The organism is Vagococcus humatus (assembly GCF_003950325.1).
GTDB lineage: Bacteria > Bacillota > Bacilli > Lactobacillales > Vagococcaceae > Vagococcus_C > Vagococcus_C humatus.
This window is the reverse complement of record NZ_PXZH01000001.1, coordinates 403700-634385: the sequence shown is the minus strand read 5'-3', so window position 1 is coordinate 634385 and position 230686 is coordinate 403700. Positions and strand designations below refer to the sequence as shown.

The window sequence follows — 230686 nt, the reverse complement described above, 5'->3', positions numbered from 1 at the left end:
GCATTACTTTGTTTGAAGTGGGTAAAATAGTAGCTATAAACGATTCGTTTGACTTTTAGTCAAATGAATCGTTTTTTTAGTTGGTTTATTTACTTAAGAAAGTTTTATTTATAAGGATTTAGATAACAATTTATCGATATAGACCATTTCAAAAAAATGTTGACAAATAAAACAATAACTATTAATATACTGTATGTTAACTAATTAATAAACAGGTATACCATTTGTAAACCAATTTAAAATAAAAGGTAGGTTCAAGTTATGTGTGGAATTGTTGGAATCATTGGTCAAGGTGGGGCAACAGAGACATTAGTTCAAGGGTTAAAAAAATTAGAATACCGAGGCTATGATTCAGCTGGTATTTTTATTCATAATACTGAAACAGATTATCTAATTAAATCTGTTGGTAGAATTGCTCATTTAGAAGAAAAATTAGCACCAGAAATAGATGGAACCATGGGGATAGGACATACTCGTTGGGCAACTCACGGTAAACCAACTGAGGAAAATGCTCACCCTCATCAATCGAGTGATGGCCGGTTTGTTTTAGTTCATAATGGTGTGATTGAAAACTATCAAGAATTAAAACAGTTATTATCAAAAGGAGTGCTAGGAGAAGATTGTACAGATACGCAAATAGTAGTAGAGTTGATTAGTCAATTAGTAGCTCAACATCAATTAGATGCTAAAGAGGGGTTAAGACAAGTTTTAACGCTAATAAAAGGTTCTTATGCCTTCGCTTTAGTAGATAAAAAAAATCCCGAGGCTATTTATTTAGCTAAAAATAAAAGTCCGTTACTTATTGGTGTAGGAGAAGATTTCCACGGATGTTGTAGTGATGCGATGGCTATGATTGAAAAAACTAACCAATTTGTTGAAATTAAAGACGGAGAAATTGTGGTATTAACTAAGTCTAGTTATCAGATTGAAAGTTTAGCAGGAGAAAAAGTGGAACGTGCCCCTTATACAGCTGAATTAGACAGTCAAGACTTAGAAAAAGGCACCTATGAGCATTACATGTTAAAAGAAATGGAAGAACAACCGGCTGTTATTCGCCGCATTTTATCTAAATATCTAGATGAGCATGGCAATTTAACTATTTCAAAGGAAGTGCTAGACCAGTTAAAAGCAAGTGACCGTATTTATATTGTAGCTTGCGGCACTAGCTATCATGCTGGTTTAGTAGGGAAAAAATTATTTGAAACCTTGACTCATATCCCAACAGAAGTCCATATTGCCAGTGAATTTGGCTATCATATGCCACTTTTAACCAAGTCTCCTTTCTTTATCTTTTTAAGTCAGAGTGGTGAAACAGCTGATAGTCGTCAAGTGCTTGTCCAAGTTGCGGACCGGTATCCGACTTTGACTATGACTAATACACCTGGTTCTACTTTATCAAGAGAAGCCAGTCATACCTTACTTCTTCATGCAGGACCTGAAATTGCAGTTGCTTCAACGAAAGCTTATACTGCTCAATTAGCTGTTTTAGCAATTTTAGCTAATGTCTTAGGTCAATCGCTACAAAATGAGTTAGCTCTTTCTTTTGACTTAGCTCACGAATTAAGTCTAGTAGCATCAGGATTAGAAGAAGTTATGGCTGAAAAAGGTCAGTTTGAAGAATTAGCTAAAGAAGTCATCTCAGATCAGGCCCATGCTTTCTATATTGGAAGAGGGTTAGATTATTATGTAGCACTAGAAGCTGCGCTAAAATTAAAAGAAATTTCTTATGTTCATTGTGAAGGGTACGCAGCGGGAGAATTAAAACATGGTCCGATTGCCTTAATTGAAAATGAAACCCCAGTGATTGCTTTATTAACAGAAGCAAGCACCTTAGATCATACAAGAGGTAATATGAAAGAAGTAGAAAGTCGGGGAGCCCGAGTGATTTCTCTTGTGTCTGAACAATATGCAACAGAACAAGATACCATTGTTTTACCAAAGGTTCATTCACTGTTAACTCCTCTTATCACAGTGTTACCTACTCAATACTTAGCTTACTACACTTCTTTAAACCGTGGCTTAGATGTAGATAAACCACGTAATTTAGCAAAAAGTGTGACAGTGGAATAATAAACAAAAAATATCCGCCTCTTTTTAAAGAGAGTGCGGATATTTTTTGAGCCATTCTTCTTGTAAAATAGCGTAATAGTATTCATCCCACCAACCATTTTGGGCAGGAATACACTGTTTAAACTCGCCTTCTCTTCGCATTTGCAGTTTTTCCATCAGGTGATAAGATGCGGTATTTTCAGGTTGACAAGTGGCGATTACTCGGTGAATATTTTTTTGCTTAAAGCCGGTATCTAGTAAGGCAAAGCTTGCTTCATATCCATATCCTTTTTGCCATACATCTTGCTGAAACACCCAGCCAATTTCATAACTATGCTTACCGAAAAAAGCTTCAAAATAAAGGTGTCCAATAGGCTGGTCAGTTTCTTTTAAACAAACAGGAAAATAGCGACCGTGTTGGCTTTCTTTTTCGGTAAAGTCTTTAACCTTTGTTAAGGAAGAAAATTTTTCTGGAAGGTAGTGCATAACAATAGGGTCCATTAAATAATTAGCTGCTGCTTTGACATCTTTTGATTGATAGGGACGTATAATAAGCCGCTTGGTTTCAAGATACATAAAGGTCACACTCCTTTTAATGATACAGATATCATACTATATCTAGTGAGATGAACCAAGTTTCGTTACATTAATAGGGTAATATTTATAAAAGTTGAGGCTTATGTTATAATTAAATAAAAGCTATCAGAGAAAGAGTAGGTGGAGGCAATGGAAGAATTAGTCTTTTTTAACCGAGGAAATGCCTTGGCAACTAATGTGGATACGAAAGAATTATATCGAACCGCTCAAGTAGATCATGTTAAATATCATCCTCCTGGACAGTTAGTTATTGTACTAGATGAGGAAAATGGGGAACATGTTTTATTTGATTTATCAGATCAAAAAACCAATGATCATGAAAAAGATGTTAAAGGATATCATGTGAAAGAAGTTATTCGTTAAAAGTTAAAAAACAGACTGAGGAGCAGGTAGTGATTTCCTCAGTCTGTTTTTTTATTATAAGAGAGAAAAAATGATTGACAAATAAGCTGACTGTGTATACTATATATACACAGAATGATTATATATGCTAAGAGGTGAATTATGGATATTGTTGTGGATATACAAGCAAAAGAACCTATTTATGAACAAATTTACTTACAAATTAAACAGCAAATTTTATTAGGAGAATTAAACTCTTTAGAGGCTTTACCATCTATCCGAAAGTTAGCTAATGACTTAGATGTTAGTGTTATCACTACACGTAAAGCTTACGATGAATTGATCAATGAAAATCTTGTTGTAAGTGTGAAAGGAAAAGGCATGTATGTAGGACAAATTGACCGATTGTTTATCCAGCAAAATTATCAAAAAGAGCTAAAAAAACAAATACGGGCTTTAAAAGAAGAAGCTAGTATATATGGAGTAGATGGGGCAATGTTTCGAGAAATTTTTAGCCAAGTGTTAGAGGAAAGGACCGATATATAATGGACATGTGTTTAAGCATAACTAATTTAAAAATAGACTATCCAGGCTTTGCCCTAGATATTCCAGAACTAACTATTCCTAAAGGGATGGTAGTAGGTTTGGTAGGAGAAAATGGAGCAGGAAAAACGACTTTATTTAAAGCACTGTTAAATTTGTTACCTGAAGCAACTGGTCAAGTCACCCTATTAGGTCAAGACATGAAAAAAAATGATGTTCAAGTGAAAGAAGAATTAGGGGTTATTTTAGATGAGATGTATTTTAATAATCATTTTACAGTCAGACAAGTGGGGAATGTTTTAAAAGCATATTTAAACAGTGGGATGACCGGTTATTTGTTTGGAGGTTACAGGCTGAAAAAATAGAGTTGTCTAAAACTTTAGGGGAATTATCAACAGGAATGAAGGCTAAACTTAAAATTATTGCAGCGTTAAGTCATAAACCTAAATTGTTAATTTTAGATGAGCCTACTTCAGGACTAGATCCTGTTTCTCGTGATGATATTTTAGATATGTTTCAAAATTATTTAGAAGAAGAAGGGGAAGGAATTTTATTTTCTTCTCATATAACAACAGATATTGAAAAGATAGCAGATTATATCTTGTTTATAGATCAAGGGAAAATTTGTTTTGAATTAAGTAAAGATGAATTACAAAGTCATTATGGTTTAGCTAATCTGACTAAACGTCAACGGGAAGAATTAGGAGAGTTTCCTTATTTGTATGAAAGAAGACGTCCACACTCCTATGAATATTTAATTGATAATCGGCAAAAGTTTCAGCAAGAATATCCAGAACTTGTGGTTAAACTAGCATCTATTGAAGATGTTTTACTTATGATTAAGAAAGGAGAGCCGAAATAATGAAAGGGTTATTGATTAAAGACTTATATTTAATAAGTACTTATAAAAAACAATTAATCATTTTGATTGGCTTATTTATAGCTGTTTCCTTTGTAACCAATAATGAAGCATATTTTGCTACGTTATCGTTTTTATTAGTGTTTCAAGTGGTAGCAACCCTTAGCTTAGATGAACGTTCTTATTTTGATACCTTTGTTTTTACGTTACCAATTAGTGTAAAGCAGTATGTAGGAAGTAAATATATCTTAACGCTTATTTTAGGAGGAATTGGGTTACTCATTAATTTAGTTGGTTATACAAGTATGGCATATTTTTTAAATCATAGCACTTTTCTCGTTTCAAGTGTTCAAGCAGGACTGATGTTTTTAATTTGTCTTTTTTTAGGATTTCTTTTTTTACCAGTTACCTTTAAGTGGGGAGCAGAGAAAGGACGATTAATTCTCATTAGTGCTTTTATAGCAGTGATGATTGGAGGGAGCTTTTTAGTTGAATGGCTAAGCAAAATTTTTCCAGAGTGGATGAGAGTGATGACGGTAGCTCCGACAAGTTATTTGGTAGGAGGATTAAGCTTAATAACAGTAATAACAGGAGTGGTGAGTTATAGAATAAGTGTTAGAATAGTGAGTAAAAAATAAGCTATTAGGCAACAAACCAGCTATAAGAAAGCTTTGATTAAAGCTTTTTTTATAGCTGGTTTGTTATTTTTTATGAAAAAGGATTTTTTTGGTAAGGAACTAAACGAGTAGTTAACTGATCATGATGTAAAGTAATTTCTCGGTAACCTCTGTTGAAAACGCCGTAAACATTATAACCACTAATGAGTCCATAATTAAGGCCGACTTGATTTAAAGAAGCGGTAAAATTATTATCATGGTCATGCCCACAAAACACTTGATAATTATGAGGACTTAGCACTAGAGAAGAGAAGAGACCGGTGTTTATTTTAGGACAACAAATCGCTTCTAACTGGCCACCGGATGTAATTTTTTCTTTCACGTATTGATATTCAACTAAAGGAATATGCATGAAAATTAAGTTTAATAGTGAATGTTTTGTGGCAAGTTCTTTTTGTTTAAACCAGTTGATTTGTTCTGGGAAAAGATAAGCATAGCCTCCAACCTCTTTAGGTGCTTCATTGCCTGAGTCAATTAGAAAAAGCTGGTGTAAAATTTTATCTCCTACCTTGTCATAAATTGACAAAGTATAATTTTCTCTATCTTGGCATAGGCTGCTGTTTTCTTTTGTAACGGAATGAGTTAAGGTGGTTTCTAGTTGACGTAAATCTGAGCGAGTTATTTTATATTCTGAATCATGATTACCATATGTAATGGCCACAGGAATGTCAACCTTATTTAGTCGTTTAATTAACTGTTTAAAAGCAAGTAGTGGATTAAGTCCGCCGTAAGCCCAAACTAAGTCACCTGTAATGACAATTAAATCAACATCCAAATGGGCTAAACACGTTTCAAAATCAGCTAAGGTTTTTAAGTCAGCTTCACCGTTAGGATAACCAATATGGATATCGGTAAATTGAGCTATTTTAAAGGTGTTATTTGAACGATAAGTTAAAGGGGAATGGGTCATGTAAAGCTCCTTTCATAAAGTTTATTTGTTTTTATTATAGCAAAAATAGTTTTAAAAAAGTAGGTTATTTTTATGAATATTTATTTTTATAGAGAAGGATTTTTTCCTTATAAGTCTCCTGTTGGAAGCCTTTTCTTTTGAGTGGTATAATCAAGCGGAAAAGCGAAAAAATTTCCCCATTTTATTCAAGGGATATTGTATACTAGACTTTGTAAGTAAATAGGGAAGTCAGTTCTTTTTTAGCGAGAAATCAGACAAGAAAACTAAAATAATCAATTTTATTTAATGAAAGGATTGAAAAGTTAATCATGACAAAACCAATGTATATTATGGCTATTGATCAGGGAACAACCAGTACTCGTGCTATTTTATTTAATAAACAAGGAGAGGTTATTCATCAAGTCCAAAAAGAAATCACTCAATTTTTTCCAGAACCTGGTTGGGTGGAACATGATGCTAACGAAATTTGGATGACAACGCAAGCAGTGATTGCCTCTGTTTTAATAGAAGCTCACGTGGATCCTAATCAAGTGGCAGCTATAGGTATTACTAACCAACGAGAAACTACGGTTATTTGGGATAAAAAAACAGGACTGCCGATTTATCATGCGCTTGTGTGGCAATCAAGACAAACTAGTTATATTGCAGATCAATTACTAGCAGAAGGATATGGTCCTTTAATTAGTCAAAAAACTGGCTTGCGAGTGGATGCCTATTTTTCAGGTACTAAAATAAAGTGGTTATTGGATCATGTTCCTCATGCGAGAGAGAAAGCTGAAGCAGGAGAGTTATTGTTTGGAACGATTGATACTTGGTTAATTTGGAAGTTAACTGGGGGAGAGGTTCATGTCACAGACTATACAAATGCTTCTCGGACCATGATTTATAATATTCACGATTTAACTTGGGATGAAGAAATATTAACCCTTTTAGACATCCCTACTTCTTTACTTCCTGAAGTAAAATCCTCTTCAGAAGTTTACGGAAAAACAGCAGCTTATCACATGTTTGGTCAAGAGGTGCCGATTGCTGGAGTGGCAGGTGACCAACAAGCTGCCTTGTTTGGCCAAAACTGTTTTGCTCCAGGGGATATTAAAAATACGTATGGTACCGGTTGTTTTATTTTAATGAACACAGGTGAAACGCCGATTCATTCAGAAAATGGGTTAATCACAACTATTGCAGCTAGTGTTGGAGATCAAGTCACCTACGCTTTAGAAGGAAGTGTGTTTGTAGCGGGTTCAGCGATTCAATGGTTAAGAGATGGGCTTGAAATGATTCAAACAGCTGCTGAAACAGAAGAACATGCTTTAGCAGTTAGTTCTTCGGAAGGGGTTTATGTGGTTCCTGCTTTTGTAGGTCTTGGGGCACCTCATTGGGATACAGATGCAAGAGGCGCAATTTTTGGACTGACAAGAGGGACGTCAAAAGATATCTTTATTCGGGCAACATTAGAGGCGATTGCTTATCAAAGTAAAGATGTGATGGAAACGATGAAAACAGATGCTGGTTTGCCTATTAATAGTATGCGTGTAGACGGAGGAGCTGCTAAAAATAATTACTTAATGCAGTTTCAAAGTGATTTACTTAACTTACCGATTAAGCGGCCTAAAGTGAATGAAACAACTGCACTAGGAGCTGCGTATTTAGCAGGACTGGCGACTGGTTATTGGCAAGATTTAGAAGATATCCAAAAAAATTGGCAGCTAGATACGGAATATTATCCAGATATGACCGAACCTGTGAGAAATCAACTATATAGTGGCTGGCAACAAGCTGTTTTAGCAACTAGACACTTTAAACATGGAAGAGAAGGTAGTTCTGGTAAATAGTAACTGGCTTAAAGACCAATTATTTTTTTAACAAGGGAGAGCTTAAAAAAATAAGAGTTAACTCTTTTTAAATCCCTTTATTGGAGGAGTATAAGGAATAGACATAGTGGCGTAGACCATTTGGTTAGCCTGATTTTTTGTTTGTAATCTGGACTAGCCTGATTTATAATTGGACTATACCAAATTTTGGGAGGCAATTGATGATGAAAATAATTCAAGTAAACAATCAAGAAGAAGGCGGTAAACAGGCCTTTAATTTAATCAAACAAGGAATGGAAACAGGAGCTAAAGTGTTAGGCTTAGCGACTGGTAGTACACCGATTACGTTATATAAAGAAATGGTTCAAAGTGATTTAGATTTTTCAGAAATGGTAGCTGTTAACCTAGATGAGTACGTAGGACTAGCAGGTGACAATGAGCAAAGTTACCGTTACTTTATGAACCACCAACTATTTAACCATAAACCGTTTAAAGCGTCATATGTTCCAGACGGTACAGAGGAAGATGCTGAAAAAGAGTGTGCTCGCTACGACCAAATTATAGAAGAAAACCCAATTGATATTCAAATTTTAGGGATTGGAACGAATGGTCACATTGGCTTTAATGAGCCAGGAACGCCTTTTGATTCCCTTACTAGAAAAGTCGGCTTAACTCCTTCTACTATAGAAGCGAATAAACGCTTCTTTGCTTCAGTGGAAGATGTGCCAACAGAAGCTTATTCAATGGGGATTGGCTCAATCTTAAAAGCTAAAGAAATTATTTTAATTGCTTACGGCGAAAACAAAGCAGAAGCGATTTACAACATGATTGAAAAAGAGATGTCAGAAGATTGCCCTGCTAGTGCCTTACAACAACATGATAACGTGACAGTTATTGTTGACCAAGCGGCTAGTGCAAAACTTAGTGTATAAGCTTAAACAATGAAGATGAAAGATGTAGAGAAAATTCTCTACATCTTTTTTGCTATTATCTCTACCGAGTCGGCTAGTTCTGCAGTATAATGGAAAACTGTATATAAAAAGAATAGGAGAATGGACATGTATATAAAAGAATGGGTCAATGAATTTATTGATGTGGCTATCTCTTTTGATAGTTGGATGGAGATGGATAGAATTTATCTTCAAAACCGAATTGAAACGATATTAGCAGTAGATTTGAATGAAGCTGTGCCAAATCATTTAGCTAAACAACCAGATAAACTTACTCAACTACTTCAACTGCTACCTGCTAATTTAACAAATGAAGATAAAGGACGTATTGAAAGTGAATTAGGAGATTTATTAACCCCTCCTCCCTCAGTTGTCAATGCTTTGTTTGCTAAAACCTATGAGGTAGATCCTAAACAAGCAACTGATTATTTATATGATTTATCTAAAAATAATCACAGTGTTAGCAGTCACTCTTTTTCTGAAAGAGAGTTATTTTGTTATCCTTTTATAAAGGAGAATTGTCTTGCTTGTTATCAACAAGAAGGAAAACTAACTAACAATTTCTCTTTAGCTAAGCGGTTTATTCGGATGAATTTAGCTAATGAAAGTTGGATGCTTCAGTATCTTTCTTTTCCTCAGTTATTAAAAGAAGGGTTAGTAAGTTATGAAGAACATCAATTGTTACCAGTTAACCAACAAACGGTTCAACGTTTATTTCAATTAGCAACGATTTTACCTCAATTTACTTGGGTTTACCGGTCTCAATTAGAAGAAGAACTACAGCATAGTTGTTATCATTTTGCTAGATATACCTATCCTGTACTAACAGATACTTCTTCTAAAAAGAGCCAAAGTTTGCTGTTTTCTGATGTACAGGTGGAAAAGCTCTCTTCTGATTTAGGGATTTCTTTATCTAGTGCCAATCAGAAAAGTTTAGAACAAGCTGCCTACTTTATTTTAGAACAATGGAAACAACAGCAGCCAACTGAATCGATTCAATTGGTTTTACGTAAACAAAAAGAAGTCTATCAACTAGTAGTGACGTTTCAATCAGCTAGCCGACTAGCTAACAATCAGACTTTAGGCATGAGTGATAGCTCTATGGCACAGGAAGAAAAAACGTTGACTGAAACATGGGTGGAGAAAGTTATGGCTTTCCTATAAACTCGTAAAACCTCTGTCAGATGTGCTAAAATAAAACGACAAGTGATTGAAAGAAGGAAATAAAATGAAAATTTTATCAATTGATACCTCTCAACAAGCTCTAGGGATTGCTTTAGTTGAAGATGGAAGACCAGTAGCCAGTTATGTGTCTTTGGTCAATAAAAATCATAGTATTAGATTGATGCCAGGAATAGAATGTTTGATGAAAGAACATGGTTGGTCTGCTAAAGATTTAACGCGTGTTGTGGTAGCAGAAGGTCCTGGCTCTTATACAGGGATTCGGATTGGTGTGACAACAGCTAAAACATTAGCTTGGACTTTAGGAATAGAATTAGTAGGTGTTTCTAGTTTAGCGGCGATTGCGGTAAACAGTCAGTTTTCAGGCTTAATTGTTCCTTTATGTGATGCTAGACGAAACAATGTTTATACTGGAGCATACCAGTGGCAAAACGGAGAGTTAGTTAGTTTACTACCAGATAAACATATTAGTTTATCAGCTTGGTTAGAAGAGTTAGCTGAACAAGACTTACCTGTCCAGTTTATTGGGGTAGATGTTCCTGTATTTGAGGATACGATCCATGAAACATTTAAACATAAACAAACAGAGGCTCATGTGTTGACAAATCAGTTAAATCCATTAGGCTTAGCTTATTTAGGTAGTTTAAAAACACCAGAAGCTGATGTTGAAAACTTTACGCCTAAATATTTAAAACGGGTAGAGGCTGAAGAAAATTGGTTGAAAAACCATCCAGATGTTACGAAACAAGAATATGTGAAACGTATTTAATATGAGTGAAATAATAGAGCGTCAAGTTTTAGACATTTGGCAATTGTTAGAAGAAAGTTATCCTAACGGGGCTCCTTGGAACCAAGAGCAGTTAAGGGAAAGTTTGGAGCAAAGCTATATCCATGTCTTAGAAACTAGACAAGATAATCAGTTAGTAGCAGTTTTAATTTATCATCAGTTATTTGATGAGTCTGAATTAATTCACATAGGCGTAAAACCTGCTTATCAAAATCAGCATCTAGCACAAAAATTAATGGATCAGTGGCTAGCTAGATGTGTTGAAGAAGGGGTAACCCAGTGCTTTTTAGAAGTGAGAGTTTCAAACTTAAAGGCACAACATGTCTATCAGCAACAAGGGTTTCAACCTATTGCCACTCGAAAAAATTATTATCAAGATCCAGTGGAAGACGCCTGGATTTATCAAAAGAAGTTAGAATGTTAAGGATGTGACAACATGTCTGTATGGACAAAAGAACGCCGATTAATTTTGGCAGTAGAAAGTAGTTGTGATGAAACAAGTGTAGCAGTAGTGGAAGATGGCAATCAAATTCTTTCTAATATAGTGGCTTCGCAAATACCTAGTCATCAGCGGTTTGGGGGAGTAGTACCAGAAGTAGCTAGTCGACATCATGTAGAACAAATTACCTTGTGTATGAAAGAAGCCCTGACGCAAGCAGAGGTAACACCAGCTGATTTAAGTGGTGTAGCTGTTACGTATGGACCAGGTTTAGTTGGGGCTTTATTAGTTGGCATTAGTGCAGCTAAAGCTTTTTCTTTTGCTCATGACTTGCCTTTAATTCCTATTAATCATATGGCAGGACATATTTATGCCGCTCAATTTGTAGAAGATTTTCAGTTTCCTTTAATGGCGTTACTAGTTAGCGGAGGACATACTGAGTTAGTCTACATGAAAGAGCATGGGAGCTATGAAGTAATTGGTGAAACAAGAGATGATGCCGCTGGAGAGGCTTATGATAAAGTTGGCCGCGTTTTAGGTCTTCCTTACCCAAGTGGTAAAAAAATTGATGAAATGGCTCATGAAGGAGAAGATACTTATCATTTTCCAAGAGCTATGCTAAAAGAAGATAATTACGATTTTAGCTTTAGTGGGCTAAAAAGTTCAGTTATCAATACTGTGCATAATGCAGAGCAACGAGGAGAAGAAATTCGTCCCTTTGATTTAGCCACTAGTTTCCAAGCCAGTGTAGTAGAAGTCTTAGTGACTAAAACTTTACGTGCTTGTAAAGACTACCAAGTGAAACAATTAGTCATTGCAGGTGGTGTAGCAGCGAATAAAGGGTTAAGACAAGGGCTAGAGTTAGGCTTAAAAGAACAGCAGCCAGAAGTTAGCTTGATCCAACCACCATTAAAACTTTGCGGAGATAATGCGGCAATGATTGGGGCTTGTGCATTTTACGAAAGTCAAAAAGAACAGTTAGCTGATATGTATTTAAATGCTGAACCAAGCCTAATCTTCGAATAAAAGAACAAACGATGAAAATTGCAACTTTTTTCTTGAAATCTGAAAAAAAATACGGTATACTATGTAAAGTCTTGTGTATAAACAAGATAAATCCACATTTTTACGGATTTGTAGAGAGGTGCTAGCTTAGGTTAGTCCTTTACAAAAGTGAAGTAAAAAGAGGAAAATCAAAAACCAAATTGGAGGAAACAAACATGGCAGTAATTTCAATGAAGCAATTACTAGAAGCTGGGGTACATTTCGGACACCAAACACGTCGTTGGAACCCTAAAATGAAAAAGTATATCTTTACAGAAAGAAACGGTATCTACATTATTGACTTACAAAAAACAGTTAAATTAGTAGATGTTGCATACGACTATATGCGTCAAGTTGCTGAAGACGGCGGCGTTGCATTATTCGTAGGAACTAAAAAACAAGCACAAGATGCTATCAAAGAAGAAGCTGAAAGAGCTGGTCAATACTATGTAAACCATCGTTGGTTAGGTGGAACTTTAACTAACTGGGATACTATCCAAAAACGTATTGCACGTCTTAAAGAAATTGACAAAATGGAAGAAGACGGCATTTTCGAAGTACTTCCTAAAAAAGAAGTAGCTGGTTTAAACAAAGAACGTGAACGTCTACAAAAATTCTTAGGCGGTATCGCTGATATGCCAAGAATTCCAGATGTAATGTTCATCGTTGACCCTCGTAAAGAACGTATTGCCGTTCAAGAAGCTCATAAATTAAATATTCCAATCGTAGCAATGGTGGATACTAACTGTGATCCAGACGAAATCGACGTAGTTATCCCATCAAATGATGATGCTATTCGTGCCGTAAAACTTATTGCTGGTAAAATGGCTGATGCTTTCATCGAAGGCCGTCAAGGTGAAGATGAAGTTAGCGAAGATACATTCAAAAAAGAAGAAGCTGAAGGTGCTGCTTCTATCGAAGAAATCGTTGAAGCTGTTGAAGGCGACAACAAATAATAAGCTTAATTTAGCCTATTAAACAATAAAAAGTGAAGCTGTCTCAAAGGCTATCCGTTCAGTTGGCGAAAAAAGTAGCCCTAGACCGTCTCCTTTGAGACAGCTTTTTTAGAAATTTAAATCAACTATTATAGGAAAACATACAGGGGGCAAAATAAAATGGCAAAAATTTCAGCTGCTATGGTAAAAGAATTACGTGACGCTACAGGCGTTGGTATGATGGATGCAAAAAGAGCACTAGTTGAAGTAGAAGGAGATATGGACAAAGCAGTCGATCTTTTACGTGAAAAAGGAATGGCAAAAGCTGCTAAGAAAGGCGACCGTATCGCTGCTGAAGGTTTAGCAAGCATTCATGTAGATGGCAACACTGCTGCAATCGTTGAAATCAATGCAGAAACAGACTTTGTTTCTAAAAACGACATGTTCCAAGATTTAGTTAAAGAAGTAGCTAAATTAATGGTAGAAAACAAACCAGCTAACATGGAAGAAGCATTAGCACTTCCAACTGAAGATGGTTCTATTGAAAAATCTATTATTGAAGCAACTAACAAAATCGGTGAAAAAATTAGTTTCCGTCGTTTTGAAGTAGTTGAAAAAGAAGATTCACAAGCATTTGGTGCTTACTTACATATGGGTGGCCGTATTGCTGCTTTAACTGTTTTAGATGGAACAAATGACGAAGAAGTAGCAAAAGACGTTGCTATGCACGTTGCAGCTATTAACCCTCGTTACATCACTAAAGACCAAGTGCCTCAAGCAGAATTAGATCACGAACAATCAGTTTTAACTGAACAAGCTTTAAACGAAGGCAAACCTGCAAAAATCGTTGAAAAAATGGTTCAAGGTCGTATGCATAAATTCTTAGCTGAAATTTGTTTAGTTGACCAACCATTCGTTAAAGATCCTGACGTAACTGTTGAAAAATTTGCTAAAAATCATGGCGCAACAGTTAAATCATTTGTCCGTTTTGAAGTGGGCGAAGGTTTAGAAAAACGTGAAGAAAACTTTGCTGACGAAGTTATGAGTCAAATGAAATAATTATCTGTCTTTTTAAGACAGTTGGGAACGCTACTAATTATTAGTGCGGTCCCTTTTTTTGAGCTTTTTTAGGAAGCTCAACGTTTTCTTAATGAATGGAATATGATAGAATAAAGGTTAACGGAGGTAATAGAAGGATGGATAAGCCAAAATATCAAAGAATTATATTAAAAGTAAGTGGAGAAGCTTTAGCAGGTGATGCTGGGTTTGGGATTAAACCACCAGTTATCGAAGAAATTGGTCAAGAAATCAAAGAAGTTTATGATTTAGGCGTAGAAATTGCTATTGTTGTAGGCGGCGGTAATATTTGGCGTGGAACAATTGGCGCTGAAATGGGAATGGAACGTGCCCAAGCTGATTATATGGGAATGCTTGCAACAGTTATGAATGCTTTAGCTTTACAAGATACTTTAGAAAACCTAGGAGTACCAACACGTGTTCAAACTTCTATTGAAATGCGCCAAATTGCGGAGCCTTATATTAGACGACGGGCAGTGCGACATTTAGAAAAAAGACGCGTTGTTATCTTTGCAGGTGGTACTGGCAATCCTTATTTTTCTACAGATACAACAGCTGCATTACGTGCGGCTGAAATCGATGCCGACGTTATTTTAATGGCTAAAAACAATGTGGATGGCGTTTATTCTGCCGATCCTAAAATCGTATCAGATGCACAAAAATTTGATGAATTAACACACTTAGATATTATTGCAAAAGGTCTACAAGTAATGGATTCTACTGCTAGTTCATTAAGTATGGATAACGATATCCCATTAGTTGTCTTTAATTTAAATGAACGTGGTAATATTAAACGAGTTTGCCTTGGTGAAAATATCGGAACAACTGTAAGGGGGAAATAGTCAAACATGGTTAACCAGATTATTGAAACAGCTCAAGACAAAATGAAAAAAGCAGAAGAAAGTTTACAACGTGATTTAGGACAAATTAGAGCAGGCCGTGCTAACGCTAGCTTGTTAGATAGAATTCAAGTGGAATATTACGGAGTACCAACACCACTTAATCAAATTTCACAAATCTCTATTCCTGAAGCACGAGTTTTAATGATTACACCTTTTGATAAAACAAGCTTAGGGGATATCGAAAAATCTATTTTAGCGAGTGATTTAGGCATTAGCCCAACTAATGATGGCTCTGTTATTCGTTTAATCATTCCACAATTAACAGAAGATCGTCGGAAAGAATTAGCTAAACAAGTAGGAAAACATGCTGAAGGGGCAAAAGTTGCTGTCCGCAATATTCGCCGAGATGCAATGGATGAATTAAAAGCAGCTGAAAAGAAAAAAGATATTTCTGAAGATGAATTACGTACATTAGAACAAGATGTTCAAAAAATTACTGATGCTAGCACAAAAGAAATTGATAAAATTGCTGCAACTAAAGAAGAAGAATTACTAGACGTTTAGTGATTTGTAAGAAAAAGCCTGTAAAAAGGCTTTTTTTTTCTTAAAATTTTCTATTTAATCACAATAATTCCTTATTTTTATAGGTTTTTCCGCTAATTTTTGCTACAATAAAAAGGATAGAATAAGTCAACAAAGGAGACTTGAGATGTTTCGCTTATTTCCACAAAAAGAAAAATATATTAATAAGGAAGATCACTGGGTCTTTAATACTGCTGGACCTGTCCCCAAACATATTGCAATTATTATGGACGGCAATGGTCGTTGGGCTGAAAACAGACGGTTGCCAAGAATGGCAGGACACAAAGAGGGGATGAATAATGTTAAGAAAATTACCAAACAAGCCAGTCGTTTGGGAGTAAAAGTCTTAACCTTATATGCTTTTTCAACGGAGAACTGGAAAAGGCCTCAAGAAGAAGTAGATTACTTGATGCAACTACCGGTTGAATTTTTTGATACCTTTATTCCAGAACTGATTGAAGAGAATGTGCAAGTGCAAGTTATTGGGTATACAGAAGAATTACCTGCTCATACCAGACAGGCGGTTGATGAGGCGATTGAACAAACCAAACAAAATACTGGGATGATTTTAAACTTTGCTCTTAACTATGGGAGTCGGGCTGAAATTTTAACTGCAGTGAATCAAGTCATTCAAGACGTCAAACAAAACAAGTTAGAGACTGAAACCTTAACAGCTGAAACTTTTTCTAATTATCTAATGACTTGTCACTTACCAGAAAATTGTCAAGATCCTGATTTGTTAATTAGAACTAGTGGTGAAGAAAGAATTAGTAACTTTATGCTTTGGCAATTGGCTTATAGTGAATTATATTTTTCTAAGGCTTTATGGCCAGATTTTGATCAGCATCACTTTTCACAAGCCCTAGGTGCTTTTCAACATCGGAATCGTCGGTTTGGTGGCTTAAATAAGTCAAAAAATAAAGGAGAGACAACTAAATGAAACAACGTGTCACAACTGCTGTGATAGCTTTAGCTTTATTTATCCCTGTGATTATCTTGGGAGGTATAGCATTAGAATTGACCATTGCTATTTTAGCTTTAATTGGTGTTTATGAGTTATTTAGAATGAAAGGCATGACACTAAATTCGTTTGAAGGAGTGCTAGCTTGTTTAGGAACACTTTTTTTAGTATTGCCTTTAGATCGGTATTTTTTCTTTTTATCAGATAAAGCGGATAATATGAGCTTATTTTTTTTAACGGTGATGATTTTGATGACCGGTTCAGTTTTTTCTCATAACACTTATTCGATAGAAGATATGGGATTTCCTGTGTTGACTAGTTTATATGTGGGAACTGGTTTCCATAGTTTTTTACTAGCAAGAGGAGAAACCCAAGGAGATATTAAGTATTTAATGTTTGGCTTATTAGTTGTTTGGGCAACAGATATTGGAGCCTATATGTTTGGCCGAAAATTTGGTAAAAATAAATTGTCCCCACAAATTTCCCCTAATAAAACGATTGAAGGGTCTATTGGAGGAATTGTGTCAGCGGTAGTGGTAGCTATTTTATTCCTATTACTTTACCCAGGGCAAGATTACTTTGGTCATAGTAATGTGGTGATGGTTATTTTCACCGTCTTCTTTTCCATTGCAGGTCAAATGGGTGACCTAGTTGAATCTGCTTATAAACGTTTTTATAATACAAAAGACTCAGGGACTTTATTACCTGGGCATGGTGGTATTTTAGACCGCTTTGATAGTTTATTATTTGTCTTTCCTTTAATGCACTTATTTGGACTTTTTTAGTCAAAAATAGGGAAAGAAGTTAACACCTGTTCATACTCATTCAGTGTGTTAAGAATAGACCTTTAGTTAATTAATGAGTGAAGAATGAAAAGAGGTGTGAGTATGAAAACAATTATTACGTTTATATTTGTCTTTGGCTTAATTGTTGTGGTGCATGAATTTGGCCATTTTCTATTTGCGAAGTTATCTGGCATTTTAGTTAGAGAGTTCTCCATTGGCATGGGTCCTAAGCTGTTTTCCCACCGAAGTCAATCTGGAACGACTTATACAGTTCGAATGCTCCCAGTCGGTGGTTACGTGCGAATGGCAGGAGCTGGGGAGGAAGAGTTAGAGTTAACTCCCGGTCAACCTGTGTCTATTGAGTTAAATCAAGAGGAAGTAGTGACTCGGATTAATACTAGTTCAAAAGTTCAATTGCCGAATAGTTTACCGATGGAAGTGACTTCTTTTGATTTAGAAGATGAATTATTTATTAAAGGGTATCTAAATGGCGATGAAAAAGAAGAAAAGCTCTACCAAGTGGATCATGATGCAGCGATTATTGAAACCGATGGAATAGAAGTCCAGATTGCACCAAGAGACGTGCAGTTTCAATCGGCTAAATTAATCAACCGTATGTTAACTAATGTGGCTGGCCCACTGTTTAACTTTATTTTGACCTTTATTTTGTTTGGAGTGGTGTTGTTTGCCCAAGGTGGAGAAATCCAACCAGACCCGTCTAGTCATATTGGCGGAGTTGCTGAAAATAGTCCTGCAGCGAAAGCAGGGATTAAACCAGGAGATGTGATAACCTCTGTCAATCATCAGCCTGTTGAGCAATTTACTGATATTAAACCAATTATAGATAAACAAGTTGGGAAAGAAACTCCTATTGAGGTTAAACGAGACGGAAAAGTTGTGGAGCTTACCTTAGTACCTAAAACAGAAACCTTGGAAGACGGTACTAAAGCTGTTAGAATAGGCATTCAAGGTGGAACACGCTTTGTTTCGTTAAACTTTTTAGAAAAGATTAAACGAGCAGCTAATAAAACTTGGGAAAGTGCCACTATGATTTTTGTTGCATTAAAAGGACTTGTCACAGGGTTTAGCTTAAATAAATTAGGTGGACCGGTGATGATTTTCCAAGTGTCCTCCCAAGTATCTAATGAAAGCTTTATGACCATTTTAAACTTTATTGCCGTATTAAGTGTTAACTTAGGTATTGTTAACTTATTACCTATTCCTGCCCTTGACGGAGGAAAGTTATTACTTAATTTAGTAGAAGGCATTCGTAGAAAACCACTTAGTCCAGAAGTAGAAGGAAAAGTCACTTTAGTTGGTGTAGCTTTTCTCTTCTTATTGATGATTTTAGTGACTTGGAATGATATTATGCGTTTTTTCTTTAGATAAGTCAGAGAGAAATGTAGTAGAATATGTGTTGGATTTGAATTAAAGGAGATTATGATAATGAAACAGTCAAAAATGTTAATCCCAACGTTACGGGAAACGCCAAATGAAGCAGAAGTAGTCAGTCATCAGCTATTACTACGAGGAGGATTTATTCGTCAAGTATCAGCAGGTATGTATAGCTACTTACCTTTAGCTAATCGAGTTTTAGAGAAAATTAAAACGATTATGCGAGAAGAATTCGATGAAATCGATGCTGTGGAATGCTTAATGCCAGCGTTACTTCCAGCTGAATTGTGGCAAGAATCTGGTCGATATGAAACTTATGGCCCACTTTTAATGAAATTACAAGATCGTCATAGTCGGGATTATATCTTAGGCCCAACCCATGAAGAAACCTTTACAGATTTGATTCGAAATGAAGTTAAATCCTATAAAAAATTACCTTTATCTCTTTATCAAATTCAAACTAAATATCGAGATGAAAAACGTCCTCGTTCAGGATTGTTACGTGGCCGTGAGTTTATCATGAAAGATGGTTACTCTTTCCATGCAAATGAAGCGAGTTTAGATGAAACTTACCATTTATATGAAGAAGCCTACAACCGAATTTTTGAACGATGTGGCTTAAACTTCCGTTCTATTATTGGTGACGGAGGGGCAATGGGTGGTAGTGACTCTAAAGAGTTTATGGCTTTGTCAGCTATTGGAGAAGATACTATTTGTTACTCAACAGATAGTGACTATGCAGCTAACTTAGAGATGGCGACTAGTTTGTATGAACCAAATCCTTCACATGAAACAGTGAAAGAATTAGAAAAAGTAGCCACACCAAATGTTTGCTCGATTGAAGAAGTTGCTAACTTTTTATCTGTTTCATCTGAAACAATTATTAAATCAGTATTATTTATTGCAGATGAAGAACCTGTCTTAGTTTTAGTCAGAGGAGATCATGAAGTCAATGATGTTAAACTGAAAAACTATTTAGGAGCAGACTTCTTAGAACCTGCTACACCTGAACAAGCAGAAGCACTATTCAAGGCTTCGTTTGGTTCAGTAGGGCCAGTTAACGTTCCTGAACAAGTTAAAGTTTATGCTGACCGTTATGTAGCAGATATGGAAAATGCTGTAGTTGGTGCTAATGAAACAGGTTTCCATTTCTTAAATGCTAATCCAGGCCGTGATTTTGAACCAATTGCCTATGAAGACTTACGTTTTGTAAAAGAAGGAGATCCATCCCCTGACGGAGAAGGCACGATTAAATTTACTAAAGGAATTGAAATCGGTCATATCTTTAAACTTGGAACACGTTACAGTGAGTCAATGAATGCCACGGTATTAGATGAAAATGGCCGAGCTATTCCAGTTATTATGGGATGTTACGGTATTGGAGTTAGTCGCTTAATCTCAGCTATTGTAGAACAAAATGCTGATGAATTTGGTATGAACTGGCCAGAAGAAATTGCACCATTTAACGTGCATGTTATTCCTGTTAATGTGAAAAATGATGAACAACGTTTATTAGCAGAAGAATTATCTCAAACGTTAACTGCATCTGGCTATGAAGTGTTAGTAGATGACAGAAAAGAGAGAGCTGGCGTGAAGTTTGCAGATTCTGACTTAATTGGTATTCCCGTCCGAGTAACTGTTGGTAAGAAAGCATCAGAAGGAATTGTAGAAGTAAAACTTCGTCAATCTGGTGAAACCATTGAAGTGAAAAAAGAAGAGTTAATTAATACTATCCGTATTTTACTTCATCCAGAAGTAACTGCTTAGTTAATTGAAAGAAATATATGTAGAAGAACAAGATATGTGCCTGCTTGGGTTGACATATCTTGTTCTTTTGAAGTTTGTACAATGAACAAGGGAGGCTAGGTCATTGTCATTAAATTCAAGAGAATTGTTTGAAAAATTATTGCAGCAAATGGAATTTGAAATAACAGAACCCTATAAAGAATGGTTAGAAGTAGGGGAAATAAAAAAAGTAACCGTTCATCGAAAAAGTCGAGTGTGGGATTTTTATTTATCCTTTCCAAAGATTGTACCGGCTACCTTTTATCAATTATTTAAACAAAAATTAGCAGTGGCATTTCAGTCAATCGGAAAAGCCCAGTTATTTATTGAAACAACTGATAACAATTATACAGAAGCCTTGATTCAAGATTATTGGCCGATTTGTTTAGAGAATATTAACTGTAACCGTCATTTATTAAATGGAACGCTGTCTAATCAATTACCTTTTATCGATCAAAAACAAGTAAAAGTGTATCTTGATCATGAGGGGATTTTAGATTACTTTAATCAACAACTATTTCCAGAAGTGGAACAGCTGTACCGAAGTTTCGGGTTTAAACCTTTTAAACTTCAAGCGGTGGTCAATGAAAATCATGCAGAAGTTACTCGGCAAGAATTTGCTGAGCGGCAAAGAGCTCAACAAGAAAAAATGATGGCTGAAGCAGCTCTAGCACTACAAAAAAGTGAAGAGAAAAAACAGCAACAGAAAAAAGAAGTAGTGGAAGTAACTGGTCCTGTTCAACTTGGCCGGCAAATTCCTAAAGAAGAGCCAATTACCCCAATGGAGGCTATTTTAGAAGAAGAACGCCGGGTAACCATTGAAGGATATGTTTTTGATAAAGAAATTAGAGACTTACGTTCAGGTCGTCAAATTTTGATTGTTAAGCTAACTGACTATACCTCTTCTTTTGCAGTGAAGAAGTTTTCTAGAGGAGAAGAAGACGAAGCCATGTTTGAGGCAATTAAAGTCGGTAGTTGGTTAAAAGCTAGAGGAAGTATTCAAGAAGATACATTTATGCGTGACTTGGTTATGAATGGTCAAGATTTAATGGAAGTTCCTCATGCGAGTCGTAAAGATACAGAGCCAGACGGAGAAAAACGGGTCGAACTTCATTTACATACCAACATGAGTACGATGGATGCTACGAATAAAGCTAGCGATTTAGTGGCTCAAGCAGCTAAATGGGGCATGCCTGGGATTGCCATTACTGACCATGCTGGGGCACAATCTTTTCCAGAAGCTTACCAAGCAGGTCAAGACCATGGCATTAAAATTTTGTACGGGGTGGAAGCGAACATAGTAGATGACGGGGTACCGATTGCTTATCATCCAGCTCATTTAAATTTAAGTGATGCTACCTATGTGGTGTTTGACGTGGAAACCACTGGGCTTTCTGCCGTTTATGATACGATTATTGAATTGGCAGCAGTTAAAATGCATAAGGGAAATGTGATTGATACCTTTGAAGAATTTATTGATCCCGGTCACCCTTTATCTGAAACAACGATTAATTTAACTGGAATAACTGATGAAATGGTACAAGGCTCTAAATCAGAAGAAGAGGTTATTCGTCTTTTCCAAGATTTTTGTCAAGATACGATTTTAGTAGCTCATAATGCTAGTTTTGATATGGGATTTTTGAATACCACTTATGAAAAGTACGGTATTCCTGAATCTACTAATCCAGTAATTGATACGTTAGAATTATCTCGGTTACTTCATCCCACTTGGAAAAGTCATAGACTAAATACGTTAGCTAAAAAATACAATGTTAATTTAGAGCAGCATCACCGAGCTATTTATGACTCAGAAACCACTGGGCATTTGTGTTGGATTTTCTTAAAAGAAGCCTATGATGATCACGGCATAGAATACCATGATGAGTTTAATGACTTTATCGGTGAAGGAGATGCTTATAAACGAGCACGGCCTTTTCATGCAACGATTATTGCTAAAACCCAAGCGGGACTTAAAAATTTATTTAAGTTAATTTCTAAATCTAATGTGAATTATTATTACCGAGTGCCGCGTATTCCTCGCTCTGAATTAAATAAATTAAGAGAAGGTTTAATTGTAGGGTCGGCTTGTAGTAACGGTGAAATATTTGAAGCTATGATGCAAAAAGGCCGAGATGAAGCAAAAAAACGAGCGAAATTTTATGATTATATAGAAGTGATGCCAAAGCCGGTCTATGCGCCTTTAATCGAACAAGAGCTAGTTAAAACTGAGCGAGCTTTAGAAGAGATTATTGCTAATATTGTTAAAATTGGTCAAGAACTAGATAAACCAGTTGTAGCAACAGGAGATGTGCATTATCTAAATGAAGAAGATGCCATTTACCGAAAAATTTTAATTAATTCGATGGGAGGAGCTAACCCGTTAAATCGGTATAGCTTGCCTAAAGTTCATTTTAGAACTACTAATGAAATGCTAGATGAATTTGCTTTCTTAGGAGAGCAGGTAGCTAAAGAAATAGTCGTAACTAATACTCAGTTAGTGATGGATTGGTGTGAAGACATTGTCCCAGTTAAAAATGAACTGTATACACCCAAAATTCCCGGTTCTGAAGAAGAAATCACCAATTTAAGTTACACAGAAGCTAAACGCTTATACGGAGAGCCTTTACCAGATATTGTGGAAAAACGGCTAAAAAAAGAGTTGGATAGTATTATTGGGAATGGGTTCTCAGTTATTTATTTAATTTCACAAAAGCTAGTTCATAAAAGTTTAGAAGACGGCTATCTAGTTGGTTCTAGGGGGTCAGTTGGCTCTAGTTTTGTTGCCACTATGACAGGGATTACAGAAGTTAACCCACTTGCTCCTCATTACCGGTGTCCAGCATGTCAATTTTCAGAATTCTTTACAGATGGTTCTGTAGGTTCTGGTTTTGATTTACCTGAAAAAGATTGTCCCAAATGTGGTGCTCGCTTATTTAAAGATGGTCACGATATTCCTTTTGAAACATTTTTAGGTTTCCATGGAGATAAAGTACCAGATATTGATTTAAACTTTAGCGGAGAATATCAACCAGAGGCCCATAACTATACCAAAGTTCTCTTTGGGGAAGAATATGTTTACCGAGCAGGAACGATTGGAACTGTGGCGGATAAAACAGCTTATGGTTTTGTTAAAGGGTATGAACGGGACAATGATTATCAGTTTAGGAATGCTGAGATTGACCGGCTAGCTAAAGGCGCTACTGGTGTTAAACGAACAACCGGTCAGCATCCTGGAGGGATTATTGTTATTCCAGACTATATGGACGTGTATGATTTTACGCCAATTCAGTATCCAGCAGATGATCAAGAGGCAGAATGGAAAACAACCCATTTTGATTTCCACTCAATTCATGATAATGTTTTAAAATTAGATATTCTAGGTCATGATGATCCTACTATGATTCGGATGTTGCAAGATTTATCAGGGATTGATCCTAAAACCATTCCAACTGATGATCCAGAAGTCATGCGTATTTTTGATGGACCAGAGGTATTAGGGGTGACAGCTGAGCAGATATATTCTAAAACCGGTTCGCTAGGGATTCCTGAATTTGGGACTAAATTTGTTCGCGGAATGTTGGAGCAAACCCATCCAACTACTTTTGCTGAATTACTACAAATATCTGGCTTGTCTCACGGAACCGATGTTTGGTTAGGCAATGCAGATGAATTAATCAAACAAGGAAAAGCTACCTTGTCTGAAGTAATTGGTTGTCGAGATGACATTATGGTGTACTTGATTCATAATGGTTTAGAAGATGGGTTAGCCTTTAAAATAATGGAACACGTGCGTAAAGGTCGGGGAATACCAGATGATTGGCAAGCGACTATGCGAGAAGAAGGGGTGCCTGAATGGTACATTGATTCTTGCTTAAAAATTAAGTACATGTTCCCTAAAGCCCATGCGGCTGCCTATGTGTTAATGGCTTTACGAGTAGCTTATTTTAAAGTCTACTATCCTATTTTGTATTACGCTGCTTACTTTTCGATTCGGGCCAATGATTTTGATTTAGTTGCTATGAGTAAAGGAAAAGATGCAGTTAAAGCGAGAATGAAAGAAATTACCGATAAAGGAATGGACGCGTCAACTAAAGAGAAAAATTTACTTACGGTTTTAGAGTTAGCGAATGAGATGTTAGAGCGAGGCTTTAAATTTGGCATGGTGGATTTATATAAATCCGACGTAAAAAACTTTGTGATTGACGGAGACACGTTAATTGCACCGTTTACGGCAGTTCCAAGTTTAGGGATTAACGTGGCTAAACAAATGATCGTAGCAAGAGAAGAACAAGAATTTTTATCTAAAGAAGATTTGTCTACTAGAGGGAAAGTTTCTAAAACCATTATGGAGTACTTAAACGATAATGGTGTGTTACAAGGCTTGCCTGATGAAAATCAGTTATCTTTATTTGATATGTTTTAAGAGATGATTAAAAAAATAAGACTTTCTAATCCTTATGTAGGAACTAGAAAGTCTTATTTTTATATGTGGGAAGAGTTAAGTTGTTGAATATAAGGGTCAGGTGTATAGTTTTCAACTGGTACCACAGTAGGCTGGTGATTAATCATATCCGCTAAAGTTTTAGCAATAATAGGGCCAGTTGTTAAACCAGAAGAACCTAATCCACTAGCTACATAACAAGTATCATGTGAAGATAATGGACCAAAAAATGGCAGATAATCTGAAGTAAATGCCCTAGTTCCTACTTGGATAGTCTGAATAGGCCAAGTAGGTAAGTCAGGTAACCACTGAGTTAGATTAGTTAACATCGGTTCTAACTTCTTTAAAGAAGGAGTTAAATCAAAGCCTTGATCATTTTCATGTGTTGCCCCAATCAGAAATCGGCCATTAGAAAAGGGAATAATATCTCCTTCCCCGTAAGGCATAATGACTGGCCAAGAGGCTGTATTAGCTTGATACTTATCTAATTGATAAACAGCTAACTGTCCTTTTTGAGGATGAACATCAACTTGGTAACCTAAAGGAGTCAACAGCTGAGGTAACCAGGCTCCAACTGTTAATACTAATTGTTGGCTAGTTAAAACAGGTCCTGTTTCTAGCTGTACTTGCCATTTAGAGTTAGGGAGAGGGGTGATTTTTTCGGCACAGTCCTCTAGGTATTGTCCTCCTAATTGACAGAAGGCTTGTTGAATAGAAGCTACTAACTTACTTCCGTCAACTCGGGCACCACCTGACACAAATAAAGCTTCAGAAGAATGCTGGATTAATGGAAATATTTCTTGAATATCTGTTACAGAAAGTTGTGCAATTTCTCCAATTTCTTTCGCTGTTTGTTTTCGTGTATGAGCTAAGTCAGTGAGTTTATCTAGTAATGTGTGTTTTTTCTTATATAAAAGAGTTCCCACTTGTTGGTAAGCACTAGCATGAACTGTTCCAGTATCTTTTAGTAAGGTAGGATAAAAAGCTGCCCCTAATCTAGCTAACTGATACCAATTTTGATTTCTTCTTTGAGATAACCAAGGGGAAATAATTCCTGCTGCAGCTTTTGAAGCTTGCCCTGTTTGTTTATCAATAAGTGTTACTTTATGGCCAGTTTTTTGTAAATAAAAAGCAGTAGTACTGCCAACAATACCACCACCTACTACTATTATAGTCATGTTCATTACTCCTGACATTCCGAATTTGGGCAAGGTTCAACGTGAACATCTGTATCAAAGACTTGATAAGAATCTTGTAATAATTGTTCGATTTCTTCGGTAATGCTGTGACTTTCCTTTACGGATAAATAGGCATCCATGTAAACCACAATATCAATAAAAGTCATTGCTCCGTAACTTCTTCCTCGAATGGATTTAACTCCTTTGACACCTGGTATTTTTAACACATCTTGTTTATAAGCTAGTAAATCCTCATCAGGAAAACCATCGGATAAAGAAAAGGCACTTTCTTGGAAGATTTCAAAACCAGTTTTAATAATGATAATCCCAATAACGATAGCTGCCAAGTTATCTAACCAATATAAGTGGAAGAATGAAGCAAAGACGGCTATCGATGTCCCAATACTGGTTAAAGCATCAGATAAATTGTCCTTGGCTGCAGCTTTTAAGGCACCACTTTTAACTGAATGAGCTAATTTGTTGTTGTAAGTATAAACACCGTACATGATAATGGCTGAAACAATTCCGACTAAGCCAGCAATCGCATCAGGATTATCTTCTCGGCCATGTAACATAGTTTGGATAGAGGTAGCAAAAACTTGTAGACCAACTAGTACCATAATAAATGAGGTAATCATACTAGCTACATTTTCTACTTTCCAGTGACCATATCGGTGTTCAGCGTCTGCTGGTCTTCTAGCTAACCGTAAGCCGATTAAAACAGCAATAGAAGCTAAAATGTCTGTAAAGTTATTTAATCCGTCTGCTTGAAGAGCTTCAGAGTTTGCCCATTTCCCTACACTTAATTTAAGCGTGGCAATTAAAATATAAGCAAAAATACTAATTAGTGCTCCTTTTTCAGCAATCCGGAGTTCTCGATATCTTTCTTCTAACATCAAAGACATCCTCCTTTTTGAAAAACTATGTATTCCATTATAGCAAAATGAAAATGAAAACTCTATGATTAAGGGAAACCGAAATAATAAGAGTTGTTTAACTAAGAAAAGGGATACATTTTTGTGAAAATTAATAGAGGATATTTTGTTTCTAGGACTTTAGTCTTAAAAGTATTTACATCTTTCGTAAGAGGAATCCGAGTTATTTATTTGTTAGACTTAATAGAGAGTGTCATAAGACTTGTGGGAAAGGAGAAAATAGCGTGAAGAAAAAAGTTTATTCAGTTGTTTTTTGGTTAGTGTTACTAGGCTATCTTGCTATATTATTAAACACAGTATTTTTCTTTCGAATTGGTAGCCAGGTGAGAAGTGTTAATTTAGTTCCTTTTCAGTCAATTAAGAGTTATTTATTTGTTGATAATGGTTTTGGGACCATTCGTTTAATAGATATGAATATTTGGGGAAATATTTTGATGTTTGTGCCTTTAGGTGTTTATCTTTCGACATTATTTCCTAAAAAAGCTTGGCAAAAACTATTTGGTTTAACAGTGTTAACGAGTTTAGTAATTGAAATAATTCAATATTTCGCTTCTTTAGGTAGTAGTGATATAGATGACATCATCCTAAATAGTTTAGGTGGCTTAATTGGTATAGGCTGTTATCATTTGTTAAATAAATTAACCCATCATGAAGAAAAAACAGCCAAGTGGGTCACGATCATTAGTGGTGTGGTTGGTATTCCAATTATTCTTTTAGAAATTCTTCTTTTAATAGCTAATTAATAAAAAGAGTGGTTAGTTTATAAAAAACTAACTACTTTTTTTATTGAGGAAGAAATAGATAGCTTTTTTTCTCGGAATATGATATAACCTATTTAGATAAAATTCTAAATAGGTTAGGAGGGAGTTAGTTGGGTGTCTCAGAAACTTTTAAGGCTTTAGCTGCTCCGGAGCGAAGAAAAATTTTAGACTTGTTAAAACATGGCAAGTTATCTGCTGGAGAAATTAGTAAGCAATTTGAGATGAGCGCTGCAACCATTTCATATCATCTAACGGTATTAAAAAAAGCTGATTTAGTAACGGAAAGTAAGTATAAAAATTATGTGTATTACGAGCTAAACACATCTGTGGTAGAAGAGGTCATGATGTGGTTTACTGAGCTGAAAGAAGGAAAATAACATGTCTCAATATAAAAAAAGTATTGCTATAACTAGTTTAGTTATTTTATTTCCAATATTAGTTGGGTTATTTTTATGGAAACGTCTGCCAGAGACTATTCCTACTCATTTTAATCAATACAATGAAGTTGACGGAGTAAGTAGTAAAATGTTTGCTGTGTTTGGTATGCCAGTTATTTTATTAGGTTTTCATCTGTTTTCTGTTTTTATGACATTAAAAGATCCAAAGAAAAGCCAAATAAGTCCTAAAATGTTTCGAGTAGTCTTATGGATCATACCGGTTATTTCTGTCATGATGACAAGTATTAGTTACGGAATGGCTTTAGGTTATCCTATTAATGTAGGCTTTATTGTGAAATTATTCTTAGGTATTTTATTTGTGATAATTGGTAATTATCTGCCTAAAGTGAAGCAAAATTATACAGTAGGTATTCGTCTTCCTTGGACTTTAAACAGTTCTGACAATTGGCAAAAAACTCACCGATTTGCTGGTAAAGTTTGGGTTATTACAGGATTATGCATGATTTTAAGTAGCTTCTTTTTTGTTATTTGGAGTTTTTTAATTTTAACTGGGGTAGCTATTATTTTGCCGACTCTTTATTCTTATTTGCTTTATAAAGCAGAGTTAGGTCATTAAATAAAAGGAAAAACACTCACACATGATTTCTAAGTCAAGTGTGAGTGTTTGTTTGTCCAAATAATTAATGATTAGGAAAGAAGACTAATTTGCTATAATTTTTTAGTACCCATAACACACTTATAGTGGCTATAACTAATTCTATTAAGAGGATCATAGAAAAAACTTGTCCTAACTGTGGCCAGAAATGAGTGAAATAAACACTACTCATTTTCATACCAGTCGCTGAGATAACTAATGGAAAAGTCAAACCTACTTGGGCAGGTGAGAAGGGTAAGCGGACAAGTTTAGGTAATTGAAAAAGAACGTATACATATAAAGCACTAGCTAATAATAGTTGGAACATGACAAAGGCCATATTTTTTGTTTCAAAAACACTTAAATAGCCTGCTAAATTTAGGGAAGCAGGGGCTGCCATAATTCCAATGGTATAAGCTAAGGGTTTAGGTAAGGGCATCTTTTTCAAACGTTTAATTATAATAGGCAATAAAATAAAGAAAGCGATAAAACCAAACCAAAAAATAAGTTTACCTAAAAGAAAGGCTTGGAAAAGTGGGGCAGTCATTGATACAGTAACAATCCCTACATAAACAATAAACCAAGAAGGTAAGACTAGCTCCAACTTTTTTTTACGGGCAAAGGTTGCAGTAAAATAAATAATTAAAGCAAGTTGAATGATTAATCCAAGACCCCAAATTCCTTTTGAAAGTAGGGGAGAATAAGCCATCAAGGGCTTGGCTGAAAGAATAAGTCCCATACTAAAGGTACCAAAAGTTGAAGCAATCGGAACTAAGGTCATTTGCTCTTGAAAAGCAGCAAAATTTCCTAAGATTTTCATCCCAATAGCTAGTAATATTAGTAGACCAACTACTAGAAAAATATGAGGTAAAATAGGTAAGTTACTATATAAATTAGCTAATCCAATACAACTTAACCCAAGAGCAGATGCAGGTAAGGGCAGAGCATTTAAATATTTTTTCATGCTAAGCCTCGCTAGCAGGTTTTTCTACTTGAAGGATTGGGGCAGTAGCTAAATCAATTTTACCTTTTTCGATTAATTCATTCACAACCCAAACAGCTACATTACCAGTAATGGCAATACAGTGTTGTTTTCTTCCTTCTGATTTAAAGTCATCTCCTGCCCATTGTCTTGTGATAACTCGGCAACAGCAAGAACGGTATTCTTCTTTGACATAGTCATGAAGGCCTTTAGCTATCTCAAACATCTCTGGATCCATTGGTTCACCTTTTTTACGACCGTAAACCATACCTAAACCAATTTGGCCACCAGAAACAGCTCCGCATAAGCATTGGGCTTTTCCCATACCAATCGGAAAACCAGAGGCTAAGCGGACAACATCATCCTCATAAGGTTTACCTAATACATCATTGATTGTTTCAACTACTGCTTCCGAACAATAATAAGTTCCAGAGCGAAAATATTCTTCAGCAACTTCTCTTACCATTTCTAAATAGGCTTGTTTTTCCATAAAATAGGGCTCCTTTAAAATAAAAATTTGTTGTGTTCATTATATCACTAACCTAATAGTAGCTAAGCAATTAAGATATGTTTTTTAGCTAATATTAATCTAATTTTTAACTAGTCGTGTTAGTAAAATAACATAAAAAAAGGAAAGATGATCATCATCTTTCCTTTTAGCTTAGTTAATAGATTAGCTCTTAGTTACGAGTATCTTTTTTCATTGTGCCAATAATTATTGAGCTAACTAGGGAACCTAGTAAAACAAATAAAAGGAACAATAAAGGTTTATTGATTAACAAAATAACAAAGATTCCTCCGTGAGGTGCCATAAGTTTAATGCCAAAACCACTAACCAATGCTCCGGTTAAAGCAGAACCAACAACAAATCCTGGAATCATTCGCAAAGGATCGGCAGCCGCAAAGGGAATCGCTCCTTCAGTAATAAAAGAAGCTCCCATAATAACATTGGTTAAACCAGCTTGTTGATCTTTTTCACTAAATTTTTGTTTAAAGAAACGAGTGGCAAAAAAGATAGCAAGGGGAGGAACCATTCCTCCAGCCATCACTGCAGCCATCATAGGACTTCCTCCAGTAGCAACTGTTGTAGCTAGTGTTCCTGTACCAAAAACATAAGCAGCTTTATTAATAGGACCCCCTAAGTCAATAGCCATCATCCCTGCTAATAAAGCACCAAGTAGAGCAGCGTTTGCGCCAGACAAACCGTTTAAAAAGTTATTTAATCCATTGTTAATAGCCTGCATAGGAATGTTAACTAATAACATCAAACCACCTGTAATAATCACACCAAAAACCGGATAGAATAAGATAGTTCTAATACCTTCTAAGGATTTAGGTAGTTTTCCTAGTAAGTGTTTCAACCCAATCATCACATATCCTGCAATAAATCCACCTAGTAAAGCTCCTAGAAAACCAGCCCCACCAGTAGCAGCTAAAGAACCAGCCACAAAACCAGCCACTAAACCAGGACGATCTGCAATACTTTGAGCAATAAAACCAGCTAAAACAGGTAACATAAAGCCAAAAGCAGCTCCGCCAATTTCTTTCATCCAAGCAGCAGCTTGATGATAGCTACCTAATTCGCTTAAATGGGCTTGAGGAACCCCCATAAATTGGTCAATCATAAAGGCTAAGGCGATAGCAATCCCACCACCAATAACAAAAGGCAGCATATGACTAACACCGTTCATTAAATGTTTATAGATTTGTGAACCAAGTGAACCAGTTGTATCAGAGCTAGCTTCTTTTTGGGTTTTATCTTGAGCTTTAGCTCGGTAAATAGGTGCTGAGCCGTCTAAAATAGTTTGAATTAATTGCTCAGGCTTTCTAATCCCGTCACTTACTGGACGATTAATTAAAGGTTTTCCGTCAAAGCGACTCATGGCTACTTGCTTATCTGCTGCCACAATAATCCCTGTCGCTTGGTTAATATCTTCTTCTGTTAAAGCGTGTTTAATCCCATCTGATCCATTAGTTTCTACCTTTATCCGAATGCCCATCTCTTTAGCTTTTTCTTTTAAAGCGTCTTCTGCCATATAAGTATGAGCAATTCCAGTTGGACAAGCAGTGACTGCTAAAATATAAGGGGTATCTTGGCTAGCTATTGGTTCTTGTTGGCTAGCTGCTTCTTTTTGATCCAGTTGTTTTTCTGCTTGATCAAACAAGGTAAAGACTTGTTCAGCTGTGGTTGCCTGTTTCAAGTCATTCACAAACTCTTGATGCATTAATAACCGACTTAAAGCAGCTAAAGCTTTTAAGTGAGTGTCGTTAGCTCCTTCTGGTGCTGCAATCATGAAAAATAAATAAGTAGGTTGTCCGTCTAAGGCTTCGTAATCGACTCCTTTTTGACTTTTGGCAAAGAGAACAGTCGGCTCTAGGACTGCACTATTTTTAGCATGAGGCATGGCAATTCCGTCACCTAAGCCAGTTGTAGTTTGAGCTTCTCTATCTAAAATACCTTGTTTAAAAACAGCGTCATCAGAAATACGGTGAGCTTTTTTTAAAGTGGCTACCATTTCATCAATGGCTTCTCTTTTCGTTGTAGCAGCTAAATCTAAAATCATCGTATCTGGGGTAAAGAGTTGAGTCATTTTCATAAAAAAACCTTCTTTCTAGATAATTAGTAACAGTGAATAGCAACAGTGTCATAAACGTCTTGAATGGCTTGGTAAGTAGCTAAATCATCAGAAAAAGCAGTAGCACTACCACAAGCTACACCATAACGAAAGGCTTCTTCTGGTTGGTTAGTTTGCTGTAAACCATGAATAAAACCAGCTACCATGGAATCGCCAGCACCAACAGAATTTTTAAGAATGCCTTTAGGGGCGCTAGCATAATAAATATGTGTAGCAGTAAACAGTAAGGCACCTTCACCACCAAGAGAAACTAAGGCTTGTTGCGCTCCCATTTCTACTAGTTTTTTCCCATATGGAAAGATATCTTCAAGGGATGAGAATGTTACTTGGAACATATCCGCTAATTCATGATGATTAGGTTTTACTAATAAGGGTTTTTCTTTTAACGCCTGCAGCAGCGAGTCACCAGTTGTATCAATGACAAATTCCCCTTGTTTTTCTTTGACTAACTGAATGAGTTCAGCATAAAAATGACTAGGTAGACTAGGTGGCATACTGCCAGAAAAAACAACAATATCTCCTTTAGTCACCTGATTAAGTTGTTCTTTAAATTGTTGTATTTCTTCAGAAGTTAATTTGGGCCCGTTTCCATTAATTTCTGTTTCTGTTTGACTTTTTAATTTAATATTAATCCGAGTGTCATCAGCAATCTGGGTAAAGGTTGTTTGAATACCTTCTTTTGTTAACCAATCTTGAATAAATTCTCCAGTAAATCCACCTAAAAAGCCTAAAGCAAGGGAAGGGGTACCTAAGCGATTTAAAATACGTGAAACATTAATTCCTTTTCCACCAGGTAATTTAATGGTTTGCTTGGTTTTATTTAGTTGTCCTTCTTTAAAATCATCGACGTGAACAATGTAGTCAATAGAAGGATTTAACGTAACGGTATAGATCATGACATAAACTCCTTTATAGTTGTTTTTTGTGTAAAGCTGTCCAAGACTTCTTTTGGACAATAATCCGTTAAAATAGTGGCCTTATCTAAAGTGGCAACTTGAGCAAACGAAGTACCACCAAACTTAGTATGATCTACTAGTACCCAAACATTTTCAGCCTGATTCATCGCAGTGCGTTTCATCGTGGCTTCTTCTATGTCTGGAGTAGTATAACCATAATCAGCATGTAGATTATTCATACCCATAAAAGCGTGATCTAGTCTGAATTGTTCCAGTTGTTTGACACTATGAGCCCCAATGATTGCTTGGGTGGATAACTTAATCATGCCCCCAATGATAATAGTTGCCAGCTGATAGTCAGCTAATAAAGTGGCATGTTTGACCGAATTAGTCACTACTAATAAGTCTTTATCTTTTAAATAAGGAATCATTTCATAAGTGGTAGAACCAGCATCTAAATAAATAATATCTTGGTCTTTGACTAAGCTGGCAGCAGCTTGAGCAATAAGTTGTTTTTCTTGAGTGTTTTTGACCGATTTTTCTAATAGGTTTTCTTCAGCGTCCACTTTGGCGATTAACTTGGCTCCGCCGTGAATACGAATCAATTTACCTGCTGCTTCTAAATCACTTAAATCCCGTCTAATAGTTGATTCAGATGTTTGTAAGCGAGTGACTAAATCATGAGATTTAACAATTTTTTCTGTAGCTAAATAATCAAGGATTCGTTGTTGTCTTTCTTCAGTAAGCACATACATCATTCCTTTCCCCTACATAATAGCATGCTAAAAACCAAAAAACAATCATAAACAGTCTAAAACGGTAAAAATCATTCACAGGACAAATTAATAGGTTATTAATAAGAAAAGAAAAAAATAAATAAAAAATTTTCAAAAAAAGATTGCAAAATAGAAAACAATCCCATATACTTTGATTATCAAATGATTTGATTATCAAAGTATTAACGATAATCATTTATGAGATAGGAGATTATCATGGAAGCGAGTTTAAAAGAAATTAATGATTATTTAGTCAGTGTGTTTAACGACATTATGACGATTGAAGAAACTGAACTTAAAAAAAGTCAGTTTAGTGATTTAAGCATAAAAGAGATGCATACGATAGAAGCTATTGGTCTACATAATCAAAAAACAGCCACTGAGGTAGCTAAAGAGCTTTCCATTACTGGAGGAACTTTAACCATTGCTATTAAAAACTTAGTTAAAAAAAGGCTATGTGGAAAGAGTTCGCAATGAACAAGATCGGCGAGTGGTTCATCTGAAGTTAACCAATCGTGGAAGATTATTCTACCGAGTTCATCAAAAGTTTCATCAAACTATGGTGAATGCTGCCCTTAAAGGTCTTGATACAGACGAAAGGCAAGCGGTAGTTAAAGGGTTAAAAAATTTACATGATTTTTTACATGAAAGTTATGAGAAGTAGAGAGGTTAGAGCATGACAACGTATCCAAGAATAACTCAAACTGCTAAATATCTCCCTGACAAATGTGTGACTAATCAAGATTTACCTAGTTGGTTAGAAACTTCTGATGAATGGATTTTATCTCGCACAGGTATTGGTCAACGATTTATTGCTGAAACAGAAAATACGCATGAATTATGCACGAAAGTCGCTCAAAAATTGTTAAAAAAAGCCAATCTATCTCCCTTAGATCTTGACTTTATTATTGTAGCAACCATGACAGGAGATTTTGGAATGCCGTCGACTGCTTGTTTAGTTCAAGGAGAAATTAAGGCAACCCAGGCTATGTGTTTTGACATTAATAGTGCTTGCTCTGGCTTTGTTTATGGCTTATCCCTTGGAGAAAAATTAATTCAAAGTGGTTCTTATCAAAAAGGACTAGTCATTGGAGGAGAAGTGATGTCTAAACTTCTTGACTGGCAGGACCGAAGAACTAGTGTGTTGTTTGGGGACGGAGCAGCAGGAGTGTTACTTGAAGCAGTAGCAGGAAAGTCGCAATTTTTAGCTGAAAAATTAGGAAGTGATGGTTCCAGGGGACAGGCGTTACAAGCACGCCCATTTCTGATTAACAACCCTTGGGTAAAACAGGAAGAAAGGTTAAGCCCATACTTAACTATGGATGGTCGGCAAGTGTTTCAGTTTACATTGAATACTGTAACAGAGAACATTTCCACTATTTTAAAGGATAACCATTTATTACCAACTGATTTAGATGCTTGTTTACTTCATCAAGCTAATTTACGCATAGTGGAAGGAATTAGTCATAAGACGGAGATTCCATTAGCTAAATTGCCAGTTAATATGGAAAGGTATGGGAATACATCCGCAGCATCCATTCCTATACTGCTAGATGACTGTGTGGAACAAGGTATTCTAAAGCTAGGTTCTGAGCAAAAGGTTTTGCTCACTGGATTCGGAGGTGGCTTGACTTGGGGAAGTATATTACTCTCTCTTTAGCCAAGCTTCATCATAAATAAAATAAAAAATGACTAAAATTTTGGAGGAACATCATGACAACATTTGAAAAAATTCAATCACTTATCGTAGATCAATTAGGAAAAGAGGAAGCAGAAGTTCAAGCAACTACTTCTTTCCGTGAAGATTTAGAAGCAGATAGCTTAGATATTTTCCAAATTATGAATGATATTGAAGATGAATTTGATGTGCAACTAGAAACAGACGAAGGTTTATCTACAGTACAAGACCTAGTTAATTACGTTGAAGCACAATTAAACAATAAATAATCATCTTACTTAAAGCCTACTCAAATCTATCACTGATTTGAGTAGGATAATTTTTAGTCTAAAATAAGCCCACTCATCTAAATAGTGGCTTTAATCTGATAAATTGGAAGGACAACCGCATGAAAAAATCGATGATTTGTGAGCTATTAGGAATTGAGTATCCGATTTTTCAAGGAGCTATGGCATGGGTAGCAGAAGCTACTTTAGCTAGTTCTGTATCAGAAGCAGGTGGCTTAGGTATTATCGCTTCTGGACATGCTCCAAAAGAATTTGTACATAAACAAATCCAAAAAGCCAAACAATTAACTAACAAACCTTTTGGAGTCAATATAATGTTAATGTCTCCTCATGTGGAAGACATTGTTGACTTGGTTTGTGAAGAGAAAATAAAAGTAATTACTACTGGAGCCGGTTCTCCAGCTAAATATATGCAAAAATTTAAAGAAGCAGGGATTATTGTGATTCCCGTTGTGGCTTCTGTTGCTTTAGCACGCCGTATGGAAAAAGACGGAGCTGATGCAGTAGTAGTTGAAGGCATGGAAGGAGGAGGTCATATTGGGAAAAGTACTACTATGACCTTAGTTCCTCAAGTAGTTGATGCAGTGACAATCCCAGTGATTGCAGCAGGGGGAATTGGAGATGGTAGAGGTGTTGCTGCTGCCATGTTATTAGGAGCAGAGGCTGTTCAATTAGGCACGCGCTTTTTAATTTCTAAAGAATGTACCGCTCATGAAAACTATAAACAAGCGGTTTTAAAAGCCAAAGATATCGACACAGATGTCACTGGACTTTTAACTGGCCACCCTGTTAGAGGTTTACGAAATAAATTAACTAGAACGTATCTAAAAGCAGAGCGAGAAGAAGGCGGTAAGGCTGAACCAAATTGGGACAGATTAGAAGATTTAGGGAATGGGGCATTAAAACGGGCTGTAGTAGACGGAGATACCCAAAACAGTTCTATGATGTCTGGTCAGATTGCAGGGATGTTTAAGCAAGAAAATCAAACCTGTTCTGATATTATTCAAGAATTAATGACTGGCTGGGAAGATCAATTAAACCAGTCGACGCTAAAATGGATGGAGAGATAATTGATGAAAATTGCTTGTTTCTTTAGCGGACAAGGTGCTCAGTATACAGGGATGGGAGAAGAATTGTATCATCACTTCCCTAAGTTTAAAGAAATTATTCACCAAGCTAATCACTGGCTGCCTGAAACTTATGAATCCTTAGTTTTTCAACCAACAGATAAGTTGAATGATACCGCCTATACCCAGCCTTTAATTTATACCATGAGTGTGGCTGCTTATGCCTTACTACAAGAAGCAGGGATAAAAGCAGATATAGTAGCTGGTCTAAGCTTAGGTGAATACGCAGCTTTAACTGCTAGTGGCACACTTCCTTTTGAACAAGGCCTGCCTTTAGTTATGGCTAGAGGAAAGATTATGTCACAAGGGATTCCCCAAGGTGTTGGGAAAATGGTAGCAGTTCTAAATACGCCTAAAGAAGTTATTCAAGAAGTTTGCGACTTAGCTTCTAGTGAAGGGGTAGTAGTTCCTGCTAATTTTAATACGGAAAAGCAAGTCGTTATTGGTGGTGACACTAGCGGAGTGACTCAGGCTGTTCAACTATTAAAAGATAGAGGATACAAAAAAGTCTTGCCACTAAAAGTGAGTGGTCCTTTTCATACACCTTTATTAGAACCGGCTTCTCACTTATTTGCGAAGTCTTTAGATCAGGTGACATTTCAGCCTTTACAACTGCCTATAGTCAGTAATGTGACAGGGGACATCACCACAGATGAAAAACAACTCCCTCATCTTTTAACCCAACAAATGTATCAAGCCGTTCAGTGGGAAAAAACGATGGAGACTTGCTTTAAAACTGGGGTAACTCATGTGATTGAAGTGGGACCAGGCAAAGTATTAAGTCAATTTGTCAGACAAACCAACCGAGAAATAAAAGTATTACAGGTGGAGAATCTTGCTTCTTTTGAAAAAACAATCGAAGAGCTTCAAGCTTCTCAATTAAAGGAGACACATTATGTGGGAAAATAAAACAGTGATAGTAACAGGGAGTACCAAAGGAATTGGCAGAGGGATTGCTGAGGCCTTTGCTAAAGCTGGGGCTAATCTTGTGTTAAATGGTAGACAAAATGAAGCGCCAGACTTGTTAGCAAGTTTTGCTGCTTATAAGGGACAAGTTATCTACGTTCCAGGAAATGTTCAACATTTAGAAGATGCTAAAAGAATTATCAAAGAAGGAATGAACGCATTTGGTCAAATTGATGTACTAGTAAATAATGCTGGTATTACCCAAGATACTTTGTTACTTAGAATGAAAGAAGAGCAATTTGAACAAGTGATTGATGTGAATTTAACTGGTAGTTTTCGCATGATTCAACAAGTGACACCAATTTTAATGAAACAACGTTTTGGCACGATTATTAATATAGCTAGTGTGATTGGGGAAGTTGGTAATGTGGGACAAGCTAACTATGCTGCTAGTAAAGCAGGCATGATTGGGTTAACCAAATCAGTTGCTAAAGAGTTAGCCTCACGCCAAATTACTTGTAATGCTATTGCACCAGGTTTTATTGAAACAGATATGACAGAAGCAATGAATGACAGAATGAAAGAAACCATACAAGACCAAATTCCTTTAAAACGATTAGGAAGTCCAGAAGATGTAGCGAAAGTGGCTTTATTTTTAGCAGAACATCGGTATATAACTGGGCAAGTAATCAATGTAGATGGCGGTATGGTGATGCAAGGTTAGGGAGGTCAATATGAAACGTGTAGTGATTACAGGTGTAGGAGCGATTACGCCTTTAGGAAATACAGCCCATGAATTTATGGCTAATGTGTTAAAAGGTCAAGTTGGTATTCAACCGATTGAAAAATTTGATGCCACAGATACAGGAGTAACAGTTGCAGCAGAAGTTAGAGATTTTGATCCGACATTATATATGGATAAAAAAGAAACGAAACGGATGGATTTATTTTCTGTTTATGGAGTAGCTGCAGCGAAGCAAGCATTTTTTGACAGTCAATTAAATCTTGAGCAACTGGATGTTCACCGCTTTGGCGTGATGGTTAGTTCAGGAATAGGTGGCATGACCACTATTCAAGATCAAGTTATTAGAATGCATGATAAAGGACCTAAACGAGTGGCACCATTTTTTGTTCCTATGGCGATTGGGAACATGGCTGCAGGCAATATTGCCATTCATGTGGGAGCTAAGGGAGTGTGTAGTTCAGTAGTGACAGCTTGTGCTTCAAGTACTAACGCTATTGGAGATGCTTTTAGACAAATTAAACATGGTTACCAAGATGTGATGTTAGCAGGAGGAGCAGAGGCAACTATTTGTGAGATTGGCATAGCAGGCTTTGCTGCTTTAACTGCTTTAACAAAAGAAACAGATCCTAAAATTGCTTCTCGTCCTTTTGATCAAAATCGTAGTGGTTTTGTTATGGGAGAAGGCGCAGGGGTGTTAGTTTTAGAAGAGTTAGAGCATGCGTTAAATCGCGGAGCTAACATTTACGGTGAAGTGGTAGGATACGGGTCAAACTGTGATAGTTATCATATTACCAGCCCAAATCCAAATGGACACGGAGCAGGTCGTTGTATGGAACTGGCTATGGCAGAGGCAGGTATTACGCCAGAAGAAGTGGATTATGTGAATGCTCATGGAACTAGTACTCCAACCAATGACGGAGCAGAGACCACAGCAATTAAATACGCTTTAAAAGAAGAAGCTTATCACACTAGTATTTCAAGCACCAAAAGTATGACGGGACATTTGTTAGGAGCTGCAGGCGTTGTAGAAGCATTGGCGTGCGTTGCCGCAATTCAACATGACTATATTCCACCAACAATGGGACTTGAAACACCTAGTGAAGATTGTGATTTAGATTATACACCAAAACAGGGAAAAAGTAAGCCAGTACGCTATGCGTTAAGTAATTCTCTTGGTTTTGGGGGACATAATGCAGTGATTTGTTTGAAAAAATGGGAAGGAGCTGAAAAGGAATGAACATAGAAGAAGTCAAAGAATTGCTTCAATTAGTTGATGAATCAGATGTTCAGTACTTTCAGTGGCAAGAAGATACTAGTTCTTTAATTTTAAGCAAACAGTCGCAAAATGAAACAAGGGAACAGGGTTCTTTACCAGAAAAAGAAAAAACAGCAGTTAATTTAAGTCAACCGAAAAAGGTTCAGACTAAACCTGCTGAAGAAGTGACTGCACCGATTACCAAAGAAGTGGTAGGAGAAGTGATTACCTCTCCTCTTGTAGGAGTCGTTTATTTAAGTAGCTCTCCGGAAGCTCCTCCTTATCAAAAAATAGGGAGTCACGTTTCTAAAGGAGACGTGCTATGTATTGTAGAAGCAATGAAAGTGATGAATGAAATACCTAGCACAGTGGCTGGGGATATTTTAGAAATATATGTAAAAAATGAAGAAGTAGTGGAATACGGACAACCTTTGTTCCGTATTGGCTAGGAGGAAAATCATGCAATTAAATGTACAAGAAATTATGGAAATTATTCCCAATCGTTATCCTATTATGATGGTAGACAAAGTAATTGAGTTAATCCCAGGAAAACGAGTGGTCGCAATAAAAAATGTTACTTATAATGAACATTTCTTCCCTGGACATTTTCCAGGGGAACCAGTGATGCCAGGAGTGTTAATTTTAGAAGCTTTAGCTCAAACTGGTTCTATTCCTTTACTGAAAACAGAAGAGTTTGAAGGGAAAACAGGTTACTTAGGCGGCATTGACAAAGTGAAGTTCCGTCAAAAAGTCGTACCTGGAGATGTATTAAGAATGGAAATGGACATTATTAAACAAAAGAAAAATATTGGGGTTGGAAAAGCTGTCGCCTATGTAGAAGATAAAAAAGTATGCGAGGCATTAATGACCTTTATTATTGGGGCATAGGAGCTGATTAGAGTGTTTCAAAAAGTATTGATTGCTAATCGGGGAGAAATTGCTGTTAGAATTATTCGTGCCTGTCAGGAATTAGGCATTGAAACAGTTGCGGTTTATTCACAAGCAGATAAAGAAGCGTTACATGTACTGTTAGCTGACGAAGCTTACTGTATTGGACCTGCTAAAACAACTGAATCCTATTTAAATATGCAACAATTATTAAGTGTGGCTATGGTATCAGGAGCCCAGGGTATTCATCCTGGGTTTGGTTTTTTATCTGAAAATGCTCAGTTTGCTGAAATGTGTGAAGAATGTGGGTTGATTTTTATAGGACCTACTAGTCAAACCATTCGAGATCTAGGAGATAAAGTTGCAGCTAGACAAATCATGATTCAGCATAATGTACCGGTAATTCCAGGTAGTGATCAGGGAATTTACACCTTAGAAGAAGCCCAAAAAATAGCGAGAGAAATTGATTTTCCTATTATGTTAAAGGCAGCTTCTGGTGGTGGCGGTAAAGGGATTAGACGTTTAAATAATTTAGCTGAATTGACAGAGCAATTTAACTCAGCCCAGAAAGAATCTTTGGCAGCTTTTGGTGATACCACCATGTATATCGAAAAAATTATTGACCCAGCGAAGCATATTGAAGTCCAAATATTAGGGGATCAATTAGGCCATGTGATTCATTTAGGTGAACGAGATTGTTCTTTACAGCGCAACAACCAAAAAGTCATGGAAGAAACGCCTTCCCCTACGTTGGATGAAAAAACTCGGTCAGCTATTTGTCAAACAGCGTTGACAGCAGCTCAGGCTGTGGCGTATCAAAATGCAGGCACAATTGAGTTTTTAATGGATGAGTCAGGGGAGTTTTATTTTATGGAGATGAATACCCGTATTCAAGTGGAGCATCCCATTACTGAAATGGTGACAGGAGTAGATATTGTCAAAGAACAGCTTCAAATAGCTTATGGGTATCCTTTAAGTTACCAACAAGAAGATATAAATATCACTGGTCATAGTATCGAGTGTCGGCTTAATGCAGAAAATCCTGCTCAACAATTTGCCCCTTGTCCAGGAAAAATCAACCAGTTAATGTTGCCAAGTGGTGGATTAGGCTTGCGAGTCGATAGCGGCATGTATGAAGGGTATCAAATTCCGCCTTTTTACGACTCTATGATTGCCAAAGTGATTGTGCATGGTAGAGATCGGTCGGAAGCTTTGAATAAAATGCAACGAGCATTGGCAGAGTTTTCCGTAGAGGGAATTGAAACCAACCAAGAGTTTCAATTTGATTTAGTGAGTCATCCAGATGTAGTGGCAGGAAATTATAATACTCGGTTTATTCAAGAAGTTTTTTTAAGTGAGTGGCTGAGTGAATCAAAGTAGGTGAATAAATCTATGGGTTTTTTTAAGAAACGTAAAAAGAGACAATATATAACTATTACGCCTAAAAAGGAGCGGTCTTTACCTCCTACCTATGTTCAGCCTAATGTTCCAGATGATATGTGGCAAAAATGTCCAAAATGCCAAAAGATTATTTATCAAAAAGATTTAGGGCAGGAAAAAATATGTCCAAGTTGTCACTATTGTTTTCGGTTAACAGCTATGGAAAGGTTGGCTTTACTGGTAGACTTAGATAAGTTTACACATTGGGATGAAGATTTGGCGATACAAAATCCACTAGATTTTCCTCAATACGAAGAAAAAGTGAGACAAACCCAAGAAAAAACTGGGCTCCATGAAGCCGTCGTAACAGGGCAAGGCTACTTAGGGGAGTACCCTGTGGTGATTGGTGTAATGGATAGTCGCTTTATCATGGGAAGTATGGGAAGAGTAGTTGGAGAAAAAATAACGCGAGCTTTTGAAAGAGCTACTGAAGCAGGTTTACCAGTTGTGTTATTTACCGCTTCAGGAGGAGCTAGAATGCAAGAAGGAATTTTTTCTTTAATGCAGATGGCTAAAATTTCTTTTGCTCTACAACGCCACCACGAAGCAGGCTTGTTGTATATATCTGTTTTAACAGATCCAACAACAGGAGGGGTAACAGCTAGTTTTGGTATGGACGGAGATATTATCTTAGCTGAACCTGAAGCGATGATTGGTTTTGCTGGCAGAAGGGTGATTGAACAAACGATCAAACAAAAGTTACCTGATGAGTTTCAGCGGGCAGAATTTTTACTGGAAAAAGGTTTTGTAGATAAAGTGGTTCCTCGGCGTGAATTACCTTTATTATTAGCTAAATTAATTGCCTTACACCAACCTTATCTTTCTAAAGAGAAAAAGGAGGAAACGAATGACTGAGACACTTTCTGCTCAAGAGATTGTTGCGCTAGCAAGACACCCTCAGCGAGTGACACCTCTTGAATATTTAGAAACATTGTTTGATGAGTTTATTGAATGTCACGGAGATAGATACTACGGAGATGATCAAGCAGTTGTAGGAGGGATTGGTTTTTTTCAGGGACAGCCTGTGACCGTTATTGCCATTCAAAAAGGGCGCAATTTAGAAGAAAATATCACGCGCAATTTTGGTTGTCCCCATCCAGAAGGTTACCGAAAAGCTTTACGCCTAATGAAACAAGCGGAAAAATTTCACCGACCAGTCATTCTTTTTGTCAATACCCCTGGTGCTTTTTGCGGAATTGAAGCAGAAGAACGAGGCGAGGGAGAAGCAATTGCTAGAAATTTAAGAGAAATGAGTCAGTTAAAAACCCCTATTATTTCTATTTTTACAGGGGAAGGTGGAAGTGGGGGAGCTTTGGCTTTAGGTGTTGCTGATAGAGTTTGGATGTTAGAGTATAGCATTTACTCCATTTTATCTCCAGAAGGATTTGCTTCTATTTTGTGGAAAGATAGCACAAGAGCAGGAGAAGCTGCTGAGGTAATGAAATTGACTGCTAAAGAATTAGCTAAGTTTCAGATTGTTGAAGAAGTCATTCCAGAAAGTAAAAATGGACGACGGTTAAGCCAATTAGCTATTAATCATCAGCTGACTAGGCTTTTAAAGAAACATTTAAAAGAGTTACAAGAGTTAGATACACAAGACTTACTAAAACAACGTTACGAACGCTTTAGAAAGTTTTAAGCATAAGTAAAACAACCTGTTAAGAAGTGTGAACATTTCTTAACAGGTTGTTTTTATTTTTATTAGGCTGGTAGTTTTTTAGTAATCAAACGAGTGAATAAAAGTAGCAAGATAGATTGACTGCTTAAAACTAACCAGTAAGTATTTGGATGTTTGTAAATGTAGATAGCAGTATTTATGATAGTGGTTATAACGTTATCTGGGAAATTTCCTGCACTACTAATGATTAGAATACCTAACACAATAAAGAAGCCTATAACTGTTAACAAGACTTTTATCGGAGAAAAGCGAATGGACAGACTTGCTAGAAACCAAGCACCTACCATCGTAGTAAAGCATTCTAACCAATGATATAAAGCATTTAATAATAGGTTAATGGACTGATCTGAATGAAAGCTAATGATCTTTGTGTGATCAGAGACTTGAGTAAATTGACTAAAAGCTAAGGGATACAAGTAATTAAATAGTAAGATAGCTAGTAAACTAACACATAAAATCGTTAGTAGATTAGCGACAAATTGGGTTTTTCTGGAAATCTGAAACTGAGCAAAAAGATAATGGTTTTGCATAATCAGGGAAAACATAAATGCCCATAAGATAAAAGTAATACTAGAAGATAAATTTGTTACCATTATAGGTGGCAAAGATAAGTCTTGATAAAAAATAAACTGTAAAACTAAGGGTAGAATAAAGGACAACGTAATGATTCCTATCAAAGTTCCTATTAGAACTTTAAAAAAATAACGGAGATTATAACGTAAAACCGGTTTAAGCTTCATGATAATCTAAGCCTCCTCTAGTAGTGGTTAATTCAATGAAGACACGTTGTAAGTCAATAGGACTTTTTTGAATAGTATCCGGTAAATCTGTTAATTCTTTTGTATCATAAATATAAACGGTGAACTGGTTGCCTATTCGTTCACTGCCAATCACGTGATAATTGGACATAAAGGCTTCGATGTCTTCTTGGTTGCCAGTTAAAGCATAAGAATGAGCTAAAAGATTTTCAACGCTATCGGCTAATTTAATCTGACCTTGGTCTAATAAAATGACTTGATCCATAATTTGAGCTAATTCATCAATTAAATGAGTGGAGATAATGAAGGTTCTTGGTCGTTTAGCGAAAGTAGTAAGCAATTCTTTATAAAAGATTTCTCGGTGATTAGCATCTAATCCTAAAGTCGGTTCATCTAAAAAGATAAAGGAAGCAGGAACACAAAGAGCTAAAATAATATTAAAAATAGTTTGATAGCCTGTAGATAATTTATCGATTCGCGTGTTTACATTTAAATCGAACACACGAATTAAATGTTCGCAAAGTTCTTGATCAAAGTCAGGATAGAATTGATTGGCTAGTCTAATATATTTTTTTACTTTGCCTTTCTCATCTTTTCTCATTAACGTAGTGTGGTTAGCTAAAAATAGTTGTTCTAAGCCGTCATCATCTTCTAAAACCGGTTTGCCATCTAATAAAACTTGTCCTCTATCAGGGGTTAATCTATTATTAATTAAGTTGAATAAGGTACTTTTCCCTGAACCGTTTCGGCCTAATAACCCGTAAATATGAGGGCCTTCTAACACAAAGGAAATATCTTTTAATACTTGTTTCTTTTTAAAGCTTTTGTCAAGGTGACTAATGATAAGTGGATTCATTTGGATACCTACTTTCAATAAGAGTTTGTAAGTCTTTTTTAGAAATATCTAGTTGCCAAGCTTCGTTCACAAAAGTTTGCAGAGTTACTTGGGTAAACTGTTTTTTTCGTTTTGCTAAAATAATGGCACTAGCTTCAGGGGTAACGAACATGCCTAAGCCTCTTTTTTTCTCTAAAATTCCTTCTTGAACCAATAAATTCATTCCTTTTAGCACAGTAGCTGGATTTAGACGATAAGCAGTAGAAATATCAGTAGTTGAGGGAACTTGTGTATTGGCAGGAAAACTTTTTTGTAAAATACCTGCTTCAATTTGAGTCGCAACTTGTTGATACAAAGGCATAGTGCTATCAAAATTAAATTCCAAAGAGATAACCTCCTTTAGATAATTGGTTAATCAGTCATGTAACTAACTGATTATGTGCTATTTATTATAAAAGAGATAAAAGGATCTGTCAATATTTTTAGTTGAATAAAAATGAAGAAAAAAAGGGTCAAATAAGAGAAAAAATGATACAGTAAGAATAACTTAAAACATGTTAGAGAAGTCTTTTAAATAGGAGAAGCAGAGAAGAAAGAGATGAAAGAAATTTGAGAAAATTAGTGGCACAGTGGCAAGAAAGTCGACAAGAACATGAAGGTTGGCTAGAGTGGTTGCTTTACCGAAAATTATCTACAACCAGTAAAGTCTTACTAGGAATAGGGTTGACTATTTTGTGGTTAAAATATGCTTTTAACTTAGTGGTAATGGTTCGCTTTTTTGAGGTAAGTTTGGCAATCGCTATGTTACTAGGAATAGGTTGGGGGATAAAAAAAGGGTATCAGCTGTTAAAGAAAGTGAGTAAAAAAAGAAGCTAGGGAAAAATTCCTAGCTTCTTTTCTATTAAGACAATACTTTACTTAAAAAGTTTTGAGTTCGAGGGTTTTTAGGCTGAGTAAAAATCTCTTCAGGAGTTCCTTGTTCTTGGATAACTCCTTGATCCATAAAGATAACTCGGTCAGCTACTTCTTTAGCAAAGCCCATTTCATGAGTGACGATAGCCATCGTCATACCAGATTCGGCTAAACTTTTCATAACGTCTAAAACTTCGCCAACCATCTCTGGATCCAGTGCAGAAGTAGGTTCGTCAAAAAGCATGACATCTGGATTCATGGCTAAAGCTCTAGCAATTGCTACCCGTTGCTTTTGTCCACCAGATAAACTATTAGGATAAGTTTGGGCTTTTTCTTTTAAGCCAACTCGGTCTAGTAACTCTAAGGCTGTTTTTTCTGCAGCCGCGGAGGTTTCTTTTTTTACTTGAATAGGACTAATAGTCAAGTTTTCTAATACAGTTTTATGAGGGAATAAGTTAAAGTTTTGAAATACCATTCCCATTTTTTGACGTAACAGATTAATATCTGTTTTAGGATCTAATAAATTTTTACCTTCAAATTCAATAACTCCTTCATTGGGTTCTTCTAATAAATTTAAACATCGTAAAAAGGTACTTTTACCACTACCAGAAGGGCCAATGATAACCACTACTTCCCCTTTTTCAATCGTTAAATCAATTCCTTTTAAGACTTCATTTTGACCAAATGATTTATGAATGTTTTGTATATTAATCACTTGTGCTCATTCTCCTTTCAGCTAAACCTAATAAACGTGACAATGTAAATGTTAAGGCAAAGTAAATCAAGGATACAACCACAATTGGTAAGAATGGTTTAAAACTTGCTCCTTGAACCACTCCTGCTTGGAACATTAATTCTGAAACACCAATAACAGATACAACAGATGATTCTTTAATAACTGTGACAAATTCATTCCCTAGGGCAGGTAAAATATTTTTAATGGCTTGAGGTAAGATAATGTGTTGCATAGCTTTTCCGTGATTCATTCCAAGTGAACGAGCTGCTTCGTATTGACCTTTATCTACAGCTTTAATACCAGCTCGAACAATTTCAGCCACATAAGCACCACTGTTTAATGACATAGCAATACAGCCAGCTGCTAGAGCATTAACATTTAGTCCAAGAGTAGCTGTTCCAAAGTAGACTAAGAAAATTTGAACTAATAAAGGAGTTCCTCTAACGTATTCGATATAAATAACTGCAATAGCTTTTAAGACTTTTAATTTAGATAATTTCATAAGAGCAAGTAGAACACCTAAAACAGCGCCAAATAATACACCGATAAAGGCTAGAAAAATAGTATAACCAATTCCTTTAGCATAAAAAGAACCATATTTTTTAAAGAAACTTTCATCTTCAAACATGTAGCCAGAAACTTGTTTGTTATATTTAGTCATTAAATCTTGATCGTTAACTTCTTTAACAATATTGTTAACTTTTGGTAATAAAGCAGTAGCTTCTTTTGGCATGGCAATACAAGAGCCACCAGGTTTGTCATCTTTAAATTTGACATCAGAAACCGCTAAAGCTTTATTTTGATAGACGTAAGCTTCAGCTACTGGCGCTTCCATCACTGCCCCAGCAATTTTTTGAGTTTGTAGTTGCATAATCATATCGGTTACTTTAGGCAAGGAAACAACTGTTGAGCCAGTTAATTCTTTTTTAGCTAAATCTTCTTGAATTGATTGTTTTTGTGCAGCTACTTTTTGACCGGAAAAATCTTCTGTTGTTAAATATTTATCTTGATCTTTTTTCAGTACCACTACTTTTTGATCGATAATTAAGTAAGGGTCAGAAAAGGCTGCTTCTTTTTCCCGTTCAGGAGTAGGTGTCATGGCTGAAATAATCATATCGATTTTTCCTGTTTTCATAGAACCTAATAAAGCATCAAAAGAAAGTTCGCGGATTTCTAATTCAACCCCTAATTCTTTTGCAATTTTTTCAGCAAGTAAAATATCAGAACCTACAACAGTATCCTTCCCTTTGACTTTAGCATGAAATTCATAAGGGGGATAGTCAGCAGTTAAACCAACTACTAATTTTTTCTTCGTTTCAATTTTTTGATAAACTGGGTCTTCTTCTTTAGCTAAAGAAGTCATTGGTAAAAATAAACCGATTGTCATTAAACTTAGACAAAAGATAAAGATCCCTTGAGATATTTTTTTTAACATACGAGATTCGCTCCTTTTTTATTTATAGTGAACACTATACATGTTTATTAATAAATATGCAATAAAAATTCTAAAATTTTTATATTTATACATAAAAATACATAAAGTTGCATAAAATAGCGATTACAAACAGAAAAAATGCATAAAAAAAACACCCAGATACCGCTGGGTGCTAAGGAGATTGTTATTTACTTTGGAGGAGTAAATAATGAAAAGTTTTTTTGTTTGTTAGGGTTGTTTTGTTGGTATGAATAAAATATAGCGTATAAATATGAATAAAATATGAATGAAAAAAATTTATTTTATGAAAAACGCTTCTTATTTAATAAGCTTAGAGCCACTTAATCAGAAAGTAGTCAGAAAAAATAGCAAGAAAAAGCTACTAGATAAATTCATCTAGTAGCTAAAGGAGATTTATTTACCTTGGAGGAGTAAATAATGAAAAGTTTTTTGTTAGGGTTATTATTTGGTATGTCTAAATATTAACGTATAATTATGAAGAAAATATGAAACTAAAAAGATAAGAAATTGAAAATAAGGAGATTGTTTGGTCTAAGCTATTGAAAAGTTCCTGGATATACCATAAAATAGGAACTATCTTATGATAGATGTAAAGTAAGGAGTACTAGTCTTAGTGCTCCTGTTTTTTACGTGAAAGGAGCAGGTATGCTAGCATCATATAAACCAACCTGGCTATTAGAAACTATTTACCAACTAACCCCAGAACAGTTGGCGAAACATCAAATTCATGGTATCCTAACAGATCTGGACAATACATTGATTGCTTGGAATAATCCAGATGGGACAAAAGAGTTACATCAATGGATGACTCAAATGAAAGAAGCAGGGATTCCTGTTATTGTGGTGTCTAACAATAGTAGAAAAAGAGTAGCTCATGCTGTTAAACCATTAGGCTTGCCTTTTGTTTCAAGAGCTATGAAGCCTTTTACCAAAGGCATTAACGAAGGAGTTGCCAAATTAAACTTGCCTAAAGAGCAAGTTGTCATGGTAGGGGATCAATTGATGACAGATATCAAAGCTGCTAACACAGCTGGCGTTCGTTCTATTTATGTGAAGCCCCTAGTTGCTTCTGACGCTTGGAATACTAAAATAAACCGAGCAAGAGAACGAAGAGTTATGAAACAATTAACAAATAAATATTCTGATATAGAATGGAGTCAAGAACTAAAATGACAGAGGAAATACGTTGTATTGGCTGTGGGTCCGTTATTCAAACGGAGCAAAAAGACAGTTTAGGTTATACCCCTATGTCCGCTTTAAAAAAAGGGGAAGAAACAGGAGAGGTTTATTGTCAACGGTGTTTTCGGTTACGTCACTATAATGAGATTCAAGATGTAGCCTTAACGGATGATGATTTTTTACGTTTACTAAATGAAATTGGTACAAAAGATGCCTTAATCGTGAATGTAGTGGATATTTTTGATTTTAATGGTAGTTTAATTCCAGGTCTTCACCGATTTGCAGGAAATAATCCGGTTTTATTAGTAGGTAATAAAGTCGATATTTTACCTAAATCTTTAAAACGAGGCAAATTAACCCAATGGATGAAAGAAAGAGCTTATGAAGCTGGTCTTCGTCCCACAGAAGTTGTGTTAACTAGTGCTAAGAAAAACAGTGAAATGATTCAATTACTTGAAACAATTGAAAAACATCGTCAAGGCCGAGATGTGTATGTGGTAGGGGTAACAAATGTTGGAAAATCTACCTTGATTAATGGTATTATTAAAGCAACTGCAGGACTGCAAGATATTATTACAACCTCTCAGTTCCCAGGTACTACTTTAGATAAAATTGAAATACCGTTAGACGATGGCCACTTTTTAATTGACACACCAGGAATTATTCATCGTCATCAAATGGCCCATTATTTAGGGAAAAAAGACTTACGTTTAATTTCGCCTACGAAAGAAATTAAACCAAAAGTTTATCAATTGAATGCAGGTCAAACGCTCTTTTTAGGAGGTTTGGCAAGATTTGATTATATTCGGGGAGAAAATCAAGGACTGATTGCCTATGTCTCCAATGAATTGAATATTCACCGAACTAAATTAATTAATGCAGATGACTTTTACGCTAAACATGTAGGCGGGTTATTACAACCACCTCGTGAAGATGAAGTGTCAGAGTTCCCAGAATTAGTTCGTTATGAATTTTCAGTGAAAGAAAAAACAGATATTGTCTTTGCTGGTTTAGGCTGGATTACGATTACAGAACCTGGTATTGTTGCCGGTTATGCTCCAAAAGGAGTAGAAGTTCTTAAACGGAAAGCATTGATTTAAAAGAAAGAAGGATTATGTTGAAATTAAGAGGAAAACAAACAAGATTTTTAAGAAGTCAGGCTCATCATTTAACCCCTATTTTCCAAGTAGGAAAAGGTGGCGTTAATGAGGCAATGGTAACACAAATTGGAGAAGCCTTAGAGAAAAGAGAATTAATCAAAATCTCTTTACTACAAAATACAGATGAAACAGTGGAAGAAGTGGCGCAAGTATTAGAAGAAGAAACTTACTGTACAGTTGTTCAAACGATTGGGCGAGTGTTGGTTTTATATAAACCTTCTTCTAAAGAAAAATATCAACGTTTATCTAAAGAAGTAAAAGAAATTTAACTAGTTAATGATAAAAACGAAATGTCTTAGGAGGTCTTGACATGAAAAGACAAACTAAAACAGTGACTTCGGCAAGGTTATTAACAGAAACCTTGCCCCTTTATCAAAGTCATCGTAAAAAAGTCGGAATTTTAGGTGGAACTTTTAATCCAGTTCATCATGCTCATTTACTTGTAGCAGATCAGGTGTATCATCAGTTGGCTTTAGATCATATTTATTTAATGCCTAGTTATTTACCTCCCCATGTGGATCATAAGGAGACGATTGCTAGTTCAGACCGTTTGGCTATGCTTAAATTAGCGGTTGAGGCTAATCCGTGTCTAGACATTGAAACTTGTGAGCTTGAAAGACAAGGGAAAAGTTATACATATGACACGATTAAATGGTTAAAGGAACAACATCCTGATACAGATTACTTTTTTATTATTGGCGGAGATATGGTGGAGTATCTACCTAAATGGCACAAAATTGATGAGTTAGTTGACATGGTTCAATTTGTTGGCATTAGACGACCAAATTATTCTCATCAAACAGATTATTCGGTTATCTGGCTAGATGTTCCTGAGTTAGATATTAGCTCTTCAATGATTCGTAAAAAGGTTCAAGAGGGCTGTTCAATTCGTTATCTTTTACCTGAAAATGTGATAGACTATATTTATAAGAAAGGTCTGTATTTAGATGGTAAATGATTATCGAAAGTTAACAACAAAAGAATATGAACAAGAACGAAAACGTCTGTTACCTCTCATTCAAAAAGAGATGAGTGATAAACGATTTAACCATGTTTTACGGGTGGAAGAGATGGCTATTCAGTTAGCCAAAGTTCATGATGTATCACCTGTTCAAGCGAGTTTAGCTGCTCTTATTCATGACTATGCTAAAGAGCGACCAGATGAGGAAATGATCCACTACATTAAGACTCACGGACTAGATCAGTCCTTGATTTCTTTTGGCAATCCAATTTGGCATGGCATTTTAGGGGCTTGTTTAGCAAAAGAAGAGTTGTCTGTGACCGATCCAATGGTACTGCAAGCTGTAAGACTTCATACAACTGGAGCAAAAGAGATGACTGATTTAGATCAAGTCATTTATGTAGCAGATTATGTAGAGTTAGGTCGTCAATTTGAAGGAGTAGAAGAAGCTAGAGAATTGGCTTTTAAAGATTTAAAACAAGCAGTGGCTTATGAAACCAAGCACACGTTATTGTATTTAATCCAAAAAGAAGTGAGTATTTATCCAAAAACATTAGAAACCTACAATCAGTGGGTTGTGAAAAAATAGGAGGGAATTACCATAGATAGTAGTGATTTATTAAAAATAGTTGTGAAGGCTGCAGATGATAAACGAGCAGAAGAAATTGTTGCTTTGGATGTTCAAAAAGTTTCCTTGCTAGCAGATTATTTTGTTATCTGTCATGGAAATAGTGAAAAACAAGTTGGCGCCATTGTAGATGAAATTGTAGAACAAGCAGCAATCAACGGGGTACAAGTTTCCCGTGTAGAAGGTAAAGAGTCAGGAAAATGGGTATTGATTGATTTAGGGGATATTGTGGTACATGTTTTCCATAACTCAGAGCGAACATTTTATAATTTGGAAAAACTTTGGTCAGATGCACCGATGGTCAATGTTTCTAGCATGGTAGATTAGACATGATTTATGAAACATTTGCTTTTGTGTATGATGAGGTCATGGATACAGCTTTGTATCAACAATGGTTAGCTTTTTCTAAACGTCATTTACCGGAAAACACCACCCGTCTTTTAGAGTTAGCTTGCGGAACCGGGGCTTTAGCCTGTGAATTCGCAAAAGAACAGTATGAAGTAACAGCCCTTGATTTGTCAGAAGAAATGTTGATGATGGCCAGTAAACGGGCAGCAGAAGAAAATGTTTCGATTCAGTTAGTTCAAGGAGATATGATGGACTTATCTGAAATTGGCACTTATGAAGCTATTACTTGTTTCTCTGATTCTTTATGCTACATGCCAAATAGACAAGCTGTTCAAGAAGTCTTTGATGCGGTTTACCGGACATTAGAACCTGGTGGCACCTTTATTTTTGATGTGCATTCCCTTTATCAAATTCAAGAGGTCTTCCCAGAATATAGCTATCATTATCAAACAGATGATTTTGCCTTTTTATGGGACAGTTATCCTGGAGAAAAAGAGCATAGTATTGAACATTTTCTGACTTTTTTTGTACAAGAAAATGAAGGAGAATTATTGTTTAGTCGCTATGATGAGTTACATAAAGAACGGACTTATTCTCTAGATAATTATACGATGATGCTAGAAAATGCCAATTTTACAGATATTCAAGTCTTTGCTGATTTTACCGATGAAAAACCTACTGAAACAAGTAAACGTTGGTTTTTCGTTTGCCGCAAATAAAGAGAGAAAAGAGTATTAGATTAGCTAATGCTCTTTTTTTGTACAAGCTAGATACTTGTGCAAATTTTCAGTATTTGTTTTATAATGGGTAAGGTGAATTTTCACTGAGTAATTAATTACACAAGAAAGAAGGAGGAATTATGCGAGAAAAACGCACAATGGACGGAAATACAGCCGCTGCTTATATTTCTTATGCTTTTAGCGAGTTGGCTGCTATTTATCCTATTACCCCTAGTTCTACTATGGCAGAATTAGTAGACGAATGGTCAGCTGCTGGTAAGAAAAATATGTTTGGCCAACCAGTTAAAGTAGTTGAAATGCAATCAGAAGCTGGGGCAGCAGGGGTGGTTCATGGTTCATTAAAAACAGGAGCCTTAACAAGTACGTATACAGCTTCTCAAGGGTTATTGTTAATGATTCCTAATATGTACAAAATAGCTGGGGAATTATTACCTGCTGTTTTTCATGTAGCTAGTCGAGCTGTGGCTACTAATGCTTTAAGTATTTTCGGCGATCACGGAGATGTGATGGCTACTAGACAAACAGGATTTGCTATGTTAGCTGAAAGCAACGTGCAAGAAGTCATGGACTTATCTGCGGTGGCACATTTAGCTGCTATTGAGGCAAGTGTTCCCTTTGTTAACTTTTTTGATGGGTTTAGAACGAGTCATGAAATTCAAAAAGTAGAGGTACTAGATTATGAGGAGCTAAAACCTTTAGTCAATCAAGAGAAATTAGCCGAATTTCGTCAAAAAAGTTTAAATCCTAATCATCCTCATGTAAGCGGAGGTAATCAAAATCCTGATATTCATTTTCAGCAAAGAGAAGTTGTCAACGCTTTTTATGATCAAGTACCAGAGATTGTTTCAAGCTATATGGGTAAAATCAATGAACTACGAGGCACCAATTATCAGTTAGTCAATTATTACGGTGCAACTGATGCAACCGAAGTAATTGTTTCAATGGGAAGTGTTGCCCCAGTAGTTGAGCAGACAGTCGATTATTTAAACCAACAAGGGAGAAAAGTAGGCCATATAAATATTCATTTGTATCGCCCTTTCCCAACAGAAGCCTTTTTACATGCCTTACCTGAAACTGTGAAGCATTTAGCTGTTTTAGATAGAACAAAAGAACCAGGAGCTACTGGGGAACCTTTATTATTAGATGTTCAAAGTGCTTTATACGGCTCTAAACTTCAACCAACTATTATTGGTGGACGTTACGGTTTAGGTTCTAAAGATGTTGTACCTAGTCAAATTTTAGCGGTCTATAATGAATTACAACAGCCAAAAGAAGCGATGAAACCACGGTTTACCATTGGTATTTTAGATGATGTTACTCATTTATCTTTACCTATCACCACTGATTTAGACTTAACACCAGCGGATACCTATCAAGCAAAATTTTGGGGATTTGGTTCAGATGGAACAGTTGGTGCCAATAAATCAGCCATTAAAATTATTGGCAACCATACTGATTTGTATGCTCAAGGATATTTTGCCTATGATTCTAAAAAATCTGGTGGCTTAACCCAATCTTTTTTACGATTTGGTAAAGAACCGATTCGTTCTAGTTACTTAATTTCTCAAGCTGACTTTGTTGCTTGTCACAATACCTCTTATGTCAATACCTATGACTTAGGAAAAGATTTAAAACCAGGGGGTATTTTCTTACTTAACACCACTTGGACAAAAGAACAGTTAGAGCAAAATTTACCAAGCAATTTAAAACAAGCTTTGGCTAAAAAGCAATGTGAATTTTATATTATTGACGCTCAAAAGATTGCAGCTCAAGTTGGCTTAAATCGGCGAATTAACACTATTATGGAAACAGCCTTTTTCTATTTGACTAAGATGATGCCAATGGAAACTGTTTATCCATTATTAAAAGCAGAAATCAGCCGAACTTATAGCCGAAAATCACAAAAGGTTGTAGATAAAAACATGGCGGCTGTTGACCAAACTTTAGAACATTTAGAAAAAGTAGAGGTTCCAAGTCATTGGCAAGAGGAAACTCTTCCTGGGATTAAACGGTCAGAAAATATGCCTCAATTTGTTTTTAATATTGTCAAACCGATGGAAAAACAAGAAGGGGATTCATTGACAGTAGGGGATTTAAAAGCAAATAATATGACAGACGGTCGAATGCCGCTGGGAACTGCTGCCTTTGAAAAAAGAGGTATCGCCTTAGAAGTCCCTGAATGGAATGCGGAACGTTGTACTATGTGTAACGAATGTGCCTTTGTCTGTCCTCACGCAGCAATCAGACCTTTTTTAGCAGATGAAGCAGAAATGGCTGAAGCACCAGAAGGCTTTATTGTCCGTGAAATGCGAGGGGCAGATGGTTTAATGTACCGTATTCAAGTGTCAGTTGAAGATTGTACAGGTTGTGGGTTATGTGTGGAAGCTTGTCCAGCTAAAGGAAAGGCTCTTGAGATGAAACCTTACGAGGAGATGCGAGAAGAAGCTGTTAACTGGGCATTCGCTATGACCCTTAAAACAAAAGAAAATCCAGTTAAAAAAGGCTCTGTTAAAGGCTCTCAATTTGAAAAACCTTTATTTGAGTTTTCAGGAGCTTGTTCAGGTTGCGGGGAAACCCCATATATCAAGTTATTAACCCAACTTTACGGGGACCGGTTAATGATGGCAAATGCAACTGGCTGTTCTTCTATTTACGGTGCAGCTGCTCCGACTACCCCATATACTACCAATGAGTTAGGACAAGGTCCTGCTTGGTCTAATTCTTTATTTGAAGATAATGCGGAATATGGTTACGGCATGTACTTAGCCAACAACCAACGACGTGAAAATTTAGCGAAATTAGTAGAAGAAGCAGTTCAGCTACCTATCTCCAGTGAGTTGAAAGATTTATTGACAGATTGGCAAGCTCATATGTGGGAAGGAGAAGGAACTCAGCAACGTAGTCAAAAACTACAAGCAGCTCTTTCTTTAGAAACACCTAATCATGCTTTATTAGCTAAAATATATGAGCAGCGTGATTTGTTTGCTAAACCTAGCCAGTGGATGGTTGGAGGCGATGGTTGGGCTTATGATATCGGCTTTGGCGGAATTGATCATGTGTTAGCTAGTGGAGAAGATGTGAACATTTTAGTAATGGATAACGAAGTTTACTCTAATACAGGGGGTCAAAAATCGAAAGCAACACCAACTTCAGCTGTAGCTAAATTTGCTGCAGAAGGTAAGAGAAGTCGGAAAAAAGATTTAGGGATGATGGCGATGAGTTATGGTCATGTGTATGTGGCACAAATCGCTTCAGGTGCTAATCAAATGCAGACGATTAAAGCCTTTGAAGAAGCAGAAAAATTCCCAGGACCTTCTTTAATTATCGCCTATACTCCTTGTATTGCTCATGGCATTAGTGGCGGACTAACTTTAGAACAAACTAAAAAAGCAGTAGAGTCAGGTTATTGGTCACTTTACCGATACAATCCATTACTAGAGGAAAAAGGAAAAAATCCTATGACTTTAGACTTTAAGAAACCTGACTTTGATCAGATGATTCCTTTCATGCGAAGTGAAAACCGTTTTGCTTCTCTAGAACGGATTGACCCAACTATCTCAGAAGAACTATTTTCAGTAACTGTAGCAGATGCTAAAAATCGTTTCTTCCGTTATGCTAGAATAGCAGGTCAAGAAGAAAAAATTCGGGAAAAATTAGCGAAAGCTGCTGAAAAGAAAAAAGATGCCTAATGAAGGGAAAAGTTAGTTTGTGAAATGAATTAAAAATTAGATTGCATCTAACTTTAATTGGTGTTAAACTTTAGTTACAATTGAATAAATAAATCAGGGGAGGCCGCAAACGGCCTGAGAGTAAACTATGCGTTTAGACCCTTTGAACCTGTCGGTTAGCACCGTCGTAGGGATGATTGAGTAGATATATATACTAAATGTCTAAATAAACGACAGAAGCTAATTAGCTTCTGTCGTTTTTTTGCAAGAAAGGATAAACAGAATGAATAAACGGTTAGTCTATCCACTGATAAGTTTGACCACCCTGTTAGTCAGTTGGGAAGGGTTAGGTCGCTTGTTTTCATTTCCTAATTACATATTGCCAGTGCCCTCTGCCATTGTTGAAGCCTTAGTATCAGATTGGCATACTTTATTTAAGCACAGCTTAGTCACTCTTAAAGAAGGGGTAATAGGGTTAGTGATTGCCAGTATATTGGCGAGTATTTTAGCCATATTAATGGATAGATTTAAAGGTCTTCAGTTAGCAATCTATCCTCATTTAGTTATTTCACAAACTATTCCAATGATGGTATTAGGTCCGTTACTAACAGTATGGTTTGGATTTGGTTTGACCCCTAAAATTTTATTGGTCATATTGATGAGTTTTTTTCCTATGGCCATTGCTTTTTTTAGTGGCTTACAGCAAGTCGATCCGAAATATATTCAGTTGATGAAGCATTACGGCGCATCTACTTGGCAAATTTATCAGTCAGTAAAAATACCTAAGGGCTTACCTGGTTTGTTATCTGGTATGCGAGTAGCTGCGACTTATTGTATAGGAGGTGCCATTGTTGGGGAATGGCTTAGCGCTTCACAAGGATTAGGTTATTATATGATCCGAGTTAAAAATGGTTATTTGATGGATAAAGTATTTGCGGCAATTTTAATCGTTATTTTACTAAGTTTAGGACTAAACTTAGGGGTATATGGATTAGAAAAATTACTTCAAAAGAAAAGGATGATGACAAGTGTTGAAAGCAAAAACTAAAAAAATAACAGGACTGTTATTTTTAATGGTGTTAAGTTTAGTGATGATAGGATGTACAAACCAAGCCAAATCCTCTAAACCTGCCGAAAAGAAAGACCAACCGTTAACTCAGGTTTCCCTTATTTTAGACTATTTACCGAATACTAATCATACCGGTATTTATGTAGCGGAAGAAAAAGGTTACTATCAAGAACAAGGCATCAAGTTAACTATCGTTGAACCAGGAGATGATACAACAAGTATTGGGTTACTAGGGGCAAATAAAGGGGAGTTTGGGTTAAGTTATCAAGAAGATTTGACTTATGCTGCTGCTTCCAAACAACGGATTCCTGTTACAGCAGTTGCCACTGTTTTAGAACATAATACTTCAGGTTTTGTATCTATGAAATCGTCACACATTACCCGCCCTAAAGATTTTGAAGGGAAAGTTTATGCTGGTTGGCAATCTCCTAGTGAAGAAGCGGTACTAAAAGCAGTTATGACAAATGATCAGGCAGATTATCAACAACTTAAATTAGTGGGAAGTTCAGGCAATGCTATGGCAGGGTTAGGTAAAGAGGTGGACATTAAGTGGTTTTTTGAAGGTTGGGATTATACCCAAGCTGTGATGGACGGCTACCAGTTAGATTTTTTACCTTTAAGAAAATTAGACAAACGTCTTGATTACTACACACCGATTATTTTAGCCACAGACAAAGTCATAAAAGAAGATCCTGACTTAGTCCGTCGTTTTTTAAAAGCAACTAAACAAGGCTATCAGTATGCTATCGATCATCCAGAAGAAGGGGCTAATATATTGCATAAAAAAGTACCTGAATACGATTTAGCTTTTCTAAAAAAATCTCAAGCATTTGTGTCTAAACATTATACAGATGATCCAAGTAAATGGGGAGAGATGAAACAAGAAGTTTGGGATAATTACACTGATTTTATGCTAGAAAATCAACTCATTACTAAGAAAATTCCAGCTAAAACCTTGTATACTAACGAATTTTTGTCAGAAGGTAAGTAGTATGAGCCTGTTTATCAATAATGTTAGTTGTTCATACCAAGATAAACCGGTATTAAGTCAGATTAATATGCAAATTGAACCAGGAGAATTTGTTTCGCTAATTGGTCCTAGTGGTTGCGGAAAATCTACGTTGTTAAATATTTTAGCAGGCACTGTGACAAATTATGAAGGAACTATCCAAGTAAATGGTCAAACAGTTACAGGCTATAATCCTTATTTTGCGTATATGCCACAAGAAGATCTATTGTTTAACTGGAAAACGGTAGAAGAAAACATTCAGCTTTACCAGCGGATTCATAAGTTACAAGTGTCTCAGGAAAAATTAGCTCATCATCTTCAAGTTTTTGGGCTATCTAAGGTGGCCAAACAGTTTCCTGATGAGTTGTCTGGAGGGATGAAACAACGGGTTGCTTTACTGAGAACGATGATGGTTGAGCGAGATATTTTGCTGCTAGATGAGCCATTTGGAGCATTAGATGTTATGACAAGACAAGGGTTAAAAGACTGGTTAGCAAGTGTTAGAACCCAATTAGGTAAGACTATTTTATTAGTTACCCATGACATTGACGAAGCTTTATATTTATCTGATAGAATTTTTATTATGGGGGGCTCTCCTACGACCATTACAGAGCAACTAGATTTATCTAACAGACAACCCTCAAGGCAGTGGTTAACCGAACAGGGAGATTTACGCTATACTATTTATCAAAAACTGCAACAAAGGAATTAAAAAGGTGGAATGGATAAAATGAGGACACAACTGATTGATGCTCATTGTCACACAGATAAACAACAGCGCTTAGTCACCTATCTTAAAAAGGAACAGATATTAAGCTGTTTTAATTGTCAAAATAAGGTAGAAGCAGATCAGCTTTTACCTTTAGCCAAACAGACGAAAACGATTTGGCTTAGCGCAGGTATTCATCCCTGGGAGGCTAACCGCTACCAACTAATCGATTTATTGCCTATTTTGGAACAAGTGTCTGTTGTAGGTGAAATTGGTATGGATTCTGTGTGGACAAGTGTCCCCTTATCTCAGCAGCAAAGGATGTTTGAGCAGCAGTTAGCCTATGCTAGTGACAAGGGAAAACCAGTTATTCTACATACGAAAGGCCAAGAAAAAAAGATTAGTCGGCTTATCAAAAAATATCCTAATCGTTATCTTGTTCATTGGTATTCTTCTCTAGAGGGATTAACTGATTTTATTGAGCAAGATTGTTATTTTACGATTGGCCCTTCTTTAAACGTAGATCCTGCAGTGCTTCAAGTAGCTGAACAAGTGCCAATCAACCGGTTATTGTTGGAGTCAGATGGTTTAGCGGCAATGGAGTGGGTATTAGAAACAAAGGTTGACGAACAAGTGTATGAGCATCATCAAATGAGCCAAATGGTAACTTTAGCTAAGATAAAAAAGCTATCCGTAAACCAACTAACCGAACAGTTAAGGGGTAATTTTTTAAGGTTTTTCCCTGGAAATTAATCTAGTTAATGCGACTTAGTTGTGTTTATATGCAACTTGGTTTTATGGTCTATTTCTTCTTTTCAAGTTGTTCTACTATTGAGTAGAAAACAAAAAAGGAGCGAAGAAAGACATGTTACAACAAGAAAAAATATGGCAAGAACTATCTTATGGTTTATATGGCTTTGCAGGGTTAGGGTTAGAATTAGTTATCTTAAAAATAGAAAGCTATCTTTGGCAAGTTGCTCCAGTAAATTGGTCTACTAGAAATCAAGCAATGCACTGGCTATTAGTCAGTCTTGTTTGGTGTTTAGTAGGCTTTTTACTGTTGAAAAAAGTTAGAAAACCTGTTTATTTAAAGATGAATTTTAGACAAATAGTTAGGTTAATAATATGTATGAGCCTCTCTTTTAGGCTAAGTTACACTGTTTGGGGTGGAGTTAAACCTTTAATAGAATGGCGAGCTTTAGGGACAGAATTATTTGTTTACCAACTTATCTATTACTTAGCAGAAAGTTTATTACTAGTAGTTATCTTAATATATGGTCAATCTTTAGGGGAAACCTGTGTAAAAAGAGTTAGTCAATTTCCTTTTGGAGGTGTTTTTTTAGCTTTAACTTGGGGGAGTATTCATATATGCTTAAAAGGAAGTCAGGCAGGTCTTTATTTAGCTATTCAGTGTTTTTTGTATGGATATTGTTATGTGTTAGTCCATAAAAACTTTAGATTAGCTTATTTAGTCGTATCCTTTCTATTTATTTTATAAAGGGGAGTTGTTACCAGATGAAGGTGAATGAGTATCGGGTTTTTACTCAAGAGGAAAGTAGAATAGATCTGTATTATATGGAAAAAAACGAAAAAATTAACGGGTTACTTCGTTATTTATCTAGATGGGACTATCAATTAATCGGCAGAAAAGAACACACCCAAGTTTACTTTCAATTACAGGACGTGTATTACTTTGAATCAGTAGATAAAAAAACATTTGTTTATTTGGAAAAAGAAGTATTACAAGTGGAAATGACCTTGGCTGATATTACGCTTCGTTATGAAGCAGATGGATTTGTAAGAGTAAGCAAAGGAGTGGTGTTAAATCTATACAAATTAGCTTACTTGAAAGCTAGTTTGAATATGAGAGTCATTGCTTATTTAGAAAACGGTGAAAAAGTTTGGATTACTCGGCATTATAAACCAGCATTTCAAGCTAGATTAGAAAAATTAACTAAAAAGGAGACTCAGTCCGATGCAACTAATTAATCGTAAAAATAGTCAGCTTATTTGGTGTGTCTGCTACACAGTGATTTCTTTAGCAGGAGCCTTATTAGAAATAGTCACGCAAAAAACAGTGACTCCTTCTCAAGTGAATTTACTATTAATAGCTAGTTTAAGTGGTTTAGCAGTGGGACTGTTAGCTTTATATGATTGGTTAAGTGAGCGTTTTGAACAGATATCTCCTTTAGGTTTATTTATAATACAATACTTGTTAGCGGTAGCAGTGATTTCATTAGGCATGTGGTTAGCAAGTTTTTGGGTAGAGCTTCATCCTAAAGGTTATTCCCAAGTATTAGTATCTTTTTCTGTTCCTTATGGGATAGGGGTAGTCATTTACGGCACTGCATTAAAAAAAGCAACCTTAAAAGCTAATCAACAGCTTAAAGAACTTCAGCATAAGAGATAATCACTAAAGAGGGTCTAGTATTTTATTACGGACTTTTTATCTCTCTAATGACCTAACTTATGGTAAAATAAGCATAAGGTGGTCGTTAGGGAGGAGATAAACATGAAAGAGAATCTGAAGCTAGATGTTGTGTGGACAATCAGAATATTTTTAAGTTATCTACTAGTGTCTGTAGGGATTGAAGGGTTAAAAAATCAGTTGACTAAAAATCGGTGGCTGCATCATGTATTACCTTCTGGGTTAGTTGTGGCTGCTGTTTTTTTTGTAGGATTTATGTTAATTCGCCCAGCTGTTCAAAGGTTTATTGAAGAAGATAAAGATTAAACATATAAGTAAAGATATTAGAATGAATAGTTCTGAATGTCTTTACTTATTTTTTATCTAAAATTTACTTGAAAGATAAGGAGCTTTGCTATAGTAAAGATGCTTAAAATAAAAAGCTTTACTAAAGGAGAAAAAATCGTGACAATGAAACAGGCAAAGCTTCTGTTAATTTAATTGGGTTGCCACTAGTGACAGGGTTAGTCTTAAACAGATACTTATCAATCAAATCAAATAATCGATTTAAGAACGGATCAAGAGTTGTTTGAACATCCAGATCCTAAGATTAAATCAGTGACCTATAGTGATGTTCCTGTTATGAAAAATTTAGGACAGGGTGCTTTTACTCAAGCTTTTATGGAAAATTTAATGGGTTTAGAAAAGCCAGAAGATTGTTTGATTGAAGCCAACAGAAATTTTGTGACTGAACCTGTTGCTAAAACAGGGTATAAACAATTATTTGATGAGCTGCTTGCTAATGCAAAGGGAGCAACTTTGTGGCATTGTACTACGGGTAAAGACCAAGCTGGCTTTGGTACAGCCTTAGTATTATCTGCATTAGAAGTTCCGAAAGAAACAGTGATGAAAGATTATTTATTGTCTAATACTTTTAGAAAAGAAGCCAACCAGCAAATAATTCAAGCTGTGGCAAAACAGACAGATAATAATCCTTAAGCAGTGAAAACCATTGAAGCGATGATGGAAGTTCGAGAGTCTTATTTAGAGGCAGCTTTTTCAGAGATGTTCCGGTGATATTTCCCCTTAATCATAAACAAAAAAAGGTAGCTAGCTAGCTACCTTTTTTTGATGAAAAGATTAATTATTAGGTGACACTATTTCTTCAAATTCTTCCATGCCTTTGCGTTGCTCAATTCTTCCGTTTGTGTAGACTCTAAATTGTTTCATTCCCTTAGTTAATTCATTTACGTTATCGTTAGTCTGAAAAACAATTCGGTAAAAACTGCCTAATTCGTTTGTTTCTTGTTCTTTATAGTTAATATTTAAACTAATTACTTCTACAGAGGTTGAATGGATATTTGGATCTTCGTATTGCCAGTTATCTTTGTGAGATAAAGCATAATCAGCAGCGTCATTAAAGCTGTCAATCTTGTGACTAGTCTTATCAGATTGTTTTGTTTCAGATGAGTTAGAGCTAGTCTGTCTTGTTTGTTCTACAATTTCAGCAAAACCATTTGTTAGATTGCTGTTTTCTGTTTCTTTAAAGGACAGAAAAGAGGTATTAGAAGAGGTGGTTAAGTCTAAAATCCAGACACTAGGTTGTTCTTTATAAATGACGAAAAAGTAGACATGACTAGTAGCAACTGAATTTTTTTGACTATCAGAATAAACCCCGACTAAGTTATAATCCGGTTGACTTACCCCGTCTTTTGACCAATTCAAGGTAATAGGAGCATCAGCAAACTTTACAGGCACTTTAGGTTCAGAAGTTAAAAGATCATTTGGTAAAGAAGTCCCTAGTAAATAGACTGGCTCTTTAGGTGTGTAACTTTGATAGCTTTGTTCCATTTGCTCTCCCCAGTCTTCCATAAAGTTGGCTAATTCTTCTTGAGCACTTTCTGACCAGTAGACTGGTTTCTTATTCTTTTTAGGTGTAGCTTGCTTATCTGCAGCTTGTTTATTTGTAGTCGAAGTTTTGACTTTTTTTGAACTTACTTCTGGTGAAAAAGTTTCCTTTGGTTTTTGACAACCAGTTAACACGCCTAGTAAAGCTAGGCTTAGACAGATAAGGGGAATAAAGTAGTATTTTTTCAAAGGTTTACCTCCTAAAATCATGTAAGTGATGAACTGCTATTATTATAAGGGATGATTGTCAGAGTTTCAATGGAAGCTGAAGACTTTAAAACTTAATGAAACTAGTAACCATTCATGATAGAATGAATGATAACGCATTCCAAGTAGAAGATGCGAAAGAAATAGGGGGAAAGACAGTTTTGAAAAAAATCGTAGGAAAATTAGCTAATAACTTAGGACTTATTTGGTACTTAGTATCATTGAATTTCTTTATTCAATCTTTTTCTCAAAAAAGTGTATTAGCTTTTACTATTGCTACAACTTTTTATATTTTAGGTAATATGGAGCAGCAAAGTAAGAAAAAACAGAAAAACTAGCCAATTAAAGTTAGTTAAAGCTAAAAAAAGTCACGACAAATTATTCTGTCGTGACTTTTTTAATTCGTTGTATTCCTTTTTGCAGTTAAGCTTGGTTAACGATTATTCCCTTGGCCGTTATTATCACCAGATTGATTGTTTCCTCCAGTATCTGGTTTTTGCCCATCTTCGCCGTCTGGATTTTTAGGCGGCTGATTCTCAGAGTCGGTTTGATTATCTCCTGTATCAACGTCTGGTTGACTTTCTGGAGTATTCGTGTCAGAGGACTCTTTGTTTTCTTCTTCTTTACTTTCTTCTTTAGTAGAAGAGTCAGAAGAAGAATTTTTAGATTCTTTTTCTGATGAAGGAGCAAGCCAACTAGAACTGCTACTAGAAGGATAATCATAGTAATAAGTTGATTTTTTATTTTTTCTAACAGCATCTCGGTGATATAATTGACGGCCGATTTTGACCACGCTTTTTGGCATTTCCCAATCTTCAACAGTGACACCAGGACGTTGAGATAAGTAACTCATTAATTGTTGGTAAATAACCATAGCGTATTGTTGTTGCCAAGTGCTAATGGAGTGGAAGTAATCATCATAACCTGTCCATACAGCTACAACATAGTTAGGAGTGTAACCGACAAAGGTAATGTCTGGTGCTCCGTCTGGATCTCCTTTGATTTTATGTTTTTTATCTTCAGCATAGTTAGAAGTTCCAGTTTTTCCTGCTTGTGGTAGCCAACCAATTTGAGCTTTTGAGCCAGTTCCGTAAGTAATCACATCTTTTAACATATCTGTAATCATATAAGCGGTAGAGGCTTTCATCACTTCTCGACCTGGATCAGAGAATACTTCTTCGGTACCGTCTGGATACACGATTTTATTAACATATTGAGGCTTGTAATATTTACCGCCATTAGCAAAGGGGGCATAGGCAGCCGCCATTTTTAAGGTGGTTAAGTTACCAGAAATACCGTTTGGATAGTACATACCTTCTGGATAGGCAATTCCTAGTTTTTTTAGGAATTTTTTAGATTTATTTAGCCCAACGTCTTCTAATGTTTTAATGGCAGGCACGTTTCTTGAGTCGATTAAGGCATCTCGAATGGTCATATTTCCTTTATAGGCATTGTCATAGTTGTTGACAGCAATCGAAGTATCTGGATAGTTATAAGGACCATCATAGACCATTTCACCAGTAGAATAATTGTTGTATTCAATAGCTGGGGCGTAGTCGGTAATCGGTTTAACAGTGGAACCAAAGTCTCTAGAAGCTGAAACAGCTCGGTTTGTCCCTAATTGAATGTTATCGGCAATTTTTCGGCCACCAATTTGGGCTAAAACTTGTCCGTTATGAGCATCTAACACAGTGACAGCCGCCTGGAAATCATCTCCAGGAAATAGTAGTCGGTTATCATTATTTAAAATGTCATAAAGTTCTTTTTGGGCATCGGGTTCAATATTAGTGTAAATTTCTAAGCCGTCTGAATAAATATCTTTGTCGGTTAATTTTTTCACTTCCGCAATGACTTGTTTAATGTAGTTATCATAGATTTTAGTTTCTTTAGAATTATCTTGTAAAGGTAAAAGATCTTTATCAATTGGTTCTTTTACTGCAGCGTCGTATTCTGCTTGAGAAATTCGGCGATCTTTTTTCATTTCAGATAAGACTAAATCTCGTCTACTTTTAGCTGCTTCTTTATACATGTAAGGGTTATATGAGTTAGGAGCTTGTGGCATACCCGCTAGTAAAGCGGTTTGGGCGATTGATAAGTCTTTTAGACTTTTCCCATAATAAGCTTTCGCCGCAGTTCCCATTCCGTAGTAACCATTAGCCATATAAACTTTATTGATGTAGTAATTTAAAATTAAATCTTTAGAGGCCCGTCTTTCCAGCTGCATAGCCAGCCATGCTTCTTGGGCTTTTCGTTTAATATTTTGATCTTTTGATTTGGTACTGTAGTAAGATAGTTTAATTAACTGTTGGGTTAAGGTACTACCTCCTTGTAAATTGTTTCCCTTTGCATTAGATAAAGCGGCTCCGGCAATTCGAATAGGGTCTACCCCTAAATGTTTATAGAAACGTTTATCCTCAATCGAAGTAATTGCTTCTTTTAAGTGATCAGGTACCTCACTAACTTTTACCGGTTGTCTCTTTTTTTGTCCTACTTCATAAAAAACATTTCCCTCTGGATCTCGCATTCTAGAGGACTGAGTGTCTTCTAGTTTAGAGGCCAAAAGAGGAGGGGCGTCTTTAGCATAGAAGAAGAACAACACTGTTCCAGCTAATAACCCAACAACGCCAAGGGCAACACAAGTTAAAATTAGTTTTTTCAACCAACCCTTTTTTTTCTTTTTCTGACGAGAAGCAGGTGTTTGTTTAGTAGCCATAAGCTGTTTCTCCTTTAGTTTGTCTATTGATCATTGATTACTCTCCTTTAAAATAATATGAATCAATTGCTGATAAATAATGAATACGAGGGGCATAGCCGACGGAAACTTCTAGTCCTATTTCTTCTAATTCTTTTAATGGAATAGATTTGCGAGTATCCGCTTGGCAGTCCCAATAATGACAAAGATGTTTGGCATCTAGAAAAAAACAACGATGAAGACTAGCAAACCACAATAGCACAAAAACAAGCCCCCTTTGTGCTAAACAATTTTTCATGTGAACAATTTGATGCTCATGAAAATTCTTTAGTGGAAACGAGGTTTTATTTTTAGTTTCTTTTGCTTCAAAATCCAAGTAGTGCCCTCTATAAACGCCGTTGTAGTCAGTGGTGGAAGCTTCCCTAAAATAAGCTTCTTTAATCACTGCAGCACTGCGTTTTGGGTAGTCAACTTGGACAATTTGAATCGGTGTCGGTTTTTTATGAACAACTGCTACTCCTTTTTTTAAATAGTAGTCGTTGCTTAAATTTAAGGCATGCTCAAAAGTCATCCCTCGGTTAGAAAAGCTAGCTAAACGTTGATTAGAAGTGGCTTGCTTTTTAGCCGATTTACCTCCATGATAAGTAGTAGAGGGTTTTCCGTTAGGATAGTTAAATTTCATATTTCACACTCCCATAAGACTGATTATAACAAAAATTAAAAAGGAATGGAAAGAGAATAAATGCAAATACCAAAACGTCTTTTTGTCTCTGGTTATCGTAACTTTGAACTAGGAATTTTTCAAGACAATGATAAAAAAATTAAGATAATTAAAGCTATCTTAAGAAATAAATTAATAGAATACTTAGAACAAGGGCTAGAGTGGGTCATTATTGGAGGAAATTTAGGGATTGAATTTTGGAGTTTCGAAACAGTTCTAGAGCTAAAAGAGGAGTATCCTTCACTAAAAGTCTCAGTTATTTTCCCTTTTGAAACATTTGGAGAACAATGGAAGGAAAACAATCAATTAAAATTACTAGCAATGAAAGAAATGGCCGATTATGTAGACGCTACGAGCCATCATCCTTATCAAAACCCAGGACAATTTAAAAGTCACACCCAATTTCTTTTAACCCATACTGACGGAGCTTTGTTAGTTTATGATGAAGCTTATCCTGGAAAGACCGGTTATTTTTTAACCAGTGTTAAAAAGTGGCAAGAGCAGGCGCCTTATTTTTTAGAACTGTTAACCATGGATGACTTAAATAATTATCTTGAAAATTTGTAAAACCTGTTTGCTTTTCCTAAGAGTTTCGGCTAAAATAAAGAATGATTATCAGAATATGTGTATGGGCAGATGAAAATAAGAGGTGTCTACATGTCAAACTTTAACTATACAGCAAAAGATATTTTACAAAAAGAATTTCCATCTAAACTACGTGGTTACGATCAAGTAGAAGTGGATAAATTTTTAGATGGTGTGATTAAAGATTATGAAACTTATAACCGTGAAATTTTAGCATTAAAAGAAGAAAATCGTCGTTTAATTAGCAAGGTGGATCAATTAGCTAAAAGTCAAGCTACCTTGTCTCGTGTTAAACAAGAACAACCAAAAAATACTGCTGTCACAAATTTTGATATTTTAAAACGTTTGTCTAATTTAGAAAAACATGTTTTTGGCAGTAAGATTAATGGAAATATGACTCAATCCAATTCATCTTCTGCAGATCGTTCTTTTTCAGTGAATGGAACAGATGATGAATTAGATAAGACAAAACTGTTTTAATCGTGTATAATAAGATAGTCAGTGTAGTTTTCGGGTAATTGCGGCCTAGCTCATCTAGGCTGAGGAAAGTCCATGCTCGCACAAGCTGCGATGCTTGTAGTGTTCGTGCTTAATGAAATCATAAGTTAAGGGACTCTTATTAGAGTTACGGCAGAAAAAAAAGCTAAGGTCTTTTGGCTAAGCTTGAGTATTCTTGAAAGTGCCACAGTGACGAAGTGGTTTTAGAAATAAAACCAGTGGAACGGGTAAACCCCTCGAGCGAGCAACCCAAACAATGGTAGGGGCACTTTTTTCTCGGAATTGAACGAAGAAAAGAGGCAGAAATTAATCTGTAGACAGATAATTACCGTTGATATTTTGTCCCTGGAAAATATCAATACAGAACATGGCTTATAGAAAACTACACAACAGGTTATTACCTTCCGTTTGTAAATGATGGAAGGCTTTTTTTACGACTTTTACAAAAAATTAAGAAAAAATTCCCTTTAAAGGATTGATGAAAATGAAACAATACAAATTAATAGCAACAGCAGCTAGTGGAATTGAAGCGCTAGTTGGCCGAGAATTAAGAGATTTAGGTATTGAGTGTGAAGTAGAAAATGGTCGGGCTATTTTTTATGGCGATATGGAAACTATTGCTAAGGCTAGTCTTTGGTTAAGAACCGCTGACCGCATTAAAATTGTGGTAGGCGAATTTAAAGCGACCACCTTTGAAGAATTGTTTGAAAAAACTAAGGCGATTCCTTGGGAAGACTTTTTACCAATGGACGCTGAATTTCCTGTATCAGGCAAATCAATTAAATCCACTTTATTTAGTGTGTCAGATTGTCAAGCCATTACTAAAAAAGCCATTGTTAACCGACTAAGTGATGTGTATCACCGGTATGGCCGTTTACCAGAAACAGGGGCTCTTTATCCTTTAGAAGTAGCCTTATTAAAAGATAAAGTGACGATCACTTTAGACACAACTGGTCCTAGTTTATTTAAACGAGGATACCGAATTGATAAAGGTGGGGCTCCTTTAAAAGAAAACATGGCTGCAGCTTTAGTGATGTTGACTAATTGGCGTAAAGACCGTCCTTTTTATGATCCAGTATGTGGTTCTGGTACTATTTGTATTGAAGCAGCTTTAATTGGTCATAATATTGCCCCTGGTTTTAACCGAGATTTTTTATGTGAATCTTGGACTAATGTGGATACTAGTGTGTTTGATAAAGTTCGAACAGAAGCAGATGAACAAGCAGATTATGATATTGAATTAGATATTATGGGAACAGATATTGATGGTCGCATGATTGAAATTGCTAAAAAGAATGCGGAAGAAATTGGTTTAGGGGACTCCATTACCTTTAAACAAATGCAGCTGAAAGATTTTACGACGACTAAAGAGTACGGGGTTATCGTAGCTAACCCACCTTACGGAGAACGTTTAGGGGAAGAACAAAGTGTTAGAGAACTGTATAAAGAAATGGGAGATGTTTACCGTCCATTAGATACATGGAGTAAATATATTTTAACCAGTGATTTAGAGTTTGAAAACTTTTACTGTCAACGTGCTACTAAAAAACGCAAATTATATAACGGGGCTATTCGGACAGATTTATTCCAATATTGGGGTAAACGTCCACCTCGTCAACCAAAAACTGAAGCTTAATTAGATTAGTTAGCACCAACGTTTAGAAACGTTGGTGCTTTTTTATCTGTATGAACAAGCAAAATCACCAAGTTTTTTCACTAATTATTCTAGACAGTAGGGGATTAAATGTTATACTTTAGTTGGAAAAGTTATTAACCTATCAAGGATATGTATAGATTAGTTCTAGGCAAGGCTTTAATTGAATGTCATGTAGATTGTGTGACAGATGCTACTTGTTTGAAAGATGTGTTATTTATCAATAAGATAGTCTTTTTCTTGTCTAAACGTCCTTGTTTATAAGTTGAAACAAGCTAGTTATAGAGAGAAAGAGGCTTTTTAGATGGAACAAGAAAAAAGAGGGATTTTATTAGCCAATATTGGAACACCTGAACAACCAGAACCTAAAGCGGTGAAAGCTTATTTAAAACGATTTTTAGGCGATAAACGAGTGATTGACCTTCCTAGATATCAATGGCTGCCTATTTTACATGGGATTATTTTACAGACAAGACCAAAAAAGTCGGCTGCTTTGTATCAAAAAATTTGGCGAAAAGAGGGATCCCCTCTGTTAATTTATACCCAAGAGCAGGCTAGATTACTAGCTAAAAAATTTCCCAATGAACAGGTTTTATTTGGCATGGCTTATAGTCAGCCAGAAATAAAAGAAGCATTATTAGCTTTTCACAAACAAAAGATAACAGATGTGACTATTTTACCGTTATATCCCCAGTATTCTACAACGACGACTGCTGCTATTTTTGATGAAGTTTTTCGGTTTTATTTATCTCAGGAAGATATCCCAACTCTTCATTTAATCAAAGATTTTGCAGAAGATGCTAGCTATTGTCAGTTAATAGCTAAATATATTACAGACAGTCTAAAGGTTTATCAACCAGATTTATTGCTGTTTTCTTATCACGGTATTCCAGTTAGTTATGTGACTAAAGGCGATCCTTACCAAGAGCAATGTGAAAAAACAACCGCTAAGATTATGTCTTACTGTGAAACGACAGTTAACCATCAACTAGTTTATCAGTCGAAGTTTGGTCAGGCAGAGTGGTTAACCCCTTCTTTAGAGACACGGTTAAAAGAGTTACCTAGTGAAGGTGTCAAAAAGGTTTTAATAGTCACACCAGGATTTGTTTCTGATTGTGTGGAAACGCTAGAAGAAATTGAGGAAGAAAATTACCATTATTTTAAAGAAGCAGGGGGAGAAGAGTTTCATTATATTCACCCAGTCAACGGAGACCCTGACTTTATTGAGTGTTTAGCGGCTATTATAGAAAATAAACGAGGCAAATAAGTTAAGTAAACAAATAGAAAGGGAGGAGTCAAATGGAAAACACCTCTTTATTATTAGAAACATGTGCTGTAGTCGGTCAAGTGATGCTAGAAAATGGAGCAGAGATGTACCGAGTGGAGGACACTATGAACCGGATTGCAGGAGAAACTGGGTCTGTAGGTGTTAGTTTTGTTACTCCTACCATTGTTATGATTGGTTTAGAAGAAACAGAACACGTCAAAATGAAAAGAGTAACAGATAGAACCACTAATTTATCCGTTGTTCAATTAGTTAATACTTATTCAAGAGAATACACAGAAGGAAAAATTAACTTAGGGCAACTTTTAAAAAAAGTTAAAGAAGTGAATCAACATAAGATGACGCTATCTACTTGGCTGAAAATTTTGATAGCCGCAGTAGTCAGTGGCAGTTTAATGATTGTTTTAGGTGGAGCTTGGTCAGATTTTTTTGTTACCTGTTTTATCGGAGGCGTTGGTTATAGTGTTTATTTACTTAGCCAGCGGTTTTTACGATTAAAATATTTTGATGAATTTATTGCCGCTTTTTGTATTGGGCTTTTGACTTTATTTTTTGCTAAAATCGGGATTGGCCATACCACCGATCATATGATTATTGGGAGCATCATGCCTTATGTCCCAGGTTTAGCTTTAACTAACTCTATTCGAGATCTGCAGCAAGGACATTTGCTGTCTGGTATTTCAAGAGGGGTGGAAGTTATTATTATTGCGGCGATGTTGGCTATTGGGATTGCAGTAGCCTTTCGGTTGGCACTGTAGAAGGGAGAAAAAAGATGATTTTATTAAAATTGTTAGAACAAAGTTTCTTAGGTTTCATCTCTTCTGCTGGTTTTTCTATCTTACTATTAGTTCCCATTAAACTGGCTCCTTACGCAGGGGTTAGCGGTATGGTAGGTTGGGTGGTTTATTTTGTCAGCACGAAGTTAGGGCTTGGGGTTTATTTTAGTAACTTATTAGCCGCTTTTTTTATTGAAGCAATTAGTATGTATTATGCTCGGCATAAAAAATGTCCAGCTACTTTATTTAATATTCCAGGGATTGTGCCTTTAGTTCCTGGAGCAGCGACCTATTATATGACTTATCATTTAGTGATGGGATCTTATTTAAAAGGTATGTATTTTATGATTCGGGCTGGAGGTATTGCAGTAGCCATTGCGGCAGGTCTTATTTTATATGATGCCTGCCACCGGTTTTATTTTAGGCTTCGTGCAAAAAAGCTATAGATTTAGCTAATTTTTCTTGATTAGAACAATTTTTCGCTTGTTGTAGTCCTTGTTTAGCTAGACTATCTGCCCCTTTATTTTGTTTTTCAGGAATCCATTGAAATAAAATTAAAGGGAAAAAATCAGTATGAGCTTGAATAAAGTTTAAATAAGGTTTAAACTTTGGCTTTTTTGTCTGATTTTGTTGGATTATTTGCATGGCTGTTTTACTATCAGAATGTAGGATAATGGTTTGATTTGTGTCATTATTTTTAATAAGATAATGAAGAGCGTAGCAAATAGCCACCCATTCCGCTTCGTGATTATCCATATCTGGTAGTGGCAGATTAATTTGCTGGTGGATATTTTCTCCTGTAATTAAAAGACCGAGGCCGCTTGGACCTGGATTACCAGCAGAAGCTCCGTCAGTATAAACATTTAACATAAGTAACACTTCCTAACATGTCTTTATTTTGTTTAGAATCTAAATGTGATAGTATGGAGAACATGGAATAGAACAGTAGAGTTGAGGTAAGGTATGAAGACAAAAACAGATAGATACCCTAAACAGTTAGCTAAAGTAAAGTACCCTTGTCAGCCAGAACTGGCGACTAGTGTGATTTATTGGTCTTTGACCTTTGGCATTTTCTTTTTAAGCTTGATTGCATTATTAGAAGAAACACATCTTAATCTAGTAACCATTTGTTTGTTTGGCGTTTTTCTTTTTTTTGTTTATCTAGGACGAAAGCGTCATGTTGTTTTAACTGAGACAACGGTAGAAATAAACACTAGTTTGAAGCAAAATAATCAGGTGATTCAGCTGGCTGATATTCAGCAAGTTTCCATTGGAAAGTATGGACTAACTTTGAAGTTTTCTACAAATGATTCTCTTGATTGTCTTAGTTTATTAATGAGACTTAAAACAAAGAAAGAGTTTTTACACCAGTTAATAGAAATAAAAGCTTTTACTGGTCAAATAACTCCTTCTGTTGATCAAGATATTTAAAAACAGGTTGGCAAATTGCCAACCTGTTTTTTTATTTACTAGTTGTGATTGTTTCCACGTTGGTTGCTTGAGGGCCTCTAGGACCTTCCATAATGTCAAATGTAACAGAATCATTGGTCTGAAGAGTTTTGAAGCCTTCTCCTATAATTCCTGTAAAATGAACAAAGACATCTTCATCTTGACCATAAGTGATAAAACCGTAGCCTTTTTTTGCATCAAACCATTTAACGACACCTTGAATCATTTGACATTCCTCCATTGTTTACTGACCTATCAGTTGTATTATATGAATTATCTGGCTAAAAAGCAATGAATCCACTTATATTTATTAAAAAAAAATAGGTCTAACTGACTAAAATTTTCTATAATGTTAACAAAATATAAAAATTTCGCAAAATTAAATCAAAATAATGTATTAATTAAGAGAGGTTAGTTATACTGAAATTTATAAGGAAGTAAGGGAATAAGGAGTGACAGAGATGCGTGCTATTTCTACCTTTGTTTATCAAATTGGTTATTTTATAGGAAAGATGTGTATCTGTCTTCCGATTAAGATAGTTAAACATGTGTATGGGGTATTGCCTAAACATAAAACAGTTAAATAAATGCCCCTAGTTATTTTGCCAAGTAGATGGAAGTTTTTTGAATTCTATTTGGCTTTTTTAGGTATTTCTTGTTATTATAGGTACGTGTTGAATTTTTACATTTTATTAAGAGATAAGAAAAGGTGATTGAAATGAAAATCGGACTAAAAAGAAAGACCAGTTTTTTAGGAAATGATAAATTACTAAAACTGATAAAAAATGGGCAAGAATATACAACTTTAGCTCATAATGAACACAAAGAACTAGAAGTAAAAGAAGAATCAATGACATTATCTGCTCAATTAGGTTTTTTGAAAAGTGAAGACCATACATTTTCAAAAGAAGATGATGGCAAAGAATACACAGTGAAGGTGAATCCTAATATTTTGAGAATGTATGTGACTTTCTTTACATTTATTTTTATTTTTCCTTTACTCTTTAAATCTTGGGTCTTAGGTGTAGTTATTTTATTAGCTTATATTGCGTTTGTAGGAGTCATGTCTCGTAAATTCTATACAATCGAGGAGTTAGCTAGTGGGGAAGAACGCTGAGGATTTTTTAGCCTGCTTTAACCGAATTGATAAATGGATGCAAAGTCAACTGCAAAATCCTAATAATATGGGATTTAGTGAAATGACTAGACGTTTGGCTAGGCAAAGTCATTTACAAGTTCATGTTTATGAAAATGATTTGCTTCAAATTGCTCAGTTAAGAAACGCTATTGTTCATGACCGGATTGCGACAGATTTTGTAATTGCCGAACCAAATGAATGGGTCATTAACCGATTAAAAGAAATTGAAACCCAGCTACTTGAACCTGAACGGGTCATTCCTGTGTTTAAAAAATATGTGACTGGATTCGAGAAAACGACTTCGTTAACAGATATTTTAAGAATCGTTAATTCTAAACGTTACTCTCAGTTTCCTATTTACGATAGAGGAAAATTTTTAGGGTTAATTACGGCACATGGCTTAGGTTTGTGGATGGCTAGTCAATGTCAAGCCAATCAATTAGTTATTGATTTAGCAAACAAAACAGCAGAGGACGTACTGAAAACCGATAGACGACGACATAACTATCAGTTTGTTTCTAGTGACACCTATATTTATCAAGTGGCACATATTTTTATGGAAAAACCAACTGTTGAGACAGTGTTTATTACTAAAGATGGTCACCCTGATGGCAATTTGATTGGGATCATTCGACCAAAAGATATTATGCTAGGGTATTATAAAGATTGGAGAGCTTTTATTCAATGATTATTTTCTTATTAATAGCAGTTGGATTGGTTGCCTTAGATCAGTGGGTTAAATATTGGATTGTCACTCATTTAGCTTTAGGAGAAACGTTGTTTTCTGACAATTCCTTTCTTGCTTTAACTCATATCCGCAATGAGGGAGCTGCTTGGAGTATTTTAGAAGGCAAAATGTGGTTTTTTACCATCGTAACGATTGTGGTGATCATCGGGATTTTGTATTATTTGTATCAAATGAAACACCAGTACAATTTTTTTACCATAGGCCTGACTTTAATGTTAGCCGGTGCAGTAGGTAATTTTATTGACCGATTACGTCAAGGTTACGTGGTGGATATGTTTGAATTACAATTTATTCGCTTTCCAATTTTTAACGTTGCAGATATTGCTTTAACGATTGGAGTAGTTTGTGTATTTATTTATTTAATTATGGAAGAAAGTCATTAGAAAGAAAAGGAAAATAGATGGAAGATAAACAATTAAAAGCAGTGATTACAGAAGAAACGGGACGAATTGACAAAGTGATTGTTCAGCTATGGCCAGAGTATTCACGCTCTAAAGTCCAACACTGGTTAAAAAAACAAGTGGTTGAAGTAAATGGTCAAGTGGTTAAATCGAATTATAAAGTGCAACCTCAAGATGAAATTGTCATTCAAATACCTGTGGCAACAGCTTTAGAGTTAGTGCCGGAGAATATTCCATTAGAGATTGTTTACGAAGATCAAGATCTACTAGTAGTAAATAAACCTCAAGGCATGGTGGTTCATCCTTCTGCTGGACACAGCCAAGGAACGTTAGTCAACGCCTTACTTTATCATGTTAAGGATTTATCTACGATTAATGATGTAGTAAGACCAGGGATTGTCCATAGAATTGATAAAGATACTTCTGGATTATTGATGGTGGCTAAACGTGATGAAGCCCATCTCTCTTTAGCTAAACAGTTAAAAGATAAAACCACTACCCGTAAATACATTGCTTTAGTTCACGGAGTTATTCCTCATGATAAAGGCAGTATTAATGCTCCAATTGCTCGTTCTAAAGTGAACCGTCAATCACAAGCAGTGGATGAATTTGGTAAACCAGCTGTCACTCACTTTACTGTGTTAGAAAGGTTTAAGTCATTTACTTTAGTGGAATGCCAGTTAGAAACAGGTCGTACTCACCAAATTCGGGTACATATGAAATATATTGGCTATCCTTTAGCAGGAGATCCAGTCTATGGTCCTAGAAAAACCTTACCTGGAACAGGTCAGTTTTTACATGCCCAAGTGTTAGGCTTTACTCATCCAACCACAGGAGAGTATATGGAATTTTCTGCTCCATTACCAGAAAATTTCCAAGAAACATTAGCTAGTTTGGAAAAATAACTTGCTTTTGTTTGCCTTATCAGTTAAGCTATAGATAACAAATAAATAGATGTCCTTTAAGATTGGTCCCGTGAGGCTAGTAAGGAATGATACTCGGTGAACCATAGATGAAGTCTAGGTTCTAAGGGTGTATATTGATGAAGTCAAACTCATTCCTCCTACCTGTCAAGACGGGTAGGAGTTTTTTTCTATCCAGAATTGACGGAGACATTAAAGGGAAAGGAGCAGAAAATGATGAAAGAAAAAGAAGTAGTAGACGCTTTAGCCATGAAACGTGCTTTAACACGCATTACTTATGAAATTATTGAGCGCAATAAAGGGGTAGAAGACATTGTTTTAGTTGGAATTAAAACACGAGGGATTTATATTGCAGAACGTATTGCGGATCGAATGAAACAATTAGAAGATGTGTCGTTACCTGTAGGCAGTTTAGATATTACTTTGTACCGAGATGATAAAGGGAAAGACATGGAAGCCACAGCTGATTTGACTGCTTCAAGTATGCCGGTTTCGATTGAAGGCAAACATGTTGTTTTAATAGATGACGTTCTTTATACCGGCCGCACTATTCGGGCAGCGCTAGATGCTTTAATGGACTTTGGTCGCCCGCAAAAAATTTCCTTAGCTGTTTTAGTGGATAGAGGACACAGAGAGTTACCTATTCGCGCTGACTATGTAGGGAAAAACTTGCCAACTTCAACTAAAGAAAAAGTCGTGGTGCAAATGGAAGAAATTGATGGACAGGATAGAATTTCCATTCAAAAATAGCTAAATAATACATAATGCTTTTTAATTTAGTACAGAGAGACTGAGAAAAGTAGCCCTCCCTAACTCAACAGGGAGAACTATAACTATTGAATAACCTTATTCAATAAAAAACGCTGGTTTCTCAAAAAGAAGAAATCAGCGTTTTTTTGTTAAGGTAAAGGAGAGACGTTAATGGAAAAAGAAACATTTAGAAACCCAGATGTTGTTTTAGATATTCAGGATAAACCAAAACCTTTAGAATGGTTTGGTTTAAGTTTACAGCACTTATTCACTATGTTCGGGGCGACAGTGTTGGTTCCGATTTTAGTTGGTATTAATCCAAGTATTGCCTTGATGAGTTCAGGCCTTGGTACTTTAGTTTATATTTTTACAACAGGAGCTAAGATTCCTGCCTACTTAGGTAGTAGCTTTGCTTTTATCCCAGCTATGCAAATGTTAATGAAAACTCACGGCTACCCAGCAGTTGCACAAGGTGCTATGACCACTGGTTTAGTTTATGTGATTGTTTCTCTCATTATTAAAAAAAGCGGTTCTGACTGGATTAACCGACTACTACCACCGATTGTTGTAGGACCGGTAGTTATGGTGATTGGTTTAGGACTAGCAGCTAACGCAGCTAACAATGCTATGTTTGATGGAAACGGAGATTACAGTCCTAAGTTTATAGCAGTTGCTTTATTAACCTTATGTTTAACCATTATCTTCAACATGTTTCTAACAGGTTTCCCAGGACTTATTCCCATTTTATTAGGAATTGTTTCAGGTTACTTAATTGCCTTAGCTTTTGGCATTGTGGATACAGAACCGATTAAACAAGCAGCTTGGCTAGCTAAGCCAGACTTTCAAGTGCCATTTATCAACTATTCACCTAAATTATATATCGGTGCGATTACCACAATGGCTCCAATAGCTTTTGTGACCATGACGGAACATATTGGCCACATTACAGTATTGAACAAATTAACTAAACGAAACTTTTTTGAAGATCCAGGTCTTTCTCGAACAATTTTAGGGGACGGGTTGGCTCAGTTAGTGGCTGGCTTTGTAGGAGGTCCTCCGGTAACCAGTTATGGTGAGAATATCGGTGTCCTAGCTATTACCCGAGTACATAGTGTGTTTGTATTAAGCGGAGCCGCGGTCCTAGCAATCGTGCTAAGTTTTGTAGGTAAAATCAGTGCGTTAATTCTAAGTATTCCAAGTCCAGTTATTGCAGGCATTAGTTTCTTACTATTTGGTGTGATTGCCTCTAGTGGTTTAAAAATATTAATTGATAATCAGATTGATTTTGATAAAAAACGGAACTTGATTATTGCTTCAGTGATTTTAGTTATCGGAATTGGCGGATTAGTGTTTAAAGTAGGGGTGTTTGAACTATCTGGTATGGCACTAGCCACTCTTTTTGGAATTATCTTAAATCTAGTGTTACCTGAGCAGGCTAGAAGTGAACAAGCTTAAAGACAAAAGGAAGTAGGGGGAAAAAAGAATGATGATCACAGAAGAACGGGTAAGTTTAAAACATTTACTTACTGTTGAATCTTTATCCAATCAAGAAGTACTGGGACTTATCCAAAGAGCGCAACAATTTAAACATGGCGACCGATTTAAACCTTGGCATAGACCAATGATGGTAGCTAATTTGTTTTTTGAAAATAGTACCCGCACTCATAAAAGTTTTGAAGTGGCTGAGCGGAAGTTAGGGATTGATGTGATTGAGTTTGATACTAAAACAAGCTCCATCAATAAAGGGGAATCTCTTTATGATACAGTGTTAACCATGTCAGCGATTGGCATTGATGCTTGTGTGATTAGACATTCAGATGAAGATTATTACCATCAATTAATTCAAAGTAACACTATCAGGTGTTCCATTATTAATGGAGGAGATGGTAGTGGCCAACATCCTAGTCAATGTTTACTAGATTTGTTAACCATTTATGAAGAGTTTGGCGATTTTGACCAGTTAAAAATCGCGATTATTGGAGATATCACTCACTCTCGGGTGGCAAAAAGTAATATGCAAATGTTAAAACGCTTAGGCGCGAAAGTTTATTTTTCAGGGCCAAAAGAGTGGTATGATCCTAAATTTGAAGCTTACGGTCATTACTTACCTTTAGATGAGTTAGTTGAAGAGGTGGATGTCATGATGATGTTACGGGTCCAACATGAACGTCATGACGGAGGGACATCTTTTTCAAAAGAAAGTTATCACCAACAGTACGGTTTAACCAATGAACGAGCGGCTCATTTAAAACCCCAAACCATTATCATGCACCCAGCACCAGTCAATAGAGATGTGGAGTTAGCCGATGCGTTAGTCGAGTGTCCTAAATCACGAATTGTGCAGCAAATGCATAACGGAGTTTATATGCGCATGGCGATTTTAGAAGCGATTTTAGAAGGGAAGGCGTAAGTATGACAGAACTTTATATAAAAGATATCCAGTTAATGGATCAAACAGGTCAGTTATACCTAGCTGAACTATGGGTAAAACAGGGGAAAGTTGCAGGAATTGGCACAGATTTATCTCCCCTAGTTTCTGATAAGGCCCAAATAATTGAAGGAAAAAATAACCTGCTTGCTCCAGGATTTGTTGATTTACATGTGCACTTTAGAGAACCAGGCTTTACTCACAAAGAAACTATTGCTTCTGGTAGTCGTTCTGCAGCTAAAGGTGGATTTACGACTGTTTGTGCAATGCCTAACCTAAATCCTGTACCAGATAATGTAGCAGACTATCAACACATTCAGCAGCTGATTGAAAAAGACAGTGTTATTCAGACAAAACAATATGGATCGATTACTAAGGCGTTAAAAAGTAGTGAACTAGTGGATATGAAAGGGTTGAAAGAAGCAGGAGTCTTTGCTTTTACTAATGACGGTGTAGGAGTACAAAGTGCTGGCACTATGTATCTAGCTATGAAAGAAGCCGCAAAGTTAGGGCTGCCAATTGTGGCTCATACTGAAGATGAATCCTTACTGTTTGGCGGTTGTATGCATGAGGGGAAACGTTCAAAAGAACTAGGCTTACCTGGCATTTTAAGTGCAGCTGAGTCTTCTCAGATTGCTAGAGACTTAGTATTAGCAGAGGCAACAGGTTGTCACTATCATGTGTGTCATGTGTCAACTAAAGAAAGTGTGGCTTTGATTAGACAAGCTAAAGAAGCAGGAGTTCATGTAACTTGTGAGGTGTGTCCTCATCACTTGATTTTAACTGACCAAGATATTCCAGAAGACAATGGCCAGTATAAAATGAACCCTCCGTTAAGAGCAGAAGAAGACCGACAAGCCTTAATCAACGGCTTAAAAGATGGCACGATTGATTGTATTGCCACCGATCACGCTCCTCATACAGCAGAAGAAAAAGAAAAAAGTATGAGGGAGGCAGCCTTTGGTATTGTGGGAAGCGAGACAGCTTTTCCTCTGTTATATACAGAGTTTGTTCAAACAGGGATTTTCACATTGAAAGAAGTGTTAGACTGGTTAACGATTAAACCAGCCCAAGTGTTCCAACTAGCAGCAGGGGAAATAAAAGTAGGTAGCTCAGCTGATGTTACCTTACTGGATTTAGATACCTGTTATCACATTGACTCAGCAGATTTTGTATCAGCTTCTAGCAACACCCCTTTCTTAAATAAGCAAGTTCAAGGGAAATCACGGTATACAGTGGCAAATGGCCAAATTGTTTGGCAAGAGGAGGAGAAGTAATGGGCAAGTTATTATTACTAGAAGATGGCACGATGTTTAAAGGAGAAGGATTTGGGGCAGATGTGTCCACTACGGGAGAAATTGTTTTTACAACAGGGATGACTGGCTATCAAGAGTCAATCACAGATCCTAGTTATTGCGGTCAAATGATTACTTTTACTTACCCGTTAATCGGTAATTACGGCATTAACCGCGATGATATGGAGTCCATTGAACCGACGTGTAAAGGAGTCATTGTTAAAGAAGTCTGCCGCCGTCCATCTAATTGGCGCTGTAAACAATCTTTACCTGATTTTTTATTAGCTAAAGGAATTCCAGGGATTTCAGGTATCGATACCCGCATGCTTACTCGTAAAATCAGAGAACATGGGTCGATGAAAGCAATGATCATTGATGATACCCAAGATGTTTCTCATGCCTTTGATCAATTAAAAGCGACTATTTTACCTAACACCCAAGTAGCCCAAGTATCCACTAATAAAGCTTATCCAAGTCCAGGAGTGGGACGTAACATTGTAGTGATAGACTTTGGGTTAAAACATAGTATTTTAAGAGAATTAAGTAAACGAGAATGTAACGTCACAGTTATGCCTTATAACACTACAGCAGAAGAAATTTTACAATTAGCACCAGACGGAGTCATGTTAAGTAATGGACCAGGTAACCCAGAAGATGTTAAGGGAGCGACCGCGTTAATTCAAGGTATTCAAGGAAAAGTACCATTGTTTGGCATTTGTTTAGGCCATCAGTTATTTTCCATTGCTAATGGTGGGAAAACGTATAAAATGACATTTGGTCACCGTGGTTCTAATCACCCAGTACGAGAAATTGCTACAGGACGAGTAAGTTTTACCTCGCAAAATCACGGTTTTGCAGTGGAAGAGGCCTCTTTAGAGAATACGCCACTACTGATTACTCACCGAGAAATTAACGATCAAACGATTGAAGGGGTTAGACATAAACAATTTCCAGCCTTTACTGTTCAGTTTCACCCAGATGCAGCCCCAGGACCTCATGATGCTGTCCATTTGTTTGATGAGTTTATGGAAATGATTGATGCATGGAAGGAGCAACACTAATGACAAAACGAACAGATATTCAAAAAATTATGGTAATTGGTTCTGGTCCTATTATCATTGGACAAGCCGCCGAGTTTGATTATGCAGGTACCCAAGCTTGTCTGGCTTTAAAAGAAGAAGGATATGAAGTCGTTTTAGTGAACTCTAATCCAGCTACGATTATGACGGATCAAGAAATCGCTGATAAAGTCTACATTGAACCTATTACCTTTGAATTTGTTTCTCGTATTTTAAGAAAAGAACGACCAGATGCTTTATTACCGACGTTAGGTGGGCAAACAGGTTTAAATATGGCTATGGAATTAGCTAAAGAAGGCTTATTAGAAGAATTAGAGATTGAATTATTAGGGACTAAACTAACGGCGATTGATCAAGCAGAAGATAGAGATTTATTTAAACAATTAATGGAAGAGCTAGATCAGCCAATTCCAGAAAGTGATATTGTTCATACTGTAGAAGACGCAGTGGCTTTTGCTGAAACGATTGGCTACCCAGTTATTGTAAGACCTGCCTTTACTTTAGGAGGAACTGGGGGAGGTATGTGTGACAATGAAGAAAGTTTACGAGAAATTACTGAAAATGGCCTGAAATTATCACCAGTATCTCAGTGTTTAATCGAAAAAAGTATTGCTGGCTTTAAAGAAATAGAATATGAAGTGATGCGAGATGCAGCAGATAATGCCATTGTAGTTTGTAACATGGAAAACTTTGACCCAGTCGGTATTCACACAGGGGACTCGATTGTCTTTGCCCCAAGTCAAACCTTGTCTGATGTCGAACACCAATTGCTAAGAGATGCCTCTTTAAAAATTATTCGAGCTCTTAAAATCGAAGGAGGCTGTAACGTACAGTTAGCCCTTGATCCAGATAGCTTTGATTACTATGTGATTGAAGTGAACCCAAGAGTGAGTCGCTCATCTGCTTTAGCTAGTAAAGCAACTGGCTTTCCTATTGCAAAAATTGCGGCGAAAATTGCAGTAGGCTTAACTTTAGATGAGATGATGAACCCAGTTACGAATACGACTTATGCAGAATTTGAACCAACACTAGACTATATTGTGTCTAAAATACCTCGTTGGCCTTTTGATAAATTTGAAAAAGGAGAGCGAAAATTAGGCACTCAAATGAAAGCCACTGGGGAAGTCATGGCAATTGGCCGTACCTTAGAAGAGTCTTTACTGAAGGCGGTGCGTTCCCTAGAGATAGGAGCTCATCACCTAGAATTAAAAGAACTAAAAGAGTGTCAAGAGTTAACCTTACAAGATAAAATCATTCACGCCCAAGATGACCGATTGTTTTACTTAGCAGAAGCGATTCGTAGAGGCTATAAATTAGAAGAATTACATGTGTTAACCAAAATTGATGATTTCTTCCTAGACAAGCTGTTACATATTATTGAAATAGAAACAGAGTTAGCAGCTAACCCTCATCAATTGGACAGCTTATTAAAAGCTAAACAGTACGGCTTTACTGATAAAAAAATCGCTGAACTGTGGGAAGTGTCAGAAGAAGCAATTCGTCAAAAACGAGTGCAGGCTAATTTATTACCAGTCTACAAAATGGTAGATACTTGTGCAGCTGAGTTTGAGTCTACTACTCCTTACTTTTATAGCACTTACGAAGAGGAAAATGAAAGTCAAGTGACAGAGAAACCATCTATTTTAGTCTTAGGTTCTGGTCCTATCCGGATTGGTCAAGGGGTAGAGTTTGATTATGCTACAGTTCATTCGGTTAAAGCGATTCAACAAGCAGGCTACGAAGCGATTATCATGAACAGTAACCCAGAAACAGTTTCCACAGATTTTTCTATCTCAGATAAATTGTACTTTGAACCTTTAACCTTAGAAGACGTGTTAAATGTGATTGATTTAGAGCAACCACTAGGAGTTATTGTACAATTTGGTGGTCAAACAGCGATTAATTTAGCAGAGCCTTTAACGAAACATGGGGTTAAGATTTTAGGTACGTCTATCGAAGACTTAGACCGAGCTGAAAATCGAGATTTGTTTGAAGTAGCCTTAAAAGACTTAGACGTTCCTCAACCATTAGGAGATACAGCAGTGAGTGAACAGGAAGCCATTCTGATTGCAGAAAAAATTGGCTATCCAGTATTAGTTCGGCCAAGTTATGTATTAGGAGGTCGGGCGATGGAGATCGTTGAAAACCAAGTAGACCTAGAACGATACATGAAAGAAGCAGTTAAAGCTTCCCCGGAACATCCAGTATTAGTCGACCGGTATATTGTTGGTCAAGAGTGTGAAGTAGATGCCATTTGTGACGGTAAACAAGTGCTTATTCCAGGCATAATGGAACACATTGAACGAGCAGGAGTTCACTCAGGAGACTCAATGGCTGTCTATCCGCCTCAAACTTTATCTGCTGAAGTAAAAGAAAAAATTGTATCTTACACTAAACGCCTAGCAACAGGTCTTAACTGTTTAGGGATGATGAATATTCAATTTGTCATTCAAAATGAGCAGGTGTATGTCATTGAAGTAAATCCTCGGGCTAGCCGAACAGTTCCATTTTTAAGTAAGGTAACCGGCATACCAATGGCACAAATCGCTACCCGGGTTATTTTAGGGGAAAGTTTAGAAAGTATGGGCTATGTAGACGGACTATATCCAGAGAGTCGCTATGTTCATGTAAAAGCCCCTGTGTTTTCTTTCTCTAAATTACAAAAAGTAGAAACTTCTTTAGGACCTGAAATGAAGTCAACTGGTGAAGTAATGGGGACAGATACTTCCCTTGAAAAAGCCTTATATAAAGCTTTTGAAGCAAGTCATATGCACTTACCTAATTACGGCTCAGTGTTAATCACCGTATCAGATGAAACAAAAGAAGAAGCCTTAGAAATTGCTAGACGTTTCCAAAACATTGGCTATAGCTTACTAGCCACAGAAGGCACTGCTAATTATTTCACTGAGAAAGGATTAGTTGTGAGTCTTGTAGGAAAAATTGATAATGAACAGGATGAAAGTGTGTTAGATGTTATTCGTTTAGGAAAAGCCCATGTAGTGATTAATACCATGGATAAAAGTCAAGAAACTGCCACAGATGGTTTCCAAATTAGACGAACAGCTGTGGAACACGGGGTGCCTTTATTTACCTCATTAGACACTGCAGATGCAATTTTACGAGTAATGGAATCACAATCATTTTTAATGGAATCACTTTAAAAGGGAAAGGGGATTAAAGAAGTTGAAAAAGCAAGAGATGATGACTGTCGTCAGTCAAAAGTTATTAGCACCTAAAATTTATGAATTGGTGTTACAGGGAGAATTGGTAAATGAAATGAAAGAACCTGGACAGTTTTTACATATTCGGGTTAAACGGCAAGATTTATTGCTAAGACGTCCCATTAGTTTAGCTGACATTAATCCCCAAGAGAAAACCTGTACGTTAATTTACCGAGTAGAAGGACAGGGGACTCTTGATATGAGTGAATTAAAATCAGGAGACTTATTAGATGTGATGGGTCCTTTAGGTCATGGTTTTCCAGTAGCAGATATTACCCCAGCGGATCACGTATTAATTGTTGGAGGCGGGATTGGGGTTCCTCCCCTTTACGCCTTGTCTAAAGCTATTACAGCTAAAGGAGCTAACGTTCACCATGTGTTAGGGTTTGCTTCAAAAGAAGTGATTTTTTACGAAGAAGCTTTTAAAGCCTTAGGAGAAGTTAGCATTTCAACAGATGACGGTTCTTACGGAACAAAAGGGCATGTAGGCACTATTTTAGACCAACTAGTGACAAAAGACTTTCAGCCAACTGCAGTCTATGCTTGCGGAGCAAGTGGTATGTTAAGACGGATAGACCAACAGTTTCATGATCATCCTAGAGCTTATATGTCTTTAGAAGAAAGAATGGCTTGTGGAACAGGAGCTTGCTATGCCTGTGTTTGTCACTTACAACAGGATGAAACGAAAACCAAAAGTAAGCGAGTTTGTAAAGACGGACCTGTGTTCCAAACTGGGGAGGTAGTGATATAATGACTAATCGTTTAGCTATTCAATTACCAGGTCTTAATTTAAAAAATCCCATTATCCCAGCTAGTGGTTGTTTTGGGTTTGGAGAAGAATATGCCGAGTATTATGATATTAGTCAACTAGGAGCTATTATGGCTAAGGCTACAACACTGGAACCAAGATTTGGTAATCCTGTTCCGAGAGTAGCCGAAACACCTAATGGCATGCTAAATGCTATTGGTTTACAAAATCCAGGTTTAGAAGTCGTACTTAAAGAAAAACTTCCTGCCTTAGAAAAGTATGATGTGCCGATTATTGCTAACGTGGCAGGTTCAACGACAGAAGATTATGTGGCAGTTTGTGAAAAAATTGGAGATGCTCCTAATGTCCATGCCATTGAGTTAAATATTTCCTGCCCAAATGTTAAAACAGGTGGGATAGCTTTTGGCACAGATCCAGAAGTGGCTTATGAGTTAACTAAAGCAGTTAAACAAGTAGCTAAGGTGCCAGTTTATGTTAAGTTATCCCCGAATGTGACAGATATTGTTCCCATCGCAAAAGCTATTGAGGCAGGGGGAGCTGACGGGTTGACGATGATTAATACGTTACTAGGTATGCGGATTGATTTAAAAACAAGACAGCCTATTTTAGCTAATCAAACAGGTGGGTTGTCAGGCCCTGCGATTAAACCAGTAGCTATTCGGTTAATCCACCAAGTTTCCCAAGCAGTTAACTTGCCGATTATTGGTATGGGGGGAGTTTATACAGTGGATGATGTGTTAGAGATGTTTATGGCAGGAGCCAGTGCAGTAGCAGTAGGAACTGCCAACTTTACCGATCCTTACATCTGTCCTAAGTTAATTCATGACTTACCTAAGCGAATGGATGAGTTAGGGATTGAGTCTTTAGAACAATTAATAACTGAGGTAAAGGAGAGCCGCCTACATGGATAAAAGAAAACCAATCATTGCCTTAGATTTCCCTGATTTAGTTACGGTTCAAACTTTTTTAGCTAAGTTCCCTAAAAATGACTCACTGAATGTCAAAGTCGGGATGGAACTTTATTATCAAGCAGGTCCGGCTATTGTGACGTATTTAGTTGAGGCAGGCCACCAAGTGTTTCTCGATTTAAAATTACATGATATACCTAATACAGTTGGCCGAGCAATGGAAGGCTTGGCTCGTTTAGGTGTAGCTATGACTAACCTGCACGGAGCAGGAGGTAAAGAGATGATGAAGGCAGCTGTAGCAGGCTTACAAAAAGGAACACCATTAGGCCAAACACCGCCTTTACTAATAGCAGTGACCCAGCTAACTTCTACTTCAGAACAAAGCATGCAAGAGGAGCAGTTAATTACTACTTCTTTAGAAGAAAGTGTGGCACATTACGGTAAGTTAGCTCAAGAATGTGGATTAGACGGTGTCGTTTGTTCCGCAAAAGAAGTATCAGTTATTAAAGCTAGCACGTCTTCTGACTTTTTATGTGTTACCCCAGGGATTCGGCCTAAAAAAGGAGAGCTAGGAGATCAAAAACGAGTGATGACTCCTTTGGAAGCTAAACAAATAGGATCTGATTTTATTGTGGTAGGTCGTCCTATTACCCAAGCTGTTGATCCTTACAAAGCCTATCAAGAAATTTTAGCAGAATGGAATGGAGAGATAAAATAATGACACAAACTAGTGAAATGATTGCCAATCAATTATTAGACATTAAAGCGGTGAGTTTAAGCCCTCATGAGCCATTTACTTGGGCAAGTGGGATTAAAAGCCCTATTTATTGTGATAACCGAGTGACAATGAGCTATCCTAAAGTAAGAAAAGACATCGCAAAAGGCTTAGCTAAGTTGATTAAAACCAATTATCCAGAGGTAGAAGTGATTGCTGGAACAGCCACAGCTGGAATTCCCCATGCTGCTTGGGTGGCAGAAATTTTAGATTTACCAATGGTGTACATTCGAAGTAAAGCCAAAGATCACGGAAAAGGTAATCAAATCGAAGGAAGAATTACTCCTGGTCAAAACATGGTGGTCATTGAAGATTTGATTTCAACAGGTGGCAGTGTGTTAGCTGCGTGTCAAGCGGCTAGCCGTGAAGGTGCCAATGTATTAGGAGTGGCAGCTATTTTTACTTATGAGTTACCCCAAGGCATTGAAAACTTTAAAGAAGCAGGTTTATCTTTACATACGTTAACAAACTACACAACCTTGATTACTGCAGCAGTTAATAGTGGCTACATTGAAGAAAATGCGGTAAAATTATTACACGAATGGAAAGAAGATCCAACAAGTTGGCCTAGTCATTCGTAATCTAACTGTAAAGGGGTTGTGTCTATATGAGCAATCAAGTAATTTGGGGATATGAAGGAGAGATTGGTCCAGATTTTTGGGATACTTTATGTGAAGAATTCCACGAAGCAGCCCAGTTTCCGCAACAATCACCGATTGACTTAACTAATGTACCAACTGTAGAGCTAGACTACCAAGAACCACTTGTTTTTTCTTATGTGTCTCAAATATTTAATCAAAGGGTAACTCAGCATGCGTTTCATTTAGTGCCGCAAGAGTTAACTGGCAAAAGTTTTGTGACTTTTAAAGGTCAAGCTTACTACTTGCAAGATATTCATGTGCATTTTCCAAGTGAACATATTTTGGAAATTACTAGTAGTGAGGCAGAATGGCATTTTGTGCACAAAAATGAACAGGGACAACTCCTTGTTTTAGGCCTATTGTTTAATTCTACGGATCAACAGTTTTATCTGAAAAATGAAAAAATGCGTGACTACATTGAAACACACTTTTTACAAACAGATACATGTGAAATAAATCCTGGGTTATTTTTACCAAAGAAACAGGATTATTATCATTATGTAGGTTCTCTTACAACTCCGCCAACTCAAGGGCCTGTCTATTGGTTTGTGATGGATGCAGTTCAGGAAATTCATCAGTCCTTTATGGATTTATTCAAATCAAAATTACCTGTTAAAAATCACCGGCCAGTTCAGCCTTTAAATGACCGTAAAGTTTGGTATTACGAAGACAAAGATGAGGAACATACTAACTCCTAATGTTGATACATTTAGGAGTTTTTCTGCTTAAAAAGGAAGTGTGAGTTTAGTGAAAAGGAGGGAGCAAGAGATGGACATATTTCATGCACTAGGTAGACAATTTCAAAAGCCAACAGGCAAACTAGGGCAAGTGCTAGCTGTATTTATGAATCAGACCGGTGTGGTTTCCTATCAGTATTTAATTAAACATTTAGGCATAAAAGGAGAAGAGCCAGTTTTAGAACTGGGGATTGGTAATGGGGTTTTACTGAAACAAGTGGCGGAAAAATATCCGACAGTCCCTTTATACGGAGTAGATTATTCAGAGGATATGCTTCAAGTAGCAAGTAAAAGACTCGCTAAGTTATCTGCCCCAGATATTTTCTTAAAGAAAATGGATATAAATCAACTGCGTTTTCCTAAAGATTTTTTTCAAACGATTTATACTCGTCACACCTTGTATTTTTTAGAAGATCCCCAAGCTTTTTTACAGCGGGTGTATCAGATTTTACAACCTGGTGGCCGCTTTTTAGTGGTTTATTTTTCAAAAGAATGGTTATCGTTACCGATGTATAATGGCTACCGTTTTTATAAACCAGATACTTTAGCATTGACAAAGTACGCTACTCAGCTAGGCTTTAGTCACATTCAAACCCAAACTATTTTTCCTAAATTGGTTTATTGTACTATTTTCACAAAATAATGAAAAAACCTTGAAACAGCCAATGCTTTGTGCTAGCATTAAATTGGAAACAGGACAAAGTTGGTGTTTGTCTTGCCGTTTATGTAAATAGCATGATTACACCACCTACTATTGATTAGTCAATGATCAGTAGTAGGTGGTTTTTTTGTGAAAGGAGATTGAGTACATCATGAGTACCTCACCATTTCAGCAAGTTAAAACGTTAATTAAGTGGGGAATATTATGTTTAGCAGTTGGGTTAGGTATCGGTGGGTTAGCGGCATTTTTCTTACAGGCCCTAACTTTCGTGACGGATATTAGAACGACTCATATTTGGTTGATTATGGGGTTACCAATTTGTGGAGCTGTCCTAACTTATTTGTATCAAGTTTACGGAGCTAATAGTATTAAAGGCAATAATTTAATTATTGAGCGTGCTAACGGAAGTAACGAAGCCATTTATTTACGGATGATTCCCTTGTCTTTGTTTGGCACGATTTTGACTCACTTATTTGGAGGTTCAGTTGGCCGAGAAGGGACAGCTGTTCAAATGGGGGGAGCCGTTGCGGCGGCAGTTGGTAAAACAGCCAAAAGAGTCATCACTTTAACAGATAAAGAAAAAGAAATTTTAATTATTTGCGGCATAAGTGGAGGATTTAGTTCAGTTTTTGGCACGCCTTTAGCAGGCACATTCTTTTCAATGGATGTACTAGCTTTAGGTAAAATTCGCACAGAAGCTCTTATTCCAAGTTTTTTGACTGCTTTAGTTGCGACTCATACCACCCAGTTTTTAGGAGTAGCTAAGCCAGTGTATCCAGTACCAGTTATTCCTTCATTTACGTGGACGTTAATTATTCAAGTAGGGTTATGTGCAGTGGTATTTGGTCTAGTTAGCCGGTTGTTTAGTCAAGGAATTGTTTGGATCAAACACATGTACCAAAGACTCATACCTACTCGTCCTGTACTTAGAACTTTTGTAGGGTCTTCTATTATTCTTTTATTTGTGGTTGTTTTTCAAACCACTCGCTATTTAGGACTTAGCTTACCCTTAGTTAGCGATGCTTTTTCAGGAGACCAGCGTCCTTTAGATTTTTTAATGAAACTTATTTTTACAACATTTTCATTAGGCGGCGGTTTACAAGGAGGAGAAGTGACACCTTTATTTGAAATCGGAGCCACGTTAGGAAGTTCCCTTAGTCAATTATTTCATTTACCTCATAGTTTAATTACCACGTTAGGTTTTATCGGGGTATTTGCTGGGGCAACTAACACGCCTATCACTTGCTTTATCTTAGGAATTGAACTATTTGGTTCGCCAATTGCCATTCCGTTGTTGTATGTTTGTTTAATTAGTTACTTGGTTTCAGGAGATACCTGTATTTACCGAGGACAAAATAGAAAATTAGGTAAAATGCGGTTTAGATAGCTGAATAACATCAATAAAAAGAAGTAGAGCGTCTAAACAACGCTCTACTTCTTTTTTATATGAGGAGTGAAGAAGGAATTATTCATCTGATGAAGCATTTCCGCGAATAACTAATACTTGACATTTAGCTCGTCTCACCACGTAACTCGTGGTTGATCCAACTAATAGTTTATCTAACATCCCTTTACCAGTAGCTCCCATTACAATTAAATCAATTTTTTCTTGTTGGGGCATTTTATACGCAATCATTTCTTTTGGATCCCCTTGTCTAACAATAGGGTAAACTTCTTTCACGCCGTATTCTTTGGCTTCGGCTGCTAGTTGGTCCATATCATGGTGGGCATCTTCTAATTCTTCTTCAAAGACCCCTTCCACAATATAAGGAGCAAATGGATCGATTCGAGTATCAACCACACGCATAATCCAAAGCTTAGCATCTAAAGATTTAGCTAAATCCATTCCATGTTTGAAAGCCAAATAAGCATTATCTGACCCATCATTTGGTACTAATATATTTTTATAAAGTGTTGACATACTAGATCCCTCCTTAAAAAAATCTATATATCCTACTATTATTATAACATATTCGTGTTAAAAATTGTAACAAAAGTCTATTTATCCAAAGGAAGTTTTACCTATCCAAGCGATTCAAGTGCGTTTATTTAGAAAATAACATAAGAGAAGAAGTAGAGAAGCTATTCTTTCCTTCTTTGTTTGTTGTCAGAAAAGGGTAAAACTTAGGATAAGATAATCAAAAGTATTTGCTTTCTGTCTTATTAATCGATAAGATAAAATTTGATAACTAGTTATCTGACAAGGAAATTAAGAGATAACTGGAGTTTGTTTAAAGGAAGGTCGATAACGTGAGTGAAACGGTATATGCAGTGGTGGATATAGAAACAACAGGAACCAATCCTAAAAGGGACCGAATTATTCAAATAGGGTGTGCATTTATTCAGCAAGGAGAAATTATTCATACCTATGTTCAAGATATTCATCCTGGTATTGACATTCCTCATACGATTCAACAACTCACCCATATAACCAATGAACAAGTAGCCCATGCTCCTTTACTGGAGGAAGTGGCTAAGGAGATTTATCAGTTATTACAAGGAACGACGTTTGTGGCTCACAATGTGTTTTTTGATTATCAGTTTTTAAAACAAGAGTTATTACGCTGTGGTTGCCCTGAGTTGCAACTCAAAGCAATTGATACAGTGGAGTTAACCCAAATTTTTTATCCAACCCTTCCTAGCTACCGGCTAAGCGACTTAGCTCAGCAGTTTCAACTATCTCATGAAAGACCTCACCAAGCAGATAGTGATGCCTTAGCTACGGCTCAGCTGTTTTTAGAGATGGAAGAGAAGATTAAACAACTGCCTTTAACTACTTTAGAGAAAATTGTGGAACTGGCAGATGTGTGTGCCATGGATACCCAAGATTATTTAGAACAATTAGTGAAAGAACAAGGAGAGCATATTCCTCCTTTAAGAGAAGACTTGTGTATTGTAAAAGGTATTGCCTTAAAGAAACCAGAGTCTATTCAGTGGCAAGAGAAGTTTTACGAAACACAGGAAGCTGTCTATCCTATTAGTCAGGCAGATAAACAAGAGGTCTATCAAGATCAGTTTGAATACCGAGAGGGTCAAAGTCAAATGATGGATCAAGTGTATCGTTTTTTCACCTCTTCTAAGAAAAATCTGGCCCTAGAGGCAGCTACTGGTAGTGGTAAGACATTTGGTTACTTATTTCCTTTAAGTTATTTGGCAACGAAACAAGAACCTGTCATTATTAGTACAGTGTCTGTCTTATTAGAACAGCAAATTTTAAAGAAAACTGTCCCTATGATTAATCAGCTACGACCTGGCTCTTTAGTAGCAACCTTACTAAAAAGTCATCAGCATTACTTAGATTTGACTCGGTTTATGGAAACCTTACGCTACCCTGTGAAACAAAAGCAGTATCAGTTGTATCAGATGGGGGTGTTAGTCTGGTTAACAGAAACAAAAACAGGGGATTTAGAGGAGTTAAATTTACGGGTAAGTGATCACTTGTTTTTAAAACATGTTCGGCATAGAGGTCTGAAAAGCTTAGATCCTCATTCTCCTTTTTACAACCATGATTTTTGGTTAGCTATTTTAAATCAAATGAAAGAGTCTAATGTTTTGATTGTGAATCATGCCTTTTTAGCAGAAGAAAGTCATCGGCAGGAGAAAATTTTACCTAGCTCTCCTTATTTAGTGATAGATGAAGCCCATCATTTGCCAGATATTTTAGAAAAAAATCAAAGTCGGCATTACTACGGAAGAGAGTTAAGCCAGTTAGTTCAAAGGATGCTTCATTTTTCTGATGAAACGCCTTACTACGGTTTTGAAGATATAAAAGAAGATCCGGTTTGGCAAGGGCAGATTGTTTTACAAGAAAAAGTGTTAACTGAGTTAAAAGAAAGACTGATTGATTTAACTAGTGATGTATATGATACTTTAACTTTAGATTATGGTTATCAGGAAAAAGAAGAAATTATGCTGACAAACGAAAGAATGCTTAAAGCACCTGCTTATTTACATAAAGAATTAGGACAAATTGAAATACTTTTACAAGAAGGGTTAGACTTATTTGGTCATATTCGGAAAATCTATCAGCAAACCAAAGAAAAATGGTTAGTTAACGAGCAAGTTACTTTAACGGCTTGGCTAGATTTTACCGAAGAGTTGACTCAGCTACTAGACTTTTTAGGCTATTTTACCCAGGAGCAACCTGCTTCTATTATTCGCTGGGTCTATTTATCTGGTCAAGAGTATCAGTGGAGTGTGCATTACACAGATTTGACTAGTAGTCAGGTAGAGGAAAGTACTTGGTATCAACAGTTTCAGCATATTCTCTATACAGGCGGTACTTTAAGTGTGCCAAGTGATCCTCATTTATTAGGTCATTTACTAGGAATGGATGATTTACCAGTCACTATCTTACCTTCTCCTTATGATTATAAAAAACAAGCAAAACTTTACGTACCAAAAGAGGCTTTTAAAGAAGAGGTGTCAAAAGTATCTCAGTACGGAAAATATGTGGCACAGGTTATTCAGGACCTAGCCACTCATTGCTCTAAGTCTTTATTAGTTTTATTTACCTCTCATCAGCTAATTCAGTTAGTCTATCAGCATCTTCCTCACTTTTTTGAAGAAACTGGCAGTTACTTATTAGCTCAAGGGATTTCAGGAACAAAGGAACGAATATTAAAAGAGTTTACTCAAAAAACTCCCAGTGTATTACTAGGTACAGATACTTATTGGGAAGGGGTGGATTTACCAGGCAGTCATCTAGAAATATTAGTCGTGACTCGTCTGCCTTTTGAACCCCCTATGCGTCCTTTTGTTAAGGAAAAGTATGCTTACTTAGCTTCTCAGCAGCTAAATCCCTTTAAGTCCTATGCCTTGCCTAAAGCTACCTTACGCATGAGACAAGGACTAGGCAGGTTAATTCGTTCGAAAGAGGATAAAGGGGTCATGATCGTACTAGATCACCGCTTAATCGATGCTCATTACTCTTCTCAGATATTAGATGCTTTACCTAAAGAGCTCCCAGTAGAAGTGAAGGAAATGAAAGAGATGATGAAAGAAATAATTATTTTTTTAGAAAGCTAGTGAAATAGGACTAATCTAGTAGCTAAATCTGATATAATAGGAAACATCTAATAAAGGAGTTTGTCACTAATTATGAAAAATAAAGTATTAACAGGGTTGTCCATTTTTTTAGGTTTAAGTATTTTATTTTCAGTTATTTTCTTCATTCGCAGTAATCGTCCGATGGCAAGAGCTCAGGAGGAAAGTATTCAAGTGGTGAAAGAGATGACAGATATTCGTGAGATTGACCGGTTTTATTGGTTTACCCGAAAAGAAACCTCATTTGCGGTTTTAGGGCGAAATCAAGCAGGTCAGGCTAAATTAGCCATCGTTCCTCAAACAGGAGGAAAAGTCCGAGTATATGACTCTAGTAAAGGGCTAACTGAGTACGAAGCGATTCAAGCGGTTAAGAAGAAGTATCATCCTCATAAGGTTATTAAAGTCAGTTTAGGACTTTATGAGGACCAACCAACTTGGGAAGTTGTGACTAAAAACGAAAATAAAACCTTAAATTATTATTTGTTAGATTTTAAAACAGGTGACATTGGACATGTGATTAAAAATATTTAAGAAGGAAAGGGAGATAAGAGATGAGTGTATCTAAACGAGTACAACAGTTAACCCCTTCAGCTACTTTAGCGACTGCTGCTAAAGCTCAGCAGCTTAAAGATCAAGGGATTGATGTCATTAGTTTAACTTTAGGGGAGCCAGATTTTCATACCCCGAAACATATTCAACAAGCAGCTATTCAAGCAATTACAGATGGGGTTGCAAGTTTCTATACAGCTAGTACAGGAATGAAGCAGCTAAAACAAGGTATTTTAGATAGAACCAAAGCAGATATTGGTGTGGCCTATGAGTTAGATGAGGTAGTGGTAACTCACGGAGCTAAGTTTGGGCTTTATAGTTTGTTTCAAGCCCTATTAGATCCTGAAGATGAGGTTATCATACCTGCTCCTTACTGGGTTAGTTATGTGGAACAGGTCAAACTAGCTGAAGGCGTCGCAAAAAAATTAGTGCCTAAAAGTGCTCATCAGTTTAAAGTCACGTTAGCAGAGTTAGAAGCGTTGAGGAGTGAGAAGACTAAAGCTTTAGTTTTAACGTCTCCTTCTAATCCAACAGGGGCTGTTTATACGAAAGAAGAATTAGTAGACATTGGTCAGTGGGCAGTTCGTCATAATATTTACATTATTGCCGATGAAATCTACGGGAAATTAGTGTACAATGGAATGGTATTCCACTCTTTAGCTAGTCTAGGAGAGCAGATAAAAAAACAAATTCTTTTAATTAACGGAGTATCCAAAGCTTATTCGATGACAGGATGGCGAATTGGCTATGTGCTAGGAGATCAAGAGATTATTGCTGGAATTGGAGCAGTCGCTTCACAAGCAACAAGTAATCCGGCGACAGTCAGTCAATATGCTGCACTAGAAGCCTTGACAGGTCCTCAAGATAAGGTAGAAGAGATGCGTCTAGCCTTTGAAGAAAGACTAAATGTTATTTATCCTTTAGTCAAAGCCTTGCCTGGAGTCAAACTAACAAAACCAGAGGGAGCTTTTTATTTATTCCCTGATGTTAAAGAAACAGTCGCTCTTTGCGGCTATTCAGACACGCAAAGCTTTGTTGACGCCTTACTCGAAGAAGCACATGTCGCTGTGGTAGCAGGGGCAGGATTTGGAGCACCAGATCACATTCGGTTAAGTTATGCCACAGACTTAGAAACTTTAAAAGAAGCAGTCAAAAGAATGCAACATTTTATTGAGAAAAAGTCAAAAAAAGTGTAAGGTTAACTAGTGTACAAGTGAATATAGGAATGATTGGAGAGACACAGATGGAAAGAATTAGAATTATTGATTCAAAAGATCATGTTGGCGAAGTCGTACAAATCGGCGGTTGGGTTGCTAACAAACGTTCAAGTGGTAAAATTGCCTTTTTACAGCTAAGAGACGGTTCAGCTTATTTTCAAGGAGTCGTAGTTAAAAACGAAGTCCCTGAAGAAGTGTTCGAATTAGCTAAATCTTTAACACAAGAAACTTCTCTTGTGGTGACAGGGGAAATCAGAGAAGATACTCGGTCACAATTTGGGTATGAAATTGGCATTCAAAATATTGAAGTGATTGGAGAAAGCCACGACTATCCTATTACACCAAAAGAGCATGGAACAGATTTTTTAATGGATCATCGTCATTTATGGTTACGTTCTAGAAAACAACATGCGATTATGCAAGTACGTAACGAATTAATTAGAGCAACTTATGCTTTCTTTAATGACCATGGTTTCATTAAAATAGATCCACCTATTTTAACAAGTAGTGCTCCAGAAGGGACAACTGAATTATTCCATACGGATTACTTTGGTCAAGAAGCTTACTTATCTCAAACTGGACAACTTTATTTAGAAGCAGCTGCTATGGCTTTTGGCAAAGTTTTCTCATTTGGGCCAACTTTCCGAGCTGAAAAATCTAAAACACGTCGTCATTTAACTGAATTTTGGATGATGGAACCTGAGATGGCTTTTGTTCATCAAGATGAAAGTTTAGAAATTCAAGAACAGTATGTGGCATTCATGGTTCAAAGCGTGTTAGATAACTGTGACTATGCTTTAGACGTGTTAGAGCGGGATAAAGAGGTATTAAAAACTTATACTCAATTACCTTATCCTCGTATCTCTTATGATGATGCAGTGACATTACTACAAGAAAATGGCTTTGAAGATATTAAATGGGGAGACGATTTTGGTTCACCACACGAAACATTCATTGCTAACCATTATAGTAAACCTGTTTTCATTTTAAATTATCCAAAATCAATGAGTCCATTCTACATGAAACCACATCCAGATCGTGATGATGTAGTGATTAGAGCAGATTTAATCGCTCCAGAAGGCTACGGCGAAATTATTGGTGGTAGTGAACGGGCAGTAGATTATGACTATATTTTAGAAGAGTTACATAAAGATAACTTAAAAGAAGAAGACTATGCTTGGTATTTAGATCTTCAAAAATACGGTTCAGTGCCTCACTCAGGCTTTGGACTAGGTTTAGAAAGAACCGTTACATGGATTTGTGGTATTGAACATGTTCGTGAAGCTGCTCCATTCCCTCGTTTATTACACCGTATTTATCCATAGACATGTTTTAACATGACCTAAAAAGTGTTGATGCTTAGCCATCAACACTTTTTTTAGAAGGAGGGAAAACTATGATTGGCATTAGCGGCTGTTTATTAGGCAAAAAGTGTCGGTATGACGGGGGTCATCAAGAACAACCTGCTCTTTTAACTTTGTTAGAAAATACTGCTTGGTTAAGTATTTGTCCGGAAGTCGAAGGAGGTCTACCGATACCAAGAGAACCTGGAGAAATTAAAGGAGGAGACGGCTTTAACGTATGGCAAGGTCAAGCTAAAGTAATATCAGCTCAAGGGAAAAATTTGACTGAAGCTTATCAACTAGGAGCCAAAAAAGCTTATAAACGTCTGAAGCAAGCAAATATTCACCTGCTTATTTTAAAAGAGAACAGTCCTTCTTGTGGCAGTCATTATATTTACGATGGGAGTTTCTCTGGTTATAAAAAAACAGGAGTAGGAGTTGCTACTGCTTATTTTATTCAACAAGGTCTGACTGTTTTTTCAGAAAATGAGATAGAAGAAATTGCGCAATGGTTAGCGAATCATCCAGAAGAAAACACAGATTTTATAGAAAGAAACGTTGACTAATGAGTGATAAATCGGTACTCTATTAATGGATGAAGTGAGGTGACCAAAATGGAAATAGCTAAAACAAACCGAATGAACGCTCTGTTTGATTTTTATGCCACCCTCTTAACAGAAAAACAAATGAATTACATCGAACTGTATTATGCCGATGATTTTTCATTAGGAGAAATTGCAGAGGAATACGGGGTAAGTCGCCAAGCTGTCTATGACAACATCAAACGAACAGAAAAAATATTGGAAGATTATGAACGAAAGTTACATCTTTATTCTAATTACGTGGTTCGTTCAGAAGTGATTGACCAAATAACAAAGATTCTCAAAGAAGACTATCCAGAAGAAGATCGTCTACCTCCTCTACTGGATGCGATACAAGAGATAGAAGAATAGGAGTCGAAATAAATGGCATTTGAAAGCTTAACAGATCGCTTGCAACAAGCCTTTAAAGGGTTGAAAAAAAAGGGTAAAGTAACAGAAGCTGACGTTCGGGAAATGATGAGAGAGATTCGTCTAGCCTTACTTGAAGCCGACGTTAACTTTAAAGTTGTAAAAGACTTTACAAAACGAGTCAGTGAACGAGCAGTTGGGGAAGAAGTACTAGAAAGTTTAACCCCAGATCAACAAATCATTAAAATTGTTAACGAAGAGTTAACTGCCACATTAGGGGAAGAAGCAGTTCCCCTAAATAAATCACCTAAAATCCCAACGATTGTGATGATGGTTGGGCTACAAGGGGCAGGTAAAACAACCTTTGCCGGAAAATTAGCCAACTTTTTAAAAGAAAACGAAAAAGCTAGACCGTTAATGATTGCTGGAGACGTGTACCGTCCAGCTGCGATTGAACAGTTAAAAGTGATTGGACAGCAATTAGATGTACCAGTATTTGATATGGGAACAGAAGTTAGTCCAGTAGAAATTGTCCGTCAAGGGTTAGAACAGGCTTATCAAAATAAAAATGACTATGTCTTTATCGATACAGCCGGTCGTCTACACGTAGATGAAGTGTTAATGGATGAACTATCACAAATTAAAGCATTAGCCCAACCAAATGATATTTTATTAGTAGTAGATGCAATGACAGGGCAAGATGCTGTTAACGTAGCAGACAGCTTCAATAAACAGTTAGATATCACTGGGGTAGTGGTAACGAAATTAGACGGAGATACACGTGGGGGAGCTGCTTTATCTATTCGAGCAGTCACAGGCAAACCAATTAAATTTGTCGGAACCGGTGAAAAATTAACAGATATTGAAGTATTCCACCCAGACCGAATGGCTAATCGAATCTTAGGAATGGGGGACATTTTAACTTTAGTTGAAAAAGCTCAAAAAGATTACGATGAGAAAAAAGCTGAAGAATTAGCAACTAAAATGAAGGAAAACACCTTTGACTTTAATGATTTTATCGAACAATTAGATCAAGTCATGGGAATGGGGCCTTTAGAAGACTTAATCAAAATGATTCCTGGTATGAACAATGTACCTGGGTTAGATCAACTGCAAATCGATCCTAAAGATGTTGAGCGTAAAAAAGCAATTATTTATTCTATGACACCAGCCGAACGGGAAAATCCTGATTTATTAAGTCCTAGTCGCCGAAGAAGAATTGCTGCCGGTTCTGGTAACAGTGTGGTAGAAGTGAACCGGATGATTAAGCAGTTTAACGAGTCACGTAAAATGATGCAACAAATGACTAAGGGCAAAATGCCTAAAGGAATGGATCAAATGTTTGGCTCAGGGATTCAAGGCAAAATGGGTAAAATGGCTATGAATCAAATGATGCGTAAACAAAAGAAAATTAAAAAGAAAAAAATGCGTAAAAAGAAAAAATAGATAAAAACAAGCACTGATTTGAATGAAAATTAGTGCTTGTTTTCTGATTAAATTTTTCTATAAAGTTATAACTTATGGTACAATAATGTTAAGATGTCAAAGAAAAAGAAAGAGGGAGAATAAGGGTGAAAGACCATCCAAATAAACTATTATCTTCCAGAACTTTTACCTATTTTTTGCAGTTAACGGATACGTTAAATTATACTAAGGCTGCTCAGTTGTTAGGTATTTCTCAGCCGGCTTTAACCCAGCAAATCAAAAAAATGGAAGCCAGTGTAGGCACACCGTTATTTGAAAACCATGGGAAACAACTGCAAATGACTGAAGCAGGTAAAATTATGAAACGCACCATTGATAGTGTGTATGAAATTTTAGTTGAAGGAACAGAGTCTATTCAACAAGAAAGTTCTGTCACAAGTGGAAAAATTACGATTGGGGTATCTGCCTCTGTTCAGGATAAAGTGTTAACCGATTTTATCATTGATTACTACCGGATGTATCCTAATATTGAAATTTCTCTGATGATGGTAGGCCGAAAAGAAGTGTGGGATTTTTTAGATAAAAATAAAATTGATATTGCTATTTTATACTTGCCTGACGGAATGCTTAAAAAATGGAAAAGTTACGAAGCTACCTCGATTATTAAAGATGAGGTATTGTTCATCCATAATAACCCAGAGTTTTACGGAAAAACCAGTATCACTTACGGGGAATCTATGGAATTACCTTGGGCGACTTATCCCAAAACTTATTTTGTTTCAGAAGTGATTCAATCCGCCTTTCATTCCCAAGAATTTCGGTTGCCAGAAGCGGTGGTTCATTTTACTCGGCCAGATCAAATGCTTCGGTTTGCTAGAGCTACTGGGGTGTATACAGTAGTACCTAAGTCTTTCTTTGAGCCATACCGACATAAAGAAAACTTACATGCCTTACCTTTTGAGCCACCAATTAAGATGAATTTATCCTTTATTTACCGCAAGGAAAAATTAAAAATTCCTCGGGTGAAACATTTCTTTGAAACATTTTTTACTTACATTGAAGACGAGGATTATCTTTCTCGTTTAAATAAATTTACAGATTAAAGGAGATTTTTATTAATGAGTAAAGTTTTAGTAAGCGGACATAGAAATCCAGATACAGATTCTATTGCTTCTGCTATTTCATTTGCGTATTTACAACAACAATTAGGAGTGGACGCTGAGGCAGTAGCACTAGGTACGCCAAATGAAGAAACTCAATTTGCTTTAGATACTTTTGGGTTCAAAGCTCCTCGTGTCATCGAAAAAGCAGGGGATGAAACTCGCCAAGTAATGCTAGTTGACCACAATGAAGCTCAACAAAGTATTCCTGATATTAAAGATTTAGAAGTGTTAGCTGTAGTGGATCATCACCGCATCGCTAACTTTGAAACAGCTGGCCCACTTTTTTACCGAGCAGAACCAGTTGGCTGTAGCAACACGATTATTTTAAAATTATTTAAAGAAAATAATGTGGCTATTCCTAAAAATGTTGCTGGCATGATGCTTTCAGCTATTATTTCTGACTCTTTACTATTTAAATCACCAACGTGTACAGAGGAAGATATCAAGGCAGCTAAAGAATTAGCTGAAATCGCTGAGGTTAATATTCAAGCTTACGGCTTAGATATGCTAAAAGCTGGAACTAATTTAAGTACTAAAACTGAATTAGAATTAGTAACTATGGACGCTAAGAGTTTTCCAATGGGAGATAAAACTGTCCGTGTAGCCCAAGTGAATACAGTAGATATTGCAGATGTTTTGACTCGTCAAGAAAAGCTAGAAGCAGTGATGGCAAAAGAAAATGCTGACAATAACTTTGATGTATTTGTGTTAGTGATTACTAATATTTTAGATAGTGATTCAGTTATTTTAGTGGTAGGAAACCATCAAGAGATTGTTGAAAAAGCCTTTAACGTGACACTAGAAAACCATACTGCTTTATTAAAAGGCGTAGTTTCTCGTAAAAAACAAGTAGTCCCTCAGTTAACGGAAGCCTTCAAATAATAACAGATGGCAGTCAAAAGACAACTGACTCGGTAAGAGTGGTTGTCTTTTTTCTTTCGTTAGAAAACTAAGTTAAAAGGTGACTATAATATTATTATGTCAACTAAAGATAGGAGTGAATAGGCATAATGTCCGTTGTATGTTTATATGAAAGTTCTGAACCAATGAAAGCAATAGAGTCATTTGAGTTAGATCCTATAGCTTTGTTAACCTTTTTAAAACAGGAAGAAAATGGGGCAACATTAAGAGAGCTTAAAGGACAATTTAACCAATGGAGCAACTGGGATAAAGAGATTGAACAAATCATTCAATTAGGTTGGATTAAAAGAAAGGATGGCCGCTATTATTTTAATTTACCAGTCATATCCTCTAAACAAGCCTTTGAACAAGGGCTTGAAATTCCTAGACCTTATCCCTTAAAACCTTGGGAAAGTCTTTTATTTGACTATTTTTTATCTCAATCCTTACTAGCAGGGGAGGCTTGCTGGATTTGGGCAGAACAGCCAGTGGTGACTTACCGGGTAGACTTACAGTATACCCAACGTAGTTTATGGCTAGATTTTGGAGAGAACCAGGGCATAAACGGGTTAGCTCATTATTTTTCTACCCAACAAGTTTCTCCTAGCCAACAAGAAATTTTAAGGTTAATAGGGGATGTAAACCCAGTTTTTATCTTGAATATGAGTGAACAAATTTTGAAAGAGTTAGATAAATCCAAGGGAAACGTATCACATATACCAGTCTTATTCATTGATTTATTAACCAAAATTGGTTATATTTATAAAAATAGTATCTTAATAAAACAAGAAGTTTGCGAGGAATTAACGGATAAAGTCTTAGATATTCGTCATGAAGCTTATGAGTATGGTCAAAGTTTGAGTAAATCTTCACGTCAAGCTGTTTTATTCCAACTGCAGAGTGATTGGGGACAAGGATCTTATTCTTTACCTTTTCAGCAATTAATTAGAAAATAAAAAGCACCCAACGAGATACTTTACATGCTAACTATCTCGTTGGGTGCTTTTTATTAAAATTAGATTAAAAATAATAAAGGAGGTGATTTAAACAACCGATTTTTCGCCAAATCTAATTGAGAATCATTTTTAATAAGGAAAAAATAGCTTTAAGCTTTATAGAGTTTACTTTTTTATTCACAAACTTTTTTTAGACAGTTGTTTTTGAGAAGTATTCTCATTGAAGAGATAGTTTCATAAAAAGATTATTAAAAAAACATTCAGTTTTGTAAGGATATTAAGTGAAACTTTTATGAAAGTTTGCTAGACTGTAAGCAGATTAAGAAAGGGAGGCGTTTATTATGACACAAGCTGAAACAGCTAAAATGTCAGGGAAAGATTTTTTATTTAAAGTCTTAAACGGAACAGCCATAGGTATTATTGTAGGACTTATTCCTAATGCAGTATTAGGAGAAATTTTTAAAGCATTAAATGGGCCAATTTGGGATACCCTTTATCAAGTAGTGTTTTCATTACAATTTGCAACACCAGCTATTATTGGGGTTCTTGTCGGGTTACAATTTGGCTTTAATGCCATGCAAGCAACAACGATTGGTACTGCTACGTTTGTAGCATCTGGAGCCGTGAAGTTAACTATGGCGACAGTGAATGGTATCGAAAAACCAACTTGGGTTGGGGGAGGCATTGGAGATTTAATCAATGTGATGATTACTGCCGCTATTGCTAGTTATGTGGTCTTAAAAATCAAAGATCACTTAGGCTCTTTAAATGCTATTTTACTTCCTATTTTAGGTGGAGCATTACCTGCAGCCATTGGGGTTTTCTTGTTACCATACGTAAGTAAAATTACTGCGTTAATTGGTAGTATGATTAACGGCTTTACAACTTTACAACCAGTTGTGATGAGTGTATTAATTTCAATTACGTTTTCTATTTTAATTATTTCCCCAATTTCAACAGTGGCGATTGGGTTAGCCATTGGATTAGAGGGAATTTCATCAGGTTCCGCAGCGATTGGGGTTGCTGCTTGTACCGCAGTATTAGTAGTGGCTTCCATGAAAGTTAATGAAAGTGGGACAACTTTAGCCATTCTTTTAGGGGCAATGAAAATGATGATGCCTAATATGGTAAAAAAACCAGTGATATTAGTGCCAATTATTTGTACTGCTGCTGTAAGTGGGGTAGTTTCAGCCTTATTAAACATTCAAGGAATTCCTTCTAGTGCTGGGTTTGGACTAGTGGGATTAGTAGGTCCAATCCATGCCTTTCAGTTACTAGGTGGTTCAACAGTTGGTAAGCTAATTTCTGTTACCATTGCCTTTATCGTGGTACCATTTGTAGTAGGCTTTTTAATGAATTATCTGTTCGGTAAAGTATTGAAACTTTACGGAGAAGACGCATTTAAATACAATGTGTAAACAGTTAAAAACAAGCTTAAAGGAGAGAGATTAATGAAAATTGCAATTGCAGGTTCAGGCGCTTTAGGTAGCGGTTTTGGTTTTAAATTATTTCAAGCAGGTAACGAGGTAACATTAATTGATACGTGGCCAGATCATGTGGAAGCCATTAATACTAACGGACTAGAAGTAGATTTTAACGGAGAAAAAGGAACTGAAAAAATTCCCGCATTTTTCCCACAAGATGTGAAAGATACCTTTGATGTTGTCTTTGTTTTTACTAAATCAATGCAACTAGCTAACATGTTAGAAGCGATTCAACATACCTTAACAGAAGATACTAAAATTATTTGTTTATTAAATGGCTTAGGTCATAAACAAACCTTAGCTAAATACATTCCTGTGAAAAATATCTTTATGGGAACGACAGTTTGGACAGCAGGGATTGATGCTCCTGGTAAAGTTCACTTTATGGGACAAGGACCTGTTGAACTTCAAAATATTGACCCTAATGAAAAAGCAGCAGCAGAAGAATTAGTCGAAATGATGGCAAAAGCTGGTTTAAATGGTCAATATAGCGATAATGTTGTCTTTTCTACTTGGCGTAAAGCTTGTGTAAACGGCACACTAAATGTTTTATGTTCCATCTTAGATTGTGATATTGAAGAATTATCTAAAACAGAAACTTGCCGTAATATGATGACAAGTATTATTACAGAGTTTTCTCTAGGGGCTAAAGTCGAAGGAGTTACTTTAGATGTGACGGAAACAGTTGATTATCTAATGGATCTTTGCGGAAAAGTAGGACCACATTACCCTTCTATGCACCAAGATTTAATCCAAAATCATCGTCCAACAGAAGTAGATTATCTAAACGGAGCAGTGGCTAAAATGGGTAAAGAACACGGATTTGACGCACCAACTTGTCAAATTATTACGGATTTAATCCATGCTAAAGAAGATTTATTAGGAATTAAACGTTAAACTGAATGAATGGTTGCTTTCTTCTCTTGTTAGGGAAGAAAGCTTTTTTACTGAAAAAGGAGATTGATTAGATGAAAGAATGGCAGCATATCGAAGAAATGGAAGCTATTTTAAAAGAACATCAAGAGAAAGTAGGGGAGTTACAAGAGTTATTAACTTTTTTACAACGGCAGCAACCTGAGTACCAGCAATTACTGGCTTATTATGGAAGTGAGAAGTGGTATGAAGATTTAGCAGAAGATGAAGCAGGAAATCTACCAGATAGCTTAGCTAGAGGAGTCTTGTCAGAGGACGAAATTTACAATTTAATAGGCGACTACCATGAAGTTAGTGTTCAAATGCTACAGTTAGTCACTGATTTATTAACGCATTAAAAAAAGATGACTGAGCTTAAATTAGCTTCGTCATCTTTTTTGTTTAACTAGCTAAAGAGTGACCTAATAGCTGGTTTAAGGTGTAGTAATGGATTAATTTGTTTAACTGATTATTGACCACCTGTGTGGCATATTCTTTATCAAAATCTTCTCGGTTTAACTGAATAGTGTTTTCTTCTTCAGTGACTCTAAAACCAGCATTATAATAGAGTTTAGCTAAGCCGTAAAGCTGTTTAAACTCATCTGCATAGTTAGAATCAAAACGAGAACTGTAACTATCTAAATGAGTGGAATCTGCTAAAACTAGCACAGGATAGACTGTTTTAGTAAACAAATAATCGGTCATTAAAGTGCATAGAAGTGTACCGGCACCGTATCCTCGCCATTTTTCTTCTACAAACACCTCGCTAATCTGATTGTCGTGAATGGAAATCTTCCCAATCACACTAGTCTCTTTATTGGCTAAAGTTAAACTTAGTTGGAATGTTTCTGGTGTTACTTCAACTAAGTCAAAAGTCACTTGGTTGTCCTGAATTAATTGTTGATTTTCTGCGGTTAAATCAAAAGCTTCTAAAATTGTCATAAATATATCCCTCCAAAATAGTACCAAAGTAGTACAAAATAAACCCCTTACAATTTATATTATAACGCTTTTTATCTTAAAATGTTACACGCTTTCAAAAATAAGTTGAATTATTTTAAAAAAGTTTGATTATGTGATATCTTATGGTTGAACAAAGGGATATTTAAGCTATCTAGAAAGGGGATTTCACAAATGCTAACGGATATTTATCAAAGTTTTTTTGATCAGTTGGACGGACTAGGTAAACAACAACTGACCACCTATTTAGCTGAAGAGCCTGAAGGTAAAACTCATATCCTACAGTTTTTAAATGCAAAACTAAGTGAACCTGTAACAGTGAGAGACTTAGAAACCATCGATGTTTTGGCTTACTTTAGTGATTTATCAGTGGTTGATGCTACCAATTTAGAAAGTGTAGAAGGATTTTCTTCTGTTGTAGAAGATGTATCAGATACAGGAGGCTATAAGTGAGGGGGCAGATCGACTATCGCAGTTGTTAGCGATCAATTAGCTCAGTTTTACTATGCAGGAACAGATAACATCGGGTATGTTAGTCTGTTTCGCCCAGACGCACGCTTAAAAGTTGTCATAGAATAACAGATATTTTCTAGTTTATTCCGCTAATTTTTAAGAAATTAAGATGCAGATGATATTTATTCATGATATACTAAGAGTAGATTTATATTATGGGCTCTTTGAGTGGATACACATTATTTATTGTAGATCAGAAACTGCAATAAATAAATAAAGAGTAGACCTACTAGTGAATACGCTAGTAGGTCTTTTTTGTTTTGCTAGCTAAAAGTCAATCTATCAGTTACAATAGAATTAATAATAACGCATTTAAGTTAATTGTCAAGGAGGCTCACATTTTATGACATCATCTATTCAACATATAGATCATCCGATAAATATGTATATACGTGGCCAAGTAGGTATCACAGTGGAACAATTTGGTCAACTGGCAGGGATTCCTCAATCCACATTAACCACTTGGGTTCAGCGTAAAAGACGAATCGAAAAATTACCGATTTATTTTTATGCAGCTTTAGCAGATGTAGCAAAACAATCAATTTCTGAGGTTTATCAGGCAATGTTAAACTTGCAGCATGAATATGACCGATATTTATACGAAACAGCTAAAAAAACCGACCAAACTATTTTTAACCAAGCAGCTTATGAAGGTCGGGCTGTTAAAGCTAGTTACGTTAAAGCCAGTATCACAGAACAGTTAATTAGTCCGGCTAAACAACTAGTTAAAGCACTAAACGAAGACGATAAATTAATGTTTTTAGAAGCTTTGTTACTCATTTATAGTCAAATTAACCGAGCAATTCCTAAATGGATGACTGATTATCTTCAAGATAAAGAAACCTTTAATGAGTTCGGTCGTTCATTTTATAATACATTGATTGCTTAACCTATAAGAAGTTAGAGAAGGATAAACCTGGTAAGTTACTAGGTTTATTTTTTATTAGTAAGAGTCATTTAGAGTGATTTTGTTAGAATTATAAGTGATAGGTAAGTAGCTTATAAAGCCATAAAAAAAGAATTCTATTTTAGTTTACATAATATATATTATACAAAGTAGTCAAATTTATGAAAATCACTAATCTTTAGTTTAAATTGATTCATTTATTTTTCTTGTTAATCCTCTGTTAACTGTTTTTAAGCATTATTTGGATTATCTATAGTTAATCTATTTTTAAGTTGATCTTTTATTTTTTTAGCTAGTTTATTTTTATTTATCAGATCGTTGGTTTAAGTTTAAACTGAATTTGTTTAGCTAGATATCTAAATTATCAATTAAAGATTTTATGTTGCTGCTAATTGTTGGCTGATTTAGCTATAGTTTATGAACAAATTAATGTTAAAAGCTTGTGGTTTCATCCATTAACATCCCTTAAAATAAGTTTGTGAAATTGCTACAGATAGCTTTTTAGACTGGACTTAGTTGTATAAAGAGAAATTGTGTTAGTTTAGCCAGTAAATAGAATAATTTTAATTTTATTAGGTAAGTCGGATAAGTTAGTTAATAACTTGTATGCGTTATTAATATTTCGTTTTTAGCCTAAGCTAAGCTAGTATCTTCTTCTTCTCTTCTTCCCTACCTCCTCTATTTAACACTAAAATAGTCCCTCGTAAGAGATTAGTGCCTTCTTACAAGAGACTATTCACTATCCTTTTATATTTCTACTACAATATCTTCATCTGGAAACCAGTGAGTATGGCTATTTTTACCACTTTTTTTATTCGTGATAAAGACATCTACATCATGGAGGTCACATATTTTAAATACAGAGCTGCCGTTAAATTTAGTGTTTTCCGCTACTAAAATAATCCGTTGGGAATTATGAATAGCTGCTTCTACAATCAAAGCATCTTCTTCGTCCTCTAGAAAAGCTCCTTCTTTAGTAATAGAAGCACAGCCGACAATCGCTGTATCAAATCTAATTCGTTCACATCGTTTTAGTGTGTCTACGCCGTAAAAAAAACGGTTTTTAGGGAAAAAACGTCCCCCTAGTAGATGTGCTTCAATATAAGGTTTAGTACTTAAATAATTCATATTATCTAAAGAATGAGTGTATACTCGTAAGCTTTGATCTAATTTTTTACAAAGTAGATTAAAAATAGTGGATGTGGCAATAAAACAAGTTTCATTTTGATGAATATATTTTAAGGTTTCTTCTGCTAGTTTATTTTTTAAAACAGGATTAATCAAATTACGTTCACTATAATTTGGTATCAATTTTTTTTGATAGGCAAGAGATAAGACGCCACCGTGAGTTCTAATGGCGAGTCCCATATCTACTAGTTTAACGATATCTCTTCTAGCAGTATCTTGAGAAACTTGTAGCACTTTCATGATTTCTTTTGTGCTTAGTTCTCCTTTTTCATTTAACATATCTTGAATTTTAAGAATACGATTGGTTTGGTTCACTTGCTAACTAATCCCCTTTATACACTTGTCCCTTTATTAGAGAAGTGTCAATAAATCTTTTGGTTCATTCAAATAAACATCTACATCTGGTAAAGCTAACCCTTCGTGAGCTCCCCAAGTTGCTAAGGCAAATTTAGCCCCTGCATCTTTCGCACATTGATAGTCATATAAGGTATCCCCTACATAGATAGTCTTAGTCGGTGAAAGTTCTAGGCGTGTCATGGCTAACTCTAAAGGTTCTGGATGAGGTTTGTGCTTATTAGTATCATCAGCTGTTATCACTGTTTTAAAGTAGTGATCGATACCAAAAGGGGTGAAATCTGTATCAAAATTATGCCGAGTTTTAGAAGTAACAATCCCGATTGGAGTCGTTTGTGTAGATAAAGTATGAAGCACTTCTGACATGCCTTTAAAAAACTGCATATCTTGGTGCCGAGTTTGAATGATTTTTTTCCACTCAGGTATAAATTGTTCTGGATCTGGAACACCCATTTTTTTTAAACCTACAAGACCTGGAATACCAAAAATAAACCGTAGTTCCTCTAACGTTTTATCTAGCTTACGTTCTTGTTTTAACGCTTGTTGTAAGGTTTCTAACATGACCTGTTCTGTATCGATTAATGTGCCGTCTACATCAAAGAGAATTCCTTGTATCATTTACTTGCTCCTTTTTAGTCATTTTATACATAAAGAAAAAGCGAAATAGTTTCACTATCTCGCTTTTTAGTGTACCACAGGTTGCCTTATTAGTTAACTAGGTAAGAAAAGAAGCAAATATAGCAATGAATAAGTAACTGACTGGTTCTGGAATACGGTAATAATTTTTTTGAATGGTCTGTTGCTGGATCATTTCTAAATGTTTAAACTGGTTATATAGACCAAATCCGATTAAGCCGCCTAATACATTCATTAATAAATCTGTCATATCAGTAATCCGGTGTAAGGTTAGTAGCTGACTACACTCAATAATCAGAGACAAACTTAAATGAAATCTTAGGACAGGCATAAATTTTTGATACGTTGGAGAGAAAAATGGCAGCAATAAACCACAAGGGATAAATAAACAGATGTTTAGTAAATCTGTGATATTTACCCCCTCTTTAAAGGGAATCCACTGAATAATAGGATGAAATAACCCTTGTTTCCCTGATTGTAACCATGCCCATTCGGAAATAGAGGGAAAACCAACTAATTGAAGTAAAATAAATAAATATATGGCAAAAAGAAAGGCCACTTTCCCAGAACTTTTAAAGGCTTTATCTTTTCTAATTAAGTAGACTAAACATAAGACAATCCCTAGACCAATGAGATTTGTCATCAAATCGCTCCTTTGTCAATTAATCACTTGTTTATCTTACCACAATTGCTGTAAAAATAACTCATCCTAAAGGTTGATTTTTAATTAAAATGACATAAATTTATTAATTATTCGGAATAATTGTCAGTTAGACTGTACGAGAGCCCCTGATTAATGGTAAAATCTTATTGTTATCGTTTTTTATTAAAAATCACTAATTTATTCTGATCACTAAAGAAATAACTAGATAAGAATGATGTTAAGGAAGGATTGTTTAAATGATTACCCGTATCGTTTTAGCAATAAGTTTAAATGCTATTATTGCCATTATTAGTTATAAAAAGAATTTTTTAACTGGAAAAGCAAGTATCGCTGCAGGACTTGTCGGCAGCTTATTTTATATTTTTGGAAATATTTCAACTTGGTTACTCTATTTAGGTCTATTTCTTTTTATCTGGGTTCAGGCTGAGATAAAAAAACATTTACCTAAAAAATATCAATTATTCTTCTACCCTACTTGGACTGTTTGGCAATTTTTAGCCTATACTTTACCTGGTCTTGGTTGTTTAGCTCTGTTTTTTTTCACAGACAATACTGCCTTTTACTTAGGAATGATCGTTTCCCTAGCTACTGCTACTGCTAATTTGTGGGCTTCTGAGATTGGGATATTAAGTAAGCACTCCCCTTTTTGTTTAGTTGGTGGACATGAAGTGGCTAAAGGTATTTCTGGTGGTGTATCTATTCTAGGTACTCTGGCTAGTTTTGTTGGAGCTTTTTTAGTCGCTTTAACTAGTGCTATTGGTATTTTCTTTCAAACTCAGCTAAATTTCTTTGGCCAGTCGATTCTGTCTATTTATTTTCTACTCGTCAGCTTTCTAGGGGTCATGGGGATGTTTTTAGATAGCTTATTAGGGGCTACCATTCAAGAGAAGTATTGGGCGGGTAAATACGTGGTAGAATACGTTACGAAACGTTTCTATAAAGGGGTTAAAGGGATGACTAATACCAAAGTAACCTTTATTACCACAAGTTTAATGGCTTTAGTCGGTATTTTACTTTCCTTACTTTTATTCCGTTAAATTAACAGGACTCATCTAATAACAATAAAAAGGTTAAGCTAAAGTTAGCTTAACCTTTTTTGATGGATAGTTACTGATAAATAGCTTTAATCGGATCCATTTTCGCTGCATTAATAGCAGGAATCACTCCGAAAATAAGCCCAATTGCAATCGACACGCCTGCAGAAATCAAGGTCATTTTCACACTTAAAATCGCTTCAATTCCAGGAATTGTTGAGATTAACTGAGAAATGCCCCAACCTAATAAAATACCAATTACCCCGCCAAGTAAGGTAATAAAGGCAGCTTCTAGTAAAAACTGTGCCATAATATTAGCAGGTTTAGCTCCAATTGCTCGTCTAATCCCAATTTCTCGTTTTCGTTCAGAAACAGACACGTACATAATGTTCATAACCCCAATTCCTCCTACTAATAGAGAAATCGCTGTAATAAAGACTAAGCCCATGACTACTTGTTGAATCATGTTTTCAACTTCTTGCCGCATTTGTTCAGAACTTTTATCTTCTTCAAAATTACCGGTTAATTCTGGATGATACTCTTTTAGCTTCTCGTTAGCTTCTTCTACAATTTGGTCTCGGTCAGTATCAGGGGCTACTTTTAATTTAATCCCATTGATACTTTTCGACTTGGATAAATTGTTAAAGGCTTTTTTAGGGATAACACTACTAAATAAATTAGGATCCATATTCATTCCCATATCATCTGGTTCATTTTTTATCCCGACAACTAAAAATTTCTCCCCGTCTACATCAATCGCACGACCAATTAATTTCTCTGGTTTATTGACCATAAGAGAAAACTTCATCGTCTGATAAGATAAAATAATTACATTACGTTCTGCATCACTAGGAATAAAATCTCGGCCGTAAGCCACTGTATTTTTACCATTACCAGGGTTAGCGATGACTTGGTCTCCTCCTAGATTATCAAAATAAGAAAGACTGACTTGGATGGACTCATCTGCTCCAAATCCATAACCGTAATCCGCAGAAATAGTCGTAATATTATCTAACTTTCGTAAGAGTTTTAAATCATTTTTAGAAAAAGCATAGGTTTCAAATTCTCCAGGTGAATCTGAGTCTTCATCCACATCTGGACGATAAATCAATCTGACAACATTAGAGCCTGTGCTATCTAACATTTTTAAACTGCTTTGTTTCATTCCTTCACCAATAGAAGAAACAGTTACTACTGCAGCAATCCCGATAATAATCCCAACCATAGTTAAAAACACCCGTAATTTATGAGCTTTTAAACTTAGGAAGGTACTTAATAGTAAATTTCTAAGCATTTAAGTACTCCTCCTCTGTTAGGAATAAACCATCTTTCATATAAATCACTCGGGTGGCATACTTCCGCATATCATTGTCATGGGTTACCATCACAATGGTTTTTCCTTGTTTGTTTAGTTCTGTCAAAATATTCATAATATCTTGCCCTGTTTCACTGTCTAAGGCGCCGGTTGGTTCATCTGCCATAATCAGCAAAGGATCATTCACTAAGGCTCTAGCAATAGCTACCCGTTGTTGTTGTCCACCTGAAAGCTCTGTGGTTTTTACATGGGTTTTATCTTCTAAACCAACTAAACTTAAATAGTGGTTAGCTAGTTCTTTTCGTTTCCCATCTTTTTTATTACCAGAGTAAACCATAGGCAATTCCACATTTTGTCTAACGTTTAAAGAGGGGATTAAGAAAAACTGTTGAAAGATAAAACCAAGATATTGATTACGTAATTTTGATTTTTCATTTTCACTTAATTTAGAAGCATCTTCCCCGTCAAATTGATAAGTACCATCTGAAATTTGATCTAGAAAACCAATAATATTCATCAAAGTAGTCTTCCCACTACCTGATTTCCCCATGATCATTAAAAATTCTCCTCGTTCAATCGTTAAATTCAAATTTTTAAGAACATGTAGCTGGTTTTTCCCCACAGGATAATACTTATTGATATCAGTTAATTCGATAAGAGGCGTTGAATGAATGTCTTGTTCTGTCATTATTTCACCTCATCATCTGTTGAGTTCGGTGTATCTCCTGTAGTTAGAATATCTCCATCTTTTAATTTTTTATCTGATTTAACGATAACTTGATCCATGGATTCTAACCCATTTAAAACAACCACTTTTTTGCCTAAAGCTTCTTTAGTCTCTTTGATTTCAATTGGTTTTTTCAAGACTGTTCCAAAATCATCCACAAACACATAAGGAGCGTCTGATTTATCAAAATGAATCGCTTCTTTTGGAATTTCAATATTCTTATCAGATAAGTTTACTGCCGCTTGCACGTGGAAACCATTTTTAATATTTTTTGGATTTTCTAAGGATAGTTTAACTGTGTAGTTGGATAAACTACTACCTCCACCATTCATTCCCCCAGCTTCCCCAGGAGCAGCTCCTGAATCTGGTAATTCAGACACATAAGTAATTTTACCTTTTAAGCTTTGGTTGGTTGAAATAGTTTTAATATCTGCATCTTGCCCTGTCTTGATTTTAGTAACATCTTTTTCGTTAACCGTTCCTACAACATAAAACTCTTCTGAAATAAGATTTAAAATAGCGCTATCTCGGTTTTTATCTTGTGGAATAGATACTTTTCCTGTAAACGGTGCTACCACTTTATTAACTTGACGCTCGTAAATTTCGTTTAGCTGTTGGTTCATTTGGCTAATGTTCATATCCATGCCACTAATGTCATATTTCAGTTCAATTTCTTCTCTAGCTAACTGTAGGTTTGGTTGAGGTGCTTCCTCCCCTTCTTCCTTAGATTGTCCTCCTTGGTTTAACTGAGTTAGCTCTAGCTGTTTCTGCCGAATGGCTTTTTCTTTTTCCGCTTGAGCTCGTTGGATATTCATTTTCATTTCGGCAATTTCTTTGTCACTTGTAGGATCTACATATTGGTAAAGAACGGTTCCCTCTTTAACCACATCCCCATTTTTAACTTGTAAATCACCTAATTTACCTAATGTTTGATCTTTGACAAATTCTTGAGATTTAACTGGGGTAATGGTTCCGTTAATAAAGACTTGGTCCACCCCATCAATATTATAATACTCAATGTTATTCTCATCTTTAGCTGCTTGTTCTTTTGGTTTTGATTGATGTTTAACTAGATAAATACCACACCCTAAAACTAGCACACTAATAATTCCTATAATTATCTTTGTTCTTTTTTTCACTCCCGTAATCTCCTTTACAAAATGATAACATTTCTATGACTCTTTCATGTTATCAAATATAGACTGGGAGTTACATAGGTCTCAAGTCTTATTTTGTTTACCTAACAAGTAACGACACTTATTTTTAGCCGTTTGCCAAGTGTGTTTCAGTTTATCTGAAAGTCCCTGATTGTGTTTATTCAAGTCAGAAAAATCCCCATCAATCCCATCAATGTTCATCACATTCACAAATTGTACCCACATCTTTTGTTGATTTTTTTTGATAAGTAACTGGGAACAGTCTTCTTTTTTGCGGTAAAATTGCACGCTATCAGCATCCAGTTCACCGATTAACATTTCAAAGGGAAAGCTGTTTAAGCTTTCTTCTGGAATATAAAACCGTAAAATAGGTTGATAGTCTTCTAATTTGTTGTCTTTAAAAGAAAAGGGAAAATACTGATGGATATAAAAAGTAAAAGCTTCCACTCCTTGGTCAATCATCAAACTAGGATCGATAATCATGTAAGAATACATCCGTTTTTGCTCATCATCTTGCCAAGGAAAATAAGCTTTGGAATTTAGCTTGCCAAAAACACCAGATTCAGAATAAGCTCCTGTTTTCATATTTGAAATTCTCGTAAAAAAGTAGGTAGCTTGATTTTTTCCTACTGGTTGTAAATAATTATTTTGATATTGAATCATTCTAATTTGATCAGGACTTCTAAAAAATTCAGCATAAGGCTCTCTTAAAACCCCTACCCCGTTATCCCATTCTAAGCGGTCAAAACCTAACTGATCTCGAAACATTCGCTGAAAATCTAAGTTGGCTGCCAAATGCCAGTCAAGAGGGTTTTCATGTAGGGTAATACGAATAACCCCGTTACTTAATTCGGTTAAATCATTCACTTGTTGTACATCTAAAAAAGCTTGTTTAGGAATCCACTGACCGTACACCGGACTAAACCACATTTTCCAACAAGAAGTAAAAATTAACCCATGATACTGACAATCATATCCTGCTAATTGGCTACAATCCACCACTTGTTCATGAAGGGTGTTATACATTAGCGGCGGATATTTAGGGTGATTAATAGCCAGTGTTTGTCTGTCTTGTAAGGACAGTAAGTTATGACTTAAAAATTCCTGCATATCTCGGATATAAGCGTAAACTCCTTTTTGACACATTTTTTCGTCAAAAAAGTTTTCAATAATAAGCTGATAAGCTGTAAATATCTCGTAGGTAATGGTAAACATCATATGAATAGAGCCGTGAAACACTTTGAGAACTAAGTCGCCACCAGGTCCTTTTAAAATTAAGGATTGAAAAGGGGTGTCTGTTTTTAATGAAAAATTAGCTAAAATAGTGGCAATCTCTTCTTTTTTATACAGATGAGAATCGGTCATATCTTCTCCTACTAAATAACTTTCAGGTTCCATTAAAATACGACACAAACTAAACCAGTCATCTAACTGTTGACGAAAACTTTCTTCCGTCTCCAAATGAGCCAGTTGCATGAGACAATAAATGGTGTGTGCTTGTTCTTTTGTTGGCATGTTGGTGGCCTCCTTACCTTTATTATAACGTAAAAGGTACTCAATCTGAAATAAAGACAATAGCTACGGACAACAAGTAAAACAGGTTTCATTCATGACAAAGATGACAAACGATTCAAAAGGTTTTATAATAGATTAAAGTCATTAAATAGACTGTTTTATAAGACGCTTATAATTACATTGTACACTATTTCTAAAAAAAATTACATAACGGAGGTAAAAAAATGGGATTAACTTATAAAAAAACAGACAAACTTGAAAAAATGTTAGAAGACTTTATTGTATTGCCAGAAGATAAAGAGGTTAAACAGACTGAAGCTCAAAAAGAAGCAGAAAAATTTTTGAAAAAAGAACAAGAAGTTTTAGAGAATAAAAAAGAAAGAAAACAAAAATAGGCTTTTTGCTATTTTTGTTTTCTTTCTTTTACTAATCTTAGACCTAAATCCCAAATAATTAATCCACCTGCAATAGCACCTGCTAAAGACAGCATACGAATACTGTAGTAGGTTGCTTGATTATAACGACCAATAATTAATGAGTAAGTCATTTGATAAGAAACGGCTCCTGGTACTAATGCCACAATGCCTGGAATGTTATACATAGTAGAAGGTTTTTTTCTTATAACAGCAAACCAATAACTCAACCCAGCAATCGTTAATGAGCCTAAAAAAGTGGCTAATGTCACATTTATTTGGCATTCTAAGGCAATCCAATAAATAAACCAGCCCCCCATACCGCTTAATCCGCTATAAACTAATTCCTTTTTTGGAACTAACTGGATCATACCAAAACCTACCGACGTTAAAAAACTTAACACAAGTTGTTCAACTAATTTCAATCCCCATCCTAACATGTTCTTCTCCTTACTACTTATTCCTTTGATTAGTGCATAAAACTAAAGGCTATAGCAATCCCTGCCCCTATCATTAAAGCCACAATCAACGCTTCAACTGCTCTTGAAATTCCTGCTAACATATGACCTGCTTGTAAGTCTCTCACTGCATTGGTAATAGCTACCCCTGGCACTAGCGGCATGATACTTCCGATAATCATGTGATCTAACGAATGAGCAATCCCTATATCCACACAAAGAAAAGCCAACACCCCGAGAATAATAGAAGCCACTAATTCATTGATAAATTTCAAATTCAGCCGCTGTTCACACCAATCATAAGCTCCGTATCCGCCAGCTCCAACTAAACAAGTCGCTAAAAAGTCTGGCCAAGTTCCACCTAACATGACCATTAAACAGCCACTGACAATCGCTGCACTGATAATTTTAGATACTCTAGACCGGTAACTTTTCGCCTGATCTAAGATGACTAAACACGTATTTAAATCTTGTAGACTTAGTTTATTTTCAGCAAAAGCCCGAGAATAAGTGTTGACTTTCGCAATTTTACCAAGATTGGTTGTCCGTTCCTCAATCCGCTGCATTTGCACATCTTTTGTGCTCTGTAGTCCCATTAGTACAACAGTTTGAGTCACAAAGCTTGTGCCCACTTCTTCTCCGTAACTTGCAGCAATTCGGTTCATGGTATCTTCCACTCGGCTCATTTCTGCTCCGTTTTCTAGCATAATTTTACCAGCTAAGACGCAGGTTTCTAATAAAAATTCTGTTCGTTCCATCACTATCTGTCTCCCTAATCTCTATCATGCTTCATTATAATAAACCTATGAGAAAAATCCAACGATAACCTAACTAAATGAAAGCTTTTTAATACTCAAACGCTCAGTTGGGCAAATAAAAAAAGCCAGATACAAGTATCTGACTTTTTTCGTTAATCTTGTGTTGGAAACCGTTGCTCCAACATTTGGATATTACTTGTTGCAATGTCTTCAAAAGGAATATTCGCCCATTCAGCAATTTGCGAGACATACCATAAAACGTCTCCTAATTCCTTGATTAATTCTTCTTTAGGCATATCATAATTTTTGAAGGTATAATTTTGAATAAGTCTTAAAACTTCCCCTGATTCACTGGCTAAACCAAGAGCACAATTCGTTAAAACTTGCTCGTTTCCGTAACGTAGTGTCCGATTAGCTAAAGATTGATAGTCATTAAACTCCATGTCACAAACACTCCTTTTTTATTCTCCAAGATAAGGTTCAATTGCTTGCCAAGCTTGGTCTTTTCCCATTTTAGTTTCAGAAGAAAAGACAATAAAATCATCTTCTGCATCAAAGTGCAAGGCTTTTTTTATCATCCCCTCATGTTTATTCCATTTACTTTTAGGAATTTTATCTGCTTTGGTAGCTACTACAATGGCGGGCATGCCGTAATACTTTAAAAATTCATACATTTGAATATCGTCTTGACTCGGTTCATGACGAAAATCCACAACACAAATGACGGCTTGTAGCTGTTCTCTTTCAGTTAGATAAGTCTCAATCATCTTTCCCCAACGAGCTCGTTCCACTTTGGATACTTTTGCATAACCATATCCTGGTACATCCACAAAATGGAAGGCATTTTCAATCAAATAAAAGTTTAGAGTTTGGGTTTTTCCAGGTTTACTAGAAGTTCTAGCTAAATTTTTCCGATTGATTAAGGTATTAATAAATGAGGACTTGCCAACATTAGAGCGTCCAGCTAAGGCAATTTCTGGGATTTTTGTATCAGGATACTGTTTTGGTGAAACAGCACTGATCACGATTTCTGCTTGATGAACATTCATTCTCTTCACCCTTTCATACTTGTTTTATTTTAGCACAGAGATTTTTGATAAACTAGCCTTGACTTTTAAAGTTTTACCTAAAAAAAAGACTTGTAAGAAATTTCTTACAAGTCTTTTAAAAGAAGACGAGTTTTAAGCTTAACTAACTTTTTTATCATCATTTAATTCAATGGTAGGATGATCCTCATTGATGACTGTTTTTTCAGTGACTGTCACTTTTTGGACATCTTCCCGCATAGGAACTTCAAACATAATGTCCATCATAATGTGTTCAATGATAGAACGTAGTCCTCTGGCTCCTGTATTTCGCTCAATCGCTTCTTTAGCAATAGCTTTTAAAGCTTCTTTAGTAAAGGTCAACTCCACATCATCTAACTCTAACAATTTTTGATATTGTTTAACTAAAGCATTTTTCGGTTCAGTTAAGATACGAACCAAATCTTCTTCGGTTAATTTTTCTAGAGCTGCCATGACAGGTAATCGACCAATAAATTCAGGAATTAATCCAAATTTAAGTAAGTCTTCTGGGATGATTTCTTGCATAATGCTTGTTTCTTCATCCAATTTTTTACTAGACTTACCGAAACCAATCACTTTTTCACCGAGACGTTCTTTAACGATGGTTTCAATGCCATCGAAAGCTCCGCCTACAATAAACAAGATATTGGTGGTATCAATTTGAATAAATTCTTGTTGAGGATGTTTTCTTCCTCCTTGGGGTGGTACACTGGCTACTGTTCCTTCTAAAATTTTCAGTAAGGCTTGCTGTACTCCTTCACCGGAAACATCCCGAGTAATAGAGACATTTTCACTCTTACGCGCAATTTTATCAATTTCATCAATGTAGATAATTCCTTTTTGGGCTCTTTCTACATTGTAATCAGCAGACTGTAGAAGTTTGAGTAAAATATTTTCAACATCTTCCCCTACATAACCAGCTTCTGTTAAACTAGTTGCATCAGCAATAGCAAAGGGAACATTTAATGTTCTAGCTAAAGTTTGTGCTAAAAATGTTTTACCAGACCCAGTTGGCCCAATTAAACAAATATTACTTTTTTGAAGTTCAACCCCATCGGTTTCTTCGCTTGTTTCTAAATGGCTCACTCGTTTGTAGTGATTGTATACTGCAACGGAAAGAATGCGTTTAGCTCTTTCTTGACCGATAACATATTCATTTAGGATATTAACAATTTCGTTAGGTTTTGGTACTTCAGTAAAGTCTTCAATTGTTTCATCATAGACTTCTTCATCTATGATTTCTTTACATAGGTCGACACACTCATTACAAATGTAAACCCCGGGACCTGCTACTAACTTACGGACTTCATCTTGGGATTTCCCACAAAATGAACAGCGTACAGTTCCGCCATTTGTTAGACCATCATACATATTACAACCTCCTATAGGATCGTCTGGTATAAATCTAAATCTTTTGCTACCATCCATCATCAATATGGTAACACAAAAACTTTCAGATGTAATTAATAATGTTTTTACCTAGTCGGTTTTTAAAATAACTAGGTAAATCAGTTAAAAAAAGGCAAAGGTGCTAACGTGCACCTTCGCCTTTTTTTATTCTCATAAGCGAGACGTTTATGCTTCTTTAGCTGTATCAGTAATAACGTCTAGTGCTTTTTTCATAACGATATCATGACTTAACATGTCGTTAGTTAATACATTACGAACTGCTGATGCTTCCATGTTATAAGAAGCAGCTAATTCGTCGATTTCTTTGTTGATTTCTTCTTCTGTTGCTTCAAATTTTTCAGCAGCAGCGATTGCTTCAACAACTAAGTTTGTTTTCACACGGCTTTCAGCTTCACCTTCAAATTGTTGGTGTAAGTCAGCTTCAGTTGTGCCAGTTAATTGATAGTATAATTCTGGAGAAATACCTTGACGTTGCATATTTCCTAAGAATTCTTCCATACCGCGGTGTACTTCGTCATGGATCATAACTTCTGGTAAGTCCACGATTTCAGCATTTTCAACGGCTTGTTTGATTGCTTCAGCTTGAGCAGCTTCGTCAGCTTGGCTTGTTTTTGTTTCTTCTAATTCTTTACGAATTTTTTCTTTTAATTCAGCTAAAGTTTCAACTTCATCGTCAATGTCTTTAGCAAGTTCGTCATCTAATTCAGGAACTTCTTTGCCTTTAACTTCATGAACAGTTACAGCAAAAACAGCTTCTGCGCCTGCTAAATCTTCTGCATGATATTCTTCAGGGAAAGTTACTTTAACTTCCACTTTGTCGCCAGCTTTTGCGCCAACTAATTGTTCTTCAAAGCCAGGAATGAATGAACCTGAACCTAATTCTAATGAATAGTTGTCAGCAGAGCCACCTTCAAAGGCAACACCGTCTTTTGTTCCAACGTAATCAATAACAACAGTGTCACCATTTTCAGCAGGAGCGTCTTCTTTTAAGACTAATTCTGCTAAGTTTTGGCGTTTTTGTTCTAATGAAGCATCTACGTCTTCTTCTGTTACTTCACGGTCTTGTTTAGCGATAGTTAAGTTTTTGTATTCGCCTAATTTAACTTCAGGTTTAACAAAAACTTCTGCTTCGATAACCCAGTTTTGACCTTTTTCAGTGCTTTTAAGATCAATTTTTGGTTGAGCTACAGGATCGATTCCTGCTTCTTCCACTGCTTTTGAATAAGCTTCAGGTAAGACTGCATTGATTGCATCTTCATAAAGACTTTCTTCTCCGTACATTTTGTCAAACATTTGACGACTGATTTTACCTTTACGGAATCCAGGTACTGAAATATTTTTTTTCACTTTGTTAAAAGTTGTTGTTAAAGCTTTTTCAATTACATCTGATTCAACTTCAAATGTTAAAATTCCATCGTTTGTTCCTTTTTTTTCCCATTTGGCTGTCATTTATTATTCCCTCCAGAAACTTCTGTTTTTTCACAATTGTTTCAATTGCATACCTTACAATAGTACACTAAGAAGTCCGAATTGTAAACATTTATACTTGATATTTATCCCTTTTTACTAGGTTAATTTAGCTAGATCCCTAGCCAGATATTTTGAAGAGTGGTAATCAATTCCTCATATTCCTGGATTTCTTCTGTTGTTCCCTGTAAAGAACTATCTATCATAAGATAACGAGAAACAAATAACTGAATGAATAGTTGACTGTTTTTTATCCGTAAATCAGGATAAGGATACAGGATAGTAGTAAAGAAAAATAATTCTGCCTGCAGTTGTTTTTGCATGTCTTCCCCTACATGTGTCAACTCTTCTAATAAATACCGGTTTAATTCTTTGGTGACTGCTAAGTCTTGAATCATGTTTAACTTGTTTAAGGCGACTACTTGTTTGGTCTGGTCATACTCTAAATAAACTAAGTCACCTGCTACTTGATCTGAAATAAACAGCCAGTACTCTAATAAGCCTTTTCTCACAAAAGGATGAACAGAGGGAGAAGTTAAATAAGGAGTCAATTCTTTTATAAACCAAGAACTAGGCAAACATTCGGCTTGGTTGATCCCTTTTATTTGACTAGCTAAGTCAGATTGACTGAACTGTTGCTGAATATCTTTTACTAAACTGGTTAATTCTAAGCCTTGATACAAGTTAGCGTAATCTTCCCCTACTTGAATCATAGTTAAACAAGCAAGATAATCCTCTTGGCTAGCCTTAGCTAAGTAAAGCTGCTTTCTAGCCTCCATAAACCGTCCTTCTCCAACTAACACCTGAATAAATAAGGAAAGTCCAACAGAGTCTTTAAGGTACTCCATTGGACGTTCTTTAATATAGGAGCGAGCTTCTGAATAACGTTTTAACGCCAGTAAGCAGGTAACCGCTTCTTGATGAACTGCTAAAGGCTGTTGGTAAGATAAGGCTTGTTCGTAATAATCTAAGGCTTTCTCGTACTGAGCTTCATCCTTGGCCTCTTTAGCTAAAGCTAGAAAACCTGCATAATTATGTGGAAAGGGAATTGTTTCTCCCATAAAACCGCTCCTTTTTACTTCATTTTATGTTATGAAAAAAGCTTAAAGGATAAAATATCCCCTAAGCTTTTATTATTTAGCCTTGCAATAATTCGTAAATCTCCATTGCAACTAAATCAATGTCATCGAATTGATAACTTTGGCGTGTGTCTGATTCAGTGAGCTCAAAAGTTTCAGTAGATGGATCATAGCTAACTAGACATCTTTCTTGTCCTTCGCGTTCAAAACGACGAACCTGAACTTCTGCATCTGTTGTTTCAACCATAGCCACTAATCGTTTAATGATGGCAACTAACTGTGAATGTGTCATCGAACAAGCCTCCTTATGTTTCACTTTCTGTTACATTGTATCAGACAATGTTTCCCCTGCATACTCATTTTACCTAATTTTTTGTTTTTTTTAGTTAACTTTAAGATTTTTATAAATCTAGTCTTCCTCATCCCACCATAGTTTAATTAAGGCTTGTGTACCATCGTTTTCATAACCTCGGTTAGCTAAAACATCATACAGCTCTTTGGCTTTTTTCGTTGCAGGAAGACTAATCCCCATCTTATCCCCTTCATCTAGGGCTATTTTTAAGTCTTTGATAAAGTGTTTAACAAAGAAGCCTGGTGAATAATCCTCCTTTAAAATACGAGGAGCATAGTTGGCTAAAGACCAGTTAGCTGCACTTCCTCCTCCAACGGTTTGAATGACTTTCTCTAAATCTAATCCTGCTCGTTCTGCATAGACTAATAATTCAGTCATACCTGTCATTGTTCCAGCAATCATAATTTGGTTAGCCATTTTAGTATGCTGACCTGCTCCCGCTTCACCTTGGCGCATAATGGTTGTACCAAAATGTTGGAAAATAGGTAGAATTTGTTGATAAACTTCTTCCTCTCCTCCTACCATAATGGTCAAGGTGCCTTTTTTAGCTCCTAAATCTCCACCAGAAACAGGGGCGTCTAAACTCGCTCCTCCTTGTTCTTTAGCTGTTTGATATAATTGTTTTGCTAAGGTAGGGGTACTGGTTGTCATATCTACAACAATTTTTCCTGTTATATCTGCTTGAAAAATTCCGGTTTCACCGTAATAAATATCTTCTACGTCTTTAGGATAGCCTACCATAGAAAAAATAACATCTGCTTGTTCTGCCACTTTCTCAGGTGTCTCTTGCCAAGTAGCACCTAACTCCACTAATTCATCTGTTTTAGCTTGGGTGCGGTTATACACATGAACAGGATAGTCTGCCTGTAATAAATGTTTGACAATCGCTGCTCCCATTACTCCTGTGCCAATAAAACCAATGCTTGTCATATGATTCCCTCCATCTTTTAGTTTCTTAATTAAGTATACCGTTTCTGAAAAAAATACACAAAAAAAGAAGCAAGAAATCCCTTGCTTCTTAATCATTTATTTAAGAGTTATTCTGTCACTAGACAGTTGTTTAGCTGAATAGGTGTCTGTTATTTCCTGACTTCCTTCAGGTAATGGCTTCATAAAAGAAGCAATCAAACCTAAGAAAATACCAAAATAATGGGTGACTAAGCGCCACAAAACAATCGCCACTACTAGTTGGCTAGTTTTCGTTCCCATAAAGGTCCCAAACAACAAAGAAAAACTATACTCTGCCCCTCCTGCTCCTCCTGGCACTGGAAACAAGGAGATGACTAAAATAATAAAGGCATGAAGCACAATAATCTGCATGATATTTAGCTGAGTGAGTCCTAAACTTTTTAAGATAAAATAAGGAACAGTATAGTAACAGACTAATTGAAGAAAGGTTAAAGAAAATGTCCGTGCCATTAACTTTTTTTGTCTGCGCATATACTGACTTTCGTAATAAAAGTTCAGCATTTTTTCTTCTGTTACCTTTGCTAAGTGCTGTTTTTTAGCTGGTGAGGTAAATTTACCCACTAACTTAATGGCTAATTGAACCAAGCGATTGGTTAAAGGATAACAATACATTAACAGTAGTAACCCAATAACTACCACTAAATTAATTAAAAAGCCTAAGAGGACAAGGTAAGATAAACTGGTCACTTCATTAGCTACCCAGCGATACCCAAATAGTAAGCAAGCAATAAAGTTTAAGACAATCATAATTTGATAGGTAACAAACTTCATTAAACAAACAGATCCAGCTACACCTGGATCAACGCCAGACCTAGCTAAGGTAATCAACTGAGCAGGCTGGCCTCCAGTTGAAAATGGGGTAATAGCATTAAATACATGCTCAATTAACGGGATACGAACAGCACTGCGAAAACTAAAATCACCGTGCTGCCGTTTCAGTAAGCCTTGTAAAATTTTCCCTTCAATTCCCCAATGGACTAGCATACACAAAAAAGCTACTCCTAACCAACCTAAATGTAGTTGGCTTAATTCTTGATAAAAGGCTGCCCCACTTGTTTGTCTGATTTCCCAGTACAATGCGCCAAAGCCTAAACTTAACGCAACAAATAAATAGATACGGTTTTTTACATCCATAGGTTTCCTCCTATGGTTCCTTTTTACTAAAGGGTCTAAAAGCATGGGAGGAGTTTTTAGGCTCAATAGGTTTCATTTTATACCGTTCATGAAACGTGATAGCTTCTAAGTAAAATTGCTCGACTTTTCTACCAAATCTTTCACTGGAAATTTCATAAAGTTTTGCTTGTCTAAGTCGTTCGTCCTCTTGAATATCTTTTCTAACATACTCAATAAATGTATCAGCAAAGGCTTCATCTGTTTTAAAGCAACTACCAAAAATTTCTGAAGTAATTAAGCTATCTAAATAAGGACTGCCTTTAACCACAACAGGTAGTTCTGAAGCTAGAGCTTCTAAATAGGTTAACCCTTGAGATTCAGAATCTGAAGCACAGACAAAATAATCAGCTTGCCGGTAAAACTGGTTGACTTGCTGATTGTCCACCGCCCCAACAAAGTTAACATAATCAGAAATATGTAAACTTTTAGCTAACTCTTCTAATTCTGCTCGGTAAGGACCGTCTCCTACCACTAATAATTTAGCTTGAGGAAAGGTCTGAATAATTTTAGGCATGCCTGTTAAGATACCTTGAATATTTTTTTCATAAGACAAACGGCTAAGGGAAAGGAGTAGCATGTCCTCTTCTTTTAATTGATAAGTTTCTCGAATGTTTATTTTTTCTAAATCAATAGGCTGCTGATAGTGAGCTAAGTCCACGCCAGTTGGGATAATCGCTTTAGGGACTGTAATGTTATAACTATTTAGTGTGTCTACCACTCGTTGACTAGGACAAACAATCCCACTGAAATGGCGACAAAAAGCTTTAGAAGCTTGTCTAACATGGTGAGGTTTAATTAATTTACCTTTAGCAATATAGTGAAGATAGTCCTCATACATAGTGTGATACGTATGAATGGCTGGAATATCTAAATGTTTTGCTGTTTGCTTACCTAAAAAACCAGCACCAAATTCTGTATGGGTATGAATAATATCTAACTCTAATTCTTTGGCTGTTTCATAAGCGTCTAGCATCCCACTCACCACAATTCGCCGATCTTTAAACGAAATAAAAGGAATACTAGGCATCCTAACAATATCTGACTCCTGTTCTTCCGCATGAGGATCTGTTGTAGTAAAAATCACTACTTCATGCCCTCTTTTTTCTAATTCACTCTTTAAAGTCCGAATAGATGTTGCCACCCCACTAATTTGTGGGAAATACGTATCTGTATAAAAACCAATTTTCACTTTGTTTAACCTCCAACACAGCCTTCTTTGTTTTTGCTCATCCTTTAAACAAAAACTGGCTGTTCAACCTTCTATTAAATCTTGTCTAATGCCTAACCCTTGTCTTAGATTTGAATGGAATCTAAGGGTTCGAACTCGGATGTCTGCTGCACTAATTCATAAATTTGTTTTAACTCTTGGCCAACAGACTCAATACTTTTATCTTGCACAAACTGATAACCCGCTTGTTTGGTATCTGGTAAATGCCCTTCTAAAACCCCAGTGATGATTTCTTTAAATGCCTGATTGTCCTGCCCTTTATAACAATGTAGTTGATCTGTTAAACCAGCGTAAACAGGAATATCTCGAATTAAAATAGTTTGCTGGCTAGCTAAAGCTTCCAACACAACAATGCCTTCTGTTTCTTCATAAGAAGGGAAAAAGAATAAATCACTTGCTGAGTAAGCTCCCTCAATGATATCTCCTTTAATATAGCCTGGAAACACAACATTTTTAGGATGATCCTTTGTTACAACTTGTCTAATTTCACTAGGAATCGACCACATAGGCGTGTGGCCAAACCAAATAAAACGGTACTCAGGTAGGGATTTAGCTACTTCAACAAAATCTAAGATACCTTTACGGTTAAAGAAAAGTCCTACACAAATCACTACTTTTTCATCTGGTTTTATTTGAAAATACTCTTTAAACTGTTGCTCTTTTTGAGGATTAGGTTGATATTTTTCCATGTCTACTCCATTAGACACTGCAAAAATAGGTAGGGTTAAGCCATAACCTTCTAATAATTTTTTTGAATACGCAGAAGGAGTAATTACAACATCTGCCATTGAGTACAGCCTAATTAAGCGTCTTTTTACAAAAGGCGCTAATTGATTGGATCCAATAAATGAATTTCTAAAATCTTCTTCTGTGGAATGTGCGTGATAAATCACTTTTTTCCCCATTTTACGTGCTCGTTTAACCATACGTGTACTGTTCAAACTATAAGTATTAATATGTAAAATATCATAATCCGTACAATGGGGATCAGTGGTATAGTCTATCCCTACTTCAGTCAACGCTCTTTTTTGATGCTCCAAAGCTCGACCAATCCCTGACTGAGCTAACCATTTAGCGTCTTCGAAGTACAGTAAAACTTTCATTTCCTATAGCCTCCTAAATCCATAACCGGATGTGTTTCTTATCGATAGCAAAACATAACTCCATAGAAACGTTAATTATTTTTTTCTTATAGCCATCTACACCGATTTTCATTTCTGTTTATTATATCATATTAACGAGAAAGACTGAAAAAATCTCTCATTCTTTTCATTAATTTTATGAATTCTTTGTTACTTTTTAAACAGTTTGAACCCGTTTATCCTGATGTAAACACAGGCTACAAAAGTTTTTCATGTTTTTAGCTCTCTCACAAAAAAAGCTTGTAAGCGACGAATCACTTACAAGCTTTTTCATTAATCAGACTAATTATTTCGTATATTCTTTTACTAATGCCACAACTTCATCAGCTGTTGTACATTCGTATAAAGCTTTTTGAGATAATTCTGCCATTTTTTCTGAATCTAAACGTTTCATTAAGCTACGAGTTTTCAAGATACTTGTTGCACTCATAGAAAATTCATCTAGGCCTAAACCAACAAGTAACGGCACAGCGATTTGATCTCCTGCCATTTCTCCGCACATACCTGCCCATTTACCTTCTTTATGTGCTGAATCAATAACATGTTTCAACAAGCGTAAGATAGATGGATTGTATGGTTGGTAAAGGTATGATACACGTTCGTTCATACGGTCAGCAGCCATAGTGTATTGAATTAAATCGTTTGTTCCCACACTGAAGAAATCAACTTCTTTAGCAAATTGGTCAGCTAGAACAGCTGCAGCAGGAATTTCGATCATGATACCTACTTGGATATCATCAGCGACTTTCACGCCTTCTTTAACTAATTTAGCTTTTTCTTCTTCAAGCATAGCTTTTGCTTCTCTAAATTCTTGTAGAGTTGCAATCATTGGGAACATAATGCGTAATGAGCCATAAACTGATGAACGTAATAACGCTCTTAATTGTGTACGGAACATGGCATCTTGATCTAAACAAACACGAATAGCACGGTAACCTAAGAATGGGTTCATTTCTTCTGGTAATGGTAAGTAAGGTAATTCTTTATCTCCACCAATATCCATTGTACGAACCACAACAGGTTTACCTGACATGCCTTCTAATACAGCTTTATAGGCTTCAAATTGTGCTTCTTCTGTTGGGAAATCTGGAGAGTCCATGTATAAGAACTCAGTTCGGTATAAACCAATTCCTTCTCCCCCGTTATTGCGAACACCTTCTAAGTCTTTAGGTGTTCCAATGTTTGCCACTAATTCAAAGTGTTTGCCGTCTTTTGTTACAGAAGGAGCGTCTTTTAATTTATCCCATTCTGCTTTTAGATCAGCAAATTCTTGTCCTTGGCGTTTAGTGTCAGCTATTTGTTCTTCAGTTGGATGTACAAATACATCCCCTTCAATTCCGTTAACAGCGATGATATCTCCTTCAGCTGCTTTAGCCGTAATTTCTTTTGTTCCAACAACAGCTGGAATTTCAAGAGAACGTGCCATAATAGCTGAGTGAGAAGTCCGTCCACCGATATCGGTTACAAAAGCTTTAACATAACGTCGGTCTAATTGGGCAGTATCACTTGGTGTTAAGTCATGAGCTACTACAACTACTTCTTCATTAATTAAAGAAGGGTTAGGTAGTTTCACTCCTAGTAAATGACTTAATACCCGTTTAGTTACGTCTTTAATATCTGCAGCACGTTCTTGCATGTAAGGATTATCCTCCATTGCTTCAAACATGCCAATAAACATATCAGTTACTTCTTTAAGGCCAGATTCAGCATTAACTTTGTTATCTTTAATATTACCTTCGATAGCACCAATTAATTCTGGATCAGAAAGAACCATTAAATGCGCATCGAAAACTTGTGCTTCTTCTTCGCCTAAGTTTTCAGCAGCTTTGTTACGGATAACTTGTAATTCTTCTGTGGCTTTGGCTAGTGCACCTTGAAGACGGGAGATTTCATGCTCCACGTCTTCAACATCAACTTTAGAGAAAGTCAAATCAGGTTGTACTAAAAGGTAAGCCTTAGCAACAGCTACGCCATCACTTGCTGCAATCCCTTTTAAAATATCTGTCATTATTCTGATAATCCTTCTTTTGTCATAGTTTCAGCAATAGCTTCGATAGCGTCTTTTTCGTCAGCACCTTCAGCTGAAATAACTACGTCAGCACCTTGACCTACGCCTAAAGACATAACACCCATAATAGATTTTAAGTTGACAGATTTACCTTTATATTCAAGGTTAATATCTGAATTAAATTTACTTGCAGTTTGTACTAATAAAGTTGCAGGACGTGCGTGAATACCTGTTTCTGCTACAATGTGAAAGTCTTTTTTTTCCATAAGAATCGTTCTCCTTTAAAAATAATGTTTTTTTAGGGACTGTTTAAGCATGTTGGTAGAGTGAGTATGCTTTTTAGTAACCCTTTCAATTGTAAAGATTACCATTTTTTGCCCACAGATACAACAGTTTTATCCGTTAAAAGTAAGTTTCCTTATTTTTTTATGAAACTAGTCGGACACTTTCTGAAAAGTGTACAGGATTTTCCCGTATAAACCTGCCTCTCCTACAATGCTTTTTCGGTCACTTCTTTTAGACCAAGCAGCGCGAAATGCCATAAAGCTTTCTGGTGTAACTGTTATTTCACTGATTTCTCCTGCTACTAGCTGTTCTAAAAGTTGTTCATACTGTTGACTATCCATGAATCTTCCTCCTAACCTACTCTCAAATTAAAATGATCTGACTTTAGTAGTTTAGCACATGGATAAAAAAACTGGAAAGTGAAACATGATAAATAAAAAAATGAAGCACCCTCCCCTTTCGGCAGCCAAGTCTAGATAGTGTGATGGCTGTGTTTTAATTTTTTTGCCTATCTTTACTTTATCAAATCTTCTAAGAAAGCGCCAACTAATTGATGTGTCCCGTTAATTAACCAGTGTTTTTCAAAGACGTATTGCTTGATTCTCTCTTTTACCATGATATAATAGTAACAAAGGTCAGTAAAGGTCAACAATATAGTTAAAACCTTTCACTGATACGTTACAACAAAGGATGTGACCGAAATGATTTGTCAAATGTGTCAAAAAAACGATGCAACCATTCATTACTTTATGGATACAGGAAATGGCAAACAACAACTAGATGTTTGTCCCTCTTGTTTTAAACAATTAGTTCAAGCAAAAGAGCAACCAACTAACCAAACTAGGATGGCTCAAGATCCTTATGGCTTTGGCTCGATTGAAGATTTATTTCGTGCCTTGTCTAGGGAAATGAACGGTATGCCAACACCTACCCCTAACATTCCCCCTACCCAATCTAGCGGTGGAAATATTCCGCCTAGAGGACCTAATGGTAACGGAGGAGCTAGTAGTTTATTAGATGAATTTGGCTTTGATTTAACGGAAGCTGCTAAACAAGGTAAATTTGACCCAGTAATTGGTCGGGATAAAGAAATTAAACGAGTGATTGAAATTTTAAATCGCCGAACCAAAAATAATCCGGTGTTAATCGGAGAGCCTGGTGTCGGTAAAACCGCTGTAGCTGAAGGCTTAGCCCAAAAAATTGCTCAAGGAGATGTGCCTCAAAAACTAATGAACCGCTCTGTCATTCAACTAGATGTGGTGTCTTTAGTGCAAGGAACAGGTATTCGGGGACAATTTGAAGAACGCATGAAACAATTAATGGAGGAAGTCAAAGGAAATGAGCAAATCATTCTCTTTATTGACGAAGTCCATGAGTTAGTAGGTGCTGGTAGTACTGGAGATGGCTCAATGGATGCTGGAAACATTTTGAAACCAGCTCTTGCTAGAGGAGAACTGCAAATGATTGGTGCTACTACCATTAATGAGTACCGTATTATTGAAAAAGATGCAGCTTTAGAGCGGCGCATGCAGCCTGTTATGGTAGATGAACCAACTGAAGAAGAAACCATTAAAATCTTAAAAGGGATTCAGCCTCGTTATGAAGACTATCATCACGTTAAATATACGGATGAAGCCATTCAATCCGCTGTCCGTTTATCTAACCGATACATTCAAGATCGCTACTTACCAGATAAGGCGATTGACTTACTAGACGAAACAGGTTCTAAGAAAAACTTAACCATTCATACTATGGATCCTGAACTATTAGCTAAACGCTTAAAAGAAGCCGAAGCCAATAAACAAAAAGCCTCTCAAGAAGAAGATTTTGAAAAAGCGGCTTATTACAGAGACCAAGTGAATAAATTAGAAAAATTAAAAGATACCCAAGTCATGGAAGAAGATAAACCGGTTGTCACAGAAAAAGACATGGAACAAGTCGTTGAGATGAAAACAGGGATTCCAGTTGGAGAATTAAAAGAAAAAGAGCAAGCCCAACTAAAAACACTGGCAGAAGATTTACGGGCTCATGTGATTGGACAAGATGAAGCCATTGATCACGTAGCCAAAGCTATTCGCCGTAACCGAATTGGTTTTAATAAGAAAAACCGACCAATCGGCTCTTTCTTATTTGTTGGCCCAACTGGTGTCGGTAAAACTGAATTAGCTCGTCAATTAGCTCGTGAAATGTTTGGCTCAAAAGAAGCCATGATTCGGTTAGACATGAGTGAATACATGGAAAAACACAGTGTTTCTAAACTAATTGGCTCGCCTCCCGGTTATGTAGGTTATGAAGAAGCAGGTCAGCTGACCGAACAAGTGAGACGTACTCCTTATAGCCTAGTATTGTTAGATGAAATTGAAAAAGCACATCCAGATGTATTAAATATGTTTTTACAAATTTTAGATGATGGTCGTTTAACCGACTCTAAAGGCCGAACAGTGAGCTTTAAAGATACCCTTATCATTATGACAAGTAATGCTGGAACTGGCACAGCTGAAGCGAACGTAGGGTTTTCAGCTAGTTTAGAAGGCAGCTCTAAGTCTGTGTTAAATCAATTGGATCAATTCTTTAAACCAGAATTTCTAAACCGCTTTGATGGGGTCATAGAATTTAAACCATTAGCTAAAGAAAGTCTGCTAAGTATTGTTGATTTAATGCTACAAGATGTTAACAACATGCTGAAAACTCAACAAATGGAAGTCCAAGTAGATTCAGGGGTTAAACAACGATTAGTTGATTTAGGCTACAACCCACAAATGGGGGCTCGCCCTCTTCGCCGAGTTATTCAAGAGCAAATTGAAGATAATGTGGCAGAATTCTATTTAGACCATCCAAACACGAAACGTTTCCAAGCTGTACTAGCTGATGATAATGAATCTATTGTCATTAAAGGGTAAAAATTCTCGTCAAAAAAACAAGATGAAATAACAAAAACAAACACCATTAGTTGTTTTATTTGCAACTAATGGTGTTTTTATCTATAAATTACTATATTTATCTTTGAAACTTTCTCATAAACAAGTTATACTATAGGTAGAAATATAAGTTCTTGATTTTATTGACAACACTTGGAGGTGAGGAAAATGAAATTAATAGATGTCACAAACAGTTATGCAGAATTGGTTAACCAACAACTTGATAACACAGATACGACTTTTATTCGCATTTTCACATTAGGTAAAACGACAGTCATTTACACAGAAGCCCCAACACACTATGAAATTGTTCTTCAAAACAAACAACGCCGAGTAAAACGCATAGAAGTTAACGAAGTAATTCGACGTCTAGTAAAAAATGAACAAGAAAAAGCTCAAATGAGTGTCATTAACTTAGAAAACATTGTAGAAATATCATTCCCAGTGCTTAATCCTATTCAAACAACTGGTTAGGTTTAGTATTCCGCATAAAATCAATGTAACTTATAATTACACCCCCTGAGTTAAAAAACAATCATACAAGTTAGACAATCTCTGTTTAACTTGTATGATTGTTTTTGCTTATTACCTACTCGCCTATGTCAGGATCAAGGGAGTCGCTAAAAGGGTTTTGAGTTAAATCAAGAGCCGTTAATGCTTGATTAGGTACCTCTGTTTGTGGTATCTCTTGACAATTTATCACAAAACTTCCTTTTACTTTTAACTCAAGGTAAGTTTCTGCTGATAATTTTTCAGGTGTATAAAAGGCTAGGTTATAAGAATCCCCATTGTCTTTATAGGCAAGTTGCTGATAAAGATAGCCTTTCTCCTCTTTTTTTGCCTCATAGTTCTTATCTATTTTGACATAGACCGACTCTTCTCTGATTAATAAATTATACCGGTCCAAATGTTGAGTAATCGCTAAACTTGTCGGACTGGTTTGATCTTTTAATAAAAAGCTTCCAACACTTGGCAAAAATAATAAAATCAATGCTAGCATCAGTAATCTTTTGCCCCATTTTTTCATGTATATAAACTCCTTTAGACTGATTGACAGATTTATGTGCCTACTATTACTAAGTATAAAATTAGTATAACAAAGTTTATTTTTTTAAGTAACCGTCAAAAGCATGATAAAAAAGTCAGTCTAAAGTCCAATAACTGATTGGTTTCTATTACAGCATCTCTTAGCAAAACAGGTTAATAGTCTTTCAAACTACTATATAACTAAACAAAAAAACCAACTAACTGACTTACATTAGTTGGTTTGTCCTGATGTATCTTTAGCTAAAAGCATCTCTTAGACTATCTTTTGACTAGCAGCTTCTTTGGCTAATTCGTCTGCCAAATCATTATAGGTATCTCCAGAATGCCCTTTTACTTTTCTAAATTCTACTTCAACCTTCTCTTTTAATTGACCGAATTCTCTAACATAGTCTAGTGAGATAGGTTTTTTCGCTTGCCACTCTTTTGTCGCCCAAGACTCAATTCCTTGATAATCATAATAGATAATCAGTTTCTTTTTCCCCTGCTCTATCGCCCACTTCATTGCTTCAAGACAGCCGATCACTTCCCCAGCTATTTGATGACTATCTAAATAGTCCTCTTCGTTGCCTGGAATTGTTAATTTATCGATGACTTCATTTTTTTCTAGTAGAACGACCCCAGAACCGTATTGTTTTTTCTGTTTATTATACGAGCCGTCTACATAGGCTGTGATAACACTGTCCTCATCCACTACTTTCTGATCTACTTTATTTCCTCCCATGAAGTCTAACGCTTCTTGTTCTGATTTAAAGGACTTATATTTCGCATTGGATACACCTTTTACTTGTTTTTCTGCTTCTGCCCAAGTCCTGTATATACCAACTTTTTTTCCAACTTTTACAGCATAATATTTAGACAAAAATCATCCCTCCTTGTTTTTCATGTGTCTAGTTAAAAACCTCCTTCTTATCAAGTTAGATAAAAAGGAGGTAAAACCCTTCGCTACAGTTTAGCTTTTAATTCAACGTCTGGATATTTATCCGCAAACCAGCGCATGGCAAAATTATTTTCAAATAAGAATAAAGGTTGGTCGTAACGGTCTTTCACTAAAATGTTTCGACTTGAACTCATCTTCTCATCAAGTTGTTCTGGATCAATCCAACGAGCTGTCTTAGAACCCATTGGTGTCATAATCACTTCTGAATTGTATTCATTAAGCATTCTATGTTGGAAGACTTCAAATTGAAGTTGTCCTACAGCCCCGATAATATAATCTTCGGTATGATAGGTTTTATAAAGCTGAATAGCTCCTTCTTGAACTAACTGTTCCATCCCTTTATGGAATGATTTTTGTTTCATCACGTTTTTAGCAGTGACTTTCATAAATAATTCAGGAGTAAATTGTGGTAAGTCTTCGTAAGATACGTTAAAATTCCCACCAAAAAGAGTATCGCCAATTTGATAATTACCTGTGTCATATAGCCCGATAATATCTCCTGCTACTGCTTCTTGAACGGTTGCTCGGCTATCTGCCATAAACTGGGTAGAATTAGACAGTTTCATCTTTTTCCCTGTTCTAGCTAAATGCACATCCATTCCTCGTTCAAAAGTACCAGAACATACACGTAAAAAGGCAATTCGGTCTCGGTGAGCAGGATTCATATTAGCTTGAATTTTAAAAATAAAGCCTGAAAACTCTTCTTCGTAAGGACTTACCAGTTCGCCCTCTTTTGTTTTATGACTAGAAGGTTTAGGCGCAAATTGTAAGAAAGTTTCTAAGAAAGTTTGCACCCCAAAGTTAGTTAAAGCTGAACCGAAGAAAACCGGCGTTAATTCTCCTGCCATGACTAACTCTTCTGAAAACTCATTTCCTGCTTCTTGTAACAATTCAACATCCTCTAAAACTTGGCTATAAATGCTGTCTTGATGAAGTGGATGTTCTGCTGGGATTTCCCCGTCTTCATTTAAGGAGATAAACCGTTCTTCTGATCCATATTTTTCTGGGTGGTAAAGTTCTACTCGGTTATGATACATGTCATATAACCCTTCTAGCCCTTTTCCCATACCAATTGGCCAGTTCATTGGATAAGAATCAATTTCTAATACCTCTTCTAATTCAGATAATAAATCTAATGGCTCTCTACCATCTCTATCCAATTTATTCATAAAAGTAAAAATAGGAATGCCACGCATCCGGCAGACTTTAAATAGTTTCTTCGTTTGGGCTTCAATCCCTTTTGCGCTATCCACTACCATGACTGCCGCATCTACTGCCATTAATGTTCGGTAAGTATCTTCTGAAAAATCCTCATGTCCTGGGGTATCTAAAATATTCACTCGTTTTCCGTCATAATCAAACTGCATAACAGAACTGGTTACAGAAATTCCCCGTTGTTTTTCGATTTCCATCCAGTCAGATTTAGCAAAGTTCCCTGTTTTTTTCCCTTTAACTGTTCCTGCTTGACGAATAGCTCCTCCAAATAAAAGCAACTGCTCAGTAATCGTGGTTTTACCAGCATCCGGGTGAGAGATAATTGCAAAAGTTCGGCGCTTATCTACCTCTGTATGTTGTTTAGTCATAATCTTTCTCCTTTTTCTCGTGTTTATCTTCGTGACTCAGACTTTCACCTTAATTATTATCAAGGTTACCTGTTTAGCATTATAGCATGAAACCTACTTGCTACTGCTCACAAACAGTCTAAGTATATCAAAAACTTGAAAAGGAAGAAACTGTTAACTTGAAAAGTTTTCAGAAATAAATAAGTTTTTAAAAAAAAATTCCCTAAACCGTTTATCAGTTTAGGGAAGTCATTTTATTCTTCATACTCTTCATCATCATCTGTTATGGTTGGAGATGGAATGTTTAAAACAGCTTCTTTGCCAATTTGTTGCAAATATTCAGCTAGCTCATCCACTTGAGTAGAAGTAGCCACACAAGCTTCAATAGCCATAGCCAAATTAAGACCTGACACTACCCGTAAGTTAGGATAATCTTTCATCGCCAACATCCCCACATTACACGGCGTTCCTCCTTTTAAATCTGCTAAAATTAAGACTGGTTGCTGATTATTTTCAGGCAATAACTCCGCCAATTTAGCTTGAGTGCCTGCTAGGCCATCCTCTGCTTCCATTGCCAAGGTTTTAGCAACAGCCAAATCTCCTATAATCATATGAGTAGAAGCAAGCATCTCTTCTGATAAATGTCCATGACTCATAAAAATTAACTCTATCTCTTTTGTTAACATATTGACTTCCTTTCCGATACACTTTTAACTTTTAACAAAAATAATGATACATATTAGTTCTAATTTGGTTAAACAGCAGGTTGTCCCTTGTAGGATGAATTCTATTGCTTAATAAAATTAGACTTTCTTGTTTTTCCATAGCTAAACTCAAAGAAGTTCCGGTAAAACCTGTATGAAATAAATAAGGGGTTTGGTTAAATGAAATCAGCTGTTCAAACCCTAACGTCCTACTTGTTTGACAAGTATTTTGAAGAGTCTGATAGATTATTTCTGAAAACAACTCTCTCTTTAGAAACAAATCAGCATATTGACTCACATCTTCTAAAGTTGAAAATAATCCTGCACTTCCTAAAGGTCTGTCAAATTTAAAACTTTTAGAATCATGACTGACTCCTTGGATAACTCCCCGTTCTTTAGTTATTTCAGTTGGCACACACTTGGTGGCATCAACAGGATAAAACGTTGTATCTTTCATGTTTAGTGGTAGAAAAATATTAGCTTTAAAGCTTTCATCTAAAGTTAGTTGATCAATCTCTTCAATCATTAACCCTAGCACTATGTAACCTAAATCTGAATAACAAGTATTTCTACTCTTATAAACTTGAAAGCTTCTTAAATATCTTTTTAAATAATCGTTGTTAAATAGCTCTTTATCCTGAAAATCACTAGGAAATCCACTAGAATGAGTTAACAGAGATTCAATGGTCATAGTCAGATTAGGATATTCAGGTATGATTTGGCAAACCTGACTTTCTAACTTTAGTTTTCCAGTGTCTACTAATTGTAATATTCTTGTAGTAGTTCCGATAATTTTAGTTAAAGAAGCTAAATCATACAATAAACCTGAACGGATAGGTTGGTGAGAATAAGGAGGTAAAACCCCCATCATTCCCTGATAGTGATAATAACGGCTGTCTTTACCTACAACTGCTAAAGAGATGCCTGGTACTAAATTATGTTGAACTAATTCATCTGTTAGACGTAAAAGTTGTGAAAAAGTCAGTGCCTTACCATATCTTCTATTCTCAATCTCCGATAGCATCTACTATTCGCCCTTGATGTTTTTTAAGTAATTGAACACTTTCTTGATAGTTTTTCCCTGTTTTTGCCATAACAATAGCCGTTGCTACTTCTTGATGACTTTCGTCAAAATAATACTTGCTTTGTTCTTGGCTTAAACCGGTTGCTTCTGAAATAATTTGAATCGATCTTGCTACTAGTTTTTCATTAGTAGGTTGAACATGAACCATCAAATTTTGATAGACTTTACCAGAACGAATCATAACACCAGTTGAAAGCATGTTTAACACCATTTTTTGAGCTGTCCCTGCTTTCATTCTAGTAGATCCAGTAATTACCTCTGGCCCAACAACAGGGGCAATCCCTACTTGTGCTAATTGATTCATTTGACTGTGCTGGTTACAAGTAACAGCGATAGTTAACGCTCCTACCTGATTACCATATTCAATGGCACTAATAGCGTAAGGGGTTCTGCCACTGGCTGCGATACTAATCACAACATCTTTTTCCGTTAAATGATGTTCTTTTAAATCAGTTATAGCTAACTCTTTTGAGTCCTCTGCCCCTTCAACTGCTTCGTACATAGCTTGATTTCCGCCTGCTAAAATCCCAAAGGCCTGATCACTAGGTACACTATAAGTAGGTGTAAGTTCAATCGCATCTAAAGCACCTAATCTGCCGCTTGTCCCTGCCCCTATATAAATCAACCGACCTCCTCCTTGAAATCTTTCACTAACTAACTCAATAGCTTGTCCAATTTCTGGAAGAACCTCTTTAACTGCTAGGGCGACTTGCTGATCTTCCTGATTAATAATTTGAGCAATTTCTTCCCCATTTAATTCATCAATATTCATGGTGTTGGGATTTCTAGTTTCGGTGGTTAATTTATCTAACATACTTATCTTTCCTCTTACTTTCTTTAAATTTTTTCAAGTTTTGTCTCGTTTGAACCAAATTATCTTCAATGAAGGTTTCATCTTGTAATTGAACGAAGCCTAAATATAAGACATTAGCAATTGCCATAGAAGCTGTTACAGAAGAAATTGCCCCAATTCTTATTAAATGCTCAGTATTAGGTATTAATAAACGCTCTGTGCATAAATTAAGGATGGATTCCTCTATATTACTTGTAACCAAAATAACGGGAACTTGATTTTCTATCCCAATCTGACAACCTGATAACACTTCAGCCGTCAAGCCACTATAAGAAAAAGCAAGAATAACATCTGTCGGTTTAGCATGTACTAAAAACTCTAAGTTCATATGAGGATCAACATTGAAAAAAGTCATTTTCCCTGCTCGATTTAATTTGTGATACAAGTCATACGTTGTAAGAGATGATGCCCCCATTCCTAACAAGTAAACTTTCTCTGCTTGATTGAGCAAGGCAATAGAACGATTTAATGCTTGCTTGTCTACTGTTTGCCATAAATCAGACATAGTTGATGTGACAATATGACTCACTTTTCCACACAATTGTTCCAAACTATCATCAGAGGAAACGATTGTATCAATATCTTCTGTTACCTTTCTTTCAGAAACGGCAATTGCAAACTTCAATTCTTCTAAACCACTATAGCCTAACTTTTTAGCAAATCGAGTAACCGATGCAGAAGAAGTATGACTAGATTCTCCAATTTCTAAAGCAGATTGAGAAATCATGGCTTTGGGGTTATTCAAAATATAATCGGCAATTTTCTTATTGGTTTTAGATAATTGACTATAATTCTTTCGAATAACAGTTAAACCTTGTGCTTGCAACTATCTCACCTTCCTATCCATTACTTATTATTTAATAAAATTTACAATAGACTCTTTTGACTCTGATGGAATCATCTGAGCAGTGATAGATGTACCGTTCTGAATTAACCGTTCAATTATTTGGATGTCTTCCTCTGTTAAAGCCACTGATTTTTTAATTGGGCGACTTCCTTCTTTTTGAGAAATATTTCCAACATTAAAGCTCTCTAAGGGCACACCATTATCAATTAAATATGCCATATCTGGAATATCTCGAGTGATTAAAAAAACTTTATCTTCGTCATACTTGCCAGCTAATATATTAGCAACAGCTTTTCTTTTAGATAAAATAGACAATTTTACCCCGGCAGGTTTCGCCATTTTTAAGGCAGCAATTTGCATTTGATCTTTAACCGCCAAATCATTAACCACCATGATTCGGTTAGCACCTAATGTATTCGTCCAAACTGTTGCAACTTGTCCATGAATCAACCGCTCATCTATTCTTGCATGAATAATTCCCATATATAATCTCCTCTTTCTGTTTAAACACTCGGTAACTTATTAAAATAATTGACCAATCCATCCTAATATACTTTGCATATTTCCTAATAACATGCCTAATAAAATCAAGACAAAAATCAGTTTGTTAGAATTCATTTTTTTCTTGCCAAGTAGCCAATAAGATAGCATGACAATGGCTAAAGGCACTAAGCCTGGTAAAATTTTATCTAGCATTTCTTGCATTGATAAGGTTACTTTCCCCATTTTATAGGTTAAATCCACTTTATAAGTAATTACAGATGGAATTAAGCCTCCTACCACAGTTAGTCCTAAAATAGCTGCGGCTTCCGTTAGCATTTTCATTTTATCAGCAAATTCAACCGCTAAACGTCGACCTTGATTGTAACCTAAGAAAGTAAACTTATAACGAACCCACATAACAGCAAATCCTGCTAAAATAGGAATTAATAATCCGATTGCTTGTCCACCTTGTGCCATATAAGCTGCAATAGAAAAGACAATAGCTCGGTAAATAGCAATAAACACAGTATCTCCTACTCCGGCAAAAGGTCCCATTAATCCTGTTTTTAAACCAGTAATAGCAGAAGGATCTTCCATGCCAAATTCTTCTTCTAGCGCCATATCTGCGCCTATAATCAAGTGAGACATGGCAGGTGTTGTGTTGAAGAAACCTAATTGGGTTTGAAGCGCAACTTTCATTTCTTCCGGTTTATCTCCGTATAATTTTTTAAGTGCAGGCATAATGACATAACAATAGCCTAATCCTTGCATTTTTTCGTAGTTCCAACCCCACTGTAGTGAAAATAAATTTCTAACATAGACTTTTTTAATATCACTTTTGGTTAGTGTTTGCTTACTCATCAATTTCAACCTCCTCATCATCGTACTCATCTACCACATTATTAGTAGAGGTAACTGGCACTTTATGTTGCTGATTCATTACATACATAGCTGCTAAAGCTAAACCGACTAAAGCAACACCTAATACAGAAAAGAATTCTGCTCCAAATGCTAATAAGACAAACCCAATAATGAAATAAGGCCAATATTTTTTCAAAGGCAAGTAACGCATTAAAATAGCAATCCCCATAGCAGGTAAAATGGCACCTGAAGCTTTAAGCCCTGTCATAATCCAAGCAGGAATCATCTCATTAATTAAACTAACTACTTTTTCCCCAAACACTAAGCCAATAAACACAGGTAATATTCTAGACATTGTCCAAGGAATAATCCCTAATACATTACATCTTTCTACTCCACGGTAATCTCCCACTTCAGCAAATTTATCAGCTTTATGTTGGAAGAACGTATTGCACATCCGGCCTAAAATATCCAATTGAGTCAAAAGTAAACCAATAGGAACAGCTACCCCAATTCCGTACTCCGCTCCCTTACCAGAGATAATAGCATAAGCCGTGCCCATAATGGCTCCTGATAGAAAATCAGGGATGGTAGCGCCTCCATATGTAGCGACACCTAATGTCATTAATTGAAGGGTGGCACCAATCATTAAACCTGTTTGTAAATCCCCCATTACCCAACCAGTGAAGGTGGCAGCAAAAAGCGGTGTGTACGGACCAATTTGAATAGAAATTTGATCAAGTACACCAATAATTACATATAAACATAAAATCAAAATAATACCTAGTGACATTGTCATGTGTGTTTCCTCCTTTTTTAAACTATACCTATATTATACATTAAAAGAAATGATATTTCAAATATTTTTATTTTAATAACAAAAAGAAATATCATTTCAAAAAAAGTAACACGTGTTCTATCTAAAACAATCAAAAAAACCACCTGAATCTTATTAACATTCAGGTGGTTCCATCGTTATGTGTTTTGTTTTTTAATCATTTTAAGGGGGCTAATTATCCTCTTCATCACTAGAAGAGCTGTGCCGCCGAGGAAAGTGGCGCTCCCCATCTGTTTCCACTTCGTCTAAAACCTCTTCTGCTTGAGGAGGTTCATGAAATTCTGCTTTAATCGTCAAAATTCTAGCTCCTTCAGATGCTGCAGAAGTTAAGGTTAAATTGTCTTCAGGTACTTCGTAGGACAATTGCTCATTGTCATCTGGAATGGTACCTAAAGCAGTAATAATGTAACCTGCCATGGAATCCACATCATTCATTTCTAAATGAGTATGGAACAATTCGTTAAAATCATCAATCGGCATACGTCCTTGAATTAAATAAGTACGCTCATCTAATTGACTATACAAATCTTCCACTTCATCTGACTCGTCATCAATTTCCCCTACGATTTCTTCTAATAAGTCCTCTAATGTAACTAAACCAACTACTCCGCCGTATTCATCTAGCAAGATGGCCATAGCGTTTTGAGTACGTTTTAATTCATACATCAAGTCATCAGTAAAAATCGTTTCTGGAACAAATAAAGGTTCTTGTAAGATATCGATTAAATTCACCTGATCAAACCCACATGTATAAGACTCTTTTAGTAAGTTTTTCAAATGAAGAATCCCGACTATTTTATCTTTATCATCGTCATAAACAGGAATACGAGAAAAAGTTTGGTTTAACACCAATTGTAAATTTTCGTCAATCGGATCATTTATATCAATCATAAAGGCATCGGTTCTTGGTACCATGACTTCACGAGCTAGAGTTGTATCTAGTGAGAAAACTCCCTGGACCATCTCTAATTCATCTGGCTCAAGTACGCCACCTTTTTCTAATAGATAACGCATTTCATCTCTGGTCATTTGATTGTCCACATCATCAAATTCCATTGGAGTTAACTTACTTAACAAATTGGTAGAAGCAGATAATAACCACACGAAAGGTTTCGCAATCATACCAATAAATTGAATAGGTCCTACTGCAAAACGGGCTACTTCTTCTGATTTGTTTAAGGCAATTCGTTTGGGATAAAGCTCTCCAAACACAATCGAGATGTAAGTTAAGCCAATTAATACTAGCACTTTAGACACTTGTGTCGCCCAAGCCACGTCGCCAAAAACTGGCGCTAACTTTTGTGACAAGGAATCTGCTAAAGACGCCCCGGACAAAATGTTCACTAAGGTAATGCCCACTTGAATAGTGGATAAAAAGTTACTAGAGTCCTTTAATAAATGTGACAATCTTTTGGCTTTTTTATCCCCTGCCTCAGCCTTTTGTTCCACCCGATTTTTGTTCAGGGAAACCACGGCAATTTCAGCAGCAGCAAAAAAAGCGTTTAACAAGGTTAAAATGATTAAAAGTAAAAATTGTGCCAATAACGACTGACTCTCTGGGTCAGCATTCATACGCTGTTCTCTCCTTAATGCGGATGCCCTTACATATCCGCCTCAAATTCAATTCTATACGGTTAAAATCGTATCATAGAAAAGGGCATAATTCAATATATTATTCCTTTGTTTGGCTCTTGTCAAGTCCTTCTTTATCTCGGTTTAAACGCAAGATATCAAAGACATATAAAAAGACTGTTCGGCAAACCGCATAAAAAGGAACACCTAAAATCATCCCTAAAAGTCCTGCCATATTCCCTGCCACTAACAAGATTAAAATAATCGTTAAAGGATGAATATCTAAAGACTTACCAATCACATTCGGATAGATAATATTTCCGTCAATTTGCTGGACAATTAATACCACCACACAAGCTAGTAAGGCTTTAACTGGTGAATGGACCACAGTCACGACTAAAGCAGGGGCTAAGCCGATATAAGGGCCTAAATAAGGGATCATGTTGGCAACTCCTGCAATAAAGCCAAATAAAAAGGCATAAGGAACACCGACTAATTGATACCCAAGAAATGTACCTACTGCTACAAATAAACATTCCACTGCCTGACCACTAATATATTTAGAGATGGTTTCGCTCATTTTATGTAAAAGCTCCACTACCTCATCTTTTTGGTTTCTAGGCAAATATTTAGAAAGAGCTGGCACAAATTTATGGCCGTCTTTTAGCATGTAAAACAAAACAAAGGGTACTGTAACTAATATCACTGTAGCGTTAGCAATCACTGACACAAATGAACCTAAACCGTTAGATAAACTATTCATAAATAATTTAGCAATATGTCCAAAAGACATGTCCATTTTATCTAAGTACTCCTGAAAATCTAACCGCTGGAACATAGGATGAGTCATTAATTCTTTGGACCAAGTTTCCGCTGCCTTAATAAAATCTGGGAAACCAGCAGCTAATTGACTTACCTGGCGAATTAAGCCGGGGACGACTGCACCTAACAGGACAGCAATTAAGCCAACCATTAATAGTAATACAAGGACAATGGCCCAAATCCGTTTCATCTTAAACCTTTTCTCCAGTTTAGATACCAAAGGATTGGTCATATAATAGAAAAATCCCCCAATCAGAATAGGGGCAAACAAGGTAGAAAATAACGTGCCGATAGGTTTAAATAAAAACTGAATTTTACTGGAAACAAAAATCAACGTCGCTAAAACCAGTAATTCTACTGACCAAAACATTAATTTAGATTGCCTTAATTTATCAAGCATTCTTTCTCCCCCTTTCGTTGTTTTTAGTTACCTTTAGTATAACTAATTCTTTCTCTCTTGCCTATTTTAAACTAACATCTTTAAAAAAAATGCTAAATTTCACTTTTATTTTGCCAAAGATTAGCGTATTCTTACCTATAAGAAAAAGATTTTAGGTAAGGAGGCTTTTTTATGATTTTTCATACCCGCGAATTAGATTCAAAAATTTATACAGATGCTATTCACATTCGGAAAGAAGTCTTTGTGTTAGAACAAGAAGTCCCAGAAGAACTTGAATTTGAATCTGAAGCTGCCTGCATCCATTTTGTCAGCTACTTAGCCGGTTTACCTGTTGCAACGGTGCGGTTACTTCCCTTATCTTCTGAACTAGGGAAAATTCAGCGAATGGCTGTCCTGTCTGACTACCGAGGGCATTATTTAGGTCAAACCTTGATGAAAGAAGTCGAACTAGTCGCTAAAAATCAAGGCTTAGCTACCTTACAACTTGGTGCCCAACTCCAAGCCTTGCCTTTCTATGAAAAATTAGGCTATAACGTCATCAGTGAAGAATTCCTGGATGCTAATATTCCTCATAAACTGATGGCTAAAACATTAATTTAACTAGCTAAAAGAAAGAAGTCTTGTTCTTCTTTCTTTTTTTGTATAAAAACTTGTTCTTTTAACCTCGTTTAGATAAACTTAAATTAAGAGATAACCGAGAACTCGCCGAAAAAGAAGAAGAAACTAAGGAGAGGTAACTGACTAGACTAAATAAAATCACTTGTTTCATCCTTCATTTTTCGCTACACTTAACTAAAAGGAGAGTGATCGCTTATGAACCGCAGTGTTTTAAAAAATACCGCCAAAGAAAATTTAACAGGTAAATTTGGAAAATGGCTTATTATCATCCTCATTCCAAGTATTGTCGTAGGGATTTTATACGCAGCTAGTGGGGTTTTAGTTGAGTCTTCTAACCGCTTTTTTGTTTTCTTTGGAATTTGTGTCTACATAGCCGTCTTTTTCATTAGTATTGTTTTAGACGCCTTATATACCTTTGCCAGTGTAGATACCCTAGAAAAGCCCTATCTTAACGTAGGCAATTTACTAGATGATGTGTTTGGAGATGCTAGCCGCATTATCGTGTCACAACTGTTAATGGGACTATTTATTTTCTTATGGAGCTTACTGTTAATTGTACCAGGTATTATGAAAGCTTATAGTTACCGCATGACAATGTATCTGATCAAACAACATCCTGATTTGACTCCCATGGAAGCTATTCAGTTAAGTGAGAAATTAATGAAAGGTAATCGTTTGAATTTATTTGTTTTAGACCTATCCTTTATTTTGTGGCAAATACTAGCCACCATAACATTTGGTTTAGCCCTTATTTATGTCATTCCTTATATGAATACAACCCATGTGGTCTATTTCAAAGAACTAGAAAAAGATCAGCCTTATGTTTACACAAATTAAAATTTCATGAAAATCAACACATCCACACTTTTTCCTCTTTAAATGAAAAGGTGTGGATTTTTTTGTTTTTTTATTGATAAATCAAGGGTTTCATTTTGAACTTATTTTTCTTTAAAACAGACTAAAAATAAAATTTTTTTAATGGCTGAAAAAACGATTGATTTTTTGTGAAAAAAATGGCATCTTTATCTTTCAATACATAAAAAAAGGAGTGGATGTCATGATTCTACACACAGGAGAATTAGATTCAATCATCTATCATGATGCCTTAATGATTCGGCACAAAGTTTTCGTACAAGAACAGCAACGGCCAAGAGAATTGGAATTTGCTTACGACGAAGCAAGCTGTCTTCATTTGGTTTATTATGTTCAAGATTTACCGGCTGGAACTGTTCGGTTATTACCAATGACAGCCGATTTAGTTAAAATCCAACGTATGGCTATTTTACCTGAATTTCGCGGTCAAAAGTTAGGCTCTCAACTGATTAACGCCGCGGAAGAATTGGCTAGTGTTTACGGCTATCAATCTGTGGTACTAGACGCCCAGGAACAAGCAATCCCTTTTTACGAAAAAATGAATTATGTTCCAACTGGGGAACCTGCTTTTATCCGACCAAATGCTACCATTAAAAATTTACCTATGATGAAGCAGTTAGAAGGTCAATTAAAATTAGCCTAACAACTGACGGAGAGCCCAAGATAAATAACCGTTAATTGTCTAAGATGTATCCTATGATACTTTTTCAGACAGTTAACGGTTATTTTAATTTTATTCATTTGTTATTTTTTCATCTAATCCTCTTATATTGTTTGTTTTTTTATAAATACTTGCAATTCTTTTGAAAAATATGTATTCTAGTTTTTCATGAAAAAAAAAGGAGATGAACTAATGATTTTACATACCAAAAACTTACATACTAAAATCTTCCGTGACGGAGCTAACATTCGCAAAAAGGTATTTGTTGAAGAACAACAACGGCCCCTTCGAGTAGAATTCACTTACGATGAGGCTAAATGCATTCATTTAGTCTACTATATCGATCAACGGCCTGCTGGGACTTTGCGGTTGTATCCTTTATCGGCCCATATAGCTAAAATTCAACGTGTAGCTATTTTACCTGAATTTAGAGGACAAAAGCTTGGGTCTAAAATCATTGCAGCTGGTGAAAATTTAGCAAGAGAATACGGCTACTTAGCTGTAGTACTAGATGCCCAGGAACATGCCATTCCTTTTTATGATAAATTAAACTATGTGCCAACTGGAGAAGAAACTTTTATCTTACCGAAAACCACTATTCTCCACTTACCTATGATTAAACAATTAGAGCCACTGGAACAATTAGCTTAACCTTAATAAAAAGTAGAGGGCGATGAATTCAAACTAAAAAACCGCTAAGTTCTTTTCCTCTTAAAAGAGATGCCTCCTGTAAGAGGGAAGAAACGAAGCGGTTTTTTTAGGTGAAAAAGAATGTGTTTTCACGTCACATATTAAACAAAGTGAGTAACTACAACTTTTCCCCTACTCTTTTCCTGAGTAAAAAGAAAACTGAAGTTGCTGGTGATAAAAAGATTGATTAAATAATTCCTCATCTACCTGATGCTTTAGCTGTTTCTTTGTGACAGGAAAGAGATGAATCAAAAAACAGGTTTCAGCTAATAGAAACCCTTGCAACTGGTCTGGTAGATTAGGTAAGCTTACCTGCTCTTTAAAGGAGTCCCACTGCCAGTTGAAAAACATAGCCCCCTCTTTCCTTGTTTGAAACAGACTAGCTGCTAATTCCGGCCGGTAAACACTGGTTAAATATATATACACGTACATACCTGGACAAACATAGTAACGGAACCACTGCCAAAAGTGTTGTCGTTCTGAAAAACGATGCGTCCGCTCTTGTAAAAAGTGCTGCCACTTTCTTAGCTCTTGGTAATAGGTGTGATCCCCTTGTTTTAACAAATGCTGATACACCACCCTCACGTCTTCTAAGGTTAAGCTTAATTTAGGCGCCGTGCTTTGATGATAAGTTAATAAAGGCAAAAGAATATTCGGCCTAACCCAACTGCCAGCTACTTGTTTTAATAGAAACTTACTGTAAAAGCCGTGATAGTGATTGCTTCCTTGCCACTTAGGATGTAAGGCAAATTGATAAGGATTAACTGACCACTGGGCTTTGATAACAGGAGCAGACATTAGCTGATTTAATAGCACCCAAAGTCGTATGCCAGAAATCCATTTTTTATCTGTTAATAATTGTAACAAATACTGTTGTTCCTTTTCATACGGGGAACCTGTTTCAAAATCATACACTTTCAGTTGTTGAATGACATACTCTCGGTTAGTCATCTCTTGATCCAATGTTATTTTTTCTTGCCTATCTATCTCATAAAATGATGAACTTTCCCTGATAGTTTTTTCTAAAAAAGAAAATAAATAACGTGCGCCGCAAACGACTAAAAAATCAGAATAGGTCTTATCTTGCCATTTTTCTATTAAGCTAGTTAAAAATTCCTCTTGGCTCTGCTCTTTGTCTTTAGTTAGGATTGTCAGATACTTAAATAAATCCCCCTCTAATTGCCTTCTTTTTTCCTCTTTCCGCCATCTACCACTACGCCATAAGCTATAAGCACTTAGCAGAAAACTACTAATAGGCAGTAAAAGACTGACCACTACTTTCAGTAAAGAAAAAAGAAAAACTCCTTGCTCTTGGCTACTGTTAAACATGTTGGCATCCTTTCTGCCAACCACTCTTAAAAAATCATACCAATTTATCCTCTCTAAGACAAATAAAAATTGATAAAATAATGGCAAAATATCTAGGATATTTGATTAGAAACCTAAAAAATTGTGAATTTTTTTTGTCTTTTAACAGTTTGAGTTTATTTTTTAGTATAATAAAACTTACAAGTACAGGTTTTAAAACTTGTAACCGAACACTTGTTGTGTCACATTGCTTAGATATGTTTCATATGGATAAGAAAGGATTTTCATACATGAATTGGTTGCGTGCTCATTTAACAAAACCTTTATTAATTCTCATTTGCTTATTGTTGCTACTTCCTGGTCACTTTTTAACCCAACGCTATCAAATTATCTACATTGGGTTAGTCGGTACCTTTATTCTCTTAATTATTTCCTACTTATTAGGCGGCTTACAACTGACCAGCTTACTCAAGGCTAAATACCGAAAACATCCAGCAGCCTCTGATATGTGTCATTATTGGGGAAATTTCTTTTTAATTACCAGTATTTGTTTTTTCTTTACCATTACCTTATTTTTATTAACCCCTGCTAGCTTGCATGAACTAACGTTGATTGCTATGGTTCCTACCTTAATCGCTTTTTTTAAGGCCTATCATGCAGTGAAACGACTAGTTACTGCCCATCTCTAACCCTCTTTTTTACCTAACAAAAAAACGAAGGCTCCTCTACAAGAGTCTTCGTTTTTTCTTTGAATAAAAGATAAAAAGTTTTTTACCTTGTTAGACTGTAAAACAACACTGATTCACTCATTACTTGCCAGACAGCTGTCGATATCTTTCATACCAAAGCGCCACATATTCTGGCGAAAATGGGCCACGTTCATTATTAATCCAATCCACTAAGATTTTGACATTTTCTTTTAAGATATAATCAATCTCTTTAGAATAACCCATTTGGCGACGATGATCTTCGTATTCGTCTACATCTAGTAGGCGTTTTTTGCCATCTGGGAAAATTTTAATGTCTAAGTCATAGTCAATATACTTCAACGCTTCCTCATCTAAAATTGCAGGGGATGCTAAATTGCAATAATAAGAAACGCCTTTTTCACGAATCATGGTAATAATATTAAACCAAAATTTATCGTGAAAATAGACTAAAGCTGGCTCCCGTGTAACCCATCTCCTTCCGTCAGATTCTGTTACTAGCGTGTGATCATTTACGCCAATAATTGAGTGTTCGCTTGTTTTTAAAACCATGGTATCTCGCCATGTTCGATGTAAGCTGCCATCATGCTTGTAACTTTGAATCGTGATGAATTCGCCTTCTTTTGGAATGCGCATGTTTTGAACCTACTTTCCATCAACGCTTCATTTTGGCATAATGCCCGTACCATTTCGTTAACTATTATAGCATAAAAAAAACGAATAGATAGCAAAAACTATCCATTCGAAATAATTTTATTCTTTGTTAAAACTTCTAACATTTTTTGTTGGGGCTTAGGAAAGGCATAGGTTGAAAACTCTTTAGGGTGAACCCACTGTGTCTCTTCTTCAACATCTAAGACTTGGTTAGATAACATCGTTCCTTGCGCCATTAAGAGATGCCACTTCCGGTGACTAAACACATGAGTCACTTCACCAATAGGCCAAGGTTTAAACTGACCCTCTATTCCTAATTGTTCCAATTGCTCTTCAAATAACGTAGTGGTTTCTGCCACGTTTAAAAAAGAAAGCTGACCTTGTTCTTTTTCTAAATAAGTTTTCGGCTCACTGACCCATTGTTGCTGCATCTCTTGGTAAATTTCTTTTGAGACACTAACTAAAGGAAATGTCCAAAAGTTTCCTAGTAAGCCGTGTTTTTTTCGACGAGTTAAACACATTTTACCGTTTTCGTCTATTAAAACAAGGGCAATATAATACTCGGGAATGGTTTTAACCTTACCTAATTTAACAGGATAATCTGTCATGTTCCCTTCTTTAAAGGCTTCACAGTAAGCTGATAAAGGACAGGCTTCGCAGACTGGTTTAGTCGGGGTACAAATACTGGCACCTAAATCCATAATAGCCTGATTAAAACTACTAGGATCCTTTTGTGAGATAACCTGTCTTACCACCCCTTCAAACACGTGCCGAGTAGCAGGTTTACTAATGTCTTCTGTTATTTTAAACAAGCGACTAAACACTCGCATAACATTTCCGTCTACAGCTGGTTCTGGTTGGTTAAAGGCAATACTAGCAATCGCTCCTGAAGTATAAGGCCCAATCCCTTTTAGACTTTGAATGTCTTTTATATCGGTTGGCATCTCACCAGAAAACTCAGTCATAATCTGCTTAGCTGCCACTTGCATATTTCTCACCCGTGAATAATAACCTAGTCCTTCCCAAGCTTTTAACAGTTTCTCTTCTGGAGCTTCTGCTAGATCAGACACTTCCTCAAACCATGACATAAACCGATTGAAATAAGGAATCACTGTTTTGACTTGGGTTTGTTGCAGCATAATTTCAGACACCCATATGGCGTAAGGGTCTTGTCTTCTTCGCCAAGGTAAATCCCGCTGATGTTGATCATACCAAGCTAAAAAATCGGCTTGAAACTGGCTAACCTCTTCTTCTGTCCACTGGCTTAAATACTCCTGAATTCGTGTATCTCTGTCTTCTTTAGTCTTCTTCATCTTCTAATTCTTTCTCTCCAATAAATTCTTGTATCATCCCTATATCAAAGCCTTTTTGATACAAAGATTGTAAGGTTTTTTGCTTACGAATAGCTAACCCTTTTCTTTCGTGTTTACGCCAAAGTTTCTCTCCTTCACGGCGGAGTAAGGCTACCTCTTCTTCTGGATCTTTTTCTACAGATAAATTAGCCATTACCTGATCAATCACCTCACCAGTAAATCCCTTTGTCATTAAAAACAGACGGGTTTTTTGAAGCTGTTCTTTATAGCTTTTTCGTTGGTACTTAACTAAGGCTTTTTCTGCCACATGACTGGCTATTTCTTGTTCTGTTTCTTCAGTAAACAGCGGTAAAACTTGGTCTACCACCTCTTGTTTCACCCCTTTTTGTCGTAACTTTTGTGCCACGACTTTTGGCCCTTTGTCAGAGGTACGCATCATGGTTCTAACATAACTTTCTCCGTAACTAACATCATCTAAGAGATGCAAGTCTTTTAAGCGAGCAATAATTTCCCGCCGACTACTTACGTCAATCTCCTGTTTAGCTAAATAATCCCAGATTTCTTTTTCCGTACGCATTTGATAATTTAAATAGACTAAGGCTCGCTGGTAGCCTAAATCTAGTTGACTGTCTGCTTGAATCTTTAAAAAATCAGCTTCCGTTAACACGGTGCCTTTTAATAATCGGTGACGTACCATAACGTCTTCTGAAACCTGTAACGTACTTCCGTCATGAAAGCATAACGTATAATAGCCTTTTTTACTTGTTTCTACTTGGGCAATCGTTTTGTCCAAAAGACCTCCCACCTTTCTTTTCCTGTCTAACTATATCATAAACCTAGCTAACTAGCAGTGTTTTTACTTGCTACATAAGAGATATCTTGCATAAAAAACTAGTTATTTTCACTGGCAAAGCTAACAAAATAAGGTATACTTAACAACGAGAGAAAGACTAGAAAGAAATAGGTGAGTCTATGAAGATCCAACACACATTAAAAGAAAATCAAGCCATCACCCTACCGATTAAACGCTTAGGGATTAACGGAGAAGGCATTGGCTATTTTAGAAAAACCATTTGTTTTGTAAAAGGCGCTTTGCCTGGGGAAACAGTGAAAGCCACTATCACTCGAGTCGCTCCCAAATTTGTGGAAGCCAAAACAGAGAAAGTCCTAAAAAAAAGTCCTGAAAGAATTACCCCACCTTGTGAGATTTATGACACATGTGGAGGGTGTCAGCTGCAACACTTGAGTTACCAAGGACAACTGGCATTTAAACGAGATGTGGTGAAACAAGCCTTGCATAAATTTAAACCTAAAGGCTACCAGCGTTATACCCTAAACCCAACCATTGGCATGGAAACGCCTTGGGGTTACCGAAATAAATTACAATTTCAAATGAGACAGACACAAGCAGGGACTTGCTACGGAGGATTGTATCAACCAGATAGTCATCAACTTGTGCCTATTGAAACTTGCCCGGTTCAGCACCCAGCTACTACTCACGTTTACCAACAAGTTTTAGCTATTTGTAACCAACTTAAGTTAGAGATGTATCACGAAAGAAAAAATACCGGCTGGCTGAAAACCTTAATGGTGCGAGTGGGAATCAAAACTGGAGAAGTTCAAGTCGTGTTTATCACAAGAGATGCTACCTTCCCTAAAAAAGCAGAGGTCCTAACGCTGATTGAAGAAAGATTACCTACTGTCGCATCTGTTATGCAAAACGTGCAACCTAAAAAATCTTCCCAAATTATGGGAGAGGAAACCATTCATTTAGCTGGTAAAACAAGGATTGAAGAACACTTAGAAGAAGTTATCTTTGACTTATCTCCTAAAGCCTTTTTCCAGTTAAATCCGCTTCAAACTGAAGTGCTTTACCAAGAAGCGAGAAAAGCTTTGGCAGCGAAACCAACAGACATTGTAGTAGATGCCTACTGCGGTGTAGGAACGATTGGCCTAAGTCTAGCCAGTCACGTGAAAGAAGTTTGGGGCATGGATACCATTGATCAAGCCATTACTGACGCTAAAGAAAATGCTAAACGAATAGGGGTGACTAACGCTCATTACCAAGTAGGCCAAGCGGAAACCTTACTCCCACAGTGGTTAAAACAAGGACTAAAACCCACTGCTGTTGTAGTAGATCCTCCGAGAACTGGCTTAGGAGAAGCCTTTATCACTAGCCTTTTAACCTATCCAGTCGAAAAACTAGTGTATGTTTCTTGTAACCCTTCCACTCTAGCAAGAGATTTAGTTAAACTTACCCAAGTCTACAACGTTCACTACTTGCAATCTGTGGACATGTTCCCCCAAACTGCCCGAGCAGAAGTGGTAGTTAAATTAACGAAATTAACCAAATAATTTAGCCTGTTAAAAGAGTGATTGTGTCACTCTTTTTTTATGTTCCCTACAAAAAAACTCTCTTTGACTCGTCATAGTCAAAGAGAGTTTTTTGGCTAATATTCATCAAATAAAGACAGACTGGTCTGTTCATAGTAGTCTGCTACTTCTTGCAGGGATAGTTTAGGCAGACAATTAGCTTTGTTTAAATAAAACTGTAGCTCTGCCCACCTTTTAATCAACAGATTTTTCTCTAAATAAACAGGCTGACTTTCTTTTGCCTGACTAAACCGAGCGAATAAAGCGGATAAGCGATTAGGTACTTCGACTTTCACTTCCATCTCTTCTCCTTCTAGTAGTAAGCCTAGAAACTGATAATAAAAACTGACGTAATTAATCGCTTTTTTAACTGTCTGACGAACAGTAGCCAGTTGCCGGTTTAATGCAAGCTGGAGCTGATCAGTAAAACATAAAATAGTTCCTAGAGACTGATTGTTCACTTGATATTTATCTAAAGCATCTAAATAGTATAAATTATACCAAACATTTTTAGGGGCATCTAGGGCATCAACAGGTTGAAAAATATAGATAGAATTGATATAGGGACAATGATAAGGGGAACGACCTTCTACTGTTTTAATTAAGTCTTTCAAAACATCTTTTGGCAGTAAAAACCGATGATGATCTAACTCTCCGATTAACTGTTTAGAGGTTTTTTGACAAATAATCGGGGAGGCGTTTTCATTAATAAGTAACCCATGCTGCTTATTCCGGTACATGACATCTAACACAAGCATCGTATTGGACTGAATCCCAGCTGACAATTTAACTTCCGCATACTCTAAAAATGACTCTGGTTGACTGACTAAAAATACTTGCTCTGTTTTCATCTGTTGGTAACGTTGTTCCTTTTTTTCTAAATCCATCTACTTAGCTCCCATTCTGGTTATTTTTATACGAATTTGACAAAAAATACTTAGAATTTATCGAACTTATCCTTATTATAAAAACATTTCATTTGTTATGTAAATACTCTTATGAATTTTTTCTTAATTAATCTCAATTTTAGCCAATCTTTTTTTTATCTAACCTGTGTTTTTTTATATACTGACTAAGAACTGGCCAGTATCCTAAGACAAAGGAACATGAACTATGATAAATGATTCACAGCGACGCATCCAACTATTCAATCAGTACCAAAAAATGATTTACAGTGCCCTTAAAAAAGCCAACGTTTCTCTTTTAGATGAGGATTATGAAGATTTAGTCCAATTAGGTAGTGTCATCCTACTGGAACAAATTGATGAACTATTACATGACCCAAGCATTGATCAAACCAAGTGGCAAGGCTACATGTTTCAAAAAATTTATTGGAAAATGATCGATACTCTTAGAAAACGCAGGGTTAACGGAGATCACGCTACCCTGACTAAAGAAGGGATCTTACCTGATTCTCTGATTTTCCCTAATCTAGAAGAAAAAATTTTCTTTAAAGAATTGATGATGATTGTGGAAAATTACCTAACACCAAAAGAGCGCCGGTTGTTTTATGATCTAGTCAATCCAGAACTAAGTAGACGACAATTAGCCAAAAATTACGGGATTTCCCCTAAGACCCTTTACCGTCACCAACATCTGTTAAAAGAAAAAATAAAAAAATTAGCCATTTGGGGGTAACACCTGGCTAGTTCATTTCGTTACTATATATGTCAGCTGATAACTAACCAATCAAAAAGGAGAACAACAACATGGAATTATGGGAAAAAACGACGTTAGAGATGATGTTCACTGCACCAGGTCAAGAAAAAGAGGTAAAACAAGTGCTGCGTAACGCTACAGCCAATGTTTCCCCTGTGGCTGTCCACACCATCGGTCAAGCACTAGAAACACTATTACCAACAGATCACCACTACGAAGCCGGCGTTACGATTGTCCAAACCAGATTAGTCCCTGAAGTGACACCACCAGAAGAAGAAGCACGTTAATTACTACGACTAAAAAAGACAAGAAAAAGGAGAAACTATTATGAAACAATTACGCTTAGTTTTTAGCAACAGTGAAGACAAACAAACTACTTTCCGGCAAAATTTATGCCAAGAAGATTTACCACGAGAAGTGATTGAAGCGGCGATGACAGTCATTAGTGACAGCCATCTCTTTGTCAAAGACGGCATTGACCTGTACGCGACGCCAAAAGCTGCTTATTACACAGAAACTATTGTTACCCCAATTTTTGGTGACACAACTATTTAACCAGCCTTAACTGTTTTACTTTAACCATGAAGTACATGATCAACCAATCAAAAATAATATATGCGAACCACTCTTTTTCACACAAAGAACCCTCTAGTCCTCTCTCATTTGAGAAGACTAGAGGGTTTTCATTTAGATAGATTGCCGACCTTCTTTAATCCCTGTTTGTTTGAAGACACAACTCACTGTTTTAACTAGACAATATAAATCAAAAGAGAGAGATTTTTTTAGGACATATTCTCCGTCAAAAGAAGCTTTTTCTTCATCAGTTAATTCATCTCGTCCATTAATTTGAGCCCAACCTGTCACGCCTGGTTTAACCTGATTGGCCCCATTTTTATCTCGCAAGTCAATTAAGTTTTTTTGATTATAAAGAACCGGACGTGGCCCGACTAAACTCATCTCCCCTTTTAACACATTTAACAATTGAGGTAATTCATCTAAGCTAGTTTTTCTTAGAAACTTACCTACTGGGGTAATGTATTTATCTGGTTGATGAAGATCCGCTGTAGGACACTGTTTAGGTGCATCTATATACATCGTCCGAAATTTATAGAGGTAAAAAGGTTGTTTATTTTTACCGACACGTTTTTGTTTAAAAAGAATTGGACCTGGAGATGTCAGTTTAATAGCAAGAGAAATCCCGACACTTAATAAAATAATCCCTCCAACAACAAGCCCTACGATAATTTTCAACATACTACTAACCTCTCTTTTAGTTTTAATCCACTAACCTTGTCTACTATAACATATAAGTTATAAGACAAAAAAGAGAAATCAGCTAAAATAGCTGACTTCCCTTTTGATTTAATCTCGTCTGAATAAATCTCTCGTATAGACTTTATCTTCCACATCTTCTAATACCGCATCAAACCGGTTAGAAACAATCACATCACACTTCTCTTTAAATTCATCTAAATCTAACATAACTTCTGAATTAAAGAAAGTCTCTGCTTTTAAAGTCGGTTCATAGACTACTACTTCAATTCCTTTAGCTTTTAAGCGTTTCATTACTCCTTGAATAGAAGAGTATCTAAAGTTATCTGAATTAGATTTCATAGTTAATCGGTAAATCCCCACAACTTTAGGCTGTTTAGCTAAAATTTGATTAGCCACAAAATCTTTACGAGTCGTATTAGAAGCCACAATTGCCCCAATAATGTTATTAGGCACATTTTCATAGTTGGCTAATAATTGTTTGGTATCTTTCGGTAGACAGTAACCACCGTAGCCAAAAGATGGATTGTTGTAGTGACTACCAATCCGTGGATCAAGTCCTACTCCCTCGATGATTTGTTTGGTATCTAGTCCTCTTAACTCCGCATAAGTATCTAATTCATTAAAATAAGACACACGTAACGCTAAGTAAGTGTTAGAAAATAGCTTAATAGCTTCTGCTTCTGTCGAGTCCACTAATAAAACAGGGGCACTTTCTTCTACAGTATTTTCTAAAAACATGTGGCCTATTTCACTAGCCCGTGTAGAATTTTCCCCAATAATAATCCGAGAAGGATATAAATTATCATATAAAGCCTTACCTTCCCGTAAAAATTCAGGAGAGAAAATAATATTATCTATCCCAAATTTTTCTTTCATCTCTTTTGTATAGCCAACTGGAACTGTTGACTTGATGATAAAAGTCGCTTTAGGATCGGCTGCTAGTACTTTTTCTAACACATCCTCCACTGTGGACGTATCGAAATAATTTTTCTTTTCATCATAATCTGTCGGTGTAGCAATAATGTAATAATCTACATCAGAAGAAATAGCTTCACTTAATACATCTGTATAAGTGAGATGAAGATCATCCCGCTTAACGAAATCTTCTATCTCTTTATCTACTAAAGGAGAAACCTTTTGATTAAGTAACTCTATTTTTTCTGATACGATATCATAAGCGACTACCTCCTCTTTTTGAGAAAGTAGTAAAGCGTTAGCTAACCCAACATACCCTAAACCAAATACTGAAATTTTCATAGTTACCCTTCTTTTACTTTAGTTAATTTCCAATAATTATATAATGGATTAATTTTACATACCGTTGTTAAAGACAAATAAATCGTCGCTCCTATAAGAGCTTGTATCAAGGTAGTTAAAATAGTACTAGGAAAATTACCCGTTAACTGCCTTACACAAAAGACCATTAATAAACCAATCGCTAAGTTACCAAAAATTTGTTTTAAATCAAACCTAAAATGCGTTTCTTTTATAAAAGACCTAGTCCGAATAAATGTCACAAAAAATTCAGAACAAATCGTTGCCACAATAGCACCATATATTCCAATACTAGGAATTAATAATAAGTTAAGCAGTATACCAAGAATTGCTCCCATAATAACCGCAATATTATAAACTTTTATCCTATTCATTGGTAGAAGATACTGTCTTGACACACCCATACCTAGTGGAATAATGACAATTAAAATAGATAATATAGGAATATAATCATTTAACTGGATAAATTTCAATCCAAAAAACCAGTAGACCAATTTATCGTAGATAGCCCACATACCACACATAATCGCAATAGAAAAATACAGCTGAAAATGCAAGCTATAATTAATTATCTCTAACATTTTTTGTGTATTTTTTTTGGAAAATAAATGACTCATTTTAGGCATTAGTACTAAATCTAATGTGGTAAGTATAGTTACAAAAATAGTATTAATCAGCACAGCATTGGAATAAAAACCTACGTCGGTTTTATTAGAGAGTAAACCTAGTAATGTTTTATTCATATTCGTATAAAGGACAATTGATACTTTCGGGATAAAATAAGTCAATGCTGGTTTAAAGTGAGACATAATACCATTTAGCGTGACTTTATGATAGGTGATTAAGTTTTTTAAATAAAACCAGACTACACCTTGTGATAGAATAATAGACGCAACTTGAATGATAACATACTTATAAAGATCATTTGGTTCTTTAATACATAAAAATATAAAAATAAAAGCTATCATATTAATAGCTAAATTAGTCATACTAGTTTTTTTAAAATCTTCTAACCCCATAAAAAACCAAGATATATCTAAAATAGTCGCCAAAATTACTAAACCTTGAATCACATATAACAATTGATATTCTTTCACTAAAAAAAGTATCATCATGAGATATAACACAAAGGATATGACTGAAAAAATAAGTTGAATATAAAAAATTTCCCAAAAAGTTTTAGAGCGCTTTTCTTTTGAATCTCGGTTCATCGCTACTTCCCTATTAGCGTAAACATTTAAGCCTAAACTAGCTATTAAAATAAAATATTGAGAAATAGAATTGATATAGTTATATATCCCAATTCCTTTTGGTCCTAATGCTTGAGAAACAATTGGAATAGTGATAATCGGTAATAGTAGCTTAGCTATTTGAAAAATAGACTGATAAGCGAAATTTTTAATGACTTTATTCATATTAATCTCCTATATATTTTGGAGGTAAATCTATAAGTGATCCAAGATATTCTGACGCTTCTTTTGTATAATAAGTTGCCATGCCAGCTACAGGAGTAAACGTTAACTCTCCAAACACAATTTTGCCGTCAATATCATATAAATCTACTCTAACAAAAGGAAAATCTTTTGAAAGAATTCTGGCATACTCGACCATTTTACCAAACGTCCTTGGCTTTACAGGAGTAGATTTAGAGCTATCTTTACTAAAGTTTAATGGTTGCCAATCTAAATCTAAAAAATGTCTCTCATATTGATTATTTCCATCTCTATCAGTAATAACATTGACAAATTTAGGTATGCCATTGAAACAAAAAATTTTATAATCTGTCGGAAAAGTCCCTGTATTATCTTCTAAATATCTCTCACAAATAATTTTAGGAAGCATTTTACTATAATGAGGCTCAATACTAACCTTTCCAAAGTCCTCCTTCAGCCATTTATCTAATTGATTTTTGACTAATAGTTCATCTAATTCATTTTTATTTTTAGTAACGAACATAGTTCCACAGGCATTGTTCGTTTTTAATGCAAAGGCTTGTGGAAGTTCTTCCCAATCTATTTCATTAGCATTATCATAAACACCATATAATTCGTTTAAAATTTCACCACAATCTTTTTTCTCTATATATTCTCTCACTGCATATTTATCAGCAGCTTGAACAACTAAAGGATGTTGCCAGTAAAGTTTAAGCCATTGAATCTTCTCATTAAAATTAGTCGGATTTTTTAAGTTTAAAAATGATTTTGTATTTATCGTGTAAACAAATTTAGTTGCATAAATAGGCGAAACTTTATTCAAGTGATTTTTGATAATAGTATATGGATATTTCAATATTTTTTTATACATAAAACCCCTCTTTAAATTTATTTCTAGCTAAAACGCCATATAAGCTTAATAATTCTATATTTCCGTAAAATTATTGAAATTTCTATAGATTTTAACATTTTTATATTTTATAAAACTCTTTATACCATTCTGCAAAGTTTCTAAGACCTTCTCTTAACGGTGTACTTGGTTTAAAACCAAAGTCACGTTGTAAAGGTGTAGTATCCGCATATGTAACAGGTACATCTCCAGGCTGCATTGAAACTAATTTTTTATGGGTGTCAAAATCATAGTCTTCTGGAAGAACTTTAGCTTGAATAAGTTCTTGCTGTAAAATATCTACAAAATCAAGCAAATTCTCTGGTTGACTATTTCCAATATTGTAAACAGCATAAGGTGGAATAGGTAAACCATCATCTCCTACTTGTTTTTTAGGAGGACACTCTATAACTCGTTTTACCCCTTCTACGATATCATCTATATAAGTGAAATCTCGCTTACAATTACCATAGTTAAAAATTTCGATGGTTTTGCCTTCACGTAGTTTATTAGTAAACCCAAAATAAGCCATATCTGGTCGACCAGCCGGACCATAGACAGTAAAGAAGCGCAATCCAGTCGAAGGAATATTATATAATTTGGAATAAGAATGAGCCATTAACTCATTGGATTTTTTAGTTGCAGCATAAAGTGAAACAGGATTATCTACTCTATCCTCTGTAGAATAAGGTACCTTTTTATTTGAACCATAGACGGATGAACTAGATGCGTAGACCAAATGTTCTACGCCACTTTCACCATCATCATATGAATGACGGCAAGCTTCTAAAATATTGTAAAACCCAATCATATTAGATTCTATGTAAACGTCAGGATTAGTAATTGAATAGCGAACTCCTGCTTGTGCAGCCAAATTAACAACAATTGATGGCTTATACTCATCAAAAAGTTGATCAATTAATTCTTTGTCTGCAATAGAACCTTTAATAAAAGTCCACTTATTTTCGCTAAAGTTATTAGCAGCTTCTTCAATTTTTTTCAATCGATATTCTTTTATAGACACGTCATAATAATCACTCATATTATCAATGCCGATGATATGAATATTTGATTGTGTTTTAAGTAATTCTAAAGCAAGATTTGAACCGATAAAACCAGCTGAACCAGTGATGATTATTTTTTTTTTCATAAATTTCTCCAAATTATTGTTTTTTAGTATTTATAATTATCTATTCTCAATTTGTACTTTATTATCTTCAACTATTAATAAACCTAAAAACAATATAAGACTAGAGGTACCTGATAATATATAATTATATGTTCCCATTACTGAGATATATGTTAATAGAGATAAAATATACAAACTTTTTATATTGTTTTTAGTCATATACTTATTGTATGAAAAACCTAAAAAAACACCCAAAAAAACTGAAAATAAATAACATCCCAAATATCCACCAGTATCTAAAAACTTAAAATACATTGTATAAAAGTAATTATAGTGATCCGAAGATCCTATATAATGTGGAGCTCTTATATAACGTAACATTTCATCATTATCAAGTATAGGAATATTAAACAATGTTTTTAAGCTATCAATAAAAGAATTTATTCCACCTATATATTCTTGTATTATTGAATAGTTAGATAAGCGCAATCCTTCATTATATTCATCAAAAAATTTTGAAAACATATAGTTTGAGCCTGAATGATCTATAATAAAACTATCAATACTATGTTTAATTACATTAACATTTGAATTAGTTCTTAATGAAAACACAATTAACGTAGGTATAGAAATAATCACTGAAACCCTTATTAAATATTTTTTTCCTTTTTCAGTTATCTTGATATTACTCAAACAAACTATCAGTATTATAAATATAACAAGTTTTAATACTTCTATACGGCTTTGCATAATAGTAACAAACAAAAGAAAGTTAGCTATAGTTATTAACTCATATTTTTTTTTACTTCCAAAAAACATACAAGTACTATATACCATGTCGAAAAAAGCAAATCCTCTAATAAAATATTGATAAATGTAATAAATTGTTGGATTATAATAAATCTTCATATATTCATCAGAATTATATGAGACACTATAACTTATATTTCTAACTTGAGTAGACATTATATCTCCACCCAATATTTTTTTAAATAAATTAATAAAAATAAAAACACTCAAGATAAAAGAAAACCATCTAACAAATTGTAATATAATATTTTTATAATTATCGCTCATCCTTATTTGTTTCATTTTTAGAATCCATATTTTTTTTGATGAGGTACTTACCACTGTACTTATACACAATAAAATAATATTACTTGCTAAAAATAGAGATGAAACATATGTTGGCTTATATTGACCTAAATATCCACTTCTTCCCATTAAAAACCAAATTAAATAAAAAAATAATATTAAAAAAACAGGATTAAATATTTGATTATAAAATTTATTACTTAATATCATAAAAAAAATCATCAATATAAAGGTAATATATAAAAATATTTGCATAATCATTTTAATTCTCCACTTTTTCTAAAATAGCTTCTTTAACAGGATTAAATCCAGTACTATAATCAAAATAGCCATACGAATAAGTTCTAATTTCTTTTGTAATTTGTTTAACACTTTTATTATTTATATATATTTTTTTATAAAATTTTACAATTTCTTCTATATCAATTGCTGTATCATCAGAAGGGACTTTTAAATAATATGGAAAATTTTCCATATTATCAAATTCAGTTAAAACTCCTGAAACAATCGGTATTCCCCTAGCTGCATATTCTTTTCCTTTTAATGAACTATTATACTTTACACCTGATCTATGTCTTCCAAGTGAATCTATGGCAATATCTGTTCTATTACAAATTTTTGTAAGTTCTTCTCCTTCTTGAAAGCCATAGAATATTATAGAATCTTGTAATCCGAGTTTTTTAGTCAATTTTTTGAGAGAAGGTATTTCTTTTCCCTCCCCTACAACATTTAATAATATTTTATATTTTCCTGAATAGTTGGATATTCCTAATATGAGCCGATCTAATCCATGCCAATAATTAAAATTAGCTATACTTGTCATTATAATAGTATTTTTTTTTAGACAAGAAGTCGTTCGCATTGGAACCAAAGAAAAATCAACACAATTAGAAATCATTATTGTTTCAATATCCCAAATAAATTTATCATTAGAATAAGTTATTATTTTATCAACTACTTCATTTAATTTTTTTTCACAAAACTTACTTTTTAATATCAATAATTTTGATATACCTTTATATTCTTTATGAAAAGGATAGGTAGGTACCTCCATCAAAATTAGTAACTTAGAATTATTTTTCTTTATATTTCTTAATATATTCAAAAATTTTCTTGTAAGTGTAGGTTTCCTAATATAAATAAAATCTTTACCCATTGCTTTTTTTTTTAGGATATTACGTTGTTTATCTCTTTTACTATTAACTATGGGCAACAAAAATAAAATTTTGTCTAAAAAAGATTGATTACAAGGTAGACTTAATATTTCAATTGAAGAAATATCTTCTAACTGATTTATTTGTGACAAAACTTTCTTTTCTATCCCATCACCTGCAATTCCTTTTTCAATGGCTACACCTTCTGAAAAATATAATCCTTTCATATTCCTTTACCTCTCTTTTTTTAAATTAACGAATGATTTTAGATTATTATTTTTTATATTCAGCTATTTTAACATTGTTTTTTACCATTTGTTTATAAAAAATATCATTATCATTTAAGTTAGGATTTGTAGAAAATGATGATGGAGCCATCACAATTTTTGATTGGTTATCTGATAAATAGCTCCCCCACCAAGAAAAAGAACTATTAGATATAATAAAATCCTTACATGAATATAATAATCTCAAGGATTCAATAGCATTAAATCCTTCAATATAAACAACATCATATGGAAAATCATAATTTTTTTTCACTTTACTCACATCATCAGTAAAAATAAAAAAAGATGAATCTTTATTTATTTTTTTTAGTTTATCCATACATTCATAAAAATAATTAGGTGTACATACATATGTTAATGGATCTTTAACATAATCATCTCCAACTCTTATACTGACACCAACAGAATCCGTATTATTAATTAATTTTAAAATTTCTTTTTCTTTTTCTGTTAAAGGGACTTTCACCTTTAATTCAGAACAAATTATCTCTTTATATTTTTCGAAATACTTTTCACTTTGAAAATAGCCATATATATATTTATTTTTTTTAGTTAAACCCTTCGTGCTTGTATCATAATAGCAAAAATCAAAATTGTATAAAAATCCTAGATTACAAAAAAAATTATAGCTATTTTCGCCTAAGCACGGTTTCTTTAAAATAGTTCTTACAATTTTATGAGATACTCTATAAAATTTCTGTGTTAACCTAACTAAATTATAATTTAAATTTGAAAATTTAATACTCTGAAAATCTGTATATCGTACATTTAACTTATCTAAATCATATTCTCTTACTTTGTATTTTTTATATGAACTTGTATCAATATATAAATCTTTATCTTCAGATTCTAGCTGTATTGCTCTAGCAAAAGCATACTGGAACATTTGATTACCTAACCCACCAATTGATCTCAAAATTATCAAAATATCACTACTCCTTTATAAATTTATCTATATCTTAATTTACCACAAAGAATTATTAACTTATATTTATTTTTTTTTAATATTGATATAAATGGATATGTTTTTTTCATCATGTTTTTGATATCAACAGAATATATAGAATCAAACAATTTATTACATTGCATTATACGTTCTTCACATTTTCTATTCAATGTATTTTCATCTGAATAGATTTTAGACATATTAGATATAGAAATTATTGTTGACGTTATATTAAAAGAATTCAGCGTATTAGCATATTCTTCATAAATACCTTCTTTTTTTAAAAAACTATCAATCTGTTTTACTGCTTCTCCCCACGGGTCATCATGCAATAATTTTGATTGACTATTTTCATGATTTACATAATAATATACCGGTTTATTTTCAAGAAAAGATATTTGTTTAGAATAATATAAAACTTTAAAACTATATAAAGCTTCTTCTCCTATGCTTTGCTCAGTATAATAAATTTTGTTTTGTTTAATAATTTCTGTTCTAACTGCTTTACGTACACCCCCCCAAGGGATTTTACCAGTCATTTGAGATCTTATAAGTCTATCTTTAGAATAGTTTCGATAGCGTGACATAAATTCATTACTCAACAATTTTCCTTGTGAATTTATCTGACAAACATCAATAAAAACAACGTCACTAATTTGGGCTTTAGGTACTAAATATTGAAAATACTCTAAATCTAAATAATCATCAGAATCCAAAAATACTATATACTCTCCTGTTGCTTGACAGATTCCTTGATTTCTTGCAATACCAGGACCAGAGTTTTTTTGCCAAATACTCTTAATTCTAGAGTCTTCTTTAACAAATGCTTGTATGATAGAAGAACTATTATCATCGGACCCATCATCTACTAAAATTAACTCCCAATTCTTATAACTTTGATGAACAACACTTAATATACATTTTTTTAAGTATAACTCAGCATTATAAACTGGTACAATAACAGATATTTTCATTAATTTTAAACACCTTCCAACCTACATATTAACTTCTCAAAAATTTCTTATATAAAATTTTTTGTAAACCTATTGGACAAATATACATAATTGATTGTCCCATCGCTACAACCAAATAATCCACAAAAGACGCATATCCCATCTTCCAAAATTTCTTAATTGTATTAATATAACTCCTAGAATTTTCCCAACTTTTACGTCTCTTCGCTAAATCGTCATCTGCTCTAAACCAAAGCAAAGAGTTTTCAAAATTACTGGCTAAACATCCACCATATAACATACGTCCAAATAAATCTACATCTTGATTTCTTTTTAAATCATCATATCCTCCAAATTTTAACACATCACTTTTTTTATACATAACAGTTGGATGATTGAAAGCACTCCTTCTTTTTGCAAAAGTGTATATCTCATCTGAAGTAATCGGAACTACTCTTCGACCAGTAATATTATTAATATTACCGTTAAATTCATCAATCGCAGATCCTAAAATAGAAATTTCAGGATGATTTTCAAAAAATAAAACTTGCTTCTCACACCTATCCAATTTGGAAATATCATCCGTATCCATTCTAGCAACTAAATCATTTTTACAATGATTCAACCCGAAGTTCAACGCTAGGCCCAATCCTCTGTTTGTTTCATATCCAATAATATTAAAAAGATTTGGATATCTATTTGTAAAATGATCTAAAACTTCTTGTAATTGAAAAGTAATTGGTCCATCTTTTACTATTATTATTTCATCAGGTTTTAAAGTTTGATTTACCATGCTTTCGATTGCTTCTGTTAAATATTCAGGTTTTTCTTTTATATATAAAGACATTAAAACGCTATATTTTTCCATTTAAAATCCCTTTTTATTTAATTATTTAAAATTTTTTTTGCTTTTTCTTGAAGCTTATAGTATTTCTCTTCATCAACTTGAGATGAATTTAATAAATAATCTCCGTAGTCTTCAGCAGTTTCCATACCTTCTTGAGAAATGCCTTCTTGTTTAATAAAAGCTTTAAGAACGGTTTGTAAAATAATTTTTACATCTCCTAAAAATGTAATCTCTCCTAGATAAGTTAAGTCCCAATTTAATTTTTCATCCCAATCAATATTATTCCGACCATTAACTTGAGCTAAACCTGATAAGCCTGGACGAATTGAGTGGCGTTTTCTTTGCTTATCCGTCATAAAAACCATATCTCTAACTAATTGAGGCCTTGGCCCAACAAGACTCATATCTCCTTTTAAGATATTAAATAATTCTGGAAGCTCATCAAGACTAGTTGCTCGTAGTTTTTTACCAAAGGAAGTCAGTCTAACCTCATCAGGTAAAAGATCCCCCTCTTCATCACGCTCATCTGTCATAGTCCGGAATTTATACATCTTAAAAATTTGCTCATCTTTACCAGGTCGTAACTGAGAAAAAATCACTGGACTACCCAATTTCACTCTCACTAATAAAGCCACAAGTAAATATAGCCAACTAAATAAAATAAGAGCTGAAAGAGATAAAATTATATCAAGCAGTCGCTTGATATATCTTTCATAAATAGATGTGCTTTTTTTCATGTAGCTCTTTCCTACTTTCTCATCATTATTCAAAACAAGCTTTAACCATTTGGATAATTTTTTCTTGTTGTTCCACAGTCATTTTATTATCTGAAGGTAGACATAGACCACGATGGAAAATATCCATACCTACATCTAATGGTAAATTATCTTGTCCTACTGCTCCACCAGAGATATAGGCATTAGTTTTTGCTCGACCATTTCCTTCTCGTGTGACAAAGCCATTCATTCGGTAAATAGGTTGCATATGCATAGGTTTCCAGATAGGTCTTCCTTCTGCATTAAAGGAAGCTAATACTTCTAAAATTTCAGTTGGACAAGTTTTTCCAGGCTCACTTATGTATAAAACTTCTTGCTCTCCTCTTACTTGTTTACACATAGCTTCATCATCAATCAACAAACAAGATAACCAAAAATTAGGTTCTGACTGTTTAGCGTCATAAGGGTTCATTTTGACTGGTAAATCTTTAAATCCTTCTTGATATCTGTTGTATATAGCTTTTTTTTGAGCGATATGTTCCTCTAAGTAAGGAAGTTGTCCTCTAACTACTCCTGCAATAACATTACTCATTCGGTAGTTATAGCCAAGTTCTTCATGTTGATACCAAGGAGCATTTTCTCTAGATTGGGTTGACCACTTTCTTACTTTATTAGCTGCTTCTAAGTCATCTGTTAAAAGCACACCTCCTGCAGAACCTGTAATGATTTTATTGCCATTAAAAGAAATGACGTTGTAATCCCCAAATAATCCTGTTTGTTTTCCTTTATAAGTTGCGCCAAAAGACTCGGCAGCATCTTCTATCAGTTTTGCTCCGTGAGTATCACAGATAGCTTTAATTTCATCTATTTTTCCAGGTGTTCCGTATAAATGTGCTACAACGACTAATTTAACTTCAGGATATAACTCAAAAGCTTTCTCTAAAGCTACTGGGTCCATATTCCATGTATCATACTCTGTATCAATGAATACTGGAATACCTCCCTCATAAACAACAGGATTCACAGTCGCATCAAATGTCATGTCACTACAAAAAACTAACTCTCCAGGTTGGACTCCTGCTAATTTCATTGCCATATGAAGGGCAGCTGTTCCTGCAGATAAAGCCACTGCATAGTGACATCCGACTTTTTGACAAACCAATGCTTCAATTTCATTAATATTCGCTCCAACTGTTGACATCCAGTTGGTTTCATAAGCTTCTGTCATATAAGCAAGAGATTCTGGGTGCATAGTAGGACTAGACAACCAAACTTTTTCATCAAATTTTTTAAACCCATGTTCTTTATTATTAAACATATTCTAACTCTCCTTTGACTTCTTCTTGCTTACTCATACTTGATTCATTAGCAAACTTCACAACTTCTTTTGCTAAGGCTTCATCATCTTCTGGTAATTGTTGTAAAAATGTTTCAATTGTTGGAAAATCAAAACCGGAAATGTTGCCAATGAAAATTTTGTCATGAACTTGTTTCGGTGATTTTTCTTTATCTACTAATAGCTCTTCATATAGTTTTTCTCCGGGCCGAATACCTGTTTCTATAATGTCAATTTCATTTTCTTGATAACCGCTTAACTCTACCATGCGTTTGGCTAAATCATAAATTTTAACTGGTTCTCCCATATCTAAAATAAAGATTTCACCACCTGCAGCAAGTGAGCCTGCTTCAATGACTAGGCGGCTTGCTTCTGGTATCGTCATGAAAAATCTAGTCATCCGAAAATCTGTCACTGTCACTGGTCCACCTTTTTCGATTTGTTCAGTGAACAGTGGCACCACACTTCCCCTACTACCTAGTACATTGCCAAAGCGAACGGCTGAAAATTTAGTTTTTCCTGTTTCATTTAGACTAGTGACAATCATTTCAGCTAATCGTTTAGTAGCGCCCATCACATTAGGAGGTCGAGTAGCTTTATCGGTAGAGATCATGACAAAAGATTTTACCTTGTGAGCTTTAGAGGCTTCTGCCACATTTTTAGTACCGTACACATTATTTTTTACAGCTTCTCGTGGGTTGTACTCCATAAGTGGCACATGTTTATGAGCTGCTGCATGGTACACAATATCTGGGTGATAAGTCGCCATGACTTCAAAAATACGTTCTCTATCTTGGACGTCTGCTATGATAGGTACAATTTGGATGTCTTTTGCTCCTTCTGTTTGGAGAAGTTCTCTATGAATCTGATAAATAGAATTTTCTCCGTGACCTAGTAGCAACATTTTTTTCGGTTTAAACCGAAAAACTTGGCGGCAAATTTCTGAGCCAATCGACCCTCCTGCCCCAGTGACTAAAATTGTTTGATTTTCCAGTTGTGTCGCAATTTTTTGCATATCCAACTTCACTTCTGCTCGGCCAAGTAAATCTTTAATCTCCACTTTTTTCAGTTTAGTGGCTTGGACACTGCCGTTTACGATTTCTTCCATAGAGGGCATAGTATTGATAACACAGTCTAGAGGTTGGATAATATTTAAAATTCTTTCATATTCCGTTGGATTTAAAGAAGGAATTGCTATAGTTAACAAATCAATGTGTTCTTCTTTGACTAGTTTAGGGATATCTTTAGTAGTACCTAAGACTTTCATGCCATTGATGAAAGTATCTTTTTTATTCAGGTCATCATCCACAAACCCCACCACTTCCATTTGATTAATAGAGCGGTTGTGACGCAAATCATTGGCGATTAGTACTCCCCCATTACCTGCTCCAATGATTAACACTCGCTGGCAATCTTTAGGATGAGTCAGTTGATTTTGTTTGTATTCGCACATAATCCGCCAAGCAATCCGACTAGCCATGATAAAAAACATGGATAACAAGTAAACCAGTAACAAATATCTTCGGCTATAAGCGTGATCTAATAAAACTAAACAAATGATAAATTCTATAAAAGCTGAGGCCATTAAGGCTTTAAATATATCGATCAATTCTTTTAAGCTAGTGTATCTGTTTACTCGTTGGAAAACATGGAAAAAAGTGCCGAAAAAAAGATAGCCAATCAACTGGATGGCTAACACAAATAAAAACTTGTGAGGTAAAATCAAGTCAAAAGGTTGCATGTAGAGATAGGCAATCCCATTAGCCAGTAAAATTAATAGCGTGTCTACTGTTAAAATAATTAAGCGTTTTGCCCGTCTGGTCAATAACTCCATAAATCCATCTACTTCTTTCTATATGTTTTAGTTTCTAAACAGTTTAAACCCTGTTTTTTCATAAGAAATGGCTGGTAGTACTTGAAACCTATCCCCATTTAAGATATGTTTCGCTCTTTCTTGAAAGAGTTGACTGGTGTCACTTCCCATTTCTTTCTCTAATTTCTGAAAACTTTCTTTCATTAAAAAAGGCCGTTTGGTCACATGATGCGCATCAGAAGCCATGACATGCACCATATTATGTTCCATCATTAATTCAGCGGTTTTTTGGACTTTTTTACCAAAAAAACCGACATAGCTAGCTGCTGTGACTTGAGCTAAGCAGCCCATTTCAATAAAAGGAAGTAGTTCATTAGGATTTTTAATCAAAGCAGGATGGCGCTCTGGATGAACAATAATCGGAATCATGCCGTGAGAGCAAAGAGTAAATAGTAACTTAATCGCGTAGGTAGGAATCTCTAAATCTGGAAACTCAATCAACACATATCGGTCAGTCAAATCCGCAAATAAGATATCTCCCTGAGCGATATGATCCAGTAATTCTCCGTGGATGCGGACTTCTTGTCCTTCATATAAGGTTAAGGGAATGTTTTCATCATCCAAAATCTGCTGAAAAGCTGCGACTCGTTGGATGACAGTGTTTTTTGGATTAAGGTACACCCCGTTATGATGATGAGGTGTACACAGTAAGTGATCAATGCCTTCAGCTACTGCTTGTTTAGCTAAAGCTAAGGCTTCTTCGATATTTTTTGAGCCATCATCTATTCCAGGTAAAATGTGGCAATGTAAATCAATCATGAATAAATCTGGCTCCTCTCTTTTTTAGTATTAGCTATCTGCTCCGTAAGCATAATAATAACCAACTTTATCCGCTCTGGTAGTAGCGTTATAAACAACGCCTAAAATATTAGCTTGCGCTCTATCTAGTAAGTTTTTTGCATGAGCTATGCCCTCTTTTTCTGTTTGACCTTCTCTTACAACTAAAATAGTGCCATCGACCTTAGATGACATAATTTGAGCATCTGTTACTACAGAGACTGGTGGCATATCAAAAATAATAATTTCATAATGATTTTTTAGTTTCTCAATCACTAAGTTCATTCGCTGAGAAGCTAAAAGCTCAGATGGATTAGGTGGGATAATCCCACTAGATAAAATAGATAAATTAGGAATATCTGAATGTTGGATATAGTTTTCTACCCCTGTATCTATATCAGCAATTAAGTTGCTCAAGCCTTTGTGAGCATCCAAAATAAAACTTTCAGCAATGGACGGTTTTCGTAAATCTGCATCTACTAAAAGGGTCCGTTTCCCTGTGTCCGCAAATACAATAGCTAAGTTAGCCGCTGTTATTGATTTTCCTTCTCCTGCACCAGATGAAGTCACCACAAAGGTTTGTAGCTGTTTGTCGATACTAGCGTATTGAATATTAGTTCTAATAGTACGATACTGTTCAGAGATAGGAGAAATCTTATCTATATAAGTAATCAGATTTACTCCTTCATGTTTTCTACTTTTTTTATTTTTTTTACGAAACATAATTAGCTTGTATCCCCTCGTTTATAATTTTTGACGTTGACGTCGCTCTACTCGACTGCTTTCAACTCTACTTAAAGATTCTTTAACTGGTGATGGTGTATAGTCATCTTTAGAAGTAAAAGAAGCATGTGGTTTAACTTTGTTTTTGAATTCTTGACTAGAAAATTCTGGGATCACACCTAAAACAGATAGTCCTAACTCTTCTGTGATAAATCGGTCGTCTTTGACTGTACGATCTAAAAACTCTCTTAAAAAAGCAATCCCGATTCCGACAAACATACCCAATAATAGGCCAATTAGTAAATTCAGTTTTTTATTAGGAGAAACCGGATTAGGATTGACTGAAGCAGAAGAAATCATAGTAATTTTATCAATAGCCATAATGTCTTGTGCCTTTTCATTAAAAACCTCTGTCACTACATTGGCAATATCTTTTGCCAGATAGGGATTAGTAGCAGTTGCTTTTATTGAAAACATTTGGGAGTTTTGTTCTTGGTTAACCTCTAACATGCCCTTAAGATCCGCTACACTACCTTTAAACTTGTCCGCTTTCACTAATTGTTTTTGGGCTTCTTCTGCCACTGTATCAGATTTAGTGATAAAGTCTTTGTAGGTATTAATCATCATTAAGTTAAAGTTAACATCATTCACTCCTGTTGATGCCTGTTCTCCGCCTTGTGGGAGTTTTACAATTAGTTGGGTATAAGAACTATACTTGGGGGTGATTATGAAAAAAGTCACTACACCTGATAAACCTAAGCCAAGCAAAGTCGTCAATATTATCATACCCATTCGTTTTTTTAACACCGAAAAAATATCCTTTAAATCAATTGTTTCTTCCATGAACATCCTCCATTTAAATACAGTTATCTATTAATAAGCATCACGCTTTTAATACTTCTTTCAATCAAATATAATCTTTTTTAAAGTAGCTTTTTTTTAAACACTTGTCAATATTTAGTGGAAAATCTCCCTTATTTCTTTCTCTTTTTTTAGATAAAGACAAGATTTTTCATGATTTCTTCATTTGTTAATCAGACATAAAAAAAGTGTTTATCTAAGCTACTAAAAATCAAAAAATAAGAAACCTAAGTCAATAAGTAAGTTATTAAAATATATTTGTTTATCTATAATTACCTATTAAAAAAAAACTACTTAATTAATCTTGGTAAATAGTCTTATCACCAAATGTTATTATAGCATAGATATAACTCTAATTTAACAAAATTTTAATTTTTAAAATAAACTAGTTGCTTTTTCTAAATATTTCTTCCTTTTTTTATTTTACTAAATCATAATTACTGTCTATTAGATAAACCGTATTAGTTATATAATAATCTGTTCAATCTATTTATTTTATGTACGTAAATAGAATATTATGTAACTAATATGGTACAGGAGCTATTATAATCACAAAAAAACCTAACCAATTTTATTTGGCCAGGTTTTTATTTATTTCTTCAATTGTTGTTGTAATAACTGTTGCACACGAGTTAATTCTTGTTCCGGAATTTGTTGGTAAGAAATATCATTAACCATAATCCCTTCGCCTTGCAAGTTATCTTCTTTGACTTGTTTGAAGCTTTCTGTATAATTTTTTTGAATTTCCATCATGTCTTGCCAGTCTAAGTCTGTTTGCATGTGTTTAGCCATGACTTTTAAAATCTCTGGATAGTTTAAAACCGTATTAAGGTTCATGGCGCTTTTCATAATTCCTGTAATCACTTGTCTTTGGCGACCTTGTCTACCGTAGTCACCGTTAGGATCTTCATAACGCATGCGTGAGTAAGATAGCGCTTCTTCTCCGTTTAGATTAAGTGAGCCACTAGGGAAAGTGTGACCGTCTTGGGTAAATTCAAATTGGTTGTTGACAGTTACTCCTCCTACAGAGTCCACCATTTGTTTTAACCCTTTCATATCTACCGAAGCATAGTGGTCAATCGGAATCGCTAGTAATTGTTCCACGGTTTGAACAGCTAGACTGGCTCCTCCGTAGGCATAGGCATGATTTAGTTTGTCTAATTGACCGTTAACTTTTGTATAAGTATCACGAGGCAAGCTAACTAAAGTGGTTTGAGGGATTTGAGGATTAACCACTGCCACTAACATGGTGTCAGATCTTCCTTGGTCCACTCGTCCGTCATCTCCTGTATCAATCCCCATAAGTAAAATTGAAAATGGCTCTAGTTGTTTAGCATCTAATGGATCTGGTCGACTTTTATCTCCTTTGTCTGTTAAAGGTTGGTGCATATTACTGGCTGTTTTTTTGATGTCAAAATAAGCTTTGCCCGCATAGGCACCGACTGCTACGATTACTAGCAGTAATAGCACCAGTAATCCTTTGAATAGTTTTTTTAGCATGGGTATTCTCCTTTTGGTTGAGTGGGCTTATCCTTATAGCCTAAAGGGTGACTTTCATGCCAGTTCCAAGCTGTTTGGATAATGTGTTTAATATCAGTATATTTTGGTTCCCAACCTAATATTTTTTTAGCTTTAGCACTTGAAGCAACAAGCACACTAGGGTCTCCTGCCCTTCTTGGTGCAATTTTAGCAGGTATTTCTTTTCCAGTCACTTCTCTAGCTGCTTCTAACATTTCTTTAACCGAATAGCCTTGACTGCTACCTAGGTTAAAAATGTCACTTGGATGTCCTTCTTTTAAATAGTCTAAGGCTAATAAATGAGCGTTAATCAAGTCTTCTACTTGTACATAATCTCTGATACAAGTGCCATCAGGAGTTGGATAATCATCTCCATAAATAGCTAAGGTTTCTCGTTGACCTAAAGCGACTTGTAAAATAATTGGAATTAAATGAGTTTCTGGATGATGGTCTTCTCCAATACTCGCATCTTTTTTAGCGCCTGCTACATTGAAATACCGTAAAGCTACAAACCGAATACCGTAAGCATTGTCACACCACTTCATCATTTTTTCCATCATCAGTTTGCTTTCGCCGTAAGGGTTAGTTGGCTGAGTAGGCGTTAATTCTGTAATAGGGGTTTCTTTTGGTTCTCCGTAAGTAGCTGCAGTGGATGAAAACACGATTTGTTTTACCCCTTGTTCCTGCATGACTTCAAGTAAGGTTTGAGTTCCTTGAACATTGTTGTTAAAATATTTAAGGGGATTTTCTACAGATTCCCCTACTAGTGAGCTAGCCGCAAAATGAATGACTGCTTCAATGGATTCTTTTTCAAACACTTGTGTTAAAAAGGTTTTATCTCGAATATCTCCTTTATAAAAAGTGGCTTGGGGATGAATGGCTTGTTGATGACCTGTTAGTAAATTGTCGACTACCACGACTTGATAACCATTGGTAATTAATTGGTCCACGGCATGAGAGCCAATATAGCCTGCTCCTCCTAATACTAAAATTGACATAGGTTCACTCTACTTTCTTTTGGATTATCTTCTTAAAAAAATATCTATCTCGTTCATTATAAAGGAATCTTCTCTGTTATTTCAAGCCTCTATCTTTTTTTAAAGAAGGTTTAACTTCTTGGTAGCTGATTAGTTTAATTTGGTAAGGGCGAAAAATAAGTTTGTTAAAGAGATTAAGGTAAGTGGGAATGTTTTTGTTATAACTTATTTGCGTTATTAATAATTCTTTTTTATTTGGTCAAGCACTTGTCTTTTTATTCATCACTAAAAAAAACCAGCCACTAGTTAGTCTTCCTAGTCGCTGGTTTTAGTTTATTTAGTTAGTTTAAAGTAGCTAACATCTCTTTTAAGGCTTCTTCCCATGTTGGAATGTGAAAGCCAGTTGCTTTGGTTTTATCCAAGTTTAAAACAGAATAGCTTGGCCGAGTCGCTTTTTGCGGAAATTGGCTAGAGTCCACTGGGGCAATCTCTACCTCAGTCTCTTTTAAGATTTCTTTTGCAAATTCGTACCAAGTACAAATCCCCTCATTAGAAAAATGATAAACCCCTGATGCTATCTCCTGTTGCACCGCATACACCATAAACTCGGCTAAATGGCGAGTCCATGTAGGTCTACCCTTTTGATCATCCACAACGGTTAGTTTCGGATGGGTTTTGGCTAGATTTTGCATGGTAAATACAAAATTCTTCCCGTATGCCCCAAATACCCAAGAAGTGCGGATAATGTAGTAGTTTGGACAATAAGTTTGGACTGCTTCTTCCCCTTTTAACTTAGCAGCTCCGTAAGCATTAATCGGTGCAGTTACATCTGTTTCTAAATAACCATTTTCTCGTTGGTTACCGTCAAACACATAGTCTGTACTAATATAGACTAACTTGGCTCCAACTTGCCCGCAAGCTTTGGCAATATTTTCTGTGCCTTGAACATTAATCTGATGATTTAAGTCTTGGCCCTCATCTTCTGCAGCATCCACGGCAGTATACGCTGCACAGTGATACACCACACTTGGTTTCATCTCTGTTATATAAGCTGTGACTTGTTCCTGATTGGTAATATCTAATTCCTCTACCCCAGTAGCCACATAGTCTAGCCCTTTTTCTTCTAAATAATGACACAATTCTGTGCCTAGTTGGCCTTTTGCTCCAGTCACTAAACAACTCATTTAACCCTCTCCTTTAATTGTCCTTTTGGCACCTGAATGCCTTTTTTCTGTAAAAATAGATACATGGAAATGGTCACAATGGTTTCAATCAAGATAGCATTCACTGCTGTTCCTGTTTCTTTAAAGGTCACAGTTAACAGAATAATGGAAACTAAACTGATCAACCCTGTAACTAAATAAATGCGAGATAATTCCCGTTGATAGCCAAATGTGGTCATTGTCATCACCCCAAATACATTGCTCCAAGCAACCATTAACGGTAAAAATGCCATAATTTGAATCAGTCTAACGGAATGACTAAATTTATCTTGGAAGAGCCACGTTAACACCGGTCCAGACCCTACTAATAAAATCACACAGCCTAAAGTAAATAACACCGTAACCACTAGCCAAATTTTTTGAATTAATTTAAGGCTGTCCTCTTTAGAAGTTTGAATTAACTGGGTAACTTTTGGATAAAAGGTTTGGACAATCGGGGTGGCTACACTAGCACACACTCGAATTAAGGTGTTGGCTAAATTGAAGTAACCAGTCGCTGTATCCCCTGCCACTAGTCCTAGTACAAAAATATTAGTGGTGTTGTAAACACTGGTGGCTAAGGTGGATAAGAATAAATACCAAGAAGACTTAAACTGGCTAATAATCCCTGTTTTACTTGGCTTACGGTAGTGAATACCGTATTTGTATCTAACAATGAGAGTCGCAATTACTCCAATGGTTAAATAGCCTAATGAATTTAAAATTCCCACAGCATAAATATCGGCTGGGCTTTTAACAAAAATAAACAAGCCTACTGTAAAAATCGATTTGGAAACAAAATTTAATACGCCAATGCTGGCCATTTCTTCCATTCCTTGAAAAAACCACACAGGTAAAAACACACTACCTACGACAATCCCAAACATACATAAATAAAGTTTAGGATCTTGGTTCATTTTAGGGATAAAGGTCATCATTAAAAGTAAAATGCCAAAACAAGCAAGGGTTAAAAGCACCTTGCATGTCATGACATTGGTATAAATCTGTTCCACTTTTTCTTTATCCTCTCGGTTCACGGATATTTCTTGAGTCGCTGAAATATTAAAACCGTAGTTGGTCACAATAATAAAATACTGCATGACCGCTTGGACAAAACTGTTTAGTCCGTAATTTTTAACCCCTAATACCATAATTAAATAAGGCATGGTAATAAGTGGCAGTAAAAAATTTAACAACTCCACACTAGCAAGTGAGAGAAAGTTAGTGGCGGTTTTCTTTCTAGAGGTTTTCACCATGGACAGATCCTTTCTACTTCTAGTCTAGGGCTGCCCGTTTTTGTAAGGGACGCCACCAAGCTTCATTAGCTAAGTACCAATCAATGGTTTCCACAATCCCTGTTTCAAAGGTATATTTAGGTTTCCATCCTAGTTCTGTTTCTAATTTAGTTGGATCAATGGCATAACGGTGGTCATGGCCTAAACGGTCTTCTACATACGTTTTAAGAGAGGTATCTACCGCTAATTTGTCTATGATTAAGTCTACAATTTGGTTGTTTGTCCGCTCATTGTGGCCACCAACGTTATAGATTTCCCCTTTTTTCCCTTTATGTAACACTAGATCAATCGCTTGACAGTGGTCATACACATGTAACCAGTCACGTACGTTTTCCCCTGTGCCGTAAACGGGTAAGTTTTTACCGTCTAAGGCATTCCCAATCATTAACGGAATTAATTTTTCTGGGAACTGGTAAGGGCCGTAGTTATTAGAACAACGAGTAATATTAACATTTAAGCCGTAAGTTTCATAGTAAGCTCTCACTAATAAGTCTGCACTGGTTTTACTTGCTGAATAAGGGCTGTTTGGTGCTAGTGGAGTACTTTCAGTAAAGTAGCCCTCTGCTCCAAGTGAGCCGTAAACTTCATCGGTTGACACTTGTAAGAACTTAGCTAGACCTAATTCTTTTGTCACATCCAGTAAGGCTAGTGTCCCTTGTACGTTTGTTTCCACGAAAATTTCTGGGTGGCGAATACTTCTATCCACATGTGACTCTGCTGCAAAGTTAATCACGGTATCAATGTGATACTCCTCAACTAAATGACGGACTAATTCTCGGTTAGTAATATTTCCTTTAACAAAGTGATGATTAGGGTGATCCATTACATCATCTAAATTATGGATATTTCCTGCATAGGTTAGTAAATCTAAGTTAACAATCTGATAAGTTGGGTATTTTTCTAACATGTAGTGAACAAAGTTACTCCCAATAAAACCTGCTCCACCTGTGACTAAAATATTCATTAGTTGTTTTCCTCCCAAACAAATGTGTTTTCTGCATCCTTGAAACGAGGATGATGGCTATCTTTTTCTGATAAGATAGGATGATTCATTGGCCAGAAAATACCAATATCTGGATCGTCAAACGCAATCCCTCTATCATGCTCTGGTGAGTAAAGTTCGTCTACTTTGTACTGCACGTTACAATTAGTAGTTAAAGTACAAAAACCATGAGCAAAGCCTTTTGGTACTAATAATTGACGGTGATTATACTCACTTAAAATATAACCTTCCCATTTACCGTAAGTTGGGGAGCCTTTTCTCATATCCACTAATACGTCATAAATGACCCCAGTTGTTACGCGTAAAATTTTAGTTTGAGCTTTAGGTGGTAATTGGTAGTGCATCCCTCTAATAACACCAGGCTCTACTGATAAAGAGTGATTGTCTTGGATAAAATCAAAATCAATCCCTGCTTCTTGAAATTTAGTTTTAGTGTAACTTTCAGTAAAGAATCCTCGGTGATCCCCAAATACATCAGTTTCAATCAATTTAACATCTTGTAAATTCGTTTCAATAACTTTCACGTTGACTTAACTCCTTTATTTGCCTGTTTGGGCAATTTGTAACATATATTGACCGTATTGATTTTTCTTCAATGGTTGTGCCAGCTCAATTAATTGTTCTCGGTTGATATAACCCATGCGGTAAGCAATTTCTTCTAAGCAAGCGACTTTTAGATTTTGTCGTTTTTCAATGGTTTCAATGAAAACAGAAGCATCTAGTAAAGACTCATGAGTCCCAGTATCTAGCCAAGCATACCCTCTGCCTAGTAATTCTACTCGTAAATCCCCTCGTTCTAGATAAGCTTTATTCACATCTGTAATTTCAAGCTCGCCTCTTTCAGAAGGGGTAATGGTTTTAGCAATCTCTACTACGTCATTATCATAGAAATAAAGACCAGTGACTGCGTAATTACTTTTTGGTTCTGTTGGTTTTTCTTCAATAGATACTGCTTTATTCTCTTTGTCAAACTCCACTACGCCAAAGCGTTGAGGATCGTTTACGTGATAGCCAAAAACTGTGGCACCTTCCTCACGTTTAGCTGCTCGTTGCAACATATTAGACAAACCGCCACCGTAGTAGATATTGTCTCCTAAAATAAGACAAACAGAGTCATCCCCGATAAACTCTTCCCCTAAAATAAAGGCTTGGGCTAATCCGTCTGGGCTTTCTTGTACTTTATAAGAAATATCCAATCCTAATGAATGACCGTCACCAAATAATTGTTCAAAACGAGGGGTATCCTCTGGGGTTGAAATAATTAAAATTTCCCGAATGCCAGCTAACATTAAGGTAGACATTGGATAGTAAATCATCGGTTTATCGTAAATTGGCATCAATTGTTTTGATGTGGCTTTAGTTAGAGGGTACAAACGAGTCCCACTACCACCTGCTAAAATAATCCCTTTCATGGTATCTTCTCCTTTATGGTTCACAAATTGTCTGTAACAGTGATAGTTAAATTATCACATTCTTTTTCATTATACAATGAAACAAAGAAAATAGAAAAGAAATATTCAGAATATACAGGCTTTTAGGAGAAGAATTAAAAAACATTAAAGAAAATTTAACACTCAGGGGAAACAAAAAAAAGTACAGAAGTTTCTCCTGTACTTGATTAGTTATCTTATCTTCATTTGAGATAACTCAGCATAAGAATAAAATTGTGACTTATCTGAGTAATCCGCCCGATATAAACCATTTAGACCGGCTTTTTGACCAACTAATCCTAAGGCTATCATCAGTTCCTCTTCTTTTTTAGGAAAATGTAGTCTGCCTTTTAAAGCCATACTGCGAATGTAGTGCACCAATTTATTGATTAACACTTCTGGTTGTTTTGCTTGGTCTAGCTTAGTATAGACTTGTAGTAATACGTCGGTAATGTCTAATACTTCTGCAGACTGATCTGGCCACTGATTCATTAAATTGTAAAGTTGGTGAATAGTTGCTTTTATTTCTTCTTTATTTGCCATGTGAGTTTGCTTCTTTCTTTTGGTATTTATTCCTTTAGTCTCTGGCTTCTTGGGTACTACCTTGCCTTTAGTCAAAGCTTTAGCCTTCTAACACTAGCCACCATAGCCAAGGAAGGAGAAAACTAAGACCTAACAGGACTTGGATGATGATGAAGGTGATTTTTAAGCCTTGTCTTTTTACCTGTAAGCTAGACAAGATGCCAACAACATTAATTGGGATGAGCAATAGTAAGTCAAAGGCACCGTGATAAGGATTGTAATAATATAGATACTTTAGCCACACACAGACTGGCTACAATATCTAACAAACTTAATAAAATAAATAGTCGGTTGTTGCGTACATCACTCATCTACATGCCTCCTAGTAAGTCGCTAAATTTATTAACAGTATAACACTTTTTTAGAGGATGACCACTTACTTTGGCAGATCTTTCTTTCTTTGAATGTGAAACCAAGGCAAGTCAAGATAGTTTTGTTGTAACTGGCTGATGTTAGCCCTGTTCTCTTGGTTAAACTGCCAAACAAATTTCAAGAAATCTTTTTCTAGCAGCAACGGGTTACCTCCAAGTGTCATCCCTTGTGTTTTCCCTACCAAATACCGCTTGATCACGCGGTAGACACAAAGCAGTCTAGGAAAATCTAGCCAAATCACACAATCACATGCTTTCAGCCGAGCTTCTAAACTTCGGCTGTAATGACCGTCAATTAGCCATGCTTCTTGGGATAAGACTTGCTCAAGTTTTTGATCAAACACTTCTGGAGCTAAAGTAGTATTGGTTTCCTGCCAATTAAGCTGATCTAAATGAATCAGTGGCAAGTGTAGCTGGTTGGCCAATTGATTGGCTAATGTGGATTTACCTGAACCGGGAGAACCAATTATTAAGATACGCTGATAGACAGACAGCTCGGTTTTTTCCATGTAAGTAGCAGTCCTTTCTCTGCTAGTTTTGTATTCAAAAATCATGAAAAAAAGTGAAAGACCTAATCCTTGTCTTCCACCTTTGACTTTATTTTTTAATTGACTCTTTTTTTAGCGATTTCTAATGCTTCTAGCGTACACAGTCGTCCTTTGACTTTGTCAGATAAAGACCGTTTCTTAATGGCTGTAGCATTTTCACCGTGACGGACATAATCCATCAAGGCTTCATTTAATTCAATGATTTGGCATTTTTGCAAAATAGCTGTCATACCAATCCATTGATCGTGCATTTCAATCATAGAAGGAAACGGAATAATTTTATCTTTTAAGGACTTAGTAAAAGCCATCATACAGCCGGTATAACCATTTTTAGCAATAGTGCGAAACATACTTGGGCCAATATAATTGTGATTCCAATGATTCCAAGAAGGATGAATCATCTCTAAATCACCATCTACCACTTTGGCATCATGTACCACTAATTCTGCCTGTTCTGTTTTGAACACTTCCATCACTTTTTCTACTTTGTTAGGAAACCAAATATCATCTTGATCAGCTAAAAATAAATAATCTCCTTGTGCTAGCTGAATGGCTTTTTCAAAACTAAGAATAGGCCCTAAATTACTAGGGTTAACCTGAAGTTTAATTCGTGGATCCTGTCGTTTTTTTATTAGAGAGACAGTGTTATCTTTTGACTGATCATCTACAATGATAATCTCATCAGTCTCAGCTAATTGATCCACAATAGAATCTAGCTGTCTAGTAATGAATTTTTCTCCTTCGTAGGTAGCCATACATACAGATATCATCTTCTCACTCCTAAAATACTTTCCAGCCCCACTTACTAAAGAACTGTCTCATGGACCGCATAAAAATTTTAAACATGGCGTAACTTTTATGCGCCGCCTTGCCGTAATAATGGAAAATAGTGGTCATGGGGGTGTATAAGATTCGGTAATTTTTTTTGCCTAATTCTAAACACAGATCATAGTCTTCAAAGTACATAAAGTAACGAGGATCAAAGCCGCCAACTGCTTGAAAGGCTTCTTGTCTCACTAACATACAACAACCAGAGCCAATCCGAACTTGAGAAACACGGTCTGTAGGTAAATCTCGGCACTCATAACTAGCTAAACGTTTATCAAATAATTTTTTGACCCAGTTAAAGGGCACAAAACGTAAAGCGTAGTCAAATACCGATACTCGCTCCCGAATTAAGTATTGAGGAGTTCCGTCTGGGTAGAGCACTCTTGGTACCACTAAGCCAATATCTGATTCTGTTTTTATAAGAGCTAGTAATTCTTCCAAGGCTTGTTTTGTTATAATAACGTCTGGATTTAAAATCAAATAATAAGGGGCAGAAGCCTCTAATAAATTATAATTATGACCAAATCCAAATCCTTCATTGCTTTCGTGAAAATGAATAGCCGCTATATCTTCGTATTCTCGTAACTTGTCTTGGTAAGCAGGTTCTGAATGATTATCAAAAATAACAATTCGGTGAAAATTGGAGGTAGCTAACGTTTCTCGTAAATTATCCAAGACACGAAACATCTCTTTACTGTTATAGGTTACGATACTAATAAGTAATTCTTCGGTTTGCATGACTTTCTCTCCTTAACACCGAGTTTCATAAAAATTTTATCACAATAGCTATTATTCTACCATAGAATAATTCATTTTACAGTGTCAGTTAGAAGATTTTAGCAAAAATTAAAGAGAAAATAGTCACAATGTTGTGAGGAAGTCTTTTTTCCCTTGAGGTAGAAACAAAAAAGCGAGATAGACTTATCTTGTCTACCTCGCTTACTCTCTTTAATCAAATTGATTTAAGTACCATTTTTTTATTAAATCATCTAATTTTTCATTGTAATGTTGATCCGTTGCATACCGGCCAGTTAACCATTTGGTAGCATTAGGATAGGTTTTGGCAACAGAACGCCAAGCCCCTCGGTAATAATTCGCATCCCAACTTACTCCATTTTTTAATTTGTAGGCATTGTCTTTAAAGGACTCTCTATAAGAAGGGTATTTCTTAAATTTCGCTACAATCGTAATCCATTCCCCGTCAGTCTGTTGCTCTAAAGTGGGAAGTTCTACGTATTGTCCTTCATACTCCCCTTTGATCCCAAATAAATTGTAATTGGGAGGTAATGCTAAGGTACTAGTTCCAGAAGCCGACTCTAATACTGCTTGAGCTATCATAACTGATGAAAATAAATCTTGATTAGGTGCTACTTTTTGCACGTCTGGCAAAATTTTATTCATAAATTTGACTTGGGCTAATTCTGCCTTATCTTCTGGATTATTTGCTACGACTTTCCCTAATAAAGGAGGTAAATCTCCACTTTCCGGTTCTTTGGCATCTTTTGGTAAGATTTGAACTTGGTAAGCTTCTAATTGTTTAGCTAAGGTTACGGTTCCTGCACTGGCGCCGTTTTTAGCCCAACCTAACCAGCCATATGTGGCACTATGAGCTCGGTAGTAAATATCATAGTGTTTAGCTATTTCACCCGTTAACTCCATTTTAAAGGCTTCAAGTGGCCGATTTTCCCCACTTGTCCCAGCATTACCTAAAGCGTCTACTGGTTCTAACCAACCTTTGTTTTGAGCATAAGCTTGGTAGCGAATAGAGCCACTGAAAGGACGATTAGTTAACCCCGCCCGAATAGCTTCTACATGTTTGGCTTCTCCTACTGTGCCACTGGTTGCTCCGTTAGTTTTAGGCCCTTGCCAGCCGACATTTTTCACATGGGCTTGGTAACGAACCGTTGGCGGTGCTACTACAAATGGCCGGTCCGTTTTACCAGGAGCTTTTTCTCCTTTAGGAACAATTTCTACTTCATAGGACTCAATGTGGTAATTGTACCCTTGTGTCCCAGCATTTTCACCGTTTTTAGCCCAGTCTAACCAACCAAAGTTTTTAGCGTGAACTCGGTAATAAACGTCGTAATTATCTTTTTCTTTCCCTGTTAATTTAACACTCATGGCTTCTACATGTTGGACTTGTCCAACCGTTCCACCAATTTCACCGTTTTTAGCCCAAGACATCCATCCGACATTTTGAACATGGGCTCGGTAAGAAATATCTAAATCTTTCGTGTCTTTTAAATTCATACTAAAAGCTTCTAACGGACGGTTTTCCCCAGTTGTCCCAGACAAATCTCCTGCTGACACATAAGGCAACCAGCCTTTATTTCGAACGTGAGCTCGGTATTCTAAGCGGTTAGGAATACTAATAGCCTGACTTTCTACCCAACCAATTTTTTTATCTTGTTTATTGGCTAGTTTGTACCAAAGGCCTGCATCTGTTCGAGCTTCTTTTACCACATTTAAGGCACTGATTTGTTTAGCGGAACGAGCTCGCATAAGACTGGCGTACTTAGTATTAAAATCCCCTACTTTTCCGACTTCTTTTACGTCTGAACTAGTTCCTAAAATTTTGTTGTACACACTAGCTTGTTCATCTACCACGTCAACTTGTTCATAGTGAACAGGTTTTTCACCGTAAATTTTATCAGGATCAGAAAAGGCTGTCTGACTAGCCCAACCTAGCACTTGACCATTCGCTTTCACTTGGTACCAAATACCTTCTCCTGTTTTCGCTTCTCTTACTACAGCTAAAACATCCCCTGTGTAGTTTTTCAGTTGATCCACTACCTGAATACCTGCATGGGTATTAGGAATATCATCTGTGATTGAACCTGTTTTCGCTACTTTTTTATCAAACTTAACTTCTTTATCGTAGCTAATGCTTTGATAGTTATTGAATGCTCGGCTATCCATCCAACCAATTTCTTTTCCGGCTAATTCAAATAGATACCAAGTAGCGTGTTTAGTTTTCGCTTCTCGTTTTATGTGAACAGCTTTATCCGCATATTGAGAGCCTTTGCCAATTTCACTGACATTGGTTTCTGTATTGTAAATACCGTCATAAATGCCATGCCAACTTGTTTCACTTTGGCTTTTCACGCTAGCTTCAAAGTCTACTGCTTTATTGTATGCCACTTGATCTAACTCATGGAAAAGAGAAGCTTCTAGCCAACCAATTTTTTTACCTTCATAACTAAACTGATAGTAAACTTGTTTGGTGCGTTTGTTAGTGGCTTTACCTGTAATGCTGACTTTTTTATGGAGATACGTTGCTTCATCTCCTACTTTTTCTGCATTGATACTGTTGTAAGGGTCACTGTAAATTCCTTGTTTGTCATCTTTGACAATTTCTCCGTAACTCGTATAAGACTCATCCATATCAAAGATATCCGCATCGATTTGATTATAATGATATAACAGTAACTCAAAGAATTGACCCATGTCGTAATTAAACTTAGCAAAATAACCAGTTGGATCTGTATGGTTTGTGCCACCTAAATAACTAGACACTTCATGGTGACTCCAAACTGTTCCTCCAAAGTTTCCCTCACCCTTACCGTAAGCACGGGAAGGAACTAAGTTATATTCTTTTAGTTTATAAGCTGCGTAGTAAGCATCATTACTAACGGATTGTAAAAATCCTTGCTGATCACCAGGATGCTCCACTAGTTCAATATGCATGAAATACTGGTTAGCCACTGGTCCTGCTCCCCAAGCTGCATAATCTGTTGGGTGGACTTCGATTATTTTACTTTTGTCTGTATACGCATGAACAAAAGCACTTCGCCAGTTGTTTAGCATATAAGCTATTTCATTTTCTATGGTTGAGTTTGGGTTAGCCGTTTCGTGAATCACGATTCCTCGTGGCTTCCCTACTCCGTCATTGTAACTAAACCGGTCAATAATCGTGTTGTGACGAAACTCAATTTTAGTTTTCTTAAACACGCCAGAGTTAAGTCCTCGAATAATTTCATCATTAATGCTAGACCCTCTACTCCGTTTGCCGTAAATAGATGCCGCTGGTGGTGGCGCAATATCTCCTGGTTCCACATAGGCCCCTTCAATGTCTTCTTGAGTGGGTTCTTTAGGGAAATACGGATTTTGTTTAAGTTCTTCCGTTAACTCTTTTGGTGCTGTTTTATCTGAATCAGAAGGGACAGCTTGGTCTTTCTCCGTGTTATTAGCGGAATTGTCTCCTTCTGTTTCTTTTTCTGCAGTATTGTCTTGGTCTAAAGCGGTCTTGGCCTCATCTGTTTGAGACTCTTTCACCTCAACTGATTCTTTTAACAGTTGATCTGCTGCTAAGACGGTTTCTCCAATAGGTGCACTTAATAAACTGCAAGTCATTAAAGCTACCATCCATTTCGTTTCCGTTGTTTTCATAGCCATTCCTTTCTACTCTTTTTCACATGAAAAGTATACCTGTTTTTTTTCTGGTTCTCAACCGTCTTTCTTAACGTTTGTGTTACAAAGTATTTTAAATAACTTTATTCCCCCATTTTTTGTGAAAAAATACGTTATTTTTTAAATAATAAACGAAGCTTTTTCTCCTAGCCAACTTGTGCTATGATGTTTTTAGCACACTTAAAGGAGTTTTTCTATGTCAAAAATTACTCAAGGCGTTAAATTATTAGGGGCCATCCTTGCCTATCCATTTTTTAAACTAGCTGGTCCTAAAAAACCAATCTTATTGGTGGGAGGACATGAAGGGAAATTATTTATCGATAATGGTAAAGCTATGTACCTTTATTTACTTGACCATCAAACAGACTACCAAGTTTACTGGGTGATTAATCCAGATAGCCCAGATTTAACTCATGTTCCTGGTCCTTATTTAATCAGAGGGTCTATTAAAAGCTACCTATATTATATGAAAGCTTCAGGTGTCTTTTTTAGTCACAGTGCCTCTGATTTAGCCCCTATCTTGCATCGGTTTAACTGGCTACCTCAACCAGTCAAAACTAACTTGGAACACGGAGTCACTGGCTTTAAAAAAGCTAAAGCCAATCACGCTTCTACCACAGAACCTGAACCAGACCATTATGGACCAGAAGCAGATATCTTTCTGTCCTGTGCTCCTTTTGAAACACAGATAAAAAATGACTTCTGGCATATTCCTTCAGATCAGATTGTGGAAACAGGCTATGCGAGATACGATCAACTTATCTTGCCTAAACAGTTAAGACAAGAAATCATTTATATGCCAACTTGGCGGGAATGGTTAGTTGGTCTGACTCCTGAAGAGTTGAAGCAAACCGGTTTTTATCACATGATAGAAAATATGGTTCAATCAAAAGAGTTAGCAGCTTGTCTTGAAAAACATCAAACACCGATGAAAATTTATATTCATTTTTATTTCCATCAATATATTGAAGCCTTTCAACTAACCAGTAAATGGATTGAATTTTTACCGATTGAAACAGAAATTCAAGACTACCTAATCCACAGTCAACTCATGATTACTGACTATTCTAGTGTGGCTTGGGATTTTTACTATTTAGAAAAACCAGTGATTTTCTATCAACCAGACTTGGCTAAGTACAATGAACTTAGAGGAGCTTATCTGGATTTTGAAACGGATTTATTTGGACCGCAAGTCAAAGACTTAAGGGAGTTAATCAAACAAATCGATACTTGCCTAACTCATCCAACTTTAGATTCCAAATATTTAGAAAAATTACCAACTTATTTTACCTATCAAGATCAGCACAATGCTAAACGTATTTATGAAGCTTTTCTAGCTTATCAAAACAAGCATTAAAGAAGTAAAAAAACCGTTACTGATGGTTGTCAGTAACGGTTTTTTTACTCTACCGATGTAGGCAAATAATTGGAATAGTTTTTATGTGAGTTTTTTCACAATAAAAGGCATTAGAGAACTTTCTGGAAAAATGATGAGGATGATTTCTGAGAATAGTATCGTATCTATGGATAATAAAACAGTAGGAGAAACTTACCCTGTTGCCTTTTAATTCAGACTAAACCATCACCTGTCTACCTATTTAGTATAACATACTGTAATTAAAAAAATAATGAAACTTTCTGAAAAGAACAAAAAAATCATGATTTTTTGAACATACTGATAAAAGATAAGTGCCTTAAAGCACTTATTTTTTATCAAAATATTCCTGTTATTGCTTATTGATCGGATAATTTTTGACCGTTCTCTTCTAAACAACGTTGTCTAAGGCGTTGATAAGACCCATTTCCTTCTTCAATTGATCTTTTTACTCGAGAAATAATCGCTGTGCTCGCTTGGGTTTTTTTCTTCAATTTCTTGATAAGTTTTCCCTTCTAATAGCATTTGAGCTACATTGAAGCGAGTCACTAACACTTTCATTTCTCTTAAAGTCATTAAATCATCAAAAAAATCATAACAATCATCTAAATGTTCTAATAGTAAAACTGACTGAAATAAATCGATAATTTCCTCACGTGGAATTTGATTGATTCTCATAAACTACCGCCTTTCACTGATTACAAATTGCTTATTGACACTAAAACTAGATACCAAAGTGATAAGAGGTAGCAAGTAACAAAAAATAGCATAAGGAAAATAATTACTAGTGGGCACTCCTAATGCTCCAGTAATAAATACAGCACTTACTCCCCAAGGAACAAGTGGATTAACTGTGCTTCCTGCATCACACAATGTTCTTGATAAATACACTAACGGAATGTCTAAATGTTTAAATCTATGCTTATAGGCTTCACCAGGTAAAATAATTGACAAATACTGTTCGCCAATTAATAAGTTAACGCCTATCGCTGTCAAAGCTGTCAAAGTTATTAATGCCATAGGAGTGGTAAGAATCCCTTCAATTTCTTGAAGTATTATATCAAGAATGCCCGTTTTTATCAATAATCCTCCTAACGACAATGCGAGAAGAATCAAAGAAACAGACCACATCATACTTTGAATTCCTCCTCTAGATAAAAGATGATCTACCATTTTATTTCCTGTACGGGACACATAGCCTTCTTGCAACCATTTACCTAAAACAGGTAACGTTAGCCTAGGGTGATAAATTTTTAATAAAATAATCGACACCAAATTATTCAACAGTAAGGCTGGAATAGCTGGAACTTTTTTGATTGCACAAACAAACAACAACAAAACAGGTAATAACACAACAGGAGTAATCGAATAGTGAGTCAAAAGGGTTGCTTTTAACTGAGTGACTTCCTCTAATTGCACATTGTTTCCTGTGTGACTACCTATTACGATAAAAAAAACAAAGGACATCATACTCGCTAGCCCACTGGTTTTTAACACTTGTTTCAAATGAGCAAATAAATCAACTTGAGCAGTAGCAGCTGCTAAATTAGCTGTATCAGAAAGAGGAGATAGGACATTACCTAAAAAAGCGCCTGAAACAACTGCGCCAGCTACTGGTCCTAAACCAAAACCTAACATGCTTCCCATACCGACAAAGGCTACTCCTACAGTGGAGATTGTGGTAAAAGAACTTCCTACTGCCGCACCTATTACTCCGCAAAGTAAAAAAACTGCTCCTAGAAAAAATCGAGGAGAAACCATTGAAAATCCGTATACCATAATGGTGGGTATAGTACCGCAAGCAATCCACATACTAATTAATGCACCAATTAACATAAATAATAAAATAGGTATGATGCCTGGCGTCACCCCTGAAATAATTCCTTCATGTAAATCATCCCAGGTATAAGATTTACTTATCATCCAGCCAACTAACAAGCAAATAGCTGCTAGAATACCGATATGAGCAGGTAATTTCCAATAAATAATACTTGACCCCATCGTCAAAAGAATGACGATTAACAAGATGACCCCTTCTTTATAGGTAACTTTTGTTTCCATACAACCCCTCTTTTCTGATAACATCTATTTTTAAATATGCCAATAAAGTCGATGCATTAATCAAAAAATGACATCGACTTTATTAACTTGTAACCTTTACGCTTGATAAATTGCTTCTAATTTATGTTGGATAGCTTGTTGAATTTTTTCTGAATACTCATTAAACACTTTTTCATCATGAGCATATGGAGACATAGCAGATGCTCGCAAAATTGTCACTTTTTGCTCTTTATCCCATTCAGCTTGACTGAAGCCTAACCCTTTAACAAATTTCAATGGGCTATTACCGTAATCAGGTACAGCAAAATCAGTATGAGATGTGATAAATTCGTTTCCGTATGTCCCGCCTTTATCATATGAAGCATAGGCATAAAATTCTTCATTTAAGTCATTCATTTTCTTCAAGTCTGTGTTACCTTTCTCGTTGAAAACATAATCAACCATGTTAAAATCTGGACGAGTTAGAGCATGCATTTCGATTACTTTATCGCCAACCTTAAATTCTAGTCCATCTATCATTCTATAAAAACGGAAAGCTCCTTCAAGACTTGCACCAATCAACTTACCAAAACCTGTCACATTAAGTGGCAATACACGGTGAGCTGTCCAAACCGCTGCTGCAGTCGCCCCTGCTTTAGATCCTTCTAACATATAAGCACCTAATAACGCAGGGATATCTGCTCCTTTTTTAAAGACATAAGTTGCAAAGTAAGAGATAATGTCTCGCATGCGCACATCTTTAATCACTACTCCACCTGCAGAATAAGGCACATACCCCATTTTATGTGGGTCAATCGTAACACTTTCACATTCTGAAATAGCTTTAAATGAGTCATATACTTCACGTGTTAACCAATGATTTTCTCCTTGGAACACGCCATGTTTTGCGTACACTTCTTCAATATCTTCGTAAGGAATGAATTCATCATCTTCTCCTAAGAAAATCGAACGACCATAACCACCATAAGCTGCGTCCACATGAATGTAGAAATAAATGCCTTCTTTAGCTAATTTTTCACGTAAAGCCACTATTTGGTCCACACGGTCTACTTGACCTTCCTCAGTTGAACCAACTACAGCGACTACCCCTAATACAGGTATTTCTTGTTTAGCTAAATCACGAATTAATGTTTCTAATTTTTCTACATCCATTCGGTATTCACTATCTACTTCTGCTGCAATCACTTGATCCAACCCAACACCAATGATGTCTGCTGATTTTAGCCAAGAATAATGTTTAGTTTGTGGAACAATCCATTTACCTAACTTCTCTAAGTTTTTACCGCTACGAGCTGTTCGGTTTTTAATGTCATCATAGTGATCTTGATATTTTTCTAATAGATCCAATGTTTCTTCCATTGGCATATTTAATAATTCCCACTCTGTTTTATCCTCTAATGCATGAGGAACGACTTCTTTAATAGCTAATGGAGCGGATTTAAAGTTACGTGCATACCAAATCCCTTCTAAATTAGCAATAGAACCATCAGCTGCGATGTGTCCCCAACCTTTTTTATAGCCCATTAAAGTAGCAAAATCTAACCCTACTTCTTCTTCCATTTTTGAAGTAGCTGGAGATGACTCGTAAGCTACGTTATTTCCGTTCCAAAGCATTGCGGCATTATAAGCGATGATAGAAGGCAACAATGTTTCAGAATTCATATGTCCCCAAAAACGTCCAGCAGAATGCCAAGGCAGTGAGTCTGTTCGTAAACGAGAACTTAACACATTAAATACTTCATTCATATTATCAACAGTTGCTTGAAAGCTGGTACTACGACGATCTTGAGGAGTAATAACTGGTAAATCTTGTGGCATGTAATTTTGTCTCCACCCTACATGTTCATCAATCATGCGGTTCAAGATAGTTTTATAAATATCGACATTTTCCCCTTTATCTCCTAAAAATAATGCTTTTAAGTTTGTTTGTGCTGGATTGATTATATTTTTCTTTGTCATTCCAAACCTCTCCCTTATCTTTATCCATTTTATTTAAGTTAATTACATTCGATAATATTCACTTTTTACTTAATGTCTGTTTTTTTCCAAGATGGTTGTTTATGGCGATAGATGAAAAGTGCCACCCCTACCATAATGACAGTAGCGGCTACTTGATAAATAATGTAGCCAGTCTGCTGGTTTTCCCCTACAGAAGCAGGTGGAATCAAACTAACACCTATTGTTAAAATAACACTCAAAATTGAAATACCAGACACTAACCACATTAAGCCATTTCCTTTAGAACCTAAGCGAAACGGTCTTTCTATATTCGGCATAGTATAACGTAATTTAATAGCTGAAATAGCAATCAATAAATATACAATGCAATATAAAATAGTAGTCGTAATAGTAATAATTAGGAAAGCTGCACTTACATCAGGAATTACTGCATATAGTAAAGACACAAGAGAAATAACTGTGGCTTGTACTAAAACAATATTGATTGGAATCCCGTTAGCATTTCTTTTTTGAAAGAATGGAGGTAAATTACCTTCATCTGCCACTTTGATCATAGATTTACTTGGCCCAAGTACCCAAGCACTTAATTGAACCAATACCCCAATTAAAATCATGAATGAAATAATATTATTAAAAATAGGTGGAATACCTAAATCTTCTGTCATAATGACAAAAGGTTGAGTAATGTTAGCTAAATTCATTTCCCCTGCTGGAACTGCATCAGCTACTGTTAAACCAGCTATTAAGTTAAAAACTACTAAAACCAAAACGGAAACAATGACCGCAATCGGATAATTCTTTTTAGGATTATCAATGTTATTAGCATGAACAGAAGAAATTTCCACCCCAGCAAAAATAAAAATAATCCCTGTTAATGTAGGTAAACTACCTAAATTTGTTAAATCTGGTAATAATTTTTTAGGTTCAAAACCAGCTAGATAACCTTGTGGATTAATGCCATTTTTTAAAAAATAAGCAATCCCCAAACAAACCAATGCAACAAAGGGAATATACACACCAATAATCGAGCCTAAATTACCGGCTACTTTAACCATGTCAAATTTTAAATTCAACAAAGTAATCCCCCAATAAGAAATTAAAATAACTGCTAAAATAAATAAGTTATTATTTCCAATTTCTGGACGGTTAATAACATAACCGAACAAAACGCCAACAGTTGATGCTACCATCACCATGCCAAAAAACATTTGCACCCAAAGTAACCATGAAGTAACAAATCCCCATTTTTCACCTAAAGCGTGTTTTACCCAAACTTGTGGACCTCCTTCTTCTGGCCATGCTGTAGATAATTCAGCAGACATTAAAGCAATTGGTAAAGCAAATGCACACGCGGCAATTACCATATAGAAAATTTGTGTCCAACCAGTAGACGCTAACGTTGGCACACTACGAACTGTGCCAAAAAAAGCCATTGTAATACCGATTAAACCAGCTAATGACAATTTTTTACTACCTTGACTCATTGTTTTCTCCTCTTCTTCCTCTTACATAGGAAAATCAATTTTCAAAGTTTCACGTTTGTTTCATTCTTTCTCTTCAACTCTATTAAATGAATTGAATAAAAAAATTTAGGCCTAAATGATTGAAACTTTTTTCTGTGAAAGCTACTTGACGACTTACAGTATAGGAGCGGAATCTTTGTTTGTCAAAAACTTTTTTAGTAATTTATTAAAAATTAATTAGAAAAATAAATCTCCGCTTTAACGCTTTTGCGCAGTAAAGCATTGCTTGATTTATGCCATAAAAAAGAATGCAAAGCATTGATAATAAAGCATTTAATAAATGTATATAAATATTAAACATATATAAAACGAAAAAAAGTTTTTTTATCTCCTATCATTATGAACTGTCATTTTTAATTATATTCTCATTATATTTTTTAGCTTTTTTATCCCAAAGCTTGACAATTTTTTAGTGTTGGTCTAGAATACGAGACAAGTTAATAAATAACTTGAAAGAGCGAAGTAGCAAATTATCCCTGTTTAAAAGAGAGCTAATGGTTGGTGGAAATTAGCACACATAATTTGACGAATTACACTCTATAACAGATTCAAGCGGCTAATCTACCGTTACCAGATACGTATAAGTGGTGTAAGATATTTCTTACACAATTTGGGTGGTACCACGGAAATGATCATTTCGTCCCTACAGAGTAATTCTGTAGGGACTTTTTTTATTTAATTTAAATAGACTATTTAATAAAGGAGAGAATAAATATGAGTCACAATATTATTGATGAATTAACTTGGCGAGGCGCGATTAACCAGCAAACAGATGCAGAAGGTTTAAAAGAATATGTAGAAAATAACAAAATTTCTCTATACTGCGGGGTAGATCCAACTGGAGATAGTATGCATATTGGGCATTTAATTCCCTTTATGATGTTAAAACGATTCCAAATGTTTGGTCACCACCCTTACATTTTAATCGGTGGAGCTACTGGTACAATTGGAGATCCTAGTGGTAGAACAAGTGAACGTCAACTACAAACCATGGAACAAGTTCAACACAATGTGGACTGTCTAACGAACCAAATGAAAAAATTATTCTTTGACAAAGATAACGAACAACAATTGACTATGGTCAACAACTACGACTGGACCCACAATTTAAGTCTACTTGATTTTTTACGTGACTACGGTAAAAACTTTAACGTTAATACAATGTTAGCTAAAGACATTGTAGCTAGTCGTTTAGAAGTGGGGATTTCTTTTACTGAATTTGCTTACCAAATTCTACAATCTATGGACTTTTTACACTTGTACCAAAAACATGATGTTCGCCTACAAATTGGTGGGGCTGACCAATGGGGAAATATCACATCTGGCTTAGATTTAATTCGTAAAAAAGAAGGAGCAGAAGCTAAAGCGTTTGGTTTAACTATTCCTCTTATGCTTAAAGCTGACGGAACTAAATTTGGTAAAACAGCTGGTGGGGCAGTTTGGTTAGACCCAGACAAAACGTCTCCATTTGAATTCTACCAATTCTGGGTTAACCAAGATGACCGAGATGTAGTTAAATACTTGAAATTCTTTACCTTCTTAACTCAAGAAGAAATTACTGATTTAGCTAACCAAGTGGAAACAGAACCTCATAAACGAGCAGCTCAAAAAGCGTTAGCTCGTGAAATGACTTTATTCGTTCACGGTGAAGACGCATTAAATGATGCGCTAACTATTACCGACGCTCTATTTTCAGGTGATGTGAAACAATTATCTGCTCACCAAATTGAAGACGGCTTTAAAAATATGCCATCTGCAACAATTGGCAAAGAGTCTATGAACTTAGTAGATTGGTTAATTGCCACTAACATTGAACCATCTAAACGTCAAGCACGGGAAGATATTAATAACGGAGCCATCTCTATTAATGGAGATAAAATTACTGACACAAACTTTGAAGTCACTGCGGAAAATTCTTTTGACGGCAAGTTTATTATTGTTAGAAAAGGGAAGAAAAAATATACCTTAGTTCACTTACAATAAGCTCCTGTCTAAGGATAAAAAAAGCTTACCATCCACCTTTCATGGATGATAAGCTTTTTATTTATTTTACAACTAACATAGACCAAAGACTTTGCCAAATATCACGACTGACTTCTGCTAAAATAACTACTACTGGAACGAGTAGCCACAACCAGTTCCATTCTTTTTTGACTGGTTTTTTCCTTAAAAGAAAACGCAACTGCTCATTTTCATCCTCTAGATCTTCAATCCGTTGATTGAGTAAATCTAGTTCTGAATAGTTTGGTGAATCTGTTTGTTTCACTTGAGCCATGACCGGTCACCTCTCTTCATTTCTCTTCCGTTATTTAGTTACTTTCAGTTTACAACAATTGGCTGAAAAACACTAAATAAAAGACTCCCTTCTACGCATGAAGGAAGTCTTTTACCATTTATTTTTTAGTTGTTACTATCAAAGGCATGTTGTGTAGTTGGATTGTTTTCTAATAAGCAGTTTTTATAAAGTAAATAGTAAGAAGCTGCTGACCAACTAAAGTTTTTCGTACTTAATCCTTTACCAGTTAACGGATTATAATTTTCATGGATTGGGCCATTTCCCATTAAGCCTTCTGCATGATAGAACAGTTTTTCAGTCATAGAAGTTGCTTCTTCTGTGTATCCGTAATTTTGTAGAGCTTCTACTCCGAATAACGCTTGATCTAACCAAACAGGACCTCTCCAATATTTTGACTCAGTAAATTTTTTATTGTCTTTAGAAGCAGTTGGGAATGGTACATAAGTGTTGAATTTTTCAGGATCCATCATATTTTCTTTTACTTTTTCTGCTTGATCCTTGTTTGCTACCTTAGCCCAAAGTGGTAACCAGCCTTCCGTTCCTTTGCCTCGGTTCACTAATAATTTTGTTTTAGACCCATCTTCGTTGATTTGTAAGTCATAGTAAAAACCAGTTTCTGGATCAAACATGTTGTCGTTAATATAGGTTTGAACTGTTTTAGCTTCTTCTGTGTATTTAGTCACATCTTCTGTTTTTCCTAATACTTCAGCCATAGAAGCTAAGAAACCTTTTTCAGCATATAAATAAGCATTCAAGTCCACAGATTCTTGGTTAATAGAGTAACCAATGACTTGGTTATTTTTTCTGTTTTCAAAAATTAGCACACCTGGGTCATCTTCTCCTACACCTTCTTGGTCAAAACGTGTCGCATTATCCATTCCGCTTTCCCAAGCTGCTGCTTCAATAACTGCTTCTTTATTTAATTTAGGTTGACCTTTTTTATTTTTAACTACTTTTCCTTTGTCATTTCTTTCCCAGTTAGCATCACTCACCATGCTACCATACTCAGCAATACCGTTTTGGTCATGGTCACGGTTGGTATACCACCAATTATGATAAGAAACTAGTTTAGGATACATCTCTTTTAAGAAAGCTTCATCTTTCGTTGCTTCATAAATATTCCAGACAGACCAAGCAGCTAAGGCAGGTTTAGAGTTACGTTCATTCCAGTTGCCACCTTCTCCCCCTCGGTCTTTATCTTGGTTATAGAAAATGGCATCAATAATCGCACCATCATCTTGTGGTCTGACTTTGTCTTTTTTAGTAATCTGATAATCAAACAAAGCTCTTACATTATTTTTAGCTAACTCTGGATTAAAGTCTGCCACAGCTATGGCTTCTTTCCATGAATCCCATGCCCACATACCACCAAACCATTTGTAAGACATAGACGGAACTACTCCATCATTTTTAATAGCCCCTGCTGGACTACGCCAGTTAGTTGTCAAAGTTTCAATTGTTTTAACCACAGCAGTTTGATAAGCCACATTTTTCTTAGCAGACTCATGTTTAAATGCACTATCTAGATAACCTTGCCATCTCTTGTTGTTTTCTTTGAAATAGTCTTCATGTTTTTTCACATAAGTATCTAGTTGTTTTTGTTCTTTTTCTAACTCTTTTTTCGTAAAGGTATAACTTTCTGTTGTATGGGTTTTAAATGTTTCCCCTGCTTTAAGTTTCACTGGTTTACTTAATTCAGAAGTATAACTTAATCCTTTTATTTTCGTTTTAACTTTATCAGCATGATGAATTTGATAAGCTGTTTCTTTTGTGGCAAAGTAGCTCCATGTTTCTCTGACTTTATCAAATTTTACGTTAATATCTTGACCAGATGTTTCTAAACTTGTCCCAATATCTAACTTCTCACCATCTTGAATGTGATCAAAAATTCTCCCTTGCCAACTAATGCCTAACTTCAGCTCTTCTTCTGTCTGGTTAGTAATTTCTGTTTGAATTAACGCGGTTCTATCACTTACAAAAATAAGAGATAAGGTTAACATAAACTCTCCCATATCATAAGTTTGAACTAATTTACCTGGATAGGAAGCAGTATCGATATAGCGACTTTGACTTAAATCATAAGTCTCTTTTGTTTTTTCGTTTTTAATCACAATTTTATTAATGGAATCAGATAAATTGACTGGATATTCCTCGGCAAAAATAACAGGCCCAGCAAAGCCACCTAATAACTTTTTAGCATCTTTGGCTGGTTGATAATAACCATGCCAAGCCCCCATATCTGAAAAATTATTAAAATAATTAGTAGAATAAGGCCCGTAAGTTTGTTTAGTTGGTCGAGCAGATAAATCCAATACGTTAGAAAATTCATCTACCTTCGTTCTAATGACCTCGGCTTCTGCTTGTTTCATTCCACCTAGAGCTGCTGTACCTAAAAAGAAACATGCTGCCGTAGTAGTAATCACTTGTTTTGTTTCTAATTTTCTCACTTCTTTTCCCCCATTTTCTTCTAGTTATTGGTCTTGCCATTTAACTAAAAGCAAGACCTGTGCCAATTTTGTGTATTGTAGAGAAATAGCGGTTTCATTTTTTGTGTATTGCTAGTGTGCTGTTTATGTATTGCTTATTTTGTCTGATAAGTTAGTGTATTGTCTAGAGTATAGGTACAAATAACCTAATAACCGTTCATTTATTTAGCATAAAAAAAAACCTTATTCAAGTTGTCTTTCAAACAAGAATAAGGGGTTACTATTATCTCCTTGTATAACTATCCCCTCGTTGACTTTCCAACACATCTGGATTATCTGTCATAACATACATAAAAGGTTGAGGTCCTGGGCCTAAGTTTTCTTGGCCGTATCTAGCCGCAAAATCATCTATATCCCACGCAATCGTTAACATACCTTGAGGTTCTGAGTCAGTTATGCCAGCTATTTTATATTTTTTACCAGACTGAACATGTGTAAAATAAGTCTCATCTAATTTAAAGACAGGCTGATTGTTCTCATCATAATAAGTACCGGCTCTTTGTTGGATGAAATTAGCGGTTATTTGATTATAATCATGACTCACTTGAGGAGCTGCTTCTTTAACTGGCACAACAGGTTCTTCTCCTCGTAAAATACTAGCAAACCCATTTTTTAATGCTTCGTTTTGCGTTTCAGAAAAATAAAGATTGTTTTCAGGATTTCCTTGATTTTGTTGCGTCAAGAAAACATGGGGAGTTTGTCCTTCTAAAACAAAGAAATAGACATGTTGTTTTAGATAAGGTTGACTAGCTGCATCAGAATAAACTGCAACTAACTGATAAGGTTTTTGGCCACACCCTGTACTAGACCATTCTATATCTACAGGTTGTTTATTTTCTGATAACACCATGTGGCTATTATTGTCTAATACAGCATCTGGTAAATATAGTCCATATAAGTCTACATTACGTTTAGGCGCATAGGACTGATAAGTTTGATCCAATGTTTCCCCCCACTTAATCACGAAACTCTCTAAAGCAGCCGCTTTTTCGCTATTCCACAAGTTTTCTCCTTGCTTGTCTTCAGATGAGCAACTACCATCTTGTTTTCTTTCTTGTTTGTTTTGTGCTTGATTATCCTTTTTAGCCTGTGGTTTTGCTTTCTTATTACTATTACTAGGAGCTTTTTTCTTAACTGTGGTTGAATTAATCGTTACCTCATCAGTTAAAGGTTGTTTTTCTTTTGCTTGACAGCCTCCTAAAACCATTAACAACATGATCACACTACATAGCTTCCCTAATTTTTTCACCTTTTCTCCTCTCCTCTTCCCCTTTTTATTTAACTACCTATATTATAACATAACTAGTTAGTCCCATTTCATAAAATAAGAGAGAGGAAAAAGAGTAGTTGAAGTAACTTGTGTCTTAGGTGGCTAAACAAAAAAATATCCTAGCTAGGTTATCACCTAACTAGGATATTTGGCTTAAACAAATCCACCAGTTGTTTCTTCTAAATCAATTGGTTTTTCTCTTGATACAATTAATTCTTGATGCATAAAGGTTTCCATACCTAGACTGCCTAATTCTCTACCATAACCAGAGCGTTTAACTCCGCCAAATGGTAATTCAGCTAAAGTCCCACCGTAACTATTCACATGAACCGAACCTGTTTCAATTTGTTTAGCTAAGGCTTCTCCTTTTTCAACTGAACCAGTAAAGAGTACCCCACTTAAACCGTAAACAGAATCATTGGCTAAATCAATCGCTGCTTGTTCATCTTTCACTTGATAGACTTGACCTACTGGCCCAAAAAATTCTTCATAGTAAGCTGGGTTATCTTGGGTGATATTAGTTAAAATAACTGGACGGAAGAAACTATCTTCCCCTTGATTACTAGCCATATCTCCATAAGCTAAGGTAGCTCCGTTTTCTATCGCTTTTTCTACTTGTTTCACTAGATTTTTTTTCGCTTTATAAGAACTTAAAGGAGCTAACGTAGTGCTATCATCAAAAGGATCCCCTATTTTAACATTAGCAAAAGCTTCTGTTAGCATATCTAAAATTCCTTGATAATTTTTTTCTGTTACGATAAAACGTTTAGATGAGGTACAAACTTGACCAGCATTAAACAGACGAGCGGCTCCAATAATTTTTTGAATTTCATCTAAATTAGCATCATCTAAGACGATAAATGGATCACTTCCGCCAAGTTCAAGAGAGCTGCGTTTTAGATTTTTACCAGCTTCAGCGGCAATTTCACTGCCTGCTCGTTCTGAACCAGTTAAAGCGACTCCTTGTACTCGTGGATCTGCAATAATTTGGTTAACTTGTTCATAGCTTACAAATAAATTAGTACAAGCTCCCTCTTCTACTCCTGCTTTTTTTAGCATCTCTTCAAAGATGACCGCTGATCCTGGTGTGTTACTAGCATGTTTATACACCATCGGATTCCCTAATAAATAGTTAGGAGCAAACACCCGCATTAGTTGATAGATAGGAAAATTCCATGGTTCAACTGCCATAATAATGCCGATTGGTCGAGGAACTAATTGGGCTTTCCCCATACGTGAGTCAAAGGTTTTTGTCCCAGTAAATTCATAGGCATGTTCGGCATAATAATTAGCTATATCCGCTGAAGTTAGCACTTCTCCCTTTGCTTCCACAAAACGTTTTCCCATATCTTTCGTAATAGCTGTAGCAATTTCATCTACATGATCCGTTAATACTTGACTGACTTGTTTTAAAATATCTACACGTTTTAAAATGGTGTCTTTACGCCATTGTTGATATAAATCATGGGCTTTTGCCAATGTTTTTTCGACATCGTCATCTGTATGATTGTCATACACTTTCTCTACTTGATTGGTATAAGGATTGACTATTTGATAAACCATTTTTTTCCACCCTTTCAGCTGATAGACTATTTTTGATAGGAAAGAAGAACTAAGAACTTACTTTTTGTTCCTACTTCACAAAAACCATCCATATAAACAGTTATCAGACTTGATTACTTGATAAAACTATCATAGCACTAAATGACTAAAACAAGGTGTAAAATGTCTCGTCTATCTCCTTTTTTTGTGAAATTTGAAATTTATAAAGAAACTACTCTTCGCTTTCTAGTGTCCAACTCACTTTTCCTTCAAAAGCCCGGCCATATTTAGGAACATCCGTGTCCATGATATAAACAGCATGTGCATTCGGCTTATCTTTAATGTTTAAAATTAATTCAACTATTCCTTGTCCTTTCTTTTCCTTCCATTCGACAATTTGTGTCTTTGGGCGATTTGTCCTCCATATTTGAATATGGCCTTTTGTGTTGTAGTTAACTGTATTAACACTAAAAATATAAAAATACTCATTTGTATCAGTTTCATAACATCCATGATGGGCTGCTCTTACTCTCCAATTGGATGTTTTTCTATCCATCACCTGTAGCACTTGATGTCTAGACTGATAAGCAGTAACTTTATCATGTTTATTAATAAAGGGAAGAGTGTCATTATCGATTTGTCGCATATGCATATAACCTTTACCTACAGGTTTAGGAATAGGATAATAATCAAATACTTTTGATACATTCATTAAATATCTAACCCCTTCTAATTTAATCGTTTCTTTTCGCCCTCCTTTGCCTATTTGATAACTCAATTGACCTTCTTGTTCCTTAGTCAACCGGTACCCATCTTTCCATCTAGCTTCTTCACTATAGATATCTGATAACTGTATCTGTTTTCCAACTTCCCCGTAAATTTTAATCGTAGGTTTAACTCGCTCCCCTAGTACTTCCTTTACTTGCTGGGTACCATTTACCATAAAACGGTCTTGGTAACTATAAATTTCTTTACTGGCTTGATTTTGATTCACGTCTTTAAACTCAAACTGCACATAATTTTTAGAATAAACAACTTCTAGTTTAGTCGTACTGCCAAACTCCAATAAAATATCTTGATTTTTTTCTTCATTTTTCCACTTGATTTCTTTTTCTTTTGGATTTCCTTCTCGGTCTAAATAATGTACCACGACTGTTTCTATAGCATAATCTTGGTTGATCTCACTATTGGCTACAAACCAATCAAATTTTCCTGTGGTATCTGTTAACTTATCTATAGTAGTAGGAGTAGTTTGACCTTTTTCTATATATTCCACCTGAATATCACTGGTTTCATCAGGAAAAATTAAACTATCTGGAATGACCCAAGCATCACAACTTTTAGAAGAGTTCGCTCCAGTAAATCCCCAAAAAGCTTGAGAATCCCCTCCAAATAGTTCCGTTAATTTAGGTGTATCTTTTCCAATCACAATCTCTTTTATAGGCTTCCCTAATGAATCCCAATTGACGATTGGTTTAACGCTAGGCAAATAGTTATAGATTAGTTTACCAGAAACAACTTGGCCATTTTCCAATTGGTTTAAATCAGGTTCCCACTTCACAGTTAAGTTGTCCCACCGATTATTAATTAACGGTACAGAGGATACCCACAAACCTTCATGGGAAAAGCCTTCTAAACTTGTCCAAACCCCTTCTTTTTGTTTAGCCGGAAGATTGTCTAATACCCGCCAAGCCATGTGTCCATAGCTTTTGTTGGAATAATTTGGATAATCAATATCTTTATCAGAAGAAGACAAATTAGGTTCTGTATCTATTTCAATCATTAAACCTTTTTGGATGGACGATTCAATCAATTCACCTGTCTCGTCCACAGCACCCATTGCACCTAAAAATTCTTTTGGTAAGCCTATCACCTCAGCACGATTTCCATTGTCCATTCTAGGATCTCGATGTAAAACAAATGAGAAACCATCGCTTCCTAAATCTCGTCTAGAACCTAAAAAAATCTGGAAAGATAATTCAAATGCTTTTTGAAAATCTAAAGGCTTATAGGAGTGAATAGCTCCTGCCTGATCTTTAGAATCTGTATAATAAATGCCGTAAAAGGCTTTGTCTGGGTTATCAAAAGGCAGACGGTGAATAGCATAGGTACCAATACCTGCACATTTCCCTAAAACAGTTAAAGGTTTTTCTAAATCTTTGTACTGTCCTAGTAATATATCTACTTCTTCATCAGTTAACTCTTCTTGAGTAATGAAACTTGCTTCTAGTCGTTTCAGTTTCATTTGTTCTGCTTCAGGTAAGTTTTCTTTTTTCATATAACCAATTTTATCTAGCATAGCTTCTGTTATCTGACCCGTTACAGGGGAATTACAGGATTGTCAGGGAAGTTCTTCCGCTAAAACAGAATAGCTAAGCAAACTTAACATACCTACTATTAATACACACAACCACTTAATGTAAGACTGATAGCTTTTCATTTTCTTCCTCCTTTCTTAACTAGATAAATATCATAGCCTCCGATTATAGCAATCAAGCCTAAACAACTCCCACAAAGTTTAACTAACAAAGGGGATGTTTTTTTGGAGACTGGCTTAGAAGCAGTCACTTGTTTTGGTCTAGGCTGAGTTAACGTTTTCTCCTTGTTAGATTGAACTTTGACTTGTTCTTTAAATTTCCAGGTGTGATTTTGACTATCAGTCACTTTGACATCTAAGGAATAAACGCCAGACTTCAATGGTTCTTCTGTTTTAATGACGGGAAAATCCGTCTGAGTAAACGGAGCTAATTGAATATCTTCGGTAACTTGTTTAGCCAGTACTTCTGTAGGATTATGTTGATCTATTAATTCAGTTTGGATTGTAACCGGAGACAAAATACTGGCTACTGGGTGTTCTAAAGAGGCTACTACATAGGTGCGGTTTTTTTCTTGTTTAGTTGAAAAGCTAGTAAGATCCACTGTTTCTGATACTTGCTGTTTGTTTTCTCTCACTAAGATGGCGATGGTTCTAGAAAATACATTTTTAATCATCATCTCTTGAGATTTTTTAGTGGTGTCTTTTCCTAAATCCATTTGAGTAAACTGAACGCTACCAACTAAAACCCCTTCATAAGAATTAGCAGGCATTGTTACTTCTAGAAAGAAAGGAAGAGTTTCTCCTTTAGGAATAACGACTTGTTTCGTAGGGATAACCACTGCCTCTTCTAATTTTACTGGGATATTTTTTAACAAACGGTTCTTGGATGTTTGATAGACAATTTTCCCTTGATCGTTAGTAGTTGCTGTAGCTACTGCGGCTTTTATCTTCACAGCCTTATCTGATAAGTTGGTTAAATCTACTTGTAATCGTTGTTTTTGATTAGGCTTCATTTGTAAATCAAAATAAGTCAGATTGGCGTCCACTTGGTTATTTGGCAGTTTAACTTCTGCGTTAAAATCCAAACTACTTCCTTGACATGTTTCCCCTAGTAATAACCAACTAGCTAAACATAGACAAATCCAAACTGACACGTGAAAACATTTTTTTAACATAGGTGAAACCTCTTTTCATTACAAATTAGGCACATCTTCTAAACTCCAATTTAACACCGCACTGTACTTGCCACTGTATAACTTATTTTTTTTCGGAATATATAAACTAACTCCTTGTTTATTTTCAGGGATGTGTTCTTCTAACAACGCAAAGTATTGTTTTACATCTTGAGGAATTGCCTGATTTTGAATTTCTTCAGGTTCTGGTTCTTCTGTGACTTTTCCGTAGTAAATACTCCAAGTGTTATACCCTTCATTTGCATTAGCATACCAAACTAACTGAGGTTGACTAGGTGAGATGTTAATGTCAGAAATAGGATGAGGAGCAGCAGTTTCTAAATTTTCTAAAAAACGGCCGTCTCTTTGGGTCACTTGTTTCATATTGATTACCGTGTCTTTCAACCGCGCACTTTGTCCGGTAATATTTAATTCGTCTTGGCGTTTTAAGTCTAAACGAAACTCATCTTCTTGACTCACAGTCAACCGCCAACCAGCTGGATTGATTGGGTTACCCTCCTCTTTAGATAAACGCTTATCTGTTATTTGAATAAAATGAGGTAATACCCGGTTACTCCCTTCTTGGCTTGTATCTTCATTATCTTCACGTCCTCTATCTCCCACCCTGACCACATCATATTTGGCATAGAACGTATCTGACTCCGACCTAACTGGATGGAGACCAAAATGAAAATTAGAAACATAATCTAAGGCTAATGCAGAGTGGGACATCCCCATGCTCTCTGGATCTTTCGGAACAATATGGACATTTTTAGTAGCAGATGGGGTAGTAGGATCTATCACTGACCGAAAACTAAATCTAAAAATAGTTTCAAGTGTATTTTCCTCTACCCAGTTATCACCCATGACTTGCTTAGGAAAAGCAATCATGCCAACTCCTAATAAAATATAACAAACACCATATAAAAAATAGCTGTTTTTTTTCGCTATCATTTTTAACACTCCCGACTATTAGGAATAATTTTGCAAATTAAATGTACCATAATAAAACAAAGTTAGCACTTATAAGCCTTTATAAAACAACAGTTATTTTATAATTACTCTTTTCTTTTTCCTTTTTTTATTTCTGTCTTTTCTTTGATACGTTATGGATAGTTATTTTTTTAATTTAATATAAAAAAACATCAAGTCAATAAAAATAGCCATTTTTTATCCTCTTTATCTAATATCTTCAGTAAAATTCCAGCAGTTTCAGACTTTCTTACTCGTTTTAAAAGATTATTTAGTCCTTATTTGTTATAATAATAAGGATTAATTCATAGAAAGGAAGAAAACCATGCAAGATACCACGCTTTTATCCATTGCTCTCATGGGAACCTTTGGGGTTTTTTTAATTTTTTTACTGTCTTATTTAAAAGATCGACGCCGACTTAGAATTGGGTTACTCTTTAATTTTTTTCTGATTTGTCTTGGCATTACCTTTATGATTGGCAGTGTTGTCACCAATAGCTTCTGGTTTAAAATTCCCTTTATTTTAAGCTTAGTGCTTTTTGTTCTAGTCGCCATTTTTGGTTTATATGCTCTGATTTTTATTTTGATTAGAAATGGTAGAAAACTCGTTAAACGAGAAGGAAAAAGTTTCCACAACATGCTCTCTCTCTTATTAGCTATAGCGCTCATTGCCTATCCACTCATTTTATGGATTTTCACAACAGGAGCAGAGAAAGGGATGATTCCTGGCTTTTTAGCTACATTTGTTAGAGTAATGAGTTTACTTAGTTTTTATTTTTTATTTAGCGTCTTTAATTTTCTTATGAGTTCATTTTTATACCGCTTTAATCGACCAAAATATATCCAAGATTACATTATTGTGTTAGGTAGTGGCTTAATTGATAATAAAGTGCCACCACTACTTGGCAGTCGGATTGATAAAGCTATTGACTTTTACCACAAACAAATAGAAAAAACAGGGAAAATTCCTAAAATTATTTTTTCTGGTGGACGAGGAGATGATGAAAAAATCCCTGAAAGTGTTGGGATGAAAAACTATGCCCTTGAAAAAGGGATTCCTAGTGAGCATCTTTTAACGGAAGAAAACTCTCGTAACACCTTGCAAAACATGCGCTTTTCAAAAGATATTATGTTTCAAGACTTTGGTAGTCAAGACTTTCATAGTATCTTTACTACCAACGATTTTCATTTGTTTCGAGCAGGTATTTACGCTCGTTTAGCTGAACTAGATAGTCAAGGGATTGGCTCTAAAACTCCTTTTTACTTTTGGCTAAATGCGATGATTAGAGAATACATCGCCCTAATCGTTATGTATAAAAAACAACACACAACAGTTATCTTAATTACTACCTTAATCGCCCTACTCTCTGCTATTGCAGCCTAATAAAAAGCTTGTAAAAAACAACCATTAGAACGGAATTATTTCTTTCCTTCTTGATGGTTGTTTTTTTATCCTAGTGGTTTATGAGAAATGGCTAAAAATTTATAAAAAAGGGTGTTTAATTCTGCTACATTCGTTACAATAGAGATAGAAAGTTATGGGAAATAAAAGATTGGGGGATTTATTTATGAATTGTTTGGTAAATGATAACAGCTTGTACCAAGTGGATGAAAGCGGTCACATAAGTGCTGCCATCACTTATCATGAAGTAGCTCCAAATGTCTGGCAAGTGGACAAAACCTTTACAACAAGTAACAGTCTTAGAAATCAACGTATTGTGAAAGAATTGGTGGCAGGTATGGTCACCTATGCTAGAAAAGAACATAAAAAAATTGTCCCCAAATGTCCTCAAACCAAACGGATTATCGATGCCAATCCAACTTATCAAGATGTGTTATGACGCTCTACTAAAATATCGTGATATATTTTACCTTTCCTCATATAGTAAAAAACTTCTTAGCTTAAAGGCTAAGAAGTTTTTTATTGAATCATGTTATTTAAGCTAATAAAGACGTCACTAGTCTTTCTATCTCCATTCTTGTTTCTCTAAATTTATGCATGATTTCTTCTTCTGTCCCCCTTGCCTTAGCAGGATCCTCTAATCCCCAATGCTGGTGCTCCACTGTTTTAGGAATGACAGGACAGTTGGCTAAAGCATCTCCACATAATGTAATCACTAAATCCGCTGAATTTAAATAAGCCATGTCAATCATTTCGGATTGATTTTGACTAATATCAATATTTATTTCATCCATAATTTTTACGGCTCTTGGATTAATACCATGAACTTCAATCCCTGCACTTCTAACTTCCCACTCCTTAGCATCTAAGATAGCTTTAGCTAATCCTTCAGCTATTTGACTGCGACAAGAATTTCCTGTACACAAAAAATAAATTTTTTTCACTATAATAACTCTCTCCTTTTTAAACCGATAGGAACTACTGCTACTAGCTGTTAGTCGCCTATTTTATATTGCTAGCTATACCTGATCCTTTTACGTCTTAATTTTCCTAAATCTTTTAGCCATCACATAGATTATTGTCTATATGATGGCTAAAAAAATTATTTCTCTGGTTTCCATTGTTTAACGACAAATTGACCATTAGATAAGGTAGCGACTTTATCCATCCACTCTACTTCATTCATAGCTCTTACTTGTAGTAGCTCGTTAGTCGTGTGTGTCGCAAACATACTTTGATTGACAATCCACCAATTGTGAGCAATTTTAGCTCGGTCTAAATCTTTATCTAAGCGCATAGATTCATAGATTGGCGTTGTTTCTGGCAGAGTGACCATAATAACTTCAGTTTCATTATGATTTTGTAATCTTGGAAGTAATTGAGTAATAGTTTCTGGCACTTCTCCAGATGTTTTCTCTACTTCTTTCGCATAATTTTGTGATGATTCTAATAATAACAGAGTATGACCTGTTGGGGCTGTATCAATCACAACAACATCATCTTGTTCCCCATAGGCAACAATTTCTGCAAAACGTCTAAAAACTGCTATTTCTTGTGTACAAGGCGATTTTAAATCTTCTTCTACATAAGCAAGTTCTTCTTCACTTAAATTTTGACGAGCTTTGTCTAGCACTTCATTTGTATAATCTTCTAGTTCTTTATTTTCATCAATATGACTGATTGAAATATTATCATGATGGGCAAATAAATGGAGATGATCGGCTGGATCAGTTGTAGCTAAACGTACTTGTTTCCCTCTTTGAGCTAGTTCATTAGCTATTTCAATAGCAATACTGGTTTTCCCTACCCCACCTTTTCCCATCGTAAAAATAATTTTGGTGTTTTTCTTATCTAACTCGTTTATTAACACAGATATTTCAGGATAATTTTCTTTGATCATCACATTGGCAGTGACTTTAGGTTGCTCATTATCAAGCAAAATACGTAACTTATCTAATCCAGTAACATTATAAGCTCTAAGCGGGATGTGATACGTTTTAAATTGTTTCAAATGGTGAGGCCGCTGTTTAATGTCTTGATGTTGCTGCTTATATATTAGTGTTGAAACCTCATCATCGGCTTCAGGTAACAGGCCATTAATAACTAATAGTTGATTATTTATTTTCAGTTCCTGTAGTTCTTGCGAAGCACGACTGGCTTCAATAAATGACGCTTTTTTAGGATGTGATACTAAAATCAGAGTAGTTTTGGAAGAATCTCTTAACGTGTCAACTGCTTGTTTATAGGTTTCTCTTTGCTCTCCAAGTCCTGATAATTGTCCTAAACAGGAAGTGCCTGTTGTGTTTTCATCTAAAAAATTATCCCAAGCAGCTGGAAGTTGTAACATTCTTAACGTATGACCTGTTGGTGCCGTATCAAAGATAATATAATCAAATTCCCTATTAACCACTTGATCAGTTAGAAGGTTAGCAAACTCATTAAAAGCAGCTATTTCAACAGTACATGAGCCTGATAATTGTTCTTCCATATTGGCAATCGCCGAGTCTGGTAAAATACCTCGATAAGGAGCCACAACAGATTCCATATATTCTGCGGCTGCTGAAATTGGATCAAAGTTAGCAACTGAAAGATTAGGTATTTCTGTAAGCGGTTTATATTTATTGGATAGTTCGACTTCAAAAACGTCTTGTAAGTTAGAGGCGGGATCAGTACTTACTAACAAAACCTTTTTCCCCTCACTAGCAAATTTGACTGCTGTTGCACAAGCTGTTGTTGTTTTTCCTACCCCACCTTTACCAGTAAAAAACAAATACTGGGTTAAAGTTAGTTTAGAAGGATTAAATAAGTCAACCTCTTTTAACATCCTCCATTACCTCCGCAACAACCAGTAGATGATTTAGGTTCTACTAATATAACACCAGTAAATTGTTGGATTTCTTCATTTGTTGGGTAAGCACCAGTTTTTACTACCTTACCATCAAGCACGGTTACAGGCAGTGCCTCTTTTCCTTTTTCTTTTAGCTCTTTTAGCACTGCGGGATTTTCCGCAAAAGCTTTCGGGGTGGAGGATAAATTGTAACGAATGGCTTCCATCTTGTCGACTTGGTTAAGTGACTCAAAAACACCGGTAATTCTTAATAAATTTTCATCTACTGAGGGACCACATACCCCAGTTGAACAACATAGCGCTCTTTCAAAAAGTTCTAATTTTATCATATCAAGCACTCCTTATTTTTTGTTAGTCGGTTTATTTCGGCAGATACAGTCATCTTTACTAGAAAATAATTGATTAAACTCTTTCATAAACTCTGTTAAGGTTTCTTGATTTAAGCTATAGTGATTCCATTTTCCTTTTTTGGTAACTGTAACAAAGCCTGCCTGTTCCAATACTTTCATGTGATGAGAAAGAGTTGGTTGGGTAAAATCAAAATAGGTTAAAATATTACAGGCACACATTTCTCCACATGATAATAAATCGATGATTTTCATTCGTTTAGGATCGGCTATAATTTTTAATTTTGCTGCGTATTGTTCATAGTTCATTTTATTCTTTCCTCTCTTTGCTCTTTTCAACGTAAGGTAAAATAAAGATAAGTAATCTGGTAGAAATATTGACGTTTAAAAAGTATAAGACGGCTAGAACAAAACTTACCCCTACAATGAGTGTTATAAGCTTTTGTATTCTTGACTTACTAACTTTCTTCTACAAAAAAACACATAGACGGCCATCTATTTATAATTCTAAATATAGACGGTTATCTATATGTTGTCAATAGCTATTATCTTTAAATTAGTAGTTATCTAATAAAATCCATTTAATGACTAAAAAGTTAAACTTTTTTAGTCAAGATTGATAGATAAATAAAACTAAAAAAAGAACTAAAGCTTAATCTTTAGTTCTTTTTTCAGTTAACTGCTCTGTATGCCAAGCAATAGTTGCTATATTCTCAAATAATTTAGCAAACGCATAAAAACCTGCATAGACTAAAAAGCCAATCACCAAGCCGACTAATGCTGAACCAATTAACACATATTGTACGTCAATGCCAAACTCTTTTCTAAATATATAGCCTGTAGCAATAATGCCGCCTGCTGTCACTAAAAAATTAAAAATGCCTAAAGCGTAAAGCACATTAACTACCCATAACCCATACCCTTTTTTCATGGAGACACTCCTTTCCAATGTGGTTTAGTCTATTTTACTTTATCATGTAACCTTATCTTTTTAAAGGTTCATCTGTTCACTAATTGATAATATAACTTGACTGGTTAATATATTCACATATTCCTATAAAAAAAGATACCTGATTTTTTCATCAGATATCTTTTTATGTTGTTAATTAGTTTAACTCAGTTAAGAAACTTTGACCGTTTTCAGGTAAGGTGACCTTAAAGTTATCTGCAATCGTTGCCCCAATATCTGAGAAATGACCAACTGGTAGAGACCCTGACTCTTTCATTTGTTTACTGTAAACCATTAAGGGAATATATTCCCGAGTATGATCGGTACCTTTAAAACTTGGATCGTTCCCGTGATCTGCTGTAATCATTAATAAATCATCCTCTGCCATTGCCTCAATAATTTCAGGTAAGCGAGCGTCAAATTCTTCTAAAGCTTCTCCGTAACCTGCCACATTCCGGCGGTGTCCGAATAAGGCATCAAAGTCTACTAAGTTAGTAAAACTTAAACCGGTAAAGTCTTGTTTCATAACAGTAAGTAATTGATCCACTCCGTCCATGTTAGATTTTGTTCTCACAAAATCTGTCACTCCTTGACCATTAAAAATGTCATTGATTTTACCTACAGCGATCACGTCTTTTCCACCTTGTTTTAAGTGGTCTAACACAGTATCCCCAAATGGATCTAGAGCATAGTCATGACGGTTAGGAGTTCTAGTGAAGTTACCTGGCTCGCCTACATATGGTCTAGCAATAATTCGGCCAATCATATACGGATCCTCTTTGGTAATTTCCCGAGTGTAGTCACAAATTCGGTACAATTCTTCTAACGGAATAATATCTTCGTGAGCGGCAATTTGAAGCACAGGATCCGCTGAGGTATAAACAATTAAATCCCCTGTTTTTATTTGATGCTCACCGTAATCATCAATCACTTTTGTGCCGCTATAAGGTTGATTACACACAATGCCGCGACCTGAAAATTCAGAAATTTTTTCTAGTAATTCTTCTGGGAAGCCTTCTGGAAAAACTCTAAAAGGCGTTTGAATATTTAAGCCCATGATTTCCCAATGACCTGTCATGGTATCTTTTCCAACAGACACTTCTTGTAATTTCGTTGCATAACCTTTTGGCTTAGCTACTTCTTTGACCGTTTTTAAGGGAGCAATATTCCCTAGTCCTAGTTGTTCCATGTGAGGCACATGTAAGCCAGCTATTTCTGAAATATGTCCCAACGTATGAGAACCTACATCCCCAAACTGCGCGGCATCTGGTGCTTCTCCAATTCCAACAGAATCCAATACAATTAAATGAACACGATTAAACATGTTGATCACCTCTATATAAATTTTTGTCTAACAAATTAGACAACTGATTAGACATCTCTATAGTTGTATAGTAATAGAGGACAGTTTATTTGTCAATCAAAAGAACTTAGTAACCGGTTTTCGCTAAAACATCCCAGCTAATCCATTCTACTGGCAGATAATACTTATGAATAGCTAACAGTTGACCTGTTTGGCCAAACACTTTTTCCGTAACTAATCCGACACAGTGGAACTGAGAAGTCAAACCTTGTTCCTTTAGGACGTGGGTTTCCTCTAACACTTGGAAATGAAGATGAGAAGAAACAGAATGTTGATACAAGTCTTGTTCTAACCAGTCATGAATCCTCTCCTCAGTCAAATCAGGATATAGGCTTTCAAACTCTGGCCCTGCTACTACTGTAAAACAATAAGCTTGCCCTTTTTCTCCTTGAAATAACCGTCTCACGTCTAGCACTTGCCCTGTTCGTTGATGAAAATGTTTGTCTATATAGTGATCTGCTGGACGCAGATTTAGCTCACAACTCACTAATTCAAAAGAAGTAGCAGTTAGTTTATCTAACACTTGCCCCTGTCTTTCTAGCCCTTCATTAATAGGGGTCCCTTCTCCTGTAACAAAACTACCTAAGCCGTGTTTAATCTCAATTAAACCATCTTCTTGGAGTAAATTTAATCCTTGTCTTAACGTCATTCGACTGACTCCCAATTTCTTGGCTAGCTGCAGCTCTGAAGGAAGTTTGCTTTCTTTAGGATAAATCCCTGTTTCAATTAAAGCTAGTAGTTGATTGTATACTTTTACATATTTTGGTTGTTTATTTAACTCTGCCATATTTATTCCCTCATCTTATATCAATTGGTTACATCTGGCTTTAACTATACCATGAAACTTTTTTTTAATTAAGTTTAGGTTTTTGTTTTTATATCGGTTGTTTTTTGCACTAAATGTAGTAAACTTACACTAAGAATAATAGTCAGATAAATGTTACTATCATTTACTATCCCTTCAAGAAAGAAGAGAATGCTGATGGAAATTAGACAATTACGTTATTTTATTGAAATCGTCAAAGCAGGTAGCTATTCAACGGCTGCTAAAAACTTATTCGTCACACAACCTACTTTGTCTTGGAACATGACTAACCTACAAGAAGAAATTGGTAATAAATTATTTTATCAAGTAGGCAACCATATTAAATTAACCACTGTCGGAGCTGATTTTTATGAAGAAAGTCAAAAAATCGTGCAAGCTTTTGATCAACTATCCCATCATTCAATCGAGGAAACATTTTATGAAAAGAAAATGTTAGCAATTGGTTCTAGTGAAATTATCTCCTCTCTTTATTTAACATCTATCCAGCAATTTATGCAAGATCATCCTAATGTTACCTTATTTTTAGAAGAAAATGATTCCTTAAAAACCCAATATAAAGTGGCTCATCAAGAGTTAGAGTTAGGTCTGGTTTCCTATCCTATTGTAGAGTCAAATTTAGAGATTGAGGAAAATAATCATCATACTTTTCAGTATCATCCTTGTTTAATCATGAGTTATACTCATCCGTTAGGCACCGCTAATCAGTTATCCTTTAAACAATTAAAACAGGAAACTTTTATTTCGATGTCTAAAGACAATGTCTTGTATCATCTTTTAGAGAAAAAAAGTAATGAGTATGGTTTTACTCCTAATATTTCCTTAGTGGTTAACAACTACAAAACCTTTATCGCAACAGTGGCAGCTACCCAAGCTGTAGGGATTGTCCCCTTGGAACTTAAACAAGACTACCAAGACTTCCCTCTTAGTTGGATACCTTTGAATGAAAAATTAGCCGGCTTTGATATTGTGATTGTGCATAAAAAAAATGAACCTTTAACGCCTACTGCAGCCTTACTATTAGAATATTTGGTCAACAGCCACTTAGAAGCTTTTATTAACTAAAAAAACCGACTGATTGTCTAGCTAAACACTGACAACAAGTCGGTTTTTTGTTGACTAGGATACATACGGAGAGTATTGACTTAACCAATGAAGAGCTAAGGGCAACCAAGTGGCCACAAAAGGCAAATCGTATTCTTCTAGGGCTTCTTTTTTAGCTCCTGCTAAATTAGCTAAAGACAACCCATGTCTACCGAAAGGATAAATATGACTTTCAAATGTTACTTTGTGTTCAGCCAGTGCCTGAAGATAAACTAAGGCATTTTGAATAGGCACCGTTTGATCTGCCCCTGTTTGCCAAATAAAAGTAGGAGGAGTCTGATCTGTGACTAATACTTGAGCTTTCGTAAAAAAGGCAGGTAAATCCTGTTTTACTTGTCCTAATCGATCTGTTTCTCTTGGCCATCCTAAAGAAAAATCAATCACAGGATAGGCTAATAACTGAGTCTTAGGTAAATGCCAAGCTAAATCATGGCTAACTAACCCAAGAGCTGCTCCCTGTTTTTGAGCCACTCCTGTATAGGTGGCAACTAAATGCCCTCCTGCTGAAAATCCTAGACAGTGAATGTCTGCCGTATCAATTCCTAACGCCTGGCCTTTTTCATGCAAAATCTCTAAAGCAGTCGCTAATTCAACTAAAGGTTGACAAGGATACTCAGCTCCCTGTTCACAGGTCACAGTGGTATAAGATAAAATGCCCACATGATAACCTTCCCCTAATAATTTTAAGGCAACTGGCTCTCCTTCTCTTAGAGATAGAAATTCATATCCACCGCCTGGACAAATTAAAACAAAGGGCCGTTTTTCTCCTCTTGGGGTTACTTGTTCTTTATTCCATAAATAGATGCTTAATTGTCCTACTCCACATTGATCATGATAATCCTTTAACTGATACTCTTTTATGAACATCCTATCACCTAATCTTTCTTCCTATTTCCTTATACTTTAGTTATACCAAGCTTCACAAAAAAAGACTAGAGAAAGTATCTCTAGTCTTGGTTCCTTATTTTTTCACTCTCACTTTTTGTAAGCGTTGAGTGACCATTTTTTTCATTCCTAGTAACATAATACCGGTTGCGATTAATAGATTACCTAACATGGTCTAAACAACTCCTTTCTATTCACTGGTTAGAATCACCTTGATTTCTTTCTAAGTGATCGTTCTTTTAACTAATCAGCTAGCTAGGAGGAGAAAGCGTCTTCATCTCCTCTATCTAAATTATAACACTTGTTAGAAATTATGCCAAAAAATAAAGCTCAGAGTTATTCCTTCTCTTTAGCAGGCTGTTTGCTTAATAGAAACGTCAGACTTCCTAGTAATATTAGCCCAGTAATGGTCCAAATTCCTTGATTTTTTTCACCAGTTTGAGGAAGCTCTCTATCAGTCTTCTGATTTTTGATAACAGGTGAACTAACAGGTAGTTGCGTGTCTTTTGGCTGAAGGATAGGTGTTGGCTCAGGTAGACTAGTTGGTTCAAATAACTGCTGGTGAGATAACGCTAGCGGTGAACTAAAATTGCCATGGTCATCATAAACGTTAAGCTCTGCCTTCAGCACCGAAAAGTCGGTATCCTTGGGGAAAGTAGCTGGAGAATAGTCTAGGGTGATAATCCCTGTTTCTCCGCTTCGGTACATGCTAGGTTGAGGAAATGGATAAAATCTTAACGCAAATGTTGCATAGGGAACACTTTTAGCCACAATTTGATAGGCTGTTTTATCAATTTGAATTATCTCAAGAGGCAGGGTAGCTTCTGTATTATTTACATGATAACGCATGGTTACTTTATACTGCTGATTGCCCTCTTTAAAGGTTAAAGTTGCCACAAAATTTCCTGGAACCTCCGTAGAAACAGGCTGTACTAGCTTGAGTTGTTCTATTTGCTTAAAACCTAAAGACTGGGAACTGGCTAATTGTTGTAGCTCTTTCAAAAAATCGGCTTCAGTTAACGGGGCTTGTTTATTCACTTGTACGCCGTAATAGCCGGTTAAATCTTGATAGATAGTGTTGGTATTAGGTTCTTTTACACTAGGTGAAACTGGCTGCTTCTCACTAGGTGGCAACGCCTCATTATTGGTGTTTTCTTCCTCTAAACTAGTTGAGTTAGTTTCATTTAAAGGCTCACCAGTATTTTCCTCGGTATTTGAGTGAACCCCATCGCTAGCTGACGCCTCCTGTTTATTGATCTCTAGGTCTTTTGCTTGGTCTATTAGCACCCCAGTTTCTGATGGTCTTCCTATATCTGTCTCTGGCTCCTGTGCCAAACTGGTGGTGCTAAAGCCGATTAACACTAAACTAAGACAGAGACTTAACTGAATCCCTTTTGTTTTCATTATCCATCCCTCCTTCCTTGTAACTTAATTGTAACACTTTAGAAACCTAAAAGAAATAATTTAGATGTAAATAAAATAAATAGCGAAGAAGCTGACGGCCTCTCCGCTATTTATTAATAGATACGATCAATCACTTGATCCCCATGTTGTTCATAGAAAAATTCAGAGGTTGATTCATCTAAAAATAAAGGCAACATTTTATCAAAATCCCGAGCTAAAGGATACTGGGAAAGCTTGGCTGGGTCCACCCAAAAAACGTCTCCTTCTTCTGAACCTCTTAATTCTCCGCTAAATTTTTTCGCCTTATAGCACAAAACCACATAACGCTCTTTCATGCTTGTTTGAAATTGTTTAACCCCACATAACACAGGATGTTCAATGGTTAATCCTGTTTCCTCTTGAACTTCTCTAATAACTGATTGGTGAAAAGATTCTTCTTTCTCTACATGACCTCCTGGAAAAGTTACACCAGGCCACTCTTTTTTCTGTCTATCTTGAACCAATACATAACCAGAAGGATTCTCTATCCAGCACATATTCGTAAAAATAGCTAATTCTGATCGACTCATTCCTGAACACCTCTTTACAGTGTATGAGTATACGAGATATTAGCTAATCTTTCAACTAAGCTTGAGCTGCTCTAGTTTTAAAATAAAGTCGTAACTAACTCTCTCCATCTCTTAACCGCTACTTCAGGAATTTGATGATAGCCATTATCTGCGTGCTGCAGCCGTTCTAAATAACGAAGTCTTACTTCCATACTTTCTTTAAACTGTTGTGCATACTCCTCAGTCCAATTTACGTCAAAACCTGGTGTTGGTAAATATTCTACAGACTGAACAGAACCAAAGGGCACAAACTCTGCCTGATTTTCAACCACTTGTTCTATCACCTGTAAGGTATCTTCTTTTGTTACTTTTTTATCACCAAAATAATCTGTATTTAAAATATAACAGGCGATGTCTTGTGATTGAAATAACTCGTAGAAAGCTTGATATTCCTCCCCTAACGGATAAATTCTAAAAGGATTAGCAAACGGCTCAATGACTTGGTCTGCCTTTGTTTTTTGTACACGATGCTCTGCTGTCGTACGTTTTGTCATCAAAGTCAAACCAAACAAAGTAGCTAAAGCTGGGTCGGTTACTTTTAAAATAGGCGGTAAAGTTGGCTCTTTCATAATCCAAAAAATACTATCTAAAGGTGTGGCAACAGAATAAACTCGGTTAGGGGTAGCGAACAGTGACTTAACGGTTCGGCCATTGCCATTTCTTAAATCTTCTGTAACTAACACCCGTTTTCCTTCTTCATCTAGTGTGACACCAACATTTTGGACAGTTAAGAAATAACGGCAACCAGGGTCACTCATAGGATAATCCTGGGTTTTATCAAAGTATGCTGGTTCTAATGAAATAGAAGAGCCGTTTTCCTTAGAAATAATAAAAGCATCATCATGTAGCACAGCCACTTGGTAACGGTGGTCGTGGTCAGCTAACGTAATCGTAGACTTACCAGAACCAGATAACCCAAAAACCGCCATCGTATAGTACTCATCTTCTCCTAATTTAAATTGTTTTAGCCCACCATGACAAGGTACATAGCCATTTCGTTTAGCTAAAGCCCAAGCTAGAGTTAAGGTGGCTTTTTTCAACTCGCCAAAATAATTTAAGCCAAGAACTGCACAAGCATTATGTGTTTCATCAAACACTACTAAGCCATGAGGATAATCAGGATGAGTAAAACTAGGATCTGCATAGATATAAATATCCCCTTCCTCATAAGCTTTAGAGGCTTCATAATCTAAGCGATACTCTTTATTTAAAAACTGAAAATTTAACACATAAGAATATAAATTATTTTCTTCTCCCTTTGGTATCATTAAATGACTTTTTACCATAAAATCAGAATCCAGACCTACCACCACACTGGTTTTCCAAAAATCTGTGGCTTTTTTCTGGTAAATAGCTTCTTGTACTACTTGGATTAACTGCTCATCATCTGTGCCAGGTTCCCCTAAAATCCGTCTGGCAAAAGCTGTGCGGCCAGTTACAGCTCCTCCGTTATCCACTAAGACCCGAGTGCCTTCTGGTAAATCAAAAAAATCTGGCTTGTAAACAGTTAAATCTGTAATAATCGTACCTTTTGCTTCTAAAGCTTCTCGGTAAGCTTCTTCTACCGATTGTAATTCTGTCACATGATTGCCATAAAAAGCTGTTTCAATCATTGTTCTAAATCTGGAAAATGAAGGATTGTTGCAAGAAATCTCTTCACGTTTCCATTGATTTTTTGTACTCATTATCCCTTCCTCCTTCTATTCCTTCTTACTTCTATTATAGTTTATAGGTTATTTTTTGAACAGAGAAAACAAAAAAAGCCTAACCAGTCTGAAGGTTAGACTAGTTAGACTATCCGTTACGGCGTTAAAATTTCGCCTTCTAAACGCCAATATAAGGGTGCTTGATAATTCTGTCCTTTTGGCAAGGCAGCTGTTGGATCTAGCCGCATATAAACCTTGTTTGTTTCAGAGACTGGTTGTTTTAAGTAAACCAGTCCTTTTTTTTGATTGGCAGATACAATTTCGGTCCACTGATACTTATTAGAGCCAATTGGAGGAAGCACATGGGTTTCCCCTTGAGTGGTAAAGTGAGGGAGATGCAAATAACTAGTATCAAGTTTTTCTTCGGTAGTCACTTCTTCATACAACCCGTAACGCGCAGTTAATCGCCAATTTCCTCGTTTTCGGTTGACCACTAAGGCAGCTAACTCTAAATCAGTTGGCTTTTTACTTGCCTGTTTTTTCTTACCACTTGACTTAATTTTAGGTAAATTATTTTGAATGTAGCGCACAGAGGTTTCCGGCTGCTTAATGAATGAAGAAGCTAAAGGAACAGGATTAAACTCTAACACTTGACTAGTGCCAACTAAGTATCTTTTCCCGATAAATTCCAAATCCACTACTTTTTTAAAGGAAAGACCTGTCCCTAACCCATAAGCTGTCGATGGGGTTGGTTTTCCTTCCCCGTCTTGATACAATAGATACCCATCTCGTTTAATGTCTGGCGTGGCATACACTTGTTCCAACGTTATTTTTCCCTTTGGATACTCCGCTAAATCTTGTTTACGGAAATGTTGACTTTTTTTATCTTGGTCTTGCCAAAGTTGATTCCATAGCTCATTCGGCTTTTCTTCCTCTACTTTAGAAATAACAATTTCCTTACTTGTCACTTCTTGCCCTTTTTCCCAAAAATTAAAGGTTAAAACTCTTGGTTCTAAGTAGAAGGTTACCTCTTGAATAGGCTCTTCCTCTGTTTCAGGCACACTAATTTGCTTTTGGGAACTATTCCAGTCCTGTTCTTTTTCTGAATCGACTTGGTAAGAGTAAATCCCGTAATCTTTCGCATTATATTTACTTTGGTTAGGGGTGACAAGGACTTGGTCTTTGTCTTTAACCACCTCTACCGTTTCCTCCACGGTTTCACTACTGTTATCTCGGTAAACATATTTCACCTTTAACTCTCTTTTTTCTTTTCTCGCATAATTTAAAATGACCCAAGAATCACAAACACTCTTACCTGTGGAACTAGCAAAGCCCCAATAAGCTTGAGGATGACCTTCAGCATTTGTACCAAAAATCTGTGACACATTACGATAGGGGTCGTAATACAGAACCTCATCATCAGTTATTGGAAAGTCAATCTCACTTCCTAAATCTTTTGTAGATGATGGCCAAGGATATTGGGGAATTTCTTTATAGGAGTAAGTTAATTTGGCATGTGTTTTTTCCTGACCTACTGTTGGTTCCCATTTAAAACTTAATTCATCCCACCGATTCCCAACTAAATGAAAGTCAGGTGCTTGATGATCATTGTGTAGAAAATAATTTGGCTTGCCACCTCCTTTGACTCGAGCTGTTTGTATTTTTCGCCAAGCAACATGTCCTGTTCCTTTTGATTTATAGTATTGGTCAGAATCCTTATCATTATCATAAGTATCTAACTCAACCATCATTCCCCTGTCAATATACCTTTCTTTGAAATTAGGATCTGGAACTCCAGAACTATCTCCCCAAGTTATGGCTCCTAAAAACTCACCGGGTAATCCTACTACCTGAGACCGTTCACTAGTTTCTAGTCGACTGTCATTAGTTAAAAGAAGACTAAGTCCATCTCCAGTACCATACTCACCACCAAAACGATTTCCTAAAAATACATAGGCTGAAAATTCAAAAGACTGGGTTAAATCCATGGCCTGTTTTGAGAACATGGCGCCAGCTCGTTCTGAACCAAGATCTCTAAATAATAACGCATAAAAAAATCCATCTGGCTTGGGATTTTTATAATCAATTACTCGTCTAACTAAATAAGTTCCTGACCCAGAACATTTCCCTAATGTATATAAAGGCTTATCCTCATCTTTTTCAAAGCTGTCTAATATCTCAAAAAGTTGGTTCCACTCTTCTTCACTGACTACCAGATCATTTTCAAACTCCTTATACTCATCTAAAAAACTAGCATCTACTTTTTTAAATTCTTCTTCTAATTCAGGGTGCTCTTCTCGTTTCATATAACCCATTATATCTTTTATCTTCTCTGTTTCTTGCCCCAAAACTGGGGGATTACAGGAGTTTCAGACCTGTTCTTCGGCAAAATTTATTCTTGGACTAACTATACCTAACCCAATTAACAGGCAACTCACTGATAAACAGAGTACATAAACTAATTTTTTAGTGATCATCTAGATCTCCCTCCCTTTCTTCCGTATTTTAACCAGTAGTAACTATATATGCCTAAAAAAATACCACAAAGACCTAATAACAGACTGATTAAACCATTTCCTAAAAGTTTAGAGGGAGTGGGATTTTTTTTAGCTAGTTTATTCACTATTTTTTTAGGACTGGCTGCCACTTTTTCTTTGACTACTTGAAACTCTTTGTCAAACTTCCAAATATGTTCTCCTTCTTTCACTTCTGCGACTAAATGGTACTTACCAGGTGTTAAGTTTTCTTTTAGAGGAATCTGTCCTGTATAAGTAGAATTAGGCGCAAAAGCTATTTGACCTGCTTGATAGCTCACTAGAGGTTCTTCGGTTATCTCATCTTCTTTAAATAATTTATAATCTGTTTGACTGGTTTTCATCACTTTAGATTTTGGATTGGTCATAGTCACTTCTAAGGCTTGTTTAGTAGAAGAAAACTGGGCTTGATCTAAGACTAATTCAGACACCACTGGAGTAGTGTCTTCCCTTAATACTAGCCCTAAATTATACCCAAATTGATGGGTAACTAATTGGGTTTGAGAGGTAGCTACCTGTTTTTCAGTGAGATCTAGTTGCTTCATAAACAGACTGCCTAACACCATCCCTTCAAATTTTTCTGCTGGTATTTGCACCGCTACTTTCAATTTTTTTTGGCTATGTTTAGGAATCACTAGAGAATCTTCCTCTATGGAAACCAGTTCTCTAATATCAGGTGTCTCTCCTTTAGCTGCCACACTTTTTTGATGGGAACCGTATACAATATTGCCGGAAGGGCTAGTTTCAGCTGAAAAAACTTGCGAGCTGACTTGAATATCGGTTGAACTAAAGTTAGTTAATAACACCTCAATCCTTTGAGACTGCGAGGGAGTTACCTTTAAATCAAAATAAGGCAAGGTTTTATCTTCTTGATTGGCTGGAGGGATGACTTTCGCTTCGAATAATAACGAACTTGCCTGACAAGTGGGACTTAGATAGACCATCAGAAAAAAACCAATTCCTAGTAATAAGCTGACTAATTTTTTTCTCATAATCCAGGCTCCTCAAAATTTGGACTGGCATCAATAATCCAACTAAAAGTCGTTTCATATCCTTCATCTGTTAAACCTTCAGATTTAGGTATTGTCATACTAACCCCACTATCATTGTCTGGAATGCTTTCATCTAACCAGTTTAAATAAGCTAATTTATCCGTAGGCACACTGGTTTTATCTTTAATAATGTCTTGCATCTCTGCTGTGGCCTGTTTACCAAAATAAGCTAGCCAAGTGCCGTAACCTTGTCCTTGTTCTGCTTTCCAAACTGGTTCCATTTGATTAAATGTGATGGAAATATCATTTTCTAAAGTGGGGATAGTTTGAGTGTCTTGACTGGTTGTGGCTTGGTGGCCATTTTTTAATGAAATGCTTGTATCAGATAGACTGGCGGTGGGACTTTCAAAAACTTGTTCTTGTAACACACATAATTTCCAGCCTTTTTTTTGAGGAGTATTATCTGAATTTCTTCTGTCATCTGTTAGTTGAATAAAATGAGGCACCATTTTTAATTGAAGAGAGTGACTTCCTTGTGAAGTTAGATCTTGTTGGGTTAAGGCCCCTAAACTGACAATATCATAACTAGGATAATAATAGTCCGCCCTTTTATGAACAGGATGTTTGCCAAAACGGTAATTAGACACATAGTCAATCGTTAAGTAACCAGATGAAACCTCTACTGCATCCGGATCTTTTGGCACTACTTTTTGATCCGGATTAGTTGGATCTAACACGCTTTTAAAAGACATCTTCAGCTGACTAGTAGCGCCGTCTTCGTATTCCCATCCCTCTTCCAAATTATCCTGCCAAAAAGCTGCTTCCTTAGCTAACGCTTGGGGTAAGGGAAAACTGGATAGACCTACCAATAACACACTTATTAGGAGGAATTTTTTCTTTTTCATCTTCTCACCTCTTTTACCCATTAATGGGATATCCTTAGATTTTTTTATTGAGATACTTTATGAAATCAACTTGATTAAACTTTCAGACAGCCCTTCCTTATATGCTAATTTTTTTACCTAGATTCATGCTAAAAAAAACATTTTTCCTCTTAAATTAAATTTATCACATCTTTTTATTTTTTTCATTTAACACCCATTATATAACTTTAGTTTTTTAAATATTTTTTATTCCTTACCTTGAAATATCAAACAAAGAGTTTTATAATGAATAACAAGCGGGTGTAGTTTAGTGGTAAAACTGCAGCTTCCCAAGCTGTCGTCGCGAGTTCGATTCTCGTCACCCGCTTCTCTTTTCTAAATAAAAAGTAGCTAAGACCTTTCATTCAGTCTTGGCTACTTTTTATTTTTATGCACTTATTCATCCGTTGAGATAGATGAAAACCATTGAACTCCGTAAAGCACTTGTCTTTGATTGTAAAAGCCAGCTGTCACATAACAAGAAAAAGCCTTATAATCACTGGCTAACATATTATCACGGTGACTAGGACTAGCCTGCCAAACTGAAAAAAACTTTTCAGCAATCTGCTGGTCTGTCATATTGGGTTCGTAGTGAATAATAGCGAGATTTTCTCCTAAAATTTCTTCCCCTTGCAGCTGATTAAAAGCTGTTTGAAAGCCTAATCCGTTAGGTCTTGTATGACTATAAAAAGACGCAATTTCTTGACTCCGTAGGTTAGCTCCTTCTTCTAGTGATGGACGAAAAGCCACAGGAGACTCTTCTGCTTGTTCCCGGTAATCATTCACTAATGCTAACAAATCTTGTTGGATTTGACTTATTTGAAACAAGTGAGGTAAAACTGTCACATAGGTTTTAGCTAGCACCTCTTGATAGGAAAATAAAAGAGGATAAGTTCCTGGTACTTGAGGGATCACTTGACTAGCATCTATTTGAAGCAAGTCAACACTTAACGGTGCCCCTTGCTCATCTGTGCCACTAACAAAAGCTGCTTGAGGGTCAAAGGTTTCTCCTTCTTCTAAGGTCACTGGGGCTAATTCAATCACTGGAAGGTGTGTTGGTTTTTCAACTGGTTCTAATTGTAAACGTAATGCTTCCATTCTTAACCCTTTACCAGTCGTTCCTGCTAGCTGTCCTGCTTGCTTCACTGGCATCCAGCCTATATTTTGAACGTGAGCTTGGTAAGTCAACTGGTAATCTTCAGCTAACTGGCCAGTGGTGTCTATGCGAATACCTTCAATTCGCAAATTTTTCCCTACTGTACCAGCTAATTGACCTGCTTGAACGGGAGACATCCACCCAATGTTGGCCACATGAACTTGGTAGGTCAACTCTTCTTTTCGACTAGCATCTGGTACTTGGATGATTACTCCTTCTAACTGTCTACCTAGCCCAGTGGTTCCTATTTGGATTGGTTCCGTTTGGACTGGCGGCATCCAGCCTATATTTTGGACATGGGCTTGTGCTTTTAATCCGGCTAATTCTTCTCCCGACGCTTGGGTAGGACATAAACTGCCTAATCCTATTAACACAAACAACCACCCTATTTTTCTTCCATACATCTTTTCTTAACTCCTCATTTCTTTGCTTCTTAGATGATTCTCTTTTATTATAGACTAACTAACAATAAAAGAAACACTTGTTTTGGTTTTATTTATTATCATTTTACCCACCTTTAGAGTACAATTTAGAAAAAGGGAGGTTCACTCAATGTATCAAGCAAATGAAAAACGATATGAACAAATGATTTATAACCGAGTCGGAGATAGTGGCTTAAAATTACCTGCTATTTCTCTTGGCTTATGGCACAACTTTGGCAGTGTCGATGTTTGGGACAATCAACGTCAGATTGTCCAAGAAGCTTTTAATTCAGGGATTACTCATTTTGATTTAGCTAATAATTACGGCCCAACTCCTGGTAGTGCTGAAGAAAACTTTGGTCGAATACTAGCCACAGACTTAAAACCTTACCGAGATGAGCTGATTATCTCATCAAAAGCTGGCTATTTAATGTGGCCTGGCCCTTACGGCGAATGGGGCTCACGAAAATCCATTATCGCTAGTTGTGATCAAAGTCTTACTCGTTTAGGACTGGATTATGTGGATATTTTTTATAGTCACAGACCAGACCCAGATACACCCCTATTAGAAACAGCCTTAGCTCTTGATTCTCTTGTGAAAGCTGGAAAAGCCTTATATATTGGTATTTCTAATTATAACGCTACCCAGACTCAAGCCATTTTACCTATTTTTAAAGAGTTAAAAACACCCTTTATTATTCACCAACCAAACTATAATTTGTTTGACCGGTGGATTGAAGATGGTTTAACAGATGTGTTAGCTAAAGAGAAAAAAGGGGCCATTGTCTACAGTCCTTTAGCTCAAGGCTTGTTAACTAATCGGTATTTAACAGGCATTCCAGCTGACTCAAGAGCCGCTCGCTCTGATACAGATTCTCTAAAACCTGAACAAGTGAAAGAAAAACTGGCTACCATTCAGCAACTTAATCAACTAGCGGAAACACGGGGACAATCTTTAGCTCAAATGTCAATTGCTTGGCTATTACGGGAAAAAGTTGTGGCCAGTGTGTTAATTGGGGCTAGCCGAGTTAGTCAGCTACAAGATAATTTAAAAGCCTTAGATTATTTAGACTTTACCCCAGAAGAATTACAACAAATTGACACTATTTTAGCCCAGTCTAAAAATCACTAATTGATTAAAAATCAGACTTTCGACTGAGTTTTTCTCAAACTTAGGCCTCTGTTATTTTATTTTAGACTCTTTTATACTAAAGAAGAAATAAAAGGAGGCCCCTCATGAAAAAGATGTTCATCCGAATTATAGGCATTTGTTTAACGTTTATAGCTGTATTATTTATCACCCCTATTTTTACTAAAAATAATCTTAGCACTCAAGCCATGGTCATTGATTTAATCAATCCTGCTGTAAAAAAAGAAGAGGTTTACTTACTAACAACTGACCACTATCATCACACGCAAAAAAATTCTGTGGATCAGACTAAAGATTATGTTTATCACGATACTTCTTATACGCCTTCTGGAAAGGAAAGGACTTTATCCTATACATCTTTTGGCAAAAAATTAACCCCTTACAGATACTTAAAACTAACAACCAAGGGGCAATGTGTCAGAAAATGGGAGGAAGTTTCCTTAGAAGAAGTGCCTAAAGACGCCTTAAATAAACTAGGGATTGTCACGCACTAGCTCATTAATCCAATCAAACTCAATTAAAAAGCTTGCTATCTTTTAGATAGCAAGCTTTTCTTTGGTCTCTCTTACTTAAAAGAAAGGTTATTTATTTGGGATTAAACCATTACATTCTAGTACATACTCAGTTACTTGATTATCCTTTTTTGCTTCTTTCAGTCCAGCAATGGTATAAGGATCTAAATGCATCACTGCTACCAATTCCTTTTCTTCGTTGTAACCTGTCACTGCTTCTCCATCTTCTGAACCAGCCCATTCTCGTTTTACTTCTTGACAAAATTCGTTGAAAACAGCACTAATTTCAGAAAACGCCCACTCCCGTTCTTCTTTGTACTGAGTAGCCTCTGCTTTAGGCACCCAATAGGCATCTACTTGAACCATATCATTTTGACAGCTCATTTTATCACCTCTTTATTTAGATGATTCATTATAACATGTTAGCTGTAAGTTCGTATACCATAGATTAATCATAACGTTAGTCTTTTTTTATTTTTCTGATTAGTGAATGTTCATCCGTTTATAAAAAGAATGTTTATATAAAAAGTCTGATAGAAAAGCAAAGACTCGCTCCCACTGACTAGCATCATATGGGTTATCCAAATAAACTTGCGGACACATCCCTTGCTCTTGTTCGTAAGTGTCTGAAATAATCAAATCCGCTTTGGAAAGATCATCTGTAAATTGCAGCAAGTCACTATGGAAAAAGTCTTTGATATTTTTACGGATAATTTCTCCCATATAAACATTTTCAGTAATTTGGAGTAACACATGGATCGTGTTAAATGGGTGATTTAAATCATGACAAATCGTTAAAATATAAGCTAAATGTTGAAAAGCAGACTCACTCCAATTGTGGGTATTAATGTCTAGTCGCTTCGCTTGTTCTTTTGCAAATGACAGCATTTTTTCATTCACCTGTGTTTGCTGCTGTTCACTGTAAGCTAAATTCATAAATTGAATGCTATATTCACAGTATTTTGAAGTATCAATGGCAAAATATTTCATGTAAATCGCAAAAATTAAGACTAAATAATAAGAAGTAATATACCCTTCTGGCTGAAATTGGAAAGAAAATTCTTCGGCTAATTTAGCCAACATACGTTCCACATCTCTAGCAATACTTAAATGACTGTCTTCATAGGCTTTAACAATCTCAGCTCGTCTTGTTTCGTTGTCACTATCAAAAACTAAAGAAGATACCGCATAACAAAAGAAAGCCTGTTCTTTATCTAATGTTTCTTTATCATACTCCCCTTGAAACTGATCAAACAAGGTCACCGCTGGATGACTAAAAAATTGAATGTCTTGATAAAAATCATCGCTCATCTCAAGGGTACGATGCTGTCTTTTTAATTTATACAAGGTGATAGCTTGCATGATTTTCAGCTTAGTTTTTTGAGAT

General features: G+C 35.8%; 230 protein-coding genes, 1 tRNA gene, 1 other RNA gene, 3 pseudogenes, 1 riboswitch and 1 other annotated feature (2 of these 237 cut by a window edge). Of the genes and pseudogenes, 118 read left to right on the top strand and 117 right to left on the bottom strand.

Annotated features, from left to right (window positions below; genetic code table 11):
* Positions 1-30 carry the 3' portion of a multidrug effflux MFS transporter gene (locus C7P63_RS03060; RefSeq protein WP_125942687.1) on the top strand. 1164 nt of this gene lie to the left of the window's left edge, so only the last 30 of its 1194 coding nucleotides appear in the window; the start codon falls outside the window, past its left edge; it ends in the stop codon at positions 28-30.
* Positions 31-261: 231 nt separating this feature from the next.
* Entirely contained in the window at positions 262-2070 is a 1809-nt protein-coding gene (glmS, locus tag C7P63_RS03055; protein WP_125942686.1) for a glutamine--fructose-6-phosphate transaminase (isomerizing), read from the top strand.
* Between the two features lie 24 nt (positions 2071-2094).
* Here the strand turns inward: glmS and C7P63_RS03050 are convergent, their stop codons facing one another.
* Positions 2095-2625, bottom strand: a complete 531-nt coding sequence (locus tag C7P63_RS03050) for a GNAT family N-acetyltransferase (protein WP_125942685.1) — start codon at positions 2623-2625, stop codon at positions 2095-2097.
* 150 nt (positions 2626-2775) lie between these two features.
* Here C7P63_RS03050 and C7P63_RS03045 point away from each other — a divergent pair, with 150 nt between their 5' ends.
* The 5 genes from C7P63_RS03045 to C7P63_RS03025 all read left to right on the top strand — a co-directional run bounded on the left by C7P63_RS03045 (position 2776) and on the right by C7P63_RS03025 (position 5028).
* Positions 2776-3009 (top strand): hypothetical protein, encoded by a 234-nt coding sequence (locus tag C7P63_RS03045; RefSeq protein ID WP_125942684.1) that lies wholly within the window; start codon positions 2776-2778, stop codon positions 3007-3009.
* A 141-nt stretch (positions 3010-3150) separates the two neighbouring features.
* On the top strand, positions 3151-3534 hold the full coding sequence (locus tag C7P63_RS03040; RefSeq protein WP_125942683.1) for a GntR family transcriptional regulator: 384 nt from the start codon (positions 3151-3153) through the stop codon (positions 3532-3534).
* Complete coding sequence (locus tag C7P63_RS03035; protein ID WP_125942682.1) at positions 3534-3896, top strand: ATP-binding cassette domain-containing protein; 363 nt, start codon at positions 3534-3536, stop codon at positions 3894-3896. Before C7P63_RS03040 ends, C7P63_RS03035 begins: the two co-directional genes overlap by 1 nt.
* Before the next feature lie 2 nt (positions 3897-3898).
* The gene (locus tag C7P63_RS03030) at positions 3899-4393 is read left to right on the top strand and encodes an AAA family ATPase (protein WP_279386788.1); all 495 of its coding nucleotides are present in this window, start codon (positions 3899-3901) and stop codon (positions 4391-4393) included.
* The gene (locus tag C7P63_RS03025; RefSeq protein ID WP_125942680.1) at positions 4393-5028 is read left to right on the top strand and encodes an ABC-2 transporter permease; all 636 of its coding nucleotides are present in this window, start codon (positions 4393-4395) and stop codon (positions 5026-5028) included. The genes C7P63_RS03030 and C7P63_RS03025 overlap by 1 nt, the downstream gene beginning before the upstream one ends.
* A 70-nt stretch (positions 5029-5098) precedes the next feature.
* On the opposite strand, the gene C7P63_RS03020 is transcribed toward C7P63_RS03025, so the two are convergent.
* Entirely contained in the window at positions 5099-5977 is an 879-nt protein-coding gene (locus C7P63_RS03020) for a metallophosphoesterase family protein (protein WP_125942679.1), read from the bottom strand.
* 308 nt (positions 5978-6285) lie between these two features.
* On the opposite strand from C7P63_RS03020, the gene glpK reads away from it, so the two are divergent.
* The 15 genes from glpK to C7P63_RS02945 all read left to right on the top strand — a co-directional run bounded on the left by glpK (position 6286) and on the right by C7P63_RS02945 (position 24975).
* Positions 6286-7809 (top strand): glycerol kinase GlpK, encoded by a 1524-nt coding sequence (glpK, locus tag C7P63_RS03015; protein WP_207852922.1) that lies wholly within the window; start codon positions 6286-6288, stop codon positions 7807-7809.
* Positions 7810-8012: 203 nt separating this feature from the next.
* Entirely contained in the window at positions 8013-8720 is a 708-nt protein-coding gene (gene nagB / locus C7P63_RS03010) for a glucosamine-6-phosphate deaminase (protein ID WP_125943060.1), read from the top strand.
* Positions 8721-8846: 126 nt separating this feature from the next.
* The gene (locus C7P63_RS03005) at positions 8847-9902 is read left to right on the top strand and encodes a hypothetical protein (RefSeq protein ID WP_165863756.1); all 1056 of its coding nucleotides are present in this window, start codon (positions 8847-8849) and stop codon (positions 9900-9902) included.
* 64 nt (positions 9903-9966) lie between these two features.
* Positions 9967-10689 carry a tRNA (adenosine(37)-N6)-threonylcarbamoyltransferase complex dimerization subunit type 1 TsaB gene (gene tsaB / locus C7P63_RS03000; RefSeq protein ID WP_125942677.1) on the top strand — a complete coding sequence of 241 codons (723 nt, stop codon included), beginning with the start codon at positions 9967-9969 and terminating at the stop codon, positions 10687-10689.
* 1 nt (position 10690) lies between these two features.
* Positions 10691-11131: a ribosomal protein S18-alanine N-acetyltransferase gene (gene rimI / locus C7P63_RS02995; RefSeq protein ID WP_125942676.1), complete on the top strand. Its 441-nt coding sequence runs from the start codon at positions 10691-10693 to the stop codon at positions 11129-11131.
* 12 nt (positions 11132-11143) lie between these two features.
* A complete protein-coding gene (tsaD, locus tag C7P63_RS02990) occupies positions 11144-12172 on the top strand; it encodes a tRNA (adenosine(37)-N6)-threonylcarbamoyltransferase complex transferase subunit TsaD (RefSeq protein WP_125942675.1) in 1029 nt (342 codons plus the stop codon).
* A 194-nt stretch (positions 12173-12366) separates the two neighbouring features.
* Positions 12367-13146: a 30S ribosomal protein S2 gene (gene rpsB / locus C7P63_RS02985; protein WP_125942674.1), complete on the top strand. Its 780-nt coding sequence runs from the start codon at positions 12367-12369 to the stop codon at positions 13144-13146.
* Between the two features lie 159 nt (positions 13147-13305).
* A complete protein-coding gene (tsf, locus tag C7P63_RS02980; protein WP_125942673.1) occupies positions 13306-14184 on the top strand; it encodes a translation elongation factor Ts in 879 nt (292 codons plus the stop codon).
* 137 nt (positions 14185-14321) lie between these two features.
* On the top strand, positions 14322-15044 hold the full coding sequence (pyrH, locus tag C7P63_RS02975) for a UMP kinase (protein WP_125942672.1): 723 nt from the start codon (positions 14322-14324) through the stop codon (positions 15042-15044).
* Between the two features lie 6 nt (positions 15045-15050).
* On the top strand, positions 15051-15608 hold the full coding sequence (frr, locus tag C7P63_RS02970; RefSeq protein WP_125942671.1) for a ribosome recycling factor: 558 nt from the start codon (positions 15051-15053) through the stop codon (positions 15606-15608).
* A gap of 145 nt (positions 15609-15753) precedes the next feature.
* Positions 15754-16566 (top strand): isoprenyl transferase, encoded by an 813-nt coding sequence (locus C7P63_RS02965; protein ID WP_125942670.1) that lies wholly within the window; start codon positions 15754-15756, stop codon positions 16564-16566.
* Entirely contained in the window at positions 16563-17372 is an 810-nt protein-coding gene (locus C7P63_RS02960) for a phosphatidate cytidylyltransferase (RefSeq protein ID WP_125942669.1), read from the top strand. The genes C7P63_RS02965 and C7P63_RS02960 overlap by 4 nt, the downstream gene beginning before the upstream one ends.
* A gap of 102 nt (positions 17373-17474) precedes the next feature.
* Entirely contained in the window at positions 17475-18761 is a 1287-nt protein-coding gene (gene rseP, locus C7P63_RS02955) for an RIP metalloprotease RseP (protein ID WP_125942668.1), read from the top strand.
* Between the two features lie 57 nt (positions 18762-18818).
* Positions 18819-20534 (top strand): proline--tRNA ligase, encoded by a 1716-nt coding sequence (locus C7P63_RS02950; RefSeq protein WP_125942667.1) that lies wholly within the window; start codon positions 18819-18821, stop codon positions 20532-20534.
* A 103-nt stretch (positions 20535-20637) separates the two neighbouring features.
* Positions 20638-24975, top strand: a complete 4338-nt coding sequence (locus C7P63_RS02945) for a PolC-type DNA polymerase III (protein ID WP_125942666.1) — start codon at positions 20638-20640, stop codon at positions 24973-24975.
* 59 nt (positions 24976-25034) lie between these two features.
* Here C7P63_RS02945 and C7P63_RS02940 read toward each other — a convergent pair whose 3' ends face one another.
* Both C7P63_RS02940 and C7P63_RS02935 read right to left on the bottom strand, forming a co-directional pair.
* Positions 25035-26171, bottom strand: a complete 1137-nt coding sequence (locus tag C7P63_RS02940) for an NAD(P)/FAD-dependent oxidoreductase (protein WP_243640788.1) — start codon at positions 26169-26171, stop codon at positions 25035-25037.
* A 5-nt stretch (positions 26172-26176) separates the two neighbouring features.
* Complete coding sequence (locus tag C7P63_RS02935) at positions 26177-27067, bottom strand: cation diffusion facilitator family transporter (RefSeq protein WP_125942664.1); 891 nt, start codon at positions 27065-27067, stop codon at positions 26177-26179.
* Positions 27068-27330: 263 nt separating this feature from the next.
* Between C7P63_RS02935 and C7P63_RS02930 the strand changes: the two genes are divergently transcribed.
* The 3 genes from C7P63_RS02930 to C7P63_RS02920 all read left to right on the top strand — a co-directional run bounded on the left by C7P63_RS02930 (position 27331) and on the right by C7P63_RS02920 (position 28881).
* Positions 27331-27849 (top strand): VanZ family protein, encoded by a 519-nt coding sequence (locus C7P63_RS02930; protein WP_165863755.1) that lies wholly within the window; start codon positions 27331-27333, stop codon positions 27847-27849.
* Between the two features lie 128 nt (positions 27850-27977).
* Positions 27978-28244: an autorepressor SdpR family transcription factor gene (locus C7P63_RS02925; protein WP_125942662.1), complete on the top strand. Its 267-nt coding sequence runs from the start codon at positions 27978-27980 to the stop codon at positions 28242-28244.
* A gap of 1 nt (position 28245) precedes the next feature.
* Positions 28246-28881: an SdpI family protein gene (locus tag C7P63_RS02920; protein ID WP_125942661.1), complete on the top strand. Its 636-nt coding sequence runs from the start codon at positions 28246-28248 to the stop codon at positions 28879-28881.
* A gap of 64 nt (positions 28882-28945) precedes the next feature.
* Here C7P63_RS02920 and C7P63_RS02915 read toward each other — a convergent pair whose 3' ends face one another.
* The 5 genes from C7P63_RS02915 to C7P63_RS02895 all read right to left on the bottom strand — a co-directional run bounded on the left by C7P63_RS02915 (position 28946) and on the right by C7P63_RS02895 (position 34162).
* A complete protein-coding gene (locus C7P63_RS02915) occupies positions 28946-29863 on the bottom strand; it encodes a TDT family transporter (protein WP_125942660.1) in 918 nt (305 codons plus the stop codon).
* A gap of 1 nt (position 29864) precedes the next feature.
* Positions 29865-30371 (bottom strand): C-GCAxxG-C-C family protein, encoded by a 507-nt coding sequence (locus tag C7P63_RS02910; RefSeq protein ID WP_125942659.1) that lies wholly within the window; start codon positions 30369-30371, stop codon positions 29865-29867.
* Between the two features lie 190 nt (positions 30372-30561).
* The gene (locus C7P63_RS02905) at positions 30562-32478 is read right to left on the bottom strand and encodes a PTS fructose transporter subunit IIABC (protein WP_125942658.1); all 1917 of its coding nucleotides are present in this window, start codon (positions 32476-32478) and stop codon (positions 30562-30564) included.
* A 23-nt stretch (positions 32479-32501) separates the two neighbouring features.
* Entirely contained in the window at positions 32502-33413 is a 912-nt protein-coding gene (gene pfkB, locus C7P63_RS02900; RefSeq protein WP_125942657.1) for a 1-phosphofructokinase, read from the bottom strand.
* Positions 33410-34162 carry a DeoR/GlpR family DNA-binding transcription regulator gene (locus C7P63_RS02895; RefSeq protein ID WP_279386791.1) on the bottom strand — a complete coding sequence of 251 codons (753 nt, stop codon included), beginning with the start codon at positions 34160-34162 and terminating at the stop codon, positions 33410-33412. The genes pfkB and C7P63_RS02895 overlap by 4 nt, the downstream gene beginning before the upstream one ends.
* 243 nt (positions 34163-34405) lie before the next feature.
* On the opposite strand from C7P63_RS02895, the pseudogene fabT reads away from it, so the two are divergent.
* From fabT to C7P63_RS02835, 12 genes and pseudogenes are all read left to right on the top strand, one after another.
* A pseudogene (gene fabT / locus C7P63_RS02890) lies at positions 34406-34853 on the top strand (fatty acid biosynthesis transcriptional regulator FabT).
* A 12-nt stretch (positions 34854-34865) separates the two neighbouring features.
* A complete protein-coding gene (locus C7P63_RS02885) occupies positions 34866-35849 on the top strand; it encodes a beta-ketoacyl-ACP synthase III (RefSeq protein WP_125942656.1) in 984 nt (327 codons plus the stop codon).
* 53 nt (positions 35850-35902) lie between these two features.
* The gene (locus C7P63_RS02880) at positions 35903-36136 is read left to right on the top strand and encodes an acyl carrier protein (protein ID WP_125942655.1); all 234 of its coding nucleotides are present in this window, start codon (positions 35903-35905) and stop codon (positions 36134-36136) included.
* Between the two features lie 119 nt (positions 36137-36255).
* The gene (fabK, locus tag C7P63_RS02875) at positions 36256-37224 is read left to right on the top strand and encodes an enoyl-[acyl-carrier-protein] reductase FabK (protein WP_125942654.1); all 969 of its coding nucleotides are present in this window, start codon (positions 36256-36258) and stop codon (positions 37222-37224) included.
* 3 nt (positions 37225-37227) lie between these two features.
* The gene (gene fabD / locus C7P63_RS02870; protein WP_125942653.1) at positions 37228-38190 is read left to right on the top strand and encodes an ACP S-malonyltransferase; all 963 of its coding nucleotides are present in this window, start codon (positions 37228-37230) and stop codon (positions 38188-38190) included.
* The gene (gene fabG, locus C7P63_RS02865) at positions 38174-38911 is read left to right on the top strand and encodes a 3-oxoacyl-[acyl-carrier-protein] reductase (protein WP_125942652.1); all 738 of its coding nucleotides are present in this window, start codon (positions 38174-38176) and stop codon (positions 38909-38911) included. Before fabD ends, fabG begins: the two co-directional genes overlap by 17 nt.
* Positions 38912-38921: 10 nt before the next feature.
* Positions 38922-40169 (top strand): beta-ketoacyl-ACP synthase II, encoded by a 1248-nt coding sequence (gene fabF / locus C7P63_RS02860; protein WP_125942651.1) that lies wholly within the window; start codon positions 38922-38924, stop codon positions 40167-40169.
* Complete coding sequence (accB, locus tag C7P63_RS02855; protein ID WP_125942650.1) at positions 40166-40636, top strand: acetyl-CoA carboxylase biotin carboxyl carrier protein; 471 nt, start codon at positions 40166-40168, stop codon at positions 40634-40636. The genes fabF and accB overlap by 4 nt, the downstream gene beginning before the upstream one ends.
* 10 nt (positions 40637-40646) lie before the next feature.
* Positions 40647-41075: a 3-hydroxyacyl-ACP dehydratase FabZ gene (fabZ, locus tag C7P63_RS02850; protein WP_125942649.1), complete on the top strand. Its 429-nt coding sequence runs from the start codon at positions 40647-40649 to the stop codon at positions 41073-41075.
* 12 nt (positions 41076-41087) lie between these two features.
* A complete protein-coding gene (accC, locus tag C7P63_RS02845; RefSeq protein ID WP_125942648.1) occupies positions 41088-42455 on the top strand; it encodes an acetyl-CoA carboxylase biotin carboxylase subunit in 1368 nt (455 codons plus the stop codon).
* A gap of 12 nt (positions 42456-42467) precedes the next feature.
* Positions 42468-43370 (top strand): acetyl-CoA carboxylase, carboxyltransferase subunit beta, encoded by a 903-nt coding sequence (gene accD, locus C7P63_RS02840; RefSeq protein WP_125942647.1) that lies wholly within the window; start codon positions 42468-42470, stop codon positions 43368-43370.
* On the top strand, positions 43363-44154 hold the full coding sequence (locus C7P63_RS02835) for an acetyl-CoA carboxylase carboxyltransferase subunit alpha (protein ID WP_125942646.1): 792 nt from the start codon (positions 43363-43365) through the stop codon (positions 44152-44154). Before accD ends, C7P63_RS02835 begins: the two co-directional genes overlap by 8 nt.
* 62 nt (positions 44155-44216) lie before the next feature.
* Here the strand turns inward: C7P63_RS02835 and C7P63_RS02830 are convergent, their stop codons facing one another.
* The 3 genes from C7P63_RS02830 to C7P63_RS02820 are packed head-to-tail and all read right to left on the bottom strand — an operon-like array spanning position 44217 to position 46171.
* Positions 44217-44933, bottom strand: coding sequence for a hypothetical protein (locus tag C7P63_RS02830; protein ID WP_125942645.1), 717 nt, complete (start codon positions 44931-44933; stop codon positions 44217-44219).
* Entirely contained in the window at positions 44923-45807 is an 885-nt protein-coding gene (locus tag C7P63_RS02825; RefSeq protein ID WP_125942644.1) for an ATP-binding cassette domain-containing protein, read from the bottom strand. Before C7P63_RS02825 ends, C7P63_RS02830 begins: the two co-directional genes overlap by 11 nt.
* On the bottom strand, positions 45788-46171 hold the full coding sequence (locus C7P63_RS02820; protein WP_125942643.1) for a GntR family transcriptional regulator: 384 nt from the start codon (positions 46169-46171) through the stop codon (positions 45788-45790). The genes C7P63_RS02825 and C7P63_RS02820 overlap by 20 nt, the downstream gene beginning before the upstream one ends.
* A 224-nt stretch (positions 46172-46395) precedes the next feature.
* Here C7P63_RS02820 and C7P63_RS02815 point away from each other — a divergent pair, with 224 nt between their 5' ends.
* Positions 46396-46662, top strand: a complete 267-nt coding sequence (locus C7P63_RS02815; RefSeq protein WP_125942642.1) for a hypothetical protein — start codon at positions 46396-46398, stop codon at positions 46660-46662.
* A 25-nt stretch (positions 46663-46687) separates the two neighbouring features.
* Here C7P63_RS02815 and C7P63_RS02810 read toward each other — a convergent pair whose 3' ends face one another.
* Together C7P63_RS02810 and C7P63_RS02805 are read right to left on the bottom strand one after the other, a co-directional pair.
* On the bottom strand, positions 46688-47413 hold the full coding sequence (locus C7P63_RS02810; protein ID WP_125942641.1) for an amino acid ABC transporter ATP-binding protein: 726 nt from the start codon (positions 47411-47413) through the stop codon (positions 46688-46690).
* Positions 47406-48869, bottom strand: coding sequence for an ABC transporter substrate-binding protein/permease (locus tag C7P63_RS02805; protein ID WP_125942640.1), 1464 nt, complete (start codon positions 48867-48869; stop codon positions 47406-47408). Before C7P63_RS02805 ends, C7P63_RS02810 begins: the two co-directional genes overlap by 8 nt.
* Positions 48870-49535: 666 nt before the next feature.
* Here C7P63_RS02805 and C7P63_RS02800 point away from each other — a divergent pair.
* The 17 genes and pseudogenes from C7P63_RS02800 to C7P63_RS02720 all read left to right on the top strand — a co-directional run.
* Positions 49536-50063, top strand: coding sequence for a YqeG family HAD IIIA-type phosphatase (locus C7P63_RS02800; RefSeq protein ID WP_125942639.1), 528 nt, complete (start codon positions 49536-49538; stop codon positions 50061-50063).
* Positions 50060-51169, top strand: a complete 1110-nt coding sequence (gene yqeH, locus C7P63_RS02795) for a ribosome biogenesis GTPase YqeH (RefSeq protein WP_125942638.1) — start codon at positions 50060-50062, stop codon at positions 51167-51169. Before C7P63_RS02800 ends, yqeH begins: the two co-directional genes overlap by 4 nt.
* A gap of 17 nt (positions 51170-51186) precedes the next feature.
* Positions 51187-51498, top strand: a complete 312-nt coding sequence (gene yhbY / locus C7P63_RS02790; RefSeq protein ID WP_125943058.1) for a ribosome assembly RNA-binding protein YhbY — start codon at positions 51187-51189, stop codon at positions 51496-51498.
* Between the two features lie 41 nt (positions 51499-51539).
* A complete protein-coding gene (locus C7P63_RS02785; RefSeq protein ID WP_125942637.1) occupies positions 51540-52187 on the top strand; it encodes a nicotinate-nucleotide adenylyltransferase in 648 nt (215 codons plus the stop codon).
* A complete protein-coding gene (gene yqeK / locus C7P63_RS02780; RefSeq protein ID WP_125942636.1) occupies positions 52177-52779 on the top strand; it encodes a bis(5'-nucleosyl)-tetraphosphatase (symmetrical) YqeK in 603 nt (200 codons plus the stop codon). Before C7P63_RS02785 ends, yqeK begins: the two co-directional genes overlap by 11 nt.
* 42 nt (positions 52780-52821) lie before the next feature.
* On the top strand, positions 52822-53145 hold the full coding sequence (rsfS, locus tag C7P63_RS02775) for a ribosome silencing factor (protein ID WP_243640787.1): 324 nt from the start codon (positions 52822-52824) through the stop codon (positions 53143-53145).
* Positions 53146-53147: 2 nt separating this feature from the next.
* Positions 53148-53885 carry a class I SAM-dependent DNA methyltransferase gene (locus C7P63_RS02770; RefSeq protein WP_125942634.1) on the top strand — a complete coding sequence of 246 codons (738 nt, stop codon included), beginning with the start codon at positions 53148-53150 and terminating at the stop codon, positions 53883-53885.
* Positions 53886-54025: 140 nt separating this feature from the next.
* Positions 54026-57577: pseudogene (gene nifJ, locus C7P63_RS02765) on the top strand (pyruvate:ferredoxin (flavodoxin) oxidoreductase); the annotation flags it as partial.
* Between the two features lie 103 nt (positions 57578-57680).
* Positions 57681-57786: riboswitch (TPP riboswitch) on the top strand.
* A gap of 71 nt (positions 57787-57857) precedes the next feature.
* Positions 57858-58622: an ABC transporter permease gene (locus C7P63_RS02760; RefSeq protein ID WP_125942632.1), complete on the top strand. Its 765-nt coding sequence runs from the start codon at positions 57858-57860 to the stop codon at positions 58620-58622.
* Positions 58603-59634, top strand: a complete 1032-nt coding sequence (locus tag C7P63_RS02755; RefSeq protein WP_243640786.1) for an ABC transporter substrate-binding protein — start codon at positions 58603-58605, stop codon at positions 59632-59634. Before C7P63_RS02760 ends, C7P63_RS02755 begins: the two co-directional genes overlap by 20 nt.
* Before the next feature lies 1 nt (position 59635).
* The gene (locus C7P63_RS02750) at positions 59636-60364 is read left to right on the top strand and encodes an ABC transporter ATP-binding protein (RefSeq protein ID WP_125942631.1); all 729 of its coding nucleotides are present in this window, start codon (positions 59636-59638) and stop codon (positions 60362-60364) included.
* A gap of 9 nt (positions 60365-60373) precedes the next feature.
* A complete protein-coding gene (locus C7P63_RS02745) occupies positions 60374-61114 on the top strand; it encodes a TatD family hydrolase (protein ID WP_125942630.1) in 741 nt (246 codons plus the stop codon).
* A 112-nt stretch (positions 61115-61226) separates the two neighbouring features.
* The gene (locus C7P63_RS02740) at positions 61227-61859 is read left to right on the top strand and encodes a hypothetical protein (protein WP_125942629.1); all 633 of its coding nucleotides are present in this window, start codon (positions 61227-61229) and stop codon (positions 61857-61859) included.
* Positions 61860-61876: 17 nt separating this feature from the next.
* Positions 61877-62350 carry a LytTR family DNA-binding domain-containing protein gene (locus C7P63_RS02735; RefSeq protein WP_125942628.1) on the top strand — a complete coding sequence of 158 codons (474 nt, stop codon included), beginning with the start codon at positions 61877-61879 and terminating at the stop codon, positions 62348-62350.
* Entirely contained in the window at positions 62337-62771 is a 435-nt protein-coding gene (locus tag C7P63_RS02730; protein ID WP_125942627.1) for a DUF6608 family protein, read from the top strand. The genes C7P63_RS02735 and C7P63_RS02730 overlap by 14 nt, the downstream gene beginning before the upstream one ends.
* 102 nt (positions 62772-62873) lie before the next feature.
* The gene (locus C7P63_RS02725; RefSeq protein ID WP_125942626.1) at positions 62874-63095 is read left to right on the top strand and encodes a hypothetical protein; all 222 of its coding nucleotides are present in this window, start codon (positions 62874-62876) and stop codon (positions 63093-63095) included.
* Between the two features lie 228 nt (positions 63096-63323).
* Positions 63324-63767: pseudogene (locus C7P63_RS02720) on the top strand (tyrosine-protein phosphatase); the annotation flags it as partial.
* 141 nt (positions 63768-63908) lie between these two features.
* Here C7P63_RS02720 and C7P63_RS02715 read toward each other — a convergent pair.
* Positions 63909-64865 carry a DUF4767 domain-containing protein gene (locus C7P63_RS02715; protein ID WP_165863754.1) on the bottom strand — a complete coding sequence of 319 codons (957 nt, stop codon included), beginning with the start codon at positions 64863-64865 and terminating at the stop codon, positions 63909-63911.
* Positions 64866-64960: 95 nt separating this feature from the next.
* On the opposite strand from C7P63_RS02715, the gene C7P63_RS02710 reads away from it, so the two are divergent.
* Positions 64961-65221 carry a hypothetical protein gene (locus C7P63_RS02710; protein ID WP_125942623.1) on the top strand — a complete coding sequence of 87 codons (261 nt, stop codon included), beginning with the start codon at positions 64961-64963 and terminating at the stop codon, positions 65219-65221.
* A gap of 95 nt (positions 65222-65316) precedes the next feature.
* On the opposite strand, the gene C7P63_RS02705 is transcribed toward C7P63_RS02710, so the two are convergent.
* Complete coding sequence (locus C7P63_RS02705) at positions 65317-67596, bottom strand: PBP1A family penicillin-binding protein (protein WP_125942622.1); 2280 nt, start codon at positions 67594-67596, stop codon at positions 65317-65319.
* 37 nt (positions 67597-67633) lie between these two features.
* A complete protein-coding gene (gene recU, locus C7P63_RS02700; RefSeq protein WP_125942621.1) occupies positions 67634-68257 on the bottom strand; it encodes a Holliday junction resolvase RecU in 624 nt (207 codons plus the stop codon).
* Between the two features lie 60 nt (positions 68258-68317).
* Between recU and C7P63_RS02695 the strand changes: the two genes are divergently transcribed.
* The 7 genes from C7P63_RS02695 (at position 68318) to C7P63_RS02665 (ending at position 73540) form a co-directional block, all read left to right on the top strand.
* Positions 68318-68863, top strand: a complete 546-nt coding sequence (locus C7P63_RS02695; RefSeq protein WP_125942620.1) for an SLOG family protein — start codon at positions 68318-68320, stop codon at positions 68861-68863.
* A 90-nt stretch (positions 68864-68953) separates the two neighbouring features.
* Entirely contained in the window at positions 68954-69361 is a 408-nt protein-coding gene (gene gpsB, locus C7P63_RS02690; protein WP_125942619.1) for a cell division regulator GpsB, read from the top strand.
* Positions 69362-69387: 26 nt separating this feature from the next.
* Positions 69388-69759: RNase P RNA component class B (gene rnpB, locus C7P63_RS02685), an RNA gene on the top strand.
* Positions 69760-69863: 104 nt separating this feature from the next.
* Positions 69864-71015 (top strand): THUMP domain-containing class I SAM-dependent RNA methyltransferase, encoded by a 1152-nt coding sequence (locus C7P63_RS02680; RefSeq protein WP_424580131.1) that lies wholly within the window; start codon positions 69864-69866, stop codon positions 71013-71015.
* A gap of 322 nt (positions 71016-71337) precedes the next feature.
* Complete coding sequence (gene hemH / locus C7P63_RS02675) at positions 71338-72300, top strand: ferrochelatase (RefSeq protein WP_125942617.1); 963 nt, start codon at positions 71338-71340, stop codon at positions 72298-72300.
* 32 nt (positions 72301-72332) lie between these two features.
* Complete coding sequence (locus C7P63_RS02670; RefSeq protein WP_125942616.1) at positions 72333-73076, top strand: threonine/serine exporter family protein; 744 nt, start codon at positions 72333-72335, stop codon at positions 73074-73076.
* Between the two features lie 14 nt (positions 73077-73090).
* Entirely contained in the window at positions 73091-73540 is a 450-nt protein-coding gene (locus tag C7P63_RS02665; protein ID WP_125942615.1) for a threonine/serine exporter family protein, read from the top strand.
* On the opposite strand, the gene C7P63_RS02660 is transcribed toward C7P63_RS02665, so the two are convergent.
* Positions 73515-73964 (bottom strand): ribonuclease HI family protein, encoded by a 450-nt coding sequence (locus C7P63_RS02660; protein ID WP_125942614.1) that lies wholly within the window; start codon positions 73962-73964, stop codon positions 73515-73517. The genes C7P63_RS02665 and C7P63_RS02660 overlap by 26 nt on opposite strands.
* Positions 73965-74057: 93 nt before the next feature.
* On the opposite strand from C7P63_RS02660, the gene C7P63_RS02655 reads away from it, so the two are divergent.
* Positions 74058-74525 carry an EbsA family protein gene (locus tag C7P63_RS02655; protein WP_125942613.1) on the top strand — a complete coding sequence of 156 codons (468 nt, stop codon included), beginning with the start codon at positions 74058-74060 and terminating at the stop codon, positions 74523-74525.
* Between the two features lie 31 nt (positions 74526-74556).
* Here the strand turns inward: C7P63_RS02655 and C7P63_RS02650 are convergent, their stop codons facing one another.
* Positions 74557-74769, bottom strand: a complete 213-nt coding sequence (locus tag C7P63_RS02650; protein ID WP_125942612.1) for a cold shock domain-containing protein — start codon at positions 74767-74769, stop codon at positions 74557-74559.
* A 226-nt stretch (positions 74770-74995) separates the two neighbouring features.
* On the opposite strand from C7P63_RS02650, the gene C7P63_RS10395 reads away from it, so the two are divergent.
* From C7P63_RS10395 to C7P63_RS02565, 18 genes are all read left to right on the top strand, one after another.
* Positions 74996-75130, top strand: a complete 135-nt coding sequence (locus C7P63_RS10395; protein ID WP_279386787.1) for a hypothetical protein — start codon at positions 74996-74998, stop codon at positions 75128-75130.
* Between the two features lie 122 nt (positions 75131-75252).
* The gene (locus tag C7P63_RS02645; RefSeq protein ID WP_125942611.1) at positions 75253-75660 is read left to right on the top strand and encodes a hypothetical protein; all 408 of its coding nucleotides are present in this window, start codon (positions 75253-75255) and stop codon (positions 75658-75660) included.
* Positions 75644-76369 carry a CBS domain-containing protein gene (locus C7P63_RS02640; RefSeq protein WP_125942610.1) on the top strand — a complete coding sequence of 242 codons (726 nt, stop codon included), beginning with the start codon at positions 75644-75646 and terminating at the stop codon, positions 76367-76369. Before C7P63_RS02645 ends, C7P63_RS02640 begins: the two co-directional genes overlap by 17 nt.
* The gene (gene lspA, locus C7P63_RS02635) at positions 76366-76812 is read left to right on the top strand and encodes a signal peptidase II (RefSeq protein WP_125942609.1); all 447 of its coding nucleotides are present in this window, start codon (positions 76366-76368) and stop codon (positions 76810-76812) included. Before C7P63_RS02640 ends, lspA begins: the two co-directional genes overlap by 4 nt.
* A 17-nt stretch (positions 76813-76829) precedes the next feature.
* Complete coding sequence (locus C7P63_RS02630) at positions 76830-77735, top strand: RluA family pseudouridine synthase (RefSeq protein ID WP_125942608.1); 906 nt, start codon at positions 76830-76832, stop codon at positions 77733-77735.
* Positions 77736-77966: 231 nt separating this feature from the next.
* On the top strand, positions 77967-78503 hold the full coding sequence (pyrR, locus tag C7P63_RS02625) for a bifunctional pyr operon transcriptional regulator/uracil phosphoribosyltransferase PyrR (protein WP_279386785.1): 537 nt from the start codon (positions 77967-77969) through the stop codon (positions 78501-78503).
* A 171-nt stretch (positions 78504-78674) separates the two neighbouring features.
* The gene (locus C7P63_RS02620) at positions 78675-79958 is read left to right on the top strand and encodes a uracil-xanthine permease family protein (protein ID WP_125942606.1); all 1284 of its coding nucleotides are present in this window, start codon (positions 78675-78677) and stop codon (positions 79956-79958) included.
* Between the two features lie 28 nt (positions 79959-79986).
* Complete coding sequence (locus C7P63_RS02615) at positions 79987-80913, top strand: aspartate carbamoyltransferase catalytic subunit (protein ID WP_125942605.1); 927 nt, start codon at positions 79987-79989, stop codon at positions 80911-80913.
* A gap of 2 nt (positions 80914-80915) precedes the next feature.
* Positions 80916-82208 (top strand): dihydroorotase, encoded by a 1293-nt coding sequence (locus C7P63_RS02610; RefSeq protein ID WP_125942604.1) that lies wholly within the window; start codon positions 80916-80918, stop codon positions 82206-82208.
* Positions 82208-83287 (top strand): carbamoyl phosphate synthase small subunit, encoded by a 1080-nt coding sequence (locus tag C7P63_RS02605; RefSeq protein ID WP_125942603.1) that lies wholly within the window; start codon positions 82208-82210, stop codon positions 83285-83287. Before C7P63_RS02610 ends, C7P63_RS02605 begins: the two co-directional genes overlap by 1 nt.
* Positions 83287-86466: a carbamoyl-phosphate synthase large subunit gene (gene carB, locus C7P63_RS02600; protein ID WP_125942602.1), complete on the top strand. Its 3180-nt coding sequence runs from the start codon at positions 83287-83289 to the stop codon at positions 86464-86466. Before C7P63_RS02605 ends, carB begins: the two co-directional genes overlap by 1 nt.
* A gap of 37 nt (positions 86467-86503) precedes the next feature.
* On the top strand, positions 86504-87277 hold the full coding sequence (locus tag C7P63_RS02595) for a dihydroorotate dehydrogenase electron transfer subunit (RefSeq protein WP_165863777.1): 774 nt from the start codon (positions 86504-86506) through the stop codon (positions 87275-87277).
* On the top strand, positions 87277-88206 hold the full coding sequence (locus C7P63_RS02590) for a dihydroorotate dehydrogenase (protein WP_165863752.1): 930 nt from the start codon (positions 87277-87279) through the stop codon (positions 88204-88206). Before C7P63_RS02595 ends, C7P63_RS02590 begins: the two co-directional genes overlap by 1 nt.
* The gene (pyrF, locus tag C7P63_RS02585; protein WP_125942599.1) at positions 88199-88921 is read left to right on the top strand and encodes an orotidine-5'-phosphate decarboxylase; all 723 of its coding nucleotides are present in this window, start codon (positions 88199-88201) and stop codon (positions 88919-88921) included. The genes C7P63_RS02590 and pyrF overlap by 8 nt, the downstream gene beginning before the upstream one ends.
* Positions 88921-89559 carry an orotate phosphoribosyltransferase gene (pyrE, locus tag C7P63_RS02580; RefSeq protein WP_125942598.1) on the top strand — a complete coding sequence of 213 codons (639 nt, stop codon included), beginning with the start codon at positions 88921-88923 and terminating at the stop codon, positions 89557-89559. The genes pyrF and pyrE overlap by 1 nt, the downstream gene beginning before the upstream one ends.
* Positions 89560-89585: 26 nt before the next feature.
* Positions 89586-90317 carry a carbonic anhydrase family protein gene (locus C7P63_RS02575; protein WP_125942597.1) on the top strand — a complete coding sequence of 244 codons (732 nt, stop codon included), beginning with the start codon at positions 89586-89588 and terminating at the stop codon, positions 90315-90317.
* 70 nt (positions 90318-90387) lie between these two features.
* Positions 90388-90999, top strand: coding sequence for a class I SAM-dependent methyltransferase (locus C7P63_RS02570; protein ID WP_125942596.1), 612 nt, complete (start codon positions 90388-90390; stop codon positions 90997-90999).
* Positions 91000-91168: 169 nt separating this feature from the next.
* Positions 91169-92404, top strand: coding sequence for a chloride channel protein (locus C7P63_RS02565; RefSeq protein ID WP_125942595.1), 1236 nt, complete (start codon positions 91169-91171; stop codon positions 92402-92404).
* A gap of 78 nt (positions 92405-92482) precedes the next feature.
* Here C7P63_RS02565 and C7P63_RS02560 read toward each other — a convergent pair whose 3' ends face one another.
* Positions 92483-92938, bottom strand: coding sequence for a universal stress protein (locus C7P63_RS02560; RefSeq protein WP_125942594.1), 456 nt, complete (start codon positions 92936-92938; stop codon positions 92483-92485).
* Positions 92939-93267: 329 nt separating this feature from the next.
* Here C7P63_RS02560 and C7P63_RS02555 point away from each other — a divergent pair, with 329 nt between their 5' ends.
* The 13 genes from C7P63_RS02555 to C7P63_RS02495 all read left to right on the top strand — a co-directional run bounded on the left by C7P63_RS02555 (position 93268) and on the right by C7P63_RS02495 (position 107321).
* Positions 93268-96045, top strand: a complete 2778-nt coding sequence (locus C7P63_RS02555) for a helicase C-terminal domain-containing protein (RefSeq protein ID WP_125942593.1) — start codon at positions 93268-93270, stop codon at positions 96043-96045.
* A 72-nt stretch (positions 96046-96117) separates the two neighbouring features.
* A complete protein-coding gene (locus tag C7P63_RS02550) occupies positions 96118-96594 on the top strand; it encodes a cell wall elongation regulator TseB-like domain-containing protein (protein WP_125942592.1) in 477 nt (158 codons plus the stop codon).
* 20 nt (positions 96595-96614) lie between these two features.
* On the top strand, positions 96615-97808 hold the full coding sequence (locus C7P63_RS02545) for a pyridoxal phosphate-dependent aminotransferase (RefSeq protein ID WP_125942591.1): 1194 nt from the start codon (positions 96615-96617) through the stop codon (positions 97806-97808).
* 47 nt (positions 97809-97855) lie between these two features.
* Entirely contained in the window at positions 97856-99154 is a 1299-nt protein-coding gene (gene asnS, locus C7P63_RS02540; RefSeq protein ID WP_125942590.1) for an asparagine--tRNA ligase, read from the top strand.
* Positions 99155-99225: 71 nt separating this feature from the next.
* Positions 99226-99738 carry a 2-thiouracil desulfurase family protein gene (locus tag C7P63_RS02535; RefSeq protein ID WP_125942589.1) on the top strand — a complete coding sequence of 171 codons (513 nt, stop codon included), beginning with the start codon at positions 99226-99228 and terminating at the stop codon, positions 99736-99738.
* Positions 99739-99786: 48 nt separating this feature from the next.
* Complete coding sequence (locus C7P63_RS02530) at positions 99787-100125, top strand: putative DNA-binding protein (RefSeq protein WP_125942588.1); 339 nt, start codon at positions 99787-99789, stop codon at positions 100123-100125.
* 12 nt (positions 100126-100137) lie between these two features.
* A complete protein-coding gene (ffh, locus tag C7P63_RS02525) occupies positions 100138-101568 on the top strand; it encodes a signal recognition particle protein (protein ID WP_125942587.1) in 1431 nt (476 codons plus the stop codon).
* A 125-nt stretch (positions 101569-101693) separates the two neighbouring features.
* Positions 101694-102650 carry a LysR family transcriptional regulator gene (locus tag C7P63_RS02520; protein WP_125942586.1) on the top strand — a complete coding sequence of 319 codons (957 nt, stop codon included), beginning with the start codon at positions 101694-101696 and terminating at the stop codon, positions 102648-102650.
* A 15-nt stretch (positions 102651-102665) separates the two neighbouring features.
* Positions 102666-103592, top strand: coding sequence for a manganese-dependent inorganic pyrophosphatase (locus C7P63_RS02515; protein ID WP_125942585.1), 927 nt, complete (start codon positions 102666-102668; stop codon positions 103590-103592).
* Positions 103593-103720: 128 nt separating this feature from the next.
* Positions 103721-104566, top strand: coding sequence for a DUF1803 domain-containing protein (locus C7P63_RS02510; protein WP_125942584.1), 846 nt, complete (start codon positions 103721-103723; stop codon positions 104564-104566).
* A 341-nt stretch (positions 104567-104907) separates the two neighbouring features.
* On the top strand, positions 104908-105984 hold the full coding sequence (locus C7P63_RS02505) for a PTS sugar transporter subunit IIC (RefSeq protein ID WP_125942583.1): 1077 nt from the start codon (positions 104908-104910) through the stop codon (positions 105982-105984).
* A gap of 33 nt (positions 105985-106017) precedes the next feature.
* Entirely contained in the window at positions 106018-106947 is a 930-nt protein-coding gene (locus C7P63_RS02500; RefSeq protein WP_125942582.1) for a 2-dehydropantoate 2-reductase, read from the top strand.
* A 71-nt stretch (positions 106948-107018) separates the two neighbouring features.
* A complete protein-coding gene (locus C7P63_RS02495) occupies positions 107019-107321 on the top strand; it encodes a DUF4298 domain-containing protein (RefSeq protein ID WP_125942581.1) in 303 nt (100 codons plus the stop codon).
* A 43-nt stretch (positions 107322-107364) separates the two neighbouring features.
* Here the strand turns inward: C7P63_RS02495 and C7P63_RS02490 are convergent, their stop codons facing one another.
* Positions 107365-107904, bottom strand: a complete 540-nt coding sequence (locus tag C7P63_RS02490; RefSeq protein WP_125942580.1) for a zinc-binding metallopeptidase family protein — start codon at positions 107902-107904, stop codon at positions 107365-107367.
* Positions 107905-108096: 192 nt separating this feature from the next.
* Between C7P63_RS02490 and C7P63_RS02485 the strand changes: the two genes are divergently transcribed.
* Both C7P63_RS02485 and C7P63_RS02480 read left to right on the top strand, forming a co-directional pair.
* Positions 108097-108375: a hypothetical protein gene (locus C7P63_RS02485; protein WP_125942579.1), complete on the top strand. Its 279-nt coding sequence runs from the start codon at positions 108097-108099 to the stop codon at positions 108373-108375.
* A 403-nt stretch (positions 108376-108778) separates the two neighbouring features.
* Positions 108779-109324 carry a hypothetical protein gene (locus C7P63_RS02480; protein ID WP_125942578.1) on the top strand — a complete coding sequence of 182 codons (546 nt, stop codon included), beginning with the start codon at positions 108779-108781 and terminating at the stop codon, positions 109322-109324.
* A 765-nt stretch (positions 109325-110089) separates the two neighbouring features.
* Here C7P63_RS02480 and C7P63_RS02475 read toward each other — a convergent pair.
* The 3 genes from C7P63_RS02475 to C7P63_RS02465 all read right to left on the bottom strand — a co-directional run bounded on the left by C7P63_RS02475 (position 110090) and on the right by C7P63_RS02465 (position 112163).
* Positions 110090-110845 carry a DeoR/GlpR family DNA-binding transcription regulator gene (locus C7P63_RS02475; protein WP_125942577.1) on the bottom strand — a complete coding sequence of 252 codons (756 nt, stop codon included), beginning with the start codon at positions 110843-110845 and terminating at the stop codon, positions 110090-110092.
* A gap of 36 nt (positions 110846-110881) precedes the next feature.
* Positions 110882-111502: an HAD family hydrolase gene (locus tag C7P63_RS02470; protein ID WP_125942576.1), complete on the bottom strand. Its 621-nt coding sequence runs from the start codon at positions 111500-111502 to the stop codon at positions 110882-110884.
* 97 nt (positions 111503-111599) lie between these two features.
* Positions 111600-112163, bottom strand: coding sequence for a VanZ family protein (locus C7P63_RS02465; protein WP_125942575.1), 564 nt, complete (start codon positions 112161-112163; stop codon positions 111600-111602).
* Between the two features lie 257 nt (positions 112164-112420).
* Here C7P63_RS02465 and C7P63_RS02460 point away from each other — a divergent pair, with 257 nt between their 5' ends.
* Positions 112421-113221: a DUF92 domain-containing protein gene (locus C7P63_RS02460; protein ID WP_125942574.1), complete on the top strand. Its 801-nt coding sequence runs from the start codon at positions 112421-112423 to the stop codon at positions 113219-113221.
* A gap of 70 nt (positions 113222-113291) precedes the next feature.
* Here the strand turns inward: C7P63_RS02460 and C7P63_RS02455 are convergent, their stop codons facing one another.
* The 4 genes from C7P63_RS02455 to C7P63_RS02440 all read right to left on the bottom strand — a co-directional run bounded on the left by C7P63_RS02455 (position 113292) and on the right by C7P63_RS02440 (position 117932).
* A complete protein-coding gene (locus tag C7P63_RS02455) occupies positions 113292-114512 on the bottom strand; it encodes an ABC transporter permease (RefSeq protein WP_125942573.1) in 1221 nt (406 codons plus the stop codon).
* Entirely contained in the window at positions 114505-115221 is a 717-nt protein-coding gene (locus C7P63_RS02450) for an ABC transporter ATP-binding protein (RefSeq protein ID WP_125942572.1), read from the bottom strand. The genes C7P63_RS02455 and C7P63_RS02450 overlap by 8 nt, the downstream gene beginning before the upstream one ends.
* Positions 115221-116399: an efflux RND transporter periplasmic adaptor subunit gene (locus C7P63_RS02445; protein ID WP_125942571.1), complete on the bottom strand. Its 1179-nt coding sequence runs from the start codon at positions 116397-116399 to the stop codon at positions 115221-115223. Before C7P63_RS02445 ends, C7P63_RS02450 begins: the two co-directional genes overlap by 1 nt.
* 81 nt (positions 116400-116480) lie before the next feature.
* Positions 116481-117932: a hypothetical protein gene (locus C7P63_RS02440; protein WP_125942570.1), complete on the bottom strand. Its 1452-nt coding sequence runs from the start codon at positions 117930-117932 to the stop codon at positions 116481-116483.
* Positions 117933-118156: 224 nt separating this feature from the next.
* On the opposite strand from C7P63_RS02440, the gene C7P63_RS10250 reads away from it, so the two are divergent.
* A complete protein-coding gene (locus tag C7P63_RS10250; protein ID WP_165863728.1) occupies positions 118157-118327 on the top strand; it encodes an SPJ_0845 family protein in 171 nt (56 codons plus the stop codon).
* An 8-nt stretch (positions 118328-118335) separates the two neighbouring features.
* Here the strand turns inward: C7P63_RS10250 and C7P63_RS02435 are convergent, their stop codons facing one another.
* From C7P63_RS02435 to C7P63_RS02365, 15 genes are all read right to left on the bottom strand, one after another.
* Positions 118336-118785, bottom strand: a complete 450-nt coding sequence (locus C7P63_RS02435) for a threonine/serine exporter family protein (RefSeq protein WP_125942569.1) — start codon at positions 118783-118785, stop codon at positions 118336-118338.
* A gap of 29 nt (positions 118786-118814) precedes the next feature.
* Positions 118815-119561 (bottom strand): threonine/serine exporter family protein, encoded by a 747-nt coding sequence (locus C7P63_RS02430; RefSeq protein ID WP_243640784.1) that lies wholly within the window; start codon positions 119559-119561, stop codon positions 118815-118817.
* Between the two features lie 152 nt (positions 119562-119713).
* Positions 119714-120004 carry a nucleoside triphosphate pyrophosphohydrolase family protein gene (locus C7P63_RS02425; protein ID WP_125942567.1) on the bottom strand — a complete coding sequence of 97 codons (291 nt, stop codon included), beginning with the start codon at positions 120002-120004 and terminating at the stop codon, positions 119714-119716.
* Between the two features lie 18 nt (positions 120005-120022).
* The gene (gene yihA, locus C7P63_RS02420) at positions 120023-120610 is read right to left on the bottom strand and encodes a ribosome biogenesis GTP-binding protein YihA/YsxC (protein ID WP_125942566.1); all 588 of its coding nucleotides are present in this window, start codon (positions 120608-120610) and stop codon (positions 120023-120025) included.
* 138 nt (positions 120611-120748) lie between these two features.
* The gene (gene clpX, locus C7P63_RS02415) at positions 120749-121999 is read right to left on the bottom strand and encodes an ATP-dependent Clp protease ATP-binding subunit ClpX (RefSeq protein WP_125942565.1); all 1251 of its coding nucleotides are present in this window, start codon (positions 121997-121999) and stop codon (positions 120749-120751) included.
* A gap of 204 nt (positions 122000-122203) precedes the next feature.
* Complete coding sequence (tig, locus tag C7P63_RS02410; protein ID WP_125942564.1) at positions 122204-123487, bottom strand: trigger factor; 1284 nt, start codon at positions 123485-123487, stop codon at positions 122204-122206.
* A 131-nt stretch (positions 123488-123618) separates the two neighbouring features.
* On the bottom strand, positions 123619-124566 hold the full coding sequence (locus C7P63_RS02405) for a hypothetical protein (protein WP_125942563.1): 948 nt from the start codon (positions 124564-124566) through the stop codon (positions 123619-123621).
* Positions 124567-124642: 76 nt separating this feature from the next.
* Positions 124643-124876, bottom strand: coding sequence for a YkuJ family protein (locus C7P63_RS02400; protein ID WP_125942562.1), 234 nt, complete (start codon positions 124874-124876; stop codon positions 124643-124645).
* Positions 124877-124993: 117 nt separating this feature from the next.
* The gene (locus C7P63_RS02395) at positions 124994-125866 is read right to left on the bottom strand and encodes an NAD(P)-dependent oxidoreductase (protein WP_125942561.1); all 873 of its coding nucleotides are present in this window, start codon (positions 125864-125866) and stop codon (positions 124994-124996) included.
* Positions 125867-125962: 96 nt separating this feature from the next.
* Positions 125963-127039: a lysylphosphatidylglycerol synthase transmembrane domain-containing protein gene (locus tag C7P63_RS02390; protein ID WP_125942560.1), complete on the bottom strand. Its 1077-nt coding sequence runs from the start codon at positions 127037-127039 to the stop codon at positions 125963-125965.
* Between the two features lie 10 nt (positions 127040-127049).
* Entirely contained in the window at positions 127050-128267 is a 1218-nt protein-coding gene (locus tag C7P63_RS02385; RefSeq protein ID WP_125942559.1) for a glycosyltransferase family 4 protein, read from the bottom strand.
* A 104-nt stretch (positions 128268-128371) separates the two neighbouring features.
* The gene (locus tag C7P63_RS02380) at positions 128372-129409 is read right to left on the bottom strand and encodes an LTA glycolipid anchor biosynthesis glycosyltransferase, IagA/BgsA family (protein ID WP_125942558.1); all 1038 of its coding nucleotides are present in this window, start codon (positions 129407-129409) and stop codon (positions 128372-128374) included.
* Between the two features lie 325 nt (positions 129410-129734).
* Positions 129735-131456, bottom strand: a complete 1722-nt coding sequence (gene ptsP, locus C7P63_RS02375) for a phosphoenolpyruvate--protein phosphotransferase (protein ID WP_125942557.1) — start codon at positions 131454-131456, stop codon at positions 129735-129737.
* Positions 131456-131722 carry a phosphocarrier protein HPr gene (locus C7P63_RS02370; RefSeq protein ID WP_125942556.1) on the bottom strand — a complete coding sequence of 89 codons (267 nt, stop codon included), beginning with the start codon at positions 131720-131722 and terminating at the stop codon, positions 131456-131458. The genes ptsP and C7P63_RS02370 overlap by 1 nt, the downstream gene beginning before the upstream one ends.
* Positions 131723-131890: 168 nt before the next feature.
* A complete protein-coding gene (locus C7P63_RS02365; RefSeq protein ID WP_125942555.1) occupies positions 131891-132082 on the bottom strand; it encodes a hypothetical protein in 192 nt (63 codons plus the stop codon).
* A 360-nt stretch (positions 132083-132442) separates the two neighbouring features.
* Between C7P63_RS02365 and C7P63_RS02360 the strand changes: the two genes are divergently transcribed.
* Both C7P63_RS02360 and C7P63_RS02355 read left to right on the top strand, forming a co-directional pair.
* Entirely contained in the window at positions 132443-134641 is a 2199-nt protein-coding gene (locus C7P63_RS02360) for an ATP-dependent Clp protease ATP-binding subunit (RefSeq protein ID WP_125942554.1), read from the top strand.
* 186 nt (positions 134642-134827) lie between these two features.
* On the top strand, positions 134828-135133 hold the full coding sequence (locus C7P63_RS02355; protein ID WP_125942553.1) for a DUF1827 family protein: 306 nt from the start codon (positions 134828-134830) through the stop codon (positions 135131-135133).
* Between the two features lie 115 nt (positions 135134-135248).
* On the opposite strand, the gene C7P63_RS02350 is transcribed toward C7P63_RS02355, so the two are convergent.
* From C7P63_RS02350 to C7P63_RS02295, 12 genes are all read right to left on the bottom strand, one after another.
* Positions 135249-135686 carry a YxeA family protein gene (locus C7P63_RS02350; RefSeq protein ID WP_125942552.1) on the bottom strand — a complete coding sequence of 146 codons (438 nt, stop codon included), beginning with the start codon at positions 135684-135686 and terminating at the stop codon, positions 135249-135251.
* A gap of 273 nt (positions 135687-135959) precedes the next feature.
* Positions 135960-136565, bottom strand: a complete 606-nt coding sequence (locus C7P63_RS02345; protein ID WP_125942551.1) for a ribonuclease H1 domain-containing protein — start codon at positions 136563-136565, stop codon at positions 135960-135962.
* An 83-nt stretch (positions 136566-136648) separates the two neighbouring features.
* Positions 136649-138226 carry a peptide chain release factor 3 gene (locus tag C7P63_RS02340; protein WP_125942550.1) on the bottom strand — a complete coding sequence of 526 codons (1578 nt, stop codon included), beginning with the start codon at positions 138224-138226 and terminating at the stop codon, positions 136649-136651.
* Between the two features lie 233 nt (positions 138227-138459).
* A complete protein-coding gene (locus C7P63_RS02335; protein WP_243640783.1) occupies positions 138460-138891 on the bottom strand; it encodes a PTS sugar transporter subunit IIA in 432 nt (143 codons plus the stop codon).
* A gap of 31 nt (positions 138892-138922) precedes the next feature.
* Positions 138923-139933 (bottom strand): serine hydrolase domain-containing protein, encoded by a 1011-nt coding sequence (locus C7P63_RS02330; RefSeq protein ID WP_125942549.1) that lies wholly within the window; start codon positions 139931-139933, stop codon positions 138923-138925.
* The gene (gene murQ, locus C7P63_RS02325) at positions 139917-140807 is read right to left on the bottom strand and encodes an N-acetylmuramic acid 6-phosphate etherase (protein WP_125942548.1); all 891 of its coding nucleotides are present in this window, start codon (positions 140805-140807) and stop codon (positions 139917-139919) included. Before murQ ends, C7P63_RS02330 begins: the two co-directional genes overlap by 17 nt.
* Entirely contained in the window at positions 140797-141672 is an 876-nt protein-coding gene (locus C7P63_RS02320; RefSeq protein ID WP_243640782.1) for a MurR/RpiR family transcriptional regulator, read from the bottom strand. The genes murQ and C7P63_RS02320 overlap by 11 nt, the downstream gene beginning before the upstream one ends.
* Positions 141673-141699: 27 nt before the next feature.
* Entirely contained in the window at positions 141700-142176 is a 477-nt protein-coding gene (locus C7P63_RS02315) for a PTS sugar transporter subunit IIB (RefSeq protein ID WP_125942547.1), read from the bottom strand.
* A 39-nt stretch (positions 142177-142215) separates the two neighbouring features.
* Positions 142216-143055: a PTS system mannose/fructose/sorbose family transporter subunit IID gene (locus C7P63_RS02310; protein WP_424580130.1), complete on the bottom strand. Its 840-nt coding sequence runs from the start codon at positions 143053-143055 to the stop codon at positions 142216-142218.
* A complete protein-coding gene (locus tag C7P63_RS02305; RefSeq protein WP_125942545.1) occupies positions 143030-143836 on the bottom strand; it encodes a PTS mannose/fructose/sorbose/N-acetylgalactosamine transporter subunit IIC in 807 nt (268 codons plus the stop codon). The genes C7P63_RS02310 and C7P63_RS02305 overlap by 26 nt, the downstream gene beginning before the upstream one ends.
* Before the next feature lie 210 nt (positions 143837-144046).
* Complete coding sequence (locus C7P63_RS02300) at positions 144047-145447, bottom strand: hemolysin family protein (protein ID WP_125942544.1); 1401 nt, start codon at positions 145445-145447, stop codon at positions 144047-144049.
* A gap of 100 nt (positions 145448-145547) precedes the next feature.
* Positions 145548-146669 carry an AI-2E family transporter gene (locus C7P63_RS02295; RefSeq protein ID WP_125942543.1) on the bottom strand — a complete coding sequence of 374 codons (1122 nt, stop codon included), beginning with the start codon at positions 146667-146669 and terminating at the stop codon, positions 145548-145550.
* A gap of 171 nt (positions 146670-146840) precedes the next feature.
* Here C7P63_RS02295 and C7P63_RS02290 point away from each other — a divergent pair, with 171 nt between their 5' ends.
* The 4 genes from C7P63_RS02290 (at position 146841) to C7P63_RS02275 (ending at position 149472) form a co-directional block, all read left to right on the top strand.
* Positions 146841-147269 (top strand): GNAT family N-acetyltransferase, encoded by a 429-nt coding sequence (locus C7P63_RS02290; protein ID WP_125942542.1) that lies wholly within the window; start codon positions 146841-146843, stop codon positions 147267-147269.
* 213 nt (positions 147270-147482) lie between these two features.
* The gene (locus C7P63_RS02285; RefSeq protein WP_125942541.1) at positions 147483-148124 is read left to right on the top strand and encodes a DUF975 family protein; all 642 of its coding nucleotides are present in this window, start codon (positions 147483-147485) and stop codon (positions 148122-148124) included.
* Positions 148125-148344: 220 nt separating this feature from the next.
* Positions 148345-148803, top strand: a complete 459-nt coding sequence (locus tag C7P63_RS02280; RefSeq protein ID WP_125942540.1) for a GNAT family N-acetyltransferase — start codon at positions 148345-148347, stop codon at positions 148801-148803.
* Between the two features lie 210 nt (positions 148804-149013).
* Complete coding sequence (locus C7P63_RS02275; RefSeq protein ID WP_165863751.1) at positions 149014-149472, top strand: GNAT family N-acetyltransferase; 459 nt, start codon at positions 149014-149016, stop codon at positions 149470-149472.
* A gap of 171 nt (positions 149473-149643) precedes the next feature.
* On the opposite strand, the gene C7P63_RS02270 is transcribed toward C7P63_RS02275, so the two are convergent.
* Positions 149644-150840 (bottom strand): hypothetical protein, encoded by a 1197-nt coding sequence (locus C7P63_RS02270; RefSeq protein ID WP_125942538.1) that lies wholly within the window; start codon positions 150838-150840, stop codon positions 149644-149646.
* Between the two features lie 269 nt (positions 150841-151109).
* Here C7P63_RS02270 and C7P63_RS02265 point away from each other — a divergent pair, with 269 nt between their 5' ends.
* Complete coding sequence (locus C7P63_RS02265; protein ID WP_125942537.1) at positions 151110-151508, top strand: hypothetical protein; 399 nt, start codon at positions 151110-151112, stop codon at positions 151506-151508.
* Between the two features lie 120 nt (positions 151509-151628).
* On the opposite strand, the gene ntdP is transcribed toward C7P63_RS02265, so the two are convergent.
* The 3 genes from ntdP to recX form a co-directional block, all read right to left on the bottom strand.
* On the bottom strand, positions 151629-152162 hold the full coding sequence (gene ntdP / locus C7P63_RS02260; RefSeq protein ID WP_125942536.1) for a nucleoside tri-diphosphate phosphatase: 534 nt from the start codon (positions 152160-152162) through the stop codon (positions 151629-151631).
* 98 nt (positions 152163-152260) lie between these two features.
* A complete protein-coding gene (mutY, locus tag C7P63_RS02255) occupies positions 152261-153493 on the bottom strand; it encodes an A/G-specific adenine glycosylase (RefSeq protein ID WP_125942535.1) in 1233 nt (410 codons plus the stop codon).
* Positions 153480-154286 carry a recombination regulator RecX gene (recX, locus tag C7P63_RS02250; RefSeq protein WP_125942534.1) on the bottom strand — a complete coding sequence of 269 codons (807 nt, stop codon included), beginning with the start codon at positions 154284-154286 and terminating at the stop codon, positions 153480-153482. The genes mutY and recX overlap by 14 nt, the downstream gene beginning before the upstream one ends.
* 179 nt (positions 154287-154465) lie before the next feature.
* Between recX and rlmD the strand changes: the two genes are divergently transcribed.
* Positions 154466-155848 carry a 23S rRNA (uracil(1939)-C(5))-methyltransferase RlmD gene (gene rlmD / locus C7P63_RS02245; protein WP_125942533.1) on the top strand — a complete coding sequence of 461 codons (1383 nt, stop codon included), beginning with the start codon at positions 154466-154468 and terminating at the stop codon, positions 155846-155848.
* 95 nt (positions 155849-155943) lie between these two features.
* On the opposite strand, the gene C7P63_RS02240 is transcribed toward rlmD, so the two are convergent.
* On the bottom strand, positions 155944-156753 hold the full coding sequence (locus tag C7P63_RS02240; RefSeq protein ID WP_125942532.1) for a ubiquitin family protein: 810 nt from the start codon (positions 156751-156753) through the stop codon (positions 155944-155946).
* A 226-nt stretch (positions 156754-156979) separates the two neighbouring features.
* Here C7P63_RS02240 and C7P63_RS02235 point away from each other — a divergent pair, with 226 nt between their 5' ends.
* The 3 genes from C7P63_RS02235 (at position 156980) to C7P63_RS02225 (ending at position 158080) form a co-directional block, all read left to right on the top strand.
* Positions 156980-157504: a sigma-70 family RNA polymerase sigma factor gene (locus C7P63_RS02235; RefSeq protein WP_125942531.1), complete on the top strand. Its 525-nt coding sequence runs from the start codon at positions 156980-156982 to the stop codon at positions 157502-157504.
* Positions 157505-157575: 71 nt separating this feature from the next.
* Positions 157576-157812 carry a hypothetical protein gene (locus C7P63_RS02230; RefSeq protein ID WP_125942530.1) on the top strand — a complete coding sequence of 79 codons (237 nt, stop codon included), beginning with the start codon at positions 157576-157578 and terminating at the stop codon, positions 157810-157812.
* Between the two features lie 40 nt (positions 157813-157852).
* On the top strand, positions 157853-158080 hold the full coding sequence (locus C7P63_RS02225; RefSeq protein ID WP_125942529.1) for a DUF2922 domain-containing protein: 228 nt from the start codon (positions 157853-157855) through the stop codon (positions 158078-158080).
* 132 nt (positions 158081-158212) lie between these two features.
* Here the strand turns inward: C7P63_RS02225 and C7P63_RS02220 are convergent, their stop codons facing one another.
* The 28 genes from C7P63_RS02220 to C7P63_RS02085 all read right to left on the bottom strand — a co-directional run bounded on the left by C7P63_RS02220 (position 158213) and on the right by C7P63_RS02085 (position 189243).
* On the bottom strand, positions 158213-158779 hold the full coding sequence (locus C7P63_RS02220) for a sugar transferase (RefSeq protein ID WP_125942528.1): 567 nt from the start codon (positions 158777-158779) through the stop codon (positions 158213-158215).
* Between the two features lie 108 nt (positions 158780-158887).
* Positions 158888-160057 (bottom strand): nucleotide sugar dehydrogenase, encoded by a 1170-nt coding sequence (locus C7P63_RS02215; RefSeq protein WP_125942527.1) that lies wholly within the window; start codon positions 160055-160057, stop codon positions 158888-158890.
* A 2-nt stretch (positions 160058-160059) separates the two neighbouring features.
* Complete coding sequence (locus tag C7P63_RS02210) at positions 160060-161490, bottom strand: oligosaccharide flippase family protein (RefSeq protein ID WP_125942526.1); 1431 nt, start codon at positions 161488-161490, stop codon at positions 160060-160062.
* A 1-nt stretch (position 161491) separates the two neighbouring features.
* Positions 161492-162379, bottom strand: a complete 888-nt coding sequence (locus tag C7P63_RS02205; protein ID WP_125942525.1) for an ATP-grasp fold amidoligase family protein — start codon at positions 162377-162379, stop codon at positions 161492-161494.
* A gap of 100 nt (positions 162380-162479) precedes the next feature.
* The gene (locus C7P63_RS02200; protein ID WP_125942524.1) at positions 162480-163547 is read right to left on the bottom strand and encodes an NAD-dependent epimerase/dehydratase family protein; all 1068 of its coding nucleotides are present in this window, start codon (positions 163545-163547) and stop codon (positions 162480-162482) included.
* A gap of 36 nt (positions 163548-163583) precedes the next feature.
* Positions 163584-164882 carry an O-antigen polymerase gene (locus C7P63_RS02195; RefSeq protein ID WP_125942523.1) on the bottom strand — a complete coding sequence of 433 codons (1299 nt, stop codon included), beginning with the start codon at positions 164880-164882 and terminating at the stop codon, positions 163584-163586.
* Between the two features lies 1 nt (position 164883).
* The gene (locus tag C7P63_RS02190) at positions 164884-166002 is read right to left on the bottom strand and encodes a glycosyltransferase (protein WP_125942522.1); all 1119 of its coding nucleotides are present in this window, start codon (positions 166000-166002) and stop codon (positions 164884-164886) included.
* Positions 166003-166048: 46 nt separating this feature from the next.
* A complete protein-coding gene (locus C7P63_RS02185; protein ID WP_125942521.1) occupies positions 166049-166987 on the bottom strand; it encodes an alpha-1,2-fucosyltransferase in 939 nt (312 codons plus the stop codon).
* A 23-nt stretch (positions 166988-167010) separates the two neighbouring features.
* A complete protein-coding gene (locus C7P63_RS02180) occupies positions 167011-167982 on the bottom strand; it encodes a glycosyltransferase family 2 protein (RefSeq protein ID WP_125942520.1) in 972 nt (323 codons plus the stop codon).
* 28 nt (positions 167983-168010) lie between these two features.
* Positions 168011-168829 carry a glycosyltransferase gene (locus C7P63_RS02175; RefSeq protein WP_125942519.1) on the bottom strand — a complete coding sequence of 273 codons (819 nt, stop codon included), beginning with the start codon at positions 168827-168829 and terminating at the stop codon, positions 168011-168013.
* 17 nt (positions 168830-168846) lie between these two features.
* Positions 168847-169545 carry a sugar transferase gene (locus C7P63_RS02170; protein ID WP_125942518.1) on the bottom strand — a complete coding sequence of 233 codons (699 nt, stop codon included), beginning with the start codon at positions 169543-169545 and terminating at the stop codon, positions 168847-168849.
* A 25-nt stretch (positions 169546-169570) separates the two neighbouring features.
* Positions 169571-170842, bottom strand: a complete 1272-nt coding sequence (locus C7P63_RS02165; RefSeq protein WP_125942517.1) for a DegT/DnrJ/EryC1/StrS family aminotransferase — start codon at positions 170840-170842, stop codon at positions 169571-169573.
* Positions 170835-172694, bottom strand: coding sequence for a polysaccharide biosynthesis protein (locus tag C7P63_RS02160; protein ID WP_125942516.1), 1860 nt, complete (start codon positions 172692-172694; stop codon positions 170835-170837). The genes C7P63_RS02165 and C7P63_RS02160 overlap by 8 nt, the downstream gene beginning before the upstream one ends.
* Positions 172695-172721: 27 nt before the next feature.
* Positions 172722-173492 carry a tyrosine-protein phosphatase gene (locus C7P63_RS02155; RefSeq protein ID WP_125942515.1) on the bottom strand — a complete coding sequence of 257 codons (771 nt, stop codon included), beginning with the start codon at positions 173490-173492 and terminating at the stop codon, positions 172722-172724.
* A gap of 30 nt (positions 173493-173522) precedes the next feature.
* Positions 173523-174233: a CpsD/CapB family tyrosine-protein kinase gene (locus C7P63_RS02150; RefSeq protein WP_125942514.1), complete on the bottom strand. Its 711-nt coding sequence runs from the start codon at positions 174231-174233 to the stop codon at positions 173523-173525.
* A gap of 21 nt (positions 174234-174254) precedes the next feature.
* Entirely contained in the window at positions 174255-175076 is an 822-nt protein-coding gene (locus tag C7P63_RS02145; RefSeq protein WP_125942513.1) for a YveK family protein, read from the bottom strand.
* 609 nt (positions 175077-175685) lie between these two features.
* Positions 175686-176594 carry an LCP family glycopolymer transferase gene (locus C7P63_RS02140; RefSeq protein WP_125942512.1) on the bottom strand — a complete coding sequence of 303 codons (909 nt, stop codon included), beginning with the start codon at positions 176592-176594 and terminating at the stop codon, positions 175686-175688.
* The gene (gene galE, locus C7P63_RS02135) at positions 176588-177610 is read right to left on the bottom strand and encodes a UDP-glucose 4-epimerase GalE (protein ID WP_125942511.1); all 1023 of its coding nucleotides are present in this window, start codon (positions 177608-177610) and stop codon (positions 176588-176590) included. The genes C7P63_RS02140 and galE overlap by 7 nt, the downstream gene beginning before the upstream one ends.
* A gap of 320 nt (positions 177611-177930) precedes the next feature.
* Positions 177931-178773 (bottom strand): dTDP-4-dehydrorhamnose reductase, encoded by an 843-nt coding sequence (rfbD, locus tag C7P63_RS02130; RefSeq protein ID WP_125942510.1) that lies wholly within the window; start codon positions 178771-178773, stop codon positions 177931-177933.
* Complete coding sequence (locus tag C7P63_RS02125) at positions 178770-180047, bottom strand: flippase (RefSeq protein WP_125942509.1); 1278 nt, start codon at positions 180045-180047, stop codon at positions 178770-178772. The genes rfbD and C7P63_RS02125 overlap by 4 nt, the downstream gene beginning before the upstream one ends.
* 19 nt (positions 180048-180066) lie before the next feature.
* Positions 180067-181050, bottom strand: a complete 984-nt coding sequence (gene rfbB / locus C7P63_RS02120) for a dTDP-glucose 4,6-dehydratase (protein WP_125942508.1) — start codon at positions 181048-181050, stop codon at positions 180067-180069.
* Positions 181050-181613, bottom strand: a complete 564-nt coding sequence (gene rfbC, locus C7P63_RS02115; RefSeq protein WP_125942507.1) for a dTDP-4-dehydrorhamnose 3,5-epimerase — start codon at positions 181611-181613, stop codon at positions 181050-181052. The genes rfbB and rfbC overlap by 1 nt, the downstream gene beginning before the upstream one ends.
* A 15-nt stretch (positions 181614-181628) precedes the next feature.
* Positions 181629-182501: a glucose-1-phosphate thymidylyltransferase RfbA gene (rfbA, locus tag C7P63_RS02110; protein WP_125942506.1), complete on the bottom strand. Its 873-nt coding sequence runs from the start codon at positions 182499-182501 to the stop codon at positions 181629-181631.
* Between the two features lie 210 nt (positions 182502-182711).
* Positions 182712-183062 carry a bacteriocin immunity protein gene (locus tag C7P63_RS02105; RefSeq protein ID WP_125942505.1) on the bottom strand — a complete coding sequence of 117 codons (351 nt, stop codon included), beginning with the start codon at positions 183060-183062 and terminating at the stop codon, positions 182712-182714.
* Positions 183063-183477: 415 nt separating this feature from the next.
* Positions 183478-183981: a shikimate kinase gene (locus tag C7P63_RS02100; protein ID WP_125942504.1), complete on the bottom strand. Its 504-nt coding sequence runs from the start codon at positions 183979-183981 to the stop codon at positions 183478-183480.
* Between the two features lie 95 nt (positions 183982-184076).
* Positions 184077-184790 (bottom strand): glycosyltransferase family 2 protein, encoded by a 714-nt coding sequence (locus C7P63_RS02095; RefSeq protein WP_125942503.1) that lies wholly within the window; start codon positions 184788-184790, stop codon positions 184077-184079.
* 10 nt (positions 184791-184800) lie between these two features.
* Positions 184801-185586: a glycosyltransferase family 2 protein gene (locus C7P63_RS02090; RefSeq protein ID WP_125942502.1), complete on the bottom strand. Its 786-nt coding sequence runs from the start codon at positions 185584-185586 to the stop codon at positions 184801-184803.
* A 210-nt stretch (positions 185587-185796) separates the two neighbouring features.
* Positions 185797-189243, bottom strand: a complete 3447-nt coding sequence (locus C7P63_RS02085) for a GW domain-containing glycosaminoglycan-binding protein (protein ID WP_125942501.1) — start codon at positions 189241-189243, stop codon at positions 185797-185799.
* 211 nt (positions 189244-189454) lie between these two features.
* Here C7P63_RS02085 and C7P63_RS02080 point away from each other — a divergent pair, with 211 nt between their 5' ends.
* Positions 189455-190615 carry a CDP-glycerol glycerophosphotransferase family protein gene (locus C7P63_RS02080; RefSeq protein WP_125942500.1) on the top strand — a complete coding sequence of 387 codons (1161 nt, stop codon included), beginning with the start codon at positions 189455-189457 and terminating at the stop codon, positions 190613-190615.
* A gap of 377 nt (positions 190616-190992) precedes the next feature.
* On the opposite strand, the gene C7P63_RS10415 is transcribed toward C7P63_RS02080, so the two are convergent.
* The 5 genes from C7P63_RS10415 to tyrP form a co-directional block, all read right to left on the bottom strand.
* Positions 190993-191127 carry a Trp family transcriptional regulator gene (locus C7P63_RS10415; RefSeq protein ID WP_279386784.1) on the bottom strand — a complete coding sequence of 45 codons (135 nt, stop codon included), beginning with the start codon at positions 191125-191127 and terminating at the stop codon, positions 190993-190995.
* On the bottom strand, positions 191069-191311 hold the full coding sequence (locus C7P63_RS02075; RefSeq protein WP_279386783.1) for a YerC/YecD family TrpR-related protein: 243 nt from the start codon (positions 191309-191311) through the stop codon (positions 191069-191071). The genes C7P63_RS10415 and C7P63_RS02075 overlap by 59 nt, the downstream gene beginning before the upstream one ends.
* A 3-nt stretch (positions 191312-191314) precedes the next feature.
* On the bottom strand, positions 191315-192694 hold the full coding sequence (locus C7P63_RS02070) for a Na+/H+ antiporter NhaC family protein (protein WP_125942499.1): 1380 nt from the start codon (positions 192692-192694) through the stop codon (positions 191315-191317).
* Positions 192695-192790: 96 nt separating this feature from the next.
* On the bottom strand, positions 192791-194653 hold the full coding sequence (tdc, locus tag C7P63_RS02065) for a tyrosine decarboxylase (RefSeq protein WP_125942498.1): 1863 nt from the start codon (positions 194651-194653) through the stop codon (positions 192791-192793).
* 65 nt (positions 194654-194718) lie between these two features.
* Positions 194719-196137: a tyrosine-tyramine antiporter gene (gene tyrP / locus C7P63_RS02060; protein ID WP_125942497.1), complete on the bottom strand. Its 1419-nt coding sequence runs from the start codon at positions 196135-196137 to the stop codon at positions 194719-194721.
* Between the two features lie 479 nt (positions 196138-196616).
* Positions 196617-196824 (top strand) — a binding site (T-box leader).
* Between the two features lie 66 nt (positions 196825-196890).
* On the opposite strand from tyrP, the gene tyrS reads away from it, so the two are divergent.
* A complete protein-coding gene (gene tyrS, locus C7P63_RS02055) occupies positions 196891-198159 on the top strand; it encodes a tyrosine--tRNA ligase (RefSeq protein WP_125942496.1) in 1269 nt (422 codons plus the stop codon).
* Positions 198160-198220: 61 nt separating this feature from the next.
* On the opposite strand, the gene C7P63_RS02050 is transcribed toward tyrS, so the two are convergent.
* From C7P63_RS02050 to C7P63_RS02020, 7 genes are all read right to left on the bottom strand, one after another.
* Positions 198221-198451, bottom strand: a complete 231-nt coding sequence (locus C7P63_RS02050) for a hypothetical protein (protein WP_125942495.1) — start codon at positions 198449-198451, stop codon at positions 198221-198223.
* Positions 198452-198576: 125 nt separating this feature from the next.
* On the bottom strand, positions 198577-200919 hold the full coding sequence (ygjK, locus tag C7P63_RS02045) for an alpha-glucosidase (RefSeq protein WP_424580129.1): 2343 nt from the start codon (positions 200917-200919) through the stop codon (positions 198577-198579).
* Positions 200920-201181: 262 nt separating this feature from the next.
* Positions 201182-202207, bottom strand: a complete 1026-nt coding sequence (locus C7P63_RS02040; RefSeq protein ID WP_125942494.1) for a DUF4767 domain-containing protein — start codon at positions 202205-202207, stop codon at positions 201182-201184.
* A 174-nt stretch (positions 202208-202381) separates the two neighbouring features.
* Positions 202382-203791 carry an NAD-dependent succinate-semialdehyde dehydrogenase gene (locus C7P63_RS02035; protein WP_125942493.1) on the bottom strand — a complete coding sequence of 470 codons (1410 nt, stop codon included), beginning with the start codon at positions 203789-203791 and terminating at the stop codon, positions 202382-202384.
* 211 nt (positions 203792-204002) lie between these two features.
* Positions 204003-206069 carry an L-type lectin family protein gene (locus tag C7P63_RS02030; protein ID WP_125942492.1) on the bottom strand — a complete coding sequence of 689 codons (2067 nt, stop codon included), beginning with the start codon at positions 206067-206069 and terminating at the stop codon, positions 204003-204005.
* 137 nt (positions 206070-206206) lie between these two features.
* Entirely contained in the window at positions 206207-207262 is a 1056-nt protein-coding gene (locus C7P63_RS02025) for a DUF916 domain-containing protein (protein WP_125942491.1), read from the bottom strand.
* A gap of 18 nt (positions 207263-207280) precedes the next feature.
* Positions 207281-208213, bottom strand: a complete 933-nt coding sequence (locus C7P63_RS02020) for a WxL domain-containing protein (protein WP_125942490.1) — start codon at positions 208211-208213, stop codon at positions 207281-207283.
* A 343-nt stretch (positions 208214-208556) separates the two neighbouring features.
* On the opposite strand from C7P63_RS02020, the gene C7P63_RS02015 reads away from it, so the two are divergent.
* Positions 208557-209615 carry a YdcF family protein gene (locus C7P63_RS02015; protein WP_207852914.1) on the top strand — a complete coding sequence of 353 codons (1059 nt, stop codon included), beginning with the start codon at positions 208557-208559 and terminating at the stop codon, positions 209613-209615.
* Between the two features lie 184 nt (positions 209616-209799).
* Complete coding sequence (locus C7P63_RS02010; RefSeq protein WP_165863750.1) at positions 209800-210072, top strand: GNAT family N-acetyltransferase; 273 nt, start codon at positions 209800-209802, stop codon at positions 210070-210072.
* A 97-nt stretch (positions 210073-210169) separates the two neighbouring features.
* Here C7P63_RS02010 and arsC read toward each other — a convergent pair whose 3' ends face one another.
* From arsC to C7P63_RS01975, 7 genes are all read right to left on the bottom strand, one after another.
* Positions 210170-210577 carry an arsenate reductase (thioredoxin) gene (gene arsC, locus C7P63_RS02005; protein WP_125942488.1) on the bottom strand — a complete coding sequence of 136 codons (408 nt, stop codon included), beginning with the start codon at positions 210575-210577 and terminating at the stop codon, positions 210170-210172.
* Positions 210578-210735: 158 nt separating this feature from the next.
* Complete coding sequence (arsA, locus tag C7P63_RS02000) at positions 210736-212457, bottom strand: arsenical pump-driving ATPase (RefSeq protein ID WP_125942487.1); 1722 nt, start codon at positions 212455-212457, stop codon at positions 210736-210738.
* Positions 212451-212810, bottom strand: coding sequence for an arsenite efflux transporter metallochaperone ArsD (gene arsD / locus C7P63_RS01995; protein ID WP_125942486.1), 360 nt, complete (start codon positions 212808-212810; stop codon positions 212451-212453). The genes arsA and arsD overlap by 7 nt, the downstream gene beginning before the upstream one ends.
* A gap of 12 nt (positions 212811-212822) precedes the next feature.
* The gene (locus C7P63_RS01990) at positions 212823-213137 is read right to left on the bottom strand and encodes an ArsR/SmtB family transcription factor (RefSeq protein WP_125942485.1); all 315 of its coding nucleotides are present in this window, start codon (positions 213135-213137) and stop codon (positions 212823-212825) included.
* Positions 213138-213480: 343 nt separating this feature from the next.
* A complete protein-coding gene (locus C7P63_RS01985) occupies positions 213481-213759 on the bottom strand; it encodes a hypothetical protein (RefSeq protein WP_125942484.1) in 279 nt (92 codons plus the stop codon).
* A gap of 175 nt (positions 213760-213934) precedes the next feature.
* The gene (gene deoB, locus C7P63_RS01980) at positions 213935-215101 is read right to left on the bottom strand and encodes a phosphopentomutase (RefSeq protein ID WP_125942483.1); all 1167 of its coding nucleotides are present in this window, start codon (positions 215099-215101) and stop codon (positions 213935-213937) included.
* Positions 215102-215207: 106 nt separating this feature from the next.
* Positions 215208-215927, bottom strand: coding sequence for a GntR family transcriptional regulator (locus C7P63_RS01975; protein WP_125942482.1), 720 nt, complete (start codon positions 215925-215927; stop codon positions 215208-215210).
* A 195-nt stretch (positions 215928-216122) separates the two neighbouring features.
* On the opposite strand from C7P63_RS01975, the gene C7P63_RS01970 reads away from it, so the two are divergent.
* Positions 216123-217028: a LysR family transcriptional regulator gene (locus tag C7P63_RS01970; RefSeq protein WP_165863749.1), complete on the top strand. Its 906-nt coding sequence runs from the start codon at positions 216123-216125 to the stop codon at positions 217026-217028.
* Positions 217029-217082: 54 nt separating this feature from the next.
* Here C7P63_RS01970 and C7P63_RS01965 read toward each other — a convergent pair whose 3' ends face one another.
* From C7P63_RS01965 to C7P63_RS01935, 7 genes are all read right to left on the bottom strand, one after another.
* Complete coding sequence (locus tag C7P63_RS01965; RefSeq protein ID WP_125942480.1) at positions 217083-217934, bottom strand: alpha/beta hydrolase; 852 nt, start codon at positions 217932-217934, stop codon at positions 217083-217085.
* 354 nt (positions 217935-218288) lie between these two features.
* Positions 218289-219356, bottom strand: coding sequence for an LPXTG cell wall anchor domain-containing protein (locus tag C7P63_RS01960; RefSeq protein WP_125942479.1), 1068 nt, complete (start codon positions 219354-219356; stop codon positions 218289-218291).
* A 113-nt stretch (positions 219357-219469) separates the two neighbouring features.
* Positions 219470-219925 carry an 8-oxo-dGTP diphosphatase gene (locus C7P63_RS01955; RefSeq protein ID WP_125942478.1) on the bottom strand — a complete coding sequence of 152 codons (456 nt, stop codon included), beginning with the start codon at positions 219923-219925 and terminating at the stop codon, positions 219470-219472.
* Positions 219926-220002: 77 nt separating this feature from the next.
* The gene (locus tag C7P63_RS01950; protein WP_125942477.1) at positions 220003-221649 is read right to left on the bottom strand and encodes a phosphoenolpyruvate carboxykinase (ATP); all 1647 of its coding nucleotides are present in this window, start codon (positions 221647-221649) and stop codon (positions 220003-220005) included.
* Positions 221650-221765: 116 nt separating this feature from the next.
* Entirely contained in the window at positions 221766-223925 is a 2160-nt protein-coding gene (locus tag C7P63_RS01945) for an L-type lectin family protein (RefSeq protein ID WP_125942476.1), read from the bottom strand.
* Positions 223926-224083: 158 nt separating this feature from the next.
* On the bottom strand, positions 224084-225136 hold the full coding sequence (locus tag C7P63_RS01940; RefSeq protein ID WP_125942475.1) for a DUF916 domain-containing protein: 1053 nt from the start codon (positions 225134-225136) through the stop codon (positions 224084-224086).
* Complete coding sequence (locus C7P63_RS01935) at positions 225133-226041, bottom strand: WxL domain-containing protein (protein ID WP_165863748.1); 909 nt, start codon at positions 226039-226041, stop codon at positions 225133-225135. Before C7P63_RS01935 ends, C7P63_RS01940 begins: the two co-directional genes overlap by 4 nt.
* Before the next feature lie 275 nt (positions 226042-226316).
* Between C7P63_RS01935 and C7P63_RS01930 the strand changes: the two genes are divergently transcribed.
* Positions 226317-226387, top strand: a tRNA-Gly gene (locus C7P63_RS01930).
* A gap of 68 nt (positions 226388-226455) precedes the next feature.
* Here the strand turns inward: C7P63_RS01930 and C7P63_RS01925 are convergent.
* Positions 226456-227619 carry a CAP domain-containing protein gene (locus C7P63_RS01925; protein ID WP_125942473.1) on the bottom strand — a complete coding sequence of 388 codons (1164 nt, stop codon included), beginning with the start codon at positions 227617-227619 and terminating at the stop codon, positions 226456-226458.
* 148 nt (positions 227620-227767) lie between these two features.
* On the opposite strand from C7P63_RS01925, the gene C7P63_RS01920 reads away from it, so the two are divergent.
* Both C7P63_RS01920 and C7P63_RS01915 read left to right on the top strand, forming a co-directional pair.
* Positions 227768-228769, top strand: a complete 1002-nt coding sequence (locus tag C7P63_RS01920) for an aldo/keto reductase (RefSeq protein WP_125942472.1) — start codon at positions 227768-227770, stop codon at positions 228767-228769.
* A 104-nt stretch (positions 228770-228873) separates the two neighbouring features.
* The gene (locus C7P63_RS01915) at positions 228874-229281 is read left to right on the top strand and encodes a YxeA family protein (protein ID WP_125942471.1); all 408 of its coding nucleotides are present in this window, start codon (positions 228874-228876) and stop codon (positions 229279-229281) included.
* A gap of 87 nt (positions 229282-229368) precedes the next feature.
* On the opposite strand, the gene C7P63_RS01910 is transcribed toward C7P63_RS01915, so the two are convergent.
* Both C7P63_RS01910 and C7P63_RS01905 read right to left on the bottom strand, forming a co-directional pair.
* Positions 229369-229683: a hypothetical protein gene (locus C7P63_RS01910; RefSeq protein ID WP_125942470.1), complete on the bottom strand. Its 315-nt coding sequence runs from the start codon at positions 229681-229683 to the stop codon at positions 229369-229371.
* A 99-nt stretch (positions 229684-229782) separates the two neighbouring features.
* A protein-coding gene (locus C7P63_RS01905; protein ID WP_165863747.1) for a helix-turn-helix domain-containing protein crosses the window boundary here: on the bottom strand, positions 229783-230686 show its 3' portion. The gene runs 635 nt beyond the window's last position; the window shows 904 of its 1539 coding nt (coding positions 636-1539); its start codon lies beyond the right edge, outside the window; it ends in the stop codon at positions 229783-229785.

Coding starts and splice junctions, on each gene's coding strand:
- C7P63_RS01915 (WP_125942471.1), top strand. CDS start 228,874: ATGAAAAAGATGTTCATCCGAATTATAGGCATTTGTTTAACGTTTATA.
- C7P63_RS02745 (WP_125942630.1), top strand. CDS start 60,374: ATGGATAAAATGAGGACACAACTGATTGATGCTCATTGTCACACAGAT.
- C7P63_RS02140 (WP_125942512.1), bottom strand. CDS start 176,594: ATGCTAAAAAAACTATTCAAAGGATTACTGGTGCTATTACTGCTAGTA.
- C7P63_RS02835 (WP_125942646.1), top strand. CDS start 43,363: ATGACTGAGACACTTTCTGCTCAAGAGATTGTTGCGCTAGCAAGACAC.
- C7P63_RS02740 (WP_125942629.1), top strand. CDS start 61,227: ATGTTACAACAAGAAAAAATATGGCAAGAACTATCTTATGGTTTATAT.
- recU (WP_125942621.1), bottom strand. CDS start 68,257: ATGAAATTTAACTATCCTAACGGAAAACCCTCTACTACTTATCATGGA.
- C7P63_RS02155 (WP_125942515.1), bottom strand. CDS start 173,492: ATGATTGATTTACATTGCCACATTTTACCTGGAATAGATGATGGCTCA.
- C7P63_RS02025 (WP_125942491.1), bottom strand. CDS start 207,262: ATGTTAAAAAAATGTTTTCACGTGTCAGTTTGGATTTGTCTATGTTTA.
- C7P63_RS02680 (WP_424580131.1), top strand. CDS start 69,864: ATGAAACAATACAAATTAATAGCAACAGCAGCTAGTGGAATTGAAGCG.
- clpX (WP_125942565.1), bottom strand. CDS start 121,999: ATGTATGATGGTCTAACAAATGGCGGAACTGTACGCTGTTCATTTTGT.
- C7P63_RS01935 (WP_165863748.1), bottom strand. CDS start 226,041: ATGAAAAAGAAAAAATTCCTCCTAATAAGTGTGTTATTGGTAGGTCTA.
- C7P63_RS02605 (WP_125942603.1), top strand. CDS start 82,208: ATGGGCAAGTTATTATTACTAGAAGATGGCACGATGTTTAAAGGAGAA.
- C7P63_RS02240 (WP_125942532.1), bottom strand. CDS start 156,753: ATGGATTTAGAAAAAAAGGAACAACGTTACCAACAGATGAAAACAGAG.
- lspA (WP_125942609.1), top strand. CDS start 76,366: ATGATTATTTTCTTATTAATAGCAGTTGGATTGGTTGCCTTAGATCAG.
- C7P63_RS02035 (WP_125942493.1), bottom strand. CDS start 203,791: ATGGTTTATCAAATAGTCAATCCTTATACCAATCAAGTAGAGAAAGTG.
- C7P63_RS02800 (WP_125942639.1), top strand. CDS start 49,536: ATGCTAGCATCATATAAACCAACCTGGCTATTAGAAACTATTTACCAA.
- C7P63_RS02650 (WP_125942612.1), bottom strand. CDS start 74,769: ATGATTCAAGGTGTCGTTAAATGGTTTGATGCAAAAAAAGGCTACGGT.
- C7P63_RS02920 (WP_125942661.1), top strand. CDS start 28,246: ATGTCTCAATATAAAAAAAGTATTGCTATAACTAGTTTAGTTATTTTA.
- C7P63_RS02485 (WP_125942579.1), top strand. CDS start 108,097: ATGCTAACGGATATTTATCAAAGTTTTTTTGATCAGTTGGACGGACTA.
- C7P63_RS02505 (WP_125942583.1), top strand. CDS start 104,908: ATGACACAAGCTGAAACAGCTAAAATGTCAGGGAAAGATTTTTTATTT.
- rlmD (WP_125942533.1), top strand. CDS start 154,466: ATGAAGATCCAACACACATTAAAAGAAAATCAAGCCATCACCCTACCG.
- C7P63_RS02070 (WP_125942499.1), bottom strand. CDS start 192,694: ATGGAAACAAAAGTTACCTATAAAGAAGGGGTCATCTTGTTAATCGTC.
- C7P63_RS02550 (WP_125942592.1), top strand. CDS start 96,118: ATGAAAAATAAAGTATTAACAGGGTTGTCCATTTTTTTAGGTTTAAGT.
- rpsB (WP_125942674.1), top strand. CDS start 12,367: ATGGCAGTAATTTCAATGAAGCAATTACTAGAAGCTGGGGTACATTTC.
- C7P63_RS02350 (WP_125942552.1), bottom strand. CDS start 135,686: ATGAAAAAATGGGGCAAAAGATTACTGATGCTAGCATTGATTTTATTA.
- fabD (WP_125942653.1), top strand. CDS start 37,228: ATGAAAATTGCTTGTTTCTTTAGCGGACAAGGTGCTCAGTATACAGGG.
- C7P63_RS02910 (WP_125942659.1), bottom strand. CDS start 30,371: ATGGAAAAACAAGCCTATTTAGAAATGGTAAGAGAAGTTGCTGAAGAA.
- pyrR (WP_279386785.1), top strand. CDS start 77,967: ATGATGAAAGAAAAAGAAGTAGTAGACGCTTTAGCCATGAAACGTGCT.
- C7P63_RS02315 (WP_125942547.1), bottom strand. CDS start 142,176: ATGGGAATTATTCATGCAAGAATAGATGAGCGGTTGATTCATGGACAA.
- C7P63_RS01990 (WP_125942485.1), bottom strand. CDS start 213,137: ATGAACTATGAACAATACGCAGCAAAATTAAAAATTATAGCCGATCCT.
- C7P63_RS02165 (WP_125942517.1), bottom strand. CDS start 170,842: ATGTTTAATAATAAAGAACATGGGTTTAAAAAATTTGATGAAAAAGTT.
- C7P63_RS01910 (WP_125942470.1), bottom strand. CDS start 229,683: ATGAGCTGTCAAAATGATATGGTTCAAGTAGATGCCTATTGGGTGCCT.
- C7P63_RS02465 (WP_125942575.1), bottom strand. CDS start 112,163: ATGACAAATCTCATTGGTCTAGGGATTGTCTTATGTTTAGTCTACTTA.
- C7P63_RS02295 (WP_125942543.1), bottom strand. CDS start 146,669: ATGCTTGATAAATTAAGGCAATCTAAATTAATGTTTTGGTCAGTAGAA.
- C7P63_RS02285 (WP_125942541.1), top strand. CDS start 147,483: ATGAACCGCAGTGTTTTAAAAAATACCGCCAAAGAAAATTTAACAGGT.
- C7P63_RS02425 (WP_125942567.1), bottom strand. CDS start 120,004: ATGGAGTTTAATGACTATCAATCTTTAGCTAATCGGACACTACGTTAC.
- C7P63_RS02220 (WP_125942528.1), bottom strand. CDS start 158,779: ATGTTGAAAATTATCGTAGGGCTTGTTGTTGGAGGGATTATTTTATTA.
- C7P63_RS02095 (WP_125942503.1), bottom strand. CDS start 184,790: ATGATATCTGTATGTATGGCTACCTACGAAGGAGAAAAATTCATTACT.
- galE (WP_125942511.1), bottom strand. CDS start 177,610: ATGTCAATTTTAGTATTAGGAGGAGCAGGCTATATTGGCTCTCATGCC.
- C7P63_RS02565 (WP_125942595.1), top strand. CDS start 91,169: ATGAGTACCTCACCATTTCAGCAAGTTAAAACGTTAATTAAGTGGGGA.
- C7P63_RS02395 (WP_125942561.1), bottom strand. CDS start 125,866: ATGACAAGCATTGGTTTTATTGGCACAGGAGTAATGGGAGCAGCGATT.
- C7P63_RS02630 (WP_125942608.1), top strand. CDS start 76,830: ATGGAAGATAAACAATTAAAAGCAGTGATTACAGAAGAAACGGGACGA.
- C7P63_RS02225 (WP_125942529.1), top strand. CDS start 157,853: ATGAAACAATTACGCTTAGTTTTTAGCAACAGTGAAGACAAACAAACT.
- deoB (WP_125942483.1), bottom strand. CDS start 215,101: ATGTTTAATCGTGTTCATTTAATTGTATTGGATTCTGTTGGAATTGGA.
- C7P63_RS02200 (WP_125942524.1), bottom strand. CDS start 163,547: ATGAAAAAAAAAATAATCATCACTGGTTCAGCTGGTTTTATCGGTTCA.
- pyrH (WP_125942672.1), top strand. CDS start 14,322: ATGGATAAGCCAAAATATCAAAGAATTATATTAAAAGTAAGTGGAGAA.
- asnS (WP_125942590.1), top strand. CDS start 97,856: ATGGAAAGAATTAGAATTATTGATTCAAAAGATCATGTTGGCGAAGTC.
- C7P63_RS02620 (WP_125942606.1), top strand. CDS start 78,675: ATGGAAAAAGAAACATTTAGAAACCCAGATGTTGTTTTAGATATTCAG.
- C7P63_RS02270 (WP_125942538.1), bottom strand. CDS start 150,840: ATGTTTAACAGTAGCCAAGAGCAAGGAGTTTTTCTTTTTTCTTTACTG.
- fabZ (WP_125942649.1), top strand. CDS start 40,647: ATGCAATTAAATGTACAAGAAATTATGGAAATTATTCCCAATCGTTAT.
- arsD (WP_125942486.1), bottom strand. CDS start 212,810: ATGATAAAATTAGAACTTTTTGAAAGAGCGCTATGTTGTTCAACTGGG.
- C7P63_RS02480 (WP_125942578.1), top strand. CDS start 108,779: ATGACATCATCTATTCAACATATAGATCATCCGATAAATATGTATATA.
- C7P63_RS02470 (WP_125942576.1), bottom strand. CDS start 111,502: ATGATACAAGGAATTCTCTTTGATGTAGACGGCACATTAATCGATACA.
- C7P63_RS02515 (WP_125942585.1), top strand. CDS start 102,666: ATGAGTAAAGTTTTAGTAAGCGGACATAGAAATCCAGATACAGATTCT.
- C7P63_RS02335 (WP_243640783.1), bottom strand. CDS start 138,891: ATGTTAACAAAAGAGATAGAGTTAATTTTTATGAGTCATGGACATTTA.
- pyrE (WP_125942598.1), top strand. CDS start 88,921: ATGACACAAACTAGTGAAATGATTGCCAATCAATTATTAGACATTAAA.
- C7P63_RS03050 (WP_125942685.1), bottom strand. CDS start 2,625: ATGTATCTTGAAACCAAGCGGCTTATTATACGTCCCTATCAATCAAAA.
- C7P63_RS03025 (WP_125942680.1), top strand. CDS start 4,393: ATGAAAGGGTTATTGATTAAAGACTTATATTTAATAAGTACTTATAAA.
- nagB (WP_125943060.1), top strand. CDS start 8,013: ATGAAAATAATTCAAGTAAACAATCAAGAAGAAGGCGGTAAACAGGCC.
- rimI (WP_125942676.1), top strand. CDS start 10,691: ATGAGTGAAATAATAGAGCGTCAAGTTTTAGACATTTGGCAATTGTTA.
- C7P63_RS02725 (WP_125942626.1), top strand. CDS start 62,874: ATGAAAGAGAATCTGAAGCTAGATGTTGTGTGGACAATCAGAATATTT.
- C7P63_RS02770 (WP_125942634.1), top strand. CDS start 53,148: ATGATTTATGAAACATTTGCTTTTGTGTATGATGAGGTCATGGATACA.
- rfbB (WP_125942508.1), bottom strand. CDS start 181,050: ATGAATATTTTAGTCACAGGTGGAGCAGGTTTTATTGGGAGTAACTTT.
- C7P63_RS02310 (WP_424580130.1), bottom strand. CDS start 143,055: ATGAGGAGGTTGAAATTGATGAGTAAGCAAACACTAACCAAAAGTGAT.
- C7P63_RS02450 (WP_125942572.1), bottom strand. CDS start 115,221: ATGACAGAACAAGACATTCATTCAACGCCTCTTATCGAATTAACTGAT.
- yqeH (WP_125942638.1), top strand. CDS start 50,060: ATGACAGAGGAAATACGTTGTATTGGCTGTGGGTCCGTTATTCAAACG.
- C7P63_RS02595 (WP_165863777.1), top strand. CDS start 86,504: ATGATGACTGTCGTCAGTCAAAAGTTATTAGCACCTAAAATTTATGAA.
- C7P63_RS02175 (WP_125942519.1), bottom strand. CDS start 168,829: ATGGAAAAATATAGCGTTTTAATGTCTTTATATATAAAAGAAAAACCT.
- C7P63_RS02275 (WP_165863751.1), top strand. CDS start 149,014: ATGATTTTACATACCAAAAACTTACATACTAAAATCTTCCGTGACGGA.
- C7P63_RS02215 (WP_125942527.1), bottom strand. CDS start 160,057: ATGAAAATTTCAGTATTTGGTTTAGGGTATGTTGGGTTAGCTAACGCT.
- C7P63_RS02530 (WP_125942588.1), top strand. CDS start 99,787: ATGGAAATAGCTAAAACAAACCGAATGAACGCTCTGTTTGATTTTTAT.
- pfkB (WP_125942657.1), bottom strand. CDS start 33,413: ATGATCTATACCGTTACGTTAAATCCTTCTATTGACTACATTGTTCAC.
- C7P63_RS02670 (WP_125942616.1), top strand. CDS start 72,333: ATGGAAAACACCTCTTTATTATTAGAAACATGTGCTGTAGTCGGTCAA.
- C7P63_RS01960 (WP_125942479.1), bottom strand. CDS start 219,356: ATGAAAACAAAAGGGATTCAGTTAAGTCTCTGTCTTAGTTTAGTGTTA.
- C7P63_RS01955 (WP_125942478.1), bottom strand. CDS start 219,925: ATGAGTCGATCAGAATTAGCTATTTTTACGAATATGTGCTGGATAGAG.
- C7P63_RS02750 (WP_125942631.1), top strand. CDS start 59,636: ATGAGCCTGTTTATCAATAATGTTAGTTGTTCATACCAAGATAAACCG.
- ptsP (WP_125942557.1), bottom strand. CDS start 131,456: ATGACAGATATTTTAAAAGGGATTGCAGCAAGTGATGGCGTAGCTGTT.
- ntdP (WP_125942536.1), bottom strand. CDS start 152,162: ATGCGCATTCCAAAAGAAGGCGAATTCATCACGATTCAAAGTTACAAG.
- C7P63_RS02940 (WP_243640788.1), bottom strand. CDS start 26,171: ATGACTATAATAGTAGTAGGTGGTGGTATTGTTGGCAGTACTACTGCT.
- hemH (WP_125942617.1), top strand. CDS start 71,338: ATGGAACAAGAAAAAAGAGGGATTTTATTAGCCAATATTGGAACACCT.
- C7P63_RS02665 (WP_125942615.1), top strand. CDS start 73,091: ATGATTTTATTAAAATTGTTAGAACAAAGTTTCTTAGGTTTCATCTCT.
- C7P63_RS02105 (WP_125942505.1), bottom strand. CDS start 183,062: ATGGCAAATAAAGAAGAAATAAAAGCAACTATTCACCAACTTTACAAT.
- C7P63_RS02085 (WP_125942501.1), bottom strand. CDS start 189,243: ATGGCTATGAAAACAACGGAAACGAAATGGATGGTAGCTTTAATGACT.
- C7P63_RS02340 (WP_125942550.1), bottom strand. CDS start 138,226: ATGACTAAACAACATACAGAGGTAGATAAGCGCCGAACTTTTGCAATT.
- rfbA (WP_125942506.1), bottom strand. CDS start 182,501: ATGAAAGGGATTATTTTAGCAGGTGGTAGTGGGACTCGTTTGTACCCT.
- arsA (WP_125942487.1), bottom strand. CDS start 212,457: ATGTTAAAAGAGGTTGACTTATTTAATCCTTCTAAACTAACTTTAACC.
- C7P63_RS01940 (WP_125942475.1), bottom strand. CDS start 225,136: ATGAGAAAAAAATTAGTCAGCTTATTACTAGGAATTGGTTTTTTTCTG.
- C7P63_RS02535 (WP_125942589.1), top strand. CDS start 99,226: ATGATTGGCATTAGCGGCTGTTTATTAGGCAAAAAGTGTCGGTATGAC.
- C7P63_RS02950 (WP_125942667.1), top strand. CDS start 18,819: ATGAAACAGTCAAAAATGTTAATCCCAACGTTACGGGAAACGCCAAAT.
- tsaD (WP_125942675.1), top strand. CDS start 11,144: ATGTCTGTATGGACAAAAGAACGCCGATTAATTTTGGCAGTAGAAAGT.
- pyrF (WP_125942599.1), top strand. CDS start 88,199: ATGGATAAAAGAAAACCAATCATTGCCTTAGATTTCCCTGATTTAGTT.
- C7P63_RS02145 (WP_125942513.1), bottom strand. CDS start 175,076: ATGGAAGAAACAATTGATTTAAAGGATATTTTTTCGGTGTTAAAAAAA.
- C7P63_RS02380 (WP_125942558.1), bottom strand. CDS start 129,409: ATGAAAGTTTTACTGTACTTCGAAGACGCTAAATGGTTAGCTCAGTCA.
- C7P63_RS02305 (WP_125942545.1), bottom strand. CDS start 143,836: ATGACAATGTCACTAGGTATTATTTTGATTTTATGTTTATATGTAATT.
- C7P63_RS02160 (WP_125942516.1), bottom strand. CDS start 172,694: ATGGAGTTATTGACCAGACGGGCAAAACGCTTAATTATTTTAACAGTA.
- tdc (WP_125942498.1), bottom strand. CDS start 194,653: ATGACAAAGAAAAATATAATCAATCCAGCACAAACAAACTTAAAAGCA.
- C7P63_RS02030 (WP_125942492.1), bottom strand. CDS start 206,069: ATGCTAGATAAAATTGGTTATATGAAAAAAGAAAACTTACCTGAAGCA.
- C7P63_RS02455 (WP_125942573.1), bottom strand. CDS start 114,512: ATGCTTAGAAATTTACTATTAAGTACCTTCCTAAGTTTAAAAGCTCAT.
- C7P63_RS02705 (WP_125942622.1), bottom strand. CDS start 67,596: ATGGCTACTAAACAAACACCTGCTTCTCGTCAGAAAAAGAAAAAAAAG.
- C7P63_RS01985 (WP_125942484.1), bottom strand. CDS start 213,759: ATGAAAAAAGGGTATGGGTTATGGGTAGTTAATGTGCTTTACGCTTTA.
- C7P63_RS02490 (WP_125942580.1), bottom strand. CDS start 107,904: ATGACAATTTTAGAAGCTTTTGATTTAACCGCAGAAAATCAACAATTA.
- C7P63_RS03020 (WP_125942679.1), bottom strand. CDS start 5,977: ATGACCCATTCCCCTTTAACTTATCGTTCAAATAACACCTTTAAAATA.
- C7P63_RS01965 (WP_125942480.1), bottom strand. CDS start 217,934: ATGTTCATAAAAGAGTATCAGTTAAAGGATTATCATGATCAATGTGGA.
- C7P63_RS02935 (WP_125942664.1), bottom strand. CDS start 27,067: ATGTTAGAAGAAAGATATCGAGAACTCCGGATTGCTGAAAAAGGAGCA.
- tig (WP_125942564.1), bottom strand. CDS start 123,487: ATGACAGCCAAATGGGAAAAAAAAGGAACAAACGATGGAATTTTAACA.
- ffh (WP_125942587.1), top strand. CDS start 100,138: ATGGCATTTGAAAGCTTAACAGATCGCTTGCAACAAGCCTTTAAAGGG.
- fabF (WP_125942651.1), top strand. CDS start 38,922: ATGAAACGTGTAGTGATTACAGGTGTAGGAGCGATTACGCCTTTAGGA.
- C7P63_RS02575 (WP_125942597.1), top strand. CDS start 89,586: ATGAGCAATCAAGTAATTTGGGGATATGAAGGAGAGATTGGTCCAGAT.
- C7P63_RS02365 (WP_125942555.1), bottom strand. CDS start 132,082: ATGGATAGTCAACAGTATGAACAACTTTTAGAACAGCTAGTAGCAGGA.
- C7P63_RS02660 (WP_125942614.1), bottom strand. CDS start 73,964: ATGTTAAATGTTTATACTGACGGAGCTTCTGCTGGTAATCCAGGTCCA.
- C7P63_RS02885 (WP_125942656.1), top strand. CDS start 34,866: ATGACAACGTATCCAAGAATAACTCAAACTGCTAAATATCTCCCTGAC.
- C7P63_RS10250 (WP_165863728.1), top strand. CDS start 118,157: ATGGGATTAACTTATAAAAAAACAGACAAACTTGAAAAAATGTTAGAA.
- tsaB (WP_125942677.1), top strand. CDS start 9,967: ATGAAAATTTTATCAATTGATACCTCTCAACAAGCTCTAGGGATTGCT.
- C7P63_RS02015 (WP_207852914.1), top strand. CDS start 208,557: ATGCAAGATACCACGCTTTTATCCATTGCTCTCATGGGAACCTTTGGG.
- tsf (WP_125942673.1), top strand. CDS start 13,306: ATGGCAAAAATTTCAGCTGCTATGGTAAAAGAATTACGTGACGCTACA.
- C7P63_RS02655 (WP_125942613.1), top strand. CDS start 74,058: ATGAAGACAAAAACAGATAGATACCCTAAACAGTTAGCTAAAGTAAAG.
- C7P63_RS02290 (WP_125942542.1), top strand. CDS start 146,841: ATGATTTTTCATACCCGCGAATTAGATTCAAAAATTTATACAGATGCT.
- C7P63_RS02545 (WP_125942591.1), top strand. CDS start 96,615: ATGAGTGTATCTAAACGAGTACAACAGTTAACCCCTTCAGCTACTTTA.
- C7P63_RS02915 (WP_125942660.1), bottom strand. CDS start 29,863: ATGAAAAAATATTTAAATGCTCTGCCCTTACCTGCATCTGCTCTTGGG.
- gpsB (WP_125942619.1), top strand. CDS start 68,954: ATGTCAAACTTTAACTATACAGCAAAAGATATTTTACAAAAAGAATTT.
- C7P63_RS02330 (WP_125942549.1), bottom strand. CDS start 139,933: ATGCTATCGGAGATTGAGAATAGAAGATATGGTAAGGCACTGACTTTT.
- C7P63_RS01975 (WP_125942482.1), bottom strand. CDS start 215,927: ATGGCAGAGTTAAATAAACAACCAAAATATGTAAAAGTATACAATCAA.
- C7P63_RS01920 (WP_125942472.1), top strand. CDS start 227,768: ATGTATCAAGCAAATGAAAAACGATATGAACAAATGATTTATAACCGA.
- C7P63_RS02125 (WP_125942509.1), bottom strand. CDS start 180,047: ATGGTGAAAACCTCTAGAAAGAAAACCGCCACTAACTTTCTCTCACTT.
- C7P63_RS03035 (WP_125942682.1), top strand. CDS start 3,534: ATGGACATGTGTTTAAGCATAACTAATTTAAAAATAGACTATCCAGGC.
- accB (WP_125942650.1), top strand. CDS start 40,166: ATGAACATAGAAGAAGTCAAAGAATTGCTTCAATTAGTTGATGAATCA.
- C7P63_RS02615 (WP_125942605.1), top strand. CDS start 79,987: ATGATGATCACAGAAGAACGGGTAAGTTTAAAACATTTACTTACTGTT.
- C7P63_RS02150 (WP_125942514.1), bottom strand. CDS start 174,233: ATGTTTCGTAAAAAAAATAAAAAAAGTAGAAAACATGAAGGAGTAAAT.
- C7P63_RS02590 (WP_165863752.1), top strand. CDS start 87,277: ATGACTAATCGTTTAGCTATTCAATTACCAGGTCTTAATTTAAAAAAT.
- yqeK (WP_125942636.1), top strand. CDS start 52,177: ATGGTAAATGATTATCGAAAGTTAACAACAAAAGAATATGAACAAGAA.
- C7P63_RS02090 (WP_125942502.1), bottom strand. CDS start 185,586: ATGCAAACCGAAGAATTACTTATTAGTATCGTAACCTATAACAGTAAA.
- C7P63_RS02730 (WP_125942627.1), top strand. CDS start 62,337: ATGCAACTAATTAATCGTAAAAATAGTCAGCTTATTTGGTGTGTCTGC.
- C7P63_RS02830 (WP_125942645.1), bottom strand. CDS start 44,933: ATGAAGCTTAAACCGGTTTTACGTTATAATCTCCGTTATTTTTTTAAA.
- C7P63_RS02570 (WP_125942596.1), top strand. CDS start 90,388: ATGGACATATTTCATGCACTAGGTAGACAATTTCAAAAGCCAACAGGC.
- C7P63_RS03040 (WP_125942683.1), top strand. CDS start 3,151: ATGGATATTGTTGTGGATATACAAGCAAAAGAACCTATTTATGAACAA.
- C7P63_RS02050 (WP_125942495.1), bottom strand. CDS start 198,451: ATGGCTCAAGTGAAACAAACAGATTCACCAAACTATTCAGAACTAGAT.
- C7P63_RS02230 (WP_125942530.1), top strand. CDS start 157,576: ATGGAATTATGGGAAAAAACGACGTTAGAGATGATGTTCACTGCACCA.
- C7P63_RS03005 (WP_165863756.1), top strand. CDS start 8,847: ATGTATATAAAAGAATGGGTCAATGAATTTATTGATGTGGCTATCTCT.
- C7P63_RS02300 (WP_125942544.1), bottom strand. CDS start 145,447: ATGAATGCTGACCCAGAGAGTCAGTCGTTATTGGCACAATTTTTACTT.
- C7P63_RS02190 (WP_125942522.1), bottom strand. CDS start 166,002: ATGAAAGGATTATATTTTTCAGAAGGTGTAGCCATTGAAAAAGGAATT.
- C7P63_RS02430 (WP_243640784.1), bottom strand. CDS start 119,561: ATGGAACGAACAGAATTTTTATTAGAAACCTGCGTCTTAGCTGGTAAA.
- C7P63_RS02825 (WP_125942644.1), bottom strand. CDS start 45,807: ATGAATCCACTTATCATTAGTCACCTTGACAAAAGCTTTAAAAAGAAA.
- glmS (WP_125942686.1), top strand. CDS start 262: ATGTGTGGAATTGTTGGAATCATTGGTCAAGGTGGGGCAACAGAGACA.
- C7P63_RS02100 (WP_125942504.1), bottom strand. CDS start 183,981: ATGGAAAAAACCGAGCTGTCTGTCTATCAGCGTATCTTAATAATTGGT.
- glpK (WP_207852922.1), top strand. CDS start 6,286: ATGACAAAACCAATGTATATTATGGCTATTGATCAGGGAACAACCAGT.
- C7P63_RS02610 (WP_125942604.1), top strand. CDS start 80,916: ATGACAGAACTTTATATAAAAGATATCCAGTTAATGGATCAAACAGGT.
- C7P63_RS01950 (WP_125942477.1), bottom strand. CDS start 221,649: ATGAGTACAAAAAATCAATGGAAACGTGAAGAGATTTCTTGCAACAAT.
- rseP (WP_125942668.1), top strand. CDS start 17,475: ATGAAAACAATTATTACGTTTATATTTGTCTTTGGCTTAATTGTTGTG.
- rfbD (WP_125942510.1), bottom strand. CDS start 178,773: ATGAGTTGTTTAGTGACTGGAGCAAAAGGCCAACTAGGCACAGAATTG.
- carB (WP_125942602.1), top strand. CDS start 83,287: ATGACAAAACGAACAGATATTCAAAAAATTATGGTAATTGGTTCTGGT.
- C7P63_RS02400 (WP_125942562.1), bottom strand. CDS start 124,876: ATGACACATTCACAGTTAGTTGCCATCATTAAACGATTAGTGGCTATG.
- C7P63_RS02495 (WP_125942581.1), top strand. CDS start 107,019: ATGAAAGAATGGCAGCATATCGAAGAAATGGAAGCTATTTTAAAAGAA.
- C7P63_RS02735 (WP_125942628.1), top strand. CDS start 61,877: ATGAAGGTGAATGAGTATCGGGTTTTTACTCAAGAGGAAAGTAGAATA.
- C7P63_RS02560 (WP_125942594.1), bottom strand. CDS start 92,938: ATGTCAACACTTTATAAAAATATATTAGTACCAAATGATGGGTCAGAT.
- C7P63_RS02080 (WP_125942500.1), top strand. CDS start 189,455: ATGTCAAAAATTACTCAAGGCGTTAAATTATTAGGGGCCATCCTTGCC.
- C7P63_RS02235 (WP_125942531.1), top strand. CDS start 156,980: ATGATAAATGATTCACAGCGACGCATCCAACTATTCAATCAGTACCAA.
- C7P63_RS02500 (WP_125942582.1), top strand. CDS start 106,018: ATGAAAATTGCAATTGCAGGTTCAGGCGCTTTAGGTAGCGGTTTTGGT.
- C7P63_RS02510 (WP_125942584.1), top strand. CDS start 103,721: ATGTCCGTTGTATGTTTATATGAAAGTTCTGAACCAATGAAAGCAATA.
- C7P63_RS02360 (WP_125942554.1), top strand. CDS start 132,443: ATGATTTGTCAAATGTGTCAAAAAAACGATGCAACCATTCATTACTTT.
- C7P63_RS01945 (WP_125942476.1), bottom strand. CDS start 223,925: ATGGGTTATATGAAACGAGAAGAGCACCCTGAATTAGAAGAAGAATTT.
- C7P63_RS02435 (WP_125942569.1), bottom strand. CDS start 118,785: ATGTTAGGATGGGGATTGAAATTAGTTGAACAACTTGTGTTAAGTTTT.
- C7P63_RS02075 (WP_279386783.1), bottom strand. CDS start 191,311: ATGAGAATCAATCAAATTCCACGTGAGGAAATTATCGATTTATTTCAG.
- C7P63_RS02710 (WP_125942623.1), top strand. CDS start 64,961: ATGAAACTAGTAACCATTCATGATAGAATGAATGATAACGCATTCCAA.
- C7P63_RS02390 (WP_125942560.1), bottom strand. CDS start 127,039: ATGGATGTAAAAAACCGTATCTATTTATTTGTTGCGTTAAGTTTAGGC.
- tyrP (WP_125942497.1), bottom strand. CDS start 196,137: ATGAGTCAAGGTAGTAAAAAATTGTCATTAGCTGGTTTAATCGGTATT.
- C7P63_RS02905 (WP_125942658.1), bottom strand. CDS start 32,478: ATGAAAATGACTCAACTCTTTACCCCAGATACGATGATTTTAGATTTA.
- C7P63_RS01925 (WP_125942473.1), bottom strand. CDS start 227,619: ATGTATGGAAGAAAAATAGGGTGGTTGTTTGTGTTAATAGGATTAGGC.
- C7P63_RS02205 (WP_125942525.1), bottom strand. CDS start 162,379: ATGTATAAAAAAATATTGAAATATCCATATACTATTATCAAAAATCAC.
- C7P63_RS02880 (WP_125942655.1), top strand. CDS start 35,903: ATGACAACATTTGAAAAAATTCAATCACTTATCGTAGATCAATTAGGA.
- C7P63_RS02405 (WP_125942563.1), bottom strand. CDS start 124,566: ATGGGAGAAACAATTCCCTTTCCACATAATTATGCAGGTTTTCTAGCT.
- C7P63_RS02210 (WP_125942526.1), bottom strand. CDS start 161,490: ATGAATAAAGTCATTAAAAATTTCGCTTATCAGTCTATTTTTCAAATA.
- C7P63_RS02280 (WP_125942540.1), top strand. CDS start 148,345: ATGATTCTACACACAGGAGAATTAGATTCAATCATCTATCATGATGCC.
- C7P63_RS02695 (WP_125942620.1), top strand. CDS start 68,318: ATGCAAATACCAAAACGTCTTTTTGTCTCTGGTTATCGTAACTTTGAA.
- C7P63_RS02760 (WP_125942632.1), top strand. CDS start 57,858: ATGAATAAACGGTTAGTCTATCCACTGATAAGTTTGACCACCCTGTTA.
- C7P63_RS02965 (WP_125942670.1), top strand. CDS start 15,754: ATGTTTCGCTTATTTCCACAAAAAGAAAAATATATTAATAAGGAAGAT.
- accD (WP_125942647.1), top strand. CDS start 42,468: ATGGGTTTTTTTAAGAAACGTAAAAAGAGACAATATATAACTATTACG.
- C7P63_RS02805 (WP_125942640.1), bottom strand. CDS start 48,869: ATGTTAAAAAAAATATCTCAAGGGATCTTTATCTTTTGTCTAAGTTTA.
- C7P63_RS02180 (WP_125942520.1), bottom strand. CDS start 167,982: ATGAAAATATCTGTTATTGTACCAGTTTATAATGCTGAGTTATACTTA.
- murQ (WP_125942548.1), bottom strand. CDS start 140,807: ATGTTAGATAAATTAACCACCGAAACTAGAAATCCCAACACCATGAAT.
- C7P63_RS02785 (WP_125942637.1), top strand. CDS start 51,540: ATGAAAAGACAAACTAAAACAGTGACTTCGGCAAGGTTATTAACAGAA.
- C7P63_RS02020 (WP_125942490.1), bottom strand. CDS start 208,213: ATGATAGCGAAAAAAAACAGCTATTTTTTATATGGTGTTTGTTATATT.
- yihA (WP_125942566.1), bottom strand. CDS start 120,610: ATGAATGTTCATCAAGCAGAAATCGTGATCAGTGCTGTTTCACCAAAA.
- fabK (WP_125942654.1), top strand. CDS start 36,256: ATGAAAAAATCGATGATTTGTGAGCTATTAGGAATTGAGTATCCGATT.
- C7P63_RS02460 (WP_125942574.1), top strand. CDS start 112,421: ATGATTACCCGTATCGTTTTAGCAATAAGTTTAAATGCTATTATTGCC.
- C7P63_RS02195 (WP_125942523.1), bottom strand. CDS start 164,882: ATGATTATGCAAATATTTTTATATATTACCTTTATATTGATGATTTTT.
- C7P63_RS03045 (WP_125942684.1), top strand. CDS start 2,776: ATGGAAGAATTAGTCTTTTTTAACCGAGGAAATGCCTTGGCAACTAAT.
- C7P63_RS02440 (WP_125942570.1), bottom strand. CDS start 117,932: ATGCCAACAAAAGAACAAGCACACACCATTTATTGTCTCATGCAACTG.
- C7P63_RS02355 (WP_125942553.1), top strand. CDS start 134,828: ATGAAATTAATAGATGTCACAAACAGTTATGCAGAATTGGTTAACCAA.
- C7P63_RS02265 (WP_125942537.1), top strand. CDS start 151,110: ATGAATTGGTTGCGTGCTCATTTAACAAAACCTTTATTAATTCTCATT.
- frr (WP_125942671.1), top strand. CDS start 15,051: ATGGTTAACCAGATTATTGAAACAGCTCAAGACAAAATGAAAAAAGCA.
- C7P63_RS01970 (WP_165863749.1), top strand. CDS start 216,123: ATGGAAATTAGACAATTACGTTATTTTATTGAAATCGTCAAAGCAGGT.
- C7P63_RS02170 (WP_125942518.1), bottom strand. CDS start 169,545: ATGAAAAAAAGCACATCTATTTATGAAAGATATATCAAGCGACTGCTT.
- mutY (WP_125942535.1), bottom strand. CDS start 153,493: ATGAAGAAGACTAAAGAAGACAGAGATACACGAATTCAGGAGTATTTA.
- C7P63_RS02010 (WP_165863750.1), top strand. CDS start 209,800: ATGAATTGTTTGGTAAATGATAACAGCTTGTACCAAGTGGATGAAAGC.
- C7P63_RS02960 (WP_125942669.1), top strand. CDS start 16,563: ATGAAACAACGTGTCACAACTGCTGTGATAGCTTTAGCTTTATTTATC.
- tyrS (WP_125942496.1), top strand. CDS start 196,891: ATGAGTCACAATATTATTGATGAATTAACTTGGCGAGGCGCGATTAAC.
- C7P63_RS02370 (WP_125942556.1), bottom strand. CDS start 131,722: ATGGAAAAAAAAGACTTTCACATTGTAGCAGAAACAGGTATTCACGCA.